This window comes from Kitasatospora sp. NPDC051853, assembly GCF_044452665.1.
Lineage (GTDB): Bacteria > Actinomycetota > Actinomycetes > Streptomycetales > Streptomycetaceae > Kitasatospora.
On record NZ_JBITBY010000004.1, the window covers coordinates 227,671 to 442,114 of the forward strand.

Below are 214,444 nucleotides of genomic sequence, written 5' to 3' on the forward strand. Positions count from 1 at the left end.
GTTCGATCGAGCGGTCCCGGGCCCGCGCCGCCGCCGTGGTGGGCCTGGTCCCCGCCACGGCTCGCCGGGTGCTGGTGGTCGGGGTGGTCAACTCCCTCCTGGAGTGCCTGCGCGAGCGCGGCACCGCCTACGCCCCCTGCGACCTCAAGGGCGGCCGCACCGAGTGGGGCGAGGAGGTCCACCGGGACGCCGTGGCCGAACTCGCCGACTGCGACGCGATGCTGGTCTCGGGCATGACCCTGGGCAACGGCAGCTTCGAGACCTTCGCCGCCCACGCCCGCCGCACCGCCACCCCCCTGGTGATGTTCGCCCAGACCGGCAGCGCCGTCCTGCCGCAGCTGCTGCACGAGGGCGTCACGGCGGTCAGCGCCGAGCCCTACCCGTTCTTCTGGCTGGACGGCAACCCGGGCACCATCCACCTGTACGGAGGTCCCCGTTGAGCACCGTGACCGCCGAGGCCACCACCGCCCGCCCCGAGCTGCTCGCCCTGCTCGGCCACACCCCGCTGGCCCGGATCACCGCCCCGCTGCCGCACGAACAACCGGGCTTCTACGCCAAGTTGGAGCACCTCGCGGCCGGCGGCATGAAGGCCCGCTCCGCCGTCGCGATGCTCCGCGGCGCCCACGCCCGCGGTGAACTCCGCTGCGGGGCACCGGTGGTGGAGTCCACCTCGGGGACCCTGGGGCTCGGGCTGGCCTTCGCCGGGCAGGCGCTCGGTCATCCGGTGATCCTGGTCGGGGACGCCGAACTGGAGCCCTCCATGCGGCGGTTGCTCCGCTCGCACGGGGCGGCCCTCGAACTGGTCGACCGCCCCGCCGAGCAGGGTGGCTGGCAGGCGGCCCGGCTGGCCCGGCTGCGCGAGGTGCTCGACGCCAACCCCGGTGCGTACTGGCCGGACCAGTACAACAACCCGGACAACGCGGCCGGTTACCTCTCGATGGCCCGCGAGCTGACCGACCAGCTCGACCACCTGGACGTGCTGGTGTGCAGCGTCGGGACCGGCGGCCACAGCGCGGGACTGGTGGAGCCGCTGCGCCGCCGCTGGCCCCGGCTGCGGGTGCTGGGGGTGGACTCGGTCGGCTCGGCCATCTTCGGCCAGCCGGCCCGGCCCCGGCTGATGCGCGGGCTGGGCAGCAGCATCCACCCGCGCAACGTCGCCTACCGGCACTTCGACGAGGTGCACTGGGTCGGCCCGGCCGAGGCGGTGGACGCCTGCCGCCGGCTGGCCCGGCACAGCTTCGTCAGCGGTGGCTGGTCGACCGGGGCGGTGGCCCTGGTGGCCGCCTGGGCGGCCCGGGTCCAGCCCGGCGCGGTGGTCGCCACCGTCTTCCCGGACGGACCGCACCGCTACCTGGGCACCGTCTACGACGACGACTGGTGCCGGGCCCGCGACCTGCCGGTGCCGGTCACCCGGCCGGTGGAGATCCCGCACCCGGGCGCCGTCGAGGTGTCCGGCTGGGCCCGCTGCCGCACCGTCGTCGACCCCTTGGCCCACGGCACACCGGAGGACCGGAAGTGAAGCTCGACATACGGGTGGTGCAGCTCACCCTGACCGAACCGCTGCGGATCTCCCGCTCGGTGATGGCCGCCCGCGACGCGGTCGAACTCGCCGTCCGCCACGGCGGGTTGAGCGGCTACGGGGAGGTGGTGGCCAGCGAGTACCTGAAACTGCCGACCGAGCGGATCCGCCGCGAGGTGGCGGAGCTGGACCTGGCCCGCTACCCGGACCCGGAGACCGCCCTGGTCGAACTCCAGCGCCAGGACACCCCCTTCAAGGAGCCGGCGCCCGGGGTGCTGGCCGGGGTGGAGTCCGCCCTGCTCGACCTGGTCGGCAAGCGCGCCGGTGCCCCCGTGCACCAGCTGCTGGGCACGCTCCGCCCGCCGATCGCCGCCACCGCCCGCACCATCGGCATCACCGACCCGGTCCGGGCCGCCGCCGAGGCGGCCAGGCTGGCGGTGGCCGGATTCCGGGTGATCAAGGTCAAGGCGGGTTCGCCCGATCCGGCCGAGGACCTGGCCCGGGTGGCCGCGGTGCGGATCGGCGCCCCCGACGCCGAGCTGCTGCTCGACCCCAACGGGGCCTGGACGGTGGGGACTTCACTGGACCTGATCCCGCGCTTCGCCGAGCTCGGCGTCACCGCCGTCGAACAGCCCACCGCTCCCGGCCACCCGGAGTGGCTGGCCGAGGTGGCCGCCTCCTCCCCGCTGCCGGTGATCGCCGACGAGGACGCCGCGACCGAGCAGGAGGCCGAACGGCTGGCCGGCCGGGTGCAGGGGGTCAACGTCAAGCTGGCCAAGTGCGGCGGGGTCTCCGCCGCGCTGCGGATCTGCGCGGCCCTGCACGGCACCGGCACCGACGTCATGCTCGGCTGCCTGACGGCCAGTTCGCTCGGCATCGCCCCCGCCGTGCACCTGGTGGACCGGGCCCGCTGGGTGGACCTGGACGGTCACCTGCTGCTCCGGTACGACCCCTGGCGCGGTATCGGCGGCACCGACGGCGTGGTCCGCGCCGCCGACCGGGCGGGCCTGGGCGTCCACCCGGCCGAGCCCGGGCAGCACCCCCGGCCGTCCGGCTCCGAGACGTGAGGACGCTGCGCGCCCTGCGCTCGTTCCCGCTCCCGGTCCGGCTGCTGCTGGTCAACCAACTGGGCGTCAACACCGGCTTCTACCTGCTGATCCCGTACCTCGCCACCCACCTCGGCGGGGACCTGGGGATGTCGGCGGTGGCCGTCGGCGTGGTGCTCGGGGTGCGCAACCTCAGCCAGCAGGGCCTGTTCATCCTGGGCGGTTCGGCGGCCGACCGGCTCGGCGCCCGGGGCGTGATCATCGCGGGCTGCGGCCTGCGCACCCTCGGGTTCGGCCTGTTCGCCCTCGGCGACGGCCTGCCGGTGCTGCTCGCCGCCTCGCTGCTCAGCGGGCTGGCCGGGGCGCTGTTCAACCCGGCCGTGCGGGCCTACCTGGCGCAGGAGTCGGGGGAGCGGCGGGCGGAGGCCTTCGCCCTGTTCAGCGTCTTCGCCAACACCGGCGCGCTGCTCGGCCCGGTGCTCGGCACCGTCCTGCTGCTGGTGGACTTCCGGGTCGCGGCGCTCACCGCCGCCGGGATCTTCGCCCTGCTGACGGTGGCCCAGGCCCTGGTGCTGCCCGCCCACACGGTGGAGCCGGCCGGTACGCGGGTGCTGGGCGACTGGCGGGAGGTGCTCACCGACCGGCCCTTCCTCGCCTTCTCGCTGGCGCTGGTCGGCCTCTACGCCCTGGAGAGCCAGCTCTACCTGCTGCTGCCGCAGGCGGCCAGGGAGACCACCGGCTGGGAGGGTGCGGTCGGCCTGCTCTTCCTGGTCAGCACGGTGGTCAACCTCGCCCTCCAGCTCCGGATCACCGCCCGGCTCCAGCAGTTCGGCGGCCGGGGGCGGTGGATAGCCTGCGGGATGCTGGTGGCCGGGCTGGGCTTCCTGCCCCCGCTGCTGCTGCCCGGGCCGGTACCCGTGCTGCTGGCCGTGGTGCTGCTGCGGATCGGCGTGATGATCTCCCAGCCCTTCGTGCTGGAGCTGATACCCGCCTTCGGCCGCGAACGGCTCACCGGCACCTACTACGGCGTCTTCTACCTGGTCTCCGGCCTGGCCGCCGCCCTGGGCAACGCGGCGGTCGGCTGGGCCATGGACACCTCGCACTGGGCGCCCTGGCTGCTCTGCGGTGCCCTCGGCCTGGCCTGCGCGGCCGCGGTGGCCCGCCGCCGCGACTCCCTCCCCGAACCCAACTCCCCCCTCGGAGCCCCGACATGACCACCGACACCGAAACCGCTGCTGGCGCCGTCGCCGGGACGGACGGCGGCAACCTGCTGACCGACACCCCCGAGCTGTACGAACTCCGCTTCCCCGACCCCGCCCACTTGGCCGCCCGCTGGGCCGAGTCCGTGCTCCGTGAGTACGGCGCCGGCCCCCGGGTGCTGGACCTCGGCTGCGGCACCGGCCGGGACGCCGCCTGGCTGCACCGCTCGGCGGGCCGCGAGGTGGTCGGCCTGGACAGCTCCCCGGCCATGGTCGAGCACGCCCGCGCCCACCACCCGGGCCCGGAGTACCTGCTCGGCGACATGCGCGAACCCGGCCTGGGGGAACGGCGGTTCGACGCCGTGCTCTGCCTGGACAGCGCCCTGCTCTACTGCCACACCAACGCCGACCTGGACGCCCTGCTCTCCGCCGTCCGCGCCCACCTCACCCCCGGCGGCCTGCTGGTGGCCGAGATGCGCAACGGCGCCTACTTCCTCGGCCGCACCGACCTGCTGGACACCGTCCGCACCGACGCCGTCGAGCACCAGGGCGTCCGCTACACCTCCAGCACCACCCTGCGGATCGACCACGGCGCCCAACTCCTGCGCCGCACCCGGGCCTGGAGCACCGACCTCGGCCCGATCACCGTCCAGCACTCCGCCTGGCGGCTGCTCTTCCCGCAGGAGCTGCGGTACCTGCTGGCCGCCCACGGCCTCGAGGTGCTCGCCCTCTACGACCGCCCCGGCCCGCGCACCGAACCGGCCTGGGCGGAGGGCGCCGCGCCCGCCGACAGTGCCGACTCCGACCGGATCCACCTGGTCGCCAGACTCGTCAACCGAACCGAAAGCAGCTGACCTTGACGCTCCGTCCGATACCCCGCCGCACCGTCCTGCTGGCCTCCGCCGCCACCCTGGGGGCGGCGGCCTGCTCCCGGGCCGCCGCGCCCACCGCCGCCGGGGCGGGGGGCGACCTCCCCCGCAGCGGTGGCCGCCTGCGCGCCGTCTTCGCCGGCGGCGGCACCAACGAGACCCTCGACCCGCACCTGGCCAACCTCTTCGTGGACGCCGCCCGGGCCAAGACGCTCTACGACAAGCTCGCCGACTCCGGTTCCGACCTGGCCGCCGTGCCCCGCCTGGCGGCCGGCTGGGAGCCGAACGCCACCCTGGACGTCTGGACGGTGCGGCTGCGCAAGGCGGCCTTCCACGACGGCCGCCCGGTCACCGCCGCCGACGTGCTGTACAGCTACCGGCGGATCGCCGACCCGAAGAAGGCGTTCCGGGCCCGGGCCTCCCTGGAGCCGATCGACCTGGCCGCCAGCCGGGCCGTCGACCCGGCCACCGTCGAGTTCCGGCTCAAGCGCCCGTACGCCGAATTCCCCAACGTGCTAGCCGCGTTCGGGGCCTACGTGATCCCCGAGGGCACCCAGGAGTTCACCGCGCCGGTCGGCTCCGGGCCGTTCCGCTTCGTCTCCTTCAAGCCCGGCGGCTCGCTGCTGGTCCGGCGCAACCCCGACTACTGGGAGGGCGCCCCGCACCTGGACGAGCTGGAGCTCCTGGTGGCCAACGAGGAGTCCGCCCGGATCGGCGCCCTGCTCGGCGGACAGGCCGACTACGCCCACGAGCTGCACCCCGCCACCGCCCGGGCCCACGAGGGCAGGGGCCGGATCGAGGTGGTCCGGCTGCGCAACTCCGCCATGCAGGGCTTCGTGATGAAGACCGACCGGCCGCCCTTCGACGACCCCCGGGTGCGCAAGGCCTTCTTCCTGCTCGCCGACCGCAAGGAGCTGGTCGACGGCGCCCTCTCCGGCGCCGGGGAGATCGGCAACGACCTCTTCGGCAAGGGCGCCCAGTACTACGCCGCCGAACTCCCGCAGCGCACCCAGGACCTGGACCGGGCCCGGGCCCTGCTCAAGGAGGCCGGGCAGGAGGGACTCAAGGTCACGCTGGACACCTCGCCGGTGGCGGCCGGCTTCGTCGAGGCCGCCGGGATCCTCAAGGAGCAGGCCGCCAAGGCCGGGGTCACCGTGGAGGTGAAGGTCGGCAACAAGGACACCTACTGGAAGGACGTGCTGGACGGCGGCGTCCTCGCCTCCTACCGCTCCGGCGCGATGCCGATCGAGGCGCACCTCTCCCAGCGCCTGCTCTCCGACTCCACCACCAACGCCACCCACTGGCGCCACCCGGACTTCGACGAGCTCTACCGCCAGGCCCAGTCCACCCGGGACGAGCCCGCCCGCGCCGCGCTCTACGGGCGGATGCAGCGCCGGCTGCACGAGGAGGGCGGCTTCCTGATCTGGGGCTTCGCCGACTGGATCGTGGCCACCGCCCCCAAGGTCCGCGGCGTCTCCCGCGAGGCCCCGGCCAACACCCTGGACTGGGCCCGGTTCGACCGGGTCTGGCTGGCATGAGCCCTTCCCCGGCCGGGAGTTGGCTGGTCCGCAGGCTGCTGCTCGGGGTGGTCCAGTCGGCGGCGGTGCTGGTCCTGGTCTTCCTGCTCACCGAGGCGCTGCCCGGCGACGCCGCCGTGGCCCTGGCCGGGGACAGCCCCGACCCGGAGCGGATCGCCCGGCTGCGCGAGGCGATGGGGCTGGACCACCCGCCGGTGGAACGCTTCCTGGACCGTCTCGGCGGACTGCTCCGCGGCGACCTCGGCCACTCCCTGGTCACCGGACGCCCGGTCGGCGACTACCTCGCCGACGGGCTCGGCACCACCCTGCTGCTGGCCGCCCTGGTGCTGCTGCCGCTGGTGCCGCTCGCCGTCTGGCTCGGCATGCTGGCCGCCCGCCGGGAGGGCGGCCCGCTGGACCGGCTGATCAGCTCCACCACCCTCGCGGTCTACGCCGCACCGGAGTTCGCCCTCGGAGTGCTGCTGGTCACCGTCCTCGCCCTCCACCTCGGCTGGCTCCCGCCCACCGCCGTGGGCGGCATCGGGGCCGACCCGGCGGTCCTGGTCCTCCCGGTGCTGGTGCTGCTGGCCCGGCCGGTCTGCTCGATCAGCCGCCTGGTCCGGGCCGGGATGATCGAGGCCCTGGCCCGCCCGTACGTCCGCCAGGCCCGGCGCTACGGCGTGCCCGAATGGCGGGTGCAGTGGCTGCACGCGCTCCCCAACTCCCTCGCCCCGGCCGCCCAGCAGCTGGCCCGCACCTGCGACTGGCTGCTCTGCGGCGTGGTGGTGGTCGAGTCGCTCTTCGTGCTGCCCGGCCTCGGCAGCGTTCTGCTGGACGCCGTCGCGGCCCGGGACGTCCCGGTGGTCCAGGGCCTGGCCGTGGTCTTCGCCCTGCTCGCGGTGGTCCTCAACCTGGCCGCCGACCTGGTGGCCCGCCGCTTCGCGCCCCGGTCGGAGGTGACGGCATGACACCGCACAGCACGGCGAAGGGCCCCGAGCGGCAGGACGCCGGCTTCCGCACCCTGCTCGGCCGTCGACTCCCCGTCATCGGCCGGCCCGCCCCCGGCGAGAGCCCGGCGGGCCGCCCGGCGCGCCGCCGCACGGGCCGGCCCCTGCCGCGCGCGGGCCGCTACCTGCTGGGCGCCGCGCTGGTGGCGGTGCCGCTGGCGCTGGCCGTGGCCGGCCCCTGGCTGGCCGGGGAGGCCGGGCCGCGCGGGGTGTCGTACGCGGCGTCGGGCCCCGGGCACTGGCTCGGCACCGACTTCACCGGCCGGGACGTGTGGCGCCAACTCCTGCTCGGCGGACGCTCGGTGGTGCTGGTCGCGCTCGCCGCCACCGCCCTGGTCTACGCCCTGGCCCTCCCCGTCGGCCTGACCGCCGCGCTCACCGGCCGGCGCTGGGCCGAGGAGCTGCTGATGCGGCCGCTGGACGTGCTGCTCGCGGTCCCCTCGCTGATCCTGGTGCTGCTGGTGGCCGCCGCGCTGGAGCCCGGCCCGGCCGGACTGGCCCTGTTGGTCGCCCTGGTCGCGGTGCCGGACGCCGCCCGGGTGGTGCACGCCGCCGCCCTGGAGGTGGCCGCCCGCCCCGTGGTCGAGGCGATGCGGATGCACCGGGAGTCCTGGCTGCGGATCGCCCTCGGCCACACCGTGCGCGAACTCCGCCGCACCCTGGCCGCCGACGCCGGCACCCGCCTGGTCGGCTCGCTCTACCTGGTGAGCACCGCCGCCTTCCTCGGCGTCGGCGTGGCCCCGGACGCCGCCGACTGGGCGGTCATGGTGGACCGCAACCGCCCGGGCATCGACCTCCAGCCCTGGGCCGTGGTGCTCCCCGCCGCCCTGATCGCCGCCCTCGCCATGGGCACCAACCTGCTGCTCGACGCAGCCCTGCACGGACGGGACGGACGACGGTGACCGAGCTCCTGGTGGTGGAGGCCCTGCGGATCGAGGTGGCGGGGCGGGTGCTGGTGGACGGCGTCGGCCTGACGGTCCGTCCGGGCCGGGTGACGGCCCTGCTCGGCGCCTCCGGCAGCGGCAAGACCACCACCGGCCTGGCCGTCCTCGGCGAACTCCCGCCCGGCGCCCGGCTCTCGGGCACGGTCCGCACCCCGCCCGGCCCGGTCGGCCACGTCCCGCAGCACCCGGCCACGGTGCTCAACCCGGCCCGCCGGATCGGCCCCCAGCTCCGCGAGCTCGGCAGCGCGGAGGCGGTCACCCGTGCCCTGGCCCGGGCCCGGGTCGAGCGGCCGCAGGAGCTGCTGCGACGCTTCCCGCACCAGCTCTCCGGCGGCCAGCAGCAGCGCGTGGTGCTGGCCCAGGCCCTGCTCTCCGGCACCCGCCTGCTGGTCGCCGACGAGCCCACCACCGGCCAGGACCCGGCCACCCGGGCCCGCCTGGTGGCGGAGCTGGCGGCCCTGGTGGGGGAGGGCCTCGGACTCCTGCTGCTCAGCCACGACCTGGACGCGGTCCGGCAGTTGGCCGACGAGGTGGTGGTGCTCAAGGACGGCCGCCCGGTCGAGTCCGGCCCCGCCGCCGACGTCCTCTCCCACCCCACCCACCCCTGGACCCGCCACCTCCTCGCCCCCGGCGACCCTGGCGGCCCTCGCGGCCCGAAGGGCCGTCAGGGGCGCGAGACTGTGACATGTGCGGCTCCGCCGCGTGGGCGCGAACCGGAAGCCCTTCACCTGATCCCCGGCAACGCACAGCCACTTGCAAGCGAGCGCCCGCACCACGTCCTCACCGTCGACCGCCTCACCGCCCACCACCCCAACGGCACCCGGGCCTTGACCGAGGTCTCCCTCACCCTCGCCCCCGGCGAGTGCCTGGCCCTCACCGGCCGCTCCGGCAGCGGCAAGACCACCCTCGGCCGCTGCCTGGCCGGCCTGCACGTCCACCACCGCGGCACCGTCCGCCTGGACGGCCACCCCCTCCCGCCGAGCCTCCGCTCCCGCACCGCCGCCCAGACCGCCGCCGTCCAGTACGTCCTCCAGGACGCCCGCGCCGCCTTCGACGACCACCGCCCCGTGCTCCACCAGGCGGCCCGCGCCGCCGTCCGCCTGCACGGCCGCTCCACCCGCGCGGCCCGCGCCGAGGCCGCCGAGGCCTTCACCGCCCTCGGTGTCCCCCTCGACGGCCGGGCCGCCACCCTCTCCGGGGGCGAACTCCAGCGGGCCGCTCTGGCCCGCGCCCTGCTCGCCCGCCCCCGGGTCCTGGTCTGCGACGAGATCACCTCCGGCCTGGACGCCCCGGGCCGGGCCCGCGTCCTCGGCCACCTGGCCGACCTCCGCCGCCGCACCGGCCTCGCGGTCGTCCTGATCACCCACGACCGCTCCCTCATCGGCACCGACCGCGAACTAGCCCTCCCCGACGGCCCGTAGCGGCCCCACCTCCGGCTCCCGCAGCAGCGCCAGGAAGGCGCTCCGGTCCATCCCCTCCGCCCCCAGCCGCCGCACGTGCGGCCCGTCCCACTGCACGTCCAGCACCCGTCCCCCGGCCTCCGCGAACCTCGCCCCCAGCCCGGCCACCGCTGCCCGCCCCGCCCCGGGGGAACGGTGGAACATCGAGTCCAGGCTCAGCACCGGCCCCACCCGCACCCCGTACACCCCGCCCACCAGCTCCCCGTCCTCCCAGACCTCCGCGCTCTCCGCCCACCCGCGCCGGTGCAGTTCCACCAGCGCGTCCGCCAACTCGTCCGTCAGCCACCGGGGTTCACGCCCCACCCGGCACTCCTCCAGGACCCGCCCGAAGGCCCGCCCCACCGTCAGCTCCCAGCTGCCCCGCTCCCGCAGCGCCCCGGCCGCCAGCACCGGCCGGGGGTCCGGCGACCACCAGGCCAGCGCGTACGGGTCGGCCCCGCCGACCACCACCGCCGGGCCGTCCTCCCAGCGCACCTCGTTGAAGGCCGTCACCGCCGGATCGCCCGCCGGGAAGGGGAAGAGCCCGGCCCGGTACGCCCCGAGCAGCGTCACCGGGTCCAGCGCCCCGCCGAAGGCCACCGGCCCGTCCGCCGGAGCCCCCTCCAGCTCCAACTCCTCCCACCAGGGCACCGGTTCACCCCGCCGTGGGGACGGTCGGCGGCGCCAGGTACCCGGTGCCGATCAGGTGCTTGAGGTAGCGGTCCAGCAGGGCGGAGTCCACCGGCGGGAAGACGATCCCGCTGCCGGCCAGCCCGGCCACCAGTTGCTCGCGCCCGAAGCGCGGGAAGGTGCGCCGGAAGTACATCTCGCTGACGGTCAGTTCGGGCCGCCCGGCGCAGCGGTCCACGAACAGCGGCAGGAACGGCGTGGCCGGGTGGGTCGGGTGCCCGGCGGCGTACTCGGCGTACCGGCTGACCCAGTCCCGGTAGGGGAGATCCTCCACCGGGTACCCGAAGGCCCGTAGCCGGGCGGCGAGTTCGCCGATCAGCGGATGCCCCGGGTCGGTGGTCAGGTGGTACGCCTGGCCGACGGCCTCCTGGTGGGTCGCCAGGTGGACCAGGGCGCGGGCGAAGCAGTCGGCGGGCAGGAAGTCCAGCGGCAGGTCGACGTCGGGGGCGCACCCCGCGTCGGCGAACAGCCGGATCAGCGCGCACATCTCGGTGCCGGGGTTCATCACCCCGGTGTCCTGGGCGCCGGTCACGTCGTTCAACCGGTGCACGGTGACCGGGAGTCCGGCCTCGGCCGCCTGCCGGAGCAGCTCCTCGGCCACCCACTTGGTCTCCGCGTAGCCGACCGAGAGGTGCTCGGGAAAGCCGAGCGGGGTGCGCTCGGTGACCTGCCGCACCCCGGCCGCCCCGTACCCGGCCAGCACCGACATGCTGGAGACGTGGTGCAGCGGGATCCCGCGCGACCAGCCGGCCAGCCGGACCAGCTCGCGCACCCCGGCCACGTTCGCGGCGCTCAACTCGCCGTACGGATAGACGAAGTTGACCCGGGCGCCGCAGTTGACCACCAGGTCCAGACTGTCGCCCAGGGCGCCGAACTCCCGCTCCGTCAGCCCGAGCAGCGGCTGCCCGAGGTCGCCGAGCACCGGTACCACCCGCCCGGCCTGCGGCCCGTTCAGCGGATCGCGCAGCAGGTGCCGCAGCCCGGCGGCCCGCAGCCGGGCCAGGGCGGACTGCGGGTCCTCGCCGCGCAGCAGGCAGTGCACCCGGGCGTCGGTGGTGGTCAGCAGCTCGTCCAGCAGGTGGATGCCGCAGAAGCCGGTGGCGCCGGTGAGCAGGACCTCGCGCGGGTGCCGCCAGTCGGGCGGCGGCCCGCCGGTCGTCCGGACCGGGACGCCGAGCGCCGCCTCGGCGGCGAAGTCGGTCGGCCGGTCGCCGGAGGTGAGCGTCCCGGCCCGGGCGGCCTGGGTGTTCCGGGTGAACGCGGCCAGTGTCGGCTCCTGGAGCAACGCCCGGGTGAGCGAGCGGAGTTGGCTGACGCCGATGCCGAACATGATCCGGGCCCGGGCCAGCATCTCGGTGGCCAGCAGCGAGTCGCCGCCGATCACGAAGAAGTCGTCCTCCGGGCCGACCTGCTCCAACTGGAGGATCCGGGACCAGAGTTCGGCCACCCCGGTGCCGAGCGGGGTGGCCCGGTCCGGCTCGGTGGCGGTCAGCGGCGGGGTGGAGAGCAGCAGGCCGCGGCGGTCCAGCTTCCCGTTGTGGTCCAGCGGCAGTTCGGCCAGCTCGGCCAGCCGGGGCGGGAGCATGTACCGGGGGAGCCGCTCGGCCAGGTGGGCGCGCAGCTCGGGTTCGGCCACCGGCGCCCGGGTGGTGTAGAAGGCGGCCAGCGCGCCGTCCTCGGGCACCGCCACCGCCCGGTCCACCGCCGGGTGGGCGGCCAGTGCGGCCTCCAGCTCGGCCGGGTCCACCCGGTAGCCGCGGATCTTCACCTGCCGGTCCAGCCGGCCCAGGTACTCCAACTCGCCGTCGGCCCGCCGCCGCCCCAGGTCCCCGGTGCGGTACATCCGGGCCCCGGGGGTGGCGGCGAACGGGTCGGGCAGGAACAGCTCGGCGGTCCGCCCCGGCTGGTGCCAGAAGCCGATCGCCACCCCCGCCCCGCCGATGTACAGCTCGCCGGTCCCGCCGTCCGGGACGGGCCGCAGCCGCTCGTCCAGCAGGTGCACGGTGGCGCCGGACACCGGGTGCCCGATCGGCACCGGGGCGTCCTCGGGCCCGTTCAGCACGGCGGGGGAGAGCTCGCAGAGCGTGGAGGTGATCGTGGTCTCGGTCAGGCCGTAGGCGTTCACCAGCCGCACTCCGGGCCGGAGCCGGAACCAGCGGCGGCAGTCCTCGGCCGCGACCGCCTCGCCGCCGACGATCATCAGCCGCAGCCCGAGGGGACGCAGGCCGTCCCGCTCGATGGCGTTCTGGTACTGGTGCCAGTACGCGGGCGTCAGGTCGGCCACCGTGATCCGGTGCGCGGCCAGCCGCCCCCAGAGCTCGCTCGGGGCGCAGCCCCGCCGGTCCGCCAGCACCACGGTGGCCCCGGCGGTGAGCGGTGCGAACAGCTGCTCCAGCGAGGTGTCGAAACCGAGCGCGGCGAGCTGGAACACCCGGTCCCCGGGCCCCAGCCCGTACGCCTCGACCAGCCCGGCCAGCACGGTGGCCAGTGAACGGTGACTGACCATCACCCCCTTCGGGGTGCCGCTGGAGCCGGAGGTGTAGATCAGGTACGCCGGGTCGTCCGGTGCGGGCGGCGGCAGTCCGGGAACGGCCGTCGGGGTCCGCTCCTCGGGGCCGTCCACCGCGAGGGTGTGCGGGGCCAGCCAGGTGTGCGCCGAGTCGGTGAGCACCAGGGCCGAGCCCGAGTCCTCGATCAGCCGGGCCAGCCGCTGCCGGGGCAGCCCCGGGTCCAGCGGCAGGAAGGCCGCCCCGGCGCGCAGCACGGCCAGCAGCGCGACCATCAGGTTCGGGCTCCGGTCATGACAGACCGTCACCAGCGGCTGCGCTCCGGGACCGCGGCCGGGCCCGTCGCCGTGCGCGTGGGCACGGGCGCGCAGCCGGGCGGCCAGCAGGTCGGCCCGGCGGTCCAACTCCCCGTAATCGAGCGACCCGTGTTCCGAAATCACCGCGGGATGGTCCGGCATTTCCCGCGCGCGGTCCGCGATGAGTTCCGGTACCGTACGCACGTCGGGCCCGGCCGGTGAATTCGGCCGGATATCCGTCCAGCTCGCGTCCACCCGGGCCGCGCACTCCTCCGGCGACCCGGCCGGGCCCACCTGCCGCCAACCCCGCGGGATCTCCGACGGAACGGGCCAGAGGGCGTGCTGCCCTTGGTCGTTGACCACCGTCACCCGCATTTCACGGTCTGTCACCTCGGCCCTCCCGGTGTGCTCCGGAGCCCCCCGGTGATCTGATTCCGAATATACGCCGCCGAATAACCCGTCAGGTATCCTGGTCGGGAATTCCATTCGCTCTCCGTGCCCAGAGGCCGCGATGACAAGATGGCGTTGGCCGTACCCGGCGCTCTTCCTCCTCGGCTGGATGGCGCTCCTGACGTCGATGTACTACGCGCACCCGGACCAGCGGATCATCTGGTGGACGGGCATCGGCCTGAGCGGCGTGGCGGCGATCGTGTTCGGCACGCTCCGCAACCGCCCGCCGCACCCGCTCCCGTGGTTCCTGCTCGCGGCGGCCAACCTCTCCTTCACGGCTGGCGAGGTCGCCGAGGTGGTGCAGACCGAACTGCTCCACCTGGTCAACCCGTTCCCCTCCATCGCGGACGGGTTCTACCTGCTCACCTACCCCCTCTACGCGGCCGGGCTGCTGGTCTTCGTCCGCCGCCGGAGCGCCGGCCGGGACCGCGGCAGCCTGCTGGACGCGCTCACCCTCACCACCGGCCTCGGGCTGCTGCTCTGGATCTACCTGGTGCTGCCCTCCGCGCAGAACTCCGAACTGACGTGGGTTCAGAAGGCGTTCTCGATCGCCTACCCGCTCGGCGACATCCTGGTGCTGGCCCTGCTGCTGCGCCTGCTGGTGCCGCACGGGCCGCGCAGCTGGTCGCTGCGGCTGCTCACCGTCGGCACCCTCGGCATGCTCATCTCGGACATCGCGTTCGGCCTGATCCAGCTGCACGGGATGTGGCGGATCGGCACGCCCGTGGACCTCGGCTGGGCGGCCTTCTACACCGCCTGGGGCGTGGCCGCGCTGCACCCCTCGATGGTCACCATGACCAGGCCCGCACTGCGCGCCCGCACCCCCGACGTGGCGCGCGGGCGGATCGTGCTGCTCACCACCGCCGCCCTGGTCGCCCCGGCGATCCTGCTGGTGGACGCCTTCGCCGGGGACATCAGCAACGTCGGCGTGGTGGCCGCCTTCTCCGCCCTGCTCTACCTGCTGGTGCTGGCCCGGCTGGCCCTGGTGGTCTCCACCCACCGGGAGGCGGTGGCCCGCGAGCGGGTGCTGCGGGTGGCGGTCAGCTCACTGGCCGCGGCCACCCGGGTCGAGGAGGTCACGGCGGCGCTGCGGGCCGCGGTGGCCGCGCTGCCCCCGGCCGACCCGCGCCGCCGGGTGCTGCTCGGGCTGAGTGACCACGGCCGGGTCCGCTTCCAGATCTCCCACGGCCGGGACGGCGACTGGCCGCTGCTCCAAGTGCCGCGCGCGGTCCACCTGTTGGCCGCCACCAGGCGTACCCACCAGTGCCGGGCCGCCGACCTCGGCTCCGGGCTCTCCGGCGCGCTGGCCGGTGCCACGCACGCCCTGGTCTGCCCGCTGGCCCTGCAGGACCGCCCGACCGGTGACCCGCTGATCGGCGTGCTGATCGTCGGTGGCGCGGAGCAGGAGCTGGCCGCCCTCACCGACACCCTCGGTGCCCTCACCTCGCAGGCCGCGCTGGCCCTGGAGCGGATCACCCTGAGCCAGGAGGTCAACCGCCGCAACAGCGAGGCCTACTTCCGCAGCCTGGTGCAGAACGCCTCCGACGTGATCCTGATCCTCGACGAGGACGACCGGGTCCGCTACGCCTCCAGCTCGGCGGACCGGGTGCTCGGCCGCCCCGGCCTGGTGGGCACCCCGATCGTCTCCCTGGTGCCCCCGGAGGAGGCGCTCGCGGTGGTCGGCGCGCTGGAGCAGATGCGCGGCCCGGGCGCCCGGGAGCGCCAGGAGCACTGGCGGATGCTGCGCCCCGACGGGGTGCTGATCGAGGTGGAGGTCCGGCACAGCGACCTGCGGGGCGACCCGACCGTGGCCGGCCTGGTGCTGACCCTGCGGGACGTCACCGAACAGCGCCAGCTGGAGCGCGAGCTGAGCCACCGGGCCTTCCACGACTCGCTCACCGGCCTGGCCAACCGGGTGCTCTTCCACGACCGGGTCACCCAGGCGTTCCGCCGCGGCGAGCGCGGCGGCCAGGCCGCCGGGGTGCTGCTGATCGACATCGACGACTTCAAGGTGGTCAACGACACCATGGGCCACAGCGTCGGCGACGAGCTCCTGGTCGCCGTCTCGCTCCGGCTGGCCACCATGGCCCGGGCCTCCGACACCGCCGCCCGGCTCGGCGGCGACGAGTTCGCCGTCCTGCTGGAGGACGCCCGCAGCCCCGCCGACGCGGAGGGCTTCGCCGAGCACGTGATCCGCGCCTTCGACGAGCCGTTCCGGCTCAGCGGCGGCCCGCTGAACGTCTCGATCAGCCTGGGCGTGGCCACCACCGAGGACAGCTGCGACTCGGCCGAGCTGCTCACCCACGCCGACCTGGCGATGTACGCGGCCAAGGCGGCCGGCAAGCGGCAGTGGCGGCGCTTCCAGCCGGTCCTCCAGGAGGGCATGATCGAGCGCCACGAGCTCCAGGAGAGCCTGCACAGCGCCGTCGCCGGGTCCGCGTTCAACCTGCTCTACCAGCCGATCGTGGCGCTCGACACGGGCGGACTGGAGGGCTTCGAGGCGCTGGTGCGCTGGCCGCACGAGAAGCGCGGGATGGTGCCGCCGGAGCAGTTCATCACGCTGGCCGAGGAGAGCGGGCAGATCGTCCCGCTGGGCGCCTGGGTGCTCGGCCGGGCCACCGCCGAGGCGGCCCGCTGGCGGGCCGCCGGCCCCGGGGCGGTGGGCCCGCGCCCGCCGGAGGAGTGGTATGTCAGCGTCAACGTCTCGGCCCGTCAGTTCCGCGACCCCGGCTTCGTGGACGTGGTCCGGGAGACCCTGGACCGGGTCGGCATGGAGCCGGGCTCCCTGGTGCTCGAGTTGACGGAGAGCGTCCTGATGCGGCGGGACGACCGGGTCCGCGCGGACCTGACGGCGCTCAGCGAGCTCGGCATCCGGCTCGCCATCGACGACTTCGGCACCGGGTACTCCTCGCTCAGCTACCTGCGGGAGTTCCCGATCACCATCCTGAAGATCGACAAGTCCTTCATCGACGGACTGGACGACTCCCCGCAGCAGTACGCACTGGTGGAGGGGATCACCAGGATCGCCGAGACCCTGGGCGTGCGGGTGATCGCCGAGGGCATCGAGACCGCCCGCCAGCGCGAGCTGCTGGCCACGATGGGCTGCCCGCTCGGCCAGGGCTACCTCTTCGACCGGCCGATGGGGCCCGGGCAGGTGGAGGCCCTGGTGCGCAGCGGCGCCGACTACCGCGCGCTGACGGGCTCCGGGACCGCCTGAAGTGCCTCCGGGCTCCGGCGGGCCTCGGTTAGGATCGCGCTCATGCCAGCGCCCAGCCAGTCACCGAGCCGCGGCCGCCGTCGCGGCAGCGCGGTCGGCTGGTGGGCGGCGCTGCTCCTGGTCCTCACCGTCGCGCTCTCGCACGGACTGGGCGCCGAGGGCCCGTCCGGCCACCACCTGGCCGGAGCGGTCGCCCAGGCCCACGAGACGACCCCGGTCCATGAGGCCGGCGAACCCCGCGCGGCCGGCGAACCCCACGGGCACGGCGACGACCACGACCACGGCCACGGCCGGGGTCACGACGGGGGCGGCGACTCCTCCGAGGACGGGCACGGCATGCACGCCTGCCTGTCCGGCCAGCCCGCCCAGGGGGTCGACCTGCCGGTGCCGGGAGCCGCCGTGGTCCTCGCCCTGCCGGAGCCGTACGGGCTCCGCTGCGCCGCCGGGGCGGCGGGACGGGCCGAGGCCCGGCCGCCCCCGGCTGACGGACCCTCACCGGGCAGACTGCGGATCTAGCGGGGCCCACCCGCGCGGCGTTCCACCGACGGACGCCGGGCGGGTCGCGCCCCTGCTCCGCCGTGCCCGCGTGCCGTCCGCCGCCGTGGGCAACCGGCTCCGCCACGTGCCCGAAGGCCGGCCCATGTCCTCCTCCGCACCATCCGTCCGCCGTTCCGCCACCACCCCCGGCCGTTCACGGCCAGGCCCGACCGATCCGCCCGGCCCGCCGCTCGCGCCGCCCCCGGGAAGGGCGGCGGCCCGCCGCCGGGCCAGGGCCCGGCAGCCCGCACTGCTCAGCCGCTACCTCGGGTACGTCGGCTACTTCGTCGGCGCCGGCCTGATCAGCGGGGCCGTGGTCCACCACCCGCTCGACCCGGCCCGCTACACCGTGATCGGCCTGGCCGGGGCCGCCGTCTTCCTCTGCGCGGCCGTCCTCGCCGAATTGCAGAGCCCGGGCCGGACCTCGCCCGGGCGGCTGGTGCTGGTGCTCGGCAGCTCGCTCGCGCTCTCCTTCGGCATCGGGATGCTCAGCGGCGGCCTCCAGCACTTCGAGGACTTCCCGAACCGGGCCGCCGTGCTGGTCCCGCTGGGGCTGCTGCTCTCCTTCCTCGCCTACGTCGTCAAGGAGGCCGAGCGCCCGGCCCGGCGCATCCTCGGGCTGCCGGGGCTCGCGGTGCTGGTGGTCACGCTGGTGGCCTTCGCCGGGCTGCGGCAGGTCGCGGCCGGCCTGGACGTCCCGGCGGGCGGCCACAGCCACAGCCACGGCGGGGAGGAGGAGCACGAGGAGGCCCCGGCGGCGCCGGCGTCCGCCCCGGCCGCGACGCCGTCCGTCCAGCCGTCCGCGGCGGCTCCCGGGTCGGCGCCCGGGTCCGTCCCGCCGTCCTCGCCGCCGCCGTCGAGCCCGAAGCCGAGCGGCACCGGGCACTTCGCCGACGGCCACAAGCACTGATTGCGGGATACCCCCAGGGGGTATATGTTGTTCATCGTCCGGGAGGGCGAACGAGAGCACGGGGAGATCTCATGAACCAGCACCAGCACCAGCACCAGCACCACATGCACCACGGCCACCAGTCGGGCGGCGGGAGTTGGCGAGGCGCGGCACAGGCGACCCTGCACTGCCTCACCGGCTGCGCCATCGGCGAGGTGCTCGGCATGATCATCGGAACCGCACTCGGGCTCCACAACGGCGCGACCGTGGTCCTCTCGGTCGCCCTGGCGTTCGTCTTCGGCTACGCCCTCACCATGCGGGGCGTCCTGAAGGCCGGGCTGGACCTCGGCAGCGCGCTGAAGGTGGCGCTGGCGGCCGACACCGTCTCGATCATCGTGATGGAGATCGTGGACAACTCGGTGATGGTCGGGGTGCCGGGGGCGATGGACGCCGGTCTGGGCAGCGTGCTGTTCTGGCTCGCGCTGGCCTTCTCGCTGGTGGTGGCCTTCGTGCTGACCGTCCCGGTCAACCGCTGGCTGATCGCCCGGGGCAAGGGCCACGCGGTGGTGCACGCCTACCACGGCGGTGGCCACGAGGGCCACGGCGACCACGCCGGGCACGAGGGGCACCAGGGCCACGAAGGCCATGAGGGCCACGCCGGTCACCACGGGCACGAGGGTCATGAGGGCCACGAGGGTCACCATGGTCACGAGGGCCACGGTGAGCACCAGCACCACTGATTCCCTGACGAACCGCCACCAGAAGGACAGCACCGTGCACCCCGAGCACCGCCGCCGCCGAGCCCCCGCGAGGGTGCTGCTCGTGCTGGCCGCGCTGCTCGGGGTGCTCGGCATGCACGGCCTCGGTGCGGTGCCCGGTTCGCCGGCCGCACCGCCCGCCCCCGCGGTCGCGATGGCGGCGGGGGAGCACCACGGGCAGCACGGGGCGCCCGGGCACGGCGACGGGGGAGGCGGCGGGCACGACCTGCACGCCGGGCCGATGTGCCTGGCGGGGGCGGTGGCCGCGCCGTTCGTCCCGCCGCCGCCCGGGCCGGCGCCGTCGGCGGTCCCGGAGCGGGCGGCCTGCCCGGTGGGCGGGCTGACGGACGGTCAGCCGGAGGGCGGTCGGGCGCCGCCCGACCTGACGGAGCTCCAGGTCCTGCGCAGATAGGGCGGCCGGTCACCCCAGCCCCCACTCGACCGATGCGCAGGAGAACCGAAACCCATGAACAGCAAGCTGATCCGCCGTACCTCGCTCGCCACCGCCGCGCTCCTCGCGGGCGGCCTGCTGCTGACCGCCTGCGGCAGCGGCGGCAGCGGCTCCGAGCACTCCGGCGGCCACTCTGGTGCCTCGGCCTCGGCCACGGTCTCGGCCGTCGCCTCGGCACCCGCCTCCGGCACCGCTTCCGCCAAGCCGTACAACGCGACCGACCTGGCCTTCGTGCAGGGGATGATCCCGCACCACCGGCAGGCGCTGGAGATGGCCGAGCTGGCCGGCACCCGGGCCTCCGCGCCGGAGGTGAAGCAGCTCGCCGAGCAGATCCGCAAGGCGCAGGACCCGGAGATCGCCACCATGTCCGGCTGGCTGACCGCCTGGGGCGAGCAGGTGCCCCAGGCGGGCGGCGGCCACTCCGGCCACGGTGCCGGGGCGAGCGGCATGATGAGCGAGGCCGAGATGGCCTCGCTCAAGGACGCCACCGGGGCGGCCTTCGACAAGGCCTTCCTCAAGCTGATGGTGGCCCACCACACCGGTGCGGTGACGATGGCCGAGGAGGAGCGGGCGAAGGGCGCGTTCGGCCCGGCGAAGGAGCTGGCCGGGGCCGTGATCAGCGGCCAGAGCGCCGAGATCGCGACCATGAACGGGCTGCTCGCCAAGGGCTGATCCGCACGGCGCAGGGCGCCGGCACCGCACGGTGCCGGCGCCCTCGCGCGTGTGACGTGGATCACGTCCGCGCGGCGATGAGTCCGGCACCGCCGCGCGGTCCTCCCTCATGAGAACGTGCGGCACGAGACGACAGGACGGACGACATGGCCGAGAACACCGTGAAGGGCCCCGCCAGCTACTTCCCCTCCATCGAGAAGAAGTACGGCCGCCCGATCGCCGAGTGGCAGGAGCTGATCCGCAGCTCCCGGCTCACCAGGCACATGGAGCTGGTCGCCTGGCTGAAGTCCGAGCACGGCCTCGGCCACGGCCACGCCAACGCCCTGGTCGCGGCCACCCTGGCCGAGGGCAAGTAGCGCCGGGGTCAGAGGAGTTCGAGCGGGCGGCCGCAGCGGAGGTTCCAGCGTCCGGTGCGGCCGGTCAGTTCGGTGGCGGTGAGCGGGGGGACGTCGATCCGCCAGAAGGAGGAGGGCGGGGCGCCGAGGGCGTGCAGGGCGGCGGCCCGGACGAGTTCCGGTTCGACGACGGCCAGCACGCGGCCGTCGGGCAGCTCGTCGGCGAGGGCGTCCAGCCAGGCGGCCACCCGGGCGCAGAGCGCGGTGAGCGGCTCGCCGCCGTGCGGGGCGGACTCCGGGTCGCCCAGCCACTGGGCCAGGGCGGCCGGTTCGGTGGTGGTCAGCTCCTCCAGGGTGCGGCCGCGCCAGCGGCCCATCGACCAGGCGGCCAGGGCCGGTTCGGGGGTGGCGGGCAGGCCGAGCGCCTCGGCGGTCTCCCGGCAGCGGGCGGTCGGGGAGTGCACGGCGGTACGGGAGTTGACAGAGTGACCGTCGGTTCGGAGTCGGGCGCCGGCCTCGGCCGCCCGGGCCCGTCCGGACGCGTCGAGACCTGCGCCGTCCTCGAACGCCGCGGCCCTCAGCTCCGCGCCGATGGCCGGTGAGATGAACGTCACCCGCGTGGTCACCCGTCACTCCCGTTCTGTCCAACTGCCGTTCCCCGGCGCGGGATCGCAACCGGAGCGGCGCATTTCGCCGAAGCCCGCGCCGTTCCGCGCTCCCTTGGCCGCCGCACCCGAATGGCGGTACGGTTCGCAGCGACATGACGACGGCAGGACGGAAGCCGGTGGGAAACCGGCACGGTCGCGCCACTGTATGCCGACAGCGCCCCACCTCGGTGCGGGAGTTGGCGGTGAGTCAGACCCGATGGCCGTCGTTCGAGCTCCAACGACTGGGACGCGCGTTCCCCAAGGAGGTCCTGCCATGGCACAGGCCATCGTCTCTCCCGCCGCCGAGGCGGCCGGGAGCCTTCCCGTCCGGGCGATCCTGCCCTGGGCGGCGTTCGTCGGCACCCTGATGCTCGTCGCGCTCTACTTCGTGGGCGCCGAGCAGGGTGCCACCTCCGTCTTCTCCGGTGCGGGTGTGCACGAATGGGTGCACGACGCCCGCCACCTGCTCGGTTTCCCCTGCCACTGACGGAGCGCCACGTAACATGCCTGCCTCAACTGTCAGAAACCTCCTGGTCCGTGGCATGCTCGCGGGCCTGGTCGCCGGGGTGATCGCCTTCGCCTTCGCCTTCTTCGTCGGCGAAGGGCCGGTCGACCAGTTGATCGCGCTGGAGAGCACCGCCTCGGCACCGCAGCACGTCCACGGCGGCGACACCGCCGCCGCCCCGGCGGCTCCGGCCGCCGAGGAGGAAGAGGAGCTGGTCAGCCGGTCGATGCAGTCGACCGCCGGACTGGCCACCGGTGTCCTGGTCTACGGGGTCGCGCTCGGCGGCATCGCCGCGCTGGTGTACAGCTTCGCGCTCGGCCGGATCGGCCGCTTCTCGCCCAGGGCGTCCGCCGCCCTGGTCTCGGCGGCGGCCTTCACCACCGTGTACCTGGTGCCGTTCCTCAAGTACCCGGCGACGCCGCCCGCGGTCGGCAACCCGGACACCATCGGGAAGCGCACCACGCTCTTCTTCCTGATGGTGCTGCTGAGCGTGCTGCTCGGGGTGGCGGCCCTGATCCTGGGCCGCCGTCTGGCACCGAGGCTGGGCAACTGGAACGCCTCCGTGGTGGCCGGCCTCGCCTTCGCGGCGGCCGTCACCGTGGCGTTCGTCTTCCTGCCGGGCAACGGCGACGCGGTCCGGGAGACCTTCCCGGCCGCCCTGCTGTGGCAGTTCCGGGTGGCCACCCTGGGCATCCAGGCCGTCCTCTGGGCCGCCTTCGGCCTGGTCTTCGGCCACCTGGCGGAGCGCCTCCTGGCACCCCGTCAGGCCCCGGCCGCCCCGTCCGCGGCCGCCGTCCCGGCCGCCTGAGCACCACCCCGCACCACCCTGCTCGACCCCTCGGGGCCCGCCGCACGCGCGACCGTCGGCGGGCCCCGAGGCACGTCCGGCCCCGGGGCGGGCGAGGGAGCCCTCAGCGGGTCTCGGCGGTGAGCCAGGCCAGGTAGGCGGGGCTGCCGTCGGTGACCGGGACGGCGATCACCTCCGGGGTGTCGTAGGAGTGGTGGGCCGCGATGAACTCCCGCAGCTCCGTGGCCAGTCCGGCGCGGGTCTTGAGGTCGATGCGCCACTCCTCGGCGTCCTGGACCTCGCCGTCCCACCAGTAGACCGAGCGGACGGGGTAGACCTGGGCGCAGGCGGCCAGGCGTTCGCGGACCGCCGCTCCCGCCAGCTCACGGGCCTGCTGCTCGCTCTCGTGGGTGGTGGTGACCACCAGGAAGTCCGTCATGCCCCGAGGGTAGAACGCCGCCGGGCGGCTGACCGGTGGTCAGCCGCCCGGCGGGACGGGAGCGGTGCGGTGATGCTCTTGTGGACGTCAGGCCGCCGCGCGGCGCCGCAGGCCGAGGAGCACGTCGACGACCAGGAAGGCCAGCAGCGAGAGCCCGAACAGCGGGAGGAACCAGCCGATCGGGATCGCCAGCAGGAGCAGGACCACCGCGGCGACCGGGTTCTGCCGCCAGGCGCCCCGGGTGTAGGGGCGGCCCATGGCGCCGCCGGTGGGGCGGCGGTGCCACCACATCCGGTAGCCGAGCAGGATCAGGGTGATCACCGCGAGGCCGAGGGCGACCAGCACGAGCTGGTTGACCAGGCCGAAGGCGAGGCCCATGTGGAGGTCGATGCCGTAGCGGGTGAGTTTGGCGGCCAGCGGGTAGTCGGCGAAGTCCAGCCGGGAGGTGATGTGCCCGGAGGCCGGGTCCACCGCGACCTGGTCGAGGCGGTCCGGCACCTGCCGGTCGATCTCCTTGACCGTGTAGGCCTTGCCGGGCTTGGGCGGGGTGATCTCCAGCGGGCCGTTCAGGCCGGCCTTCCGGGCCGCCGCCAGCACCTGGTCGAGGCCCACCGAACCGGGCGCCGCCTCCCCGGAGCCGCTGTCGGCCGCCTGGTGCCCGGTGTGGTCGGCGCCGATGGCGGTGGAGAGCGAGGGGGTGGACCAGCTGAGCGAGGTGCGCAGGTTCTCGACGTTCTCGCCCGCGTAGGTGGACCAGGTCAGGCCGGTGGCGGAGAGGCCGATCAGGCCGATCGCCGCCCAGAGGCCGACGGCGCCGTGCCAGGAGAGGGTGCGGCGGCGGCCGGTCACCTTCCCGCCCGGACGCAGGTAGCGCTTGCGGCGGCGGCCGATCCAGAGCGCCACGCCGCCGAGCACCACGACCCAGAGCCAGCTGGCGGCCAGCTCGCTGTAGAGCCGGCCGGACTCGCCGAGCAGCAGGCTGGTGTGCAGCTTGTCCAGCGTGGCGCGCAGCGGCAGGGCACCGGTGGAGCCGTAACTCTCCACCGCTCCTTGCGCCTTGGCGGTGTACGGGTCGACGAAGACGGCGAGCCGGTTGCCCTCGGCCACGTTCGGCGAGTTGAGCAGCACCTGGGTGGTGGCCTCGCGGTCCTCGTAGGTGCGGACCAGCGCGAAGCTGCCCTCGGGGTGGGCGGCGGTGGCGGCGGCCACCTGCTCGGAGAGCGGGCGGGGCGCGGTGCCGACCTGGGAGACCGTCAGTTGGTCGGAGTAGAGGACCTTCTCGATCTGGTACGAGGCGCCGTACAGGACGCCGGTGCAGGCGGCGACCAGCAGGAAGGGCGCGATCAGGACGCCGGCGTAGAAGTGCAGGCGCAGCAGGAGGGGGCGCAGGCCGACCCAGAAGGGCGGTCTTGAGGGCGTCGCCGCGGCGGCGGGCGGGGCTTCGGTCTCGGACAGCATGGAGGCAGCTCTCTCCGGCTCGGAGGTGACGGTGCACGGGCAGTGCGCAGCAGCGGACACCGGGCGGCCTGAGGGCACGTCACGGCGGGGATCGGATCCGGCCGGTGTGCACGCCGGAAGGATCGCACCGGGATCCGAGGCCTGCCCATGAACCGGACACGTGGTGCGTCACAACGGGGCGGACGGTCTGCTTCCGGGGGCGGCGGTGCGTACCGGAAGCTCGCACAACGGTTGGGGAACGCGCAGTTCAGCGTGCGTGTCGGTGCTCCGACAAGGCGTTGGGCGGGTCGTTCGGGTACCCCGCGGGACCTGACGGAGTGTCCGGGCGGAGGGTTTTGCCCATCCGTTACCGCCCTGAGGTGGGCATGAGCTGAGGCATGCCTTACTTTACTTGTGGGTGAGGGTGGCCTAAGTGCCCCTCACCCTCCCTCATGCCCTTCCCCTGCCCGTGGAGTCCGCTGATGCCCGTCCGTCGCCCGTACCTCGCCGCGCTGCTCACCGTCGCCGTGGCCGGAGTCGCGCTGACCGCCTGCACCGAGCAGAAGAAGGACGTCTCCGCCGACGGCACCGTGCAGGTGAACGCCACCGACTCCGCCTGCGAGCTGTCGAAGACCACCTTCGCGGCCGGCCCGGTCAACTTCTCGGTCACCAACAAGGGTTCGAAGACCACCGAGGTCTACGTCTACGCGGCCGACGACAAGATCGTCACCGAGCGGGAGAACATCGGCCCCGGCACCAAGGCCACCATCACCGCCGAGATCAAGGCCGGTGAGTACGAAGTCGCCTGCAAGCCTGGCATGGTGGGCGACGGCATCCGCCAGAAGATCACCGTCACCGGCGACGCCGCCCAGGCCAAGACCGACCCGCGCCTGACCGAGGCGGTCACCGCGTACCGCACGTACGTCCAGGAGCAGGCCGACGCCACCATGCCGCTGGTGCAGAAGTTCGCCGACGCGGTGAAGGCCGGCGACCTGGAGGCCGCCAAGGCCGCCTACGCGCCGTCCCGGATCGGCTGGGAGCGCACCGAGCCGGTGGCCGAGAGCTTCGGCGACATCGACCCGAAGACCGACGTCCGCGAGGACGGCCTGGAGCCCGGCCAGGAGTGGACCGGCTGGCACAAGCTGGAGAAGTCGCTCTGGGCCGACGGCAGGATCACCGACGAGGACAAGAAGCTGGCCGACCAGCTGGTCGCCGACCTGACCGAGTGGCAGAAGGTCGTCGGCACCGCCGAGGTCACCGCCACCTCGATGGCCAACGGCGCCAAGGAGCTGCTGGACGAGGTCGCCACCGGCAAGGTCACCGGCGAGGAGGAGCGGTACAGCCACACCGACCTGGTGGACTTCAACGCCAACGTCGAGGGCGCGCTCAAGGCCTACCAGCTGCTCAAGCCGGTCGTCGCGGAGAAGGACGCCGAGCTGGCCAAGACCCTGGACCAGGAGTTCGCCGCGCTGAACACCCTGCTCGCCAAGTACAACCAGGGCGGCACCTGGACCTCCTACGACAAGGTCGGCGACGCCGAGCGCAAGGTCTTCTCGGACGCCGTCAACGCCCTGGCCGAGCCGCTCTCCAAGCTCGCCGCCGCGACCGTCGTCAGCTGAGACGACCCAGGCAACCGAGGCATCCGAGGCAGAGGGACTGAGGGACAGTCATGACCGAGCAGCAGCACGTCGAGGCCGCGGCCACCCCGCAGGCGGCCACCCCGGAGGCGGACGCCCCCACCGGCGTCAGCCGCCGGGCCGTGATCGGCTGGGCCGGTGCCGGGGTGGCGCTCGGCGCCGCCGCGGTCGGCACGGTGGCGGCCGCCACCCGGGACTCGGGCGAGCAGGCCGAGGCCGCGCTCAAGGCCGTCCCCGAGGTCCCGTTCTACGGGGAGCACCAGGCGGGCATCGCCACCCCGGTCCAGGACCGGCTGCACTTCGCCGCCTTCGACGTCTCCACCACCAGCCGGGACGCCCTGGTGCGGGTGCTGAAGGAGTGGACCAAGGCGGCCGCCGTGATGACCGGCGGCCGCGAGGTCGGCTCCGGCGCCACCGGTCTGGCGGAGGCCCCGCCGGACGACACCGGCGAGGCGCTCGGCCTGCCGCCGTCCCGGCTGACCCTGACCATCGGCTTCGGGCCGACCCTGTTCGAGAAGGACGGGGTGGACCGCTTCGGCCTCAAGGCCAAGCGGCCCGAGGGCCTGATCGACCTGCCCAAGTTCCCCGGCGACGCGCTGGACCCGGTCCGCAGTGGCGGCGACATCTGCGTGCAGGCCTGCGCCGACGACCCGCAGGTCGCGGTGCACGCGATCCGCAACCTGGCCCGGATCGGCATGGGCGTGGTGAACGTCCGCTGGTCCCAGCTCGGCTTCGGCAAGACCTCCTCCACCACCCCGGAGGCGCAGACCCCGCGCAACCTGATGGGCTTCAAGGACGGCACCCGCAACATCGCGGGCACCGACGACAAGGCCCTCGGCGAGCACGTCTGGGCCGCGCCCGGCGACGGCCCGGACTGGATGACCGGCGGCTCCTACCTGGTGGCCCGGCGGATCCGGATGCACATCGAGACCTGGGACCGCACCCCGCTCCAGGAGCAGGAGGACATCTTCGGGCGCACCAAGCGCGAGGGTGCCCCGTACGGGAAGCAGAAGGAGCACGACGCGCCCGACCTCGCGGCCATGCCGAAGGAGGCGCACGTGCGCCTGGCCCACCCGGACAGCAACGGCGGGGCCCAACTGCTGCGCCGCGGCTTCTCCTTCACCGACGGCACCGACGGCCTGGGCCGGCTGGAGGCGGGCCTGTTCTTCCTGGCCTACCAGCGCGACACCCGCAAGGGCTTCGTCACCGTCCAGCGCAGGCTGGCCGCCAACGACGCGCTCAACGAGTACATCCAGCACGTCGGCTCGGCGCACTTCGCCTGCCCGCCCGGCGTCCGCAAGCCCGGCGAGTGGTGGGGCCAGTCGCTCCTCGGCTGACCCTGACCCCTCGTCACCAGTACAGAAACGGAGGACACGCGCGTGTTCGGCAACTACCTGATCGGCCTGCGCGAGGGTCTGGAAGCCAGCCTGGTGGTCTGCATCCTGATCGCCTACCTGGTCAAGACCGGGCGCCGGGAGGCGCTGCCTCCGGTCTGGACCGGGGTGGGCGTCGCGGTCGGCCTGAGCATGGCCTTCGGCGCCCTGCTCACCTACGGCTCCAGCCAGCTGACCTTCAAGGCCCAGGAGGCACTGGGCGGCTCACTGTCGATCATCGCGGTCGGCCTGGTCACCTGGATGGTGTTCTGGATGCGCCGGACGGCGCGTCACCTCAAGGCCGAGCTGCACGGCAGGCTGGACGCGGCCGTGGCGACGGGCACCCTCGCCCTGGTGCTCACCGCCTTCCTGGCGGTCGGCCGCGAGGGCCTGGAGACCGCGCTCTTCATCTGGGCCGCGGTGCAGGCGACCAGCGACGGCATCCGCCCGCTGGTCGGCGCCGCGCTCGGCCTGCTCACCGCCGTGGTGCTCGGCTGGCTGTTCTACCGGGGCGCGCTGAAGATCAACCTGGCGAAGTTCTTCACCTGGACGGGCGCCATGCTGGTGGTGGTCGCCGCAGGGGTGCTCGCCTACGGCGTGCACGACCTCCAGGAGGCCGAGATCCTGCCGGGGCTCAACGCGAAGCGGGCCTTCGACATCTCCTCGACCATCCCGCAGGACAGCTGGTACGGCACCCTGCTCAAGGGCGTCTTCAACTTCCAGCCCGACCCGACGAAGCTTCAGGTCTGGGTCTGGGTGCTCTACCTGGTGCCCACGCTCTTCCTGTTCCTGCGTCAGCAGAAGGCCCCGGCGAAGCCCGCCCCGGCGCCCGCCGCCTGAGACCGACCGCACCGCACCGCCCCGACCCGCCGCGCCACCGTGCGCGGCGGGTCGTCGCGTTCCAGACTGGTCGGCGGAGGTCCTTCCCATGTCCGACTGGCGTTCCCGCGCGGCCCGAGCCGGTCTGCGGCCCTTCTCCCGCCCCGACGGCTCCCGTCCTGCCGAGCGGGCGCCGGAGCACTCGATGGACCCCCGCTCCGAACGCGGCCGGGAGGAGCCCCGGGTCTCGCTGGAGCGCTCCGTGGTGGACGCCGCGGTCTACCGCGACGGCCGCCGGATCGCCGGCGCCGACACCCTGCCCGAGGTCTACCGCCAGGTGCCGGGGGAGCCGGGCGCGATGGCCTGGATCGGACTCTTCCGCCCCGCCGAGGCCCAGGTGCTGGAGGCCGCCGAACGCTTCGGCCTGCACGAGCTGGCCGTCGAGGACGCCATCGTCGCCCACCAGCGCCCCAAGCTGGAGCGGTACGGCGACACCCTCTTCGTGGTGCTGCGGGCCGCCCGCTACCTGGACGAGACCGAGCAGGTGGACTTCGGCGAGATCCACCTCTTCGTCGGCCCGCAGTTCGTCCTGACGGTGCGCCACTCGCAGTCCCCCGACCTCTCGGTGGTGCGCCGCCGCCTGGAGGCCGACCCGGAGCTGCTGGCGCTCGGCCCCGAGGCGGTGCTCTACGCCGTGCTGGACGCGGTGGTGGACGGCTACGCCCCGGTGATCGCCGGGCTCCAGCACGACATCGACGAGATCGAGACCGAGGTCTTCGGCGGCGACCCGGGCGTCTCCCGCCGGATCTACGAACTCTCCCGCGAGGTCGTCGAGTTCCAGCGCTCGACCCGGCCGCTGCTGGACATCATGGGCAGCCTGGAGGCCGGCTTCGGCAAGTACGGCACCGACGAGGAGCTCCAGCGCTACCTGCGCGACGTCGCCGACCACGCCACCACCGCCGCCGAACGGGTCGACGGCTTCCGCCAGTTGCTCCAGAACATCCTGCTGCTCAACGCCACCCTGGTCTCCCAGGCCCAGAACGAGGAGATGAAGCAGCTGGCCGAGGCCGGCCACACCCAGAACAACGAGATCAAGAAGATCTCCTCCTGGGCCGCCATCCTCTTCGCGCCGACCCTGATCGGCACCGTCTACGGCATGAACTTCCTCCACATGCCCGAACTGGACTGGGTCTACGGCTACCCCTTCGCGATCGGCCTGATGGCCCTGGTCTGCACCGGCCTCTACCTGGTCTTCAAACGCCGGGACTGGCTCTGACGGCATGAAAGCATGGCCGGGTGAACCACGCCGCTGACCTGCCGAACCGTTCCGGGGTGCCCGAGCACGGGAGGGTGCCCAAGTACTACGCAGTGAAGGCCGAGTTGGAGGCCCTGCTGGAGGAGCTGGGGGAGGGCGGTGCGCTGCCCACCGAGCGGGAGCTGGCGGCCCGGTACGAGGTCTCCCGGGAGACCCTGCGGCAGGCGGTGCGGGACCTGCTGATCCAGGGGCGGGTGCGGCGCCGGGGGCGGCAGACGGTGGCGGCCGGGCCGAAGCTGGAGCAGCCGCTCTCGCTGGCCAGCTACACCGAGGGCGTCCGGCGGCAGGGGCGGGTGCCCGGGCGCACCCTGATCGGGCTCGAACGGCTGGGCGCGGAGCGGCAGTTGGCGCAGCAGCTGGGACTGCCGGAGGGGGCCCCGGTCTGGCACCTGGAGCGCGTGCTGCTGGCCGACGGCGAGCGGGTCGGCCTGGAGAGCACCTACCTCTCGGTGGCCCGGCTGCCCTCGCTGGAGGAGGAGTTCGACCCGTCCTCCTCGCTCTACGCCTTCCTGACCGAGAAGCTCGGCATCGGCTTCGGCGGCGCCCAGGAGCGGATCGAGACCGTGCTGGCCACCCCGCGCGAGGCCCTGCTGATCGGCACCCCGCCGGCCCTGCCGATGCTGCTGCTGCACCGCCTCACCCAGGACACCGAGGGCGTCCCGCTGGAGCGGGTCCGCTCCCTCTACCGGGGTGACCGCTTCAGCTTCACCACCCGGCTGGGGCCGACCGCCTGACGGTCCGCGGGCCGCGCCGCGGGGGTCGTGCCATCACGGAATGGTAACGGGTCTGGACCGAAGTTCGGTCGGTGTTCATGCGCGGTACGGCGTTTGGGGGAGACCGCGCCACCGGCCGGCCGGACATTGGTCGGCGCCCCGCCCCGCTCCCGACGCTTCCCCAGGAGAACGCCGTGACCGCAGGACTCCCCCGCCGCAGCGTGCTGTTCGGCACCGCCGCCGCCGCTGCCGCCGCCCTGACCGCCGGCCCGCTGGCCCGGACCGCGCTCGCTGCCACCGCCCTCACCCCCAAGGTGCTGGTGATCGGTCTGGATGGCACCATGCTCAACCGGATCAAGGACGCCGACGCCCCGAACCTGGACGCCCTGATGGCCGGCGGCCTGACTGCTGCCAGCAGCCTCTACGCCAACCCGATGGCCGAGACCTCCTCCGGCCCCGGCTGGTCCACCATCGCCACCGGCGTCTGGCCCGACAAGCACAACGTGGTCAACAACAACTTCACCGCGCCCAACTTCGCGGCCTACCCGGACTGGCTGACCCGCGCCGAGAACGCCCGCCCGGGCCTGTCCACCTACGTGGTGGCCTCCTGGGCCTCGATCCCCAACACCATCTACTCCGCCAAGGTCGACACCCGGATCGCCACCCCGAGCGCCGAGTACGACACCGGCACCACCTCCCGGGCCGTCGCCCAGCTGAGGGACGCCAACCCGGACGCGGTCTTCGTCCAGCTCGACAACGTGGACCACGCCGGCCACGCGTCCGGCTCCGCCAGCCAGGCCTACCTGGACGCCATCAAGGGCGTGGACGCCCAGGTCGGCCAGATCGTCGCCGCCGTCCGGGGCCGCGCCACCTACGCCCAGGAGAACTGGCTGATCATGGTCACCGCCGACCACGGCCACACCCCGACCGGCGGCCACGGCGGCTCCACCTGGGAGGAGCGGCAGACCTTCGTCATCGCCAACGGCGGTGGGATGGCGGCCGGTTCGGTCCGGTACGACGTGCGGATCGTGGACATCGCGCCCACCGCGCTGGCCCACCTCGGCATCGCCGTCGACCCGGCCTGGGGCCTGGACGGTGCCCCGATCGCCACCCTGACCCCCGACGCCTTCGACTCGCTGCGCCCGCAGCTCACCGGCCGGGTGGACGAGACCGGCATCGCGGCCGGCGTCCTCGGCTTCACCCACACCCCGCCGAGCGGCTGGTCGGTCGACAACTCGGCGATGGGCACCGGCGGGGTCACCGAGTGGCGCGGCTGGTCCTTCACCACGGACGAGTTCTGGACCAGGACCCAGCGCGACCAGTACCGCGAGCTCAACGTCCGCTCCCGGAACGTCTTCGCGGTCGCCGACTCCGACGAGTGGGCCGACAAGTCCTTCTCCGGTGCCTACGACACCACCCTGGTCAGCCCCGCCTACCCCGTCTCCGGCCTGGCCACCGTCAAGGTCGAGTACACCTGCTACTACCAGCAGGAGGGCTCCCAGACCGCCAAGGTGCTGGCCTCCTGGAGCGGCGGCACCCCCGTCCAGATCGCCTCCTACAGCGCCCTGGTGAACGGCCGTCAGACCCTGACCCTGACCGTCCCCGCCGGCGCCACCGACCTGCGCCTGCGCTTCCGCTACACCGGCAGCAACAACTGGTACTGGGTCCTCGACAACGTCCGGGTCTACGGCGCCTGACGCTTCATGCGGTGGCCTCCAGGCTCCGACGGAACGTCAGGGCCGGGAGGCCACCGCCCAGCGTCGTCTCCCCGGTGACGGTGAAGCCCGTGCGGGCCAGCACGGCCCGCGAGGCCGCGTTGTCGGGCGTGGTGACGGCCCGCAGGGCGGTCAGACCGTAGGCGGAGGCGGCGAGTTCGAGGAGTGCGCCGACCGCGGCGGTGGCCAGGCCGCGGCCGGCCGCCCGTTCCGCGACGCGGTACCCGAGCTCGGCCTCGCCGTCGGCCACGTCCACCAGGTTGAACCGGCCCAGCACCTCGCCGGTGGCGTCGTCCAGCAGGACGTGGAAGTGGCAGACCCCGGCGGCCTGTTCGGCCAGCAGGGCGCGGTGCCGCTCCTCGAAGGCGGCGAAGTACCCGTCACCGCGGTCGGGGACGGAGGCGGCGAAGTAGGCCCGGTTCTCCCGCTCGAAGGCGAGGACCGCGGGCGCGTGGTCGGGGCGGAGCTGCTGGAGCCGGATGCCGTACATGGCGAGGAGGCTACGCCCCGCGCCCCCTTCCCGCTCCTCCGTCCGCCCTCGGCGGATAGGCTCGCCTGCCGGGGCGAGTCGGAGGGGGACGGTGTGACCGAGGTGCGGCGGGCGTTGCTGGTCGGGGTGGGGGAGACCCCCGAGGCGGCCCGGGAGTTCGGGTCGCTCGCGGAGCCGGTGGCCGCCGACCTGGCCGCGATGCGCACGGCGCTGGAGGAGTCCGGCTACGAGGTCGAGGAGGTGGACGGCGAGGCCGGTCGGGCCGCCATCACCACCGCCGTCTACGAGGCCGCCTCGGCCGTCCCCGAGGGCGGCACCCTGCTGCTCTACTTCACCGGCCACGGCGTCCGCCACGGGGACACCGACTACCTCGTCCCCGCCGACGCCCGCGCCCCGCAGGACGGCAACTGGCGCCCGCCGTACCTGGATTCGCTGCTCCCCGCCGACATCAGCCCCTACCTGACGGACTGCCGCGCGGGCCTGGTGCTCTGGCTGGTCGACGCCTGCCGCGACCCGGTCGACGACGGGCCGGAGGCCTTCGGCACCAGGATCGTCCGGGGCCAGCCCAGCGGCGGCTTCGCCGTCATGGTCGGCTGCTCCCCGGGCCAGCAGGGCGGCTTCACCCCGGAGGGCAGCCACTTCACCCGGGGCCTGGCCGAGGCGCTCGGTTCGCTCTCCGCGCCCCGCACCGTGGAGGAGGTCCACCGCGCGGCTGCCGAGTACACCGCCCGGGCGGCCCGGCGCCAGGGCCTGACCCAGGACGTCTGGATCCGCTACGGCGGGGACCGGGACAGCGAGACCCGGTCGGCCGTGATCTGTTCGGGCCGCCGCCTGCTGGAGGAGTGGCGGGCGGCCGTCACCGACCGGCGGATCTGGGGCCTGCTGACCCCGGGCACCGACCGCACGGCGGCCAGGCTCCAGGGCCACCTGCTCGACCTGGTCGAGAGCTGCGCCGGCACCGTCCACCGGGCGCAGTCGCAGCTCCCCGACCCGTGGGCCGACGACGACTTCCCGGTCCGCCTGCTCCGCCTCCTCCCCCAACTCCTGCCCACCGCACCGGGGACCCTCTCCCCGGCGGAGGCGGCCGCGCTGATCGCCGCCCCCTTCCTGCGCGAGGCCGCCTGGGCGGACCGGCTGCACCAGGCCGCCGCCGCCGAACCGCTGTGCGGCGAACGGCTCCCGGAGGCCGGCCAGTTGCGCCGCCACCTCGAACAGGTCCAGGACCACTACCGCCAGGCGACCCGCAAGCTGATCGCCAGCAGCTCCCGGGGCCGGGCCGAGGACGCCGCCGCGCTCGGCCTCTGGCTGGTGCACCGGTGGATCGGCGAACGCCTGGAGACCGACGAGAGCCCCGTCCCGCCCGAGCCGGTCGGCCGGTTCGCCGTCGAGGCGTCCGGTGGCGGCGAACGCTCGGGCGAACTCGCCTCCCTGCTCCGTGACCTGGCCTCCGAGATCGGTCTCGACCTGCCCCGCGAGGGCGGCCCCGACCACGAACCGCTCCGCTTCCGCCTCGCCGACGGCGAGGTCACCGGCCTGCGCTACCGCCCGCTCGCCGCCCTGCTCCGGCTGGCCGCCGCACTTGCCGCCGACGCCCGCACCTTCCCCTCGGTCATCGCCGACCACCTGGCCGTCTCCGACCCGGTCACCCCGGCGGAGGTGGTCCGGCTGGTCCGCTCCGAACTGGACTGGGAGCGCGACGGCCAGGGCCTGCTCCACCTCCACCTGGTCAGCCCGCACCAGGCCCTGCACGCCGCGATGGCCGAGACCGTCGAACGCGCCGACCGGATGGCGAAGTTCACCACGGGTCTCAGGGGCCGCCTCCCCGAGACGGAGGCCGCGCTGCTGGCGTCGGTGCCGCACCGGGTCACCGACAACCACCTGCGGCCCGGTACCCGGGACGGGCGCTCCCGGTACGAGGTCCCGTTGCTGCGGTTCCAGCTGGCGCAGACGGAGGTACGGGAGCTGTTGATGGGTCGGCAGCTGTACGGGGAGCCGGAGTTGGCGATCCGTGAGTTGTACCAGAACGCGATGGACGCCTGTCGCTACCGGGAGATGCGCTGGCGCCACCTGCGCTCCAAGGGGCCGGTGCCGGTGTCGTGGACCGGGCGGATCACCTTCACCCAGGGGGTGGACGAGGCGGGCCGGCGGTACGTGGAGTGCCGGGACAACGGCGTGGGGATGGGCCGGGAGCAGCTGAAGTCGACCTTCACCCGGGCGGGTCGGCGGTTCGAGCAGTCGCGGTCCTTCCGGCGCGAGCAGGCGGCCTGGCTGCGGCACGACCCGTCGTTGCGGCTCTACCCCAACTCCCGTTTCGGCATCGGCGTGTTGAGCTACTTCATGCTCGCCGACGAGATGACCGTGGTCACCCGCGAGGTCTTCCCGGACGGCGCGGTGGCCCCGCACGCGCTGCGGGTGGAGATCCCCAGCAGCGGCAGCCTGTTCCGGATCCAGCAGCAGACCGACCCCACCGAGGACAACCTGCCGGAGGGCGGGACGCGGGTCCGGCTGTACCTGCGCGAGGAGCCGGAGCCGGTCGAGGTCTCCTGCGTGGCGACGCTGCGCGGGCTGGTCCCGGTCAGCGAGTTCGCGATGGTGGCGCGGCACGCGGGCCGGGAGGAGGAGTGGCGGCCGGGGGAGCTGCGGGAAGGCCCGTGGAACCTCGACGGCGGTGCCCACCAGGCGGTGCCCGGCACCCTCTGGTTCGTCGAGGCCGGCGGAGCGGTGCTCTGCGACGGCGTCCTCACCGACCAGAGGCCGTACGGCTACGTGCTCAACCTGACCGGGCCGCACGCCGGGGAGCTGAGCGTGGACCGGAAGACGCTCCAGGAGTACGACCAGGACTGGGAGCGCTCGGTCTGGCGGGCGGGGGCGGCGGAGCTGCTCCGCTGGCCCCGGCTGGGCATGGAGTGGCTGTGGGAGGTGGAGAGCCGGACGATCGGGCTGGCCCGGACACTCTGGCGGGAGTGGGCCGGTACGGGCGTGGAGGTGCGGCACCGGATCGGCGAGGACGAGGAGATCGGTCTGCCACTGGACGCGGTCGGCTGGTACGCGGAGGACGGCCTGGTGCTGAGGCACGTCGGCGACGAGCAGGAGCATCCGTGGCGCTCCGCGGTGCTGGCGGGGTACGTCGGGGCCGAGCCGTGCGAGGACGCACCGGCCTCGCTCCTGGGCTTTCCCGTCCCGGAGCCCGGCGACCGGTCGCTGGTCGGCCACGCGCAGGACTGGGCGTCGGTGATCGAGAGTGCTTCGGCGCAGGGCCGCACCGCGCGGGAGGCGTGGCGGGTGCTGCGGTCGTTCCGTGTGGTGGGCCCGTTCGAGGGTGCCCCGCCGGCCGGGGCGCCCTCCCCGGACGGCGTGCCGGACGCCGTCGACATCCGGGTCGCCCGGGCACTCACCGGGCAGCAGTCCAAGACGGTGTCCGCGGGGCAGGTCGTCACGGAGCGGGGCGACCCGAGGAGCCTGCTGGAGACGTCCCGGCAGACCGGTTGGTCCCTCGGTGTGCTGTTCGACCGGGCCGTCCGGCTCGGCCCGCTCCACGGTTTCGTCCTGCCCGAGGTTCCCGAGGACCTCCGCGACCATGTCGTCACCGACCGGGAGATCGAGACGCTCTACCTCCCGTTCTCGGTGGAGGACCACCGGTGGATCCGGTCGGCGGCCGATCTGGCGGCCGTGGCGAGGGCACGTGAGCGGGTCACCCTCGAAGAGCACCTCGAGACCGTGCGGCGCTACGGGTGGCTGGGCTGGAAGGAGCCCGATCCCCACGAAGTGCAGAACTGGCTGGAGCTCACGCGGGCCGAGGCGGCCCTGCTGCGCCGCCACCTCGACACGACCGGGGAGGGGGCTCCGGTGATCGGCTGGGGCGCGGCGGTGGAGCTCGCGGACGCGCGGGGGAGTACGGTCGGAGAGGCCGAGGACCATCTGCGGGCGCGGGCCCCGCAGTTGGGCGCGGTGTTCGGCCGGCCCGGCGCCGACACCCTGTCCGGTGGGACCTCGCACCCGAGCGATGCCCTGGTGATCGTGGTTCGGGATGTCCAGGAATCGGGCTGGTTCCTGGAGGACGGCCTGGGGGTCGAGGCACTGGGCCTCGTGCTCGGTCGTCTGGACGAGCCCGAGACGCTGCAGGCCATCGCCGAACTGACCCGGCTCGGGGTCGCGCTGCCGCCGGACACCCGCCTGCTCGCCGCCTGGGGCACGCTGTCCGTCCGTAGCCGGACCGCGCTCTCCGGCAGGAACGTCCAGAGGGAATCCGGTGACTTCCCGGCGGAGGACATCACCGGTGCGGTGCTCTTCGCCGCGGCCTGGCGGCTGCAGGAGGACCTCGGCGAGATCTGGGAGGTGGCCGGTCGGGAAGCCGCCCGGTTCGGCCTCTCCCTCCCCGAACTGCCCGATGACCTAAGGGAGATCCGGCCCGATGAGGTGGACGTCGAGGCACTGCTCGGCTGGGGGTACGACACCGACCTGGTCTTCCCCAGCCCGGACGACGAGGGACCGGCCGCGCCGGTGTGGAAGGACGTCACGCTCCGGCACCTCGTGATCCACGCGGACGAGCTGCAACTGCCGGTCGGAACGGCCTACCGGTTGCTTGCCCGGCTGCGCCCGATCGGTGCGCTGGTACCGGAACTGACGGACGGTCAGCTGGACGCCCTGGACGGGCTGGAGCCCGATGCCAGAGTCCTGGTGGCCCTCGACGACTCCTGCCGGGTGAGCCACCCCGGCACGCCGCTCGTGCCGATGGACCTGGTGAGCATCGCCGGCTGCCTGGGTGAGACCGTCGAGGAGGTCTGGCAGCGGATCGAGCCGTACCTGGTGGTCGGCCCGCCGCCGCAGGTGCCGGAGCGGCCTGACGTGCTGCCGCTCTGGCAGGACTTCGCGATCCTCTCCGTCCACCTGGACGGCATGCTCCCGGCGGTCGAGGGACGGGTGAGCCGGGAGCACGTCGCGCTGGTGGCCGTGGAACTGGACGTGGCGCAGGCGTGGGTCTGGGGGCGGCTGGAGCTGTACCGGGGGATGTTCGGCCTGGACCTGGGTGAACGCCCTTAGTGCGGAGGGGAGTTCACCCAGACCCAGGAGACGGTGATCAGTGCGAGAGGGCCGCCGACGGGTCGAAGTGCTGGTTGGTCTTGCAGCCGAGGTTGTCGTAGGTGTTGACCCGGGTCTCGGGGTCGGTCCAGAGCAGGCGGAACTTGCAGGCGCCCTTGATGTGTTCGCCGGTGATGCCGCCGGGGAAGTCGATCTCCTTGTTCCAGAGGTACGGCGACTGGTAGCCGTTGACCGCGGCGGTGGCGTTGACGTCGATGCCGCCGGGGGCCTCGATCTCGTAGACCCAGCCGGTCTTCGCCGCGCCGTAGGTGGCGAACCGCTGGGCCACCCACTTCTCGCAACTGGTGCTCAGGTGCGCGGTGTTCTGGCCGCCGCCCTTGACGATGTACTCGTCCAGCGGGGCGAGGTGGTCGCCGCGCGGGGTGAAGCCGTCCTCGAAGATCTGCTCCACGGTCTCCCGGGTGTCGCCCCGCCAGAGGGTGTTGGTGTCCTCGCGCCACTGCCAGTTCTCCGCGACGGAGGCGTGCAGGACGTCCGGGACGAGGGTGGGGGAGGTGGAGGTGGTGGTGCGCCACCAGTCGGAGAGGTGGACGTGCCCGACCGGGCCGCACGGTCCGGTCTCGGCGTCGGCCGCTCGCGCGGGGGTGGTGACGGCGACGGAGGCGAGGGCGAGGGAGGTGGCGGCGGCGAGGCGCAGAGCTGCCTTGAGCATGGTGAGAGCCCATCAGGTGATCAACAGGACGGGCCCTTTCTACAGCGCCCGATGATCACCGGGGCCGCCGAAACGGTCCGCCTTCACCCCTGTGGGCTACCCCGGCGGCAGCAACGGGATCGGTACGACAAGTCCGTTGTCCCACAAGCCGATCGGATATTCACGGATGTCCGTTCGCCCGCGTGCGAGGATGACCGGATGTGGTCACGAGTGCCGTTCGGGGAGGAACTGCGCGCCGAGCTGGGCCCGCCGAGGCGCGCCCGTCGGCTGGTCAGCAGCCCGCGTTCACGGGTCTGGCGGATCGAGCTGGACGGGCGTCCGGCGGTGGTGAAGCAGGCCGTGGAGGGAGCCGACGCCGAGGAGCGCTACGCCCGCGAGCTGGCCGGACTGCGGATCGCCGCGCGCGCCCCGCTCCCGGTGGTGCCCGCCGTCCTGGGCGCCGACCCCGCCGCGCGGGTCCTGGTCCTGGAGCACCTGGACCACCAACGGCCCTCCGGCGACTGGATCGTGGCCTACGCCGACGCCCTCGCGCGCATGCACGCCACCGCCGGACCGCAGGACGCTCACGCCCTGCCCCGCTGGCAGGGCCCGGACCGGGCCGACGTCGACTCCTTCCTCACCCTCGCCGCCACCCTCGGCGTCCCCGCCCCGGCCGGCCTGGCCGCCACCCTCGGCGAACTCGTGGACCGGCTCGGCTCCACCCCCGGCCACGCCCTGCTCCACGGCGACCCCTGCCCCGGCAACGACCTGCACACCGCCGACGGGGTCCGCTTCATCGACTTCGAACAGGCCTCGCTCGGCAGCGGACTGGTCGAACTCGCCTACCTGCGCATCGGGTTCCCCACCTGCTGGTGCGTCACCTCCGCCCCCGACCCGCTGCTCTCACGCGCGGAGACCGCCTACCGCACCGCCTGGCACACCGCGACCGGCACCCACCTCGGCGACGCCGACCTCACCGACGCCTGCACCGGCTGGCTCCTCCGCGGCGACGCCCTGGTCCCCCGGGCCGAACGCGGCACCACCGACCACCTCGCCCGCCTCCCGCACACCGACTGGACCTGGGGCACCGCCACCGCCCGCCGCCGCCTCGCCCACCGGCTGGGCGTGGTCGGGCAGTTGACGGTACGTCGTCCCGACCTGCGCGACCTGGGCGTGCTCTGCGCCGACCTGCGCAACGCCGCGCTCAGCCGCTGGCCCGCCCTCCCGCCGGTACCGGCCGAGCGTCCGTAACGGCGGGGGCTACCGCGCTCCGAGGAGGCCGGCTACAAGGCCTGGACGCGAAGGACGTAGACGCGTTCGTCCCGGGGATGACCATGTACCAGAAGATGCCGTCCTCGACATCGGCCGTCTTCATCTTCTCGCCCAGCCCCTGGTAGCTGCTTCCGTCCAGGTAGAGCGCGGAGGCGGCCCGGACGATCTCGTCAGCCTTCTTCTCGACCTGGGCCACGAAAGCGAGCGGCGCGCCGGCGATGACGCCGGTCTCGTCCGGGTTGTACTCCCAGCCCCAGGTCACCCCCGCACCGCCTCGGCCGCGGCGGTCGCGATGGCCCCGGCGAGGGCGGCCTGCCGGCGGCGCTCGTCCGGGGTGGGCGCGTGGTGGGCGAGGTACTCGGCCCGGTGCAGCTCGGCGAGGGTCTCCGGGTGCCGCGCGATCTCGACCTCCACCGCCCACTTGGTGGTGAAGCGCAGCAGGGGCTTGAGACTGTCGTTCTCGACCGCCTCCGTCATCGCCCGGGCCTGGTCCGCGGTCATCTCGGGTAGCCGGTTCGGCACGAGTGCCGCCACGGCCTCGTACAGGGCCAAGGGAGTGCGGGCGGGCCGCGGGATCAGCTCGGGACCGTGGATGGGCTGGGCACTCACGTGGGGTTCCTCCTTCGGCTGCCAGGAGCACCGTACGGCACAGGACGGGCCCGCGATGGGTGCCCGGCCTGCCGGTGCGTCACGGCGACGGCGTCGCGCCGGTGGGCGGCCGGTGGGTGGCGAGCTGGTCGGAGCCCGGGCGGGCCTGGTGGACCGTCACCGGGATGCCGTCGGCCAGGCGGTCCAAGGCCCGTTGCAGTTCCGCCGAGCCGACCCCGGCCGGCTCCACCCCGACCTTGACGCCGGTGGAGCCGTGGGCCATCGAGGCCTCGAGGACGGTGAACGGGAGTGCCTTGGCCGCGGAGCAGTCCATGATCCGGTCCATCACCGCGTCGATCTGCTTGCGCGAGTACGGGCAGCGGACGATGCGGACCAGGCCGGTGTCGATGCCCGGCTGCGCGGCCGCGGCGGCGGCGACCAGCCTGCGGCCCTCGGCTTCGTCCGTGACGTAGAGCGTGACGGTGTTGGCGGGCCCGTCGAGCACGAGGGTGCCGAACACCGCGGTGAACGGTCCGCCGCGTCCCTGGTCGCTGAGTGCGGAGGTGACGTCCTGTAAGGCGGCGCCCGGGGTCGTGACCACGGTCGGCGTGGGCGCCGGTGTCGGTGTGAGTGTGGTGGTGGGCGGGGCTTGGGGAGTCGCGGTGGTGGATCCACAGGCCGTGAGGAGGGTTGCGGACAGTAGGAAGGCCGAAGCGCGGCGCAGGAGCACGGTGGTCCTCTCTCGTTTCCGACGGGGCGGCGTTCCTTCGGATGCTTCCCACTCCCGCCCCTTTCTCCCACGTGCGGCGCATCCCTCCCGTCCACGGCCGATAGGCTCGTCCGCCGGAGGCGGGACGAAGGGGTGGGGGTTGGCTGACGTGCGGCATGCGTTGCTGATCGGGGTGGAGGAGACCCCGGACGCGGAAAGGGAGTTCGTGTCACTCGCGGAGCCGGTCGCCGCCGACCTGGCCGCGATGTGGACGGCCCTGGACGAGTCCGGGTACCAGATCAAGACGGTCACCGGGCGGGAGGCCGGGCGTTCGGGCATCGCCACCGCGATCGAGGAGGCGGCCTCCGCCGTCCCCGAGGGCGGGACCCTCCTGCTCTACTTCACCGGTCACGGCGTCCGCCACGACACCAAGGACTACCTCATCCCCGCCGACGCCCGCGCCCCGAAGGAGGGCCCCTGGCGCCGCTCCCACCTGGAGTCACTGCTCCCGGCCGATGTCAGCGACTACCTCGCGGACTGCCGCGCCGGCCTGGTGCTCTGGCTGATCGACGCCTGCCGCGACCCGTTGAGCGAGCCGAAAGCGGGCTTCGGCACCGCCGTCACCCAGGGCCAGCCCGTCGGCCGCTACGCCGTCATGGTCGGCTGCTCGCCGGGGCAGCGGAGCGGCTACTCGGACGAGGGCAGCTTCTTCACCCGGGGGTTGGCCGAGGCACTCGGTTCGCTCTCCGCACCGAGGACGGTGCACGAGGTCTACGAGGCGGCCCTCGCCAGGACGGCTCGGTCGGCGGCCCTGGCGGGGCACCCGCAGGACGTGTGGATCCGCTACGGCTCCGACCAGGAGGAGGCGGCCAAGGCCACCGAGATCTGCACCGGGCGCCAGCTGCTGACGGAGTGGGAGGCGGTCGTCACCGAGCCGGCCCTCTGGCGGGCGGTCGGGCCCGACCAGGACGCCTTGGTCGAGCAGCTCCAGGACGCCCTGGTCCAGTTGGTCAGGGATTGCGCGCGCTCGGTGCACCGCGCCCAGGAAGGGCTGCCCGATCCGTGGGCCGACGAGGACTTCCCGGTGCGGTTGCTCCGCATCCTCCCGCAGCTGCTGCCGGAGGGCCGGGGCAGCTGCCGGCCGGTCGAGGTCGCGGCGCTGGTCGCCGCGCCGTTCCTCTACGAGCAGGCACGGGCCGACCGCTGGCTCCAGGTGGCGGGGGTCGAACCGCTGAGGGGCGAACGGCTGCCGAAGTGCGGCCCGGCGAGACGCCACCTGGAGCAGGTGCACGACCACTACCGGCACATCACCGGGCGGCTGGAACGCTGCCTGGAGCGCAACCGTCCCGAGGACGCCGAGACCCTGGCGCTCTGGCTCGCCCACCGGTGGGTGAACGAGCGGTTCGAGACGGACGAGGTGGCCGTCCCGACCCAGTCGAGCCGCCCCTTCGCGGAGCACCTGACCGAGTCGAACGCGGCTGAACTCGCGGCGGCGATCGACGGGTTGGCCGGTCAGATCGGCCTCGACCTGCAGGCCGAGAGCGAAGCCGGGCCGGAGGAGATCCGGGTCCGGCCGTTCGGACGGGCCGCCCAGGTGCTCCGACCACGGCCTTTGGCCGTCCTCCTCCGCATGGCCGCCGCCCTGTCGGCCGATGCCCGGGCCCTCCCCGAGGTGGTCGCCGACCACCTGGCCGTCTCCGACCCGGTGACACCGGAGGGGCTGCTCCGCGTGGTGCGGAAGGTGGACTGGGAGCGTGATCCCCAAGGGCTGCTGCACCTGAACCTGGCGAGCCCCCACCAGGCGGTGCACGCGGCGATGGCCGAGATCGTGGAGCGTGCCGACCGGATGGCGGAGGGCATCGGCCGACTGCGGAGGCGGATGCCCCAGAGCGACGCCGCACTGCTGGAAGCAGTGGCGCACCGGGTGACGGACAATCACCTGCGGCCGGACGGCGGGGCGGGGCAGAGCCCGTACGAACTGCCGCTGTTGCGCTTCCAGTTGGCGCAGACCGAGGTGCGTGAGCTGTTGATGGGCCGCCAGCTGTACGGCGAGCCCGAGCTGGCCCTCCGTGAGCTCTACCAGAACGCCATGGACGCCTGCCGGTACCGCGACATGCGCCTGCGCTACTTGCGGTCCAGCGGTGGGCACGCGGCGAAGTGGAGCGGTGAGATCACCTTCACCCAAGGGGTGGACGCCGCCGGCCGCCGGTTCGTCGAGTGCGAGGACAACGGCGTCGGGATGGGCCAGGAGCAGTTGAAGTCGACCTTCACCCGGGCGGGGCGGAGGTTCGAGCAGTCGCGGGCGTTCCGGCGGGAGCAGGCGGACTGGCTGAGGCACGACGAGGAGAACCTGCGGCTCTACCCCAACTCCCGCTTCGGCATCGGGGTGTTGAGCTACTTCATGCTCGCCGAGGAGATGACGGTGGTGACGCGGGAGGTCTACCGCGACGGTGCCGTCTCCCGGCATGCGCTGCAGGTGGAGATCCCGAGCAGCGGATCCCTGTTCCGGATCAAGCAGGTGACCGGTCTCACCGAGGACAGCTGCCCGGAGGGCGGCACCCGGATCCGGCTCTACCTCCGGGACGACGCGGATCTGGCGGACCTCTCCTGCGTGGACACCTTGAGCCGTCTGGTCGCGATGAGCGAGTTCAGGTTGGAGGCACGGCACGACCAGGTGGTCGAGAGCTGGGTCCCGGGACAGCTGCGCCCCGGACCGTGGACGTCCGGCGGGAGGATGCAGCCTGCTGTCGAGGGAGTGCTCTGGTGGGTGACCGGGCCGGGGGTGGTGCTCTGCGACGGGATCGTGACCGACCGGGAGCTGTGTGGCCGAGTGCTGAACTTGACCGGTCCGCACGCCGGGCGTCTGAGTGTGGACCGGAAGTCCCTCCAGGAGTACGACCTCGAGTGGGCCTCGGAAACCCTGCTGGCCGGAGTGGACGCGCTGCTTGCTTGGCCGGAGCTCACCATGGAGTGGCTCTGGGCATTGGAGCAGAACGAGCTCTCGGACGCGCAGCTCCTGTGGGGCGAGCTCCAGGGCCGTGGGCTCACTCTTCCCGCGCAATCGCCGCACGATCAGCAGGCCTTGGGGGAGGTGAGAATCGCCCTGGACGACGTCGGATGGTGCCGCCTCGACGGCGGCTCGTACTCGAGGGATTACCGGCCGGGCGAATCGGAGGTCCTGCCACTGCTGGGGCCGTGGCGAGTCGCTGTTCTGGGACATGACGTCGCATTCGCGCACGGGGGAGTCCCGCCGGTCTCCCTGGCCGGCTATCCGCTGCTGACCCCGGGGGACGAGCGCTTGGCCACGGCCCAGCTGCTCGGCTGGACCCAGGTCGTCACCATGGCGCACGAGTGCGGCACGAACGTGTCCGAACTCGTGCGAGCAGGGCGCCGGCTTCGTGTCGGACACCGGGGCATGGCCGCTCCGAGAACACTGCCGGGAACGAGCATCACCGCGTCGGCACGGCTGGCACGTGGTCTCTCCGGAACGATGGAACTCCAGTACCAGCATGGGGTCCAGCGCCTGTGCAGCGAACGGGGAAGCCTGGACGGGCTTCTGTGGGTCTCCCGGGCCTACGGCCTCACCCTGGGCGAGTTGGTCGAGCAGATGGGTCAGCTGGCCCCGTGGCACGGCCGGGAACTTCCTCGGATTCCGGACCACCACCGCGACTACGTCTGCACCCAGGACGACCTGACGATGCTCTATCTCGGAGGACGCAGGGTCGCCTCGTCGGCCGACGTCCGGGAGGTGGCCAGGGGCGGTGACGTGGAGCCGGTCCTGGCCAAGCTGGCGGACTTCCACTGGCTGGGGTGGACAGCCCCTGCCAGGGAGCACGCCCTGGCCTGGGCAGGGCTGCCGTACGGGACCGAGAAGTTCCTGCTCCGCCAGGTCGAACGACGGGCGGACGGGGCCTACGAGCTCGCCCGCTCCGCAGCGGTGGTGTGGGCTCACGAGAAACAGGTGCCGATGGACGAGGCCGAGGACCAACTGGCCGAATTGGCACAGGCGTTGGGTCTGGTCTTCGAACCTTGGTCCGAGCTCGACGTGACCGCGCGTCGGGAGGTCCCGTCCGCGCTGATGGCCGCCCTGGTCAGGAGGGCACGGGCGGACGGCCTGGACCTGGGATGGATCGTGGACTCCAGCGGGAACGCCTCGGCAGCAGAGCGGCGGCAGGCGCTCACCGGGTTGCGGCGGCTCGGTCTGCCCGTACCGGACAACACCGCACTGGCCGAGCAGTGGGACCTGCTGTCGCATCGCACGCGGGTCATCTACTCGGGCGGGACCGGTTCCTTCGACGGTGACGACCTGCCGGAGCGAGTCATGACCGGCGTGGCCATGTTCGCGGCCGCCCTGGAACTGCACGAGCCGCTGTCCGGCGTGTGGGACTCCGTCCGGGAGGAGGAAGGGCGCTTCGGAGGCTGTGAGCAGGCACTCCCGGCGGAGTTGCGGGCGTTCCAGCCGAGACCCTGGCACAGGGAGGTGCTGACCGACCAGAACGAGCGCGGAGTGGACTCGACCGTGCGGTCCTGGGAATGGGTGGAGCTGACTCCGCAGAGGCTCGCCCGGTTCGCGCACCATGCGGGGTTCGGCACGGCGGCCGAGGCGTACGAGGACCTCCACCCACTGCGGCAGATCGGGGCCCTGATCCCGGAACTGACGGCGGAGCAGGTCGAGGTCTTGCGCACTGCGGCCCCCGATGAGCGGGCCGTAGAAGCACTCGCGGACGAGCACCGGGTGAGCGAGCCCGGGACGCCGCTGGTGCCGCTGGACCTGGTGTCGATCGCCGGGCGGCTCGGAGAGACGGTCCGTCAGGTGTGGGAGCGGATCGAGCCGTACCTGCCGCTCGGGCCGGCGCCGCGGGTGCCGGAGCGGCCGGACGTCCTGCCGCTCTGGCAGGACTTCGCGATCCTCTCCGTCTATCTGGACGGGCTGCTGCCCGCCGTTGAGGGCCGGGTGGGCCGGGAACACGTGGCGTTCGTGGCGGAGGAGATCGGGGAGGGCGAGGAGTGGGTCTGGGACCGGCTCGCGCTCTACCAGGGGATGTTCGGGCTGGACTTGGGAGAACGGAAGCAGGATGGCTGAGCACGACTTCACCACCCCGTACGTCGAGCAGCGGCTGCCCGACGTGCCGGGGGCGGACTACACGCGGACGGAGGACGACCAGGGCGTCCGGGTGGTGGGTCCGTGCCCGAGGTGCCAGGGGCGGACGGAGACCGTGTGGGGGCACGGGCTGGCCGGTACCGGGACGAAGGCGATCTTCCGGCGGAACCGGTCGGCGCCCGTCGATCCGGTGCCCGAGGTGCACTACTGCGAGTGCGGCTACCCCCACCCGGGGATGGCGGCGAACGCCCCGTTCACGGGCTGTGGTGCGAGCTGGGAGATCGGGGCGGCGCCGTGAGCGAGCAGGCGGACCGCCGGTGGGAGGTGCTGGCGCGGGAGTTGGAGTTCACCCAGCTGCCGGAGCTGCGCAAGCAGGCCGAGGGCTGGCGCAACGGGTTGTCGGGGCTGGCCGCCCTGGTCGCCCTGCTGACCGTCCTCAAGGGGCGGGACAGCCTGTCCGAACTCCCCGGCGGGCTGCGGAACGTGGCGGGGGTGGCGGTCGGGCTCGCCTTCGTCCTCCTGGTCTCCGGGACGCTGCTCGCCGTCCGGGCCGCGCACGGCAGCCCGGGGGAGACCATCCTGCGCAACGGGCCGAGGCTCAAGGCCTGGACCGACCGGGAGATCAGCCGGGTCACCAAGGGCCTGCGGAGGGCGACGTGGTGCTGCGTGAGCGGTCTGGTGGCGGCCACCGCCGCCGTGGCGGTGGCCTGGTTCGGGGCGCCGTCGCCGCCCGCGCACCCGGTGCGGGTCGGGGAGGTCTGCGGGGACCTGGTCTCGGCCGGGCCGGACGGGATCGTGCTCAAGGTGGGCAAGGAGGAGAGGCGACTGGCGCCCGGAACGGTGACGGCGGTGGGGAGTTGTGCCCGTCAATGAGGCGTTGAGCCTCCGTTTATCCGCATTCCCGACACTGGAGGAACACAACATCTCCAACGGGGGGCGATGACCATGCGCACCATGCGCGCAGGAAAGATCAGCGGTGGTCTGGCCGTCGCGGCACTCACCGTCGGGGCCGCGCTGGTCGGCCCGGGGGCGGTCACGGCACGGGCCCAGTCGGTCTGCGACGATCCGATGCCGCCGGACTGGTGTACCGACAATCCGGGTGGCAACCCGGAGGGTTCGCTGGACTCCGTGCGCCGGGCGCCGGGGGGCGTCGAGGTCTCGGGGTGGGCGACCGACGTCAACGGGGGTCCGGTCCGGGTGAAGTTCAGTGTCGGGGGCACCGCGGTCGGCAGCCTGACGGCCGACTCCTCCGGCGGGTTCGGCGGCTTCCTGAGCGTGCCGAGCGCCACCGGCACGGTCTGCGCGACCGCGGTCAACATCGGTTCGGGCTTCAACACCCCGCTCGGCTGCTCCTCGCTCTCGGTCGGCCACGACCCGGTCGGCGCGATGGACAGCTGGCGCGTCGAGGGCAACTCGATCGTGGTCACCGGCTGGGCGATCGACCCGGACAGCTCGGCCCAGACCTCGGTGTACGTGCAGTACGGCGGGCAGACCTACGGGCCGTTCCCGGCGAACCAGCCGCGGGCGGACGTCGGCGCCGCGAACCCGGGCTACGGCAACGACCACGGCTACGCGTTCAGCTTCACCCCGCCGGTGATCTCCAACTGCTACAACTACCTGAACGTCATCGGCGTCAACATCGGCGCCGGCGCCGACAAGAGGGTCGGCGGTTGGTTCTGCTCCTGAGCGGGGCGGCGGCGGGGTAGTCAGAGCGCGAGCGCGTCGTCCAGGGCCCGGACAGCGCGCTCGAAGCCGTGGTCGGAGGTGGCGGCGAAGCCGATCAGCAGTCCGCCCCGGCGGCCGGGTGCGGTCGGGTCGTGGTGGAGCTCGGTCAACCCCCGTAGGGCGATGCCGCGTTCGGCGCAGCGGGCCAGCAGCGCGGCCTCGTCGCGTCCGGTGGTGACCAGGGTGTGCAGCCCGGCGGGGACGCCGTGCGGGGTGAAGTCCGGGTGACGGTCCAGGAGCCGGTGCAGCAGGAGGCGGCGCCGGCGGTAGCGGAGCCGGGCGGCGCGGACGTGCCGGTCGTAGGCGTGGGTGTCGATCAGCTCGGCCAGCACCAGCTGGCCGAGCGTCTCGGTGTAGAGGTCGGCCCGCTCCTTGGCCTCGACCACCGGGCGCACCAGCTGCGGGGGCAGGGCCAGCCAGCCCAGGCGCAGGGCGGGGCCGAGGGTCTTGGAGGCGCTGCCGCAGTAGACGGTGCGGTCGGGGGCCAGGCCCTGGAAGGCGCCGACCGGGCGGCGGTCGTGGCGGAACTCGCCGTCGTAGTCGTCCTCGATCACCAGGCCGTCCGTGCGGCGGGCCCAACTCGCCAGCGCCCGGCGGCGGTCGGGGTGCAGCGGCACGCCGGTCGGGTACTGGTGCGAGGGGGTGAGCAGGACCGCCGGAGCGGTCAGCGTCTCCACCTGGGCGCCGTCGCCGTCCACCGGGACGGGCGGCACCCGCAGCCCCGCGCGGGCCACCGCCTCGCGGTAGGTGCGGTGGCCCGGGTCCTCCACCGCCAGCTCCGTCACCCCGGAGTCCCGCAGCACCTCGGCCAGCAGGCCGATCGACTGGTAGAAGCCGGTGGTGATCACCACCTGCCCCGGTGTGGTCAACACGCCCCTGGTGCGGCCGAGTTGGGTGGCCAGTGCGGCGCGCAGCTCGTACCGGCCCTGTGGGTCGCCGGGGCCGAAGTCCTCGGGGCGGGCCCGGCCCAGGACCCGCCGGGTGGCGGCCAGCCAGGGCCGGACGGGGAAGGCGCTGCCGTCGGGGGTGCCGGGCCGCAGGTCGTGGAGGACCGGCGGGGCGGAGCCCGCCGGTGCTGCGAACGGCGGTGCGGCGGAGGGGAGTTCGGCGACGGTGGTGGCCGCGCCGGGGCGGCCGAGCAGCAGGCCCTCGGCCACCAGCTGGTCGTAGGCGGCGGTCACGGTGCCCCGGGCCAGGCCGAGTTCGCGGGCGAGTGCCCGGGTGGAGGGCAGCGCGGCGCCGGGGCCGAGCCGGCCCTCGCGGACGGCGGCGCGCAGGGCGTCCTCCAGGCCGGCCCGCCGCCGGCCGGGGGCGAGCGTCCCGACGTCCAGGTGCAGGTCCAGACCGCGGGGTGGGTGGTTCGCCGGCGTACTGGACCAGTCCTCCGTCATGGAACTGGACCTTACCGCTGGTCCGGGTGCTGGCTAGCGTCGAACGTGTCCCCGTCGCCGCCCTCCCCGGAGAACTCCCGTGATCGTCATCGCCCACCTCAGTGACACCCACCTGGACGGCTCGCCGCGCGCCGCCGAGCGCACCCGCGCGGTGACGGCGTACCTGGACGCGCTGCCGTACGACCTGGACGCGGTACTGGTGAGCGGTGACGTCGCGGACCACGGCAGCCCGGCCGAGTACCGGGAGGCCCGGGAACTGCTGAGCACTCGTCACCCGCTGCTGCTCCTGCCGGGCAACCACGACGAGCGCACGGCCTTCCGCTCCGTCCTGCTGGGGGAGGGGCCGGGTGGCACGGATACCGGGCCGGTGAACCGGCTGCACGTCACGGAGCGGTTCGCCGTCGCGCTCTGCGACTCGACCCGGCCCGGGCGGGACGACGGGCTGCTGGGGGAGGAGACGCTGGAGTGGCTGGACGGTGCGCTGGGCTCGGTGGAGGTGCCGGTGTTCGTCGCCTTCCACCACCCGCCGGTGGAGCTGGGCATCCCGTACCTGGACGGGCTGCGGCAGTTCGGCGCCGAGCGGCTGGCCGCGGTCACCGCCCGCCATCCGCACGTGGCGGCCTTCCTCTGCGGGCACGCGCACCTGTCGACCGCCACCACCTTCGCGGGCCGCCCGCTGGTGGTCGCCCCGGGCGTGGTGTCGACCGCGCGGCTGCCCTGGGAGGTGCGGCCGGCCCCGGAGGCGCACGTGCACCACGACCTGCCGCCGGCGGTGGCGTTCCACGTACTGGACGGCGAGGGGCGGTTCGCGACGCACGTCCGCAGCTGCTGAGGCGGAGCGGGTGCGAACCAGGCAAGTGGCGTACGGGGGAGGGCATCTGAGGCCACGTCAGGCACTCAGGCGGCTCTCAGGAATCCTCCACGGACCCCTTTCGAAGCCATGTGATGTGTGCCATGGTACATGTCACACTCCCCACCGTGTTCACGTCAGCGACGCGAGAAGGCAACCCCCGCTCCCGTCGCCCTTCACGGTCCGCACCCTCAGATGCCGTGCCCCGAATCACGGCTCGCAGACCGGCCCGGAGGCCACTCCATGCGTAGTTCCCCCACGACGAAGGACCTCGTGCGGCTCCTGGTAGCCGCATTGATCTGCTGTCTGGGTCTTGCCCTGCTCACCCCCGCCACCAGGGCCGCGGCCCGTGACACCAAGGGCCCGCAGCCCGTTCCCGCGCCCCGCGCAGGTGTCGCCCCGCAGCCCGCGATCTCCTCCATCGCCCGCGACGCCCGGGCCGAGGACGGCCACGGCGCCGTCGACGCGGCGCAGCGCGCCCCGTTCCAGACGGTCGAGTCCCCGGCGCGGAGCGAGCAGATCCGCGCCAAGCTCTCCGCCGGTGCCGCCGCGGCCGCTGCCGCCGCCTGCACCGTCTCGGACTTCACCTCCAAGACCGGCGCCGCGCTGGTCCAGCAGGTCAAGTCGGCCGAGCCCGGCTGCGTCAACACCCTCTTCACCCTGAAGGGTTCGGACGCCCAGGCCGCGTTCCGCGAGGCGCAGATGGTCACCGTCGCCGACGCCCTGCGCGCCAACGTCGCCAACTACCCCGGCGACAACAGCACTTCCACCCTCCAGCTGGTGCTCTTCCTACGCGCCGGCTACTTCGTCCAGTGGTACGACACCTCCGTCGGCGACTACGGCCCGGCCCTGAAGAGCTCCATCGAGGGTGCGCTCGACGCCTTCTTCGCGGCCCCGCGCTCGGCCGACGCGAACGACGCCAACGGCAACATCCTGGCCGAGACCGTCACCCTGATCGACAGCTCCCAGCGCAACGCCCGCTACCTCTCCGTGGTGAAGCGCCTGCTGACCAACTACACGAACTCCTACAACAGTTCGTGGTACATGGTCGCCGCGACCAACAACGCCTACAACGTGCTGTTCCGCGGCCACCAGATGGACGACTTCCTGCCCGCCGCGCAGGCCGACCCGGCGCTGTTCACCGTGCTGCGCGACTTCGCCGTCGCCCACGACGACCTGCTCGGCACCGACCAGTGGTACCTGGCCGCCAACGCCGGCCGCGAGCTCGGCCGCTTCCTGCGCCACGACGCGCTGAAGCCGACGGTCCGCCCGCTGGTCAAGGAGCTGCTCGGCCGCAGCAGTACCACCGGCCGCACCGGCTCGCTCTGGATCGCGCTGGCCGAGATGGCCGACTCGTACGGCCAGGCCAACTGCGCCTTCTACGACGTCTGCGACCTGGCCGCCAAGCTGAAGGCCGCCGTCCTGACGGTCAAGCACAGCTGCGGCCCGAGCATCCGGATCGTCGCCCAGGAGATGACCGAGGCCAACCTGGCCGCGGCCTGCACCAGCCTGACCGACCAGGACGCGTACTTCCACCAGGTGGTCCGGGACAACGGCCCGGTGGCCGACGACAACAACACCTCGATCGAGGTCGTCGTCTTCAACTCCAGTGCCGACTACAAGAGTTACGCCGGGACGATCTTCGACATCTCCACCGACAACGGTGGCATGTACCTGGAGGGCAAGCCCGAGGTGGCCGGCAACCAGCCGCGCTTCATCGCCTACGAGGCGGAGTGGCTGCGTCCGGACTTCCAGATCTGGAACCTCAACCACGAGTACACCCACTACCTCGACGGCCGCTACGACATGTACGGCGACTTCAGGGCCGGGCAGAGCACGCCGACCGTGATGTGGGTCGAGGGCTTCGCCGAGTACGTCTCCTACTCGTACCGCAAGGTCAGCTACGACCGTGCGGTCACCGAGGCCGGCAAGAACACGTACAAGCTCAGCACGCTGTTCGACACCACCTACGACAACTCCGACTCCACCAAGGTCTACCAGTGGGGCTACCTGGCGGTCCGTTACCTGATCCAGTCGCACCCGCAGGACGTCACCGCGCTGCTGGCCAAGTACCGCACCGGTGACTGGGCGGGGGCCCGCACCCTGCTCACCTCCACCATCGGCACCCGCTACGACGCCGACTTCGCCGCCTGGCTGGCGAAGTGCGCGGGCGGCGACTGCGGCACCACCGCCCCGGTCAACCAGCCCCCCTCGGCCGGCTTCACCGCCCTGGCCGCCGGTCTGTCGGTCACCTTCACCGACGTCTCCACCGACCAGGACGGCACCATCGCCTCCCGCGCCTGGGACTTCGGCGACGGCACCGGTGCCACCACCGCCAACCCGACCAAGGCCTACACCGCGGCCGGCACCTACACCGTCAAGCTCACCGTGACCGACGACAAGGGCGCCACCGCCACCACCAGCAAGCCGCTCACCGTGGTGGCGCCGCCGAAGGGCGAGTGCACCACACCCCGCCGGGACGAGCTGGGCAAGAACTGCCAGCGCTCGAACGTCTCGGCCACGGCCGGGAACCACGGCGCCTTCTTCGTCTACCTCCCGGAGAAGGTCGGCTCGCTGAAGATCACCGTCTCCGGCGGTACCGGCGAGGCGGACCTCTACTACAACCCCAACGGCTGGGCCACCACCTCCGACTACACCGCCCGTTCGGTGAAGACCGGCAACGCGGAGACCCTCACCATCAGGAAGCCGCCGGCCGGCTACGTCTACATCAGCCTGTTCGCGGCCAAGAGCTTCGAGGGCGTCACGATCAAGACCGAGTTCTGAGGCGACAGCCGATCCACCGCTGAGCCGAACGGCCCCGCCCACCGCGACCCGGTGGGCGGGGCCCGCCCGCGTTCTCAGCCTTCGGCGGTGGCGGCCTCGAAGGCCTTCACCTCGCCGCCGGGGAACTTCACGTAACCCTTGGCCAGGGTGGGCTGGTTGACGCCGACCAGCATGTTGGACCAGAGCGGGGGCTGCTGGTCGTAGAAGCCCTGGCAGTCGATCGGGAAGCAGTCCCGCCCGCCGGTCTGGGTGGTGATCTCCACCCGCCCCTGCCAGCCCTTCGGCATCCGCAGCTGGGCCCAGGAGGTGCCGCAGCGCGGCGAGTACCAGTTCTCCAACTTGCCCGCCACCTGGCCCTCGTGGTTGAAGGTCGAGGCGGCGACCAGCTCCGCGCCCTCCCAGCAGTGGGTGGCGTCCGGGTCCTTCTTGTGGCAGCCGAAGCCCGCCACCGTCCCGCCGCAGGCCTCCGTCGGCGTGGGCCGCCCGCCGGGCGGGAACGCCGCGAGCACCGGACTGACGGTCCTCGCCGGGGCCGGGCGGAGCTGGAGCACGACGCCCGCCGCGACGGCGGCGGAGAGCAGGCAGGCGACGCCACACTGCCACCAGCTCGGGCCGCGGTGGGTCCGCCCGGACGGGGTGGCGGGCCCCTCCGGTACGTCGTTGGCCGGCTCGCCCTGTTCCTCCTCCCGGCCTTCCTGCCCCGCCCGGTACCAGTGGGCCCGCCAGAGGCTCAGGTCGGCCTCGCCGCAGGACTGCACGAAGGCCTCGACCACCTCCCAGGACGGCAGCCGCCGGCCGCTCTCGGCCAGCGAGAGCGTGCTGTGCGAGTAGCCGGAGACGGCCGACAGCTGGCGGAGCGTCAGCCCGGCCGACTCCCTGGTCCCGCGCAGCCGCAGCGCGAGCCGGACCAGCGGGCCGTCCCCGGTGAGCGGTGCCTGTCTGCGCGCCAACTCGTGCCCCCTGTCCGATTGTTCACCGTTGTCCGGGCAGGCCGCGGCGGTGCCGGTGGCGCTCGCGCAGGTCAGCCCCCGGCGAGGGTGTCGCATTGTCCGACGGTGGTCAAAGGGCCCCGGAGGAGCTCGTCAGGTCGGCGCGGGCGCTGTTCTGCTGGTGCCGCGCCGCCCGGCCGACGGGGCCGGGGGCGTCCAAGGAGGTTCCATGTACCGCGTGTTGACGGCGGCCGCGGCCGCCGCGGCGTTCGCCCTCACGGCCGTTCCCCCGGCCTCGGCCGCGCCGTCGGTCGCTCTGCCGGGCGTCTCGGCGCCGGTCGGCTCCAAGCTGCTGGGCGACGAGATCGTGGCGCCGGACGGCTCCCGCCTCTCGGTCGGCCCGAAGCTCTACGACGACTGCACGTCCGGCTGGGTCTGCCTGTACGCGGACGCCAACTGGGGCGGCCGGATGCTCAGGTTCAGCGACTACTACAAGGGCAACCTGAAGGACTGGGGCTTCAACGACCAGATGTCCTCCTGGCGCAACAACGGGGGCTCGGTCGCCAAGTGGTTCATGCACGACCACGGCACCTGGGGGAACCCCTGCTACACCATCGCCGCCTACGCGGCGAGTTCCTTCGTCGGCGCGGCGGAGAACGACACCGCCTCGGCCATCGAGGTCAGCAACTGGGCCTGCTGAGACGGACGGGCCGGCCGTCCCCCGGAGCTCCGGGGGACGGCCGGCTCCCTGAGCACGTCAGTGCTCGGCGAGGGCGGCGGCCAGGCGGCGCAGTCCCTCCTCGATCTCCTCGGGGGAGTGGGTGGTGAAGGACATCCGCAGGGTGCGGGGGTCCGGCCGGACGGCGTGGAACGGGGCGCCGGGGACGTAGGCCACGTCGTGGCGGACGGCGGTGGCGAGCAGCTCGGTGGCGTCGTAGCCCTCGGGCAGGGTGACCCAGAGGAACATGCCGCCCTCCGGCTCGTTCCAACTACTGCCCGGGGGAAGGATCTTGGGCAGTCCGGCGAGCAGCGCGTCGCGGCGCTCGCGGTAGGCCGCCTTGATCTTCGCCAGGTGGGCGTCCAGGTCGGCGTCGCGCAGGTACCGCGCGGCGGCGGCCTGGTCGACGGTGGAGGTGTGCAGGTCCGCCGACTGCTTGACCACCGTGCAGGCCCGGCGCAGCGCGGCCGGGGCCCGCAGGTACCCGAGCCGCAGACCGGGCGCGAGCACCTTGGAGAAGGACCCCAGCAGCACGGTGCGGTCCTCGGCCCCGGGGAGCTCGGCGATCCACGGCTGCGGCTCGCCGTCGAAACGCAGCTCGCCGTACGGGTCGTCCTCGGCGATCCAGAACCCGTACCGCCCGGCCAGCTCCGCCACCTGGCGGCGGCGCGCGGCGGGGAGCGTCCGGCCGGTGGGGTTCTGGAAGTTCGGCACCAGGTAGAGCAGCTTGGGCCGCTCGGCCACCACCAACTCCTCCAAGGCCTCCGGGAGCAGCCCTTCACCGTCGGTCGGCACCGGCACGACCCGGGCCCCCGCGAAGGCGAAGGCCTGCAGCGCGGCCAGGTAGCACGGGTCCTCGACCAGCACCACGTCGCCCGGCTCCAGCAGCGCGGTGATCAGCAGCGTCAACCCCTGCTGCGACCCGGTGGTCACCACCAGGTCCTCCGCCCCGGTGGCCAGCCCACGCCCCGTCAGACGCTCCGCTATCGCCGCCCGCAACGCCGGATCCCCCTCGGTGGTCGAGTACTGCAACGCCTGCTCCGGCACCTCCGCCAACACCCGGTCGAACGCCGCCCGCAGCCCCGCCACGTCGAACAGCTCCGGGGCCGGCAGCCCGCCCGCGAACGACACCACCTCCGGCCGGGCGGTCAGGGCGAGGATCTCCCGCACGGCGGAGGGCGCCACGGAGGCGGCCCGGCTGGCGAACGACGGCAGGTCAGCTCTGGTCATGCCCCGAGGGTACGAGGTCGGCCGGTCGGGTTCGACCCCTCTCCCACAGGCTGAGAAACGGATGTGCAATGCGCTTGTTCGGTCTGCATTTTGATGGCCCGCCAGATATAATTATTCGAGCGCCGATCGTCAACGGTGAAGATGCCGGGTGGTTCGGATAGAAACTGGCATTCTTTGCGAAGATCATCAATCCCGCGCAAAGTGCTGACTTGTTGTCAGATTGATATAACCGGCGAGCGTTCCGGCCCTCGGGGTCCGTCGGACTTGTCTTGAGTCGATCTTGACTCGACAGATGCCGCGCGGCAGTGGTGCGGACGCCGAGTTGGTGTTCACCGCGGACGCGGCGTTCCCGGCCGACGCCAAGGCGCAGTACCCGGTGACGATCGACCCGGCGGTGAGCGTCGACACTTATGTGCACATCGGTGAGAACTGCGACAACTCCGCCTCCACGGAGTTGAAGCTGGGGGCGTTCAACGGCGGTGCGACAAAGGCCCGTTCGTTCCCAGTACGCCGACGCCGGCAACCTCTCCGATCCGACCACCTGCACCTTCGCGGTCGGCCCCGCCGGCCTCACCTCCCCGGTCGACGGTACCCAGGCCGCCAAGTGCGTGGTCCACCAGTGCCGCCGCGGCCCCGGCGCCGCTGAGGACAACATCCCCGAGGAATTTGGTGCCGGGCCTGCTGTGGTCGGGGCCAAGAAGGCATGGGGCGGCTCGAAGGTTGCCGCGAAGGCCACATCCAAGGGCTCGAAGTTCGTCTCCAGGGCAGTGAAGAAGAAGGTCGCGAAGATTGATCCGAAGAAGTTCGTCCTCACCTCCCGGAGTAGGCGAAGGCGGTAGCGGTACAATCTGGATGCGGGCTCGTCCGAATGCTCGGGCAAGCCCGCATTCGATCTATGAGTGCGGGGTTTCGTGCGTTTCGAGAAAAACATCAAGGGATCCGCCTGGCGGTCTTTTGCCGCGGTCGGTCAGACGTATGCGCGGGCGGAGACCCCGGCCGGCGTCCTGGTCCTCCATCGAGGTCCGGCGGAGAGTGGAACCGCTGCCGCTGCCATCGAGGGGCAGGAGACGTGGAAGATTCGACACGATGGAGAAATTTCCACCATCCTGTACGACACCGGCTCCCCCGGTGTTCTCGCGCGTCGACGCGTGAAGCAGGGGATTCATGGGACATTCGATGGCGCGAGCTTGACCCTGGTGGGCCGCGGCTCGTTCTTCCCGAAATCGCGGGCCGTATCCTGGGAGCATGAAACGGGCTCGCTCACCTTTGTGGCCAGAAGGTTCCAGATCCGGTTGGTCGACTCGGCCGGGAAGCAGATTGCGGCGAAGAACGCGGGAAAGTGGGAGGTCGAAGAAGGGGCTACCCAGGCCCAGCTGATCGCCATCTGCGTGTTCGAGTGGTCCGAATTTGATTCACTGCTCGAGTTTCCGCTGCTCGCGTTGTTCTGATGGACGGAGGGTGGGCGAGCAGCTGCTTTCGGCGGCTCGCCCACCCTCTGCGTTTCGCAGAATGATCAGCCGCGGGGGAGCACGAGGGACTGGATGTCGGGGAGGGTGCGCCAGTCGCTGGTGGTGATGGAGGCGTGGGCGGCGGCGAGTTGGGTGACCCGGGCGCGGGCCTGGTCGGGGGTGGGGGTGGTGGCGGAGATGGCGGGGGAGACGTTGTGGGCGTCGGTCATGACGAGGAGGTAGTGGTTGCGGTCGTACCAGGAGAGGTCGGCGCCGTTGGTGAGGTAGGTGGCGGCGTCCGCGTCGAAGACGGCGAACCAGGGGCGGATGGTGGTGTCGGTGTACTTGGTGCGGGGGTCGCCGGTGGCGGCGCCGTGGACGGCGGGGAAGACCTGGGCCTGGGAGAGGCGGCCGGTGGCGGCGAGGTCGCGGAGGTGGCGGGCGTACTCGACGTCGGTGTGGAGGGTGTCGAAGGGGTTCTGTTCCTCGACGGTGCCGGGGATGACGTGGAGGAGGACCCGGCCGGCCAGGGCGGCGCGGGTGGGCCAGGCGCCGGCCTTGGCGGCGGCGTCCAAGGTGGGGTGCGGGCCGAGCAGGTCGGCGGGGCGGAAGACGGCGGGGCCGAGGTGGGCGGCGATCAGGGCGTCGAGTTGGGCGGGGCCCATGCCGCGGTTGGCGGCGAAGCCGCCCTTGAGTTCGAGCTTGACAACGAGGGGGCCGGAGGTGGGGTGGGTGCCGAGCCAGAGGCGGATGTCGTCGAGGCAGTGTTCGAGGTTCTTGTTGCCGGAGCCGGTGTAGAGCTGGGTGGCGGAGGTGGCGGCGACGCAGTTGTTGGCGTTGCCGAGGGGGTTGGAGTGGCTGACCTTCCACTCGGTGGTGACGGTGTTGGTCCAGGCGTCCAGTTCGATCAGGGAGGTGCCGGTGTCCAGGGCCTGGGCGAGGTAGGGGAAGGCGGCCGGGTCGTAGGTGTTGTGGATGCCGACCGTGGTGGCGCCGATGAAGGGGAGCGGGCCGGTGGGGGCGGCGGAGGCCGGGGCCTGCGGCAGGACGGCGAGGGTGGCGGCGGCGAGCAGGGCGGCGGCGGTCCGACGGAGCGTCAAGGGTCTCTCCAGGCAGCAGGGGTGAGGGCAGCTCAGGGTGGACCATGGGAGTGGACGTGCGGTGACATGACAAGGAAGTTGGCAGGAAGCGTGTGCCACGGGCGCCCTTGACCCCGTCATGCCACTGCCTCACCATCGTGCTGGCGCGCGCCGCAGCTCCTCCCTCCATTCCGTCCTACCGGACCCCCACAGGAGGACAGTCATGCGACTGCCCCGTCGCGGAAAGCCCGCCGTGGCTGCTGCCGCGCTGCTCGCGCTCGCCCTGGCCGTGCCGCTCGGCACCGATGCCAGTGCCAAACCCGTTGTGCCGAACGAGAGTTCGGTGGCGGACGAGACCATCACCCAGTACGTCGTGGACGGCCCGCGCACGGTGGCCGACCGCACCGCGATCGCCGCCACCGGGGTGTCGATCGACGAGGTGGACGCCCGCTCGGTGGTGGTGTCCGCGAACCGGGCCGAGGCGGCCCGGCTGCGCACCATGGGCTGGCAGCTGACCGCCCTTCCGGGCCCGGAGGGCCAGGAGGGCCAGCAGCTCCCGGGTGCGAAGGACGTCACGGTCAACGACTTCCCGAGCAAGGACTCGATGTACCACAACTACGCCGAGGCGACGGCGGAGATCAACGCGATCGTGGCCAAGTACCCGGCCATCATGAGCAAGCGGGTGATCGGCAAGTCCTACGAGGGCCGTGACCTGTTCGCCATCAAGATCAGCGACAACGTGGGCACCGACGAGGCCGAGCCGGAGGTGCTGTTCACCGCGCACCAGCACGCGCGGGAGCACCTGACGGTGGAGATGTCGCTCTACCTGCTCAAGGAGTTCGGCGACAAGTACGCCACCGACAGCCGGATCGCGGGCGTGGTGAACAGCCGCGAGATCTGGATCGTGCCGGACCTCAACCCGGACGGCGGCGAGTACGACATCGCCACCGGCAGCTACCGCAGCTGGCGCAAGAACCGGCAGCCCAACTCCGGCTCCAGCTACGTCGGCACCGACCAGAACCGCAACTGGAACTACAAGTGGGGCTGCTGCGGCGGCAGTTCGGGCTCCACCTCCAGCGAGACCTACCGGGGCAGCGCGCCGGAGTCCGCGAAGGAGGTGAAGGTGGTCGCCGACTTCGTGCGCAGCCGGGTGGTCGGCGGCAAGCAGCAGATCACCGCCGCCATCGACTTCCACACCTACAGCGAGCTGGTGCTCTGGCCGTTCGGCTGGACGTACGACAGCACGGTGCCGGGCATGACGGCGGACGAGTACAACACCTTCGCCACCTTCGGGAAGACCATGGCCGCCAGCAACGGCTACACCCCCGAGCAGTCCAGCGACCTCTACATCACCGACGGCACCATCGACGACTGGCTGTGGGGCGCGCAGCGGATCTTCGCCTACACCTTCGAGATGTACCCGACCGGCAGCGCGGGCGGCGGCTTCTACCCGCCCGACGAGGTGATCGCCCGGGAGACCAGCCGCAACCGGGACGCCGTGCTCAGGCTGCTGGAGACGGCCGACTGCATGTACCGCGCGATCGGCAAGCAGCAGCAGTACTGCGGCATCGCGGCGTGACGGCCGCCCCCTGAGTCCGTTCCGTCGGCCGGGCCTGCCCGGGTCCCGGCCGACGGGGCGTCAGGAAGTGGTGCTGACCAGGGAGTTGACGATGCGCAGGGCGGCCTCGGAGGGCGAGCCCGGCTCGGCGGTGTAGACGACCAGGGACTGGTCCGGGTCGTCCGGGAGCAGCAGGCTCTCGTAGGCGAGGGTGAACTCCCCGGCCGCCGGGTGGCGCAGGTGGTAGCCGCCGTGACTCTTCTCCCGCACCTCCTGGGCCTCCCAGTGCCGGCGGAAGTCGGCGCTCTCGGCGGAGATCCGGGTCAGGAAGTCGTGGAACTCCGGGTCGCACTGGTGCCGCCCGAGGTCCATCCGGAGCTGCGCGACCAGGTCGGCGGCCTTGCGCTCCCAGTTGACGTACCGCTCGCGCACCACGGGGTGGCAGAAGGCCAGCCAGGTCTTGTTGCGCTGCGCGGGCGGGAGGGCGTCGAGGTCGACGGTGAGCAGGGCGGCGAAGAGCTCGTTCCAGGCCAGGATGTCGGTCCGGCGGCCGAGCACGAAGGCGGGGGTGTCCGGCATCGAGTCGAGGAGCCTGCGGAGACCGGGGCGGACCTGCTGGGCGGGGCGGGCGCCGGTGTGGTCGGGGCGGACCAGGTGCAGCAGGTGCTGGCGCTCGAACTGGTCGAGGCGGAGCGCGGTGGCGACCGCGTCGATCACCGTGTCGGAGACGTTCTCGGCGCGGCCCTGCTCGAAGCGGACGTAGTAGTCGACGGAGACCCCGGCCAGCTGGGCCAGCTCCTCACGGCGCAGGCCGGGCACGCGACGGCGCTCGCCGTACTGCCGCAGGCCGGCGTCCTCGGGCTTGAGGCGGGCTCGGCGGGAGCGCAGGAAGGTGCCTAGTTCTGCTCGGTTGCCCATGGACACGATCCTACGGTGGGCGGCCCGGGACGCCGTGGGTGGTTCTGGCAGACCTAGGTTGGGCGGTTCCCAGGTCGAACGGGGCGCTGGGTGGGGCCGGGGCGCGTGGGCAGGATGGTCGGTGACAGGAAGACAGCGACCACGGAAGGTCCCGTTCGATGAGCATCACCACCGTCCCCGCGTACGCCGCCCCCGCTCCGAAGGCCCCGCTGGAGCGGACCACGGTGCCGCGTCGCCCGGTCGGCGAGCACGACGTCCTGATCGAGATCAAGTACGCCGGCATCTGCCACTCCGACATCCACCAGGTGAACGAGGACTGGGGCCGGGCTCCGTTCCCGATGGTGCCCGGTCACGAGATCGCCGGCATCGTCGCCGAGGTCGGCCCCGGCGTCACCCGGTACGCGGTCGGCGACCGGGTCGGGGTGGGCTGCTTCGTGGACTCCTGCCGGGAGTGCGCCAACTGCCTGGCGGGGCTGGAGCAGCACTGCGCCAAGGGCATGAGCGCGACCTACCCGGTCGGCTCCGACGGACAGCCCGCCTACGGTGGCTACAGCAGCCACATCGTGGTGGACGAGAACTACGCGCTGCGCATCCCGGAGGGCATCGGCCTGGCCGAGGCGGCTCCGCTGCTCTGCGCCGGCATCACCCTCTACTCCCCGCTGAAGCACTGGCAGGCGGGCCCGGGCAAGAAGGTCGCGATCGTCGGCCTGGGCGGGCTCGGCCACATGGGCGTGAAGATCGCGCACGCGCTGGGCGCCGAGGTCACCGTGCTCAGCCAGAGCCTGCGCAAGAAGGAGGACAGCCTGCGGCTCGGCGCCACCGACCACCGGGCCACCTCCGACCCGGCCACCTTCGCCGAACTGGCGGGCAGCTTCGACCTGGTGGTGAGCACCGTCTCGGCCGTGCTGCCGTTCGACGACTACCTGGGCCTGCTGAAGACCGACGGCACCCTGGTGAACGTCGGCGCCCCGGCCGACCCGATCTCGCTCAACCTCTTCTCGCTGATCGGCGGCCGCCGCTCGCTGGCCGGTTCGATGATCGGCGGCATAGCGGAGACCCAGGAGATGCTGGACTTCTGCGCCGAGCACGGGCTGGGCGCGGAGATCGAGGTGATCCCGGTGGAGCAGGTCAACGAGGCGTTCGCCCGGGTGCTGGCCGGTGACGTGCGGTACCGCTTCGTCATCGACACCACGACCTTCTGATCCCTCCGGTGCTGCTGACCGTGCTGGTCCGCTACCAGGCCCGGGAGGGCCAACAGGACCGGCTGCGCACCGAGTTGGAGGCACTGCTGGAGCCGGCGGCGGAGTGGCCGGGCTGCCTGGCGTACGAGCTCTACGTCGACCCGAACCGCCCCGAGCGGATGGCGGTCTTCGAGGAGTGGAGCTGCCCGGACGGCTGGGAGCACCACCGCCGCCGGTCGGCCGGGCGGACGGCGGGGCTGCTGGCCCGCCCGGCCGCCGTCCGGCTCCAGTACGGCTCCTGCGGTGACCACGACCCCGCTACCTGAGCAGGCGGGAGAGACGGCGGTCGGCCAGCACCCGGCCGCCGGTCTGGCAGGTGGGGCAGTACTGGAAGGAGGAGTCCGCGAAGTCGACGGACCGTACGGTGTCGCCGCAGCGCGGGCAGCGTTCGCCGGCGCGGCCGTGCACCGCCATCCCGGCCCGCTTCTCCGCCCTGAGCACGTCGGCGGTGGCCCCGTACGCCCGGGCCACCGCCGCGCCGAGGGTCCCGCGGACGGCGGTGTGCAGGGCGGTCAGCTGCTCGGGGGTGAGGGCGGAGGCCAGGGCGTAGGGGGAGAGCCGGGCCGCGTGCAGGATCTCGTCGGAGTAGGCGTTGCCGATGCCGGCCAGCACGGTCTGGTCGGTGAGGAAGGTCTTCAGGCGGTACCGCCGGCCGGCGGCCAGCTCGACGAGCCGCCGCTCGGTGAAGGCCGGGCCCAGCGGGTCGGTGCCCAGCCGCGCCACCCCGGGCACCAGCTGAGGGTCCGTCACCACGTAGGCGGCCAGGCGCTTGGTGGTGCCCTGCTCGGTGACCTCGAAACCGGAGCCGTCGTCGAGCACGATCCGCAGCGCCGACGGCCCCCGCCCCGGCCGGCCGCTGCCCGGCTGCGGCGCCGGGAAGGAGGCGCGGTGCCGGATCCAGCCGGCCCGGGCCAGGTGGATCACCAGGTGCGGCCCGTCCCCGGCCAGCAGGTCCAGGAACTTCCCGTGCCGGCCGACCGATGTGACGGCCTGTCCGTGCAGCGCCGCCACCGGCGGGTCGAAGGTCTTCAGCACCTGGACCGAGAGCACGTCGACCCGCTCGACGGTGCGGCCCTCGGAGAGCTCCGCGATCCGCTCGGCCAGCGCCTGCACCTCCGGCAATTCGGGCATACCGCGAGCTTAGGCGGGATCGAACGGTGATCGGGGCGTGACCTGCCGGAACGGTGATGATCACTAGGGTTGGCCGGTGACGAACGACAGCACCACCACGCCCCCGGAGCGCGAGCGCCCGGTCTGGCGCCGGAACGCCGCCGCCGCCCTGGCCGCGGCCGCCCTGGCCGTCCTCGGCTTCCAGCTCGCCGGTCCGTCCGATGCGGAGGAGGAGAGCGCCGCGACGCCCCCGAGTGCCACGGCCTCCGCCTCTGCCACGGCCTCCGCCTCTGCCACGGCCTCCGCGGCCGTCAGCGCCTCCGCCGAACCGCTGTCGGCCCGGCCGGTGATCGCGCTCGACGTGGCCTTCCCGAAGGAGGTCACGGACCCGGTGGGCGGGGTGTACACCCGGGTGGGGGCCGCCACGCTGAAGAGCTGTACCGAGCCCGACTCGGTCGGCCCCCGGCTGATCGCCATGATCGAGGACGGCAGGGGCTGCCTGGGGCACCACGTGGCGCTCTACAAGGACGCCCGGAACAACCAGTTCAACTTCTCGGTCTTCACCATGAAGGACCCGGCCGAGATCCCCCGCCTGACCACCGAACTGACCATCCGCTTCGACGACTACCAGGTCGGGGCCCAGGCACCCCCGCCCGGCTCCGGACTGCCCACCCTCGCCCCGGACAGCGGGATGATCCAGGCGTTCACCGGGGCGGGCCGGTCGATGGTGGCCGGTCTCGGGCAGTGGTCGGACGGCAGGACGGCCGACTTCCGGCAGCTCGGCGACCGGCTCGAACCCCTGCACAAGGGGATCACCGACGCGGTGGCGGCGTACGAGCGGGCCGGCTGACCCGGCGTCAGGCGTCAGGTGTCCGGCGTCAGGCGTCCGGCAGGGCGCGGGCGAGGCGGGTGATGCCCTCGGTGATGGCGGTGGGGTGGGGGGCGGCGCCGTAGGAGAGGCGGAGGTGGGGGGCCGGGGCCTCGGCGGGGAAGTAGGGGCGGCCGGGGGTGAGGGCGACGCCCTCGCGGCGGGCGGCGGCGGCGAGTTCGCGGTCGTCGGTGCCGTCGGGGAGGCGGAGCCAGAGGTGGTAGCCGCCGCGCGGGAGCGGGTCGGGGAGCAGGGCGGGGAGGTGCTGGGCGAGGGCGGTGGCGGCGGTCTGCCGGCGTTCGGCGAGGGCGGCGGAGACGGTGCGCAGCTGGCGGGCCCAGGCGGGGGAGCCGACCAGTTCGAGGGCGGTCTCCTGGAGCGGGCGGGAGACGAAGAAGGAGTCCACCGCCTGGACGGCGCGCAGCCGTTCGAAGGCGGGGCCGCGCGCGGTGAGGGCGCCGACCCGCAGGCTGGCCGAGGTGATCTTGGTGAGCGAGCGGACGTGCACCACCACACCGTCCGGGTCGTCGGCGGCCAGCGGGGCGGCGGCCAGTCGCGGGTCGGCCAGTGGTGAGTCGGCGTGCAGCAGCATCCGGGCGAAGTCGTCCTCGATCACGAAGGCCCCGGCGGCGCGGGCGATCCGCAGTACCTCGGCCCGCCGGTCGGTGGCGAGCACCGCACCGGTCGGGTTGTGGAACAGCGGCTGGCAGACGAAGGCCCGGGCGCCGCTCGCCGCGAAGGCCTCGGCCAGCAGCTCCGGGCGGACGCCGTCCCGGTCCACCGGCACCGGTACTGTCCGCAGCCCGGCGGCCCGGGCGGCAGCCAGGGTGCCGGGGTAGCCGGGCGACTCGATCAGGACGGGGGCGCCGGGGGCGACCAGGGAGCGCAGGGCGGTGGAGAGCGCGCCCTGGCCGCCGGCGGTGATCAGGACGTCGGAGGCGTGCAAGGTGCCGTCGGGCCCGCCGATCTCCCGGGCGAACCACTCGCGCAGTTCGGTCAGGCCCTCCACCGGCGGGCGGCCCCAGGCGCCGGGGCGGCGGCCGGCCCGGGCCAGGGCGGCGGCCAGGGCCCGTTCGGGCTGGAGGGAGGGGTGCAGGTAGCCGCTGTTGAGGTCGATCACCTCGGGTGGCTGGACGGCGAGCGAGGTGAGCACGCCGGTGGCGTCGGCGCGGCGGTCCGGGCCGGGGGAGGGCTCGGCGGAGAGCGCGACCTCCTGCCAGGAGACGTCCCGGGGTTCGGTGGCGGTGGTGGCGCGGGTGGCGGCCTTGAACACCCCGGCGCCAGGGCGGCTGACCACCAGCCCCTCGGCGGCCAGGGCGGCGATCGCCCGGGAGACCGTCACCGGGCTCACCTGGTGACGGTCGATCAGGGCCCGGCTGGACGGCAGCTTCTCACCCGGAGAGTAGCGGTCCAGCTCCCTGCGGAGGATGGCGGCCAGATCATTGACACTGCTACGCTCGTGCATGAGAGCACACGATAGCGCTATTCAGTCGAGCACGATAGCGGTCGGCACCCAGGGCGCCACGACCGACGAGCGGGTCAACGGCACGATCCGGGCGGCCCTGGGCGTGGTCTGCTTCTCGCTCAGCTTCCCGGCCACCGTCTGGGCCCTGGACGGCTTCGGCCCCTGGACCTCCACCGGCCTGCGCGGCCTGCTGGCCGCCGTCCTGGCCGCGGTCTGCCTCAAGGCCGGCCGGGTCCCGCTGCCCGCGCGCCGGCACTGGCCCGGGCTGGTCGCGGTGGCGCTCGGCTGTGTGCTCGGCTTCCCGCTGCTGACCACCCTGGCGCTGCAGACCTCCTCCACCGCGCACACCGCCGTGGTGGTCGGCCTGCTGCCGCTGGCCACCGCCACCGTCGCCGCGCTGCGCTCGCGGACCAGGCTCTCCCGCACCTTCTGGGGCGCGGCGCTGGGCGGGGCCGCGGTGGTGCTGGCGTTCACCCTGCAGCAGAGCGGCGGTGCGTTCAGCCTGGCCGACCTCTACCTGGCCGGGGCGCTGCTGGTCTGCGCGATCGGCTACGCCGAGGGCGGCCGGCTGGCCCGGGAGATGGCGGGCTGGCAGGTGATCGCCTGGGCGGTGGTGGTGGCCGCCCCGCTGATGGCCGTGGTGACCGCGCTCGCCCTGCCGGCCGAGCCGGCCCAGCTGACGCTCCGTTCGGTGACCGGCCTGGCCTACGTCGCGGCCGTCTCGCAGTTCGGCGGCTTCGTGCTCTGGTACCGCGGCATGGCCCAGATCGGCGTTCCGCGGGCCAGCCAACTCCAGCTCGCCCAGCCCCTGTTGACCCTCTTCTGGGCGGTGCTGCTGCTCTCCGAGGAGCTCCCGCTGGCCGCCCCGCTCACCGCGCTGGGCGTGCTGGCCTGCATCGCGATCACCCAACGGGCGCGTACGAAGGGGTAGTTGGGGAGGAAAACCGCTGTCGCGGCGGCAGGCGGCGTGCCACGCTGCTCCGCATGGGATGGACGTTCAAGCTGCATGCGGGTGTGGCCACCGGGGTGGCCGCGGTGCTGTTGCCGGCCGCCGGGCTGACCTGGCTGCCCGGGCTCCAGCCCTGGGCCGGGTCCACCCCGCTGCTCGCCGTGACGGCGGTGGCGGCGTTCGCGCTCTTCCTGGCCGCGTTCGGACGGATGGTCCTGGCGGGTGCGGACCGGCGGCTGCTGGGCCCGGCCCTGCGGTGCCTGCCGGTCGGGGTGCTCGCCGGACTGGGGGCGCTGCTGGTGGCCGGCGTGCTGATGCTCGCGGTGTCGCTGTCGGGGCAGCCCTCGCTGGAGGACCCGCGGGCGCGGGACGGGCACTACTACGCCTTCGACACCGCACCGGTGGTCCGGGCCGAGGTGGAGATCCCGCGCGGCCGGTACCAGGACGTGCTGGAGGCCGACACCAGGGCGATGGAGATCGTCCCGGCGATGCTGCTGGTCGTGTCGGCCCTGGTGGTGCTGGTGGCCGGGGAGCTCCGCGGGACGGGCCGCCGCTGAGGGCGGGCCCGTCCCTGACCGGACGTCAGGCGCGCGGCGCCGGGCTCGGCGTCAGTTGATGCCGGCCGCGGCGCAGGCCTGGGCGTGCTCCGGGTCGCAGATGTCCTCGCGCTTGTACAGGCCGCCCGCGATGACGGTCTCGGCGATCTTGGCCTTGGTGACCACGACCGGGGTGAGCAGCATCGAGGGGATCTGCTCCCCGCCGCTCTCGGTCACCGAGCTGGCCACACCGGTGATGTCGATGCCGTTGAGCAGGTAGACCGCGATGGAGGCGGCGGTGTCGGCCTCCGGCTTGTACGGCTTGTAGATGGTGTAGGTCTGCTCGCCCGTCAGCAGACGGCGGATGGCCTCGACCGAGGCGTCCTGCCCGCCGACCGGCACGTTCTTCACACCGGAGGCCTTGAGCTGGCCGATGATGGCGGTGGCCATGCCGTCGTTGGCGGAGTAGACGGCCTGGAAGCCGTCCTTGCCCAGGGAGTTGACCGCCTCGGTGGTCTTCTGGGCGGCCACCTCCGGCTTCCACTCGCCGGACTGCTCGTAGCCGATCTTCTTGACCTTGCCGTCCAGCACCTTGTGCGCGCCGGCCTTGAACATCGCGGCGTTCGGGTCGGTCTCGGAGCCGTTGATCATCACCACGGTGGCCTGCGCGGCCCTCGGGCCGAGCGCGTCCACCAGGGCCTGGCCCTGGAGTTCGCCAGTGCGGTGGTTGTCGAAGGAGACGTAGGCGGCGACCTTGCCGGCGGCCAGCCGGTCGTACGCGATCACCTTGACGCCGCGCTTGGCGGCCTCGGCCACCCACGGGCCGGTGCCCTGGGCGTTCACCGGGTCGAGCAGCACCACCTTGACGCCCTTGGCCAGCAGCGCGTCGAACTGCTTCTTCTGCACCATCTCGTCGCCGTCGGCGTTGGCGTAGTCCACCACGCACTTGGTGCACAGCCCGGCGATGGCCGACTCGATGAGCGGCTTGTCGAAGGCCTCGTACCGGGTGGAGGAGGAGCGCTCGGGCAGCAGCAGGCCGATGGTCTTGTTGCCGGTCGAGCCGGCCTCCTTGCTGTCCTGGCCGCAGGCGGCCAGCGTCAGCGCCGTCGACAGCGCGAGCATGCCGACGAGAGTGCGACGCAGTGGTGCGTTCATGGTGGTTGGTGCCTCCCTGACTGCCTGCCGCAGCGTCGCGGCAGTGCGGAGGGAGTCAAGCCTTTCTTCGGACTTGTCGTCAATAATTAAACCCTACGAAAGGGTGTGCTGAGTCAATCGTTATGGACTCGAAGGCAGTCGCCCGATTGGTTGGTATATGCCAAGGGCCCGCCTTCACCTTGAGAAGGTGGGCGGGCCCCGGGGACCTGATGCGGCGTCAGCGTTCGGTGCGCACCACCAGGACGACGGCGGCCACCACGATCGCGCCGCCCAGCACCACGGGCAGGGTGAGCGGTTCGGCCAGGATCAGCCAGCCGAGCAGCACGGCCACCACCGGATTGACGTAGGCGTAGGTGGCGACCAGCGGCAGCGGAGCGGCCTGGAGCAGCCAGGCGTAGGCGGTGAAGGCCACGATCGAGCCGAACACCACCAGGAAGGCCAGGCCGAGCCAGGAGGCGGTGGAGACCTCGGCCGGCTGGAAGCGCTGCGGCTCGCCCTTGAACAGCGAGACCGCCAGGCAGCCGAGCCCGCCCGCGATCATCTCGTAGGCGCTGGTGGCGAAGACGTTGGCGGGCATGGTGAGCCGCTTGGTGAGGAACGAGCCGCCGGCCCAGGAGAGCGTGGCCAGCAGGATCAGCCCCACGCCCAGCGGCTCCACGTCACCGCTCAACCCGGAACTGGAGAGCACCGCCAGGCCGACCAGGCCGAGCAGCACCCCGGCGACGGTGGTCCAGGACGGGCGCTGCCCGGTGGCCCAACGGGCCAGCACCAGCCAGAGCGGCACCACGGCGATGATCAGCGCGGTCAGGCCGGAGGGCACGTCGCGCTCGGCCAGCACCACCATGCCGTTGCCGCCGAGCAGCAGCATCAGGCCGACCAGGGCGGCGGAGGCCAGCTGACGGGGCGTCGCGCGGAGGGCGGCCGTGCCGCTCCTCGCCGCCACCAGGGCGAGCAGCAGCAGGCCGGCGGGGATGAAGCGCGCGGTCGCGGAGAGGAACGGGGGCATGGTCTCGACCACGACCCGGATGGCCAGGTAGGTGGAGCCCCAGACCACGTAGACCACCGCGAGGGCGGCCCAGACGGCGGGGGTGATGGAGCGGAGGGGGGAGGCGGGGGTGGTGGGGGCGGCCGTGGAGGTGGGGGACGTTCTGGCGGAGTGCGCGGATTGCTGGGGCGCGGCGGTCATGAGCCTCTCCTGGATTTGGTGCTGTCGGCGGACATGGCACCACACCCCGTGCCACCTGCGCGAGCTCGTTTGCTGCCAACCTCGGACGAGTTGCTGCCACCTGGTTACACCGGGGGCGCGGGGAACTGCGCGAATCGGAAGGCGGCCCACCGGCAACTGAACCGCCGTCAGCCGGTTGCACGTGCTGCCGTTCCCCGGCGCGCAGTTCCCCGCGCCCCCGGTGTAACCAGTTGCGCAGCCCCGGAGAGCCCTCGGGTGCGCCGAGTGGCTGACGCCGTCGGTGGGGCTGGGGGCCGGTGTCGGGCGGGAGTGGTAGTGATGGGACCGGTCCGGCGGGAGGAGGGTGGGGTGGAGTGGGTCGCGGCACCCGAGTACTGGCTCGGGCGGCTGGCCTTCCAGCGGCTGGTCGCCGCCGTCTACCTGCTCGGGTTCCTGGCCGCCGCACGGCAGTTCCGTGCGCTGATCGGCGAGCACGGCATGCTCCCGGTGCCCCGCTTCACCGCCCGGACGGGCTGGCGCCGGGCGCCCAGCCTGTTCCAGTTCCACTACACCGACCGCGCGTTCGCCCTCGCCGCCTGGACCGGCGCGGCCCTCGCCGCCGCGGTGCTGGCCGGCGCCGCCGACCACCTCCCGCTGGCCGCCGCGACGGTCCTGTGGGCGGTGCTCTGGCTGCTCTACCTCTCGATCGTCAACGTCGGGCAGGCCTGGTACTCCTTCGGCTGGGAGTCCCTGCTGCTGGAGGCCGGCGTGCTGGCCGCCTTCCTCGGCAACGAGGAGGTCGCGCCCCCGCTCCCGGTGCTGCTGCTGGCCCGCTGGCTGCTGTTCCGGGTCGAGTTCGGCGCCGGGCTGATCAAACTGCGCGGGGACAGCTGCTGGCGCGACCTCACCTGCCTGCGCTACCACCACGAGACCCAGCCGATGCCCGGCCCGCTCAGCTGGTTCTTCCACCACCTGCCCGCCCCGCTGCACCGGGTCGAGGCCGCCGCCAACCACCTGGTGCAACTCGTCGTCCCGGTCGGCCTGTTCCTGCCCCAGCCGGTGGCCGGGGTGTGCGCCGGTCTGATCATCGTCACCCAGCTCTGGCTGGTGCTCTCCGGCAACTTCGCCTGGCTCAACTGGCTCACCATCGCCATCGCCTGCACCGCCGTCCCGGCCTCCCCGCACCCCCGCCCGGTCGGCCCCCACTGGTGGCTCGGCCTGGTCGCCGCGTACACCCTGCTGGTCCTGGTGCTCAGTCACCGCCCCGCGCGTAACCTGCTCTCGCACCGGCAGGTGATGAACCGTTCGTTCGACCGCCTCCACCTGGTGAACGCCTACGGGGCGTTCGGCTCCGTCAACCGGATCCGCTTCGAGGTGGTGGTCGAGGGCACCACGGAGCTGCTGCCCGGGCCGGGGACGCGGTGGCGGGAGTACGGCTTCCACGGCAAGCCGGGGGACCCGAAGCGGATGCCGCGTCAGTTCGCGCCCTACCACCTGCGGCTGGACTGGCTGATGTGGTTCGCCGGGATCTCCCCGGCGTACGCCCGGCCCTGGTTCACCCCCTTCGTCCGCCGCCTGCTGGCCGCGGACCGGGACACCCTGCGGCTGCTCCGGCACGACCCGTTCGCGGGCGAGCCACCCGCCTACGTCCGTGCCCGGCTGTACCGTTACCGCTTCACCGACCTGCGCACCCTGCGCGGCACCGGGGCCTGGTGGGAGCGCACCCTGGTGCGCGAGTACCTCCCGCCGGTCGCCCTCGCCGACTTCCCCCAGGTGCGCGGCGATCCGCACTGAACCCGCACGACTCCCGCGCGGCCCGGGCACACCGGCCCGGCGCGCGGTCCGTTAGGGGCCGGGTTGCGTGCAGGCCTCGAACGCCCACCCGTATCCTGGCGTCCACACCGGACGCCCGCACCCTCGTCCGTGCCGGCGGAGACCGCCGCCGCCACCGCCCTGTCCGCCCAGCCACGAACCCGGACTTCACACATGACCGTGAACTACCTGAACGACGCCGACCACCCGGCGGTGGACACCCCTCCCTCCGCGACCGCCGCGCCCTCCGGCGAGGCCCGCGAGGACCTCGGCCGCTACGCCGAGCTCGGCGGGCTCTCGCTCGCCGCCGAGAGCAACCCGTGGGTCTCCGCCGCCGAGACCGTCCTCACCCCCGAGGACGCCCGCGCGGGCTCCACCGCGCTGGCCGAACTGCGCAGCCACGACCTGCTCGCCACCCGGGACACCCTGGCCGAGCTCCTCGGCTCCGCGGTCACCCCCGCCAACCTGGTCGAGCTGACCAGGCTCACCGCCATCCTCCAGCGCGCGCACGGCACTTCGGCCACCCTGCGCCCCGAGGTCTACGACACCGACCTGGACGCGCTCACCGCCGCGCTCGTCCCGTGGCGGGAACGCCGCGACCAGGGCGTCAAGCTCGGCTGGGGCCGCCGCCGCAAGCTCCGCGCCCAGGCCAAGCACCTCGCCGTGGACGGCCGCACCCGCCGCGCCGACCTGCTCGACGCGGTCCGGGCCGCCGCCGCCACCCAGGGCGAGTGGGCCTCCGCCGGAGCGGTCGGCCGTCCGGCCCCGGTCGCCGACCCGGCCCGGCTGACCACCCTCGCCCAGACCGTCGAGGAGATCGGCCAGGCCGCCCGCGCGCTCGGCGCCCTGCTCCCCGACTACGCGCTGGACGCCCTCCCGCTGGGCGAACTCGCCGACCTGGTCGACCGGTTGGCCGCCGACGAGGGCACCCTGTACCGGCTGCCCGCGCTCCGCGCCCTGCGCGCCTCGCTGCTCGCGGCGGAGCCGGAGCTGCTCGACCTGCTGGGCGAGCTGGCGGACCGTCAGGCCGACCGGGACGCGGCGCTCGCGGCCTACGACCGGCTGCACGGCACCGCGACCGAGGCGGAGGCCATCCAGGTCCTCGCGGCCGGGCCCCGCGAGGCGGAGCCGGCGGCGGAGGCCGTCGAGGAGGCTGCCGAGCCGGAGGCCGCGGCCGAGGCTGAGACCGAGACCGAGGCTGAGACCGAGACCGAGACCGAGACGGAGGCCGTGATCGAGGCCGAGGCCACGGTCGAGACGGAGGTCGAGGCTGAGGCAGCGGCTGAGCCCGAGCCGGAAGCCGTGGTCGAGGCTGAGCCGGAGGCCGAACTCGCGCCCGTGGCCGAGGTGCTGACGGAGGTCGAGCCCGAGCCGGTCGTCGTCGAGGTTGAGCCGGAGCAGGTCGAGGAGCTGGCGGCCGAGGTCGAGCCGCTCGTCGAGGAGCCGGTGGTCGAGGTCGAGCCCGAGCCGGAGGCCGAGCCCGTCGTGGAGCCGGTCGTCGCCGAGGCGGAGCCTGTGGTCGAGCCGGAGCCGCTCGTCGAGGAGCCGGTGGCCGAGGTCGAGCCCGAGGTCGTCGTGGCCGAGGAGTCCGCGCCCGTTGCCGAGCCGGAGCCCGTCGTGGCCGTGGCCGAGGCTGAGCCGGTCGTCGAGGCCGAGGCCGTGGCTGTCGAGCCGGCGAAGAAGGCGCGCCGTCCGAAGAAGCCCGCGATCACCGAGGGCCGGGCGGTGACCGCCTACGAGCCGGCCGAACTGGTCGCCCTGGTGCGGTGGTTGGAGAGCGACGGCGCCGAGCGCACGGACGACGAGCTGCTCCGCGCCGCCGTCAAGGAGCTGGGCTTCTCCCGGGTCGGCCCCCGGCTGAAGGAGGCGCTGGCCCCGGCCGTCGCCGAGGTCCGTTCCTGACCCGAGGTCGGACGTGCGGAACCCCCTGGACCCGTCCGGTCCAGGGGGTTCCCGCGTTCAGCGGCCGCTGCGGGCCTGCCAGGCCTCGCTCTCGACGTAGTGGTTGTCGTAGTGCTCGCCCGACTCGCGGATCTCCTGCCAGCTGGCCTCGCCCTTGTTGACCCGGTCCAGCAGGCGGTAGTAGTCGAAGCGGTCCATGCCCGGGGTGAAGAACACCAGGACGTCGGCGGTGGAGCCGGCGGCCGGGGCGAAGGCGTGCTTGGTGCCGGCCGGGACGGCCAGGAAGTCGCCCTGGCGGAGGGTCTCGACGCGGTCGTCGACCAGGACGTCGAGCTCGCCCTCCAGGCCGAAGAAGAACTCGGTGGCCCGGGTGTGGAAGTGCGGCGGGGCGCCGGTCGCGCCCTTCTCGAAGGTGGCCCGGTTGCTGGTCACCTTGCCCCCGGTGGCGGCCGAGTCGGCGAACAGGGTGATCAGGCTGCCGGGCGCGTCGGTCAGCACCTCGGCGGCTGCGGCGCGGACCAGGACGACGTCGTGCTTCTCGGACATGTGGGCTCCCCCTCGTGCGGTTCTCGCTTGCTTCGATGATCAGCCTACGGGGGAACCGGCCCAGTCATCTGGTCCATTCGATCACCCGATCCCTTGGGCCACTTACAGGGCTGCTAGACTTTGAACGCGTTCAAGAGGGCTCGTGGGGGGAACCATGACATCTGACCCGGTCCGCCGGTCGCCGCGCGTGCTCGCGGCCCTGGCCTTTGCGACCTGCCTTCCGGCCTTCGTGGAGGGGCTCTTCAGGGACGACATCGACCTCGACGAGTTGGCGGCCCTGTTGGGCCTGTTCACCCTGCTGCCCCAGATCTGCCGTGACCGGTGGCTGTTCCGCGTCCTCTCGGTGATCGTCGGCATCCTGGTCGCGTTCCTGAGCATGGGATTCACCTTCTCGGGAGGGCTGCTCATGCTGCCGGCCGGAATCTTCCTCCTGCTGGCGGGCCGTCAGGCGAGCGAGAAGGACCGCCGGGTTCCCGCCGTGCTCGGCGGCGTGCTCGCCGCCCTGGTCTGCTGGTTCTGGCTCGTCCCCGTGTTCAACGGCTGACCTTCCCTCAGGTCGCCGCCCGTCCAGTCCGTCGACCGACCCAGGGGGCGTCGTGTCATCCGCACCGGTCGGCTGGGCGCCGCGCTCGCTCGCGGCCTTCGCCGCTCTCTTCGACCTCGAGCTGGCCTTCCTCCAGACGGCCTCCCGGCCGCTGGCCCTGCTCCTGCTGGCCGTCAGCACCCTGCCCCAGCTCTGCCGCCGCCCCACCCGCTTCCGCACCACCGCCCTGCTGCTCGGCGGCCCTGCCACCGCCCTCGGGCTGCTCGGTGGCTGGCCGGCCGTGCTGGCCCTGCCCACCGGGCTGCTCCTGCTGCTCGCCGGGTGGCAGGTCGGTCCGGTGACCCGGGTGGTGCCCCTCCTGGTGGGCGGGGTGGTCGCCGCCCTGGCGATCGGACTCCTCACCGTCCTGCTGGCCGGGGAGGTCCGGTACTGGACGGCCGCGGTCTCCTTCGATCCGGCCCGGTCGGTCGCCGAACGGGAGGCCCTGCGGGCCTCGGCCGCGCCGTCGCCCGGGGACCGCGAGGTGCACCTGTGCCGGGTCCCCGAGCACGAGTGCTGATCAGGCGTCAGGGGCCTCGCCGCCCGGGGCCACGGCGCCCAGGAAGGTGATGCTGCGGCTCTGCGTGAAGCCGAGGGCCTTGTAGAGGCGGATCGCGTCGACGTTGTCGCCGGCGGCGTGCAGGAACGGGACCTCGTCGCGGTCGCGGATGCCGGCCGCCACCGCGCGGACCAGGCGGGCGGCCAGGCCCCGGCCGCGGTGCGAGGGGGCGGTGCAGACGGCGCTGATCTCGGTGTGGCCGACCGGGTGCATCCGCTCGCCCGCCATCGCGACCAGGACGCCGTCCTGACGGAGGCCCAGGTAGCGGCCGAGCGCGATGGTGCGGGCCTCGAACGGGCCGGGGCGGGTGGCCGCCACCAGGGCCAGCATCTCCGGGACGTCCTCGGGGCCGAGCTCCACCGCCTCCGGGTCGTGGGCGTGCGCCAGCCGGTCGCCGACCAGCTGGACGCCGTCGAGCGAGAAGGTCACCTGCCAGCCGGCCGGCGGGGCGATCCCGGTCCCGGCCAGCAGGGCGAAGCCGCCCGGCCCGGTGAGGGCGGCCAGATCGGCCCAGTCCGCCTCGGTCGGGTCGTCGGGGAGGGCGTGGAAGGGGGAGACGTCGGCCGGGTAGCGGGCGGCCCGGCCGCGGCGCTCGGCGAGTGCGGCGTGCGGCCCGAAGAGCGCGGAGTGGGCCGGGTTGGCGAGCGGGTCGGGGTGCGGCATCGCTGGTCCGTTCTCGTGGTCCTGGACAAAGGGGGAGGGGCCCCACGGCTGCGCCGCGGGGCCCCTCGTTCACGCTCTGACGGTGCGTCAGCCCAGCTGGGCCAGCGCCTCGTTGAAGGTGGCGGACGGGCGCATCACGGCCGCGGCCAGCTCGGGCGACGGCTGGTAGTAGCCACCGATCTCGACCGGCGAGCCCTGCACCGCGATCAGCTCGGCGACGATGGTCTCCTCCTGCTCCGCCAGGGTCTTGGCGAGGCCGGTGAAGGCGGCGGCGAGCTCGGCGTCGGCGGTCTGCTGCGCCAGCTCCTGGGCCCAGTACAGGCCGAGGTAGAAGTGGCTGCCGCGGTTGTCGATGCCACCGAGGCGGCGGCTCGGCGACTTGTCCTCGTTGAGGAAGGTGCCGGTGGCGCGGTCCAGGGTGTCCGCGAGGACCTGGGCGCGGGTGTTGCCGGCGGTCTGGGCCAGGTGCTCGAAGCTGGCGGCCAGCGCGAAGAACTCGCCCAGGCTGTCCCAGCGCAGGTAGTTCTCCTTGACCAGCTGCTGGACGTGCTTCGGGGCGGAGCCGCCGGCGCCGGTCTCGAACAGGCCGCCGCCGTTCATCAGCGGGACGACCGAGAGCATCTTGGCGCTGGTGCCCAGCTCCAGGATCGGGAACAGGTCGGTCAGGTAGTCGCGCAGCACGTTGCCGGTGACCGAGATGGTGTCCTCGCCGCGGCGGATGCGCTCCAGCGAGTAGGCGGTGGCCTTGACCGGGGAGAGGATCTCGATGGTCAGGCCCTCGGTGTCGTGCTGCGGCAGGTACTCGTTGACCTTGCCGATCAGCACCGCGTCGTGGGCGCGGGTCTCGTCCAGCCAGAAGACGGCCGGGCTGCCGGTGGCGCGGGCGCGGTTGACGGCCAGCTTGACCCAGTCCTGGATCGGGGCGTCCTTGGTCTGGCAGGAGCGGAAGATGTCGCCGGCCTCGACGGCCTGCTCCAGCACCACGTTGCCCTCGGTGTCGACCAGGCGGACGGTGCCCGCGGTGGCGATCTCGAAGGTCTTGTCGTGGCTGCCGTACTCCTCGGCGGCCTGGGCCATCAGGCCGACGTTCGGGACCGAGCCCATGGTGGCCGGGTCGAAGGCGCCGTGGGCGCGGCAGTCGTCGATGACGACCTGGTAGACGCCGGCGTAGGAGCTGTCCGGGAGGACGGCGAGGGTGTCGGCCTCCTGGCCGTCCGGGCCCCACATGTGGCCGGAGGTGCGGATCATGGCCGGCATCGAGGCGTCGACGATGACGTCGGACGGCACGTGCAGGTTGGTGATGCCCTTGTCCGAGTCGACCATCGCCAGGGCCGGGCCCTCGGCGAGCTCGGCCTCGAAGGAGGCCTTGATCTCGGCGCCCAGGTGCGGCACGTTGTCCAGGCCGTCGAGGATGCCGCCCAGGCCGTTGTTCGGGTTCAGGCCGGCCGCGACCAGCGCCTCGCCGTACTTGGCGAAGGTCTGCGGGAAGAAGGCGCGGACCACGTGGCCGAAGATGATCGGGTCGGAGACCTTCATCATGGTGGCCTTCAGGTGCACCGAGAACAGCACGCCCTGGGCCTTGGCCTCGGCGACCTGGGCCGCGAGGAACTCGCGCAGCGCGGCGACGCGCATGACCGAGGCGTCGACGACCTCGCCGGCCTGGACCGGGACGGACTCGCGCAGCACGGTGGTGGTGCCGTCGGCGGCGACCAGCTCGATCTTGAGCTGGCCGGCCTCGGCGATCACGGCCGACTTCTCGGTGGAGCGGAAGTCGTTGACGCCCATGGTGGCGACGTTGGTCTTGGACTCCGGGGTCCAGGCGCCCATGCGGTGCGGGTGGGCCTTGGCGTAGTTCTTCACCGAGGCGGGGGCGCGGCGGTCGGAGTTGCCCTCGCGCAGGACCGGGTTGACCGCGGAGCCCTTGATCTTGTCGTAGCGGGCGCGGACGTCGCGCTCCTCGTCGGTCTGCGGCTCGTCCGGGTACGCGGGGAGCGCGTAGCCCTGGGCCTGCAGCTCGGCGATGGCGGCCTTGAGCTGCGGGATCGAGGCGGAGACGTTCGGGAGCTTGATGATGTTGGCCTGCGGGGTCTTGGCGAGCTCGCCGAGCTCCGCGAGGGCGTCGCCGATGCGCTGGCCCTCTTCGAGACGCTCCGGGAAGGCGGCGATGATGCGGCCGGCCAGGGAGATGTCACGCGTCTCCACCCGCACGCCCGCGGTCGAGGCGTACGCCTGGACGATCGGGAGGAACGAGTACGTCGCCAGGGCGGGCGCCTCGTCGGTGTGGGTGTAGATGATGGTCGAGTCAGTCATCGGTACTCCGCTTCACGGCTACAACGTCTCGACATCAAGATATCCCGTGACAGCTCCTTTTTGACAACCAACCCCGCCCAGACTTCTTCCAGTCGGCGGCCGGGGTGGCCGGGACGCCTCCGGCGGTGGCCGGGGCCGAGGGGTGGGGTCGGGGGTGGGGCCGGTCGGATGCCTCCGGCGGGTGCGGTTCCTGCTGCGCGAGCCCCCGCCGGCGGCGTGCGGCCACCCCGCGCCTGCCCTGCCGGCGGCTTTCGGCCCTCCTGGATGAGCGCCTGACCTCGCCGGAGGGGGCCGGCCTTCGTGTGCGCGCCCGGCGGGGGTCAGTTGCGGCGGAAGGCGGTGAGGGCGGCGGCCAGGTCCTCCGGGGTGCCGAACACCTCCAGGTCGGCCGGGGTGCGGCGCTGCCAGAGGAAGAGGAGCAGTTCGGAGGCGGTGCCCCGGACGGCGACGGCGCCCTTGGCGTGTTCGGTGAGGAGCTGCCAGGTGCCGTCCCCCGCCACCCGCAGGGTCCACTCGCCGGGGCCGTCGGTGGCGTGCAGGTGGAGGCCGTCGGCGGGGAAACCGGCCGGCGGGGCCGGGTGGCGGCAGATCGAGAGGAACTCCTCGACGCCGTCGGCCGCGAGCTCGCGCTCGATCGCCTCGTCACGGCCGAGGGCGTTGAGCGCGTCCCAGGTGTGCACCGCCGTCTCGTGCGCCAACCGGCGCTGGATGAACCCGGCGTCCCGGCGGGTGGACCAGGACCAGCGCGGCTCCTCGGGGTCGAGCACCTCGACGGCGGCGGCGCAGGCCTCGGCGCCCGCGGCCAGCCAGCCGGGCAGCTCGGCGTCGTCCTCGGGGGCGTCCGCCGCGCCGGTCCAGGCCTCGGGGTCGGTGAGGGTGCCGTCGGCGATCGCGGTCCAGAAGCGGTGCACGGTGCCGGTGTGGAACAGCAGGTCGCCGAGGGTCCAGTCGGGGCAGCTGGGCACCCGGGTGGTGAGGTCCGCGTTCGCGGTGGCGATGGCCATCCGCTCGGCGTGGTGGCGGAGGGCGGACGCGTAGTCAGATCGGTTCACGGGTCCGGACTTTAGGGGCAGGGGTGAGCCACGGGCCAACGTTCATTCATCTGAGCTTATGCAAGGTTGGCTGAAATTCATCCTAGCTAATGAGCTCTCCGCCGTGCCAGTGTTGCGGCCGTCCCCAGGGCCCGGGAGTCACCCTCCCGTCGGCGGGGCGTAACCAGAGGTGCCCGATCGCCACCGAGGAGAAACCGTGAAGCTGAGGACCATGCTCGCCACCGTCGCACTGGGCACGTCCGTGCTCACTGCGGTGCCCGCCGTCGTCTTCCCGAGCATCGCCTCGGCGCACTGCGACGGGTACACCAACTTCTGCTACGACGACTGGGACTTCAGCTACAACGACCTGGGCTACGAGTACATGGACCGGGTGTACGTCTCCGCCCTGTACGACGCGCCCTCCGGGCCCGCCCCCCTGCCGTACTGGGACCCGAACTGGGGCAACACGGGCGGCGGCGGCGCCGGCGTGCCGAGCGGCGACCCGTCGACGAAGATCGCGGAGGGCACCAAGGAGGAGGTGCGGCAGAACTGCCTCAAGAACGACAACTCCAACGCCGTGAAGCAGAGCGTCAGTTCGTCGTACACCGTCACTTACCAGGTCACCGGGAACATCTCGGGCACGGCCTACTCGATCCTGTCGGCGAGTCTCGGGGTTAACTTCGGCGAGTCGAGCACCGTGAACCGCGCGATCGAGGTCACCATCCAGCCCGGGACGAGTTGGGCGCTCTACGTGGAGTACCAGAACAACTACTACAAGATCCTCACCCCGAACGGCCCGGAGTACGCGACCGTCAAGGAGCCCACCGGCAACGTCCGTACGGGCACCTGCCAGTGAGCTTCTCCGCCTCTACGACGGCGGGTCGACGGGTGTTCCCCGTCGACCCGCCGCTCGACGCCGAGGCGGTCCCCGCCGGGGACCGCCTGCGGGCGCTGGCCGTGCTCGCGGAGCTGACCAAGGCCGCAGCCCGCCTCGACAATCCCGACCTCTTCTTCCGTCCTCGGTTCCGGACCGCCCTGCACCGGCAGCACCTGAGGATCACGGACGAGCAGGAGTTGGCCGAGGCGGTCTCGACGGCCGCCGAGGAACGGAACAAGGCCGGCCTGCTGGCGGTGCACTCGGTTCGGGAAGAACTGCGCGAACACCCGGGCCGGCGGCCGTGCTTCACCCCCGACACGCTCGCCGAGCTGCACCGGCTGATCGCCGCCGCCGACCCCAACATCCCGGGCCGGGGCGGGTTCCGCCGGGGGAACGTCACCGTCACCCGGGCCGACGGCGGGCTCGTCGCGTTCGCCACCGCCCCCGGTGCCGAGCTGGACGAGCAGGTGCGGCGCTGGTACGAGTGGGGCCTGGCCACCACCTCCCCGGCGCTGGACGCGGCGGCGCTCTCCACGATCCGGCTGCTGACGATCCATCCGTTCCCTGACGGCAACGGGCGGATGGTGCGGCTGCTGGCGCAGTGCGACCTGGTGGCCGCCGGGCTGATGCCCGGTCTGCTGCTGGACCTGGAGGGCTGGGTGCACGGCAACCGCCAGGCGGACGACGACGCCTTCGCCGCCGCGGTCGACGGCGACCTGATGGCCTGGGGGGCGTCCTTCGCGCGGATGGTCACCGAGACGGCGCACCACCGGATCGCCACGATCAAGGCGTACCGGCGGGTGCTCGACGCCGCGATGGACCGGGCCAAGGGCGATCCGGCGGCCCGGGAGGTGCTGGCCCACTTCCGCGCGACGCCCGCCGTCTCGGCCGCCTGGCTGAGGGGCCGTACCACCCGCGACCCGGGCCCCGCCCTGGAGCGCCTGACCCGGGCCGGTGTCCTGGCCCCGCACCCGCGCCTGCCCGGCGCACTGTTCCACCCGCGCCTGCTCGCCGTCCTGGACGAGCCCTTCGTGGCCAAGGGGTGAGTCAGCGGCGCCCGCGGGAGGAACGGGAGTGGGCGATGTTGCGGATGCGGCGGGTCCGGCCGCCCTCGGTGAGCACGGCGAGGGCGGTGGGGGAGGTACTGGTCTCGGCCAGGCGCAGCTGGAGCCAGTTGGAGGCGGCGAGCAGCTCCTCGGCCGACCAGGCCTCGTCCAGGGTGACGGCCCGCAGCAGGGCCCACTCCGTGAGGCGGCGGGTGGAGAAGTCGTCGACCGCAACGGGGCCCGCCATCTCCCGCTGCCAGGCGGGGAACTGCGGGTCCGTCAGCAGGGCGGCCGCCCGGTGGTCGAGGTACCCGCAGACGGCGCTGTTGGCCATCGACCGGTCGGGGTCGGTGAGCACCCGGATGACCAGGGCGGCCGCCTCCGCCGGGGCGACCTCGGCGAAGAGCCGCTGGTAGTGGGCGTAGCGGACGTGCTCGTCCGGGTCCTGGGCGGGGTCGTGGGTGCCGGTCATGAGAGGCGAGCCTACGTGCTGCACGACCACTCCCGGCCACGGGCGGTAGCGTGGTGCCGGGCCGAGCATCTGGAGGAGACGATGAACCCCGAGCACCTTGCCCTGATCGAGGAGTTCCGGCGGTCCGCCCCGTCGAACTTCAAGATCGAGTTCTCCGGTGACACGGTCATCATGCAGGCCTTGCCCTCGGCCATCCACGAGCGCAACCTCGCCGTCGTGCGACGGCAGTTCGAGGCGCACGCCCCGGCCGGCCACCTGCCCACCGGGAACATGGACCTGGCCTCGCCCGAGGTGGCCAAGCAGCGGAACCCGGACCTCACGTACCTCCCCGAGGAGGCGATGGAGAGCACCGAGAACAAGGTGCCGGCCGAGCTCGCGCTGATCGCCGTCGAGATCGTCTCCCCGTCGAACCCGGAGAACGACTGGGTGGGCAAGCTCCGCGACTACCCGCTGATGGGCATCCCGCTCTACCTGCTGGTCGACGCCACGAAGAAGACCGTCACCCTCTTCCGGGAGCCCGAGGCCGGGCGGTACCGGATGCGGGAGGACGCCGACTTCGGGGAGGCGGTGCACATCCCCGAGCCCTTCGGGTTCGTGCTGGACACCTCGGTGCTGCTGCCCTACTGAAAGCGCTGCGGAGCAGGCCCGTAGGCTGCGGGCATGCGTGATTTCGTGGCGGGGATGGGGTACCTGGTCAAGGGCCAGAAGTGGGTGGCGCGGCACGGGCGGTGGTGGGGGTTCGGGATGATCCCGGCGCTGATCGCCCTGGCGGGGTACGTGGCGGCGCTGGTGGTGCTGGGGGCGTACGCGGGGGACGTCGCGGAGTGGGCGACGCCGTTCGCGGACGGGTGGGGGTCGCCGTGGCAGGGGCTGATGCGGGGGGCCGTGCAGGTCGCGGTGCTCGGTGGCGGGTTCGCGCTGTCGGTGGTGACGTTCACGGCGGTGACGCTGCTGATCGGGCAGCCGTTCTACGAGTCGCTGTGCGAGAAGGTGGACGAGACCGAGGGCGGGGCGCCGGCGGGCCACGGGATGTCGCTGTGGCAGGAGTTGGTGGTCTCGGCGCGGGACAGCCTGTACGTGCTGGTGCGGGTGCTGGGCTTCGGGGTGTTGCTCTTCCTCGCGGGGTTCATCCCGGTGGTGGGGCAGACGGTGGTGCCGGTGCTCGGGATCTGCGTGTCGGGGTACTTCATGGCGGCCGAGCTCTCGGCGGTGGCGCTGCAGCGGCGCGGGATCGACCAGCCCGAGCGGCTGCGGATGCTGCGTGGGCGGCTGGGCCTGGCGCTGGGCTTCGGGGCGCCGCTGATGGTGCTGTTCCTGGTGCCGTTCGTGACGGTGCTGGCGATGCCGGGCGCGGTGGCCGGCGCGACCCTGCTGGCGCGCGACCTGGTGCCGCCGGTCGAGGAGGAGGAAGCGGCCGAGAGTGATGATGAGTAGGTAAATAGGACAAAGCTAGCGGAATTTGACATTCCGCCAGAAGCTGCACGATAACTGCCCGCATGAGGGCAACGGCGGACACCGGTCAGCGTCAGCACACCCCGGGCGGGATCGACCTCGCCGATCCGGAGTTCTGGCGGCTGCCGCTGCCCGAACGGGCCGCCGCCTTCGCCCGGCTGCGCGCGATCGAGGGCCCGCTGCACTTCACCGACCTGCGCACCGGCCGCGGCTTCCACGCCCTGGTCCGGCACGCCGACGTGGTGACCGCCAGCCGTACGCCGGAGGTGTTCGTCAGCGGCCCCGGCGTCACCACCCCCGAACCGGCCCGCTGGGTGCGGACGGTGTTCGGCGACTCGATGGTGAACCTGGACGACCCGCGCCACGCGGACCTGCGGCGGATCGTCTCCCGGGCCTTCACCCCGCGGCTGGTCACCCGGGTGGAGGAGGACATCCGGGAGGTGGCGCGGGAGGTGGTGGACTCCCTGGCGGCCGAGCGGCCCGCCGACTTCGTCGGCGCGGTGGCCGCCCAGCTCCCCTATCGGGTGATCTGCAACATGATGGGGGTGCCGGAGCGGCAGCGGAACCGCATCCTGGCGATGGTCAACGACGCCTCCGAGCACACCGGCGTGGCCCGCAGCCGGCTGCGCGTCCCCGGCCGGGGGCTGATGGCGCTGGCCCGGATGCAGGGCATCATCGCCGCGCTCGGCCGGGAGCGCCGCCGCCGCCCCACCGGGGACCTGATCTCCGCCCTGGTCACCGCCGACGTGGACGGACGGCGCCTCAACTCCCGTGAGCTGGGCGCCTTCTTCTCCCTGCTGCTGGTCGCCGGGGTGGAGACCACCCGCAACGCGCTGGCCCACGGGCTGCACCTGCTCTCCACCCACCCCGAGCAGCGCGAGCTGCTGATGGCCGACCTGGACGGGCGGATCGGCGGCGCGGTGGAGGAGATGGTCCGCCACTCCACCCCGATCATCCAGTTCCGCCGCACCGTGGCCGTGGACCACGAGCTGAACGGCACCCGGCTCGCCGCCGGGGACAAGGTGGTGCTCTTCTTCGGCTCGGCCAACCGGGACGAGGCGGTCTTCGCCGACCCGGACGCCTTCGACATCACCCGCTCGCCCAACCCGCACCTGGGCTTCGGCGGCGGCGGCCCGCACTTCTGCCTCGGCGCCTACCTGGCCCGGCAGGAGATGAAGGTGCTCTTCCGCGAACTGCTCACCCGCCTGCCGGAGATCCGCTCGGTCGGCGAGCCGACCCTGGTGCACTCCAACTTCGACAACCGGGTGAAGTCCCTGCGCCTCGCCTACTGAGATCGGGCAAGCGGCGGGACGTACGGTTCGGCGCGGCGGATTGTCCGTTCCGGCGGGCTGTCCGTGCCGCCGCCCGGCCCTAGCGTTCGGGGCCATGAACGAGTGGCTGATACACGACTACCGCGAGGACGACCTGGCGGCCGTGGTGCACCTGATCGACACCACCGCGGGCCTGGGCCAGGAGTCGGTCTTCTCGCTGGCCGAGTGCATCGCGGCGCTGACCGACCGTCAGCCCGCCGTGGTGGCGGTCCGCCGGGGTGAGCCGATCGGGGCGGCCCTGGCCCACCTGGCGGGGGACCGGGCCTGGGTGATGCGGATCGCCATCGCGCCGGGCTGGCGCGGCCGGGGCCTGGCCAGCGCGCTGCTGCGGGAGCTGGAGCGGCGGTTGCTGGAGCGCCGGGTCCGCCGGATCGCCTACGTGCTGCCCGAGGAGGAGCAGCTCGGCGAGGGCCTGCACAACGCCGGGTACACCCGCCGCCCGGCGGTGGCGTACTTCGAGAAGGACGAGCCGCAGGCCGGCCCGGGCGGCGGGCTGCTGGACGAGCTGGGCGGGCGGCTGCTGCCGGGCGACCTGTGGGAGCGGGTCGCCGGGATGGGCACCGAGAAGGACCTGATCGAGCGCCGGGTGGTGCAGCCGCTGGCCGAACCGGAGCGGGCCGCCCGGCACGGGGTGCGGCCGCCGCGGGCGATCGCGCTGTTCGGCCCGCCCGGCACCGGCAAGACCACCTTCGCCCGGGCGGTGGCCTCCCGGCTCGGCTGGCCCTTCGTGGAGCTGCTGCCCTCCCGGCTGGCCGACGGCGGCAACCTCGCCGCCGCGCTGCGCACCGCCTTCGGGCGGATCGCCGAGCTGGAGCGGGTGCTGGTCTTCGTCGACGAGGTGGAGGAGATCGCCCCGGTGCGGGGCGAGGCGGTGGACCCCGGGCTGCACGGGGTCACCAACGAGCTGCTGAAGCTGATCCCGGGCTTCCGCGAGGGGGAGGAGCGGCTGCTGGTCTGCGCCACCAACTCGATCCGCTCGATCGACCCGGCCTTCCTGCGTCACGGCCGGTTCGACTACCTGATCCCGATCGGCACGCCGGACGCGGTGGCCCGGCACGCCATCTGGTCCCGCTACACGGCCGGGCGGGACGGCGTCGACCTCGACCGGCTGGTGGAGCACAGCGCGCTCTTCACCCCGGCCGACATCGAGCACGCCGCCCGCGCCGCTGCCCAGGCCGCCTTCGAGCGGGACACCGGCGAGGACCCCTCCGCGACGGCCGGTGCCACCACCGCCGACTACCTGGCGGCCGTCGCCCAGTGCCGCCCGACCGTCACCCCGGAGCTGGTCGCCGACTTCGAGGCGGACATCACCACCCACGCCCGGCTCTAGGGACCGTCAGGCGGGGTGCGCGCCCACCGCGTCGCGGATCTGCTCGCCGAGGCCGCCGTCGCGGCGGGCGCAGTTGGCGCAGCAGAAGAACTTGCCGGAGACCTCGACGCCGTGGCCGACGATCCGCACCTGGCAGTACTCGCAGCGTGGTGCCAGCTTCTCCATCGCGCACTCGAAGCTGTCGAAGGTGTAGCTGTCTCCGGTGATCGTCCTGATCTCGAAGGCCAGCCAGTAGTCGTTGCCGCAGACCACGCAGACCGCCATGGGGATGCTCCGTCTCCGAGTGGGAAGGCGCGTGACCGGGCTCGGCCGCGCGCTTCCACTGTCGAACCGGCCCTCGGGGGCGGCAACCGCGTGCGGCCGAACGGACAATGGAGGGGTACCGGAGGTGGTGGCGATGATCGTCCGGATCTGGGAGGCGCAGGTGGTCCCGCGCCGCAGGGACGAGTTCTGCACGCGGCTGACCGAGGAGGTGATCCCGGCGCTGGACGGGACCGACGGCTTCGAGGGGGCGGAGCTGCTGCGGTCGGTCTCCGAGCTGGACCACCGGGTGCTGGTGGTGACGCGCTGGCGGGACGAGGCGGCGCTGCGGGCCTACGCGGGGACGATGTGGCGGATCAGGCCGGTCTGGGCGGAGGGCGAGTTCGGCTTCCTGGAGCACCCGCCGTCCGTGTCCCACTTCGAACACCTGCCGCTGGCGGCCGAGTTGGCCGCACCCGGACAGTGAACGCGGGGCCGCCCCCGCCCGTCGCCCGTACCCGCCGCCCGTACCCGTCCCGCCCGTGCCCGTCGGCCGCCCCCGCCCGTCGCCCGTGCCCGTCAGCCGGCCGCGTCCGGCCGGGGTGGCGGGCTGAGCCGGGCCAGGCCGCTGCGGGTCGCGGCGACCAGCACCCGGTCGCCCGGCCGGAGCCGGTGGCCTCGGTCGGCGAAGTTCCAGAGCACGTCCGCCGGGCGGCGGGCCAGCCGGACCCCGACCACCCGGACCCCGCCGTCCTCCTCCAGCTCCCACACCGTCCGCCCGGTCAGGCCCGCGCCCTCCGCGGCCTCCGCCTCCGCGGTGAGCTCGGCGAGCAGCAGGACGTGCCGGAAGACCGAGAGGGTGCCGATCACCTCACGCCCCATCAGGGCGGCGGCGAAGCCGGGGGCGGAGAGGTAGGAGACGGAGCGGGAGACCACGTTCCCGAGGGTGGCGTAGACGTGATGAGCAAATTCGTCGTCGAAGAGCCGGACCACGATCCGGATCTCGGGGTGGATCGCCCGGGCCTCCAGCGCGGCCTCCAGGTTGGCCGCGTCGTCCCTGGTCACCGAGACCACCGCCCGGGCGTGCTGGACCCGGGCCCGGCGCAGCTGCCCGTCCAACGGGGCGTCACCGAGCAGCACCGGCACGCCGAGCGCCCGCATCGCGGCCACGCCCTGGGACTGCGGGTCGCGCTCCACGCAGACCACCGGCACCCCGGCCTCCCGGAGCATCCCGGCCACCCTGGTCCCCAGGTTGTTCAGCCCGACCACCACCACGTGGTCGCGCAGCCCGGCCCCGGGCCCGCGGGGCAGGCCGCGCCGGCCGGTGGCCAGGGCCTCCACCGCGATGGCGGTGGCCACCGGGGCGAAGGTGATGCCGCAGAAGGTGACCACCACCTGGGCGGCCCGGGCCCAGGGGCCGCTGCCGTCGCCGGGCCGGTCGGGGTCGGCAGCCCCGGCCACGTCCAGCAGGGTGTAGTAGAGGGCCCAGCCGAGGTGGCCGGTGGACCACCAGATCACCGCGCCGCCGAGCAGCACGGCCGCCAGCGCCACGGTGAGCAGCAGCCGCAGCCGGGCACTGGTGAAGAACCGCAGGGCGTCCAGCACCCGCCAGCGCAGCCTGGTCCACCAGGGGATCCGCTGCCGCGGCTGGGTGGTCAGCGCCTGGAGCGCGGCCACCCCGCCGGGCTCGCGCCCGGCCCGCTCCGGCGGCGGCCCGCCCTGGCCCTCGTCGCCGAAGCGGCGGGCCAGCTCGATGAACTCGGCGGCCCGGCCGGCGGTCTCCGGGAGCAGCCGCAGCCGGCTCAGGTCCTGCGGGTCGATCCGGTCGGCCACCACGGCGAGCTGGTTGTCGCGGATCTCCTCGTCGTACGCGACGTAGAGGTAACGGCCGTTCACCTGGACGGAGTTGGGCCGCTCCAGGGCGCCGTCGGCGAAGGCCGGGGCGGCGGTGGCGGAGCCGGAGAGCGAGGTGCAGTTGGGCAGCAGCCGCTCGATGTGCTGGCCGAGCCGCTGGTTGTACATCCGCAGCACGATCCGGATGCCGGGGTTGAGCCCCTCGGCGGCCATCGCGGCGTGGATGTTCCCCTGGTCGGTGCCGTCCACCAGGGCGATCCCGTTGGCGTCCGCGACCCCGCAGGCGCGCAGCGTCTCGGCCGAGATGGCGGCGTACTCGTGCACCGCGGCCAGCCCGGGGATCTGGCTGATCCGCGGCCCGTGGTCCTGCGTCAGGTCCGGGACCAGGGCGACCACCGGGACGTCGTAGTGCTCGATCAGCTCACGGATCAGACGGTGGGCGAGCGCGTTGCCGCCGCACACGAGGTAGTGACTCAACCGGCCCCCCGACCTTGTCTCGCTCCGGCCCCGTGGTGCGGCCCCCGACCCGATCATAACCAGCGAGGTGTCCGCCGGATGGCGGTCCGATGGCCGTACCCCGAACGGCCGTTCCGGTACGGCGGACCGTCCGACGGAGCGTCAGAGTGGGGATGATCGACACCACTGCCCGTCAGGAGCCGCGCCGTGAACGAGGTCTACCGCCCCACCCCGATCCCCGACGACGACCCGTTCTCCGGCGGCGGGCACCCCGGCTTCGAGGGCCCGATCCAGCGGCTGGCCAAGATGGCCTGGCAGGTGCTGCTCGGCGCCGGCATCGTCTCGCTGGCGCTCGGCGTGATCGTCTTCGTCTGGCCGAAGCAGACCCTCTGGGTGGTGGGGGTGCTGTTCGGCCTCTACCTGGTGGTGATCGGCGTGGTGCAGCTGGTCGCCGCCTTCGGCACCCACGCCACCACGGCGCTGCGGGTGCTGGCCTTCATCAGCGGGGCGCTCTGCCTGCTGCTCGGGCTGCTCTGCTTCCGCAGCGCGGTGCAGTCGCTGGCGCTGCTGGGGATCTGGATCGGGATCGGCTGGCTGTTCCGCGGCATCACCCAGCTGGCGGCCACCGCCTCGGACCCGCGGATGCCGGCCCGCGGCTGGCAGGTCTTCGGCGGGGTGCTCAACACCCTGGCGGGCGTGCTGCTGATGGTCTGGCCGGTGGGCTCGGTCGCGACGCTGACCGTGCTGGCGGGGGTGTGGCTGCTGGTGCTCGGGGTGATGGAGATCGTCACCGCGCTCCAGGTCCGCCGCCGCTCGAAGGAGATCCCGGCCGGGGTCTGAACGCCCCGGCCGGGAGCGGGAGTCAGCGGTTCTCGAAGGACGGCTTGCGCTTCTCGGCGAAGGCGGCCATGCCCTCCTTCTGGTCCGCGGTGGCGAACAGGGCGTGGAACAGGCGGCGTTCGAAGCGGACGCCCTCGGCCAGGGTGGTCTCGAAGACGCGGTTCACGCTCTCCTTCATCATCACCGAGGCGGTGGTGGACATCGCCGCGACCGTCTCGGCGGTGGCCAGCGCCTCGGTGAGCAGGTCGGCGGCGGGCACGATCCGGGCCACCAGCCCGGCCCGCTCGGCCTCCTCGGCGCCCATCATCCGGCCGGTCAGGCAGAGGTCCATCGCCTTGGCCTTGCCGATCGCCCGGGTGAGGCGCTGCGAGCCGCCGATGCCGGGGATGACGCCGAGCTTGATCTCCGGCTGGCCGAACTTGGCGGTGTCGGCCGCGATCAGGACGTCGCAGAGCATCGCCAACTCGCAGCCCCCGCCCAGCGCGTAGCCCGCGACGGCGGCGATCACCGGCTTGCGCAGGCGGCCCAGCTCGTCCCAGGGGCCCAGCCAGTCCTCCAGGTAGACGCTGGGGAACTCGTTGCCCTGCATCTCCTTGATGTCCGCCCCGGCGGCGAAGGCCTTCTCGGAGCCGGTGATCACCGTGCAGCCGACCTCCGGGTCCCGGTCGAAGGCGGTGGCGGCGGCCACCACCTCCCGCATCAGCTGGTTGTTCAGCGCGTTCAGCGCCTCCGGGCGGTTGAGCGTGATCAGCCCGACCCGCCCCTTCTGCTCCACCAGGATCGTCTGGTACTCGGTCATCCTCGTTGACTCCCTCGGTACGCCTGCGGGTCTTCGGGGACAACCATCCCGAAGAAGGGCGCCGCACACCAGTCTCGCGATCCGAGACGATGATCACGTGTCAACGGGGCGGCTCAGCGCAGCAGGGTGGCCAGCGGACGGGCCGTTACCTGCGCGGCCGGCCGGGAGACGTACAGCACCGCGTGGTACCAGCCCTCCTCCTCCAGCCCGGCCGGGTCCAGCCCCGCCTCCACCGCCGCCCGCAGCGCGCCCTCCCGCTCCTCGGGCCCGGTGAAGCGGCGCTGCGGGAAGGTCCCGGCGGCCCGCTCGGTGACCAGGCCGTACTCCGCCAGCACCTCGGCCACCGGCCCGTACGGCACCGCCCGCAGCGCGAAGGCCGCCACCCAGGGCGGCGAGGCCACGCAGGCCAGCAGGTGGTCGAAGCTGCGCTGCGAGACGTAGCCGACGCCGCCGGTCACGGTCACCAGCCCGACGTCGGCCAGCAGCGCCCGCAGCGCGGGGGAGGGCGCGGCCCGCTCCAGGTTCTCGGCGAAGGCGGCGTCCAGCAGCCCGGCCCGCCGGGCGTGCTCGACCGGGCCGGTGGCCACGTCCACGCCGATCACCGGCACCGCCTCGGGCCGCCGCCGGGCGGCGTAGAACTGCCGGTCCCGCAGGGTGAGTTCCTCGGCCGAGAGGGTGTCCAGCGCCGGGTCGGTGTAGCGGTGGTAGAGCTCGGCCAGGGTCAGCTGGTGGTTGAGCAGCGCCGCGTTCACCCCGTACGAGCAGCACAGGTCCACCACCGCCCGGGGCGCCCGGGCGGCCACCAGCAGCCGGAAGACCCGCTGCGCGTGGTGCGGCGTCAGGTACTCGTACGGGGCGAGCGCCCGGAAGTACCCGCGCGGGTCCGGCCCCGCGTACGCGGCGGCGAAGTCGGCCTTGCCCGGCATCGCGTGGCCCGAACTCATGCGGCGGCCTCCCCGGCGGCGGGACGGGACGTGTACACACCCCCAGTCAAGACCGGGCCGCCGCCCGGCGCAACGCACCGCTGCGCCGGGCGGGCGTCCCGGGAGGTCAGCCGGCCAGGCCGAGCTCGTCGCCGGGGCGCGGGGCGAAGAAGGCCTCGACCTGAGCGTCCGTCACCCCGTCGAGGGTGGCGGGGCTCCACCGCGGGTTGCGGTCCTTGTCGACCACCTGGGCGCGGATGCCCTCGACCAGGTCGGGGGTGGTGAGGGCGGTGCAGGAGATCCGGTACTCCTGGTCGAGGGTCTCGGCCAGCGAGCGGTGGGTGCGGGCCCGGCGGAGGGCGGCCAGGGTGACCTTGAGCATGGTGGGGGACTTGGCCCGGATCTGCTCGGCGGCCTCCTTGGCCTCGGCGGTGCCCTCGGCGTCCAGGCGCTCCAGCACCTCCTCCACCGTGTCGGCGGCGTAGCAGCGGTCGATCCACTCGCGCTGGGCGGCCAGCTCGGCGGCCGGGGCCTCGGTGGCGTGGGCGGCCAGGGCCTCCGCGGGGGTGACCTTGGCGAGGGCGGCGGTGAAGGCGGCGAGGGCCGCGCCCGGCACGAAGTGGTCGGCGAAGCCGCAGAGCAGGGCGTCGCCCGGGCCCATCGAGGCGGCGGTGAGGGCCAGGTGGGTGCCGAGCTCGCCGGGGGCGCGGGCCAGCAGCAGGCTGCCGCCGACGTCCGGCACCAGGCCGATCCGGGTCTCCGGCATGGCCACCGTGGTGCGCTCGCTGACCACCCGGACGCCGCCGTGCACCGAGAGGCCGACGCCGCCGCCCATGGTGATGCCGTCCATCACCGCGACGTAGGGCTTGGGGTACCGGGAGATCAGGTGGTTGGTCAGGTACTCGTCCCGGAAGAAGGCCCGGGCCCCGGCGCCGCCGAGCTTGGCGTCGTCGTGCAGCGCACGGATGTCCGCACCGGCGCACAGCCCGCGGTCGCCCGCCCCGGTCAGCACCACGGTCTCCACCGCGTCGTCCCCGGCCCACTCGGTCAGCCTGTCGCGGACCGCGAGCAGCATCTGGTGGGTGAGCGCGTTGAGCGCCCGGGGCCGGTTCAGCATGATCCGCCCGGCCCGGCCGTCCCGGGCCATCAGCACATCCGTGATCGTCGTCATGTGGAGCGCACTCTCCGTTCGTCGTCGTTCCGGTCGTCGCCTCAGGGATCATCGCAGGCCCGCGGACACGCCACTGCCCCCGTCCAGGGCCAGTGGGACGGGGGCAGCGAGACGGGGGCGGCGGAGCCGGGTGCTACGGGACGATCCGGCCGGTGACCTCGCCGAAGGAGATCACGGTGCCGTCCGGGCCCGGGGCGGTGGCGGAGATGGTGACGGTGTCGCCGTCCTCCAGGTAGCTGCGGGTGGTGCCGTCGTCGAGCTTGACGGGCTCCTGGCCGTTCCAGGTGAGCTCGATCAGGGCGCCCCGGGTGTCCGGCTCCGCGCCGGAGACGGTGCCGGAGGCGAACAGGTCGCCGGGGCGGACGGAGGCGCCGTTGACGGTCATGTGGGCCAGCATCTGGGCGGCGGTCCAGTACATCCCGGCGAACGGCGGGCGGGAGATCTCCTGGCCGTTCAGACGGACCGTCAGGGAGATGTCCAGGCCCCAGGGCTCGTCCTCCCGGTCGGCCAGGTAGGGGAGCAGCTCGAACTCCCGGGCCGGCGGCTGGACCCGGGCCGCCTCCAGGGCGTCCAGCGGGACCACCCACGGGGAGAGCGAGGTGGCGAAGGACTTGCCGAGGAAGGGGCCGAGCGGCACGTACTCCCAGGCCTGGATGTCGCGCGAGGACCAGTCGTTGAGCAGGCAGACGCCGAAGACGTGCTCGCGGAAGTCCTCCTGCGGGACCGGCTTGCCGAGCTCGGAGCCGGCGCCGACCACGAAGGCGACCTCGGCCTCGATGTCCAGGCGGCGGCTGGGGCCGAAGGAGGGCAGCTCCTCCGTCGGGGCCTTGCGCTGCCCGTGCGGGCGGGCCACGTCGGTGCCGGAGACCACCACGGAGCCGGAGCGGCCGTGGTAGCCGATCGGCAGGTGCTTCCAGTTGGGGGTGAGCGGCTCGGTGCCGGGGCGGAAGATCTTGCCCAGGTTGGTGGCGTGCCGCTCGGAGGCGTAGAAGTCGACGTAGTCGCCCACCGTGAACGGCAGGTGCAGGGTGACCTCGTCCGCCGGGTACAGGTGCGGGGAGAGCGCCTCCCGGTAGGACTCCTCGGAGAGCCAGCGGGTGAGCGAGGCCCGGACGTCCGTCCAGGCCGGCCGTCCGGCCGCCAGCAGCGGGTCGAGCGTGTCGGCGTCCAGCAGCACGGAGGGCTCCCCGGCGGCCCGGGCGGCGGCGCCGGCGTCCAGCACCGAGTCGCCGACCGCCACGCCGATCCGGCGGCGGCCGGGCTCCCCGGCGGTCGAGAAGACGCCGTACGGCAGGTTGTGCAGGCCGAACGGCGAGTCCTGCGCGGAGGCGAGCCAGCTGGTCAAGACTTCTCCCGGGTGAGCAGGCCGAGCTCGGCCAGGTCGGCGAGCGGCTCGGCGATGGAGCAGGTGCCGAAGGCGGTGAACGATCGGCGGGCGGTGGCGATCTGGGTGTCCGTCAACTGCCGGGCCACCTCGGCGAGGCGGCCCCCCGACCGCTCGGCGAGGTGGTCGGCGGCGTGGTCCGGGTCGGCGGCGGCGAGCAGCACGTTGAGGAAGCCGTGGTGCTCGAAGCCGGTCACCGGGTCGGTGTGCCGGACGGCGTTGTGCAGCCCGGCGGTGAGCTTGTACGGGATGCCCCGTTCGGCGCAGCCGGCCAGGAAGGCGGCCAGCTGGGCCTCGGTCGGGAAGGCCTCGGCGGCCAGTCCGCCGGTGCGGAACTTGGCCCGGTGCGGGGTGTCGACCAGCTGGTCGAGCTGCTTGAACAGCAGGTCCCCGTAGGGGAGTTCGAGCGCGGCGACGACGCCGTCCGGCAGCCCGGAGGGCAGCTCGGCGGCGGCCACCTCGACGCCCACGACGTCCAGCCCGGGCACCGGGGTGAAGCGCTCGGTGCCCGGCGCCAGCACCAGGGCGACGGGGAACTCCGGCCGCAGCGCGGCCAGTTCGCCGGCCCGGCCCGCCCCGCACAGGAACGGGCCGACGGCTTCGGCGTACCAGGCCAGGCGGTGCCCGTGGTGTGCGGGCACCGCCTCGCCCAGCGGAAGGTCTCCCGGCGGGAAGACCGACGCGTCGTCGAAGAGTCCTCGGAACAGCGGAGTCACCGTCACTTGCGGCCGCCCGACCAGGTCCAGGCGTACGTGCCGTCGTCGGTGGCGGTGCCGCCCTCACCGAGCTCCAGCGGGCGGAAGGTGTCCACCATGACCGCCAGCTCGTCGAAGAACTCCGCGCCGATCGAGCGCTCGTACGCGCCCGGCTGCGGGCCGTGGGTGTGGCCGCCCGGGTGCAGCGAGATCGAGCCCTGGCCGATCCCCGAGCCCTTGCGGGCCTCGTAGTTGCCGCCGCAGTAGAACATGACCTCGTCGCTGTCCACGTTGGCGTGGTAGTACGGCACCGGGATGGAGAGCGGGTGGTAGTCCACCTTGCGCGGCACGAAGTTGCAGATCACGAAGTTGTGGCCCTCGAAGACCTGGTGGGACGGCGGCGGCTGGTGGATCCGGCCGGTGATCGGCTCGTAGTCCCGGATGTTCAGCGCGTACGGGTAGAGGCAGCCGTCCCAGCCGACCACGTCGAAGGGGTGGTGCGGCACGGTGTAGCGGGTGCCCACCACGCCCTGCGGGCCGCGGTGCTTGACCAGCACGTCCACCGGGCCGTCGTGCTCGGCCAGCAGCGGGCCGACCGGGCCGCGCAGGTCGCGCTCGCAGTACGGCGCGTGCTCCAGCAGCTGGCCGAAGCGCGAGAGGTAGCGCTTGGGCGGGGTGATGTGGCTGTTCGCCTCGATGCAGTAGGCGCGCAGCGGCGCGTCCCCGGTGGGGACCCACCGGTGCGTGGTGGCACGGGGGATGATCACGTAGTCCCCCTCGCCGACCTCCAGCGAGCCGAACACCGTCTCCAGCACGCCGGAGCCGGACTCCACGTAGACGCACTCGTCGCCGAGCCCGTTGCGGTACAGCTCGCTGGGCGCGCCGGCCGCCACGTAGGAGAGGCGGACGTCGCCGTTGCCGAGCACCAGACGGCGCCCGGCGACGGCGTCGACGTCCTTCCACTCCTCGCCCGGGAAGAGCTCGTGGAGCTTCAGGTGCCGGGGCAGGAGGGGCAGGTTGGGCGTGGTCGACTGGTCCGGGAGCTCCCACGGGGCGGCGTCCAGGATCGCGGACGGGATGCCCTTGTGGTACAGCAGCGAGGAGTCCGAGGAGAACCCCTCCTCACCCATCAACTCCTCGTAGTAGAGCGCCCCTTCGGGGGTACGGTGCTGGGTGTGCCGCTTCGGCGGGATGCTGCCGAGCTGCCGGTAGTGCGCCATGGTCCTGCTCCTCCTTGGCCGGTCTCAGAGGTTTCCGCGCTTGTCCTGCTCGCGCTCCAGGGACTCGAAGAGCGCCTTGAAGTTGCCCTTCCCGAAGCCCAGCGAACCGTGCCGCTCGATGAACTCGAAGAACACCGTCGGCCGGTCGCCCTGCGGCTTGGTGAAGATCTGGAGCAGGTAGCCGTCCTCGTCACGATCGACCAGGATGCCGCGCTTCTTGAGCTCCTCGACCGGGACGCGCACCTTGCCGATGCGCTCGCGCAGCTCCGGGTCGTCGTAGTACGAGTCCGGGGTGGAGAGGAACTCCACGCCGTTGGCGCGCAGGATGTCCACGGTGGTCAGGATGTCGTTGGTGGCCAGCGCCAGGTGCTGGCAGCCCGGGCCGCCGTAGAACTCCAGGTACTCGTCGATCTGGGACTTCTTCTTGGCGATGGCCGGCTCGTTCAGCGGGAACTTCACCCGGTGGTTGCCGCTGGCGACCACCTTGCTCATCAGCGCGGAGTACTCGGTGGCGATGTCGTCGCCGACGAACTCGGCCATGTTCTCGAAGCCCATGACCCGGTTGTAGAACGCCACCCACTCGTCCATCTTGCCGAGCTCGACGTTGCCGACCGCGTGGTCCAGGGCCTGGAACAGGCGCTTGGGGTGGCCCTCCGGACGCTGCACCCGGGTCTGCGCGGCGACGAAGCCGGGCAGGTACGGGCCCTTGTAGCGGGAGCGGTCGATCAGGGTGTGGCGGGTCTCGCCGTAGGTGGCGATGGCCGCGCGGCGCACGGTGCCGTTCTCGTCCGAGACGTCGTTCGGCTCCTCCAGCACGGTGGCGCCCTGGGCGCGGGCGTGCTCGATGCACTTGTCCACGTCCGGGACCTCCAGCGCCAGGTCGACCACGCCGTCGCCGTGGCGGCGGTGGTGGTCCAGCAGCGGGCTGTCCGGGGCGACGCCGCCCTTGATGACGAAGCGGCAGGAGCCGGAGCGCAGCACGAAGGCCTTGCGGTCGCGGCGGCCGGTCTCCGGGCCGGAGTAGGCGACCAGCTCCATGCCGAACACGGCCTGGTAGAACTGCGCCGTCTGGGTGGCGTTGCCCACCACGAAGACGACCGCGTCCTGGGCGGTCACCGGGAAGGGGTCACCGGCGGCGTCGTGCTCGACCAGGCCCACCAGGCGGCGCAGCTGCTCCGCGTCGAGCCCGGCCTCCAGCTCCTCGGGGGTCAGTTCAACGGCGTTGGTGGTCATGGGTGGTTCCTCCACGTCGAGGCATGCGGTGCGCTGAGCTTGCTCCCGTCCGGTCGGTTGGGCAACAGGTCGCCCACGGGCTGCACAGTGTGTACAAGGTGGGCAGGGGTCGGCCGGTCCGGCTGGACAGATTGCCCAGTCGCGGCCGGTCAGGCTCCCCTGGCCAGGATCTCCAGCACCTCCCGGTCCGGGGTCTGGCCGAAGTCCGCGTAGAACGCGCCCACGGCGAAGAAGCGCTCCGGCTCGTACGGGCAGACCAGCTCGTCCGCCTCCCCGGCCATCCCGGCCCGCCAGCCGGCCGGGGCCACCGGGACGGCCAACACCAGGGCGGCGGCGCCGCGCTGACGGAGCGTCCGGCAGGCGGCCCGGGCGGTGGAGCCGGTGGCCAGGCCGTCGTCCACCACGACCACGGTGCGCCCGGTGAGCGGCAGCGGCGGGCGGCCGCCCCGGTAGCGGGCGGCCCGGCGGGCCAGCTCGGCGCGCTCGGCCCTTTCCACGGCGGCGAGTTGAGCCTCCGTCACCCGGGTGGAGCGGAGCACCTCCCGGTCCAGCACCAGGGCGCCGTCCTCGCCCACCGCGCCCATGGCCAGCTCCGGCTGCCAGGGCACCCCGAGCTTGCGCACCACGCAGACGTCCAGCGGCGCCCCCAGCGCGGCGGCCACCTCGGCGGCCACCGGCACCCCGCCGCGCGGCAGCCCGGCCACCACCGCGCCCGGGCGCGGCCCCAGCGCGGCGGCCAGCCGGCGCCCGGCGTCCCTGCGGTCGGTGAAGTGCACGGCCCTGCCTCCTCCCCCCACCGTACGTCCGGGTCCCGGGGCACCGGCCGGGACAACGGGGGACCGCGCGCCGGGACAACGGGGGCCGCGTACCGGGACCGGAAAGTGGCGCAGCGCCCGTGCGTCCGGGACGGCGGGCCGGGGAGCTTGGAGATCCGAAACGAAGCACCGAACGAGGGAGGCCCACCCGTGGCCGCCAAGACCAACACCCCCGCGCACGGCCTGTTCACCACCGGCGAGCCGATCAGCGCCTGGACGGTCAGCACCGCGCTCCCCGTCACCTACCAGGTGGCCTTCACCCCGCAGATCCTCGGCCCGGCCAACCCCGCGCTGGCCCACGCCGGGGCGCCCGCCGGGCGGCGCCTGGTGGTGGTGGAGGAGACCGTGCACCGGCTCTACGGGCACCGGATCCGGGGCTACTTCGAGGCCCGGGGCCTGGAGGTCGAGCTCTGCGTGCTGCCGGCCCACGAGCAGGTGAAGACCATGGACTCGGTCTTCCTGGTCGCGGAGCGGATGGACCGCTTCGGGGTCTCCCGGCGGCACGAGCCGGTGATCGCGATGGGCGGCGGCGTGCTGATGGACGTGGTCGGCCTGGCCTGCAGCCTGTACCGGCGCTCCACCCCCTTCGTCCGGGTGCCCACCACCCTGATCGGCCTGGTGGACGCGGGCGTCGGCGCCAAGACCGGGGTCAACTTCGGCCCCCACAAGAACCGGCTCGGCACCTACCACCCGGCCGCGGTCACCCTGCTCGACCCGGCCTTCCTGGAGACCCTGGACGGACGCCACCTGAGCAACGGCCTGGCCGAGGTCCTCAAGGTCGCGCTGATCAAGGACAAGCGGCTCTTCGAGCTGCTGGACCGCACCGGCGAGCAGCTGATCGAGCAGCGCTTCCAGGGCCCGACCCCCGGCGGCGAGGTGCTGGTGCGGGCGGTGCACGGGATGCTCCAGGAGCTCCAGCCCAACCTCTGGGAGCACCGCCTGGAGCGCTCGATGGACTACGGGCACTCGTTCAGCCCCACCGTCGAGATGCGCGCGCTGCCCGAGCTGCTGCACGGCGAGGCGGTCTGCCTCGACATGGCACTCACCACGGTGCTCGCCCAGCGGAGGGGACTGGTCGAGGCGGCCGAACGGGACCGGGTGCTGGACGTGATGCGCAAGCTCCGACTGCCGCTCTGGCACCCGCTGTTGGACGAGGGGACGCTGGCCGACGCGCTGGCCGACACCGTCCGGCACCGGGACGGGCGGCAGCGCTTCCCGCTCCCGGTCGGCATCGGCGCCGGCTGCTTCGCCGACGACATCACGGCCGCCGAGATCGCCGCGGCCGCCGCCGAGCTGGAGGAGCTGGCATGCGCAGCGCGGTGATCGTGGCCGACACCCGGGGGCCGGCCGACGTGCACGGTGTGCACGGCACCCACGGGCTCACCCACTGGACCTGCCTGGCCCGCCGGCCCGGCCTGCACGGCGGCTGGGAGGCCGTCGAGTGGGCCAGCCTGCCGCCGGGCGGGGTCAGCGGGGAGCACCTGCACACCAGGACCGAGGAGGTCTACGTCCTCCTCACCGGCCGCGGCGAAGTCACGCTCGACGGCCACCCCCACCCCGTCGGGGCCGGTGACGTCATCCTCACCGGGCTCGGCACCACGCACGGCCTGCGCAACACCGGGGCCGAAGCGCTGGACTGGCTGGTGATCGAAATGCCCGCACCCGACCCCGACCGACACCCCGCCCACCTGCCCCGCCCCCGCACGCCGATCATGCGGCACGCGGTGGTCACCAACCTGCGCCGGGTCGGCCCGATCGACCCCGGCGTGGTGCTCACCGGGCCGCTGGTCCGCCTGGAGGTGGTCCGGCTCGCGCCGGGCGCCCGGGCATCGCTGGCGGCCGACGGCGTCGAGCACACCGTCTTCGTGACGGCCGGCCGCGGCCGGGCCGCCGCCGGGGACGTCCGGGTCCCGATGGAGCCCGGACGCTCCGTCACCCTCCCGCTCGGCAGCTCGGCGGCCTTCACCGCCGGGAACGACGGGCTGGAGTACGTCCACGCGGTGCTCCTCGTGACACCGCCCGCCACCGGAGGCGCATCCGAATGATCGTCAGCGACACGGCGCACGCCGCCGTGCACCTGGGCCCCGGCACCCAGCGGGTCCGCACCCGCTGCCTGGCCCGCCGGGGCATGCTGCACAGCGAGACCGAGGCCGTCGACCACGTCCGGCTCAGCCCCGGCGCCTGCTACGACCTCACCGGCCGGGACGGCACCGAGGCGGCCTGGTACGTGCTGCGCGGCCCGGTCGCGCTGCTGGACTGCCCCGAGCAGCCGCTGCGCACCCTGACCGAGGGCGACCTGCTGCTGGCCCCCGAGGGCGGCCGGGTCCACCTGCACGGCGGCCCGCTCGGCGCCGAGCTGCTCTGCCTGACCGTCACCCCGGCCGCCGTGAGCGGCCGGCTCCCCTCCCGCAAGCCCGACCTGCTGGTCCGCGGGGGCTGATGGCGGCCGCATCCCGGGGCCACGGCAGGGCCGGAACGGGACACCGCGCCCTGCCGCCCGGGACAGCGGGCGGGACACCGTCGAAGCAGAGAGAACGAGCAAGGAGCATCGGACATGACCAGCACCGCGATCACCGCCCTCCACCGGGGCCGCGCCGTCGACCCCGGCCGGGTGCTCACCGGACCGCTGCGCGGCGTCGGGCTCTCCTGGCTCGACCCGGGCGAGGGCGTCCACCTGACCTCGGACGGGGTCGAGCACACCGTCTACGTCACCGCCGGCGACGGCGAGGCGGCCACCGGGGAGACCGAGGTGCCGCTCGCCGAGGGCACCGCCGTCACGCTGCCGCTGGGCGGCGAACTCACCCTCACCGCCGGCGGTTCGGGCCTGGAGTACTTCCACGCCGTCCTCGCCGTCCCCGCTCTCCCGGGAGATGACCCCCGATGATCGTCACCACCGCCTCCGCCTCCGCGATGACCGTGGTCGGCCCCGGCAGCGAACGCGTCCGGGTCTCCTGCCTGGCCCGCCGCGACCTGGTCCGGGCCGACTGCGAGTCCTTCGAGCACCTGCGGCTCAGCCCCGGCGCCACCCACCTGCGGCCCGGCCGCCGGGAGACCGAGTCCGCCTGGTTCGTCCTGCGCGGCCCGGTGCTGGCCGACCAGCACCCCGGCGAGGCCCACCACCTGGCCGACACCGGCGACCTCCTGCTGGTCCCGGCCGGCCAGGAACTGGTCCTGCGGGCCGGCCCGCTCGGCGCCGAGCTGCTCTGCCTGACGCTGGGCGCGGCCCGGCGGCCCCGGCGCCGCCCGCGGCTGCGCAAGGCCGTCCGGCCGTGACCGGCATCCCCGGTGCCCGCGCCGTCCACCACGTCGCGTACACCGTCCCCGACCTGGAGGAGGCCGTGGCCTTCTTCACCGGGCTGCTCGGCGCCGAGCTGGTCTACCGCACCGGCCCCGTCCAGGACCCGGACGGGGACTGGATGGAGCGTCAACTCGGCGTCCACCCGCGGGCGGTGGCCCACATCGCGATGCTGCGCCTAGGCCCGGTGGGCAACCTCGAACTCTTCCAGTACGAGGCACCGGGCCAGCGCCGCGAGCTCCCGCGCAACAGCGACTGGGGCGGCCACCACCTGGCCATCGCGGTGGCCGACGTGGACGCCGCCGCCGAGTACCTGCGCGCCAACGGCGTCGAGGTGCTCGGCGAGCCGGAGACGGTGGCCGACGGCGGCCCGATCGACGGCGACCGCTGGGTCTACTTCCGCGCCCCCTGGGGCCTCCAGCTCGAACTGATCGACCTGCCGCCCGGCCTGCCGTACGAGCGGCGGACCTCCGCCCGGCTCTACCGCCCCGACACGGACTGGAGTTGACCGATGATCAGCGCCACCGCCGCGGTGGTCCGCGGCCCCGGGGAGCCCTTCCGGCTCGAACCCGTGCTGCTGGAGGAACCGAGGCCGGACGAGGTGCTGGTCGAGGTCGCCGCCGCCGGGATCTGCCACACCGACCTGAGCGTCCGCGCCGGGCACACCCCCGGCCCGCTGCCGGCCGTGCTCGGCCACGAGGGGGTCGGCACCGTGCGGCGGACCGGCCGCGCGGTGACCGGGCTGCGGCCCGGCCAGCAGGTGGTGCTGACCTTCGCCTCCTGCGGGCTCTGCCCCGACTGCCGCACCGCGCGGCCGATCCGCTGCGAGCACTGGCCCCGGCTCAACCTGTTCGGCGGCGCCCGGGCGGACGGCAGCCCCACCCTGCGGGCGGCCGACGGCTCGCCGCTGCACGGGCACTTCTTCGGCCAGTCCTCCTTCGCGACCCACGCGCTGGTGACGGAGCGGAACGCGATCCCGGTGCCCGCCGGCATCCCGCCCCGACTGCTGGCGCCGTTCGGCTGCGGGGTGCAGACCGGGGCCGGCGCGGTCTTCAACGTGCTGCGCCCGGAGGTCGGTTCGACCCTGGTGGTGTTCGGCGCCGGCGCGGTCGGCCTGGCCGCCGTGCTGGCGGCCCGCCTCACCCCGCTCACCGGGCTGGTCGCGGTCGACGTCCGGCCGGACCGGCTGGAGCTGGCCCGCGAGCTGGGCGCCACGGCGGTGGTGGACGCCACGGCCGAGGACCCGGTCGAGGCCGTCCGGCGGGTGACCGGCGGCCGGGGCGCGGAGTACACCCTGGAGACCAGCGGCCGGCTGGCCGCGCTCGGCCAGGCCGTCGGGGCACTGGCGGTCGGCGGCACCTGCGCCGTGGTCGGCGCCCCGCCCCGGGGCAGCGAGCTCGCGCTGGACGTGCCGGGCCTGCTGGACCGCACGCCGCGGATCGTCGGCGTCAACCAGGGCGCGAGCCTGCCCGGGCGATTCCTGCCCGCGCTGGTGGAGCTGCACCGCACCGGCCGGCTGCCGCTGGACCGGCTGGTGCGGACCTACCCGTTCGCCGAGATCGAGCGCGCGGCGGCCGCCGCGGAGGCCGGCGAGGTGGTCAAGCCGGTGCTGGTGATGGCCTGACGCGCCGTCAACCCCGGCCCGCCCGCCCGCATGTCACGCTAAGTCATACATTCACCACTGGTAGTGTCGGCCGGGTGGATGAGCAGCAGAGAGATGCCGGTGCCGTGCGTGTACTGATCGTCGATGACCACCCCCTCTTCCGGGAGGGGCTGAAGGCCGCGCTGCAGAGCGCCGAGGGCATCGAGGTGGTGGGCGAGGCCGAGACGGTGGCCGCCGTCCCCGGGGCGGTCGCCGACTGCCTGCCCGACGTGGTGGTGCTCGACCTCTCGCTGCCGGACGGCTCCGGCCTGGAGGCGGCCCGGCTGCTGGCCGCGCAGACCCCGACCGCGCCCGTGCTGATGCTGACCATGGCCGACGACGACGGCAGCCTGCTGGCCGCCCTCCAGGCCGGGGCCCGCGGCTACCTGGTCAAGGGCGCCGGGCGCGACGAGGTGCTGCACGCGGTGCGCACCGTCGCGGCCGGCGGGGCGGTCTTCGGCTCCGACATCGCCGCCCGGATCACCGCCCTGCTGGCCGGCACCAAGCTGCGCGAGGCCGGGCAGCTCTTCCCGACCCTGACCGCCCGCGAGGCCGAGGTGCTCAACCTGGTCGCCAAGGGCCTGGACAACCGCCGGATCGCCCGCGAGCTGGTGGTGGCCGAGAAGACCGTTCGCAACCACGTCACCCACATCTTCGAGAAGCTCCACGTGGCCACCCGGGCCGAGGCGGTGGCCCGGGCCCGCGACATGGGGCTCGGAGACGACTGAGACCGGCCGGTACGGAGCGCCCCGCAGGGGCGCGGGGAACTGCGCGCCGGGGAACGGCACCACGTGCAACTGGCTCACATGCCCCGATCCAGCAGTGGTCCGCCTTCCGTACTCGCGCAGTTCCCCGCGCCCCTGCGGGGCCAGGTCGGGACCAGCGGCCCGTGCGTCCGGGACACCGGCCGGGGGAGCATGGGCAACCCCAAGGGGCCACGGGTGAGGAGCACAGCCGATGAGCCAACCTCAGAGCACCAGCACCGCCCGGGCCCTCGCGGTGTCCGGGCTCGCCCTTCTGGCGGCCCTGCTCTGGGCGGCCCTGGCGATCGCCAACCCCGGTCGCGGGTTCGAGCAGGAGTACTTCTACGACGGCGGCTGGGTGGCCTTCGGGCTCACCCTCGCGCTCTGCGGCGTGGTGCTGGTGCTCAACCGCAACGCCGTCGGCCTCGGCGTCCTGCTGCTGCTCTCGGGCCTGCTGATCCCGGTCGGGACGGCCGCCGAGCTGGTGGCCGGGCTGACCGGGGCCGGTCCGGGCGCGGTCTGGGCGTCGACCTCGGTGGCCTTCGCCTCGCAGGTCTGCTTCATGGCGCTGCTGATCGCGCTGCCGCTCTGGCTGCCGGGCATGCGCCTGCCCGCCGGGGCGAGGTGGGCGCTGCCCGGCGTGCTGCTGCTGGCCCTGCCGCTCGGGATGGTCAACGTCTGCCTGCACAACCCGATCTACGGCCGGACCAACCCCTACGCCGAGAGCCCCTTCTACGCCTGGCTCGACTCGTGGTTCAGCCTGTCGGTCTCGTACCACGTGCTGCTGGCCGCCACCTGCCTGACGCTGCTCGTCGCGGGCGTCCGCTGGTACCGCTCGCCCGGGCCGTACCCCTTCCAGCGCGAGCTGGTCGGCGCCTACCTGCTCTGGAACGTGCTGGTCACCGTCCCGTACTACGTCGGCTTCGACACCGAGTGGCTCCCGTACGTGACCTTCCTGGCCGGGGTGGTGGCCTGGGCCCTGGTGCCGGCCGCCGCCTTCCGGCGGGACCACTCGCTCGCCCTGGACCGGGCCACCCGCCGCTACCTGGTCGGGTACGCCTTCGGCACGCTGCTCTTCGTGCTGGTCTCGGCCGCCGCCGTGCTGGCCCAGCTCCTGCTGCCCGGCGGCTCGGCCGGGGCCCGCTGGGCGCTGCTGCTCAGCGTCGGCGCGCTCGGTGCGCTGCTGCAGCCGGCGGCCCACTCGATGACCCGGCTGGTCGACCGCTACTACTACGGGGAGCGGGCCCAGCCCTACCAGTTGGCGCGCGGACTGGCCGAGCGGATGAGCCACACCGTCAGCCCCGCCGAGGCCCCGCCGCTGCTCTGCCGGACGGTGGTGGAGGCGCTCGGCCTGCCCGGGGCCCTGCTCCAGGTGGAGACCAGGGCCGGGGCCCGGGAGCTGGCCCGGCTGGGGGAGCCCGGCCCGGCCGCCGAGAGCTTCCCGCTGAGCTACGAGGGCGCGGTGATCGGGCAGTTGACGGTCTCTCCGCGCTCGGGCCAGCGCGAACTGGACCGCCAGGACCGCGAGGTGCTCCGGCTGCTGGCCGACCAGGCCTCGCCGGCCATCGCCGCGATCGGCCTGTACGAGGACCTCCAGGACAGCCGCAAGCGGATCGTGCTGGCCCGGGAGGAGGAGCGGCGGCGGCTGCGGCACGACCTGCACGACGGGCTCGGCCCCGCGCTCTCCGGGCTGCGGCTGCAGGTGGACGCGGCGCAGACCGGCCTGCCGCCCGGCTCCGCCGCGGCCGGGTCGCTCACCGCGGCCTCGACCGGGATCGGCTGCGCCATCACCGAACTGCGCCGGATCACCGACGGGTTGGCCCCCGCCGCACTGGACGGCGAGGGCCTGTCCGGGGCGCTGCGCGGGCTGGCCGACGGGCTGGGCCACCGCTCGCTGCGGGTCACCCTGGACCTGGACCCGGACCCGCTGCCGCCGCTGCCGGCCGCGGTGGAGGTGGCGGTCTACCGGATCAGCGGCGAGGCGCTGAACAACGTGGTGCGCCACTCCGGGGCCACCTCCGTCCGGCTCAGCCTGCGGGTCGGGCCGGAGGAGGTCACCGTCGAGGCGGCGGACGACGGCGCGGGCTTCCCGGCCCACCACTCGATCGCCGGGGTCGGCCTGCGGTCGATGGCCGAGCGGGCCGAGGAACTGGGCGGCACCTTCACCGCCGTGAACGACTCCGGCGGGGCCCGGGTCCGCGCGGTCTTCCCGCGCGCCCACGGCTGAGTGGTCGGGACCGGGCGGGGACCAGGAGCTCATGCGGCCGGGACTGGTCCGGACGGAGAGTGGAACGGAACCCGCTCCCCGGCGGGCCGCTACACCGGAGGCGATCCCATGACCATCGTGAAAGCCCGGCCGATACCCGGACCGCGCCCCGCACCCGGCACGTACGAGCCGCTGCGGATCACGTGCCGGCCGGGCATCCCGCGCCGCCCGCACAAGCCCAAGCCCGAAGGGGAGCCCAAGCCGGACGACGAGCCCAAGCCGGACGAGGAACCGGAAGGGCGCTGAGCAGGGCCCCGAGACCCACTGAGATCCGTACCACGCGGCCCGGCCGGGGCGATCCCCGGCCGGGCCCCGACATGCGCTCAGGGCGCGCGCAGCACCAGCTCCGCGAAGCGGTCGGGCCGGGAGAGGTTGAGGAAGTGGTCGGCCCCCGCCACCGTGACCAGCTCCGCGCCGGGGACGCCCGCGGCGATCCGGGCGGCGCAGCGGTGGGTGTACGGGAGGTCGTGCTCGCCGACCGCGACCAGGGTCGGGGCGGTGACCGCCGCCAGGTGGGCGATGCCGGGGCGGGCCGGCTCCAGCGGTTCGGCGGGGGTGCCGAGCAGGAAGTCGGGGGAGTCGGCGTAGAGCCGGGCCAGCCGCAGCCGCCGGGCGGGGGTGGCCCGCGGTGCCCAGACGTCGAGGTCGGCCAGGGCGGCGGCCTCCCGGTCGCCCCGCTCCACCGCCTCGGTACGCGGCACCAGGGCGGCCAGCAGCGCGTCCAGGTCGGCCCGTTCGGCCGGGGTGGGGTCGGGCAGGTGCAGCGCGGTGCCGACCAGCACCAGGCGCTCGACCCGCTCGGGGTGGGCGACGGCGAAGTCCAGTGCCTTGCGGCCGCCGTCGGAGGAGCCGGCCAGGGTGGCCCGCTCGATCCCGTGGGCGTCGAGGACGGCCAGCAGGTCGGCGGTGAAGGACCAGGGCACGGTGGCCCGGGCGGAGCGGCGGCCGACGGAGCGGTCGTCGTACCTGGTCACCCGGCGGTGCGGGGTGAGTGCGGGGAGGTCGTCCTCCCACATCCGCAGGTCCACCGAGCCGGCGTTGAGCAGCACCAGGTCCGGCCCCCGGCCGGCCGTGGTGCTGAACAGCTCGCCGTCGGGGACCGGGACCACCAGGTCCTGAGGGATCGTCAAGGGGGGCTCCGTCCGGGCCGGTCGGCGATGGGCCGGACCAGCTGAGCAGAGCCCCGGGGGCGGATGCCAGTGAATTGGGTGGTGCGGGTCAGTGGTGGTGGCCGTCCATCGGGCCCATGCTCGGGTCGAGGGCCATCACGGCCATCGGGGAGACGGTGAACGGCCGCATCATGCCGTCGTCCTCGTGGTCGAGGATGTGGCAGTGGTACATGAACTTGCCGGTGGCGCCGGTGAACTGCCCAGCCACCCGGACGAGTTCGCCGGGGGCGACGGTGACGGTGTCCTTCCAGCCCTGTTCGGCGGCCGCGATCACCGAGGGCGTGCCCCAGGTGACCGGCTTGCCGACCGGGGTGCCGCCGGCCACCCGGTCCATGGTGGTGGTGTCGCAGGCGGCCCGGGTGAGGATCTGGAACTGGATCAGGTGGATGTGCACCGGGTGCAGGGCCAGCGGTGCCAGGTTGACGATGGTCCACTGCTCCCAGGCGTCCTCCATGATCCGCCAGTTCAGCCGGTCGTTGAACTCCCGGGAGATCCGCCGGTAGGTCCGCTCGGGCTGCCCCTCCTGCCGCAGCTGGACCAGGCCGTCCTCGACGGTGCCGGGCGGCGGCACCTCGGCGGCGGGCACCTCCGCCATCTCCCAGAACTCGAACATGTTCTGCGGGGTCTGGTGGATCATCAGCATCCGGTGCCCGTGGTCGTGCGGGATGTCGTCGTGGCTGAGCCGCCGGAAGCTCGGCGAGAGCACCGCGGGCAGCGCGAACGGCTCCTCGCAGCCGTCCGGTTCGGCGACCCGGAACTCCATCACCTCCGGGTCCGGCAGCCGGTTCGCCGGGTCGGGCACGCCGACCGGGTCGTCCTCGCCGATCCCCGCCCCCTCGGCGGGGGCCGGGGCGGAGTTGACCAGCCGCAGGGTGCGGCCGGCCAGGGCGGTGAAGTCGACCAGCAGGTCGGCCCGTTCGGCCGGGGCCAGGCTGAGGCCGGTGCCGCCGACCGGGACGGGGGTGCCGAACAGGCCCGCGTCGCTGCCGATCTGCCAGACCACGCCCGGCACCCGCTGGTTGTCCAGGTCCACCAGGTGCAGCCGGTAGGGGCGGGAGTTGGCCGCGTTCAGCACCCGGAAGCGGTACCAGCGCGGCCGCACCTCGTGGTGCGGCCAGACCACGCCGTTGACCAGGGTCCAGCGCCCGCAGTAGGGCAGCGGGCCGACGGTCTTGTGCAGCAGCTGCCCGGTCAGCGAGCCGTCCGGGGCGGTGGCGAAGTTGCGGTCGCAGAGCACCAGCGGGACCTCGAACTCGCCGCAGGGGAGGTTCAGCCGCTCCTCCTCCTCGTCCCGCACCAGGTACATCCCGGCCAGGCCGGCCAGCACGTTCAGCCTGGTCACGCCCATCGCGTGGTCGTGGTACCAGAGCGTCATCGAGGCCTGGTCGTTCGGGTACTCCGAGAGCTGGGAGCGGCCGGTGTGCACCGCGTTGTCGGTCCAGCCGTCGTGGCCGCCGTCGGTGACGGCGCCGTGCAGGTGGACCACCAGCCAGGGCGGCAGCTTCGGGCCGTCGGGGTTGAGCAGTGCCGGGTCGATGCCCGGCTCGTTCTCGGCCGGGGGCATGGTGATGTCCGGGACGTGGCCGACCTGGGCCGGGTACGGGGTGGTGACCCGGTTCTGCCAGTCCACCCGGAGCCGCTCGCCGCGCCGGACCTCGATGGTCGGGCCGGGGAAGGTGCCCTCGTAGGTCCAGAGCGGGGTGGGCGGCAGCTCGGAGTGCAGCCGCACCTCGGCCGGGACCTGGCGGACGGTCAGTTCCGCGTCGGGGCCCGGGCGGAGCACCTCGGGGATGCGCAGCGGGTCCAGGAACTTCGTCAGGTCGGTGGTCGGGGGAGGGGTGGTCTCGGGCACGGGTGGCCTCCGCGTCGGTCGGTGTACGACCAGACTGGCGCACCGGTGGTCCCGGTCGCATGAGGCAGCGGTCCCGGTCCGTCCCGTGTCACCCGTGTTGCCGGGCCGTGTCATCTCGGGCTGCTCCGTGGGCGGACGGCCCTTGCACCGTCAGGAAGCCTGCCGGGAGGGGCGGTTGAACCCCTTGACGCGCTCTTGCCCTTCACCCAATCATCATGGGCACGTCATCGCATTCCCGTCGGCCGGACACCCGTCCCGGTGGGCCCCGTACGTTCCGTTCTGCCCCACCAGAATCTGGAGCTCCCCTTGTCTCAGCATGCCGAGCAGCGTGCCCCGCGGCGATCCCGCCCGCACCGCTCCGCCCTGGCGACCGCCGCCGCCGTCACCCTGGCCGCCGGCCTCCTGGTGCCCGCCACGCTCGCCCAGGCCGCCCCGGCCCAGGCCCCGGCGGCTCCGGCCGCCCTGGCCGCCGCGCCGGACATCCCGGTGGCCAACGTGAAGGCGCACCTGACCCAGCTCCAGTCCATCGCCACCGCCAACGGCGGCAACCGTGCCCACGGCCGGGCGGGCTACAAGGCCTCGATCGACTACGTGAAGGCCAAGCTGGACGCGGCGGGCTACACCACCACGCTGCAGACCTTCACCAGCAGCGGCGCGACCGGCTACAACCTGATCGCGGACTGGCCGGGCGGGGACCCCAACCACGTCCTGATGGCCGGCTCGCACCTGGACTCGGTCACCTCGGGCCCGGGCATCAACGACAACGGCTCCGGCTCGGCCGGCGTGCTGGAGACCGCGCTGGCGGTCTCCCGGGCCGGGCTGCAGCCCACCAAGCACCTGCGCTTCGGCTGGTGGGGCGCGGAGGAGCTGGGCCTGATCGGCTCCAAGTACTACGTCAACAACCTGCCCACCACCGAGCGTTCGAAGATCGACGGCTACCTGAACTTCGACATGATCGGCTCGCCCAACCCGGGCTACTTCGTCTACGACGACGACCCCACCCTGGAGGGCGTCTTCAAGACCTACTTCTCCGGGCTCGGCGTGCAGACCGAGATCGAGACCGAGGGCGACGGCCGCTCCGACCACGCCCCGTTCAAGAACGTCGGCATCAAGGTCGGCGGCCTGTTCAGCGGCGCCGACTACACCAAGACCTCCGCCCAGGCGGCCAAGTGGGGCGGCACGGCGGGCCAGGCCTTCGACCGCTGCTACCACTCCTCCTGCGACACCACCGCGAACATCAACGACACCGCGCTGGACCGCAACAGCGACGCCATCGCCTACGCGATCTGGACCCTGGGCACCGCCACCACGCCGCCCCCCGGCCCGGTCTTCGAGAACACCGCCGACGTGCAGATCCCGGACAACGGTGCCGCCGTGACCTCCTCGGTCACCGTCGCCAACGTGCCGGGCAACGCCCCGGCCACCCTCAAGGTCGGCGTGGACATCCGGCACACCTACCGCGGTGACCTGGTGCTCGACCTGGTCGCCCCGGACGGCACCGCCTACCGGCTGAAGAGCTCCAGCACCAGCGACTCGGCCGACAACGTGATCGCCGAGTACACCGTGAACGCCTCCAGCGAGGTCGCCAACGGCGTGTGGAAGCTCAAGGTCCAGGACGTGGCCGCGCAGGACACCGGCTACATCAACAGCTGGAAGCTGAGCTTCTGAGCGACGCGTCAGGAGCGTGCTCCTGAACTGCTCCCGAAGCAGTGACAGACAGGTGAGAGGTGCGGGCCCCGGGGCGTGAAAGCCGGGGCCCGCACCCGTTGTTGGAGCCGTTGCTACGGCTGCATCTCGTACGCGCCGGAGAGCGCCTCGACCCGGGCCCAGACCTTGGCGTCCCGCTCGGCGTCCGCCACCGGGCGGCGCACCTGGGTGAGCGCCCAGGCGGCCTGCTCCTCGCTGGTGGAGGTCTTGCCGTGCAGCTCGGTGGCGTGCGCGGAGAAGTCCCGGACCAGGAAGTCGAAGATCCCGTCCAGCACGTCCGCCTCGGTGCCGGTCAACTCGGCCTGCTCCAGCACCAGGTGACCGTAGACCACCAGGGCGAAGAGCTGGCCGATCTCCAGCAGGAAGTCCAGGTCCTGCGCCTGCTCGGCGGTCGGCGCGTGCTGCAGCAGCAGCGCGCACAGGCCGTCCGCCTGCTCGCGGAAGCGGGCCACGTTCGGCAGGTGGGCGTGCGCGTCGTAGGCGGTCCGCCAGTCGTGGAAGCGGATCGCGCCCAGGCCGCGGGCCGGGCCCTGACGGAACAGGAACTCGTCGTCGGCCGCGTCCAGCCGGCTCGGCACCGGGGCGTAGTCGGTGGGCGCGAACAGGTAGTTGGCCATGAACTTGAGGATCAGCGCCAGGTTGACGTGGACCGTGCCCTCCAGCTTCGGCAGGCCGCGGATGTCCTTGGCGGCCTTGTCGAAGTAGGTGTCCGCCTCGAAGCCCTTGGCCGCGATGACGTCCCACATCAGGTCGATGACCTTCTCGCCCTCGGTGGTGACCTTCATCTTGGTCATCGGGTTGAAGAGCAGGTAGCGGCGGTCCTCCGGCGAGGCGGTACGGAAGTAGTCCACCGCGCGGGCGCTGAACAGCTTCATCGCGTTGAGGCGCAGGAACGCGTCGGCCAACTCCCGGCGCACGTGCGGGAAGTCGGTGACCTTGCGGCCGTAGAGCACCCGGTTGTGGGCGTGCGTGACGGCCTCGTACATCGCGTGCTCGCAGATGCCGACCGAGGCGGTGCAGAGGTTGAACTTGCCGACGTTCACGGTGTTCAGCGCGGCGTCGAAGGCGGCCTTGCCGGTGTGCAGCACGTCCTCGGCCCGGACGGGGTAGTCCTCCAGGCGGAACTCGGAGACGTACATCTGCGCGTTCACCACGTTCTTGACGAGGTGGTAGGAGGGGTAGCGGCTGTCGACGGCGAAGAAGACGTAGCCCTCCGGGCCCTCGACGTCCGAGCGGCGACCGAAGACCGAGACCAGGCCGGCCACGTTGCCGTTGCCGATGTAGTACTTCGGACCGGTGGCGGAGAAGCCGCCCTCGCCGTCCGGGGTGAGGATCATGTCGGTGGAGTAGATGTCCGCGCCGTGGCTGCGCTCGGACAGCCCGAAGGCCATCACGTGACCCTCCGTCAGCAGCTTGGCGGCGCGGGCCCGGACGGCCTCGTTCTCGCTCTGCCAGACCGGCCCCAGGCCCAGGATGGTGACCTGCCAGGTGTACCAGTAGCCCAGGCCGTAGAAGCCCAGGATCTCGTTCAGCTCGGCGATCCGGGCGGTGTCCCAGCGCTTGTCGGCGTCCGCGCTGCTCGGCGTCAGGAACTCCGCGAACAGGCCCTCCTTGGCGGCGAACTCCAGGAAGTCCCCGTACCAGGCGCGGTCGATGTAGGTGTCGATCAGCGCCTTCTTGCCGCGCGACTCGAACCAGTCCACGGTGGCGCGCAGCAGACGGCGGGTGGTGTCGTCGAACTGCTTCGGGTCGTACGTGCTCGGGTTGAACAGCATGTGAAGTCCTGTGGGGTGAGGGTCAGTCGGCCAGTCGGTGCAGGGTGGCGAGGACGTCGTCCAGCCAGGCGAGGGTCATCCGCTCGTACTCGATCCCGCCGCGCAGCACCACGTGCTGGAGCTGCTGCTGCGGGCTCTCCTCCGCCTGATCGCCCGGGAAGTCGCGCTGCTCGCCGGTCAGGTAGCGCTCCAGCAGGGCGGCGTGGGCGGTGCGGTGCCGCTCCACCTCGGAGATCAGCGCCGCCGGGTCGTCGAAGGCGGCGGCCCGGATCTTCACCGCCAGTTCGTGCCGGACGGTCTCCGCCTCCACCGGCTCGCGCAGCCAGTCCCCGAGGACCGACCGCCCGTCGGCGGCGACGGCGTAGACCTTCTTGTCCGGCCGGCCGTCCTGCGGCACCTCCTGGGCGGTGATCCAGCCGTCGGCCTCCATCCGGCGCAGCACCCGGTAGATCTGCTGGTGCGTCGCGGTCCAGAACCGCCCGATCGAACGGTCGAACCGGCGGGCCAGCTCGTACCCGGAGCCGGGCTGCTCCAGCAGAGAGACGAGGATCGCGTGCTCCAGTGCCATGACGGCATCCTGCTATGCAACGAGTTGCATAGGCAACGCCGCCGCGCCGTGGTGAGACGCGGATCACGCCGACGGCGGGGCGGGGAACCGGGACCCGGTTCCCCGCCCCGCCGTCGGGGGGCTCAGTGCTCGCAGAGGGAGAACTCGCGCTCGTAGAGCTGCTCGTTGTGCTCGTCCACGAAGAACTTCCGCTCCTTCATGAGCTCCTCGCGGTACGCCTCGGCCTGCTCCAGGGTCATGGTCGTGGTGGCGGACCAGGGCTGCTGCGGCGGTACGTCCGAGGTCGAGACGATCCGCTGCGACGGGTCGACGAGGAAGAACGCGAGGATCTTGCGGTGGCCCGGGCGGGTCGGGTCCGCGAGGCGGAAGGCGTCCACGCGGTGCTGGAGGACGTTCGGGAAGGCCAGGCAGCGGCCCTCCGGGGTGGGGACCGCGCCCAGCGGCTGGTTCAGGGCGTCCTCGTCCTGGAGGCCGTAGACCTCGCGCACCCCGGCGTCGTCGTTCTGCTCGTAGTACGGATCGTCGAGGGCGGCGCGGAAGCCCAGCCGGCTCTCGGTGACGTTCTCGCTGTCCCAGTAGTAGATGCCGGTCGAGACGATCCGCTCGTTCAGCATGCCCTCGACGTGCCAGGAGCCGCCGGCGTACTCGGGCTGCTCCGGGGTCAGGTGGACGGTGGCCAGCTTGACGATGACCTGGAGGCCGCGGCCCCGCAGGTCGACGCGGGCGGAGGCGTCCGGCAGGGCGGGCGGGTTGAACTCCGGGGCGTCCGGGACGACCGGGCGGCGGTTCTCGGACCACTCGTCGTACGCCTCGCTCCAGGCGGAGCGGGCCTTCGCGTAGGTGTCGTCGTCGGGGTAGGACGACCTGTGCGGGTACTCCGGCTCGGAGTCGTACCAGCCGTAGGGGTCGGCCTCGATCCGCAGCGGCCGCGGGTGCCGCAGATCGGTGAGCACGTTCTCGAACAGCGGGAGCAGGCGCGCGAAGAGGTCCGGCAGGACGGACTCCAGCGCGCGGTGCTCCTCGGGGTGGACGTTGTTGACGTACGAGCGGAAGGCGACGGCTCCGTCCTCGCCGACCTCGACGTCCGTGGGCAGCCACTGGAACCGCTCCGAGAACTCGTACTTCGCGTACTGCTTCGCCGGGTTCTGCCACGCCTGCTCGGGACCTCCGCTCACCTCCCGCACCAGACAGAACAGGGAGGGGTGGACGAGGTCCAGCACCTGGCCGCCGGACCCGGGGTGCCAGTCGCGCTCCGCTTCGGGGACCTCCTCCAGGACCCGGACCGCGTCGCGCAGCCGGGTCCTGAGCCGCTCGTCGACGAGGGTGTCCGACTGCCAGACGCCGTCGACCGCAGAGACTTCGATGCCGGTGCGCGCGTCCCGCAGGGCGGCGTAGTGCTCCAACTCGGCCAGGACGTAGCGCACCTGAGCCTCGGTCATGCCCTGCGCCACCGCCTCCCGCGTCCACCGGGCGGCGATGTCGGCGTCGTTCCTCTTGTCGAACCACGCGGGCTTGGCGCGCAACTGCGCACTGCACTGCATCATCTGCAGCTCCCGCAGTGTCCGGGGCGTCGCGAACGCCGAGGAAGGGGTGCTCTGGAAGGGAAGCGGGAAGGCGGACAGGCCGGTCACTGCTGATGGGTCCTCACGGTCGGTGTGCGGTGCCGGGAAGAATAGTCCGCAGCGCGGACACCCCTCCCGGCACCGGGCCGTACCGAGGGCCCGTCAGGACCGGGCGCTGCGGCGGCGGGTGGCGATGAGCGCGCCCGCGCCGAGGGCGACCGACGCGGCGCCGACGGCGCCGAGCTGCCCGAGCGGGGCGTCGGTGCCGGTGTAGGCGAGCCTGCCGCCGCCGACGGGCCGGCCGTCCGTCACGGCGACCGGGGTGGTGGCGGGCGTCGTGGTCGACGGGTGGGTCGTGTCGGAGGCGGGGGTCACGGTGGTGGTCTTCCCGGCCTCGGCGGCGGCCTTGGCGTCGGCCTCGTCCTTGGCGCGGGCCACGTACTGACCCTCCTTAAGGAAGGCCCGGACGTCCTCAATGGTGCCGTGGAGCGCGGTGGTGGCGGCCTTCTTGACCTCAGGCCCGCCCGCATCGCCGATCCGGGTGGCCAGCACCAGGTCATCGGTGTCGCGCAGGACCGGCAGATCCTTCGCCAGGAAGCGCTCCACGTCCTCGGCGGTCCCGGCGAGGGCCTTCGCCGCGCCCTCCCGGACGCGCGGGCCGGTCGAGGCGTCCTCCAGGAGACGGCGGAGCTCGGCGCGGCCCTCGTCCTCGGCCCGGGCGACGTACTGACCGGTCTTCAGGAACTCACGGACGTCCTCGACGGTGCCGCTCATCGCCTTGTTCGCGGCAGCCTGCACCGCCGGGCCGCCGAGGGACATGATCTGGGTGAGCCGGACCCGGTCGTCGTGTTCGGCGGCCCCGGCCAGCCCCCCGTTGAGGGCCTTCTCGACGTCGGCGCCGGTACCGGCGAGGGCCTTCTGGGCACCCTCGCGCACGCCGGGGCCGGTGTTCGGGTCGTCGACGATCTTCTGCAGCTTGGCGCGGTTCTCGTCCTCCGCGCGCGCCACGTACTGCCCGGTCTTCAGGAAAGCGCGGTACACCTCGATGTCGTCCGAATCGAACGCGGCGCGGGCGGCCTCGTAGAGCACCGGGCCCGCACCGTTGACGGTCTGGACGATCGCCACGCGGGCGTCGGAGGCGCGGATGTGCTCCATGTCCTCGGCGACGAACTTCGCCCGGTCCTCCGGGGTCCCGGCGAGTGCCGCGGCGGCGTGCTCGCGCAGGTAGCGGCTCGGCGCGACGATCAGGTAGTCGTTCGGCCAGACGAGCAGCGCCTTGATGGTGGCGGTGTTCTGCCCGTCCAGCTCGGTGCCGGCCGCGTCGACCTTCTCCAGCCCCGCCGGGGCGGTCTCGGCGAACGCCGGGGTGGCAGCGGTGGCGAGCGGTGCGGCGGCGGTGGCCACCAGGACGGCGGTGGCGAGCGAACGACGGATGTTCAACGGTCCCCCGAGGGTCTGTGCACGTACGGGCCCGGCCGCACGGTTCCAGCGGCGGGCCAGGCGATCGTACAGGGGCGAACCACCAGCAGAATGGGCGGGTGACCAGTGACGATGAGCTGCTGCGGTGGCGGATGCACAGTCAGTTCCGCGACGGGGGGACGGTGGCCGCCGTCGCCGGCCGCGCGCCGGGGATCCAGGCGCAGGACGCGGCCGCCGCCCGGCTCGGGCTGCGGGCGCGGGGGCTGACCGAGGCGGCGGCGGTGGAGCGGGCGTACGCGGACGGCGAGGTGGTGGCGAGCTGGCTGATGCGGGGGACGCTGCACCTGGTGCCGAGGGAGCAACTGCCGTCCCTGCTGGCGCTGTTCGGGGAGCGGAACATCGCCGCCGGGGCCCGGCGCCGCCGGGAGCTGGGGCTCACGGAGGAGGTGCTGGCCCGGGCGGAGCGGGCCCTGCCGGAGGTGCTGACGGAGCCGCTGGGCCGGGCCGAGCTGGTCGCCCGGCTGAACGGGCGGGGCGTCGGGGTGGAGCCCACCGGCCAGGCGCCCGCGCACCTGACGGCGTACCTGGCCGGGCGGGGCCTGCTCTGCCGGGGCGCCGAGGTGGCCCCGCGCGAGCCGGGGTACGTCCCGCTGACGGTGGAGGCGGTCGATCCGGAGGAGGCGGCCGCCGGGCTGGCGGCGCGGTACGTGGCGGCCTTCGGGCCGGTCTCGGTGGCGGACTTCGCGGCCTGGTCGGGCCTGCCGCAGGCGCTCGGGAAGCGGGCCTTCGCGGGGCTGCCGGAGGTCGCGGACGGGCTCCACGCGACGGGGGAGGCGCCGGGCCCGGGCGGGCCGGTGGTGCGGCTGCTCGGGGCGTACGACAACTACCTGCTCGGCTACCGGGACCGCTCGCTGATGCTGGATCAGCGCTTCGCGAAGCGGGTGAACGCGGGCGGCGGGGTGGTGCGGCCGACCCTGGTGGTGGACGGGCGGGTGCGGGGGACCTGGGCGCGGGGGAAGGACGGGCGGCCGGTGGTGGAGCCCTTCGAGCCGCTGCCGGAGGAGCTCTGGGCGGCCGAGGCCGGGGCGGTCGCGGAGTTCCTCGGATGAATTTCGGACAAAACTGTTAATTCCGGCACAGAATGGGTAGTGAGCAGGCGCCTGTCAAGTCGCGAGCTAAGGAGGTGGTCCTGGTGTCGACCCAGCTTCCGATGAGCATGGAGCACCATCCGGACATCTTGGAGATTCGTGACCATTACGAGCGGATCGTCTCCACACCCCGTGCCCAGGCCGTCGAGGCCCTGGCCGTGGCGGCGGGTCTGTTCCTCGCGATCTCCCCGTGGGTGGTCGGGTTCTCCGGCTTCTCCGGCCTGACGGTCAGCAACCTGGTCCTCGGGCTGGCGTTCGCCGCGCTGATGGCGGGCTACGGCTCCGGGTACGAGCGCACCCACGCCCGGGCCTGGGCCGCGACCATGATCGGTGCCTGGACGGTCATCGCCCCGTGGGCGGCGGCCGGCACCGACGCCGTCCGGCGCACCGTCCTGACCAACGTCATCACCGGCGGCCTGATGGTCTGCCTGGGCATGGCGGCGGTCTCCATGGCGGCGGGGCTGATGAGCCGTAGGGGGATGGCGAGCGGAGGCTGACGAGCCGTATCTGCACCGGGGCACGGCCGCTCACGGCCGTGCCCCGGATGCTGCGTCCAAGGGCTCAGGGGTGGGTCATCCGCAGGACGTCCAGGGCCTCGTCGAGCTGGGCCTCGGTGAGCTTCCCGGTCTCCAGGTAGCCGCGCTCCAGGACCACCTGACGGATCGTCTTGCGCTCGGCGACCGCCTGCTTGGCGACCTTGGCGGCCTCCTCGTAGCCGATGTAGCGGTTGAGCGGGGTGACCACGGAGGGGGAGGACTCGGCGTACTCGCGGGCCCGCTCCGCGTTGGCCGTGACGCCGTCCACCGTCCGGTCGGCCAGCAGGCGGGCGCTGTTGGCGAGCAGGCGGACCGACTCCAGCACGTTCCGGGCGATCACCGGGAGCATCACGTTCAGCTCGAAGTTCCCGCTCGCGCCGGCCACCGTGACCGTGGTGTCGTTGCCGATCACCTGGGCGGCCACCATCAGCACCACCTCGGGCAGCACCGGGTTCACCTTGCCCGGCATGATCGAGGAACCGGGCTGGAGGTCGGGCAGGTTGAGCTCGCCGAGGCCGGTGCGCGGGCCGGAGCCCATCCAGCGCAGATCGTTGGCGATCTTGGTGAAGCCGACCGCGACGGTGCGCAGCTGGCCGCTCAGCTCGACCAGCCCGTCCCGGGCGCCCTGGGCCTCGAAGTGGTCGCGGGCCTCGGTCAGCGGCAGCCCGGTGGCCCGGGCCACCTCGGCGATCACGGCGGCGGAGAAGCCCGGCGGGGTGTTGATGCCGGTGCCCACCGCGGTGCCGCCGAGCGGGAGTTCGGCCACCCGGGGCAGGGTGGCGCGCAGGCGCTCGACCCCGTACCGGACCTGGGCCGCGTAGCCGCCGAACTCCTGGCCGAGGGTGACGGGCGTGGCGTCCATCAGGTGGGTGCGGCCGGACTTCACCACCTCGGCGAAGGACTTCGCCTTGCGCTCCAGGGACTCCGCCAGGTGCTCCAGCGCCGGGATCAGCTCGCCGGTGACGGCGGCGGTGGCGGCGATGTGGATGGAGGAGGGGAAGACGTCGTTGGACGACTGGCTGGCGTTGACGTGGTCGTTGGGGTGGACCGGGCGGCCCAGGCGCTCGGTGGCCAGGGTGGCGATCACCTCGTTGGTGTTCATGTTGGACGAGGTGCCCGAGCCGGTCTGGAAGACGTCCACCGGGAAGTGCTCGTCCCACCTGCCCCCGGCCACCTCCTCGGCCGCCGCGGCGACGGCCGCCGCCGTCTCGGGCTCCAGCACCCCCAGCTCGCCGTTGACCTTGGCCGCGGCGGCCTTGATCCGGGCCAGCGCGGCGATGTGCGCCCGCTCCAGCCGCTGCCCCGACACCGGGAAGTTCTCCACCGCACGCTGGGTCTGCGCCTGCCACTTGGCGGACGCGGGCACCCGCACCTCGCCCATCGAGTCGTGCTCGATCCGGTACTCCTGCATGGCCTCATGCACCTCCTGTACCTGCCAGCTCTCCGGGAGCCCCGGGTATTTCCTACTGTCCCAGGAGGGTGGCGAAGTCGTAGCCCACGTCGGCGAGGGTGAGCACGCTGCCGAGGTCGCTGATCGCGCCGACCGGGATGCTGTGGCCGTCGGCGGACGGGACGGCCGAGGCGGGCGCGGCGATGGCGAGCAGGGTGGCGAGGGCGGTGATCAGCCGGGTCACGGTACGCATGCCAGGGACAACCGGCCGGACCGCGGCCCGGTCACGGGTTGTGTCAAAGATTCTTGACGTGGTGTCAGGTCTGCTTTACCTTCCATCGTGTCAGCTTTTCTTGACACCGGGGGTGGTGGGGATGGCACTGGAGGAGCGGCGGGCCTGGATCGCGGGGGTGGTCGCCGTACTGGGGTACGCGGGCTACCTGCTGGCGGTGCTGCTGCCCGAGAGCGGTCGGCCGATCGCCGAACGGCCGTATGCGGCAGCACTGTTGTGGAGCATCGGGGCGGCGGTGGTGGTCTCGGTCGCGCTGAGCGCCGCGGCCGCGCTGGTCCGCCCCGAGGAGGGTGCGGTCAAGGACCTGAGGGACCGGCAGATCAACCGCTTCGGTGAGCACGTCGGGCAGTCCTTCGTGGTGATCGGCGCGCTGGCGGCACTGCTGCTGGCCCTGGCCGAGGCGGCGCCGTTCTGGATCGCCAACGTGGTGTACCTGGCCTTCGTGCTCTCCGCGGTGCTGGGCGCGATGGCGAAGATCGGTGCCTACCGCCAGGGGCTGCCCCAGTGGTGAAGCCCACCCGGGTGGTGAACGCCATCCGCAGCCTGCGCTTCGCCCACGGCGAGATGACCCAGGCCGAGCTGGCCCGCCGGATCGGCGTCACCCGGCAGACCGTGATCGCCATCGAACAGGGCCGCTACTCGCCCTCGTTGGAGCTCGCCTTCCAGATCGCGGGGGTCTTCGGCACCCCGCTGACCGACGTGTTCCAGTACCCGTCCGACCAGGAGGAAGCACTGTGAGAGCGATCGTGCGGCACCGGTACGGCCCGGCCGAGGTCTTCGAACTCCGGGAGCTGGAGCGGCCCGTGCCCCGCTCCGGCGAGGTCCTGGTCAAGGTGGCGGCGGCCGGGGTGGACCGCGGCGTCTGGCACCTGATGACCGGACTCCCGTACCTGGTACGGCCGTTCATCGGCCTGCGGCGGCCGCGCCGGGCCGTGCTCGGCCTGGACTGCGCCGGGGTGGTGGTCGAGGTCGGGCCCGGCGTGCACGCGCTGCGGGTCGGCGACGAGGTCTTCGGCGAGGGCATCGGGACCTTCGCCGAGTACGCCCGGGCCCGCGCCGACCGGCTGGTGCTGCGCCCGCCGGAGCTGGCCCCGGCGGAGGCGGCGGTCGTCGCGATCTCCGCCGTCACCGCGCTCCAGGGCCTGCGCGACGTCGGGCGGATCGCGGCCGGCCAGCGGGTGCTGGTGATCGGCGCCTCCGGCGGCGTCGGCAGCTACGCCGTCCAACTCGCCAAGCTGGCCGGGGCGGAGGTCACCGCCGTCTGCGGACCGGCCAAGGCCGAGCTGGTGCGCGGGCTCGGCGCCGACACCGTGCTCGACCACACCCGCCAGGACTGCACCGAGGGCCCGGCCGGGTACTACGACCTGATCCTCGACCTGGCCGGCGACCACCCCCTGGCCCGGCTGCGCCGGGTGCTCACCCCGCGCGGCACCCTGGTGCTGGCCGGCGGCGAGGGCGGCGGACGCTGGTTCGGCGGCGTGGCACGGCAGTTGAGGGCGACGCTGACCGACCCCTTCGTCCGTCGGCGGCTGCGCGGCCTGATGGCGAGCACCCGGCAGGACGACCTGCTGCACCTGCGCGAGCTGCTGACCACCGGGCGGCTGCGGGTGGTGCTCGACCGGACCTTCCCCCTGGCGGAAGTCCCGGACGCCGTCCGCTACCTGGAGGAGGGCAAGGTCCGGGGCAAGGTGGCCGTCCTGCCCTGAGCCCGGCGCAGCGCCGCGGTGTGCGCGGCCGCGCAGGCGGCCGCGCCGAGGGCGTACCAGAGCAGGTCCGGTGCGTTGAAGCCGGTGCCGAGCAGCAGCCGCCAGCCCGGGTGGGCGGCCGGCACCCCGGTCAGCTGGAACAGCTCCACCGCCCAGCTGATCCCGGCGGCCACGGCCGCGGCGACGGCCGGCCGGGTGCGGGGCGCGGCCAGCAGCAGGGCCAGGTACCAGGCGACGGTGTAGAGCGCGTCGCGCAGCGCGTCGCCCACCCCGCCGGGCACGGCGACCGTCACGGCCAGCCCGGCCGCGACGGTCGCCCCGATCAGTCCCAGCACCTTCAGCCGCACCGTTCCCGTCCTCTCCCCGTCCCGGGTGAGGACTCCGGTGGCGGTGGCGCGGTTCCGCTCAGCCGTCGCGGAGCAGGCGGCGGGCCAGCGGCGGGCAGAGCCGCAGCAGGACCAGCAGGGCCCGGGAGGCGCCGACCGGGAGGACGGCCGGGCCCCGTTCCACGCCCCGGGCGATCGCGCGGGCCGCCGCCTCCGGGCTCAGCTTGCGTACCGGGCCCGAACGGCCCGCCGTCATCGGGGTGTCCACCAGCGGCAGCACCACCTCCTGCACCCGCACGTGCGGGGTGTCCGCCCGGGCCTGGTAGCGCAGCGCCTCGCAGAACACGTGCACCCCCGCCTTGGTCGCGCAGTACACCGGCGCGCTCCGCTTGGGCGCGTACGCCAGCCCGGAGGTGACCGCCACGAAGGAGGCCTCCGGCGAGGCCGCCAGCCACGGCCAGGCGGCGGCCGCCAGCTCGGCCACCGACCGCAGGTTGACCGCCACCTCCTGCTCCAGCCTCGGCAGCAGGCCCGGGGTGATCCCCTCCGTCAGCCGCTCGTGGTGCTGCACCCCCGCGTTGGCCACCACCAGGTCCAGCCCGCCGAGCAGCTCCGTCGCCACCCGCACCAGCCGCTCCGCCTCACCCGCCACCGCGAGGTCCGCCGCCACCCGGCCGCCGCCCGCCGCACTGCGCCCGCAGACCACCACCCGGGCCCCACGCTCCGTCAACTCCGCCGCCAGCGCCCGGCCGACACCCGAGGTGCCGCCGGTGACCAGCACCCGCTTGCCCTTGATCTCCATGCCCGCCATGCTGGCCCGCCCGCCGGGTTCCCACTTGTACGGGCGCGCCACTACCCTCGGTCGCCGTGACCGCCCCGCCCGCCCGCACCGTCCACCCCGTGCTGGTGCGCGCCGCCGTCCGGGCGCTGCGCCGCTCACCCACGGCGCCGCCGGTGGCCGACCGGGCCGAGGCGCTGCTCGCCGCCGGTGCCCCGGTGCCCGAACTCCTGCACGCGGAACTGCTGCTGGCCCTGCGGCGGCGCGGCTGGCCGGCGGTGCGGGCCGCCGCGGGGCACCTGCTGGACCGGCCCCGTGACCCCCTGGTCGCCGCCCTCGCGGCGAGCAGCGGCCCGGCCGACTTCCTGGCCCGCTCACGGCTGCTGGAGCGCTGGTTCCACGTCGGTCACACCACGGCCGCCGCGTACGACGGACCCGGCCGCCTGACCGTCCGTCACCTCCCGCACCTGGGCGGTCCGCCGTCCGGCGCCGAGACGCTCTTCGTCGCGGCGGCGTACCAGGTGGCGACCGGGCTGGTGGCGGGCCGCGAACCCGCGCTGACGCTGCTCACCGCCGCGGGCGCCGTGACGCCGGAGGCCGCGTGCGCCGACTCCGGCCCGGCGCTGGCCGGTTGGTGCCTGCGCTGGCCCGAGCCGGGGCCGCCCGCCGCGCCCCTGCCGGAACTGCGGGCCCGGATCGCCCTCGACCCGGCCCGCCCCTGGCGCCTGCCGGACGCGGCCGCCGCGTTGGGCCTCTCCTCCCGCACCCTCCAGCGCCTGCTGACCGCCGAGGGCACCGCCTTCCGGGACGAACTGCTCGCGGTGCGGCTGGAGTCGGCGGCCCAGCTGATCCGCCGCAGCACGCTCCCGCTGGCCGACATCGCGGCCGCGAGCGGCTTCACCGACCACCCCCACCTGACCCGGCGCTTCGGCGAGCGCTACGGCCTGCCGCCGGGGGCGTACCGGCGGGCGGGGGAGTGACGTGGGTGTCCGGGGTTGGACGTTCGGACATCCAGGTGAGCGTGTGGACCATTCTCCGGGTGGGCACCGCGCCGGTGTACTGGAGCGCATGACGACGACGAAGCACGACGCCAAGCACCCCTTCCTGGTCCTCGGCGGCACCGGCAAGACCGGCCGCCGCGTGGTCTCCCGCCTGCGGCAGCGCGGGTACGAGGTCCGCGCCGCCTCGCGCAACGGCACCACCCGCTTCGACTGGAGCGACCGTTCCACCTGGGAGCCCGCGCTCGACGGTGCCCGCGCGGCCTACCTGGTCGACTCGCTGCTCCCCGATGCCGGGGCCTCGATGACGGAGTTCGCGAAGCTGGCCGCGTCCAGTGGGGTGGAGCGCCTGGTGCTGCTCTCGCACCGGGACTGGGTGGCGGCCGAGGGGGAGGAGAAGCTGCCCTGCGAGCGGGCGGTGCGCGAGTCCGGTGCGGAGTGGACCCTGCTCAAGCCGGCCTGGTTCGCGCAGAACTTCGACGAGGAGGCCTTCTGGCTGGAGCAGGTGCTGGACGGTGCGCTGGTGATGTCCACCGGGGACGGGCTGGAGCCCTTCGTGGACGCGGACGACATCGCCGACGTGGCGGTGGCGGCGCTCACCGAGGACGGCCACGCGGGGGAGGCCTACGAGCTCTCCGGCCCCCGGCTGCTGAGCCTGGCCCAGGTGGCCGAGGAGATAGGCCGGGCCACCGGCCGCCCGCTGGTCCACCGGGCGGTCTCCCCGGCGGAGTTCACCGCCTACGCCACCGGTCAGGGCCTGCCGGCGGACTTCGTCGGACTGCTGGACATGCTCTACGGCTGGATCGCCGACAACCGCTTCGCCACCCTGGCCGACGGCGTGCAGCGGGCACTCGGCCGGGAGCCGCGCGACTTCGCCGCGTACGCCCGGGCCACCGCCGCGACCGGGATCTGGGAGGGCTGAACTCCCTGACGAAGGGTCACAGGGCGGCCGCGGCCCGGCGGACGAGCTCCGCGAGCCGGGCCTCGACGGCGGGGCTCAGGGTGGTCAGGGCGTAGGTGACCGCCCACATCTCGCCCTCGTCCAGGGCGGCCTGGTCGCTGAACCCGATGGTGGCGTAACGGGACTTGAACTTCTGGGCGCTCTGGAAGAAGCAGACCACCTTGCCGTCGCGGGCGTAGGCGGGCATCCCGTACCAGGTCTTGGGCGCCAGCTCGGGGGCGTTGGCCGCGACGATCGCGTGCACCCGCTCGGCGAGCACCCGGTCCGCCTCGTCCATCTCGGCGATCTTCGCCAGCACGTCGGCCTCGCCGTCCGCCTTGGTGCCCTTGCCACCCCGGCGGGCGGCGGCCTTGAGGTCCTTGGCGTGCTCGCGCATCGCGTCCCGCTCCTCCTCGGAGAAGCCGTCGAAGGACTTGGCGGCGATGGTGGTCCTGCGGGCGGTGGCGGCCATGGTGTGCTCCTCTTTTCGCGTTCCCGACTGGGCTGTCACCCATCCTAGGAAGGCGCATCCTCCCCGCGCTTCTCCGAAACTGACCGACCCTCCACCGAGGCCACGACCATCCGGATCGCCTCCGCCAGATCGGTGGTGCGGGGGATCTCCGGGCCGCCGCCGCGTGCCCGGACCTGGTACCAGCCGCCGGGCTGCGGCTCGATGCCCAGCCGACCTGCTCGAAGGTCTGCGTCCCGGGCACCAGGAACCGGAGCATGCGGTGGCTGGTGACCGGGTGCAGGCGGCGCAGCGCGGGCTGGGCGTGGGCGGCCTCCCACAGGGCGAGCTCGTGGGGCAGGGCCCTCCAGGGCGGGTGGCGGACGTGGTCGAGCTTGTGCCACCAGGCCAGCTCGACCGGGTCGAGCGGCTCGCGTTCGTGGGCGAGGGCCCAGTCGCCGTACCGGATGAACGGCGCGGCGGCCCCGGTCTCCTCCAGCCCCGCTCCGCCGAGCCAGACCACCGCGGCGCGGACCGCCTCGCCCGGGTCCTCGGTCCACCCCTCGGCCGGCCAGGCGTCCGTGGTCCGCAGTCGCACGTCGAGGTCGGTCCGGCCCCGCCAGCGGCGTACGTGCACCTCACGCGTCCCGTCGGGGCTGCGGTAGGTCGCGGGGTACGCACTCTCGTCCGGCCGGGGGAGGGCGAGGCCCAGGGTGCTTGCGGCGAGGGCGAGTTCGGCGGCGAGATCGGAGGTCACCGGCCCATTGTGCACCGCCGGCCGCCAGGTCTGTCGATATCAAGTATCTTGACGTCGAGATTGATGTGGGTCAGGCTGCTCCCCGTACCGACGGACGACGGGGGGCACGACCATGGGTGAAGGACGAAGCGGCGGAGGGCTGGTGGCGCAGCTGCGTCGGCCGCCGGGTGGGCGGGACGGGCGGATCATGCTGCTCGTGCAGTTCCTGGACCGGCTCGGGACGGGGGTGTGGGCGGCGGCCTCGGTGCTGTACTTCACCTTCGTCTCCCGCCTGGACACCGGGCAGGTCGGGCTGCTGCTCGGGGTGGCGGCGGTGGCCGGCATCGCGGGCTCGCCGATCGCGGGGCAGCTCGCCGAGCGGTACTCGGCCCGCACCCTGCTGATGTGGTGTCACCTGCTCCGGCTCGGCACCATGCTCCTGTTGCTGGTCTCCCGCGACTTCGCCGCGCTGCTCGCGGTGATGGCCGTGACCTGCCTGGCCGAACGGGGGGCCAAGACCCTGGAGATCCTGTTCGCCACCCGGGCCACCGACGGGCAGCGCTCCACCTACCGGGCGCTCGCCCGCACCGCGATGAACGCCGGCTACGCCGTCGGCGCCGGCCTCGCCGCGATCGGTCTGGCCGTCGGCACGGTGCCCGCGTACCAGGCCCTGGTGCTGGCCAACGCGCTGTCCTTCGCGGTGACGGCCGCACTGGTCCGCCGCACCGGCGAACACCGAGACGTCGAGACAGCCGTCGCGGCGCCCGCGGAGGAGGCGCCTGCGGGGGAGGGGTCGGCGGAGGAGCCGGTGGCGGGCCCCGCCGGTCGCGCGGCGCCCGCCCCGAGCCCGTGGCGCGACCGGGGCTACCTGCGCTTCGTGCTGCTCGACATCCCGATGAGCCTGGACGACTCCGTGCTCGGGGTCGGCCTGCCGCTCTGGCTGATCACCCGCACCGAGGCCCCGCACGTCCTGGCACCGGCCTTCCTGGTGCTCAACACCCTGCTCGTGGTGCTGCTCCAACTCCGCATCTCCGCCTGGGCCGAGGGCCCGCGCCGGGCCGCCGCCGCCGTCACCCTGAACGGCCTGGCGATGCTGGCGGGCTGCGCGCTGCTGGCGTTCGGCACCGGAGGCGGAGCCTGGAGCGCCTCGATCGTGCTGCTGCTCTCCGCGCTGCTGGTTTCCGGGGCCGAGCTGATGCGGTCGGTCAGCTCCTGGGAGTTGGCCGTCGCACTCGCGCCCGAGCGTTCCCGGGCCTCCTACCTCGGGGTGGCGGGCATCGCCCAGTCCGCGCAGAAGGCGCTCGGTCCGCTGCTGCTCACCGGGGCGGTGATCACCGCCGGCCCGCTCGGCTGGCTCGCCCTGGGCGGTGGCATCGCCGGGCTGTCGCTGCTCCAGCGGCGCGGCTGCGAACGGCGGTTGGCCGCCCTGCGGTCGACGGGGGACCGGCCCGTCGAGCCCGCCCCGAGGGCCGACGCCGAGGCCGGGAGCCGCTGACCCGCCGTCAGGCCCCGTCCTCCCCCGTCTCCTGGGCCTCGCGCCCGGCCGCCGCCCCGGGCCCGCCGCGCAGCGTGCTGGGCGCCCGGCCGGACCAGCGCCGTACCGCCCGCCGCAGGGCCCGCGCGTCGGTGTACCCGCTCCGGGCGGCGATCGCGTCGAGACCCAGGTCCGTGCGGCGCAACAGGTCCAGGACCTGCGCGCCCTGGCAGGTCTCCAACTCGGCGCGCCAGGTGGTGCCGTGCTCGTCGAGGCGGCGCTGGAGGGTGCGCGGGCTGGTCGCCATCCGCCGGGCCACCTCGGCCAGGCTCGGCCTGCCCCTGCCCTCCGTGGCCCGCAGCGCGGCTCGTAGCGCGTCCCGGAACTGGTCCAGCCAGCTGTGCAGCGGCACCGCCGAGGCCAGGTACTGCCCGGCGTGGGCCCTGAGGACCGTCGAGATCCCGGGCTGGGCGTGCGGGTTGGCGGCCCGGAGTTCGGCGGCGGCGAAGGCCACCGAGGTGATCGGGGCCTCGAACTCCACGGCCCGGGTGCCGTACAGCTCCACCAGGGCCCGGTGGTCCCGGGGCGCCCGGGCGGCCAGCGCCGCCCGGACCGGGCGGACGTCACGCCGGAGGGATTCGCTCAGCCGGCGGCGGAGCAGGCCGAGCGAGTAGCCGCGGATGGCGGCGGCCGTGTCGTCGGTCAGGTCGGCCTCGTTGGCGTGGCTGACGACGACCAGGCCGTCCTCCTCGGTGATCCTGAACTCCTCGGTGCCGGCGTCGCCGAGGGCGGCCATGTACTCCGCCGCGTCCCGCAGTCCGTCCAGCGGGGTCGGCGCGGAGGTGAGCAGGTAGTCCCAGACGCCGAAGTCCCCGAGCCCGGACTGCTCCGTCATCAGCAGGGACACCTGCGTCCAGGGGGCCTGGGTGACCATCAGCTGCCAGAGCCGGATGTTGGTGGCGGCGGGTGTGCGGAAACGGTCGCCCGTCAGGTGTTCGGGGGCCATGCCCAGCAGGTGGCGGTACTGCTCCGGGGCGACGCCCAGCGCGGTGGCGCTCCTGGCGTTCACCCGGGTGAAGGCCGCCGGGGTGGTGCCCTCGTGTCTGTACAACGCCATGGCCGCCGAGCATAGCTGGCGACTCCGGCGCGCCTGGCACGAACGGTCCGGTCCGTGGCGCGTTCCGTCCTCGGCTTCGGGCCGCGGACGATCTAGCGTCGTGGGAGTTCTGGGCCCGGGGGTGGGGTCAGAGTGCCCGGGCCGGCAGTGCGCTCCAGGCCCTGAGGTGGGGGGATTGCGACAGAGCACGCAGACAGAGTTCCTGGCACTCGGTGCGGGCCCGCGACGGGTCGGCGGCCAGGGAGAAGACGACGCCCTTGGCGCCCGCGCGCGAGACGTGCACCCGGATGTGCTCCACCCGGTCGGTCGGCCCGCAGGCCTGCCACAGCTCCTGGAGCAGGACGTGCTCGGTGACCTGGGGGGCGTGCCGGGGTCTGGTCAGGATGAACTCGCTCATGTGCACAACCCGAGTGTGCCAAAGCGGAGTTGGTGGTGCCGCCGGAGAGCCGGGCACATTCGTGCCGTGGCGCGAACGTGGCGGAACCTTCGGCCGTGAGGACAGGTAACCATGCGGGGGCGGAGAGGCCGTCACCTTCGGGAGGGAGAGCAGGATGCTGGGGGCACTGGGTCTGGACGGTGAGGCGGAGGCCGTCTACCGGCTGATGCTCCAGCAGCCGGCCTGGGGGATCACCAGGCTGGCCGCGGAGCTGGCCCGGGACGAGCGGGCCGTCGCCGCGGCGCTCGACCGCCTGGCCGATCTGGCGCTGCTCAGGCCCTCCTGGACCGAGGCGGGCGTGATGCGGCCGGTCTCCCCGCAGCTCGCCCTGGAGGCGCTGCTGGCCAGGCGTCAGGCCGAGGTGGCCCGGCAGCAGCAGGCGATCGAGGAGAGCCGGGCCGCCGTGGCCGGCCTGCTGGCCGACTACGCGCAGCACCGGCCGGAGCACGAGCACGGCACCGAGCACCTGGAGGACATGGACGCGATCCGGCGGCGTCTGGAGGAACTGGCCCACGGGGCCAGGTTCGAGACCCTCTCGCTGGCGCCGGGCGGCCCGCAGACCGCCGAGAACCGGGCGGCCAGCCGCCCGCTCTCCGAGGCGATGCTGGCGCGCGGGGTGCGCATCCGGACGCTCTACCTGGACAGCGTCACCAACGACGCCGGGAGCCGCGAGCACGCGCGGTGGCTGGCCGGGCTGGGCGGGGAGACCCGTACCGTGCCCTCGCTGCCGATGCGGATGCAGGTGGTGGACCGCGAGGTGGCCATGGTGCCGCTCGACCCGGCCGACTCCAGCCGTGGCGCCGCGTTGATCCGGGAGCCGGGGGCGATCGCCGGCTTCTGCGCCCTGTTCGACCAACTGTGGGCCTCCGGCGTGCCGCTGGGCGAGGCGCCGGTGGTCCACGAGGAGGAGCACGTCACCCCGCAGGAGCGGGAGTTGCTGCGCCTGCTGGCCCAGGGGCTCACCGACGAGGCGGCCGCCCGCAAGCTCGGGGTGTCGCTGCGGACCGAGCGCCGGATGATCACCGAGCTCTCGCAGCGCCTGGACGCCGCCAGTCGCTTCCAACTCGGGCGCCGTGCATCCGAGTTGGGCCTGCTGTAGCGCGCCCCCACAGTCGGGCGGGGTGGCCCCCATCCCCCCGCCCCACGGGCCCTCCCGTCGAGCCGTTTCCCCAAGCGGCCCGACGGGAGGGCCCTCTTCCGTTTTCCGGCCGATTTCGCGGGCGGGGGCACAATCGTGCCAGCGACAGTTCGTGACAGCCCTGACTCCTGGTCAAGTCACTTCGCGCCCCGGCAGGATGTTCCACGTAAGGCAACGCAGCGCGTCGACGGTTCCGAAGGGAATTCACGGCGCGGAGGGAATGCGTCGTTCCGAATGTCCGGTACAGATACAGGAGTCGAATTCTCATGCAGGTCGTGAAGTCCCTCGCCGTCGTCGCTGTCTCCGCCGTTGCCGCCCTCACCGTTGTCATCGGCGCGGGCACCGTCCAGGCCGCCGAGCCCCGCCCGGTGGTCGTGACCGCCGAGGCCGAGGTGCCGGCGGTCGCCCTGGGCGACGACATGGGCTGGCAGTGACAGCAGCACCGATGACGTCCCGTCAGCGGAGCCGGATCTCCGGATAATTCCGTCCGCTGAATCATCGCGAATCACCTTTCGCGAATTCCAGACTTCCCGAGAAATCAACGTACGGCACCGCCATGCCGGTTTGCCGATGAAACACAGGAGTTCACGTGTCCCGCCGTTCCCACCTCCACGCCGTCGCCGCCGCCGGGCTGGCCGGCTCGATCGCCCTCGGCCTCTCCCTCCAGGGCGGCACCGCCGTCGCGGCCCCGGCCGCCCAGGCCCCCACCACCGTGACGGCCGCCGTCACCGCCTCGGAGATGGCCCCGGCCATCACCCGCAGCGAGACCGTCAAGCGGGCCCGCGGCTGGGTCGGCCAGGGCCTCGACTACAGCTGGACCAACTACCACGAGGGCTACCGGATGGACTGCTCCGGCTACGTCTCGATGGCCTGGAAGCTCAGCGCCTCACTGGCCACCAACACCTTCGCCGCCAACGGCGTCATCGCCAACATCTCCAAGGGCGACCTCAAGGCCGGTGACGCCCTGCTGAAGGACGGCGCCGGTGCCGACGGCCACGTGGTGCTGTTCGAGAAGTGGGTCGACTCCAACTCCTACATGGGCTTCGAGTTCACCCCGAGCGGCGTCCACTACCGCGAGATCCCGTACCCGTACTTCTCCGGCTACGGCACCTTCGTGCCGGTCCGCAACAAGTCCGTCGTGGACGACGTGGTCCGTCCTGCCGACCCGGGCATGACCAACCTGACGGCGGGTGACTTCAACGGCAACGGCAAGAAGGACCTGGTGGCGGTGGAGGTCTCCACCGGCAAGCTCTACTCCTACACCGGGACCGGGACGGGCACCATCGGCAGCCGTACGGTGATCGGCACGGGCGGCTGGAACGGGATGAGCAACCTGGCCGTCGGCGACCTGAACCGCGACGGCAAGGACGACATCGTGGCCACCGAGGTCTCGACCGGGAAGCTCTACTACTACCCCGGTGACGGCAGCGGCATCGGTGCGCGGATCGAGATCGGCTCGGGCGGCTGGAACGGCGTCAACAACACCACCGTCGGCGACTTCTCGGGCGACGGCAAGGACGACGTCGTGGTCTCCGAGAACTCCACCGGCAAGCTGTTCATGTACCCGGGCAACGGCACCGGCATCGGCGCGCGGGTGGAGATCGGCTCGGGCGGCTGGAACGGGATGAACAAGTTCGTCAGCCCCGGCGACATGAACAAGGACGGCAAGGACGACCTGGTCGCCACCGAGACCTCCACCGGCAAGCTCTGGCTCTACCCGGGCGACGGCTACGGCATCGGTGCGCGGATCGAGATCGGCTCGGGCGGCTGGAACGGCATCTCGGACTACGCGGGCGCCGACTTCACCGGTGACGGCGTCGGCGACCTCGCCGCCGTCGAGTCCCAGCCGGGTGCCACCGGCAAGCTCTACCTCTACAAGGGCACCGGCAACGGCGGCCTCACCCCGCGCACCGAGATCGGCACCGGCGGCTGGTGATCCCACCCTCCGCCCCGGGCCGGGCCGCGCCCTCCTCCGCGCGGCCCGCCCGGGCCCGGCTCCGCCGCCCCCTCCGCCCGCCCTCTCCTCCGCTGGAGCACCCGTGAACCACCAACGTCTGCGCGGCGCCGCCGCGTTCGCCCTGGCGACCGGCGCACTGTGCGCCGCCCTGCCCTTCGGCACGGCCGCCCAGGCCGCCGCCGCTTCCGTCAACACCGTCTCGTACCAAGGGCTTTCGCTCCAGATCCCGGCCGACTGGTCGGTCGTGGACCTGACGGAGAACCCCGACACCTGCGTGCGCTTCGACCGTAACACGCTCTACCTGGGGCACCCTGGTGCCGAGCAGGACTGCCCGACCCACCTGGTCGGGGAGAAGACCGACGCCGTGGTGCTGGAGACCTTCGCGGGCGCCGCCGAGCGCTCCGACCTGGCCACCGTCGTCGTGCCGGCCGGTCGTCCGGCCCCGGCCGTGACCGGGGGGCCGAACCGGGAGAGCCGGGTGGCCTTCGAGGGCGCCGGGGTCTACCTGACGGCCAGTCACGGTGCCTCCTCCGCGGTGGTGCAGCGGATCCTCGGCTCGGCGAAGCCCGTCGCCGGAGCCCGCGTCGCCGCGGCTCCGGCGAAGTCCGCCGCCGACGCCCCGGAGGCCTCCGCCGCCACCACCGCCGACGCGACCGGATTCGCGCTCACCGCCTCCACCACCCCGAGCACCGGCTACACCGGCAAGGCCTTCGACGCCTGCTCCGCCCCGTCCTCCGGGGCCATGGCCGACTGGGCCGCCTCCTCGTACCGGGGCGTCGGCATCTACATCGGCGGGCCGACCCGGGTCTGCTCCCAGCCGAACCTGACCGCCTCCTGGGTGGCCCAGCAGAGCGGCGCCGGCTGGCACCTGCTGCCGATCTACGCCGGCATCCAGGCCGGTGGCCTCTCCGCCACCACCGCCGAGGCGCAGGGCCGGGCCTCGGCCCAGGCCGCCGTCGAGCTCGCCCGTGACCTCGGCTTCACCACCGGCACCGTGCTCTACACCGACATGGAGAACTACAACTCCGACACCTACCGCACCCGGGTGCTGAGCTACCTCTCGGGCTGGACCTCGCGGCTGCACGAGCTCAACTTCCGCTCCGGCGTCTACAGTTCCGCCGAGAGCGGGATCAAGGACATGGCCTCGGCGTACAACTCCACCAGCTTCGAGCGCCCGGACGTGGTCTGGACGGCCCGGTGGAACAACACGGCCGACACCTACGAGCCCAACCTCCCCGCCTCCTACTGGGACGACCACCAGCGTGTCCACCAGTACGCGGGGGACGTCTCCGAATCCCACGGCGGCACCACCATCAACATCGACCGGAACTACGTGGACGTGGCCCCCAAGGCCCCGGTCAACGACCCCGGGATGACCAACCTGACGGCGGGCGACTTCAACAACAACGGCAAGAAGGACCTGGTGGCGGTGGAGGTCTCCACCGGCAAGCTCTACTCCTACACCGGCACCGGCACCGGGACGCTCGGCTCGCGCACGGTGATCGGCACGGGCGGCTGGAACGGGATGAGCAACCTGGCCGTCGGCGACCTGAACCGGGACGGCAAGGACGACATCGTCGCCACCGAGAAGTCCACGGGCAAGCTCTACTACTACCCCGGTGACGGCAGTGGCGTCTCCTCGCGGATCGAGATCGGCTCGGGCGGCTGGAACGGCGTCAACAACACGGCCGTCGGCGACTTCTCGGGTGACGGCAAGGACGACGTCGTGGTCTCGGAGAACTCGACCGGGAAGCTGTTCATGTACCCGGGCAACGGCACCGGTATCGGTGCGCGGGTGGAGATCGGCAGCGGTGGCTGGAACGGGATGAACAAGTTCGTCAGCCCCGGCGACATGAACAAGGACGGCAAGGACGACCTGGTCGCCACCGAGACCTCGACCGGGAAGCTGTGGCTGTACCCGGGTGACGGCTACGGCATCGGTGCGCGGGTGGAGATCGGTTCGGGCGGCTGGAACGGCATCTCGGACTACGCGGGAGCCGACTTCACCGGTGACGGCGTGGGTGACCTGGCGGCGGTCGAGTCGCAGCCGGGCAGCACCGGCAAGCTCTACCTCTACAAGGGCACCGGCAACGGCGGCCTCACCCCGCGCACCGAGATCGGCACCGGCGGCTGGTAACAGCCGGTCACCTGACAACCAGTCACCAACCAACCCCGGGGGAACCCATGCCCGTCTCGACCCGCGCCCTGCGCAGGCACGCAGCCGTCCTCGCCCTGACCCTCGCCCCGCTCGTCCTGGCCGGCACCGCCGACGCCGCCTCGGTCGCCACCTGGGACAAGGTCGCCGCCTGCGAGAGCAGCGGCAACTGGTCCATCAACACCGGCAACGGCTACTACGGCGGCCTGCAGATATCGCTCTACAACTGGCGCCACTACGGCGGCACCCAGTACGCGGAGTACCCGCACCAGGCGACCAAGAAGGAGCAGATCCTGATCGCCGAGAAGATCCTCGCCGACCAGGGAGCCGACGCCTGGGCCTGCGCCCCCGGCACGGGCCTCGCCACCGACACCGCCGACCCCTACCCGGTGGGCCCCACCGACCCGGGCATGACGAACCTGACGGCGGGTGACTTCAACGGCAACGGCAAGAAGGACCTGGTGGCGGTGGAGGTCTCCACCGGCAAGCTCTACTCGTACACCGGGACGGGCACCGGGACCATCGGCTCGCGCACGATGATCGGTACGGGCGGCTGGAACGGGATGAGCAACCTGGCCGTCGGCGACCTGAACCGGGACGGCAAGGACGACATCGTCGGCACCGAGGTCTCGACCGGGAAGCTCTACTACTACCCCGGTGACGGCAGCGGCGTCTCCTCGCGGATCGAGATCGGCTCGGGCGGCTGGAACGGCATGAACAACACGGCCGTCGGCGACTTCTCGGGCGACGGCAAGGACGACGTGGTCGTGGTGGAGAGCTCGACCGGCAAGCTCTGGCTCTACCCCGGCACCGGCACCGGCATCGGCGCGCGGGTGGAGATCGGCAGCGGTGGCTGGAACGGCATGAACAAGATCGTCAGCCCCGGCGACATGAACAAGGACGGCAAGGACGACCTGGTCGCCACCGAGAAGTCCACCGGGAAGCTGTGGCTGTACCCGGGAGACGGCAGCGGCGTCACGTCCCGGGTGGAGATCGGCTCGGGCGGCTGGAACGGCATCTCGGACTACGCGGGCGCCGACTTCACCGGTGACGGCGTCGGTGACCTCGCCGCCGTCGAGTCCCAGCCGGGTGCCACCGGCAAGCTCTACCTCTACAAGGGCACCGGCAGCGGCGGCCTCGCCCCGCGCACCGAGATCGGCAGCGGCGGCTGGTGACCGTGGCCTGAACCACCGCCGACCGCCGACTGCCCGTGGCCGCACCGTCAACGACGGTGCGGCCACGGGCCGTTCAGGTTCCGGACCGCAGGGCCTCGCCGGTGCGGTAGAGCTCGACGAGGAGCGGACGGAGGGCACGGCCGGCCTCGGTCAGGGCGTAGCGGGTGCGGACCGGGAAGCCGGGAAGACGTTCCTGGGTGACCAGGCCGCGTTCGCGGAGGGCCAGCAGCCGCTCGCTGAGGACCTTGGGGCTGATCTCCGGCAGACGGTCCCGCAGGGTGCCGAACGAGTGCTCCCCGTGCATGAGTTCGCGCAGCACCAGCGTTGTCCAGCGGCCGGAGACCGCCGCCAGCGCGACCTCCACCGGGCAGTCGGTCTCCGGCCGCAGCGTGCGGCCGGTCGGGGAGGGCACCAACTCGGTGTCCCACCTCCCGCCGTCGGTTTCCGTTTGGTGACCCACTCCGGCGGCGGATTGACTTCCACCATGAACACCACCACGGATCTCGTGCATGGGAACGACCCTATCCCCACCACCCTGACCACCGACCCGGAGCTCCACCCCGCTGCTTTCGCGGCCGCCTTCAACTCCGGCAGCCCGCAGGTGCTCGCCGCCGTCTACGAACCCGGGGCCGTCTTCGTGCCGCACCCCGGCCGGCCCGTCTCCGGTGTCGAACTCCTGTCCTCCAGCGCCGAGTTCCAGTCGCTGGGCGTACCGATCACCGTCCGCCTGCGGCACTGCTACGTGGCCGGGGAGCTCGCCCTGCTGATCGTGGACTGGGTCATCGTCGGCATGGGCCACGACGGCGCTCACGTCCACATCGAGGGCACGGCCACCGACGTGGCACGCCGCGGCCCGGACGGCTTCTGGCGGTACGTCATCGACAACCCGTTCGGCGCCGTCGGCGAAGGAGCCTGACGGCGCACCGGCCGAGGCCGGCGGACCCCCGGAGCTGACGAAGAATCACCGACCTCCTGGCCACCGCCGCCTGGTCGGCGGCAAGGTCGGCCAGTGCTGGCAAGAAGGTGACGGACCCACTTGCTGCCAGCCGTCCGGCCTTCCGAAGAGGGCCCGACACCGGCAGGCTCGGAACCGAAGCTGCCACCGGCTCCCCGGGAGAATCACATGCGCATGGTCACGGCCGTCCTGCTCCGCCGGAGCGGCGGTGCGGGCACCGAGGGCGAGGCACACCTGGTGGACGAGCTGCTGCGGTCCCACGCCGTGCCCGAGCACGGGGTGGAGCGCCTGCGGGTGCGGCCGGCACCGGAGGGCATCGGGCTGGTGGCCTTCGTCCGTGCCGAGACCGAGCCGCGCGCCCTGATCAGCGTCCGGGCCCTGCTCGCGGCGGCGCACGCCCCGCTGCACGCCTTCGGCTACACCGTCGCCGCGGTCCGGTCCGGCCGTCCGCTGCCGGGATCCCCCACGGACTCCCTCACGCGGCGAGCGTCTTGAAGTAGAAGGTGGTCGGGCGCAGCTCCCCGGCCGGGTTGGTGGCGTGGCCGGGGACGGTGCCGAGGGTGGTCCAGCCGGCCGAGCGGTAGAGGTGCTCGGCGGGGCTGTCGGTCTCGGTGTCGAGCAGCAGCAGGGTCAGGCCGCGCGCGGCGGCCTCGGCCTCGGCGTGGGCCAGCAGCCGCCGCCCGGTGCCCCGGCCCCGGGCGGCGCTGTGCACCAGGAGCTTCGCCAGATCGGCCCGGTGCCGCCCGTTGGGGTAGGGGGTCAGCCGGAGCTGGACGGTCCCCAGGAGCCGGGCGCCGTCCTCCTCGAAGGCGGCCCAGAGCAGGAGGTGGCCGTCCGTCAGCGCCCCGGCCAGCCCGTGCCACCACGCGGCCGCCCGCTCCGGGGTGAGCCCGGCCGAGAAGCCGACCGAGGCGCCGCCCTCGACGGCGTCGGCGAGCAGCCCGCCCAGGGCCTCCGCGTGGTCGGTCAGGTCGGTGGCGGTCAGGGCGGTGATGTGCACGGTGCGGCCTTCCGGGTGTGGTCAGTGTCTCGCATCCTGCCAGGTCCCCGTCACGCCGGTGTTACGCGATACTGCGTGCGCACCCTGACGTCCTGACGCCTTGATCCGTACGCGAGGAGACACCATGGCAGGCACCCCCCTCGATCCGGCCGACCTGCTCGCGGTCGGCGAGCTGCTCACCGACGAGGAGCGGCTGATCCGCGACACCGTACGGAAGTTCGCGGACGACCGCATCCGCCCGTACGTCGGTGAGTGGTTCGACCAAGGGGTCTTCCCCGCCAAGGAGTTGGCGCCCGAGCTCGGGAAGCTCGGTGTGCTCGGCATGCACCTGGAGGGCTACGGCTGCACCGGCTCGACGGCCGTCGAGTACGGCGTCGCCTGCATGGAGCTGGAGGCGGCCGACTCCGGCCTGCGCAGTTTCGTCTCGGTCCAGGGCTCGCTGGCCATGCGCTCGATCCACGCCTTCGGCTCGGAGGAGCAGAAGCAGCGCTGGCTGCCCGAGATGGCGGCCGGCCGGGCGATCGGCTGCTTCGGCCTGACCGAGCCGGACTTCGGCTCCGACCCGGCCAACATGCGCACCCGGGCCCGCCGCAAGGGCGACGACTGGGTGCTCAACGGCAGCAAGATGTGGATCACCAACGGCTCCATCTCGGACGTCGCCGTGGTCTGGGCGCAGACCGAGGAGGGCGTGCGGGGCTTCCTGGTGGAGCGCGGCACCCCCGGCTTCACCGCCAACGACGTGCACGGCAAGCTCTCGCTGCGGGCCTCCGTCACCAGCGAGCTGGTCTTCGACGAGGTCGTCCTCCCGGCCGACGCGGTGCTCCCCGGCGTGACCGGCCTGCGCGGCCCGCTCTCCTCGCTCGGCGAGGCCCGCTACGGCATCCTCTGGGGCACCGTCGGCGCGGCCCGGGACTGCTACACCACCGCGCTGGAGTACGCCAAGAGCCGCATCCAGTTCGACCGGCCCATCGCCGCCTTCCAGCTGACGCAGCAGAAGCTGGTCGAGATGATGCTGGAGGTGGAGAAGTCCTACCTGGTGGCCCACCGGATCGGCCGGCTCAAGGACGCCGGGCAGTGCCGCCCCGCGCACATCAGCTTCGGCAAGCTCAACAACGTCCGCACCGCGATCGAGGTGGCCCGCTCGGCCCGCACGATCCTGGCGGCCAACGGCATCACGGTGGAGTATCCCGTCCTGCGCCACGCCAACAACCTGGAGTCGGTGCTCACCTACGAGGGCACCTCGGAGATCCACACCCTGGTGCTCGGCGAGACCATCACGGGCGAGGCCGCCTACCGCTGACGGGCCGTCGAATTCGGTGGCGGCCCCCGTGACCTGCGCCTACGGTGGGGGCCGCCCACGGAAACCCGAGCAGGAGAGGAGCGGTACGTTGACCGGGACCACCACGCACACCACCACGCTGTGGCGCCCCACCGGCCCGAAGGAGCTGGCGCTCGTCGAGGCCTCCGGCAGGCGCGCCTGGCCGCCCCGCCTGCCGGACCAGCCGATCTTCTACCCGGTGATGAACGAGGACTACGCCGTCCGGATCGCCCGGGACTGGAACGTGCCCGCCTCCGGCGTCGGCTACGTCACCCGCTTCGAGGTGGAGACCGACTTCCTGGCCCGCTACCCCGTCCGGCAGGCGGGCGGGCGGACCATCCTGGAGCTCTGGGTGCCGGCCGAGGAGCTCGACGAGTTCAACCGCCACATCGTCGGCCCGATCGAGGTGGTCCGCGAGTTCCGCCCCGGCGGCGAGGTCCCGCGCACCTGACGGACCGTCGTCCCCCACGCGACCCCGCCGACCCCTGAGGGTCGGCGGGGTCGCGTACGTCCCGGGGTGGAGACGGGAGCGGTACCTCGTGCTGACCGTCCGGCGCGCGCGGCCGGACAGGATGGGGAGCGCAAGCGGTCGGACGAGCGTGAGGAGCGGCGGCATGGGTGTCGCGGGCAGGGTGACGGCAGTGGTCGTGGCGGCGGGCGCGGTGGTGACCGCCGGGGCGGTGGTCGCGGTGCCGATGGCGCGGGACTGGGCCGAGAGCCGCCACCGGCAGCAGGCCGCGTACGACACCGGGGCGGCCGCCAAGCAGGACCGCGTCTCGGTGCCGCGCTGGCTGCCCGACGGGGCGACCCAGGTCTCGTACCTGATGTCCACCACCGGCGGCGACCGGCTGATCCGGGCCACCGTGCCCGGCGGGACGGCCCCGACGGAGTGTCGGGCCGGACGGCCGGACGGCCCGGTGAACCTGAGTGCCTCCTGGTTCCCGGACGAGGCGGTGGCCCGGGCCGACCTGCGCTGCGGGCTCTACAACGTCGCGCTGATCGGCGACCAGCTCTACGGCTGGCAGGACGACGCCGTGGTGGTCGCCGCCCGCAAGGCCGGGACCACCATCGAGTGACGGCGGTGGACCGCGGGGGTCGTACGGCGCTCCGACCTGGAGCAGTCACGGGGGGCGGGTACCGGCGAAGGGTTCGGGTGCGATAGGACAGGTGGCACCCGACCACTCGCGAGGAGCCCCATTGACCACCGGCACCGGTTCCATACCCGGGACCACGACCAGCGACGCCATACCCACGGCGGCGCCCAGCAAGGCCACCATCGTCGTGCTCGGCAGCCTCTGCGCCCTCGGTCCGCTCACCACCGACCTCTACCTCCCCGCCATCCCCTCCCTCGTCGAGGACCTGAACTCCACCGCCCCGTCGGTCCAACTCACCCTGACCGCCTCGCTGTTCGGCCTGGCCGTCGGCCAGCTGCTGTTCGGCCCGCTGAGCGACCGGCTCGGCCGCCGCCGCCCGCTGCTGGCCGGGATGGCGCTCTACACCCTGGCCACCGTGGTCTGCGCGCTGGCCCAGTCGGTCGCCCTGCTGGTCACCGGCCGCTTCCTCCAGGGCCTGGCCGGCGCGGCCGGCCTGGTGATCGCCCGGGCCATCGCCCGCGACCGGTACGAGGGCGTGGCGATGATCCGCTTCATGGCCTCGCTCGGCCTGATCAGCGGACTGGCCCCGATCTTCGCGCCCGCGGTCGGCGCCCAGCTGCTGCGCGTCACCGACTGGCGCGGCTCCTTCCTCGCCCTGGTGGTCTTCGGCGCGCTGCTCACCCTCGGGGCGATGTTCCTGCTCCGGGAGTCGCTGCCGCCCGAGCAGCGGCACGGCGACGGCCTCGGCACCACCTTCCGGGCGATCGGCGGCCTGCTCAAGGACGCCCCCTTCGTCGGCTACGTGCTGACCAGCACCTTCAGCTTCGGCGCGCTCTTCGCCTACGTCGGCGGTTCCTCGGTGGTGCTCCAGACCGAGTACCAGATCTCCCCGCAGACCTACAGCCTGGTCTTCGCGGTCAACTCGCTCGCGGTGGTGGGCTTCGGGCAGCTGAACGGGCGGGTGCTGGTGCAACGCCTGCGGATGGACACCCTGATGCTGGTCGGCCTCTCGGCCGCGGCCCTGGCCGGGACGGCGCTGATCCTCTTCACCTCCGTCTGGCACCTCGGCCTGCCCGCGGTCTGGCCCGCCCTCTTCCTGCTGATGGCCGGGATGGGCATCGTGCTCCCCAACTCCTCGGCCCAGGCGCTCACCATGGCACCGCACGCGGCGGGTTCGGCCTCGGCACTGCTCGGGGTCGGGACGTTCACCTGCGGTGCGCTGGTCGCTCCGCTCAGCAGCCTGGGCGGGCGGCCGTCGATGACGCTGCTGGGCGTGGTGGTGGTCGGCTGCGCGGGGTCGGCGCTGGCCGCCTTCGCCCTGTTCTGCCGTCCGTGGCGGCGCCCGGCCTGAGGCCCGGCCCGATGCTCTGCCTGACAGCTTGTCAGGAAGCCCCACGATCGAGTGAGTGTCCTCCGGGTGGCGGAGATCGTTGTTCCGGTTGTGAGTGTTGACCGGGGTATCGGCGCCAGCTTTGAAGAAACGATTCTGCTTCTGGACTGCCCGATCTTCGCCGACCTGGTCGGTCGGTGGCGGCGGGCGGGACGGGCGGTGCCGGGCGAACCGGACCGCGAGTGGCAGTCCCTGACCACCCCACCCGTCTTCCGCATCCGACCACCGGGGCAGCCGGGCCCGCCGGGCCAGGCGCCACCGGGGCCGACGGGGCCGGGGCAGTCGCTCCCCGGGCCGCAGCCCGCCGCCGCAGGAGGCCCCGGCCATCCGGGCGGTACGGGCCGCCCGGGCGGGCCCGGCTACGCGGGGGCGGTGCGGCGATGACCCACCGCAGCGCACCCCGCGTGCCCGCCCAACGCACCAGCGCCGGCGGCTGCGTCATGCCACTGGCCCTCTCCCTGGTCGCCGGGCCCGGCCTCCGCGTCCCCGTCGCCGCCTGCCTGCGCTACTCGGCGGCCGACCCGTACGCGGTCCACCTGGACTTCCACCTCGGACAGGGCATGCCCGTCCGCTGGACCTTCGCCCGCGAGCTGCTGGCCACCGGCCTGCACGGCTGGGCCGGCACCGGCGACGTGTCCGTCTTCCCCGGCACCGACCAGGACGTCCGCAGTACCTGCCTCTCCCTCGACGGCGACACCGGCACCGTCCTGCTGCTCGCCCCCACCCCCGCCGTCACCACCTTCCTCGCCCACACCGACCGTCTCGTCCCACCCGGCACCGAACTCCGCCACGTCGACCTCGACACCCTCCTCACCCGTCTCCTCGACGGCCCGGCCCCCGGCCTCGGCTGGCGTGACGGTCTCGCCGAGCCGGACTGACCTGCCGTCAGGCGGGGGTGGTGTCAGCGGGTGCCGCGGGCGAGGAGCCGGGTGCGGGCGTGGGCGGCGAAGTCGGGTCCGGCGGCGGTGGCGGTGGGGTCGGCGGTGGTGCCGCCGGGCTTCACGGTGCCGGAGACCGTGTAGTAGGTGTAACGGCCCACGGCGGCATGGGTGTTGGTGCAGCCGTCCGAGGTGCAGTAGGAGATGGCGCCGGCCGGGACGAGGCCCTGGACCTGGCCCTGGTGGGCGGCGGTGGCGGCGTCGGCCTTGGCGCGGTCGGGGAAGACGGCGACGCCGATGGTGACGGCGCTGTTGCCGGAGGTGTAGGTGGCGCGGAGCAGGGTCTGGCAGCCCTGCGGGGTGATCACGTTGCCGAGGCCGCCGGTGGTGGCGTTCCAGCAGGGGGAGGTGGCGGCGGTGGTGAGGCGGGTCCAGGTCCTGCCGCCGACGGTGAGGGTGGTGGCGGGGAAGAGGGAGCCGGGGTCGAGCGGGGCGGTGTCGGTGGCGGCCGAGGAGATGACCGTCAGCGGGTCCGGCGGGGCGGTGCTGCCCGGCGGGGCCGGGGGTGCCGGGGGCGCCGAGGAGTTGGGGGCGCTCGGGGTGGGGGTCCGCTTGGGAGAGGCGGAGGGCGTGGCCGAAGGGGAAGGCGCAGTGGAGGCGGAGGGGGAGGCCGAGGGGGAGGTGGCGGGAGTGGGGGTGCTGTCCGGTGACGGGGCGTCGGCCGGGGTGGAGGGGGCGGCGGCGGCCTGGGCCGCGGCGGGGGGAGCGGCGGGGGGAGCGGTGGGCCCGGCGCCGCGGCTCAGGAGGACCGCCGTGGTGGTGATGGCACCGACCAGCAGGACGGCCCCGGCGACGGCTCCGCCGTTGCGGAGCCGTCTGCGGCGGCGCCGACGCTGCTCGTGCTGGTCGGCGAGCGCGGACCAGTCGGGCTCGGTGGCGTCCGGTCGGGCCCAGCCGTTGGCGGCGACCGGCGGACCGAAGGAGGGGAAGGCCGGGGGCGGTGCGTCCGGACCCGGTGTGCGCTGCGGCTGCCGACCTGTCTCCCCGTTGCTCATGAGCCGTGATCCTAGGGGATTCGAACGTCGGAACGCGTACCGGATCGGGTACGGAGCGTGGCGGAGGGCGTGAGGCGGGCCACAGTGGAATCGAAGGCGGGGCGGGCGCCGAACGGCGGGTTCGGCGTGCGGGGCGGCGGCGGGAGGGCGAAGGCGCAGGCCGTACTACGACGGTGCGTCGTAGGTGGAGCCCTTGATGGCAGGTAGGGGCGGCGTTAAGACTGGTGGAGTCGCAAGGCGCTCCCGCCAGTCGCACCGGCCACCCGCCAGGGTCCGGGCCGGTCCGGGGGAGCGTACCGTCCGGCGTCCGGTGCAGACCGGGGCGCTCACGGCCGGTGGTGCGGCTGCCCCGGGGAACGGCGATCGGCCGACCGGGCAGCGAGGCACCCCGAGCCGGTCCACACGATTGAGGTAGTCCTCGCCATGCGTAGTTCCCTCCTTGCCGTCATGCGCCGTCGCACCGCCCTGGTGGTGGCCTCCGCCGGGCTGGCGACCGCCTGCGCCGCCTCCGTGGTGGCCGTGGCGCTCCCGGAGGAGAAGGCCTCCGCCGCGACGGTGGAGGTCACGCACGTCCCGGAGCCGCAGCAGCAGCCCCAGCAGGCCGCGACGGAGCAGCCGCAGGAGCAGCCGAAGCAGGAGCAGCAGGAGGCGGCCGCCTCCCGCTCCGAGCAGCGCTCCGACCTCTCCGCGGCCACCCGCGCCACCTCGCCGAGCGCCGTCAAGGAGCTGGCCCGCGACCTCGTCCCGGCCGCCCAGTTCGCCGCGTTCAGCAGCATCATCAGCCACGAGAGCGGCTGGAACGTCAAGGCCACCAACGCCTCCTCCGGCGCCTACGGCCTGGCCCAGGCCCTGCCGGGCTCCAAGATGGCCTCGGTCGGCGCCGACTGGAAGACCAACCCGGCCACCCAGATCAAGTGGGCGCTGAAGTACATGAACGACCGCTACGGCAGCCCGAACGCCGCCTGGGCGTTCTGGCAGACCCACCACTGGTACTGAGACCGGGGAACGCGTCAGCCCCGCACCCCCTCTGCGCAAGGGTGCGGGGCTGACGTGTGCTCAGACCAGGCCGTTGGCCTTCAGCCAGTCCTTGGCGACCGCCGACGGGTCCTCCTTGTCGACCGCGACGCGCTTCATCAGCGCGGTGAGGCCGGGGGTGTCGAGCTTGGCGGAGACGGCGTTGAGCGCGGCCGTCGCGGTGGCGTCCACGCCGGCCTTGTTGACCAGGGGCAGCACGTTCTGGCTGGAGAACACCGACTTGGGGTCGGCCAGCGGGACCAGCTTCAGGGTGACCACCTTGGGGTCGGTGGTGAAGACGTTGCCGATCTGGATGCTGCCGTCCTTGATGGCGTTGGCGGTGGTCTCGCCGGTCGGCTTCCACTCCTTGAAGGTCAGGCCGTAGGCGTCCTTGAACTGCTGCTCGCGGCGGCTCTTGAACTCCGGCGGGCCGCCGATCACGAAGTCGGCGGACTTGCCGGCCAGGTCGGCGATGGACTTGAGACCGAGCTTGTCGGCGGTCTCCTGGCTGACCGTCAGCGAGTCGTTGTCCTGGGCGGCGGAGGCGTCGAGCACGGTCAGCTCGGCCGGCAGGGTGGTGTGCAGGGCGGCGTTGACCGCCTCGGTGCCGCCGGTCAGGGCCGGGCTCTTGGGGTCGAGGTAGCCGAGCAGCGCGCCGTTGTACTCGGGCAGCACGGTCAGGCCGCCGCTCTTCAGCTGGCCGTAGAGGATCTCCCGGCTGCCGACGTTGAACTTCTCCTCCACCTTCACGCCCTTGGCCTTGAGGGCCTGCGAGTAGATGGAGGCGAGCAGCACGTTCTCCGGGAAGTTGGCCGAGCCGACCACGACGGTCTTGCCGGAGGCCGCGGACGAGCCCGCGGACGAGCCCCCGGTGCTCGGGGTGGAGGCGGCCAGCGGGTCGCCGCCGCCGGAGGAGCCGCAGGCTGCCACGCCCAGCAGGAGCGCGGTGGCCGTGACGGTGCGGAGCAGGCGGGTGGTCATGGAAGTTTCCTTCATGGCAGGTTGAGTAGGGAATGACGTGCCGGTGGTGCGGTCGGTGGGCCCGGTTCAGCCCGCGGGCCGGCGGGCCGGGCGGCTGCCCGGTGGCAGCGAGCAGCGGATGAGCAGGGCGAAGAGCAGTTGGGCGGCCAGGGCGAGCGCCACCACCAGCACCGCGCCGCCGGCCACCACGTAGTACTTGCGCAGCGCCAGCCCGTCGATCACGTAGCGGCCGAGGCCGCCCATCCCGACGTACGCGGCCACGGTGGCGGTGGCGATCACCTGGATGGTGGCGGTGCGCAGTCCGGCCAGCAGGCTGGGCAGGGCGGCGGGGACGCAGACCTGGAACAGGACCTGGCGGTGGGTCAGGCCGATCCCCCGGGCGGCGTCGCGCAGTTGGGGGTCGGTGCCCCGGACGCCCTCGACCGCGCCGACCAGCAGGGGCGGGACGGCCAGCACCACCAGCGGGATGACGGTGGAGGCCTTGCCGACTCCGGCCAGCAGGACCACCAGGGTGACCAGGCCGAGGGTCGGCACGGCCCGGGCGGTGCCGGTCAGCGCCGTCACCAGGACGGTACCCCGGCCCAGGTAGCCGAGCAGCAGCCCGAGCGGGACGGCCAACAGCACGGCCCAGGCCAGCGATTCGGCGGTGAAGGCGAGGTGCTCGGCCAGCCGGTGGGCGATGGCGTCCGGGCCGCTGCGCTGGGCCGGGTCGGCGAAGAAGGCGCGCAGCCAGTCGATCCAGTTCACCGGAGCCCGCCTTCCCGGTGCGCGGTCCAGGGGGCGAACAGCCTCAGCAGGAGCAGCAGCAGGCCGTCCATCAGCAGGGCGAGCAGCACCACCAGCGCGATCCCGGCCAGGATCGGGGTGGTGAAGGTCCGTTGGAAGCCGTCGATGAAGAGGTAGCCCAGTGCACCCCGCCCGATCAGCGCGCCGACCGCCGCCATCGAGATCGAGGACACCGTGGCGACCCGCAGTCCGGCCATCAGGTACGGGACGGAGGCGGGCAGTTCGACGGCGGCCAGCCGGCGCCAGGGGCCGTAGCCCATCGCGGTGGCGGCCTGCCGGACGGAGTCCGGGGTGGCTCGCAGCCCCTCCACGGTGGTGGGCAGCATCAGTGCCACCACGTAGCAGGTGAGCGGGATCATCACCGTGGGGGTGGCGGCCAGTCCGGTGTACGGCACCAGGATCACGAAGACCGCCAGGGCGGGCAGCGCGTACACCGCGTTCAGCACCACGGCGAAGGGCTGGTAGATCCGCGGGTGGCGAGCGCAGAACAGGCCGAGCGGCACCGCCAGCAGCAGGCCGAAGAGCACCGGCGGCAGCGCCAACAGGGCGTGGTCCAGCGTCAGTTGCGCCAGGTAGCCGAGGTGGTCGGCGAGCCAGCCCCAGCGGATCAGCGGTTCGTCGTCAGGCACCGTCGGCCCCCGCGTTCGCAGCGGTGGGCGCCGGCTCGACGGCCGGGCCGAGCGCGGCCAGCACGGCGGCCCGGTCGGCGGTGCCGGTGGCGCGGCCCCCGTCGTCCAGCACCACGGCCAGCCCGGCGGGGGAGAGGACGGCGGCGTCCAGCGCGGTGCGCAGGGTGTCGGTGGCGGGGTGGAAGCCGAGCGCGGGGTGGGCGGCGTACTTCGGGTGCCGCCACTCGGACGGGCGGCCGACGGCGTCCAGTTGGAGCAGCCAGCCGTCCGCGCCGGTCCGTTCGGCGAGCGGGACGGTGGCGACCGCGCCGGCCGGGCGCAGGCCCAGGCCGCGCAGGCCCCGGTCGCGGCCCAGGAAGGTGGCCACGTCGTCGTCCGCCGGGGCGGTCAACAGGGTGTGCGGGTCGGCGAGTTGGGCTATTCGGCCGTGCTCGCGCAGTACCACCACCTGGTCGCCCAGCCGGACGGCCTCCTCGATGTCGTGCGTCACGAACAGTACGGTCTTGTGCAACTCGCCCTGCAGGCGCAGCAGTTCCTCCTGGAGCCCGGCCCGCACCACCGGGTCGACCGCGCTGAACGGCTCGTCCATCAGCAGCACCGGCGGGTCGGCCGCCAACGCCCGGGCCACGCCCACGCGCTGCTGCTGCCCGCCGGAGAGCTGGTGCGGGTAGCGTCTGGCGCTCTCCGGCGGCAGGCCGACCAGCTCCAGCAGTTCGGCCGCCCGGGCCCGGGCCCGCTTCTTGTCCCAGCCGAGCAGGTAGGGGACGGTGGCGACGTTGTCGATCACCCGGCGGTGCGGGAAGAGCCCCGCCTGCTGGATCACGTAGCCGATGCCCCGGCGCAGCTTCGCGGCGTCCAGCCCGGCCACGTCGGCGCCGTCCAGCAGCACCCGCCCGCCGGTCGGCTCGACCATCCGGTTCACCATCCGCAGGATGGTCGTCTTGCCGCAGCCGGACGGGCCGACCAGCACGGTGATCCGGCCGGCGGGCACCTCCAGGTCCAGGCCCTCGACGGCGACCGTGCCGTCGGGGTGGCGCTTGGCCGCGCCGTCGAATCTGATCACGGGGTAGCAGTTCCTAGTCGTGGCGCCCGGGCCCCGGGCGCCAGTTGATGGCCGATCATGAGGACACTGGCCCCTGCCCTGCCCGCCCGGAGGGTAAACCTGCGGTCGGACAGAGCATGGCTGGTCAGGTGCCGTCCCGTCAGGCCGAAGGGGACCGGTCGGGTGATACTTCGTCAGGTCGTGGACGGCCCTCCGCGAGGATCCGGGCCTCGTCCAGCGAGGGGGTGCCGCCCGGGGCGGTGGGCAGCCCGGCAGCGGCCCAGGCCTGGAAACCGCCGTCCAGGTCGGTGGCCCTCGGCAGTCCGATCTCGCGCAGCGCGGCCGCCGCCAGGCTGGAGGCGTACCCGGCCGAGCAGAGCACGATCACCTCCAGCTCCGGCCCGGTGGCCTGCGGGATGCGGTGGCTGCCGTCCGGGTCGAGCCGCCACTCCAGCACGTTCCGCTCGATCAGCAGCGCGCCCGGGATCTCGCCCTCCCGGGCCCGCTGCGCCTGCGGACGGATGTCCACCAGCAGGGCGCCGAGCCGGTGCGCCTCCAGCGCCTCGGCCGGGCCCGGGCGGTGCACACCGGCCCGGCTGCGCTCCAGCAGCCCGTCGATCCCGCCGTGACCGGGGAGCAACTCGCTCACGCCCACTCCTCCTTGCGCTCGTACGCGGTCTGCACCAGGCCGCCGGCGCGCAGCTCGTACCGGGCCATCTCGCTCAACGGGGGCGAGTAGGCGTGGATGGTGACCGCCGGGCCGTTGCCGGTGTTGCGCACGTCGTGCAGGAAGTCCGGGCCGAAGGAGCGCACCGTTCCGGCGCTCAGGTTCCGCACCTGGAGGTCGTGTTCGGGCCCGGCCAGGGAGAGCTCGGCCAGCTCGCCGAGCGCCACGGTGAACGCCCCGCGCGAGCCGCCGTGGCCGTGGAAGCCGGTGGACTGGCCGGGCAGCCAGCTGATCAGCCAGACCTCGTGGTCCTCGGTGAGCGCCAGCCGCTCGTACCAGCGGTGTTCGGCGGAGAGCCGCACCCGGGGCAGCCAGCCGGCCGGGCGTTCGGCCAACTCGCTGACGATGGTCCGGAGTTCGGTGAGGGAGAGTGGCTTGGCGGTGCCGTGCGGGGCGTGGTCGAGCTCGACGGTCATGGCGGTCCTCGGGTAGCCGAAAGCGGCCGGCCCATGCGGTGGCCGACCGTGAAGGCGGAGCTGTGTGCGGGTGACGCGGGGCGTGCCGCGGCCCTGGAGGTCTTCACAGGGCGGAGGAGGGGTGACGCGAAGGGTCGGATCGCGTCAGCAGGCACACATGTCGCTCGCCTGGCGTCGCAGGTCGACGTGCAGGCGGCAGACCAGGGTGGTGCCGGTGTCCATGGGAGTGATCCTGACGGCGGACGGGGACGGAGTCAAGCACGTCCCGCCTGATGAGAGCGGCGCCGGACCGCCCGGGAGGACGGTCCGGCGGCCCGGAGGCTCAGGCGGTGCTTTCCCCGCCGAGGCCGAGGTCGGCGAAGTCCACCGTCCACGCGGGCGGCGGCTCGACCGGCTCGACCGGGAAGCCGTACGTGGAGAAGGTGAGCTCGTAGTACTCCGAGTTGCTGCCCGAGCGGACCAGCAGTGGAACGGGAGCGGCGGTGTCGGAGAGCTCCACCAGGGCGCCGTGCCGGTCGGTCAGCCGGATCCGGCCCTCGCCGCCGCCGTCCCGGCGCAGCTGCCCGGGGTCCTGGAAGGCCCGGGTCAGCGTGGCGTGCCGGATGACGGTCCGGCAGAAGAAGCCGGCGGCGGGGTAATCGTCGGCCGTGAAGCGGACGTAGGCCTCCGCCAGGCGCAGGTCACCGGGGGGTGTGCGGCCGGTCATGCCCTTCGTCCAGTAGCGGTCGGCGATCTGGATCAGCACCATCCGACCGCCGTCGTCCGTCTCGAGGTCGTGGGTGCACCGGCTGCCGTCCAGCTTGACCGAGACCGTGCCGGTCACCCGCCGGCCCGTCACCAGGCCGTCGATCCGGGCGGTGACGGTGCCCCGGGCGGCCGCGTTCCGCCCCGCCAGGCTCGCCGGCTCCGGGGCGGACAGCCCCGCGGCGGCGGAGGAGGGGGCGGCGGGCGGTGCGGGCGACGGGCCGGCCTGGGTGCAGGCGGTGGCCGCCAGGACGAGGGCGGCCGGCAGGGCGCGGAGACGGAACGGTGCCACGGTGCTTCCCCCCGGAAAGCTGGGACGGTGTCAGGTGGCCAGCATGGCAGATGAGTTGAACGCGTTCAAATTAACGTCGGGTCAGTCCGGGGAACCCACGCGGCGGTTGGCGCGTCCTCCTCCACGGACCGCCGCGCATGGGCGGTGACGGGGAAGGGCAGGACCACACCATGGGCATCATCAGTTGGATCATCCTCGGCCTGGTGGCCGGGGCCATCGCCAAGTTCATCCTGCCGGGGCGCGACCCGGGCGGGATCGTCGTCACCACGCTGATCGGCATCGCCGGCTCCTTCGTCGGCGGCTGGCTCTCCAGCGCCGTCCTGGACCGGCCGGTCGCCACCAGCTTCTACGACCCGGCCACCTGGATCGCCGCGATAGCGGGCTCCTTCGTGCTCCTGGTCGCCTACCGCATCCTGTTCGGCAACTCCCGGGACTGAACGCACCCGGACAGCACCGCGCCCCGGCACCGGATCACTCCGGTGCCGGGGCGCGGCGTCGTTCACGGACCGTCAGAGGCCGTGCGGCAACTCCTCGCGGGCCGCCCACCACTCCTCGGGCACCTGGCCCAGGCCGGTGCGCCCGGCCACCACCCCGGCGGTGATCGCGCAGGTGGTGTCCATGTCGCCCCACCCCTCCAGGGTCCGCCAGATCGCCTCCGGCAGGAGGTCCAGCCACCGGGCCGCCGACCAGAGGGCGAACGGCACCGTGTCCGGCGCGGAGATCTGCCGGCCGGAGCCCAGCACCACGGAGGCGTGCCGCACCGAGGTCCCCTCCGGGAGCCGGGCGGCGACCAGCAGGCCGGAGCGCACGTCGCTCTCCGGCAGGTGGCCGGCCACCTCGGTGAGGAAGTCGGCCGGCGCCGGCGCGGCCCCGCCCCGGCAGCGCACGGCCAGCGCCGTCGCCACCGCCACGGCGACCGCCCCGGCCACCGCCTCCGGGTGGAAGTGGGTGACCAGCGCGGAGCGCCGGGCCTGCTCGGCGGCCTCCGCCAGGTCCCGGGCGAACCAGGCCCCCAGCGGGGCGACCCGCATCGCGGCGCCGTTCCCCCAGGAGCCCTGGCCCTCGAACATCGACGAGGTGACGCTCCGCCAGTCCGCCCCGTCCTGGATCGCCCGGAGCACCTGGTGCATGGACGGACCGTACTTCCGACCCGGGTACGCGGTGTACTCGGCGGCGAAAGCGGCCGCCAGCGCGTCCGGCTCCACCTCGCCGTACTCGGTGAGGTGACGGAACAGCACCACGGCCATCGCGGTGTCGTCGGTCCAGTGCCAGGGCGCCGGGCGCACCCGGCGGGACGTCAGCTCGGCGGCCGCCTCGTCGGCACTCACCTGGAACCAGCGGTCGCCGAAGGCGTCGCCGAGGGCCAGGGCGTGCAGGCTCTCCAGGGGTACGGACATGGGTCGGCTCTCCTTCGGGACGCGGTGGTCGGGAGCGACCATCGTCCCGGCCCGGGGTACCGCCCGGCGACCGAATATCCGGAGGTGACGGCCCGTCAGGCCGCCAGGCCGGAGAGCAGCAGCGCCCAGACCGCCTCGAAGTCGGCCTCGCAGCGCGGGTCGGACCACTCGCCTGCGTGGGCCGGGTCGTGGAAGTGGGCGGTGGCCTGGAAGACCGCCCGGGCGGTGGCGTCGGCGTCCATCGGGCGGAACTCGCCGGTGCGGACGCCGTCCGCCAGGATCACCGCGATCTGCGCGGCCAGGGTGTCGACGTGCTCCTCGACCGTACTGGAGAGCTCGCCGACCAGGGTGAGGTAGGTCGCGAACAGCTCCGGGTCGTCGGTCGCCTTGTGCCGCTTGGCCGCGAAGAGCGTGGCCAGCCAGCGGTGCAGCCGTTCGGCGGCCGGGCCCGGGTCGGCGGTGACCGCCGCCAGCTCGTGGTGGGCCTGGTCCAGCCAGCGCTGGGTGACGGCCTCGCGCAGCGCGGCCTTGCTGGGGAAGTGCCGGTAGACGCTGCCGTGGCTGACGCCGAGCGCCCGGGCGATGTCCACCACCGTGGCCTTGGCGGGCCCGTACCGCCGCAGCACGTCCTCGGCGGCGCTGAGGATCTGCTCGGAGGTCAGGGCGCTGTCGCTGGTCACGGTCTTCCTCTGCTCGGGGGTGACGGCGGCTCAGCCCGCGCGGCGGTCAGTGCTCGCTGTCGAGGTGGGCCATCTGTGCCGCAGCGTACCTGTCCCCGGCGGCGGAACCGGCCGGGACGGCCGCCTCGATCGCGGCCAGGTCCTGCGCGGTCAGCTCCAGCTGCCGGGCGCCGAGCGCCTCGGCCAGGCGGTCCCGGCGGCGGGCGCCGACCAGCGGCACGACGTCCGCGCCCCGGGAGGCGACCCAGGCGATGGCGACCTGTGCCACGGTGGCGCCCTTGGCCTCGGCGATGGCGCGCAGCTGCTCGACCAGGCGGAGGTTGTGGGTGAGGTTCTCGCCCTGGAAGCGCGGGCTGAAGCCGCGGAAGTCGGTGGCCGCCATCTCCCGCTGCCCGGTCCAGTGGCCGCTGAGCAGGCCGCGGGAGAGCACGCCGTAGGCGGTCACGCCGATGCCCAGCTCGCGGGCGGTGGGCAGGATCTCCGCCTCGATGCCGCGGGAGAGCAGGGAGTACTCGATCTGCAGGTCGCTGATCGGGTGGACGGCGGCGGCCCGGCGCAGGGTGTCGGCGCCGACCTCGGAGAGGCCGATGTGCCGGACGTAACCGGCCTTCACCAGCTCGGCGATGGCGCCGACGGTCTCCTCGACCGGCACGTCCGGGTCGAGCCGGGCCGGGCGGTAGACGTCGATGTGGTCGGTGCGCAGGCGGCGCAGGGTGTAGGCGAGCGCGGTCTTGGTGGCGGCCGGGTCGGCGGCGTAGCCGAGCCAGCTGCCGTCCGGGCCGCGCTGGGCGCCGAACTTGACGCTGATCTGGACGGAGTCGCGGTCGCGGCCGCGCAGGGCGTCGTGCAGCAGCAGCTCGTTGTGGCCCATGCCGTAGAAGTCGCCGGTGTCCATCAGGGTGACGCCCGCGTCCAGGGCGGCGTGGACGGTGGCGATCGACTCGGCCTCGTCGGCCGGCCCGTAGAGGTCGGACATGCCCATCAGGCCGAGGCCGAGGGCGGAGGTCTCCGGGCCGGTGGCGCCGAGGCGGGTGCGGGAGGTGGTGGTCATCAGGTGCTCCAAGGGAAGGCGGGGGCAACTGATGTCAACTATGGCATGAGGGATGACAGATTTCAATATCTGTCAGTCGTCTCCTTCTTCTCGCTCTCCCCGCACTCCCCGGAGCGGTCGCAGTACGGGGCCCCGGCGGTGCGGCCGCAGCCGCAGAGCATGGCCCGGGTGGCCGCCCGCTCCCCGATCCGCAGCTCGCCGCGGAGCAGCAGGCGGCCGTCCCCGGTCCGGGTCACGGTGGTCGGGCGGTCCGGGGCCTCGGCGCCGCCCGGGGTGAGCAGATAGGTGAGCGCGCCGGTCGGGCAGCGCCGCACCACCGCGGCGACCACCTCCGGCGCCGCCGCGCCCGGGGTGATCCAGGGGCGGCGGCCGGTGTCGAAGACCTCGGGGAGTCCGCCCACGCACTCGGCGGCGTGGCGACAGAGTCCCGGGTCGAAACTGACGGAGACCCCCTCGGCCCGGTACTCCTTCGCGGGGGCCATCAGTCGCTCACCCGGCTCTGGTTCTCGTAGGCGAGGTCGGCGTACTCGGGGTGCCTGAGCATCCACGCCTTGATGAAGGGGCAGGTGGCCAGCACCGGCAGCCCGCGCCGGCGCGCGTCGTCCAGCGCGGCCCTGGCCAGCAGCCCGCCGATGCCCTGGCCCTCGAAGCCCGGGTCCACCACGGTGTGCGGGTAGACCACGAGCCGGTCGTTGCGGATGTACTCGGCGAATCCGGCCAGCTCCCCGGCCACGGTGGCCTCGAACCGGCCGTTCATCTCCACGTCATGTACCCGGACTGCTTCTGACATTGTCGGCCCCTTGGTCGGACTCGGATGACGGGTGGTCAAATCGGGACGAATCCCACCCTATGCGCGCGGCGGCCCCGGACGACGGCACTGGTGCCAAAGGCTGACCCTCCGTCACCCATCAGGTGTGGATCGGGCCCTGGACGGCGCGGTTCGCGGCGCGGGTAGCGCATTGCGGGTCCATGGTGGAGGGGAGCGCGGCCCCGGCCGATCCGGGCCGGGAGCGCCCCGGAAGGCGGCTGGCCCCGGCCTGCCGCCGGTGCGGGGAGCGCCGGGCCACTCGCAGGGGAACGAACGAATCTTCTAGGCTCGCCTCGCGGCTTCCCCCGTGCCGGTGCCCGTCCGCACCGGCACGCGGGAGCCGCCGTCCCACGGGCCCCGGGCCGAGCCGGGGTCACCGGACCGAGCGAGGAGGACGCAGTGTTGCCCAGCCCGAGGCCGCTCCACCTGCCCTGCCCCGAAGGCGCCCGGCGCGCCGGGGCCACCACCCCACGACGCCGACTCCACCCGACGGCGGGTCAGGCGTCGAGTACCGGCAGCGGTCGGGGAGGCGAGCGATGACCACCCAGTCCGCCCCCGGCCCGCTGCCCTCCCTGGAACTCGACCGCCCGGCCGACGAGCGTGCGGCCGAGGGCCGCCCCGTCGAGACCCGCCCCGCTGAGCCCCGTACCACTGAGACCCGCACCGTCAGGAACCGTCCGGCCGAGGGTCGCCCCGCCGAGACCGATCCCGCCGGGAGCCGCCCCGCCGAGGCCGCCGACACCGGCGCGCTGCCCGGCCTGCCGGCCGCCCTCCGCTCCCGGGCCGACAGCCTGGCCGGACCGGTCCGCCGCCGGATCGCCGAGCTGGCCCGGATGGAGTCGCCGACCAGGGACACCGTCCGACTCAACCAGCTGGCCGAGGAGTTGGCCGCCGGGTACGCCGCCACCGGCGCCACCGTGCGGCGGGTGCCCAACGAGGCCGGCGACCACCTGGTGCTGGACTGGGCAGGCCGGCGCGAGGACCTCGCCCCGGTGCTGATCGTCGGCCACCACGACACCGTCTGGCCGGTCGGGACCCTCGCCGACTGGCCGGTGGAGGAGCGGGACGGGGCGCTGACCGGCCCCGGTGTGCTGGACATGAAGGGCGGACTCGCCCTGGTCGAGGGCGCGTTGGCGCTGCTGGCCGACCTCGGGCAGCGCCCGCACCGGCCGGTCCGGCTGGTGGTGGTCTCCGACGAGGAGCTCGGCAGCCCGGACGGGCGCCGCCTGGTGGAGCGTCAGCTCAGCGGCGCCGCCGCCGTGCTGGGCCTGGAGCCGCCGCACCCCGACGGCCGGCTGAAGACCGCCCGCCGCGGCAGCAGCCGGGTCCGGCTGACCGTCACCGGCAAGGAGTCGCACGCGGGCAACGACGCCGCGCTCGGGGTCTCCGCGGTGGACGAGCTGGTCGACCAGCTGGTCGCCGTCCGGGGCCTGATCTGCCACCCCGACGCCGAGCTCAACGCCGGCCGGATCCTCGGCGGCACCCGGGCCAACGTGGTGGCCGGCCGGGCCGAGGCCGAACTCGGCCTGCGCTTCTCCACCCCCGAGGCGCAGAGCCGCACCCTGGACACCCTGGCCCGGCTCACCCCGCTGCGGCCCGGCGCCAAGGTCCGGGCCGAGGTGGTCTCCAGCCGCCCGACCTGGCCGGTCCGCACCGGCGACCCGCTGCTGCGGCACGTCCGTTCGCTGGCCGCCGCCCTCGGCCAGCAGCTCGACGGCGCCCCGGCCGGCGGCGCGGGCGACACCAACGCCGCCGGCGCCCGCGGCCTGCCCACCCTGGACGGCCTCGGCGCGGTCGGCGCCGGCCCGCACGCCCGCCACGAACACATCCGCACCGACCTGCTGGCCCCCCGGATCGCCCTGCTCGCCGCCCTGCTCGCGGTCCCGCTGCCCAGGCTGCGCGGCTGACCGTCCCTCAGGGCCCGTCTTTCCCACCAGGCGGGCCCCGAGGGGTGCGTCAGCGTGCTCGCCCCCTCGTCCCTCCCGCTCTCCTCGCCGAGAAGGCGGGCCCGCAGGGCGCATCAGCGTGTCAGCGCGTGGAGTACCGGTACAGGTCGCGCAGCAGGGCGACCTCGGCGCCGTGGTGCAGCAGCTCCTGGTTCACCCACCAGACGATCTCGACGAACGGCTCCTCGGCGTCCCCGCCGTACGGGTAGGTGCAGTACCCGACGGTGTCCAGCGCGGCGTCGTCCGCCGCCAGCAGGGTGTTCCGCCAGGCCGTCGCGGCCGCCTCGAAGTCGGCCACCGCCTCCGCCGCCGTGCCCGGCACCGGCAGGTCGTCACGGTCCAGTGCGCGGGTGCCGTCGGTGTGGTCGGAGCGCAGCCACAGCATCTCGGTGAGGTGGCACAGCCGCCAGGCCAGCGTGGTGAACGGCGTCGGCTCCGGGTGCGGCCACGGCGCCGAGTCCCGCCCCCACGCGCCCCCGCCGACCAGGAACCCGGCCGCCTCACCCGGCCCCTCCGACCGCCGCCGCACCGACCAGCAGCGCGGCACCGGCTCCCAGAGGTACTCCTCGTCGGTCATCGTCACCACCGCGACGTCCAGCCCGTTCCCGCTGTTCACCGTCGGCCCGGCCATCCGGTCGGTCAGCCGCTTGTGGGCGAAGTCGAACTGGGCGAGGAGGGGCGCCATGCGCTGAGTGACCGTCATGCCGCGCACCCTTACACGCCCGGCGCTCCGCCTGCGACCGTTTTTCCCGACGGCCCGTCAGCCCCCGCCCAGCTGCCGCAGCGCCCGCTCCAACCGGGAGGCCCGGCTCTTCGGGGTGAGCGCCTGGAGCAGCGGCAGCATCAGCTGGTACCGCGCCGTCCGGTCCAGCGCCTCGAACGCGGCCGCCGCCGCCGGGTCCTCCGCCAGCGCCGCCGCCAGCTCCGGCGGCACCGCGGCAGTGCTCGCCGGCGGGTACGCGCCCGCCCAGCGGCCGTCCTGCCGTGCCCGCTCCACTTCGGCCAGCCCCGGCCCGCGCATCCGCCCGGCGGCGGTCAGCTCGGCGACCTTCTCCACGTTCACCTGCGACCAGAGGCTGCGCGGCCGCCGCGGCACGTACCGCTGGAGGTACCACTGCCCGTCCAGCGACCGCCGCTGCCCCGACACCCACCCCCAGCACAGCCCGACGTCCACCAGCTCCTGCTCCGTCACGGACGGAACCCCGGCCCCCTTCTTCGCCACCTTCACCCACACCCCGGCCGCCCGCCCGTGGTGCTCCACCAGCCACCCCTCGAACGCCGCCCCGTCCGCGAACACGACGACCTCGACCCCGTCCAGCTGCTCCATCCGCCCAGGCTAACGCCGAGGACTGACGGACCGTCGGAAAGGAGAGTGCGGGGGGTGGGTCGCGATGTCGACGGAGTCCGAGCCGGAGCCGGGACTGCCTCCACCCCCCGTAGCCGCGAGCCCCGAGGGCGCTCCGTCCGGCCGATGCGCAGCACCGTAGCGGGACCCACCGACAGGCCGGCGCGGCCGTGCGGCGGGCCGCCCTTGTCAGGGGAGGTGGGTGGGCTGCACACTGGTACCGACCGAACGGTCAGTCGGGAGGTGGGTTGCGGTGACGGTGGCCGATGCGGGTGAGGCCTTGGCGGGGCGGTTCGAGGCCGTGGTGGCTGCGGACCAGCGGGTCGAGCCGAGGGACTGGATGCCGGAGGCGTACCGGGCGACGCTGGTGCGGCAGATCGCGCAGCACGCGCACTCCGAGATCATCGGCATGCAGCCCGAGGGGAACTGGCTGACCAGGGCCCCCTCGCTGCGCCGGAAGGCGATCCTGCTGGCGAAGGCCCAGGACGAGGCGGGGCACGGGCTGTACCTGTACGCGGCGGCCGAGACCCTCGGGGTCGACCGGGCCGAGCTGACCGAGAAGCTGATCAGCGGGCGGCAGAAGTACAGCTCGATCTTCAACTACCCGACGCTGACCTTCGCCGACGTCGGCGTGATCGGCTGGCTGGTGGACGGCGCGGCGATCTGCAACCAGGTGCCGCTCTGCCGGTGCAGTTACGGGCCGTACGCCCGGGCGATGGTGCGGATCTGCAAGGAGGAGTCCTTCCACCAGCGGCAGGGCTACGAGCTGCTGATGACGCTGATGGGCGGCACCGAGGGCCAGCGGGCGATGGTGCAGGACGCGGTGGACCGCTGGTGGTGGCCGTCGCTGATGATGTTCGGCCCGCCGGACGGCGACTCGCCGAACACCGCGCAGTCCATGGAGTGGCGGATCAAGCGCCACACCAACGACGAACTGCGCCAGCGCTTCGTCGACATGACGGTGCCCCAGGCGCAGCACCTCGGCGTCACCCTCCCCGACCCGGCGCTGGCCTGGAACGAGGAGCGCGGCGGCTGGGACTTCGGCGAGCCGGACTGGTCCGAGCTCAAGCAGGTGATCAAGGGTCAGGGCCCGTGCAACGCGCAGCGGGTCGAGCGCCGCCGGGCCGCCCACGAGGACGGCGCCTGGGTCCGCGAGGCCGCCCTGGCCCACGCGGCCAAGCAGAGGCAGAAGGAGAACGAGGCATGAGCAAGGCCGACTGGCCGCTGTACGAGGTGTTCGTCCGCCCCCGGCGGGGTCTGAACCACGTGCACGTCGGCTCGCTGCACGCCGCCGACGACCGGATGGCGCTGCTCGCCGCCCGCGACCTCTACACCCGGCGCAACGAAGGCGTCAGCCTCTGGGTGGTGCCGTCGGGCGCGATCACCGCCTCCACCCCGGACGAGCAGGACCCGTTCTTCGCCCCCAGCGGCGACAAGGTCTACCGCCACCCGACCTTCTACGACATCCCCGAGGATGTCCCGCACATCTGACGGGGGAACAGCATGAGCGACGACCACGTGTACCTGAGCCTCGCCGAGGCCGAGGCCGGCCCGGAGGGCGAGGCCCGCTGGGCGTACGGCACCGGCTTCTCCGACCCGCTGCTCGGGGTGGACCGCGCCGTCCCGGAGGGGGTGGACCCGGCCGCGCTGGCCGAGTTCTGCCTGATGCTCGGCGACGACGCGCTGGTCCTGGCCCAGCGGCTGATCGAGTGGTGCACCCGGGCGCCCGAGCTGGAGGAGGAGGTGGCGCTGGCCAACCTCGGCCTCGACCTGCTCGGCCAGGCCCGCCAACTGCTCACCCGCTCCGGCCAGGTGGACGGCACCGAGCGGACCGAGGACGACCTGGCGTACTGGCGCGAGGACCACGAGTTCCGCAACGTCCGCCTGGTCGAGGTCCCGAACGGCGACTTCGCGCACACGGTGGCCCGGCTGCTGCTGTTCTCCACCGCCCGGCTGGCGCTCTTCGAGCGGCTGGCCGGCCACGCCGACCCGGTGCTGGCCGCGGTCGCCGCCCGGGGCGTCAAGGAGCTGGCGTACCACCGCGAGTACGCCGCCGCCTGGACGCTGCGGCTCGGCGACGGCACCGAGTACTCCGCCGAGCGGATGCGGGCCGGGCTGGCGGCGGTCTGGCCGCTGCTGGACGAGCTGTTCACGCCCCACCGGGTGGAGCTGGAGCTCGGGGTGGACGTCTCCGAGCTGCGCGAGCCGGTGCTGGCCACGCTCGCCGAGGTGCTGGCCGGGGCCGGGCTGGAGCTGCCGGAGGCCGCGCCGATGGCGCGGGTCGGCGGCCGGGCCGGGCGGGACGGCGTGCACACCGAGGCGCTCGGGCTGCTGCTGGCCGAACTCCAGGTGGTGGCCCGGGCACACCCGGGGGCGACGTGGTGACCGCCGTGCTGCGTCCCGCCGCCGAGGTCGCCGCCGAGGTGCCCGACCCGGAGCTGCCGATGCTCACCCTGGCCGACCTGGGCGTGCTGGCCGGGGTCGAGCAGCACGGCGACGCCGTCACGGCCTGGCTCACCCCGACCTACTCCGGCTGCCCGGCGGTGGCCGAGATGGCCGCCGACGTGGCCGGGCGGCTGCGGGCCGCCGGGTACCGCGAGGTCGACGTCCGGCTGCGGCTGGACCCGCCGTGGTCCACCGACCTGATCACCGAGGCCGGCCGGGCCAAGCTGGCCGCCGCCGGGATCGCCCCGCCGCACGCCGTCGCCGCCACGTCCCCCGGGCTGCTCACCCTGGGCCGGACCAGGCTCGCGGTGGAGTGCCCGCAGTGCGGCAGCCGGGACACGGAGGAGCTGTCCCGCTTCGGCTCCACCTCCTGCAAGGCGCTCTGGCGCTGCCGCGACTGCCGGGAGCCCTTCGAACGGATCAAGGAGATCTGACCCGTGACCACCACCGCCCCGCGCCGCCTGGCCTTCCACTCGCTGCGGATCGCCGAGCTGGAGCAGCTCTGCGAGGACGCCGTCGCGGTCACCTTCGAGGTGCCGCCGGAGCTCGCCGAGGAGTACGCCTTCAGCCCCGGCCAGACCCTGACGATCCGCCGGATCGTGGACGGGGTGGACGAGCGGCGCTCGTACTCGATCTGCGCCCCGGCCGGGGGAGCGCTGCGGATCGCGGTCCGCGAGGTGCCGGGCGGGCTGTTCTCCCGCTGGCTGGTCCGCGAGGCGGGCGTGGGGACCGAGGTGGAGGTGCTGCCGCCGGTCGGGCTCTTCACCCCCGACCTCTCGGCGCCCGGCACCCACGTGCTGCTGGCGGCGGGCTCCGGCATCACCCCGATGCTCTCCATCGCCGCCTCGGTGCTGGCCGACGGCGTCTCGCAGGTGGTGCTGGTCTACGGCAACCGGCGCAGCGACACGGTGATGTTCGCCGACGAGCTGGCCGACCTGAAGGACCGTCACCTCGGCCGCCTCCAGCTGGTGCACGTGCTCTCCCGGGAGAGCCGCGACGCCGAGCTGCTCAGCGGCCGGCTCGACCCGGAGCGGGTCCGGGCCCTGCTGACGGCCCTGGTGGACGCCCCCGAGGTGGACCACTGGTGGCTCTGCGGCCCGTACGGCATGGTGATCGGCGCCAAGGAGCTCCTGCACGAGCTGGGCGTCCCGGCCGACCGGGTCCACCAGGAGCTGTTCCACGCCGAGGACGAGCCGCTCGCCGAGCGCCCGGAGGAGGAGACCCCGGACGGCGACACCGCCGAGGTCACCGTCGTCCTGGACGGCCGCTCCGGCACCCTCTCGCTCCCGCGCGACCGCTCCATCCTGGACGGCGCCCAGCGCGCCCGCCCCGACCTCCCGTTCGCCTGCAAGGGCGGCGTCTGCGGCACCTGCCGCGCCCTGGTCACCGAGGGCGAGACCACCATGCGCCGCAACTTCGCCTTGGAGGAGAAGGAGGTCGCCGCCGGCTACGTCCTCACCTGCCAGGCCCGCCCGGTCTCCGACAAGGTCACGGTCGACTTCGACCGCTGAGGCCGGTGCCGGTACCGGGGCCTGGGCCGACGGCCGGTCAGGAGGCCGGGACGGGCTCCTGCTCGTGCGGGTCGCCGAGGAGGGTGACGATCTCGTTGGCGGCGGCGCGGCCGGCGCGGTTGGCGCCGACGGTGGAGGCGGAGGGGCCGTAGCCGACGAGGTGGATGCGGGGGTCGTCGGTGGCGCGGGTGCCGGTGAGGCGGATGCCGCCGCCGGGGGTGCGCAGGTGGAGCGGGGCGAGGTGGGCGACCTCGGGGCGGAAGCCGGTGGCCCAGACGATGGCGTCGAAGGGCTCCTCGTGGTCGCCCCAGGCCACGCCGTGCTCGGTGAGGCGGTCGAACATCGGGCGCCGGTGCAGGGCGCCCAGCTCCTCGGCGCGGCGGTACGCGACCGAGGGGCCGAGGCCGGTGACGCTGACCACGCTGCGCACCGGCAGGCCCTCCCGGACCCGCTGCTCGACCAGGGCGACGGCGGCCCGCCCGGACTCGGGGGTGAACGGCCCGTCCCGGTACACCGGTTCACGCCGCGTCACCCAGACCGTCTCGCCGACGGCGGCCACCTCCGAGAGCACCTGGATCGCCGAGGCGCCGCCGCCGACCACCAGCACCCGCTTGCCCGCGAACTCCTCCGGCCCCCGGTAGTCGGCGTAGTGCAACTGACGGCCCGTGAAGTGGCCCGGGTAGAAGGGCAGGAAGGGCCTGGTCCAGGTGCCGGTGGCGTTCACCAGCGCCCGGGCCCGCCACTGCCCGGCGTCGCTGCTCACCAGCAGCCGCCCGTCCGGCAGCGACTCCACGGAGGAGACCCGGACCGGCCGGACCACCGGCAGCGCGTGCCGGGCCTCGTACGCGGTGAAGTAGCCGGGGACCACCTCGCGGGCCGGGGCCAGCGGGTCGGGCTCGGGCAGCTCGAAGTCGGGCAGGTCGTGGAAGCCGTGCACGGTGGCCATCCGCAGCGAGGGGGAGCGGTGGGCCCAGGCACCGCCGGGGGCGTCGTCCGCGTCCAGTACCACGAAGCCGGTGTACGGGGCGAAGCCGCGCCGGCGCAGGTGGTAGGCGGCGGACAGGCCCGCCTGGCCCGCGCCGATCACCACGACGTCGACGTCCACCGTGGTCCCGCTTGCTGTTGCACCGTAAACAGTCACGGTCGTGAAACATCGCCGGGAGAGGAGCTGTTCCCGGCGGATAGTCTCGGGGCATGACGATGCGCAAGGCCGTTCCCGCGAGTGTCGAGGCGATGATCGAGGACCTCGGGAGGCTGGTACGGACCGAATCCCCCTCGGACGACCCGACGGCGCTGAAGGCCTCGGCCGGCGTGGTGGCCGAGATGATCGAGGGCCGCCTGGGCGGGCGGGCCGCGATCGTCGAGCTCGACGGGCTGCCGCACGTCCACTGGTCCGGCGGCGGCGAGCCCGCGGTGCTGGTCCTCGGCCACCACGACACGGTCTTCCCGCTCGGCACCCTGGAGCGCCGCCCGTTCACGGTCGCCGACGGGCGGGCCACCGGGCCCGGCGTCTTCGACATGCTCGGTGGCCTGGTCCAGGCGGTGCACGGCCTGGCCACCCTTGACGACCTGTCAGGGGTCGAGATCCTGGTGACCGCCGACGAGGAGGTGGGCTCCCGCAGCTCGCGGGCGCTGATCGAGGAACGGGCGCTGGCCTGCGGTGCGGTGCTGGTCTTCGAGGGCGCGGCCGACGGCGGCGGGCTGAAGACCGCCCGCAAGGGCACCGGCGGCTTCCACGTCACCGTCACCGGCCGGGCCTCGCACGCCGGGCTGGAGCCCGAGGCCGGGGTCAACGCCCTGATCGAGGCCGCCCACCAGGTGCTCGCCATCGCCGCCCTGGGCCGCCCCGGGCTCGGCACCACCGTCACCCCGACCGTCGCCACCGCGGGCACCGCCGAGAACGTCGTCCCCGCCTCGGCGACCGTCCTGGTCGACGTCCGGGTCGAGACGCGGGACGAGAAGGAGCGGGTGGAGGCCGCCTTCGCGGCGCTGACCCCGTACGTGGAGGGCGCGACGATCGCCGTCTCGGGCGGGATCGGCCGGCCCCCGATGCCCGAAGCCGCCTCCGCCGCGCTGTTCGCGGTGGCCCGGGAGCTGCTCCCCGGGGTCGAGGGCCGGGCGGTCGGCGGCGGCAGCGACGGCAACTTCACCGCGGCGCTCGGCGTCCCGACCCTGGACGGGCTGGGCGCGGTCGGCGGCGGTGCCCACTCCGACGACGAGTACCTGCTGGTCGGCTCCATGGTCGAGCGGGCGGAGCTGGTCGCCGGGCTGGTGCGGGCGATCCGGCGGAACTGACGGACCGTCGGCGGCGGACGGCCCGGCCGTCCGCCGCCGCACGGCCCCGGCCGTCCGCCGCGCGGCTCACTGCACCGGCGAGATCACCACGGCCGTCCCGTACGCGCAGATCTCCGTGCCCAGGTCGGCCGCCTCGGTGACGTCGAAGCGCATCATCAGCACCGCGTTCCCGCCGCGCGCCCTGGTCTGCTCGACCAGCCGCTCCATCGCCTGGTTCCGCGACTCCACCAGGGTCTTGGTCAGCCCCTTCAACTCCCCTCCCAGCATGGACTTCAGCGAGGCGCCGATCTGGGTCCCGATGTGACGGCTGCGCACGGTCAGCCCGAAGACCTCCCCGATCACCCGGTCCACCCGGAAGCCCGGGACGTCGTTGGTCGTGACCACCAGCACGTCGGCGCCCGGGCCCTGCCCGCCGCCGAACTCTTCGAGGTTGCTCATGGTTGCCATCCTGCAACCCGGGGACCGGCCAAGCAGGTGGACTCGCTCGGGCACAGGCTGTAAACCTGGTGCCATGGGCGAGCGAAGCGATCATCCACAGGGGCCGGGCGCGGCGGCTGAATCCGGCGCGCAGGAGATCGAGGCGACGGTGGTGCTCGGCATCCGGATCACCGACTGGGAGCAGCTGCGCCGTGCGGCACGGGCCGCCGTCGAGGAACTGGACTTCGCCGGGATCGACCCGGAGGGGCAGCGCGAGGCACTGCTGCGCGAGGTCTCCGAGGACCCCAACGCGGCGCTGGGCGCGCTGCTCCACCCCGACCGGCTGGTGGCCGCGATCCCCGGGGTCGAGGCGATCGGCGGCACCCTGGAGATCGCCGTCACCGACGACTTCGCCCCGGACTTCGCCGAGCTCTTCCCGCTCGACCTGGACGAGGAGGAGGGCGGCGGCACCGGGGACTGGACGCTGACCCCGCGCACCGCCTGTCTGATCCACACTCAGCTCATCACCCTGGCCGACGCCGCGTACGACGACCTGGACGAGCACGAGGACGACCCGGTCACCGACGAGGAGGAGGCGGACTGGGCGGTGCTCGGCCGCCTGCCGCAGCGCACCTGGCAGATGCACCACAGCTGGCGCCGCGCGTTCGCCCGGGCCTTCGACGACCTGGCCGACGACCTGGCCCTCGGCGAGTGGCCGCTGCCCCGCAACCTGGCCGAGGAGCTGGCGCTCCGGCTGGCCCTGGTGGACGCCCGCGAACTGCTCGGCGCCCAGCCGCAGGCCGTGGCCGACATGATGGGCGAACTCCCGGTCGACCTCTACGACTACGACTGGGACGGCTGCGCCGACGAGCTGTTCGGCGTCTACGGCCCCGACGAGGGCGACCCGGAGCTGGACGCCACCGAGCGCACCGACGTCCTGCTGGCCGCCACCCACCCCGAGGGCTGGTTCCTCACCTACGAGGACGCCGAGGAGCGCGACCCCACCCGGGGCTACCGCCGCTGACCCTCCGTCAGGAGCCCGTGCCGATGGCCTCGGCGAGGCGGGCGTCCTGGGCGGGAGTCAGCGGGAGCCGGGTGTGCCGGGGGCTGTGCTCCTCCGAGCAGCGCGGCAGCCGGCTCGGAGCGGTGGTGGCGCCGCTGAGCGGGGAGACCGCGTCCTCGAACGCCCAGCTCGGGCCGTCCCAGAACGGGTGGTCGAGCAGTGCCCCGGCCAGCTCGTGGACGGTCCCGGTCGGTGCGCCGACGGCGGTGAGGGCCTCGGCGACGGTCGCGGCGGCGTCCGGCGGGAGGTCGGCGTCGCCGAGGGCGGGCAGCAGCAGGAGCAGCCGGGCGTGCGGGTCGGTGACGCCCGGGCCCTCGCCGGGGTGGCGGGCGACGTGGATCAGCTCGCGCCAGGCGAGGCCGGGGCCGGTGTAGTGGCCCTCGGCGCTCGCCACCCGGAGCGGGCGGTCCCAGTCGGGGTGGTCGAGGTGGTAGTCGATCCCCTCGTCCTCGGCGAAGTTGCGGTGGACGATCACGACCCGGTGGCCGTCGGCGAACGGCAGCCGGATCACCGGCCAGGCGGTCGGGTCGGTGAGCCGTTCGAACGCGGCGTCGGCGTCCGCCCCGTCGACGCCGAACAGGGCCGGGTCCGGATCGAGCTCCTCGCCCGCGGCGAGCCAGAGCAGGGTGGCCGCCCAGAAGCCGGGCAGCAGGAGCAGGTCCTCGCCCGGGGTCAGGGGCTCGTCCTCGTAGTCGGGTATCCGTAGCACGGGAGCATGGTGCCATCCGGGTCGGACTAAGCTCGACGGGTGACCAGCTCTCCTTTCACCGCGCCCAGCACCCCCGCCGTCGAGGACCCCCGGGACGCCAACCCGCAGTACGTGCTGCCGCTGGTGGTCCGGCTGGAGAAGGCCGAGCCGCCGGCCCGGACGGACGCGCTGGAGACCTCGGCGCGGGCGGTGCTGACCCTGCTGGCCGACGAGCGGGTGACCGGGCCCGAGGGGGAGTGGGCGGAGCTGGTGGCCGCCTGGGAGGACGCGCGGATCCGGAAGGTGGTGCGGCGGGCCCGCGGCGGCGAGTGGCGCAAGGCGAACGAGCTGCCGGGGATCACCGTGACGGGGCGTCAGGCCGAGGTGCGGGTCTACCCGCCGATCCCGCTGGACGGCTGGCCCAAGGAGCTGGCCAAGCTCCAGGTCTCCGGCACCGACCTGGACGACCCCGAGGAGCCCGGCCCGGCCCCCGACGGGGTGCCGGTGCTCTGGCTCAACCCGGAGCTGGAGATGAGCGCCGGCAAGACCATGGCCCAGACCGGCCACGCCGCCCAGCTCGCCTGGTGGCGGCTGGACGACGCGCAGCGCAAGGAGTGGGCGGAGGCCGGTTTCCCGCTGGCCGTGCGGACCGCTTCCAAGGAGGACTGGCCCGCCCTGACGGACGGTCACCTCCCGGTGGTCCGCGACGCCGGCTTCACCGAGATCGCCCCCGGCTCCTGCACCGTGGTCGCGGACCATCCGGCGTTCCGCCCGTAGGACGCGCCGTTCGAATTTCGGTGGAACCGCAGTGACCTGCGGGACATCCTTGCTTCCGCTGACGAGTCTTGTGGACGACCGACGGGGGCATGGATGTTCGAGGACGGCACTGTGATCTTCGGGGTGCTGGGTCTGCTGTTCGCCGGAGCGGGGGTGACCTTCTGCCTCGTGCACCTCAACCGGGTGCGGGGAACACGCAGGGCACTGGCCCGCGGCACCGAGGTGGAGGCCCAGTGCCTGGACACCTACGTGAGCCAGCCCGGTGGGAACAGAGGGGGCCGGGGCGTCCGGCACGTGATCCTGGGCTTCCGCACCCTGGAGGGCCGCGACGTCCGGTTCGAGGACCTCTCCGGCGTTCCGCGCGTGCTCGGTGACCGGGTCCGGGTCCGGTACCTCCCGGAGAATCCGCAGCAGGCGGCCGTCACGGACGCGAACCCGTACGGCGGGGCGGGCCGTACCGTGCTGTTCGTCGTCTTTCCCTTGGCGTTCGTGTGCATGGGCCTGTGGTTCGCCGCGCTCGGCTTCGGCCTGGTCGGCCGCCACTCCCATCCGGATTGGCCCTCCGTCGAGCCCTCCGTCTCGGCGTCGCCGTCCTGGCCGTGGCTCGGTTAGACGTCCTTGCGGGTCAGGGAGCGGTGGCCGAGCCAGAGGAGCAGGACCGTCCAGGCGGCCATCAGGAGCAGGCCGGTCCAGTGGCCGAAGGCGATGTGCGGGTCGGGCTGCTGCTTCCAGGCGTACTGGCCGGCCCGGTCCGGGAGGTACTGGGCGACGACGCGGACACCCGGGATGGCGGCCAGGGCGGTGGTGCCGAAGAAGACCAGCGGGGTGAGCAGGCCGAGGGCGGCGCTGAGGTTGCGGAAGCAGGCGGTGATGCCGAAGCAGATCAGCACCAGCATCGGGCAGTAGAGCACCCCGGCCACGGCGGTGCGGAGCATGCCGGGTGCGGAGAGGTCGAGGCCGGTGGTGCCGGCGACGGCGAGCATGGAGCCGCCGGTGGTGAGCAGGCCGACCAGCAGGCCGAGGCCGGCGCCGAGCAGGGCCTTGGCCGCGTAGAGGCGGCCGCGGTGCGGGACGGCGGTGAGCGAGGCGCGGATGGTGCCGGAGTTGAACTCCTGGCCGATCAGCAGGATGCCGAGACAGGCCAGCGGCACCTGGCCGAAGTTGAAGCCGTAGAAGATGCCGACGCCCTTGTCCTCGGTGAGCGAGCCGTCGTCGGAGTAGTTGACGTTCACCAGGAAGGTGATCCCGACGCTGAGGACGACGGAGAGGAGCGGGGCGGACCACTGGGAGACCAGGGTGGTGAGCTTGGTCCACTCGGAGCGCAGCACGAGGGTGGTGGTCATGCCGCCGCCGCCCGGTACTCGACGCTGTCCGCGGTCATCCGCATGAAGGCCTCCTCCAGCGAGTCCTGACGACTCGCGATCTCGTAGAGCACGACGCCGTGCGCGGCGGCGTACCGGGCGAACTCCTCGCCGCTCACCCCGTCGACCTCCCAGGAGCCGTCCTCCCCGGCGGTCGCGGAGAAGGTGGTGGCGGCCATCAGCCGGTCCAGCTTCTCCGGGTCGACGGCCCGCACCCGCAGCCGGGGGCGGCCGTGCTCGGCGATGAAGGCGTCCAGGGTGGAGTCGGCCAGCAGCCTGCCCCGGCCGATGACCACCAGGTGATCCGCCGTCAGGGCCATCTCCGTCATCAGGTGCGAGGAGACCAGGACCGAGCGGCCCTCGGCGGCCAGGCCGCGCAGCAGGGTGCGGATCCACCGGATGCCCTCGGGGTCCAGGCCGTTGACCGGTTCGTCCAGCATCAGCACCGGCGGGTCGCCGAGCAGGGCCGCCGCGACGCCGAGCCGCTGGCGCATGCCGAGCGAGAAGCCGCGGACCCGGCGCTTGGCCGCCTCGGCCAGGCCGACCTGCTCCAGCACCTCGTCCACCCGCCGGTCCGGCAGGCCGTTGCTGCGGGAGAGGCAGAGCAGGTGGCCCCGGGCGGTGCGGCCGCCGTGCACGGCGTCGGCGTCCAGCAGGGCGCCCAAGGTGCGGAGCGGGTCGGTCAGTTCGGTGTACGGGCGGCCGTCCACCAGGGCGTGGCCGGCGGTGGGGCGGTCGAGGCCGAGGACCATCCGCATGGTGGTGGTCTTGCCGGCGCCGTTCGGGCCGAGGAAGCCGGTGACCGAGCCGGGGCGGACCTCGAAGGAGAGGTCGTCCACGGCGCGGGTCCGTCCGTAGCTCTTGCTCAGGCCCTGGACCTGGATCACGTTCGCCTCCTCGGGAGTGGTTGACGTGGTCCATTCCACCGGTGGCGGGCGGTGGGCCGGATCCCGCCGGGGAGGGGACGGCCTCCCTCCCGGGAGGGAGCCGGGAGCGGGGGACGGCCTGGCACCATGGGCGGGTGCTCAAGACGATCTTCGCGCCGCTGCTCGCGCCCGCCACCTACGCCCGCTGGCTGCACCTGGTGGTCGGCATGATCTTCGCGGGGGTGGTGCTGTTCGTCTATCCCGGGATCGAGGCCGGTGTGCCGGTGATCGAACTGATCGCCAAGTGGGCGGCGGTGGTCTCGGTGCTGCTGGTGCTGATCGCGCTGATCCCGGCCGTCCGGCGGGCCGAGGGCGTGCAGGCCCGGCTGCTGCTGGTGCCGGAGCGGGAGGAGGAGATCGGCACCGCCTCCTCGAAGGGCTGGGCCGACCTGCGGCGGACGGCGGCCTGGCTGCTGGGCCGGACGGCGCTGGGGGTGCCGGTGGGCTACGTCTCGCTGTTCGGCGTGGCGGGTGCGGTCTCGACGGTCTCGTACGTGGTGACCGGCCGGCATCCGGAGCCGTTCGGCCTGTCGCTGCCCCGGTCGGTGCCGCCGTTGGCCTACCTGCCGGTGGTCGCGGTGGTACTGGTGGTGCTGGTGCTGTTCGTCGCGCTGGCCGGGCGGCTGCAACTCGCCATGGCGGTGCGGTTGTTGGGGCCGTCGCCGACCGAGCGGCTGGCGGAGGCGGAGCAGCGGGCCGAGCGGCTGCTGGAACGGAACCGGCTGGCACGGGAGTTGCACGACTCGATCGGGCACGCGCTGACCGTGACGGTGCTCCAGGCGGGGGCGGCGCGGGAGGTGGCCGATCCGGCCTTCGTGGCGAAGGCGCTGGAGGTGATCGAGGAGACCGGCCGCCGGGCGATGGACGACCTGGAGCGCACCCTGGTGCTGCTGCGGGACAGCGCGGACGGCTCGGCGGTGGAGCGGCCGGGGGTGGAGCAGCTGGACGGACTGTTCGAGACCGCCCGGGCGGCCGGCAGCCCGGTGGTGGCGGTGGTCGCGGTGGCGCACGGGGAGCTGCCGGGGGTGCTCTCCCGGGAGTCGTACCGGATCGTCCAGGAGGCCGTCACCAACGCGCTCAAGTACGCCCCCGGGCAGCCGATCAGACTCCGACTGGCCACCGAGGGCGGGGACTTGCGCATCCGCAGCGCCAACGGGCGTGCCACGGAGGGTGGTTCGCGGCGGGGCGGGGGCAAGGGCCTGCGGGGCATCCGGGAGCGCGCCGTCCTGCTGGGCGGGGAGGCGGCGGCCGGCTGGGAGGGGGAGGAGTGGGTGCTCTCGGTGCGGCTCCCGCTACGGTTGTCGGCATGATCGACATCTTGCTGGTGGACGACGAGGAGTTGGTGCGGGCCGGGCTGCGGGCCGTACTGGAGGCCCAGGGCGACCTCCGGGTGATCGGCGAGGCCTCGGACGGCGCGGAGGCGATGGTGCTGGCCCGCACGCTGCGGCCGCACGTGGTGCTGATGGACGTCCGGATGCCGGAGGTGGACGGGCTGAGCGCGACCAGGGCGATCCTGGCGGCGGGCGGGGCGGACGCCCCGAAGGTCCTGGTGGTCACCACCTTCGAGAACGACGACTACGTCTACGAGGCGCTGCGGGCGGGCGCCGACGGCTTCCTGCTCAAGCGCTCGCGGCCGGCCGAGATCGCGCACGCGGTGCGGCTGGTGGCGGCGGGCGAGTCGCTGCTCTTCCCGGCCGCGATCCGCCGGCTGGCGGGGGAGCGGGCCAACCGCCCGGCCCGGGAGGCGATGGAGCGGGCCGGGCTGACGGATCGTGAGGCGGAGGTGCTGCGGCTGGTGGCGAAGGGGCTGTCGAACGGCGAGATCGCCGAGCAGCTCTTCCTCGGGGTGCAGACCGTCAAGACGCACGTCAGCAGCGTGCTCGCCAAGCTCGGGGCACGGGACCGGACGCAGGCCGTGATCGTGGCATACGAGTCGGGGTTCGTGCCCAGGTAGGCGTGGCTGTGCGTGCCGCCGGGATCACGGGTGTTTTCGGGTGGTATGTCTGAATCCATGACACGACGGGTCGCGGTGGCGGGTTGTACGGCGGTGGCCCTCGGGGCCTTGGCGATGGTGCCCTCGACGGCGGCCGGGCCGAGGGCGGTGGCACCCGGGGCGCTGGCCACCTCGGAGCTGGTGAAGCTGACCAACCAGGAGGTGGACCCGATCGGGATGACCGCCTTCAGCGGCGTCTACGGCACCGCCGACAGCGTGGCCTTCGGTGACACCGACAACGGCGACTTCTCCGACCCGGACGGCGTGCTCACCAAGGTCACCATCGCCACCCAGGTCAGCCGGACCGACGCGGCCGAGAGCAAGATCTACGGGCAGGCCCAACTCACCGACCTGGTGGTGAACTTCAAGAGCAAGCAGCTGCTGGCGGTGCGTGCGGTCGCGGAGAGCGGGGTGGCCGCGATCGACTCCTACGCGGAGTGCGTGCCGCCGCCGATCGGCCCCTGGGCGCTGGCCTACAGCCGGACGGACGGCGCCCAGATCACCGTGCTCGGGCAGCGGGTCGGGGTCGGGACGACGCAGCTGTCCGTCACGGGGAACGACCTGGACACCCCGACGATCGGGCCCAGCACCCTGACGGTGGTGGTGACGCCCCATCAGGACCCGGTCACCCAGAGCAGGCAGCCGGACGCGGCGGCCTGGCTGGACATCGCGGTCAGCGGGGTGCTGAACGACATGGGTGGGGCGCAGGTGTACCAGGGGGACATTACGACGATGCGGCTGGGTGAGGTGCACGCCCACTGCGTCGACAACACCACGCCTACGCCCACTCCCACTCCCACGCCTACACCGACGCCCACGCCTACGCCGACCCCCACGCCTACGCCCACGCCGAGTCCGACGCCTACTCCGACGCCCACGCCGAGTCCGAGCCCGACCCCCACGCCTACGCCCACGCCTACTCCGACGCCCACGCCGAGCGGCAGTCCGCCGGCCCCGGTGCCGCCGGTGGACGGCGGTGGGGGAGGGAAGCTGCCCGAGACGGGCGCGGCGGCCGGGTGGCAGCGTCCGGTGCTGGGGGCCACGGTGCTCGGGGCGGTGGGTGCCGGTCTGGTGGTGGCGGGGCGGCGGCTGCGGCGGCGCTGATCAGGCCGGGTAGGCGTGGGTCTGGGCGGCCTTGACGGTGGCCCAGACCGCGGTGCCCGGTGCCAGGTCGAGGTCGGCGGCCGCCGCCGGGGTGAGGTCGGCGGCGAGGTCCAGCGGCCCGGTCAGGTCCACCCGGACCTGGTCGCCGTGCAGGTCGAGGCCGGTGACCTCCAACTGCCAGACGTTGCGGGCGCTGGAGTCGGGCTGGGAGCGGTGCAGTTCCACGGCGGACGGCGGGAAGGCGACGAAGGCCGGGCCGGTGAGCTCCTCGCTGGTGGTGAGGGCCGGGCCGCCGTCGGGGAGGGTGACGGTGTGTCCGGCGGCCTCCCCCTGGTAGAGGTTGAGGCCGACCAGCCGGGCGATGTAGTCGGTCCGGGGCCGTCGGGCGATCTCGGCCGGCGGGCCGGACTGCACCTCGCGCCCCTCCTCCACCACCACGAGCCGGTCGGCCAGCACCATCGCGTCCAGCGGATCGTGGGTGACCAGCACGGCCACCGCCTCGAACTCGGCCAGGTGGCGCCGGAGCTGGGCCCGGACGTCCAGCCGGGTCCGGGCGTCCAGGGCGGCGAGGGGCTCGTCCAGGAGGAGCAGACGGGGGTGGACGGCGAGCGCGCGGGCCAGTGCGACGCGCTGGGCCTGTCCGCCGGAGAGCCCGCCGGGGCGGGCCTGGGCGTGCTCGGCCAGGCCCATCCGCTCCAGCCAGGGGAGGGCGGCCTCGCGGGAGGCGCGGCGGTTCATGCCCCGGCAGCGGAGGCCGAAGGCGACGTTGTCGAGGGCGGAGAGGTGGGGGAAGAGCAGGTAGTCCTGGAAGACCACGCCGACGGGACGGGCCTCGGCGGGCGTGTGGAGGCCCTCGGCCGGGGCCTCCAGCCTGCTGCCGTCCAGCGCCAGGTGACCACCCGTCAGCGGCAGCAGCCCCGCGAGGGCCCGCAGGGCGGTGGACTTCCCGGCCCCGTTCGGCCCGAGCAGCGCCACCACCTCCCCCGGCGCGGCGGCCAGCTCCAGGTCCAGCCGGAACCCGGCCCGCCCGTCCCGGGCGCTCCGCTCGACGATCAGATGGGCATCAAGAGACATGAGCACACTCCGTGACCCCGGGGGCGCGGGGAACTGCGCGATTCGGAAGGCGGACGAGCGCTGGATCGGGGCAGGCGAGCCAGTTGCAGGTGCTGCCGTTCCCCCGCGCGCAGTTCCCCGCGCCCCTGGTGTGACCACTCTCGTTCACGACATCCACCGGCCGCGGAGCCCCGCGAGGACCGCGATGGAGACGGCGAGCAGCACAAGGCTCAGCGCGATGGCCGCCTCCGGTTCGGACTCCATCGCCAGGTAGACGGCGAGCGGCATGGTCTGGGTCTTGCCGGGGAAGTTCCCCGCGAAGGTGATGGTGGCGCCGAACTCGCCGAGGGCGCGGGCCCAGGCCAGGACGGCGCCGGCCGCGACGCCGGGGGCGATGAGCGGGAGGGTGACGCGCCGGAAGGCGGTGAGCCGGGAGGCGCCCAGGGTCGCGGCGGCCTCCTCGTACCGGGGGTCGGCCGCCCGCAGCGCTCCCTCGACGCTGATCACCAGGAAGGGCATCGCCACGAAGGCCTCGGCCAGCACCACCCCGGAGGTGTGGAACGGCAGGGTGATGCCGAACCAGGCGTCCAGCCAGCGGCCGACGATCCCGTTGCGGCCGAGCACCAGCAGCAGCGCCACGCCGCCGACCACCGGCGGCAGCACCAGCGGCAGGGTGACCAGTGCCCGCACCAGCCCCCGCCCGGGGAACTCGGTCCGGGCGAGCAGCCAGGCGAGCGGTACCCCGAAGAGCAGGGAGAGCGCCGTGGCCGCCGTCGCGCAGAACAGCGAGAGGCGCAGCGCCTCCCAGACCTCGGGGCTGGTGAGCTGCTCGGGCAGGTCGCGCCACGGGGCGCGGACCAGCAGTCCGAGCAGCGGCAGCACCAGGAAGGCGAGGCCGATCAGCGCGGGCAGCAGGAGCGCGTACGGAATCCGCGCGCGACGGAGGCTGCGGCGGGTGCGGGGCTGAGCAGGTGTCACGGGGTCTGGAAACCGGCCTCGGTGAGGACCCGTCGGGCGTCGGCCGACTGGACGTAGGCGGTGAAGGCGGCGGCGCCGTCGGCGTTGGGGGCCTTGGCGAGCGCGGCGATCGGGTAGTCGTTGACGGCCTGGGCGGCCTCGGGGAAGTCCACACCGTCGATCTTGGCAGCATCGGCCTTGACGTCGGTCTTGTACACCAGGGAGGCGTCCACCTCGCCGAGCTCGACCTTGGTGAGGGCGCCCTTGACGTCCTGCTCCAGGGTGACGGGGGTGAGGTTGACCCCGCCGGCCTTGAGGGCGTCCAGGGCGGCGGCGCCGCACGGCACCTCCTTGGCGCAGAGCGCGACCTTGAGGCCGCCGCCGGCCAGGTCCTTGAGGCCGGTGATGTGCTTGGGGTTGCCCTTGGGGACGGCGATGGCGAGGGTGTTGCGGACGAAGACCTTGGAGTCGTTCGCGGCCTTGGCGTCGGTGACGGTCTTCATGGTCTTGGTGGAGGCGGCGGCGAAGACGTCGGCCGGGGCGCCGGAGGTGATCGAGGTGGCCAGCGCGGAGGAGCCGCCGAAGTTGAAGGTCACCTTGACGCCCGGGTAGGCGGCCTCGAAGCGCTTGCCGAGCTCGGTGAAGCTCTCCTTGAGCGAGGCCGCGGCGAAGACGGTGACGGTGCCGGAGAGCTTGGGGCCGCCGGCCGAGGCCGAGGGCGAGGAGGTCGTGGAACCGGAGCTGCTGCACGCGGTGAGCCCGGTGGCCAGGGCGAACGCGGTGGCGGCCAGGGCGGCGCGGCGGACGGTGACGGTCATGTGAGCGAGTCTCCTCATGGTGTGGTGAGGCGATCATAGTGCCGCAGCTGCGGCTGAAATATCCCCTGTCTCATTGCACGGGCCAGGCCCGAGGGGGCATGCGGGCTGCATGTGCGAAGTGACAGGTGACCCTCCGGGTCCGAACGTGCGCCCTATCTGCGCTGATACTCCGTCAGCTAGCGTGGGGAGCGAATGTCTGTTCCACAAAAGGGGGGTTCCTTTGCCGACGACACAGGTGCCGGGTCCGGCCGGCGTGCCGCTGCTCGGTTCGATGTTCGACCTCAAGCGCGATCCGCTGGGCACGTACCTGGCCGCGCACCGCGAGTACGGGGACGTGGTGCGGCTCACCGCCGGCCCGCCCGGGCTGCGGGCCGAGTTCTACGGGGTCTACTCGCCGGAGGGCGCCCAGCAGGTGCTGGCCGGCCAGGCCGCCAACTTCCGCAAGGAGAACAGCTTCTACGAGGAGATCCGGATCAGCTTCGGGAACGGGCTGCTCACCTCGCAGGACACCGACTACCAGCGCCAGCGCCGGCTGATCCAGCCGCTCTTCACCCGCCGCCGGGTGGACGGCTACGCGGACGCCATCGGCATCGAGGCCGAGGCCCTGGTGGACCGCTGGGGCGGGATGCCCGGGTCGGTGGACGCGGTGGACGAGATGTCCCGCTTCGCCCTGCGCGCGGTCTCCCGGATCCTGTTCGGGGCCGACCTGGAGACCGCGCTGGACTCGGTGCGGACCAACTTCCCGGTCCTGGCCCACTACGTCACCGCGCGCGGCTTCCAGCCGGTGCGCATCCCGCGCACCTGGCCGACCCCGAGCAACCGGGAGGCGATGGCGGCCGAGCGGGCGCTCTACCAGGTCTGCGACTCGATCATCGCGGCCCGCGGCGGGGCGGCGGCCGAGTCGGACGACCTGCTCGGCCTGCTGGCGGCGGCCCGGGACGAGGACGGCGCGCAGTTGGACGCCACCGAGCTGCGCGAGCAGGTGCTGGTCTTCCTGCTGGCCGGGCACGAGACCACCGCCACCTCGCTCACCTTCACCCTGCACCTGCTCGGCCACCACCCCGAGGTGCAGGCTCGGGTGCACGAGGAGCTGGACGGCCTGCTGGCCGGCGGGCGCCGCCCGACCGCCGCCGACTACAACGAACTCCCTTACCTGACCATGGTGTTGAAGGAGGCGATGCGGCTCTACCCGGCGGCCCCGGTGATCGGGCGGCTGGCGGTGGCGGAGAGCGTGATCGGCGGCACGGTGATCCCGGCCGGGGCCAACGTGATGGTCGCCCCGTACGTGACGCACCGGCACCTGGAGCACTGGGAGGACCCGGAGCGCTTCGACCCGGAGCGCTTCACGCCGGAGGCGGAGGCCGCCCGGCACCGCTACGCCTGGTTCCCGTTCGGCGGCGGGCCGCGGGCCTGCATAGGCCAGCACTTCTCGATGCTGGAGTCGGTGCTCGGCCTGGCGGCGCTGCTGCGCACCTTCGAGGTCGAGGCGCTGGACAACGAGGTGGCGCTGACCCACGGCATCACCCTGGAGGCGGCGAGCCCGGTGCGGCTGAGGCTCAAGCGCCGCTGAGGCCCGGGGGCCGCCGAGGCCCCGCGCTTCGAGGCACGGACCCCGGCTGAACGGGAGGGCGTGCGCCCGGCGCACAGGGCGCACGCCAGTTCAGCACATGCGAGCCCCCCGGTGGGCTGCTTTTCACATCTTCTGGTGACCCCCGTTCGACGCTGCGTAGCGTCCGCTGTCTGACGCCACATCGGACGGGGGCTCGATGGCACACCTGGATCACTTCGGCTTCGGCTGGCCGACTCCGGTCATCTCCTACGTGATGGCCTGCATCGGCGCGGCCCTCGGCCTGCGCTGCACCCTGCGCGCCCTGGCCGCCACCGGCGCCGCCCGGCGGAACTGGCTGGTCACCGCCGCCGCCGCGATCGGCTCGGGCATCTGGACCATGCACTTCGTGGCCATGTTCGGCTTCACCGTGGACGGCACCGAGCTGCGGTACAACGTGCCGCTCACCGTGCTCAGCCTGCTGGTCGCCGTCCTGGTGGTCGGCCTCGGGGTCTTCGCCGTCGGCTACGGGCGGCACCGGGGGCGCTCGCTGCTGCTCGGCGGGCTGATCACCGGCGTCGGGGTGGCGGCCATGCACTACCTCGGCATGGCGGCGGTGCGGATGCACGGCCACCTCCGCTACGAGGCCGGCACGGTGGCGCTCTCGGTACTGATCGCGGTCGGCGCTGCCAGTGCCGCGCTCTGGGCCGCCGTCACCATCCGCAACGTCTACGCGGCGGCTGCCGCCGCCCTGGTGATGGGCGTCGCCGTGAGCCTGATGCACTACACCGGCATGGCCGCGGTACAGGTCGAACTGGAGCCATCGCGGGTCGAGTTGGGCGGTGCGACGCCGATGCAGTTCATCTTCCCGCTGGCCGTCGGGCTCGGCTCGTTCCTCTTCCTGACCTCGGCCTTCGTGGCGCTCTCGCCGACCGCGCAGGAGCGGGCCGCGTACCGCGAAGCCGGACAACTGGCCATCGAGGAAGTCTAGTTCCGTCACTGAGAGGGTCGTTTTCGATGGGAAGCCACGCCGGACCGGCCGACCGCCTCGGATGGCGGCGGCTGAGGCCACGGACGGTACGCGCCAGGATCGTCGCCCTGCTGATGGTCCCGGTGGTGTCGGTGATGGCCCTGTGGTCCTTCGCCACCGTCACCACCGCGCGGCAGGTCTCCGACCTGCTCCGGATCCAGCAGGTGCAGGCCGAACTGCTGGTGCCGGTGGCCGCCACCGTCACCGGCCTCCAGGCCGAACGGGCCGCTGCCGGGCAGCAGTTGGCCGCCCCGACCGCCGCCCGTGAGGCCACGCTGCGGGAGGCCGCCGACACCACCGACCGGGCGGTCGCCCCGCTCGGCGTCGGGGGCTCCTACAACCGGGCCGACGCCCGGGGCTACGGCACCGAGGCGGCTGGGCGGCTGGACGAGCTGGGCAGCGCGCTGACCGGCGTGGCCCAGCTGCGTCGGCGGGTGCTGACCCGTGAGGTCCGCTGGGACGAGACCTACGTCGGCTACACCGCCGCGATCGACCGGGCGCTGGAGGTCGGCGGGGCCGTCAGCGGGCTCCAGGACCACCGGGCCGGCTCCGACGCCCGGGTGCTGCTGGAGTTCGCCCGCTCGCGCGAACTCCTCTCCCGGGAGGACGCGTTGCTGCGCACCGGCCAGCGGGCCGGTGCGCTCACCGAGGAGCAGCGGGCCGAGTTCGCGGCCACCGTCCACGCCCGGCGGCTGTTCCAGCAGACCGCCGCGCGTGACCTGCGCCCGGCCGACCGGGCCGCGCTGGCCGCCGTCACGGGCGGCCCCGACCACCGCGAACTGCTGCGCCAGGAGGACGCGGTGCGCAGCGCGCCGGACGGCCGCTCGGCCGCCGAGGCGGTCAGCGCCGAGCAGTGGATGGTGGCGGCCGGGAACGTCGCCCGCACCCTGCGCACGGTGGAGACCGAGGCCGGGGCCACCGCCGCCGCGCAGGCCCGCCCGTACGCGCTCGGGCTGTTCTCCGCCTCCGGCGCGGCGGTGCTGCTCGGTCTGGTCGCGGTGATCGCCTCGCTGCTGATCTCGGTGCAGATCGGGCGCGGTCTGGTCACCGAGCTGATCGCCCTGCGGAACTCCGCGCTGGAGCTGGCCGGGCGCGAACTCCCGGCCACCATGCGCAGGTTGAGGGCCGGGGAGGAGATCGACGTGGAGCACGAGGCGCCGCGGCGCCCGCACGGACAGGACGAGATCGGGCAGGTGCACGGTGCGCTCGGCACGGTCCGGCGGGCCGCCGTCACGGCGGCGGTGGAGCGGGCCGAGGTGCTCTCCGGGGTCTCCGGCGTCTTCGTCAACCTGGCCCGGCGCAGCCAGGTGCTGGTGCACCGTCAGCTCGCCCTGCTGGACGCCATGGAGCGCCGCACCGAGGACCCGGCGGAGCTGGCCGACCTGTTCCGCCTCGACCACCTCACCACCCGGATGCGCCGCCACGCGGAGGGCCTGATCATCCTCTCCGGGGCCGCCCCGGGCCGGGGTTGGCGCAATCCGGTGCCGCTGGTGGACGTGGTGCGGGCCGCCGTCTCGGAGGTGGAGGAGTACCCCCGGGTGGAGGTGCACCGGCTGCCGAAGGTCTCGGTGGCCGGGCAGGCGGTGGCCGACCTGATCCACCTGGTGGCCGAACTGGTCGAGAACGCCACCGGCTTCTCGCCCCCGCACACCAAGGTGCACGTCCGGGGCGAGCAGGTCGGCAACGGCTACGCCCTGGAGATCGAGGACCGCGGGCTCGGCATGGGCCCGGAGGCGCTGGCCGACGCCAACCGGCGGATCGACGCCGCCGAGCAGGTGGACTTCTTCGACAGCGACCGGCTCGGCCTGTTCGTGGTCAGCAAGCTGGCCCGCCGTCAGGACGTCCGGGTCTCGCTGCGGCCCTCCGCGTACGGGGGGACCACGGCGGTGGTGCTGCTGCCCAACGTGCTGCTGGAGGAGCCGGGCCGGCCGGAGCCGGTGCACGGGGCCGAGCCGGAGCAGACGGTGCGGCCGGTGGAGTCGTCGGGGCTGTCGGAACTGCCGGAGCCGTTGGAGTTGCCGGAGCTGCCCGCCCCGCTGCCCGCCCCGCTGTCCGTTCCGCCCGTCGTGGTGCCCCCGCCGCCGGCGCCGCTGGCGGTGGTGCCCCCGCTCGGGGTGCCGCCGCTGGGGCGCCCGGCGGTGACCGACCCCGACGAACTCCCGCGCCGGGTGCGGCAGGCCAGCCTGGTACCGCAGCTACGGCAGGCACCGGAGCAGCCCCGGTCGGCCGCCCGGCCGCCCCGTCCGGCCGGGCGCAACCCGGAGGAGGCCAGGGCCGCGATGTCCGCGTACCAGCGCGGTTGGGCCCGCGGCAAGGACCGACGCCCCGTCAACCCGCCGTCCGCGTCCGCCCCGCAGCCCCCGTACACCCCGCAGTCCCCGTACGCCCCGTCCGGACCGTACACCCCGTCCGGACCGTCCGGACCGACCGAGGGAGAGCACCGATGAACGGCACCACGTACCGCCGAGGCGAGTTCGACTGGCTGCTGGACGAGCTGGTCTCCCGCGTCCCGCAGGTCCGCTTCGCCGTGATGCTCTCCGCCGACGGCCTGGCCGTCGGCAGCTCGGCCGGGATCGACCGGGAGGACGGCGAGCACCTGGCCGCCGTCGCCTCCGGCTTCCACAGCCTGGCCAAGGGCGCCGGCCGGCACTTCGAGGCGGGTGAAGTCCGGCAGACCATGGTCGAGTTGGAGCACGGCTTCCTCTTCGTGGCGGCCGCCGGCGAGGGCACCTGCCTGGCCGTCTTCGCCCGGGCCGACGCCGATCTGGGCCTGATCGCCTACGAGATGGCCCGGCTGGTCCGCCAGGTGGGCGAGCACCTGTACGCACCACCGCGCTCGACGGTCGGCGGGTGAGCGCGGTGCTCTACCCGCAGCGCCGCCACCTGGACGGCACCGCCTTCGGCTACCCGTCCGAGCCCGAACGGCACACCCGCTGGTACGACGGCGAGGCCGGGCCGATGGTCCGCGCCTACGCCCTCACCCAGGGCCGGACCGTGCCCACCGGGCCGGAGTTCGACCTGATCGCCCTGGTGGTCAGCGACGTGCCGGACGGCCCCGACCTGCCGGTGGGGCCCGAGCACGGCGCGATCCTCGGCCTGTGCCGGGACGACGCCCTCTCGGTGGCCGAGATCGCCGCCGAGACCGACCTGCCGCTCGGGGTGGTCCGGGTGCTGCTCGGCGACCTGCTGGCCGCCGGGTACGTCCGGGTCAGCCGCCCCGTCCCGCCCGCCCTGCTCCCCGACGAGCACATCCTCCGTGAGGTCATCCATGGACTCCGCGCGCTCTGACCGCCCCTCCGCCTCCCCGGCCGAGGCCGACCTCGCCCTGAAGATCCTGGTGGCCGGGGGCTTCGGCGTGGGCAAGACCACGCTGGTCGGCTCGGTCAGCGAGATCCGCCCGCTGCGCACCGAGGAGCAGCTCAGCCTGGCCGGGGCCGGGGTGGACGACACCGGCGGGGTGGAGCAGAAGACCACCACCACGGTGGCGATGGACTTCGGCCGGATCACCATCCGGGACGGCCTGTCGGTCTACCTGTTCGGCACGCCCGGGCAGGACCGCTTCTGGTTCCTCTGGGACGAGCTGGCGCAGGGCGCCCTCGGTGCGGTGGTGCTGGCCGACACCCGGCGGCTGACGGACTGCTTCCCGGCGGTGGACTTCTTCGAGCACCGGGGCATCCCCTTCGTGGTCGCGGTGAACCGCTTCGCCGGCACCCGCGAGTTCGGCCCGGAGGAGGTCGCCCGCGCGCTGGACCTGGACGGCTCCACCCCCGTGGTGATCTGCGACGCCCGCCGCCGCGAGTCCGGCAAGGAGGTGCTGGTCAACCTGGTCGAGCACGCGGGGCGGGTGCACGCCGCCCGCCTGCTGGAGCGGGTCGGCGGCTGAGCGGGCGGCCGGCCCGCCGCACCGCCCGCCACGCCGTCCGCCGCCCCGCCGGTCCGCGCCGTCCACCGCCCCGCCCGTCCGCGCGGTCCGCCGCAGTGTCCACCGCCCGGCCCGGCCGCGCCTCCCTTGACGGGCCGTCACGATCCGTACGCTGAAAATGTGATCACCTACGAGTGCCGCTCGCTGCGGACGCTGGCCGACGAGGAGCGCTGGCCCGACCTGCTCGGGCTCTACCGGGAGTCCCGCGCCGTCGGCGCCGAGCTGCGCGGCGAGGCCCAGGGGGCGGCCGAGACCGCCCCGCTCGGGCACCTGATCGCGTACGGGGCGCCCCCCGAACTGGCGGCGCGGCTGTTCGACCCGGACGGCGGCCCGGGTGCCACCGCGACCACCGCCGACCACGACAGCGGGCCGCTCTGGGAGGTGCTGGCGACCCGTCACACCTGGCGCCGACTGGCCCCGTTGCTCGGCCCCGAGCCGGTGCGGCGGCTGGTGCGGCACACCCGGGCCCTGCTCGGCGAGCAGCTCGGCCCCGGCGGCGAGCCCGATCCGGAGGGCGTGCCGCTGACCCCGGAACCCTGGGAGCTGGCGGCCGGACAGCCGGACGCCCTGGTGCGCGAGTACCTGCCGGCCGGCGGCGCCCGCCGGACCCTGCTCACCCTGCCCGCAGGCCTGGAGGGCCTCGGCCCGGTCGAGCTCCCCGAGCGTGGCGACCAGGTGCTCGGCCTGGCCGCCACCCGGCTGCTGGCCGCGGCCGTACCGTGGGCCAGGGCCCGCTGCGTCCGGGGAACCGGCCCGGCCGCCGCCGCCCAGCTGACCTCCCTGCGCCGGGTCACCGGCGGGCACCTGGCGTTCGGCGCGGTCTACCCGGCGCTGGTGCAGGCCGCCTCCGAACGCCCCTGGCAGGGCTGCGCCGAGGGCCGCCTGGCGGTCTGGCGGATCCTGGCCGCGATGACCGGCGGGTCCGTCCTCTCGGTGGCGGAGGTGAACGCCCTGGTCTCCCGGCTGCGCTGCTTCACCTGGCACGAGCCGACCGACGAGCTGCGCTTCCTGCACCTGGCCCTGGAGGACCCGGCCACCGGGCTGTCCTGGGTGCTCAGCGGCTCCCGCCACGAGGCCTGACCCGGCGGGAACGAAGGCGCAGGCCCCGCCCGGTCGTGGTGTTCCCGGGCGAGGCCTGCGTGTCATGAGGGGGCGTCAGCCCGTCTTCTCCAGGGCGGGCGCGGCGGCCTGCTCCGGGACGGTGCCGTGGCCGCCGTCGACCAGGGTGGTCTCGTCGAAGGGCAGCCGGCCGGCCAGCACCTCGGTCATCCGCTCCCGGTCGAGCTCCTTGGTCCAGTGGCCGATCAGCACGGTGGCCACCGCGTTGCCCGCGAAGTTGGTGAGGGCGCGGGCCTCGGACATGAAGCGGTCGATGCCGACGATCAGGCCGACGCCGTCGACCAGCTCCGGCTTGTGCGACTGCAGGCCGCCGGCCAGGGTGGCCAGGCCCGCGCCGGTGACCCCGGCCGCGCCCTTGCTGGCGATCACCATGAAGACCAGCAGGCCGAGCTGCTGCCCGAGGGACATCGGCTTGTCCAGCGCCTCGGAGATGAAGATCGAGGCCATGGTGAGGTAGATGGCGGTGCCGTCCAGGTTGAAGGAGTAGCCCGTCGGCACGGTGATGCCGACCACCGGGCGGCTCACCCCGAGGTGCTCCATCTTGGCGATCAGCCGGGGCAGCGCGCTCTCCGAGGAGGAGGTCGACAGGATCAGCAGGAACTCCCGGCCCAGGTAGCGCAGCAGGCCGAAGACGCTCACCCCGGCGACCAGGCGCAGCAGCCCGCCGAGCACCAGCACCACGAAGAGCAGACAGGTCAGGTAGAAGCCGATCATGATGACGGCGAGGCTCTTCAGGGCCGCCGTCCCGGTCGCCCCCACCACCGCGGCGATGGCGCCGAAGGCACCGACCGGCGCCAGCCACATGATCATCGACATCACCCGGAACACCAGCCGCTGCACGTGCTCGATCCCGCGCAGCACCGGCGCGCCGGCGGCGCCCATCGCCTGGAGCGCGAAGCCCGCCAGCAGCGCGACCAGCAGGGTCTGCAGCACCTTGCCCTCGGTCAGGGCGGAGAGCAGCGTGGTGGGGATGATCCCGAGCAGGAAGTCGGTGGTGGACTGCGCGTGCCCGGCGGTGGCCTGGGCGTGGCCCGCCTTGGCCAGCGCCTGGGTCAGGTGCAGCCCGGAGCCCGGCTCCAGCAGGTTGCCGACCAGCAGGCCGATGGCCAGCGCGACGGTGGACATCACCAGGAAGTAGCCGAGCGCCAGACCGCCGACCCGGCCGACCTTGGCCGCCTTGGTCACGGAGCCGATGCCGAGCACGATGGTGCAGAAGATCACCGGGCTGATCATCATCTTGATCAGGTTCACGAACCCGGTGCCGACCGGCTTGAGCTCCACCGCGAAGCCCGGCGCGGCCAGGCCGACCACGACACCGGCCAGCACGGCGACGATCACCGCGACGTAGAGGTAGTGCGTCCGGTCTCTGTGCCCCGGGGCTGCTGTGCTGGTCATGGGGGAGGCTCCTTCGCCTGCGGTACGACGGCGGCCCGTGGGTGGGCGGGCCGGGGACGACTCTCCCGCGCGGGCGTGAGCCGGGTCACGTTTCCGTTCATAGAGTTCACACGTCCTCGGGAGCCGCCTCATGGGCCGGGCAGGGCACACTGGCCTGCATGGACGCGCGCCCCTCGGACTTCCCCAGACGCCGCCGGGCCCGCAGCCTGGCGGGGCAGCTCTTCGTGGTGCAGGTGGTCATCGTGGCCGCCGTGGTGGCCGGGGGAGCGGTGCTCGCCTACCTGTTCACGGCCGGCCGGGCCGAGGACGCCGCGCTGCGCCAGGTCACCGCCGTGGCCCGCTCGGTCGCCGACGCGCCCAGCGTCCGGGAGGCCGCCCTCACCCCCGCGCCCTCCGCCGTGCTCCAGCCGTACGCCGAGCGGGTACGGCAGGACACCGGGGTCGACTTCGTCACCGTGATGGCCCCCGACGGCATCCGCTGGACCCACCGCGATCCGGAGCAGATCGGCAAGCGCTTCCTCGGCCACACCGAACAGGCCCTGGCCGGGCAGGTGTTCAGCGAGACCTACACCGGCACCCTCGGCCCGTCCGTCCGGGTGGTGGTCCCGGTCCAGGACGGCACCCGGGTGGTCGGCCTGGTCAGCGCGGGCATCACCGTGCAGTCCATCAGTGCCCAACTGCGCGGCCCGCTCATGGCGTTGGGGGCGGTCGCGGCCGCCGCCGTGCTGCTCGGCGGCCTCGCCACCTACCTGGCCAACGCCCGGCTGCGCCGCCACACCCACGGCATGGGCGCCGCCGAACTGAGCCACCTCTACGACTACCACCAGGCCACGCTGCACTCCGTCCGGGAGGGCCTGGTACTGCTCGACCGGCACGGCCGGGTGGTGCTCTGCAACGACGCCGCCCGCGAACTCCTCGGCCTCACCGGCCTGTTGGACGGCGTCGCGGTCCGCTCGCTCGGCCTGCCGCCCTCCCTGGTGCGGGCGCTGACCGGTAGCGGCTCCGATCCGGTCCGCGACGAGGTCCACCTCACCGAGGAGCGGGTGGTGGTGGTCAACACCTCCGCCGTCGGCCCCGGCCTCGGCACCGTGGTCACTCTCCGGGACCACACCGAACTCCAGTCGCTCTCCGGCGAGTTGGACTCCGTCCGGGGCTTCGCCGAGGCGCTCGGCGCGCAGGCCCACGAGGCCGCCAACCGGCTGCACGCGGTGGTCTCCCTGATCGAACTCGGCCGTCACCGCGAGGCGGTGGAGTTCGCCACCGCCGAGCTGGAACTCGCCCAGCAGCTCACCGACCGGGTGGTGGCCGCCGTCGGCGAACCCGTGCTCGCCGCGCTGCTGCTGGGCAAGACCGCCCAGGCCTTCGAACGCGGCGTCGACCTCACCCTCACCGAGGACAGCCGGATCGACGACGGCGTCCTGCCGCCCGGCCTCACCCCGCGCGACCTGGTCACCGTGCTCGGTAACCTGGTCGACAACGCGGTGGACGCCGCCATCGAGAACGCCGCCGCCCGCGCCCCCGAGGTCACCGTCACCGCCCGGGTCGACGGCCCCGAACTCCTGCTCCGGGTGGCCGACTCCGGCCCCGGCATCGACCCGGCCGCGGCCGGCGAGGTCTTCGACCGGGGCTGGACCACCAAGGCCTCCTCCGGCGGACGCGGCCTCGGCCTCGCCCTGGTCCGGCAGACCGCCCGCCGCAACGGCGGCACCGTCACCGTCGGCGGCTCCCCCGCCGACGGCGCCGTCCTGACGGTCCGCCTGCCCCTCCAACGGGAGGTCACGGCATGAGCACCATCTCCGTGCTGATCGTCGAGGACGACCCGGTCGCCGCCGACGCGCACACCCTCTACGTCTCCCGCACCCCCGGCTTCCGGGCCGCCGGGACGGCACACAGCTGCGCCGCCGCCCGCCGCCTGCTCGACCGGACCCGCGCCGAGGGCACCCCCGTCGACCTGATCCTGCTCGACCTCCACCTCCCCGACGGCCACGGCCTCCAGTTCTGCCGCGCCATCCGGGCCGCCGGCCACACCGCCGACGTCATCGCCGTCACCTCGGCCCGCGACCTCGCCATGGTCCGCTCGGCCGTCTCCGCCGGCGTGGTCCAGTACCTGCTCAAGCCCTTCACCAGCGCCGCCCTGACGGACCGTCTGGAACGCTACGCCCGCTACCACGCCACCCTGGCCCGCACCGGCGAGGCCACCGGCCAGGACGAGGTCGACCAGGCCCTCGCCGCCCTCCGCACCCCCGACCGCACCGCCCTCCCCAAGGGCCTCAGCGCCCCCACCCTCGACACCCTCGCCACCGTCCTGCGCACCGCCCCCGAAGGCCTCACCGCCACCGCGGCCGCCACCGCCACCGGCGTCTCCCGCATCACCGCCCGCCGCTACCTCGAACACCTCGTCACCACCGGCCTCGCCGCCCGCGAACCCCGCTACGGCACCGTCGGCCGCCCCGAACTCCACTACCGCTGGCGCAGCCCCCGCTGATCCGCCGACCGGTGGGCGTGCAGCAGGAGAGTGGCGGCGGAACGGGTACCGACCGGGGCCGCCGGGAGCACCGCGGCGCTGGTGGTGGTCAAGCCGGCCCGACCGAGGAGGCCCGTCCACACCTGCTCCTGGAGGACCCAGCGGCGCATCGTGGCAGACGTTCCGTCCGGGGCCTTCGCGGGGATGTCGGCGTGCACGGGGTCGGCCTCCGCAGCGCGACCGTCGACGTAGTGGTGCAGGGTCGCGATGACCAGCAGACCGCCGGGGCGCAAGGCGCGGGCAGCGGCGGGCAGGAGGTGCCGGGGGTCGGTGAAGTCGACAGCGCCGAAGAGGCTGTAGAGGACGTCGTAGTGACCCGGATGGCCGAGGAGGTGTTCGGTGGCGTCGGCGTTCACCAGGCGCAGGCGTGGCGCGAGGTGGGCGTAGAGGCCGAGCGCCATCGCGTGTTGGGCGGGCGAGGCGTCGATGGCGTCGATACGGGCGGGGCAGTGATGGGCGGCCAGGTGGGCCGACTGGCGGGCTGACCCTGCGCCGAGGTCGGCCACTTGACGGCCGCTCAGTTCACCGAGGGTTTCGGCACCGGGGCCGCCCCGCTGGTCCCACGTGAAGTGGATCCGGTCGGGCACGCTCCGGTCGGAACCCGAGCGTGCCCGACCGTAGTGGTGCCACAGGTCGGGCATGAGAGGAGTTGAAGCGGCGGTCGGACTCGTCATCCGCCCCATCCTGGCGCCCGGCGTCGCACGCGTTGCCGGTTCTCGCGAAGTTCACCCACACGGGCCCGGCGGGTGGTTCAGTCGGTTCAGTGGGAGTCGCTGCCGGGGTGGCAGGGGCTGCAGTTGGCGGCGTCGGCCCACAGCGGCAGGTCCACGTCCCAGCCGTCGGTGGCGATGAGGCGGGCGGTGGTCATGACCGAGCCGTCGTGCTTGAAGTCCACCCTGGGCACGTGGTGGAGGAAGCGGCCGCCGTTGTGTCGACGGCACAGGTCGGCGTAGGTGACGGTGTCGAGGATGATGGTGTGGACCCCGATGTCGACGAGGGTGCTGGGGGCCAGGCCCAGCTGCTCACCCCGGTGGGCCATGGCAGTGAGCAGGTAGGCGTAGGCCTGTCCGAGGACGCGGGTGGCCATCACCGAGTCGTAGGGGTAGTCGCGCATCAGCAGGGCAACCTGCTTGTCCCACAACGCGACGGGCACCAGCTCGCGGGCGCTGCGGGGGCCGCGGTCGGTGGGTCGGACGGTCTGCGGTACCAGTGCGGTGGTCATGGCGCCTCCTGGTGATCGGGCCCCGACGGTTGGGGTGGTGGCTCCAGGAGAACGCTGGTCCGGACTGATTCAAGATCAGCTCGCTTGCGGTGCAACTGATTTGCACGGTCTGCAAGGAGCGTCGACGCCCGGATTCGGTGCCGGTACGGTGACTGGGCCTTTCGGTCGTGCCGTGTGGGAGGGCTGATGCCCGGTGACGTGTTGTGGACGACCCCGTCGGCCCGGGCACTGGCTGCGCAGCGGCTTCCCGGTGCCCTGATCCGGTTGGGTCGTGAGCACCGCGCCTGGACTCTTGCCGAACTCGGGGGCCGACTGGGATGTTCGGCATCGACGCTGTCCCGGTTGGAGCGCAGCGCGCGCGTGGTGGACTTGACGCTCGTTCAGCGGGCGGCTGTGGAAGTGGGGATGCCCCCACACGTCCTGGTGACTTCCCTCGCGCCACCGGACGCGTCGGCCCGGGCCGCCACTAGAGTGGCGGCGCCCCGCTCCCGCAGTGCCGAGGAGAGTCTTATGCGTCGCCGTTCGTTGTTCGCCGTCGCCGCGGCAGGGCCTGCCTCGTTGCTCCTCGGCCTGGACGACGCCCTCGCCCAGACCCCGTCCATCTCCGCACGCGCTGCCCAGCTCGATCGACGGCTGGTCCGAGCAAGGGGCTTGTATGACGAAGGAGCTCACGACCGGCTTCTTGGTGCGTTGCCCGCGCTGATCGCGGACGCCCACGCCGCAGCCGGATCACGCCGGGAACTCGATCAGGCGAGACTGTCCACCGTCTACAGCCTCGCCTCCGCACTGTTGATCAAGACCGGTCACCATGACCGTGCGCGGATCACTGCCGATCGGGCCCGCACCTGGGCCGAGGTGTCCGGTTCGCCCCTGGCGCAGGCCGCCGCCGCACGGGAGATGGCGATCGTGCTGCGTCACCAGGACCAGGGTCAGGCCGCTGCGCGGTTGATGACTTCCGCCGTTGCAGCCTTGGAAGCGACCGGGTTGCGTACCGGGGCGCAGGCCGCCGGGTACGCCCAGATGCTGTGCACCATGGCCTACACCGCCGCTCGGGCCGGGCGGCGTGGTGATGCCCTCGCCATGACGGAGGAAGCCCGCCGGGCAGCCGGCCGGTTGGCGGCCACTGTCCCTGAGGGCCGGTTGTTCCCCGTCACCCCGGCCGCCGTTGATCTGTACGCAGTAGGTGTGCACTGGGCCCTCGGTGACGCCGGATCCGCGCTGGAGGCCGGGAAGGACCTGCGTCCGGAGCACTTTCCCACCGCCGAACGACGTGCCCGCATGCACACGGATCTAGCCCGCGCATGGTGGCAGTGGGGCCGACCCGAACAGACCGCCCGTGAGCTCCTTGCGGCTCTACGAGCGAGCGCCGCCGAGGTCCGTGACCGGTCTGCCATCCTCTCCATCGCCACGGAACTGGCCGACCGGCATCCCCGGACCCAGGGAGTCCGCGAGTTGAGCGCTGTCATCGGAGCGAGGTTCGGTGGTTAGTCCAGGGCCTGGCTGCGGCTCGGCCGCGCCGTCAAGGGCCAACCGGTGCATGACCGCGGCGGTGACGTAGGCGCTGAAGCCGCCTGCGCCCGCGCGTCTGCGGGCCTCCTCCGCCACGGCCTTCGGCATCGAGACGCTGTACTTCTTGAGCGGTGCCCCGGACATGCCGTCAGGCTACTGGCCCTGCTTGGTCGCGATCACCAGGTAACGGTTGTCGGTGTCGGTGTAGGCGTTCATGTGCCAGCCGTTGGCGGCGAGGAGGGGGCGGAGGTTGGGCTCGGCGCGGAGGTCGTCGGGGGTGAGGGCGCGATTGTGGCGGGCGGCGAGGACGGCGCGGCCGATGGCGTGGAACAGGACGAGGCGGCCGCCGGGGCGGGTGACGCGGGCCAGTTCGCGCAGGCCGGCGGCGGGGTCGGGGAGGTGGTTGACCAGGCCGGCGGCGAAGACCACGTCGGCCGTGGCGTCGGGGAGGGGGAGCCGCTGACAGTCCGCCAGGACGACCCGGGCGTCGGCGGCGTGGGCGGCGGCCCGCCGGAGCATCTCGGGAGTGACGTCCACCCCGAGGACCGTGCCGGTCTTGCCGACCGCGGCCTTGAGGAGAGAGAGGGCCCGGCCGGTGCCGCAGCCCGCGTCGAGTACGAACGCGCCCTCCAGGGGCCCGAGTTCGGCGATCGCGGCGGCGTACCGCGGGCTGTCGTCGGGGTACTTGGAGTCCCAGGTGTCGGCCCGCGCGGCGAAGAACTCGCGGATGCCGGGAATGCTCGCTTCGTGTGCCATGACCAGCAGCCTAGACCGACCGGTGGCCGGGGCGGCGGCGCTGCGCGGGCATGCAGTCACAATGACGGCCATGGACATCGAACTCGATCCCCCGCACGGCATCACCAGCTTCCCCCTGGGCATGCCGGTGGACGAGCTCAAGTCGGCCGCTGCCCGGTTGGGCCGGATCGAGGTGACCGACGAAGGCTCCACCGCCCCCTTCTGCCCGATGAAGGTCGTCGCCCTGCACCCGCAGTTCGAGATCGTCTTCCACTTCGAGCGGTCCAAGGTCCTGCGCGCGGCGGAGGTGTGGATCCCGCGACCGGGGCCGGAGCAGATCACGGTCCGGTTCCGCGGCATCGACGTGTTCGGCACTCCGGCCCTCCGGCTCCTCGAGCACTTGGAGGGCGCGGGTCTGTCGGTCCGTCAGATCGAACCGAACCACTGGGTGATTCCCAAGCTCTCGCTCGGTTTCACCCGCACGGCGGGCCACGAAGTGCCGCTCGACGCGGACGGCGACCCCTTGTACTTCCAGGCCGTGCTGACCGGTACCACCGACTACTACGACTTCCTGCAGTAGCGCGCTCTCAGGCGCGCACCGCCACCGCGAGGAAGTGATCGTCCGTGTCGTGGTGGCTGACGGGGTGCCAGCCGGAGGCGGTGAGCAGGGGGCGGAGGAGGGCTTCGGACTGCGGGTCGGTGGCGGGGTCGCGGCCGTGGCGGGTGGCGAGGGCGGTGCGGGAGAGCGGGAGGTAGAGGGCGAGGCGGCCGCCGGGGCGGGTGATGCGGGCGAACTCCCGCAGGCCGGTGGCGGGGTCGGGCAGGTTGGGGAGCAGTCCGGCGGCGAGGACCAGGTCGGCCACGGCGTCCGGCAGCGGGAGCCGGGTGCAGTCGGCCACCGCCAGGGCGTCCACGCCGGGGTGGGCGGTGGCCTCCGCGAGCATCTCGGGTGTCAGGTCCACCCCGACCACTCGCCCGGTGGGGCCGACGGCGGCACGGAGGAGGGGGAGGGCGCGGCCGGTGCCGCAGCCCGCATCGAGTACGAACGCGCCGTCCAGCGGACCGAGTTCGGCGATCGCGGCGGCGTACCGCGGCGGGTCGTCGGCGAACTTCGCGTTCCAGCCCGCCGCCCGCTCGGCGAAGAACGCCCGGACGGCCGCTCGGTCCTGTGTCATCCGGCCAGCCTACGGGGCGGCCACCGGGCCGGGCCGGTGGCGGCGCGCCGTGACGAGGTGGACCCGGAATCCGCAGGGTACGAGCCCTTCGGGGGTGGTCAGCTCGTCCGCCGCGGTGAGGAAGGCGAGGTGCAGCCGTTCCCGGGCCGGTCCGTCGAGCGGGGCGAGGTCGTAGAGCCCGGAGAGGGAGGCCCACACCTCTTCCACCGGACCGGTCAGGTCGATCGGCACCGTCTCCCACGTCACGGGCCCGAACCCGGCCGGGCCCAGGAGCTCGTCCAGGCCCTCCCGGCTGCGGGTGCGGCGGTCGCCGAGGGAGGGGATCCGCTGCTCGGGGGGCGTCGCGGCGACGGTGGCCCGCAGCAGTGCGACGAACGCCTCGTAGGCCTCGCCGCCGACCGCCCCGCCGCCGATCACGCAGGCCAGTACCCCGCCCGGGATGATGACCCGGGCCAGCTCCGCCGCGACCAGCTCGGCCTCGCCCATCAGCATCAGCGCCATGTGCGACACGCAGGCGTCGAAACCGCCGTCGGGGAAAGGGAGTTGCTGGGCCCGTCCCTGCTCCAGCCGGACTCCCGCGAGTGCGGGGCGGCGGCGCGCCACGGCCAGGGCGTGCGCGGAGAGGTCCAGCCCGGCGAGCTCGCGGCCCGGTTCCCGGGCCAGCAGGTCGAGCAGCAGGCCGTCGCCGCAGCCGAGGTCCAACACCCGCCGGTGGCCCGCCACTTGGTCGGACAGCAGCTGGTAGCTGGAACGGCCGTCGGGGGACCGGCCGTGGGCGAAGGCCTCCGAGGTCACCGCCGGGTGCTCGGCGTGGAACGCCTGGAGGAACCGCTCCTGTGCTGCCGTGTCCGTGTCCGTGATCATGCGCCCACGCTACGCCCCGGCGGGGCGGCGGAAAATCGTTCGCGGGCAGCACGGCACGGTGGCAGGGTGCACGGTATGACCACGACGGGAACGCCCCCTGCCGGGCTGACGGTGCGTCCGGCGACGCTCGGCGACGCCGAGGCGGTCTGCGCGCTGCTGAACGAGATCGACCTGCTGGAGATCGGCCGGGCCGAGACCGAGCTGAACGAGGTGGAGGCCGACCTCAAGCATCCCGAGGTGGACCTGGAGAAGGACTCCTGGCTGCTGTTCGAGGGTGAGCGGCTGGTCGGCTACGGGCTGCTCTGGGACGATTCGGGCGCCGAGCGGATCGACATGGACCAGTACGTCCTGCCGGGCCAACTGCCGGGCACGCTGCACCTGTTCGAGCTGATGGAGGCCCGCGCCGCCGAGCGCGCGGCGGGCAACGGCGCCGAGCGGGCCGTGATCCACCTGCACCTCAACATCGCCCCCACCGTCGACACCGACGCCCTGCGCGCCCGTGGCTGGCGCCCGGTGCGGCGCTACAACGTGATGGCCCGGGACGTGGTCGCCGCCGAGTATCCGGTCCCCGTGCCGCCGGCCGGCGTCACCCTCCGGGACTGCGCCGAGGAGGCGGACCGCCGTACCGCCCACCGGCTGCTCCAGCAGAGCTTCGCCGAGCACTTCGACTTCCAGCCGCGCAGCTACGAGCAGTGGCTGCACGACATCGACGGCGACCGCGCCGACTGGTCGCTGGTCTGGATCGCCTCCCTGGACGGGGAGGACGTGGCGGCCATCCGCACCCGCAACGACCGCACCACCATGGGCTGGACGGCCAACCTCGGCGTGCTCGCCGCCGCCCGCGGCCGCGGCCTCGGCAGCTACCTGCTGCGGCACTTCTTCGCCCACTACGCCACCGCCCTCGGCCGCGACCGGGTCGGCCTCGGCGTCGACACCGACAACAGCACGGGCGCGCTGGCGCTCTACGAGCGGCACGGCATGACGCTCGACTTCGCCGTCGACACCTGGGAGTTGACCCGCCCGGTCTGAGGCCGCGTCAGCGCAGGGTGACCCGGAGCACCCGGTCGTCGCCGGGCCTGACCTCGCCGCGGCCGTCGGTGTTGCTGGTGGTCAGCAGCAGCGTGCCGTCCGGTTCGGCGAGCACGGTGCGCAGCCGCCCGTGGGCGCCGTCCAGGTACGAGGACGGGCTCCCGCCGTCCACCGGGACGCGCCAGAGCCGGGTGCCCCGCAGGGCGGCCAGCCAGATCGCGCCGTCGGCGTAGGCGATCCCGCTGGGGGAGGCCTCGGTGGGCTTCCACTGGGCCACCGGGTCGGCGTAGCCCTCGCGTCCGGCCCGGCCCTCGACCACGGGCCAGCCGTAGTTGACGCCGGGGCGGACCAGGTTGAGCTCGTCCCAGGTGTTCTGGCCGAACTCGGCCGCCCAGAGGCGCCCTCGGTCGTCCCAGGCGAGGCCCTGCACGTTGCGGTGGCCGAGCGAGTAGACGGGGGAGCCGGGGAAGGGGTTGCCCGGGGCCGGGGCGCCGTCGGGGGTGAGGCGCAGGATCTTGCCGCCGAGGGAGGAGCGGTCCTGGGACGCCTCGCGCCGCCCGGCGTCGCCGGTGCCGACGTAGAGCAGGCCGTCCGGGCCGAAGGCGATCCGGCCGCCGTCGTGGTTGCCGGCCTTCGGGATGCCGGTGAGGACGGTACCTGCGGGCCAGAGGCCGTCCGCCGAGAGGTCGAAGCGCAGGATGCGGTTGTCGTCGCGAGCGGTCAGGTACGCGTACAGCCGCCGCCCGTCCGGGGAGACGGCCAGTCCGAGCAGCCCGCCCTCACCGCCGGCCACCACGCCCGGCACCGCTCCGAGGTCCGTGCGGGAGCCGTCGGCGGCGACCCGGGTGATCCGGCCCTCGTCCCGCGAGCCGACCAGTAGCCCGCCGTCCGGCAGCCGGGCCAGGCCCCAGGGGGTGTCCAGGCCCTCGGCCACCGTGCCGACCACCCGGACCGTGGCGGCCGCCCGGACCGGGCTGGCCCCGGGCGTGGGAGCGGGGGCCGTCGGGGAACAGCCGACGGCCAGCAGTAGCGCGGCGGCGGCGGTGACCGAGCGGGACGGGTTCATCCGGGACGGGCTCATCCGGGGCACCTCCTCGGTGACACCTCCCAGCACACCACGCGGCCTCGGCCGACGGAAGCCCGGCCCGTACTACGGTGGCGGGCATGACCACCAGCACCGCCGTGACCTGGGACGTGACCGCGAGTCAGGGCTACGAGACCGCCTGGGTGGAGCTCACCCCCGACACCCTCACCGCCCGCGGCCGGGTGGTCGCCACCTCGCCCCGGCCGTACTGGCTGACCTACCGGCTGGAGACCGGCCCCCGCTACGTCACCCGCCGCCTGCGGGTCACCGCCGACACCGCCGAGGGCGTCCGCGAGCTGGACCTGCGGCGCGACGAGCGCGGCCGCTGGGAGGCCAACGGCCGCGACCTCCCCGAACTCGCCGAGGCCCTCGACTGCGACCTGGGGCTCTCGCCGCTCACCAACACCATGCCGGTGCTGCGCCACGCCCTCCACCACGCCCCGGGCCCGGGCACCCACGAGCTCCTGACGGCCTGGGTCTCCGTCCCCGACCTGACGGTCCGTCCGTCCCGCCAGCACTATACCCACCTGGCCCCGGGCCGAGTCCGCTACGCCTCCGGCGACTTCCACAGCGAACTCACGCTCGACGACCGGGGCCTGGTCCTCGACTACCCCCGACTCGCCCGCCGGCTGCCCGATTAGCGAGCGGGCCTCCAAGCCACGACGGCTCCCGAGCCACGACGGCTCCCAGGGCGCGACGGCTCTCAGGCCACCACGGCCGGCCCGATGACCGTCCGGCCGACCCGTTCGGCCAGCCACTGGGCACGTTCGAGGTCGGCGCCCCGGACGTGGATCAGCACCGCGTGGCCGAAGGAGGGCGAACCCCCTTGGGGCGCGGGGGAGTTGACGAGCAGCTCGACGCTGGAGTGGGCGCCCGCGTACCCGGGCAGGTGCAGCCGGGGGACGGACGGCCAGCGGACCGGCCACCACTCCAGGGTGCCGGGGGTGCCGGGGGCGCGGTCCAGGGCGGCGAGGAAGGCGTCCTCGACGCTGCCGAGCGGCGCTTCCTCCTGGAAGACCTTCACCGGCACCTCCGGCCACGGCCCGTCGTGCGGCACCGGCGTGGCGAACGGATCCCGGACGGTCCGGGCCCCGGGCAGGGCGGCCAGCAGCCGCCGCCACTGGTCCGGGCCGGTGGCCGGTGCCGTGCACCGGACGGAGGTCTCGGCGAGACCGGCCAGGGCCAGCAGGTCGCGGGCGGTGGCGACCGCTTCGGCCAGGTCCGGCGTGTGCAGCACCGGGTACGCGCGTTCGGTCGTCATGCTTCGGTCGTCATGCTCCGCAGCCCGGTCGAGCCGGCCGCTACACCGCTCCGGCGACCGAGAGGAGGACGTCGACCAGGCGCTCGGCGGCGTCGGGGCGGCCGAGCGCGCGGGCGCGGGCGGCCATGTCGGCGCGGCGGTGGGGGTCGGCGAGGAGGGGGGAGATGAGCTGGTGGAGGGCCTCGGGGGTGGCCTCGCCGAGGAGGGCGGCGGCGGCGCCGGAGTCCTGGAGGTGGCGGGCGTTGTGGGCCTGCTCGTTGCCGGCCGAGCTGGCGAGCGGGACGAAGACGGCGGCCTTGCCGAGGGCGGTGAGCTCGGCGAGGGTGCCGGCGCCGCTGCGCGAGACCACGACGTCGGCCAGGGCCAGGACGTCGGGGAGCTCGGGGCCGACGAAGCCGGTGAGGTGGTAGCGGCCGGCCAGGTGCGGCGGGAGGGTGGCGGCGTTGGCGGCCAGCTCCTCGACGTTGGCGGGGCCGCACTGGTGGAAGACGTTGGCGTACTGGAGCAGCCAGGGCAGCAGCTGGGCGATCAGGCCGTTGATCTGGGCCGAGCCCTGGGCGCCGCCGGTGACGTAGACGGTGGGCAGCGAGCGGTCGAAGCCGTACAGCCCGACGGCCTGGACGGCCTTGTCGGCGTGCCCGGTGAGCACCTCGGGGCGGACCGGGTTGCCCGTCACCACGGCGGTGGCGCGGGCGGATTCGGGCAGCAGGTCGAGGGTGGACTCGGAGGAGACCGCGACCCGGGCGGCGACCTTGGCGAGCACCTTGTTGGCCAGGCCGAGCCGGACGGTCTGCTCGTGCACCACCAGCGGGCGGCCGCAGGCCTTGGCGGCCAGGCCGACCGGCACCGCCACGTAGCCGCCGGTGGCGAGCACCACGTCCGGACGGAAGTCGGCGACCACCGAGCGGGCCTGGGCGGCGCCGAGCGGCACCCGGGCCATGTCCTTGACGTTGGCGGGGGAGAGCATCTTCAGCGGGTTGGAGGAGCGCCGCACCTTGCCGGTGGCCACCGTCTTGAACGGGATGCCCTCGGCGGGGGCGACCCGGGCCTCCAGGCCCTTGTCGGTGCCGACCCAGAGCACGTCCAGCGAGCCGCCGGAGCGGGCCAGCCGGGCCTGCAGGGTGCGGATCGCGGTGAGGGCGGGGTAGGTGTGGCCGCCGGTGCCGCCACCGGTGACGATGAGCCGGATCGAGCGCCCGGCGGTCGCGTTCGGTGCGTGGTGGTCGTACACGGTGGTGGCTCTCCGTCGGTCGTCCGTGGTGACGGGCGGTCAGGGCCCGGTGTTGCTCGATCGTAACCCGGACGGATGACGCGGACTCAGGCGGTCTCCGGCGGACGGCCGTCCAGCCGGGAGCGGACGCCGGTCTGGTACCTGGCCAGGTCCTCCCGGGAGACCTTGCTCCCGGCGGTGGTGCCCAGACGGGAGGAGAGGACGGCCGGGTCCTGGGCGAGCAGGTCCTGCGGGGAGCGGACGCCGCTGTCCAGCAGCGCCCGGGAGAGGTCCAGCGGGAGTCCGGCCGAGTAGAGCAGGGAGCAGGCCGCGGAGAGCTGGGCCAGCGGCAGGCCCAGCGGTTCGAGGGCCAGCCGGGCGGCCGGGCGGCTCAGGGCGGCGGCCAGTTCGGCGACGTCGAAGACCCGGAGCTGGCGGAGCACCTTGATCTGGGCCTCGGTGAGCAGGCCGAGCTCGGCCAGGTCCACCGGGGCGGAGGCGGCCGGCACCAGCGGGGCGTCGGGCAGGTGGCGGACGGTCAGCCGCAGCCGGGCGGAGCGCACCGGCGCGGCGTCCAGCACCCGGGTGCGCAGCCGGCCGAGCTCGTCCACGGCGGTGGCCACCGGCACGGCCAGTTCGACCTCGGCGGCGAAGGCGCCGTCGGAGACGGGGTAGCGGGCCAGCTCCGCCTGCATCTGCCCGGCGGCCTCGGCGACCGAGGCGGCCAGCTCGGCCAGGGTCGGGTCCTTGGAGATCACCGTCGCCTGCTCGGTGACCAGGGCGGCCCGGCCGGGCAGCAGCGGATTGAGGGCGCTCATGGTCACCATCGCGTTCCGGACCGTCAGGTAGCGGCCGTTCTGGAGGACTTGGACGAAGAGCTGGGGCGGCCGGCGCTCGGTGTCGGGGAAGGGGCAGCGCAGCGAGAAGGCCCCGGTGTCGGGCGCCACGGCCGTCCGGCCGAGCTCCAGCTGGACGGCTGCGAGCGAGGCCTCCGCCGGGAGGTCCGGCCGGGGGTTCCACGGTGGGGTCTCCACCCCGCCGGTCCCGTCCTTCGGCGGCGGCTGGTCCCCGTCCACCGGCGGCTCGCCGCCCTCGGCGGGCGGGTCGGGCGGGAGCGGGACGGCCGGGTTGGAGATCAGCACCAGGACGGCCGTGCAGCCCGGCACCGGCTTGCCCAGCGGGTCGAGCACGGAGCCGTTCACGGCCACCGAGGTCGGGCTCATCGGAAGCTACTCCTCCAGGGAGGCCGCGCTGCGCGGCATCCCGTCGTCGTCGAGGGCGAGGGCGAACTCGCTGAGCGGTGCGGGCCGGAAGGTCACCGTGACGGTGAGCCGGCCGGAGCCCGCCCGGGCGGCCCGCAGGCCGAGCCGGGCGTCGGCCCGCACCGGGAGGGCGGCGCTGACCCGCCGCAGGGCGGGCACCACCGGCCGGTGCCCGTCCCGGTCGAAGGCGTCCACCGCCGCCAGGCCCACCCGGTCCAGCCGCCGCTGCGCCCGGACCAGGGAGGTGGCGAGCGGCAGCAGCAGCCGGGCCGGGCGGACCGGCGGCGTCACGGGGCCTGCTCCCGGAGCAGGTCCTGGTGGGACATCAGCGGCCGGGTGGGGTGCTGTCCGAGCACCGCCACGGCGTCGTTGTAGAAGCGGACGAAGCGGTTGCAGTGCTCGGCGGTGCCGATCGGGAACTGCCGCAGCCGCCAGCGGTTCTGACTGCCGTTCTGCTGGTGGATGCCACCCGAGTTGTAGGCGGCGCCGACCAGCGGCGGGTCGAAGGCGGTCTTGCGCACCTGCTTGTGCATGTACGCGGTGCCGGCCCGGATGGAGTTGGCCGGCTCGAACAGCCAGTCCCGGGTGACGCTCATCCTCAGCGTCTCCGAGGCGGTGCTGATCAGCGTCTGCATCACCCCGGGGCTGACCCGCCCCGGGGTCCGCTCGTCGCTGACGTAGCCGGGTTCGAAGCGGATCGCCTCCGCCTTGCCGCCGGACTCGGTGCAGATGCACGCCACCACCAGCTCGGCGGGCATCCGGTACGTCCGGGTGGCCTGGTTGATCGCGGCGGCGTACTTCTCCCAGACCCGGGTCACCGTCGCGGGGCGGCCCTTGGTCCGCTCCACGCCGGTGCCCTCGATCTCCACGCCGAGGTCGGTCAGCCGCCACTGCACGCTCCCGGAGAAGGAGCCGTGCCAGTCGAGCAGGGACATGGCGGCCTCTCAGAAGCGGACGACGGTGGTCTCGTTGACCATGCCGAGGTTGACCGAGACGGTGGCGTCCACCGCCTGTGCCTGGTTGGCGGCCGAGCGGGTCAGGGTCAGGATCACCTGGCCGCTGCCGTCGGTCTTGTAGCCGGTCGGGCCGGTGGAGCTGGAGACCGTGGCCGGCTCGATCCTGATGCCGAGCTGGCGGTCCGGGTTGACCTGGTTGTCCCGGGTCCGGCACTGCACGGTCAGGGTGATGCTGCGCTCGGTGACGTTGCCCTTGTCGTCCTTCTTCTCGGTGACCGGGCCGGTGAGCACGGCCAGCGAGGGGCCCTTCTGGACGATGAACGGGCGGGGCAGCTCGACGTCGTCGCGCGGCTCCAGGGTGGCCTCCAGGTGGAGCTTGCCGGCCGACTTGTCGAGGCTGTCCTCCAGCGCGACGTTGGTGCTGGAGCGGCTGTGGTTGAAGCTGCCGCTGGCCGAGCCGCCGAAGCCGCCGATGCCGAACTTGGCCCGGGCCTGGACCCCGGCGCTGGTGGCCGAGTTCTTGATGTCGATGCCGTGCTTGGAGTTGAACTCGCTGACCTCCATGTCCGCGTCCAGGTGCACCCGGCTCCAGGCGTAGGCGGTCGGCATCAGGTAGTTCACCAGCGGGAGTTCGGCCTCGTGGATCTTGCCCTCCTCCATGGTGCCGTCGTCCTTGAGGAGCTGCTCGAAGACCGAGACCACCTTGATCTTCTGGTCGGAGAGCGCCTTGGCGGTGGTGACCAGCGTCTTGTCCAGCTCCTCCTGGGCCTTGGCCACGGCCAGGCCGACGGACTGCACGAAGGAGCCGAGCGCGGTGCCGCCGGAGGCGATCTCGTCGGTGACGTTGGCCTCCGGGGCCGGGGTGCCGCTCAGTGCGGCGGGTGCGAAGCCGGCGGGCGCGGCGCGGAAGGCAGCGGGCTCGGCGGGCTCGGCGGGCTCGGCGGGCTCGGGTGCGGAGGGTGCGGCCGGGGAGGCCGGGGAGGCCGGGGCGGCGAAGGCCAAGGCCGCCTGGGCGGCGGGCAGGCCGGTCACGCCGGAGAGCAACTCGGCGACCAGCTGGGCCTTCTGCTCGTCCGTCAGCATCGAGAGCACGGCCGCCACCTCGGCGTTGGTGGCCGGCTGCTCGGCGGGCTGGTGCTCCTGCGGATCGGTCGTCACGGTCGAGTCCCCCTCGATCGGTGGCGGCGCCCGCCCCCTGCGGGCCGCCTGCCGAGGAAGACAGTGGTCTACGCGGGTAAACGTCGGCATAAGCGAATGATGAACGGCGAGGTCATGGGGGGTTGGTGAAGCCCGGGTGGGGATGTTCTTCACGCCCGGAGGCCGTTTCTCCGGTGGCGCACGCTCGTTGATGGAGTGTCGGCCGCACCCGATCAGGTGAATCTCCGGGGTGCGGCCGGGGTGGAGATCGGCGGCCGGTAAAGTTAGGCTTACCTAACCTAAAGGGAGTCCGCCTTGTCCCTCACCGCCGCCCCGTCGGCCGGCGACGCCATCCTGCGCCGCCAGCGCGTCCGCGAATCGGCCGCCCGCACCTACGCCCGCTCCTTCCCGATCGTGCCGGTGCGCGCCAACGGGATGACGGTCGAGGGCGCCGACGGCCGCCGGTACCTGGACTGCCTCTCCGGCGCCGGCACCCTGGCGCTCGGCCACAACCACCCCGTGGTCCTCGCCGCCATCCGCCGCACCCTCGACAGCGGCGCCCCGCTCCACCTGCTCGACCTGGCCACCGCCGAGAAGGACGACTTCACCACCGCCCTCTTCGAGAGCCTCCCGGCCGGCCTGGCCACCTCCTCCCGGGTGCACTTCTGCGGCCCCGCCGGGACGGACGCGGTCGAGGCCGCGCTGAAGCTGATGCAGACCGCGACCGGGCGGCGCGGCGCGCTCGCCTTCACCGGCGCCTACCACGGCATGACGGCGGGGGCGCTGGCCGTCACCGGCTCGGTGGAGGTCAAGGCCCCGCTGCCGAGCGGCGGCGAGGTCACCCGGCTGCCGTACCCCTACGCCTACCGGTGCCCGTTCGGGGAGGGCGCGCGGGGCGCGGAGCTGTCCGCGACGTACGTCGAGCGGCTGCTCGACGACCCGTCAGGAGGGGTGCTGCCGCCCGCCGCGATGATCCTGGAGGCCGTGCAGGGCGAGGGCGGCGTGGTGCCGGCGCCGGACGGCTGGCTGCGGGAGATGCGGCGGATCACCGCGGAGCGGGGGATCCCGCTGATCGTGGACGAGGTGCAGACCGGCGTCGGCCGGACCGGCGCCATGTGGGCGGTGGAGCACAGCGGGATCACCCCCGACGCGATGGTCCTCTCCAAGGCCATCGGCGGCAGCCTCCCGCTGGCGGTGGTCGTCTACCGCGAGGACCACGACGGCTGGCTCCCCGGCGCCCACACCGGCACCTTCCGCGGCAACACCCTGGCCATGGCGGCCGGCGCCGCCACCCTCCGGTACGTCGCGGAGCACGGGCTGGTGGAGCGGGCGGCCCTGCTCGGCGCCCGGATGACCGCACGGCTGGACGGGCTCAAGGGGCGGCTCCCGGTGATCGGCGACGTCCGCGGGCGGGGGCTGATGATCGGCGTCGAACTCGTCGACCCGGCGGGCGAGCCCGACCGCTGCGGCTCCCACCCCGCCGACCCCGCCCTCGCCAAGCGCGTCCGCGAGGCCTGCCTCCAACGCGGCCTGATCGTCGAACTCGGCGGCCGCCACGACGCGGTGCTCCGGCTGCTGCCGCCGCTCACCATCACCGACGAGCAGGTCGACGCCGTCCTCGACCGCCTCGCCGACGCGATCGAGGCCTCGGCGACCCGGTAGGGCAGGTGGTCACCCCGGGGGCGCGAGGAACTGCGCGTGGGGGCACGGCAGCACCTGCAACTGGCTCGCATGCCCCGATCCAGCACTGGGCCGCCTTCCGTACTCGCGCCCCGCGGCGGAGCCGCAGATCAGCAGAGCCTCGCGCCCCCGGTGTGACCACTTTCCCCGGCGCCCGGAAGCCTGGCCATGTGCAGAAAGGAGTACCCGCGTGAGCGAGCTGCGCGACGCGGTGGAGCTGGCGTTGACCGGGCTGGAGGTGGGGGCCGCGCGGCGCGGTGGGCCGGTGCCGGCGGTGACGCCCGAGGCGTTGGCGGTGCAGGTCCGCGGGGTGCTCCGCCTGCAGGAGCGGGACGAGGACGCGCTGCTGCGCTTCACCGAGCTGCTCGCGTACGGCTCCGCCGATCCCGGGCATCCGGCGTGCGCGGCACACCTGCACTGCCCGCCCCTCCCCGTCGCCGTGGCCGCCGACCTCGCCGTCTCCGCCCTCAACCCCTCCCTCGACTCCTGGGACCAGGCCCCGGCCGCCGTCACCATGGAGACCGAGCTGATCGCCGAGCTCGCCGCGCTGGTGGGCTTCGACCCGGCCACCGCCGCCGGGGTGCTGACCACCGGCGGGACCGAGTCCAACCTGATGGGACTGTTCCTCGCCCGCGACCGCGCCCTCGGCGGCGAGGTCTCGGCGGACGGCCTCCCGGCCGGCCGCCGTCCGGTGGTGTTGGCCTCGGAGGCCGCGCACTTCTCGGTGCAGCGCGCCGCCGCCCTGCTCGGCCTCGGCGAGCGCGCCGTGCTGCCCGTCGCCGTGGACCGCACGCTGCGGATGGACCCGTCGGCGCTGGGGGAGCGGTTGAAGGAGACGGTGCGTCAGGGGATGACCCCCGTGGCGGTGGTGGCCACGGCCGGGGTGACGGACACCGGGGCGGTGGATCCGCTGCCCGAGGCGGCGGAGCTGGCGGCGGAGTACGGGGCCTGGCTGCACGTGGACGCCGCGTACGGGGGAGGGGTGCTGCTCTCCGAGCGGCTGGCCCCGCTGCTGGCCGGGATCGAGCGGGCCGACTCGGTCTCGCTCGACTGGCACAAGTTCGGCTGGCAGCCGGCCGCGGCCGGGGTGTTCCTGGCCCGTCGGGCGGAGAGCTTCGGGCCGCTGGAGCGCCGGGCGGTCTACCTCAATCCGGCGGACGACGACGAGGCGGGGTACCCGAGCCTGCTGGGCCGTTCGCTGCGCACCACCCGGCGGGCCGACGCGTTCAAGCTGCTGGTCACGCTGCGGACCTTCGGCCGGGCCGGGCTGGGCGCCCGGGTGGAGGCCTGTCGTGAACTGGCCCTGGCCACCGCCGATTCGGTCCGGGGGATGCCCGGTCTCGAGCTGTACTGCGAGCCGGTGCTGTCCACGGTGGTGTTCCGCTACCGCCCGGAGAGCGGGGCCGGCCCCGAGGAGCTGGACCGGCTCAACGCCGAGCTGCGGCGCGAGCTGCTGCGGACGGGCCGGGCGGTGGTGGGCCGTACCGAGTTGCCCGGCGAGGGGCCGGGGCGGATCCGGCTCAAGCTGACCCTGCTCAACCCGGAGGCCGCCCCCGCCGACACGGCGGCGGTGCTGGCCGAGGTGGTGGCGGCCGGAGGGCGCATCAGAACCGATCGGTCCGGGCAGAAGTGACGTATGGTGAGAAAATAGGACACTCCCAGTGATGGCAGGTGGTTGGCGGTGGCGAACCGGACCGTGCTGATCGAGACCTCCAAGGGCTCGGTCACGGTGGAGCTCTACGAGGACGAGGCGCCCGTCACGGCGGCGAACTTCGCCGACTTGGTGGCGCGCGGTTTCTACGACGGGCTCACCTTCCACCGGCACGAACCGGGATTCGTCATCCAGGGCGGCGATCCGAAGGGGAACGGCACCGGTGGATTCACCGATCCGGAGACCGGCAAGGAGCGCACCATCGCGCTGGAGGTGAAGCCGGGCCTGAAGCACGGTGAGGCCGGTGCGGTGGCGATGGCCCGCAGTCAGAATCCGAACAGCGCCTCCAGCCAGTTCTACATCACCCTCGGCCCCGCCCCCTTCCTGGACATGAACTACGCGGTCTTCGGCCGGGTCACCTCGGGGATGGACGTGGTCGAGCAGCTCAGGGCGGGTGACCAGGTGGTCAGTGCCACGCTCGGTGACTGACCGGGAATTTGGCGGAAAGGACAGCCGGGGCGCCGCTCCGGCTGTCACAATTCGTAGGTAAGACAGAGCAGTTGACGCCCCGTGGGTGATTCCGGGGTGGATCCGTGGACATACCTTCTCCGGTGCTGTCCAGCTGTTTTCGGCCGCAGTCCGACGGGTTATCGCCAACCGCCGGTGTGTGCTTGCGGAGCGGGAGAAGCCCGGCGGTAACTTCTTGTAGCCGCCGCCACACCGGGAGCACACGGCTCCTTGGGACTTGCGGCGCGAGGGAGCAGCGAACCCGCCGTCATCCGGCGTGGCCACTCCCGCATCGAATCGACCCTTCCCCCGTACTCAGCCCTGCCCTGCGGAGGCCTCGGCATGACCGAAACACTCCTGAGCACCACCTTCAGCACCTTCCAGGCCCTGCCGTTCTCCGACCGCTGCCACCGGGTCTGGCAGCGCGGCGACCACCTGTTGGTCGGCGTCAGCCCCGGCAACAGCTACTTCAGCCAGCTGCGGATCGCCCAACTCGTCCGCTGGGGGCGCCAGTTCTTCGACGCCGTGGACGTGGTCTACGCCGACCTGCACGTGGACACCCAGTACGCGGTGAACGGCTACCCGGCCGAACTGGCCCTGCGCCGGGCCGGCAAGGAGATCAAGGCGACCAGGCGCCGGATCGAGCGCGGCGTCGCGCTGGCCGGCCGCGGCGGGGTCGGCGTGCACGCCCTCTCCGAGTTCGCCGACACCGCGGTCTACCGGCGGCTGTGCGGCGAGGTGGCGGCCGCGCTGGACGAGGACGCCGAGTTCCGCGCCGCCGCCGAGCTGATGGCGGCCGGGTTCCTGGCCTCCCGGCTGCCCGAGGACGAGACGCCGACGGCCGACCAGCTGGCCGCCGGGCTCGGCTACATCGCCGCCGAGCTGCCGTTCTTCCTGGACACCCCCGGCCTGCTCGGGGTGGAGTCCTCGGTCTCCTGCTACCACGTCGAACTCCCGCTCACCCCCGTCCTGTTCGGCCGCGACCACGGCCTGCGGGCGGCCCCCGGCCAGGGCTACGCGGTGCTGCGGCCCCGGGTCGCGCCGCAACTGGCCAGCGCCGCCTGACCCTTGAGACCTTTGAAGAGAGAGCTCTTTCGATGACCACGAGTGCGCAGTGCCCGTACACCTTCCCGCTCTCCCGGCGCGGCGACGTGCTGCCCGAGGAGGCCACCCTGCTGCGGGAGCAGGCCCCCGTCGCCAGGGTGACCACGCTGACCGGTGACCCGGCCTGGCTGGTGAGCAGCTACCCGCTGGCCAAGCAGGTGCTGGAGGACGAGCGGTTCAGCCTCCCGGCCACCGCCGGCCCCGGGGTGCCGCGGCAGTACGCGCTGACCATCCCGCCGGAGGTGGTCGACAACATGGGCAAGATCAACAGTGCCGGGCTGCGGGACGCCGTGATGAAGACCCTCTCCCCGCGCGCCGACAAGGAGTTGGCGAGCTGGCTGGAGGCCGAGGCGCACCGCCTGGTCGACGAGCTGGTGGCGAAGGGCGCGCCGGGCGAACTGAAGGACGGGTTCACCGACCCGTACTCGGCCGCCCTGCACTGCCGGCTGCTGGGGATCCCGGCGGACGACTGGCGGCAGCTGATGTCCGGGATCGACGTGGCCTTCCTGACCAGCCCCGAGGTGTTCGAGGGGTCGGCGGCCAACTGGTACCGCGATCTGGGCTACATGCTGGGGAAGTTGAACGCGGAGCCGAAGCCGAAGGACGGGCTGCTCGGGCGGTTCGCGGCGCTGCGGGAGGTGCGGGACGACCTGGAGGACGACGAGCTGCTGGCGACGGTGGCGCTCTCGCTCTTCGGTGCGGGGGCGGTGTCGACCTCGGCCTTCCTGCTGCACGCGGTCATCGCGCTGCTGAAGCAGCCGGAGCTGGCGGAGCGGCTGCGGCGGGAGCCGGCGGTGATCGGGCGGGCGGTGGACGAGCTGCTGCGCTACAACCTGTCGATCGGGGACGCGCTGCCGCGGCTGGCGCTGGCGGACGTCCAGGTCGGGGACGTGCCGGTCCGCGCGGGCGAGTTGGTGCTGGTGCTCATCGAGGGTGCGAACTACGACCCGGAGATCTTCCCGGACCCGGAGCGGATCGACTTCGACCGGGAGAGCAACCCGCACCTGGCCTTCGGCGCAGGCCGCCACTTCTGCCCGGCCTCGGCCCTCGGCCGCACCCACGCCGAGGTCGCCCTCCAGGTCCTGGTGGAACGCCTCCCCGAGCTGCGCCTCGCCCTCCCGATCGAGCAACTCGCCTGGCGCCCGGGCTTCATCAAGCGCCTGCCGGAGCGCCTGCCCGTCCTCTGGTAGTGGCCACGGGGCGATGGCGGCCAACCCGGGGGCGCGGGGAACCGCGCGAACACGGAAGGCGGACCGGCGTGAGGTCGGGGCAGGTCAGCCGGTGGCAGGTGCGGCCGTTCCCTCCCGTGCCCGGTAGCGCCCCGGGGTGGTGCCGAAGTGGCGGGCGAAGGCGTGCGAGAACGCGTACGGGGTCCGGTAGCCGACCCGGTGGGCGACGGCGGCCAGCGGGTCGGTGGTGTCCCGCAGCAGGGTGGCCGCGAAGGTGAGCCGCCACCAGGTGAGGTAGGCCATCGGCGGGCGGCCGACCAGGGCGGTGAACCGGCGGGCCAGGGTCGGGCGGGAGACGCCGACCGCGGCGGCCAGGCGGTCGTTGGTCCACCCGGCGGCCGGGTCGGCGTGCAGGGCGCGCAGCGCGGCCGCGGCCACCGGGTCGCCGAGCACGGCCGACCACACGCCGGTGCTGCCCTCGGCCAGCCAGGCCCGGACCATGTACACCAGCAGCAGGTCGAGCAGGCTGGGGACGGCGAGTTGGCCGCCGGGCCGCTGCTCCAGCAGCTCGCCGCCGAGCAGGTCGATGGCGGCGCGCAGCTCGGGGTGGCCGCCGACCCGGTTGGGCAGGTGGACGACGGCGGGGAGCTCGGCCATCAGCGGGTGGGTGCGGCTGCGGTCGGTCCGGTACTTGCCGCAGAGCAGTTCGACCTGGCCGGGCCCGGTGCGGGCCGGCCGGTGCGCGCTGCCGTCCGTCAGCCGCTCGAACGGCACGGCCGCGCCGGCGGCCGCGGGATCGCCGTCCGCGTCCATCAGGACGTGCCCGGTGCCGTGCGGGAGCAGCACCGCGTCGCCGGTGCGGAGGGTGAGCGGCTCGCCCTCGTCGAGCAGCAGCCGGCAGCCGCCCTCCAGCACCACGTGGAACCCGGCGCCCTCGTACGCGGACAGCCGGGTGCTCCAACTCCCGGCGGCCCGGAACCGGTTGCTGGAGGGCCGGCCGACCCGCACCGCCGCCATCGCGTCGCTCACCACGTCCATGGGCGCAGCCTAGCGCCACCTCCTCAGCCTTGAGACGATCGCGTATCGATCTGAGCCGGTACGGCATTTGACGGCTCATCCGGTGCTCCTAGGCTCGTCGGCATGAGCATCGAGAGCGCACAGCGCATCGTCCTCGGCGACGTCGAGGCCATCCGGGTCGTCGAGTACCAGGGGCCGTTCCGGCCCGCCGCCGAGCTGGTCCCGCAGGCTCCGCCCGAGCTGTGGCGGGAGAACGCCGACCGGCTCGTCCCCGACCACTGGGATCCGGCGAGCGGTGAGGCGGTGATGGCCCTGCAGACCTGGGTGCTGCGCAGCGGCGGCCGGACCGTGCTGGTCGACACCGGGGTGGGCGACGGCCGGGAGCGGCCGGATGCGCCGCAGTTCCACCGGCGGCAGGGCCGGTTCCTGGAGCGGCTGGCGGAGGCCGGGGTCCGCCCGGAGGAGGTGGACACCGTGGTCAACACCCATCTGCACGCCGACCACGTCGGTTGGAACACCCGGAGCGAGAACGGGAGTTGGGTGCCGACCTTCCCCAACGCGCAGTACCTGCTGCCGGCCGCCGACGACCGGTACTACGGTCCGGACAACGACTACGGGCGGGGTGCGACGGTGACCGCCCGGCTGCTCTACGAGGACAGCATCGCGCCGGTGCGCCGGGCCGGGCAGCTGGTGCTCTGGGACGGTGCCCACGCCGTCGACCGCAACCTGGTGCTGGAGTCCGCGCCCGGCCACACGCCCGGGTCGGCCGTGCTGCGGCTGACCTCCGGCTCCGACCGGGCGGTGTTCGTCGGCGACCTGCTGCACAGCCCGGTGCAGATCCTCGACCCGTCCCACAACAGCTGCTTCTGCCTGGACCCGGACGGGGCCGCCGCCAGCCGGCGGCGCATCCTCGAACGCGCCGCCGACCTCGGTGAGTTGGTCTTCCCGGCGCACCTGGCCGGCCCCGGTGCGACCGAGGTCCGCCGGGCCGGCGAGGGCTTCGCCTTCTCCGGGTGGGCCGCGGACTGACCTGTCGGCCCGTCAGCCCGCCAGGACGGTGCGGACGTGCTCCCAGGTGGCCGGGTCGGCGGCGACCAGCAGGCCTTCGGGGCCGCCCGGCGGGTCCGGGACGTAGGGGGTGCCGTCGAGGCGGGCGGAGACGCCGCCGGACTCGGTGACCAGGAGGGAGCCGGGGGAGTGGTCCCAGGGGAGGGTGCGCCAGTAGAGGATGAACTCCAGGTCGCCCTCGGCGACCAGGGGGTACTCGATGCCGGCCGCGCTCAGGCCGCCGAAGGTGCGGCCGAAGACGGTGGCGGCGGACTGGAGGCGGTGGTGCTCGGAGGGCTCCAGGAAGCGGCTCTTGAGGATGCCGCGCCACTTCTCCGCCGGGTCGGTGACCGGCGGCCGGGCCAGCCGGTGGCCGTTGCGCCAGGCGCCGGCGCCGAGCTCCGCCGCGTAGGCCGTCCCGGTGGCGGGCTGCCAGATCCAGGAGGCCACCGTCCGGCCGGAGCGGACCAGGGAGGCCATCACCGCGTAGTCGGGCTTCCCGGCGGCGAAGTTGGAGGTGCCGTCGACCGGGTCCACCAGCCAGACGGCGGGTTCGGTGAGCAGGGCCCGGGCCAGCGCGGGGTCGGCGGCGACGGCCTCCTCGCCGACCACGGGGACGGGGAGCAGCTCGCGCAGCCGCCGGGAGATGATCACCTCGGCCTCCCGGTCGGCGACCGTGACCACCTCGCCGGGGGCCTTCTCCATCACCTCGCCGGCCGCCAGTGCCCGGAACCGCGGCTCGACCGCCTCGGCCGACGCCTCGGCGAGGATCTCGGCCACCTTCTCCATCAGCACCGTCGTGCTCCCTTCACCCACCCACCACTCTCCCACGACCGTCCCCGCGCCGACCTGCCGGGTTGCCCCCGACGGGTCGTCAGCGACCGGGAGGGGGCGGGTCGCTTGACCCTGACACTGGCGGCAGGGTTCCAGGATGCGGGCATGGACGAGAGCAGCAGCAGGATTCGCACCGACACCGTCAGCACCGGGGACCGCCGGGTGGTGGTGGTCACCGGCGCGGGCACCGGCATCGGCCGGGCGACCGCGCGGGCCTTCGCGGCGGAGGGGGCCCGGGTGCTGGCGGTCGGCCGCCGGGCCGAACCGCTGGCGGAGACGGCGCGGGGGTGGCCGGGCATCGGCGTCCTCACCGCGGACCTGACCGCGGCGGACGGCCCCGGACGGATCGTCAGCACCGCACTGGAGCGCCACGGCCGCCTCGACGTGCTGGTGAACAACGCGGGGATGGTGCAGGCCGGCCCGCTGGGCACCCTCACCCCGGACCGGGTGCTGCCGCAGCTGGCGGTCAACCTGGTGGCGCCGGTGCTGCTGGCCGAGGCGGCGCTGCCCGCGCTGGAGGCGGCCGGCGGGGTGATCGTGAACGTGACCACCTCGGTGGGGCAGCGCGGCTGGGCCGGGGCCTCGGTGTACGCGGCGGGCAAGAGCGCGCTGGAGACGCTGACCCGCGCCTGGGCGGTGGAGCTGGCGCCGCGCGGGGTGCGGGTGGTGGCGGTGGCGCCGGGGGCGGTGGACACGCCGATCGGGGAGCACCAAGGGCTGAGCCCGGAGCGGCGGGCGGAGCTGCGGGCCTGGCAGGTGGCGCACACGCCGATGGGGCGGGTGGGGCGGCCGGAGGAGGTGGCCTGGGCGGTCACCCGGCTCGCCGCGCCGGAGGCGTCGTTCGTGACCGGGGTGGTGCTGCCGGTGGACGGCGGGGCGGTGGTCGCGTGACACCATGACGGCCGGAGGTGGGGCCGGTGCGGATCGGGGAGCTGGCGGCGGTGACGGGGGTGACGGCGAGGGCGCTGCGGCACTACGAGCAGGCCGGGCTGATCCGCTCGGAGCGGGCGGCGAACGGCTACCGCAGCTACCACGGGGGGACGGCCGTCCGGGTCCGCAACATCCGGCACCTGCTGGAGGCGGGCCTGACCCTGGAGGACGTCCAGGTGTTCCTGACCTGTCTGGACGGGGACCTGACGAGCGCGCCGCCGTCCGGGAAGGGGCTGGCGGTGGCCCGGGCCCGGCTGGGTGTCCTGGAGGAGCGGATCGCCCGTCAGACGGCCCTGCGGGACCGGTTGGCGGCGGCGTTGGGGGGGGGGGGGGGGGGGGGGGGGGGGCCCCCCCCCCCCCCCCCCCCCCCCCGCCGCGGTGCTCAGCCCAGGTAGTGGAAGCCCGGGCGGGGGTGCATCAGGAACTCGTGGTGGGAGATGTTCCAGGCGTAGGCCCCGGCCATCGCGAAGAGCACCCGGTCGCCGGCCCGCAGGGCGGTGACGGACTGGTGGGCGGAGAGCACGTCCTTGGGGGTGCAGAGCTGGCCGGAGACGGTGACCCGGCCGGTGGTGACGGCGGGGCGCTCCCAGGGGTGCGGCCATTCCTCGACCGGCTGGACGGTGAAGGGCTGGTCGTGGCCGCGGGTGGCGGGGGTGCGCAGGTGGTGGGTGCCGCCGCGGACGATGGCGAAGTCCTCGCCGTGGCTCTGCTTCACGTCCAGCACCTCGGTGGCGTAGTAGCCGCAGTACGAGGTGAGGGCGCGGCCGGGCTCGATCCGCAGGGTCAGGCCGGGGTGACGGTCCAGCAGCTCGGACAGGCCCTTGCCGAAGGCGGACCAGTCGAAGCGGTCGGACGGGTCGGCGTAGTCGACCGCCATGCCGCCGCCGACGTTGACCTCGTGCAGGGTGAAGCCGTGCTCCTCGGCCAGCGCCGCGGACCAGGCCACCACCCGCTCGGCCAGGCCGAGTTGGGCGGAGGCGTCCAGCCCGCTGGCCAGGTGGGCGTGCACGCCGCGCAGCCGCAGCAGCTCGAAGCCGGGCTCGGCCAGCAGCCGCACGCAGCGCTCGACCAGCGCCGGGTCAAGACCGAAGGAGGTGGGCCGCCCGCCCATGGCCAGCTTCACGCCGTCCAGCGAGCCGTCGGTGACCGGCAGGTTGGCGCGCAGCAGCACGTCCACCGGGCCGGTCGCCAGGGAGGCGAGCAGGCGCAGCTCGTGCTCGCTCTCCACGTGCCAGCGCCGCACGCCGAGTTCCAGTGCGGCGGTGATCTCGGCGGGGGTCTTGCCGGGCCCGCCGAAGGCCAGCGGGTGGTCCGGCACGGCGGCCTGCACGTGTGCCAACTCGCCGCCGGAGGAGACCTCGTAGCCGTCCACCGCACCGGCCAGCGCGGCCAGCACCGGCTGCTCGGGGTTGGCCTTAGCGGCGTAGTACAGCTCGACCCGCTCGGGCAGCGCGGCCCGGACGGCGGCCGCGTGGGCCCGCAGCCCGGCCAGGTCGTAGACGTAGACGGGGAACTGCTCGGGCGTCAGGGACGCCACCAGCCGCTCGACGGACACGGGCACGGACATCAGACGCTCCAGCTCAGTGCGAGGACGGACTCGCCCAGCGGCGAGGGCAGCGGGACGTAGCCCGCCTCACGGTCGGCCTTGCGCGCCCAGCGGGTCAGCAGGTTGGCCTTGGCGGGCAGCGGCACCCCGGCGAGCAGGGCGGCCAGCCGCGGCGGGCAGCCGTGGGCGTCGCCGTACTCGCCGAGCACGGACCGGAGTTCGGCCCAGAAGGCGGCCTCCGACCCGGGGTGCAGGTCGGCCAGGGCGGAGACGAACTCGGAGAGGTGGTTGACCACCAGGCAGTAGACCACCCGGTCCCAGCCGCGCTGGGCGTCGTAGGTCATCGGCCCGGCCACCTCGGGGGGCAGGGTGGCGAGCAGGCCGGCGTTCTGCTCGGGGAGCAGCTTGGTGCCCTCCAGGTCGCGGTAGAGCACCTGGACGGGGCGGCCCGCGTCGTCCACGCCGACCAGCACGTTCTGCAGGTGCGGCTCCAGCACCACGCCGTGCTCGAAGTAGGCCGAGAGCACCGGCGGCACCACCAGGCGCAGGTAGGCGCCCCACCAGTCCAGCGCGTCGGCCGGGCCCGACCCGTCCAGCAGGGTGCCCAGGTGGGCCGAGCTGGTCGGGTACTCGTCGGCCACGGCGGCGGCCAGCAGGGCGGTGGTGCCCGGCTTCAGGTGGCGCTCCAGGCCCTCGCGGACGATCAGGCCGAAGCCCTCGAAGAGCGAGACGTCCACCTGGCCGTCCGGGCCGGGCAGGGCCAGGGTGCGGAAGGCGGGCTCGCGCAGCATCGCGGCCTCGGGGTGCCGCGCGGCCAGCTCGGCGAAGGGCTCGGCCAGCAGCCTGGTCAGGGTGACGGCCCCGGTCAGCTCGTAGGCGGCGTTCTTGCGCAGGCAGTTGGTGATCCGCACGTTCAGGCTGAACTTGAGGAAGGCGCCCGCGCCGTACAGGGTGCGCACCGAGGCGGTGGCGGCGAACTCCTCGCCGCGCTCGCCGAGGTCGATCACGTCGCCGCGCTCGATCGCGGCGGTCAGGCCCGGGTGGTCGTGCAGCAGCTCGTACTGCCAGGGGTGGGAGGGCAGCAGGGTGTAGCCGTCCGGCACCGCGCCGAGCGAGTCCAGCAGGGTGAGCGCGCCCGGGTCGGCGGTGTCCTGGGCGATGTACTCGCTGCGCACCGCGAGGTGGCGCAGCCGGAACGCGGCCCGGGCTTCGGGGGCGTAGTCGTCCCAGGAACCGCGTTCGGCGTAGCGGGACTTGGGGGCCGGGTGGAAGCGGTGGCCGAAGACCAGGGCCTGCTCGGACTCCAGGTAGCGGTCCGGGCCGGCGGCCGGGCGGCGGTCCAGACCGTGGTCCACCCCGGCGCGGCTGGAGGTCAGCTGGGCGAGGAACTCCTCGTTGGCCACGCCGGTGCGCAGGGTGAGCTCGGCCTGCACGTGCCCGGCCAGCTCCTGCCAGGTCAACTCCCGCTCCTCGCCGGGGCCTTCCTGGAAGACCGGGCCGGTGAAGCGGTGCGCGCCGACCAGCGAGGTGCGGCGCAGCGCGACCCGCAGGGTGACGCCGCGCCGGGGCAGGCGCAGGTGCAGCACGCCGTCGGCGACGGCGCTCTGGTGCTCGGGGCCGGAGACCTCGCGGAGCAGGCAGTTGAGCAGGGTGTGGGCCACCGCGTGGTCGGCGGTGGGCAGTTCGGTGGGCGTCACGGATCGGAGATCGGTGTCAGCGGGAGAGGACATCGGAGTGGCTCCTACGGGAGAGGAGGGCGAGGAGGGCGGCGGCCAGCGCGGCGACGGTGCCCGTCAGCACGGGGGCGGTGGCACCGAAGGCGCCGTTGACCAGCGCGGCCACCACCCCGGCGGCGACCGCGCCGCCCTTGGAGACGAATTCGAGCGAGCCGAACATCCGGCCCGGGGCCCGGCCGCGCGCGGCCTCGGCGGCGAGCACCGAGAGGCAGACCAGACCGAGGGTCAGGCCGACGCCGAGCAGCAGACGGGCGAGGACGAAGGTGAGCAGGGAGTGGGCCGGCCAGTGCGCGGCCAGACCCAGGGCGACGAAGCCGAGGCCGAGGGCGATCCCGGTGCGCGGCCGGTCGGCGAAGCGGGTGTGGACCCGTCCGGCGGCGGCCAGGTAGCACAGGTGCGGCAGGGCGAACAGCAGGCCGGTGACCGTCCCGTTGACCCCGGGCAGCCGGCCTTCGACCAGCGAGACCAGGTAGGGGAAGGAGATGATGGTCGAGAAGACGAAGCCGAACTCGAGGGTGTAGAGCAGCTTGAGCGAGCCGGTGGGCTGCTCCGCGGTACCGCCGTCGGCGGTGCGTCCGGCCGGCTTCGGGCAGGCCGGTTCGGGCAGCAGCGAGAGCAGCGCGGCGGCGGTCAGCGGCAGGATCGCCATCACCAGGTACTGCCGGTGCGGGGATATCCAGGGCGAGAGCGCGCCGACCAGGATCGGCGCGGCCACCAGGGAGGCCCGCGCGGCGCCCTGCATCAGGGTGAGCGCCTTGGAGAGCTGGGAGCCCTCCAGGGCCGCCGCCAGGTAGCCGTTGGTGGCGGCGAAGGTGCCGCCGAGGAAGCCCTGGAGCACCAGCGCCACGGTGAAGGCCGGCAGGCTGTCCGCCCACCCGGCCAGCAGGAACGAGACGGTGAGCCCCAGTTGGGCCCGCAGCAGCAGCCGCTTGCGGCCGAAGCGGTCGGCCAGCCGGCCCCAGAACGGGGCGCCCAGGCCGCTGAAGACCGTCGGCACGATGTAGAGCACCCCGGCCCAGCTGCCGTCCGCGTCACCGAGCCCGGGCAGGATCGCGGTGAGGAACGGCGGCAGGCCGAGCGCGGCGAAGGAGGCGACGAAGTAGCAGGCGGCGACGGCGTGCACCTGACGGCGCCCCAGTCCGGCCGGAGCCTGGGCCGACATGGTGAGCTCGGCGGCGGCGGTGCTCATCGGCCCGCCGCCGGCGTCGCGCCCGGAGCGCCGTCCGCCAGCAGGTAGTTGGGCCCGGAGGTGTAGTGCTTGTTGATGTCGGCGGCGCCCGAGCGCTCCTTGCTGAGCAGCGAGCCGGCGGTGACCATCGCCTTGACCGGCAGCCGCTCGGCCTCCAGCAGGCCGGCCCGCAGGCTCTCGCCGGCCGGGCCGATCCGGTCCACCGAGCGCTCCAGCACCTCCCGCAGCAGACCGAGGGTCTCGGCCAGCGACGCCCGGCCGTGCTCGGCCAGGCCGAAGGCCAGCGAGGCGGTGCACAGGTGGCCGGTGATGGTGGTGAACAGGTCGGTGATCGCCCGGTCGGTCTCCGAGAAGGTCCGCGGGTCGGTGAAGTCGGCCGTGTACGCGGCCAGTTCGCCGATCCGGGCGGAGTTCACCCGGGGGCCGTCGTTGTCCTTGTAGAGCAGCCGCAGCCGGGTCGCGCCGTCCACGGTGTCCAGCACCAGCGAGGTGTTCTGCTGGTGCGACTCCAGGGCGAAGCCCAGCGCGAAGAGCGCGGTCTGCCAGTCGATCAGCAGCTCCAGCAGGTCCCGGTAGAGCGCGAGCGCCGAGCCGCCGTAGAACCGCTCGGCCAGCAGGTCGATCACCAGGCCGCCGGGGGCCTCGGCCAGCAGCGAGGCCAGCGGCACCGTCACGGCCCGCTCCAGACCGGCCGGGTAACGCCGGGTCAGCACCGCGACCAGCTCGTGGCCGGTGTGCGCGTAGCCCTGCTCGTCGGCGTGCAGGATCCGCTCGGCGAAGCGCGGCTCGCGGGCCAGCACGGCCTCGATCAGCCGCTGCCCGGCCGCGCCGTCCTCCAGCACCCCGGGCTTGATGGTGCGCCGGTTGCGCAGGCCCAGGGTGGCGGTGGCCAGCGGCAGCTTGAGGTGCCACTCGGGGTGCTCGGCCAGGGCGACGGTGCGCATCGACAGGGTCGGCACCACCTCCAGGTAGGAGGGCCCGGCCAGCACGGCGCCGGGGGTGGCGGCCAGTGCGTCGGCCGTGCTCAGCGGGTGCACCGGGAGGGGCAGGTGGGTGCCGGCCAGCTCGGGCAGGCCCAGCAGTTCCAGGGTCGGCCACCAGCCGGGGCGCTCCCCGAGGGTGTCCACGGCCAGCGCCGAGACCGGTACGGCCAGCCAGCGCAGCTCGAAGGAGGGGTGGAACTCCGGTGCGTACTGCCGCAGTTCGGCGTCGCTGAGGCCGGATCGGCCGCGCGCGGTCGGGTAGACCGGGTGGTCCAGGAAGGCGGCCAGGGTGTCGAAGGCCAGCGAGGCGTCCAGGCCCTCCCAGTGGGCGGGGTGCTCGCCGTGGCGCAGCGCCAGCAGGTCCAGCACCTGGCCGTGGACGGCCTCGTGCAGCTCCATGGTGGCCAGGGTCTGGCGGCACTCCTCGGCGAAGCCCAGGAAGCCGTCCCGGTCCTGCGGGTCGGCCAGCTCGGCCAGGTGGGCCAGGACGGCGTCCAGCGCGGTGAGTTCGCGGCCGTCGGCCAGCAGCAGCGGGAGCCGGGCGGTCCACTCGCTCTGGAAGCCGTCCGGGCGGACCGGCAGGGCCAGCGTCCCGGCCCGCAGCCACGGGCCGTCGGCCCGCTGCTCCAGGATGCTCTGGGTGCGCAGGCCGAGCACGTCCTCCCGCAGCAGGGCGCCGAGCACCCGCAGGGTCAGCTGCTCGGCGGTGTGCTGCCGCAGGGCGCTCATGCGCCGATCTCCCAGCGGTTGGCGGCGACGAAGCCGGCCACCGTGCGGTCCACCGACTCCTGGTCGGGGCCGACGGCCCAGACCATGCCGAGGTAGTCCCGGTTGGTGCCGTAGTGGTCGTGCTTCTCGCCGACGCCGCGCACCGGGCGGTAGGAGAGCCGCACGCCGTCCTGCTCGCCGTCGTACGGGCCGGGGGCGGCGTGCAGGGTGCCGGCCCGGTCGGCCAGCACGCCCTCGTTCCGGGCCCGCTTGTCGGTGCGGGCACCGAGGTCGGCCGGGAGGGGGACGCCGAGGTGCGCGTTGAGCACGTGCTCGAAGAACGGGATCTCCAGCAGCTCGGCCAGCATCAGGTCACAGGTGTCGCCGATGGCGCGGTAGTTGACCTCGATCAGGCGGGCCCGGCCGTCGGCCTGGACCACGAACTCGGTGTGGCAGGCACCGAGGTTGACGCCGACCGCGTCCAGCTGGGCGAGCACCTGGGCGGTGACCGCCTCCGGGTGCGCCGGGACGTAGAACAGCACCTCCTCGATGAAGTTCGGCGGCGGCGAGAGCCGGGTGTGGAAGCCGCCCAGCACGTGCCGGGTGGTGCCGTCGCCGAGCGTCTCCAGGGTGTACAGCTCGCCGGTCAGGAACTCCTCGACCAGCAGCACCGCCCCGGCCCGGCGGCCGCGGATCGCCTCGACGGCGGCGGCCAGCTGGGCCGCGTCCTCGACCAGGGTGACGTCCTCGCTGGCCACGCCCTCCCGCGGCTTGACCACGCAGGGGAACGGCGGGGTGAGGGCGGCCGGGTCGTCCTCCGGGGCCAGCTCGGCGGACCAGACCTCGTCCAGCCCGGCGGCGGCCAGGTGGCGGCGCAGCTCGCCCTTGTTCTTGGCCCGGAAGGCGGCCTTCCAGTCCTTGCCCGGCAGGCCGAAGTACTCGGCGGCCAGCGCGGTCTGCACCTGGAGGTGGTCGCTGTTGCTGAACACCGCGTCGGGGGCCGGGAGTTGCGAGATCAGGCCGATCACCTCACGGTGGTCCTGCACCGCGCACTCCAGCACCTCGGGCGCGAACTCCAGCTCCTGGTAGGCGCGTCGGTGCGCCTCGGCGTGGTCCGTGAGCACGGTGACCGTCAGGCCCAGTCTCGCCGCGGCGGGCAGGAATCCCTGGGTGACGGAGTCGGTGGGGTTGAGGGCGAGCAGGTACATCCGCATGGCCGGAAGGTCCTCTTCGGGTGAGGGGGCGGTGGGGGGGGGGGGGGTGGGGGCCCCCCCCCCCCCCCCCCGCGGGGGGGGGGGCGGGGGGGCGGCGGCGCCCCCCGGCCGGGCCGTGTGACACACCCAAAAACACCCCGCCCCCCCCCCCCAGCCCCCCAA

The 214,444-nt window shown here is 73.7% G+C and carries 210 protein-coding genes, 3 pseudogenes and 1 riboswitch (1 of these 214 cut by a window edge); of the genes and pseudogenes, 120 read left to right on the plus strand and 93 right to left on the minus strand.

Annotation, left to right across the window (positions count from 1 at the left end):
* The 9 genes in view from ACIA8O_RS13255 to ACIA8O_RS13295 are tightly spaced (each overlapping or abutting the next) and all read left to right on the plus strand, a layout consistent with a single transcriptional unit that may run on beyond the window.
* On the plus strand, nucleotides 1-440 hold the 3' end of the coding sequence (locus ACIA8O_RS13255; RefSeq protein ID WP_396293803.1) for a Rossmann-like domain-containing protein. The gene continues 580 nt to the left of window position 1, outside the view; 440 of the gene's 1,020 nt are visible here — the last part of the coding sequence; its start codon lies beyond the left edge, outside the window; the stop codon is at nucleotides 438-440.
* Nucleotides 437-1,519, plus strand: a complete 1,083-nt coding sequence (locus tag ACIA8O_RS13260; protein WP_396293804.1) for a pyridoxal-phosphate dependent enzyme — start codon at nucleotides 437-439, stop codon at nucleotides 1,517-1,519. Before ACIA8O_RS13255 ends, ACIA8O_RS13260 begins: the two co-directional genes overlap by 4 nt.
* Nucleotides 1,516-2,586: a mandelate racemase/muconate lactonizing enzyme family protein gene (locus tag ACIA8O_RS13265; protein ID WP_396293805.1), complete on the plus strand. Its 1,071-nt coding sequence runs from the start codon at nucleotides 1,516-1,518 to the stop codon at nucleotides 2,584-2,586. Before ACIA8O_RS13260 ends, ACIA8O_RS13265 begins: the two co-directional genes overlap by 4 nt.
* The gene (locus ACIA8O_RS13270; protein ID WP_396293806.1) at nucleotides 2,583-3,779 is read left to right on the plus strand and encodes an MFS transporter; all 1,197 of its coding nucleotides are present in this window, start codon (nucleotides 2,583-2,585) and stop codon (nucleotides 3,777-3,779) included. Before ACIA8O_RS13265 ends, ACIA8O_RS13270 begins: the two co-directional genes overlap by 4 nt.
* A complete protein-coding gene (locus ACIA8O_RS13275; protein WP_396293807.1) occupies nucleotides 3,776-4,618 on the plus strand; it encodes a class I SAM-dependent methyltransferase in 843 nt (280 codons plus the stop codon). Before ACIA8O_RS13270 ends, ACIA8O_RS13275 begins: the two co-directional genes overlap by 4 nt.
* Nucleotides 4,615-6,171, plus strand: coding sequence for an ABC transporter substrate-binding protein (locus tag ACIA8O_RS13280; RefSeq protein WP_396294251.1), 1,557 nt, complete (start codon nucleotides 4,615-4,617; stop codon nucleotides 6,169-6,171). The genes ACIA8O_RS13275 and ACIA8O_RS13280 overlap by 4 nt, the downstream gene beginning before the upstream one ends.
* Nucleotides 6,168-7,118, plus strand: coding sequence for an ABC transporter permease (locus ACIA8O_RS13285; protein ID WP_396293808.1), 951 nt, complete (start codon nucleotides 6,168-6,170; stop codon nucleotides 7,116-7,118). Before ACIA8O_RS13280 ends, ACIA8O_RS13285 begins: the two co-directional genes overlap by 4 nt.
* Nucleotides 7,115-8,059 (plus strand): ABC transporter permease, encoded by a 945-nt coding sequence (locus ACIA8O_RS13290; protein ID WP_396293809.1) that lies wholly within the window; start codon nucleotides 7,115-7,117, stop codon nucleotides 8,057-8,059. Before ACIA8O_RS13285 ends, ACIA8O_RS13290 begins: the two co-directional genes overlap by 4 nt.
* Entirely contained in the window at nucleotides 8,056-9,522 is a 1,467-nt protein-coding gene (locus ACIA8O_RS13295) for an ABC transporter ATP-binding protein (protein ID WP_396293810.1), read from the plus strand. The genes ACIA8O_RS13290 and ACIA8O_RS13295 overlap by 4 nt, the downstream gene beginning before the upstream one ends.
* On the opposite strand, the gene ACIA8O_RS13300 is transcribed toward ACIA8O_RS13295, so the two are convergent.
* Nucleotides 9,499-10,191: a leucyl/phenylalanyl-tRNA--protein transferase gene (locus ACIA8O_RS13300; protein WP_396293811.1), complete on the minus strand. Its 693-nt coding sequence runs from the start codon at nucleotides 10,189-10,191 to the stop codon at nucleotides 9,499-9,501. The two genes, ACIA8O_RS13295 and ACIA8O_RS13300, sit on opposite strands and share 24 nt — an antisense overlap.
* Before the next feature lie 4 nt (nucleotides 10,192-10,195).
* The gene (locus tag ACIA8O_RS13305) at nucleotides 10,196-13,519 is read right to left on the minus strand and encodes an amino acid adenylation domain-containing protein (RefSeq protein WP_396293812.1); all 3,324 of its coding nucleotides are present in this window, start codon (nucleotides 13,517-13,519) and stop codon (nucleotides 10,196-10,198) included.
* Nucleotides 13,520-13,544: 25 nt separating this feature from the next.
* On the opposite strand from ACIA8O_RS13305, the gene ACIA8O_RS13310 reads away from it, so the two are divergent.
* The 7 genes and pseudogenes from ACIA8O_RS13310 to ACIA8O_RS13340 all read left to right on the plus strand — a co-directional run bounded on the left by ACIA8O_RS13310 (nucleotide 13,545) and on the right by ACIA8O_RS13340 (nucleotide 20,363).
* Nucleotides 13,545-16,700: a putative bifunctional diguanylate cyclase/phosphodiesterase gene (locus ACIA8O_RS13310; RefSeq protein ID WP_396293813.1), complete on the plus strand. Its 3,156-nt coding sequence runs from the start codon at nucleotides 13,545-13,547 to the stop codon at nucleotides 16,698-16,700.
* A 42-nt stretch (nucleotides 16,701-16,742) separates the two neighbouring features.
* On the plus strand, nucleotides 16,743-17,216 hold the full coding sequence (locus ACIA8O_RS13315) for a hypothetical protein (protein WP_396293814.1): 474 nt from the start codon (nucleotides 16,743-16,745) through the stop codon (nucleotides 17,214-17,216).
* Between the two features lie 124 nt (nucleotides 17,217-17,340).
* Nucleotides 17,341-18,147: a hypothetical protein gene (locus ACIA8O_RS13320; RefSeq protein WP_396293815.1), complete on the plus strand. Its 807-nt coding sequence runs from the start codon at nucleotides 17,341-17,343 to the stop codon at nucleotides 18,145-18,147.
* A 71-nt stretch (nucleotides 18,148-18,218) separates the two neighbouring features.
* Nucleotides 18,219-18,707 (plus strand): annotated as a pseudogene (locus ACIA8O_RS13325) (DUF4396 domain-containing protein); the annotation flags it as partial.
* Nucleotides 18,708-18,846: 139 nt separating this feature from the next.
* Entirely contained in the window at nucleotides 18,847-19,296 is a 450-nt protein-coding gene (locus ACIA8O_RS13330; protein WP_396293816.1) for a DUF6153 family protein, read from the plus strand.
* Nucleotides 19,297-19,350: 54 nt separating this feature from the next.
* Nucleotides 19,351-20,007, plus strand: coding sequence for a DUF305 domain-containing protein (locus ACIA8O_RS13335; protein WP_396293817.1), 657 nt, complete (start codon nucleotides 19,351-19,353; stop codon nucleotides 20,005-20,007).
* A 146-nt stretch (nucleotides 20,008-20,153) separates the two neighbouring features.
* Nucleotides 20,154-20,363 (plus strand): DUF4287 domain-containing protein, encoded by a 210-nt coding sequence (locus tag ACIA8O_RS13340; protein WP_396293818.1) that lies wholly within the window; start codon nucleotides 20,154-20,156, stop codon nucleotides 20,361-20,363.
* An 8-nt stretch (nucleotides 20,364-20,371) separates the two neighbouring features.
* On the opposite strand, the gene ACIA8O_RS13345 is transcribed toward ACIA8O_RS13340, so the two are convergent.
* On the minus strand, nucleotides 20,372-20,968 hold the full coding sequence (locus tag ACIA8O_RS13345) for a histidine phosphatase family protein (RefSeq protein ID WP_396293819.1): 597 nt from the start codon (nucleotides 20,966-20,968) through the stop codon (nucleotides 20,372-20,374).
* A gap of 150 nt (nucleotides 20,969-21,118) precedes the next feature.
* Nucleotides 21,119-21,203, plus strand: a riboswitch (cobalamin riboswitch).
* Nucleotides 21,204-21,263: 60 nt separating this feature from the next.
* On the opposite strand from ACIA8O_RS13345, the gene ACIA8O_RS13350 reads away from it, so the two are divergent.
* On the plus strand, nucleotides 21,264-21,476 hold the full coding sequence (locus ACIA8O_RS13350) for a CbtB-domain containing protein (RefSeq protein WP_396293820.1): 213 nt from the start codon (nucleotides 21,264-21,266) through the stop codon (nucleotides 21,474-21,476).
* 16 nt (nucleotides 21,477-21,492) lie between these two features.
* Nucleotides 21,493-22,302: a CbtA family protein gene (locus ACIA8O_RS13355; RefSeq protein WP_396293821.1), complete on the plus strand. Its 810-nt coding sequence runs from the start codon at nucleotides 21,493-21,495 to the stop codon at nucleotides 22,300-22,302.
* A 103-nt stretch (nucleotides 22,303-22,405) separates the two neighbouring features.
* Here the strand turns inward: ACIA8O_RS13355 and cutA are convergent, their stop codons facing one another.
* Entirely contained in the window at nucleotides 22,406-22,720 is a 315-nt protein-coding gene (cutA, locus tag ACIA8O_RS13360) for a divalent-cation tolerance protein CutA (protein ID WP_396293822.1), read from the minus strand.
* 87 nt (nucleotides 22,721-22,807) lie between these two features.
* Nucleotides 22,808-24,178: a PepSY-associated TM helix domain-containing protein gene (locus tag ACIA8O_RS13365; protein ID WP_396293823.1), complete on the minus strand. Its 1,371-nt coding sequence runs from the start codon at nucleotides 24,176-24,178 to the stop codon at nucleotides 22,808-22,810.
* A 461-nt stretch (nucleotides 24,179-24,639) separates the two neighbouring features.
* On the opposite strand from ACIA8O_RS13365, the gene efeO reads away from it, so the two are divergent.
* The 6 genes from efeO to ACIA8O_RS13395 all read left to right on the plus strand — a co-directional run bounded on the left by efeO (nucleotide 24,640) and on the right by ACIA8O_RS13395 (nucleotide 31,711).
* Nucleotides 24,640-25,776, plus strand: coding sequence for an iron uptake system protein EfeO (gene efeO / locus ACIA8O_RS13370; RefSeq protein ID WP_396293824.1), 1,137 nt, complete (start codon nucleotides 24,640-24,642; stop codon nucleotides 25,774-25,776).
* Nucleotides 25,777-25,826: 50 nt separating this feature from the next.
* The gene (gene efeB, locus ACIA8O_RS13375) at nucleotides 25,827-27,131 is read left to right on the plus strand and encodes an iron uptake transporter deferrochelatase/peroxidase subunit (RefSeq protein ID WP_396293825.1); all 1,305 of its coding nucleotides are present in this window, start codon (nucleotides 25,827-25,829) and stop codon (nucleotides 27,129-27,131) included.
* A 42-nt stretch (nucleotides 27,132-27,173) separates the two neighbouring features.
* Nucleotides 27,174-28,007: an iron uptake transporter permease EfeU gene (gene efeU / locus ACIA8O_RS13380; RefSeq protein ID WP_396293826.1), complete on the plus strand. Its 834-nt coding sequence runs from the start codon at nucleotides 27,174-27,176 to the stop codon at nucleotides 28,005-28,007.
* Between the two features lie 88 nt (nucleotides 28,008-28,095).
* Nucleotides 28,096-29,262: a magnesium and cobalt transport protein CorA gene (locus ACIA8O_RS13385; RefSeq protein ID WP_396293827.1), complete on the plus strand. Its 1,167-nt coding sequence runs from the start codon at nucleotides 28,096-28,098 to the stop codon at nucleotides 29,260-29,262.
* A gap of 20 nt (nucleotides 29,263-29,282) precedes the next feature.
* Complete coding sequence (locus ACIA8O_RS13390) at nucleotides 29,283-30,035, plus strand: GntR family transcriptional regulator (RefSeq protein ID WP_396293828.1); 753 nt, start codon at nucleotides 29,283-29,285, stop codon at nucleotides 30,033-30,035.
* A 173-nt stretch (nucleotides 30,036-30,208) separates the two neighbouring features.
* Nucleotides 30,209-31,711 carry an alkaline phosphatase family protein gene (locus ACIA8O_RS13395; RefSeq protein WP_396293829.1) on the plus strand — a complete coding sequence of 501 codons (1,503 nt, stop codon included), beginning with the start codon at nucleotides 30,209-30,211 and terminating at the stop codon, nucleotides 31,709-31,711.
* Between the two features lie 4 nt (nucleotides 31,712-31,715).
* Here the strand turns inward: ACIA8O_RS13395 and ACIA8O_RS13400 are convergent, their stop codons facing one another.
* Entirely contained in the window at nucleotides 31,716-32,219 is a 504-nt protein-coding gene (locus tag ACIA8O_RS13400) for a GNAT family N-acetyltransferase (RefSeq protein WP_396293830.1), read from the minus strand.
* A gap of 93 nt (nucleotides 32,220-32,312) precedes the next feature.
* Here ACIA8O_RS13400 and ACIA8O_RS13405 point away from each other — a divergent pair, with 93 nt between their 5' ends.
* Complete coding sequence (locus ACIA8O_RS13405) at nucleotides 32,313-37,259, plus strand: caspase family protein (protein WP_396293831.1); 4,947 nt, start codon at nucleotides 32,313-32,315, stop codon at nucleotides 37,257-37,259.
* 37 nt (nucleotides 37,260-37,296) lie between these two features.
* Here ACIA8O_RS13405 and ACIA8O_RS13410 read toward each other — a convergent pair whose 3' ends face one another.
* Complete coding sequence (locus ACIA8O_RS13410) at nucleotides 37,297-37,971, minus strand: hypothetical protein (protein ID WP_396293832.1); 675 nt, start codon at nucleotides 37,969-37,971, stop codon at nucleotides 37,297-37,299.
* Between the two features lie 198 nt (nucleotides 37,972-38,169).
* Between ACIA8O_RS13410 and ACIA8O_RS13415 the strand changes: the two genes are divergently transcribed.
* Nucleotides 38,170-39,201 (plus strand): aminoglycoside phosphotransferase family protein, encoded by a 1,032-nt coding sequence (locus ACIA8O_RS13415; protein ID WP_396293833.1) that lies wholly within the window; start codon nucleotides 38,170-38,172, stop codon nucleotides 39,199-39,201.
* Here the strand turns inward: ACIA8O_RS13415 and ACIA8O_RS13420 are convergent.
* The 3 genes from ACIA8O_RS13420 to ACIA8O_RS13430 all read right to left on the minus strand — a co-directional run bounded on the left by ACIA8O_RS13420 (nucleotide 39,155) and on the right by ACIA8O_RS13430 (nucleotide 40,330).
* A complete protein-coding gene (locus ACIA8O_RS13420; RefSeq protein ID WP_396293834.1) occupies nucleotides 39,155-39,484 on the minus strand; it encodes a hypothetical protein in 330 nt (109 codons plus the stop codon). The genes ACIA8O_RS13415 and ACIA8O_RS13420 overlap by 47 nt on opposite strands.
* On the minus strand, nucleotides 39,481-39,831 hold the full coding sequence (locus tag ACIA8O_RS13425; RefSeq protein ID WP_396293835.1) for a hypothetical protein: 351 nt from the start codon (nucleotides 39,829-39,831) through the stop codon (nucleotides 39,481-39,483). Before ACIA8O_RS13425 ends, ACIA8O_RS13420 begins: the two co-directional genes overlap by 4 nt.
* Nucleotides 39,832-39,910: 79 nt before the next feature.
* Nucleotides 39,911-40,330 carry a hypothetical protein gene (locus ACIA8O_RS13430; protein ID WP_396293836.1) on the minus strand — a complete coding sequence of 140 codons (420 nt, stop codon included), beginning with the start codon at nucleotides 40,328-40,330 and terminating at the stop codon, nucleotides 39,911-39,913.
* A gap of 358 nt (nucleotides 40,331-40,688) precedes the next feature.
* Here ACIA8O_RS13430 and ACIA8O_RS13435 point away from each other — a divergent pair, with 358 nt between their 5' ends.
* The 4 genes from ACIA8O_RS13435 (at nucleotide 40,689) to ACIA8O_RS13450 (ending at nucleotide 47,306) form a co-directional block, all read left to right on the plus strand.
* On the plus strand, nucleotides 40,689-45,602 hold the full coding sequence (locus ACIA8O_RS13435) for a caspase family protein (RefSeq protein WP_396294253.1): 4,914 nt from the start codon (nucleotides 40,689-40,691) through the stop codon (nucleotides 45,600-45,602).
* On the plus strand, nucleotides 45,595-45,918 hold the full coding sequence (locus ACIA8O_RS13440) for a hypothetical protein (RefSeq protein WP_396293837.1): 324 nt from the start codon (nucleotides 45,595-45,597) through the stop codon (nucleotides 45,916-45,918). The genes ACIA8O_RS13435 and ACIA8O_RS13440 overlap by 8 nt, the downstream gene beginning before the upstream one ends.
* On the plus strand, nucleotides 45,915-46,493 hold the full coding sequence (locus ACIA8O_RS13445) for a hypothetical protein (RefSeq protein ID WP_396293839.1): 579 nt from the start codon (nucleotides 45,915-45,917) through the stop codon (nucleotides 46,491-46,493). Before ACIA8O_RS13440 ends, ACIA8O_RS13445 begins: the two co-directional genes overlap by 4 nt.
* A gap of 81 nt (nucleotides 46,494-46,574) precedes the next feature.
* The gene (locus ACIA8O_RS13450) at nucleotides 46,575-47,306 is read left to right on the plus strand and encodes a hypothetical protein (protein WP_396293840.1); all 732 of its coding nucleotides are present in this window, start codon (nucleotides 46,575-46,577) and stop codon (nucleotides 47,304-47,306) included.
* Nucleotides 47,307-47,326: 20 nt separating this feature from the next.
* On the opposite strand, the gene ACIA8O_RS13455 is transcribed toward ACIA8O_RS13450, so the two are convergent.
* Nucleotides 47,327-48,736 carry a PLP-dependent aminotransferase family protein gene (locus ACIA8O_RS13455; RefSeq protein ID WP_396293841.1) on the minus strand — a complete coding sequence of 470 codons (1,410 nt, stop codon included), beginning with the start codon at nucleotides 48,734-48,736 and terminating at the stop codon, nucleotides 47,327-47,329.
* 79 nt (nucleotides 48,737-48,815) lie between these two features.
* Between ACIA8O_RS13455 and ACIA8O_RS13460 the strand changes: the two genes are divergently transcribed.
* The gene (locus tag ACIA8O_RS13460; RefSeq protein ID WP_396293842.1) at nucleotides 48,816-49,568 is read left to right on the plus strand and encodes a metallophosphoesterase; all 753 of its coding nucleotides are present in this window, start codon (nucleotides 48,816-48,818) and stop codon (nucleotides 49,566-49,568) included.
* 261 nt (nucleotides 49,569-49,829) lie between these two features.
* On the plus strand, nucleotides 49,830-52,370 hold the full coding sequence (locus ACIA8O_RS13465; RefSeq protein WP_396293843.1) for a collagenase: 2,541 nt from the start codon (nucleotides 49,830-49,832) through the stop codon (nucleotides 52,368-52,370).
* 74 nt (nucleotides 52,371-52,444) lie between these two features.
* Here ACIA8O_RS13465 and ACIA8O_RS13470 read toward each other — a convergent pair whose 3' ends face one another.
* Nucleotides 52,445-53,320 (minus strand): helix-turn-helix domain-containing protein, encoded by an 876-nt coding sequence (locus tag ACIA8O_RS13470; RefSeq protein WP_396293844.1) that lies wholly within the window; start codon nucleotides 53,318-53,320, stop codon nucleotides 52,445-52,447.
* Nucleotides 53,321-53,528: 208 nt separating this feature from the next.
* Here ACIA8O_RS13470 and ACIA8O_RS13475 point away from each other — a divergent pair, with 208 nt between their 5' ends.
* Nucleotides 53,529-53,999: a peptidase inhibitor family I36 protein gene (locus ACIA8O_RS13475; RefSeq protein ID WP_396293845.1), complete on the plus strand. Its 471-nt coding sequence runs from the start codon at nucleotides 53,529-53,531 to the stop codon at nucleotides 53,997-53,999.
* 57 nt (nucleotides 54,000-54,056) lie between these two features.
* Here the strand turns inward: ACIA8O_RS13475 and ACIA8O_RS13480 are convergent, their stop codons facing one another.
* The gene (locus tag ACIA8O_RS13480; RefSeq protein ID WP_396293846.1) at nucleotides 54,057-55,247 is read right to left on the minus strand and encodes a PLP-dependent aminotransferase family protein; all 1,191 of its coding nucleotides are present in this window, start codon (nucleotides 55,245-55,247) and stop codon (nucleotides 54,057-54,059) included.
* 479 nt (nucleotides 55,248-55,726) lie between these two features.
* On the opposite strand from ACIA8O_RS13480, the gene ACIA8O_RS13485 reads away from it, so the two are divergent.
* Nucleotides 55,727-56,086 (plus strand): hypothetical protein, encoded by a 360-nt coding sequence (locus tag ACIA8O_RS13485; protein ID WP_396293847.1) that lies wholly within the window; start codon nucleotides 55,727-55,729, stop codon nucleotides 56,084-56,086.
* A gap of 72 nt (nucleotides 56,087-56,158) precedes the next feature.
* On the plus strand, nucleotides 56,159-56,695 hold the full coding sequence (locus tag ACIA8O_RS13490; protein ID WP_396293848.1) for a hypothetical protein: 537 nt from the start codon (nucleotides 56,159-56,161) through the stop codon (nucleotides 56,693-56,695).
* A 65-nt stretch (nucleotides 56,696-56,760) separates the two neighbouring features.
* Here the strand turns inward: ACIA8O_RS13490 and ACIA8O_RS13495 are convergent, their stop codons facing one another.
* A complete protein-coding gene (locus ACIA8O_RS13495; protein ID WP_396293849.1) occupies nucleotides 56,761-57,795 on the minus strand; it encodes a phosphatidylinositol-specific phospholipase C domain-containing protein in 1,035 nt (344 codons plus the stop codon).
* A gap of 202 nt (nucleotides 57,796-57,997) precedes the next feature.
* Here ACIA8O_RS13495 and ACIA8O_RS13500 point away from each other — a divergent pair, with 202 nt between their 5' ends.
* Nucleotides 57,998-59,353 carry a M14 family metallopeptidase gene (locus ACIA8O_RS13500; RefSeq protein WP_396293850.1) on the plus strand — a complete coding sequence of 452 codons (1,356 nt, stop codon included), beginning with the start codon at nucleotides 57,998-58,000 and terminating at the stop codon, nucleotides 59,351-59,353.
* 60 nt (nucleotides 59,354-59,413) lie between these two features.
* Here the strand turns inward: ACIA8O_RS13500 and ACIA8O_RS13505 are convergent, their stop codons facing one another.
* A complete protein-coding gene (locus ACIA8O_RS13505) occupies nucleotides 59,414-60,250 on the minus strand; it encodes a helix-turn-helix transcriptional regulator (RefSeq protein ID WP_396293851.1) in 837 nt (278 codons plus the stop codon).
* A 164-nt stretch (nucleotides 60,251-60,414) separates the two neighbouring features.
* Here ACIA8O_RS13505 and ACIA8O_RS13510 point away from each other — a divergent pair, with 164 nt between their 5' ends.
* On the plus strand, nucleotides 60,415-61,452 hold the full coding sequence (locus tag ACIA8O_RS13510; protein ID WP_396294254.1) for an NAD(P)-dependent alcohol dehydrogenase: 1,038 nt from the start codon (nucleotides 60,415-60,417) through the stop codon (nucleotides 61,450-61,452).
* Nucleotides 61,453-61,460: 8 nt separating this feature from the next.
* Nucleotides 61,461-61,757, plus strand: a complete 297-nt coding sequence (locus tag ACIA8O_RS13515; protein WP_396293852.1) for a putative quinol monooxygenase — start codon at nucleotides 61,461-61,463, stop codon at nucleotides 61,755-61,757.
* Here ACIA8O_RS13515 and ACIA8O_RS13520 read toward each other — a convergent pair.
* The gene (locus ACIA8O_RS13520) at nucleotides 61,750-62,622 is read right to left on the minus strand and encodes an Fpg/Nei family DNA glycosylase (protein ID WP_396293853.1); all 873 of its coding nucleotides are present in this window, start codon (nucleotides 62,620-62,622) and stop codon (nucleotides 61,750-61,752) included. The genes ACIA8O_RS13515 and ACIA8O_RS13520 overlap by 8 nt on opposite strands.
* 76 nt (nucleotides 62,623-62,698) lie before the next feature.
* On the opposite strand from ACIA8O_RS13520, the gene ACIA8O_RS13525 reads away from it, so the two are divergent.
* Nucleotides 62,699-63,451: a hypothetical protein gene (locus ACIA8O_RS13525; protein WP_396293854.1), complete on the plus strand. Its 753-nt coding sequence runs from the start codon at nucleotides 62,699-62,701 to the stop codon at nucleotides 63,449-63,451.
* A gap of 28 nt (nucleotides 63,452-63,479) precedes the next feature.
* Here ACIA8O_RS13525 and ACIA8O_RS13530 read toward each other — a convergent pair whose 3' ends face one another.
* The gene (locus tag ACIA8O_RS13530) at nucleotides 63,480-64,934 is read right to left on the minus strand and encodes a PLP-dependent aminotransferase family protein (RefSeq protein WP_396293855.1); all 1,455 of its coding nucleotides are present in this window, start codon (nucleotides 64,932-64,934) and stop codon (nucleotides 63,480-63,482) included.
* On the opposite strand from ACIA8O_RS13530, the gene ACIA8O_RS13535 reads away from it, so the two are divergent.
* Both ACIA8O_RS13535 and ACIA8O_RS13540 read left to right on the plus strand, forming a co-directional pair.
* Nucleotides 64,933-65,865: a DMT family transporter gene (locus ACIA8O_RS13535; protein WP_396293857.1), complete on the plus strand. Its 933-nt coding sequence runs from the start codon at nucleotides 64,933-64,935 to the stop codon at nucleotides 65,863-65,865. The two genes, ACIA8O_RS13530 and ACIA8O_RS13535, sit on opposite strands and share 2 nt — an antisense overlap.
* A gap of 53 nt (nucleotides 65,866-65,918) precedes the next feature.
* Complete coding sequence (locus ACIA8O_RS13540) at nucleotides 65,919-66,440, plus strand: hypothetical protein (RefSeq protein WP_396293858.1); 522 nt, start codon at nucleotides 65,919-65,921, stop codon at nucleotides 66,438-66,440.
* A 51-nt stretch (nucleotides 66,441-66,491) separates the two neighbouring features.
* Here ACIA8O_RS13540 and ACIA8O_RS13545 read toward each other — a convergent pair whose 3' ends face one another.
* Entirely contained in the window at nucleotides 66,492-67,574 is a 1,083-nt protein-coding gene (locus ACIA8O_RS13545; RefSeq protein WP_396293859.1) for a sugar ABC transporter substrate-binding protein, read from the minus strand.
* 217 nt (nucleotides 67,575-67,791) lie between these two features.
* Entirely contained in the window at nucleotides 67,792-68,760 is a 969-nt protein-coding gene (locus ACIA8O_RS13550) for an EamA family transporter (protein ID WP_396293860.1), read from the minus strand.
* Nucleotides 68,761-69,108: 348 nt separating this feature from the next.
* Here ACIA8O_RS13550 and ACIA8O_RS13555 point away from each other — a divergent pair, with 348 nt between their 5' ends.
* Together ACIA8O_RS13555 and ACIA8O_RS13560 are read left to right on the plus strand one after the other, a co-directional pair.
* A complete protein-coding gene (locus ACIA8O_RS13555) occupies nucleotides 69,109-70,533 on the plus strand; it encodes a lipase maturation factor family protein (RefSeq protein ID WP_396293861.1) in 1,425 nt (474 codons plus the stop codon).
* Nucleotides 70,534-70,725: 192 nt separating this feature from the next.
* Nucleotides 70,726-72,453 (plus strand): hypothetical protein, encoded by a 1,728-nt coding sequence (locus tag ACIA8O_RS13560; protein WP_396293862.1) that lies wholly within the window; start codon nucleotides 70,726-70,728, stop codon nucleotides 72,451-72,453.
* A gap of 57 nt (nucleotides 72,454-72,510) precedes the next feature.
* Here the strand turns inward: ACIA8O_RS13560 and ACIA8O_RS13565 are convergent, their stop codons facing one another.
* Complete coding sequence (locus tag ACIA8O_RS13565; protein WP_396293863.1) at nucleotides 72,511-72,999, minus strand: cupin domain-containing protein; 489 nt, start codon at nucleotides 72,997-72,999, stop codon at nucleotides 72,511-72,513.
* A 154-nt stretch (nucleotides 73,000-73,153) separates the two neighbouring features.
* Here ACIA8O_RS13565 and ACIA8O_RS13570 point away from each other — a divergent pair, with 154 nt between their 5' ends.
* Both ACIA8O_RS13570 and ACIA8O_RS13575 read left to right on the plus strand, forming a co-directional pair.
* Nucleotides 73,154-73,543, plus strand: a complete 390-nt coding sequence (locus tag ACIA8O_RS13570; RefSeq protein ID WP_396293864.1) for a hypothetical protein — start codon at nucleotides 73,154-73,156, stop codon at nucleotides 73,541-73,543.
* A gap of 52 nt (nucleotides 73,544-73,595) precedes the next feature.
* On the plus strand, nucleotides 73,596-74,102 hold the full coding sequence (locus ACIA8O_RS13575) for a hypothetical protein (RefSeq protein WP_396293865.1): 507 nt from the start codon (nucleotides 73,596-73,598) through the stop codon (nucleotides 74,100-74,102).
* Here the strand turns inward: ACIA8O_RS13575 and ACIA8O_RS13580 are convergent, their stop codons facing one another.
* The 3 genes from ACIA8O_RS13580 to ACIA8O_RS13590 form a co-directional block, all read right to left on the minus strand.
* Nucleotides 74,103-74,804, minus strand: coding sequence for a GNAT family N-acetyltransferase (locus ACIA8O_RS13580; protein ID WP_396293866.1), 702 nt, complete (start codon nucleotides 74,802-74,804; stop codon nucleotides 74,103-74,105).
* A gap of 87 nt (nucleotides 74,805-74,891) precedes the next feature.
* Nucleotides 74,892-77,114: an NADP-dependent isocitrate dehydrogenase gene (locus ACIA8O_RS13585; RefSeq protein WP_396293867.1), complete on the minus strand. Its 2,223-nt coding sequence runs from the start codon at nucleotides 77,112-77,114 to the stop codon at nucleotides 74,892-74,894.
* 320 nt (nucleotides 77,115-77,434) lie between these two features.
* On the minus strand, nucleotides 77,435-78,166 hold the full coding sequence (locus ACIA8O_RS13590) for a maleylpyruvate isomerase family mycothiol-dependent enzyme (RefSeq protein WP_396293868.1): 732 nt from the start codon (nucleotides 78,164-78,166) through the stop codon (nucleotides 77,435-77,437).
* A gap of 196 nt (nucleotides 78,167-78,362) precedes the next feature.
* Here ACIA8O_RS13590 and ACIA8O_RS13595 point away from each other — a divergent pair, with 196 nt between their 5' ends.
* Nucleotides 78,363-79,001, plus strand: a complete 639-nt coding sequence (locus ACIA8O_RS13595) for a DUF6426 family protein (RefSeq protein WP_396293869.1) — start codon at nucleotides 78,363-78,365, stop codon at nucleotides 78,999-79,001.
* A 32-nt stretch (nucleotides 79,002-79,033) separates the two neighbouring features.
* Nucleotides 79,034-80,068, plus strand: coding sequence for a Fic family protein (locus tag ACIA8O_RS13600; RefSeq protein WP_396293870.1), 1,035 nt, complete (start codon nucleotides 79,034-79,036; stop codon nucleotides 80,066-80,068).
* A 1-nt stretch (nucleotide 80,069) separates the two neighbouring features.
* Here ACIA8O_RS13600 and ACIA8O_RS13605 read toward each other — a convergent pair whose 3' ends face one another.
* Nucleotides 80,070-80,540 (minus strand): hypothetical protein, encoded by a 471-nt coding sequence (locus ACIA8O_RS13605; protein ID WP_396293871.1) that lies wholly within the window; start codon nucleotides 80,538-80,540, stop codon nucleotides 80,070-80,072.
* Nucleotides 80,541-80,621: 81 nt separating this feature from the next.
* Between ACIA8O_RS13605 and ACIA8O_RS13610 the strand changes: the two genes are divergently transcribed.
* From ACIA8O_RS13610 to ACIA8O_RS13625, 4 genes are all read left to right on the plus strand, one after another.
* Nucleotides 80,622-81,167 carry a Uma2 family endonuclease gene (locus tag ACIA8O_RS13610; RefSeq protein ID WP_396293872.1) on the plus strand — a complete coding sequence of 182 codons (546 nt, stop codon included), beginning with the start codon at nucleotides 80,622-80,624 and terminating at the stop codon, nucleotides 81,165-81,167.
* A gap of 33 nt (nucleotides 81,168-81,200) precedes the next feature.
* The gene (locus tag ACIA8O_RS13615; RefSeq protein WP_396293873.1) at nucleotides 81,201-81,974 is read left to right on the plus strand and encodes an EI24 domain-containing protein; all 774 of its coding nucleotides are present in this window, start codon (nucleotides 81,201-81,203) and stop codon (nucleotides 81,972-81,974) included.
* Nucleotides 81,975-82,036: 62 nt separating this feature from the next.
* Nucleotides 82,037-83,284, plus strand: a complete 1,248-nt coding sequence (locus ACIA8O_RS13620; RefSeq protein ID WP_396293874.1) for a cytochrome P450 — start codon at nucleotides 82,037-82,039, stop codon at nucleotides 83,282-83,284.
* A 94-nt stretch (nucleotides 83,285-83,378) separates the two neighbouring features.
* The gene (locus tag ACIA8O_RS13625) at nucleotides 83,379-84,653 is read left to right on the plus strand and encodes an ATP-binding protein (protein ID WP_396293875.1); all 1,275 of its coding nucleotides are present in this window, start codon (nucleotides 83,379-83,381) and stop codon (nucleotides 84,651-84,653) included.
* Between the two features lie 6 nt (nucleotides 84,654-84,659).
* Here ACIA8O_RS13625 and ACIA8O_RS13630 read toward each other — a convergent pair whose 3' ends face one another.
* On the minus strand, nucleotides 84,660-84,917 hold the full coding sequence (locus ACIA8O_RS13630) for a Prokaryotic metallothionein (RefSeq protein ID WP_345279311.1): 258 nt from the start codon (nucleotides 84,915-84,917) through the stop codon (nucleotides 84,660-84,662).
* Between the two features lie 133 nt (nucleotides 84,918-85,050).
* Between ACIA8O_RS13630 and ACIA8O_RS13635 the strand changes: the two genes are divergently transcribed.
* Nucleotides 85,051-85,380 carry an antibiotic biosynthesis monooxygenase family protein gene (locus ACIA8O_RS13635; protein ID WP_396293876.1) on the plus strand — a complete coding sequence of 110 codons (330 nt, stop codon included), beginning with the start codon at nucleotides 85,051-85,053 and terminating at the stop codon, nucleotides 85,378-85,380.
* Between the two features lie 92 nt (nucleotides 85,381-85,472).
* Here the strand turns inward: ACIA8O_RS13635 and ACIA8O_RS13640 are convergent, their stop codons facing one another.
* Nucleotides 85,473-87,224: an NAD-binding protein gene (locus ACIA8O_RS13640; protein ID WP_396293877.1), complete on the minus strand. Its 1,752-nt coding sequence runs from the start codon at nucleotides 87,222-87,224 to the stop codon at nucleotides 85,473-85,475.
* Between the two features lie 186 nt (nucleotides 87,225-87,410).
* Between ACIA8O_RS13640 and ACIA8O_RS13645 the strand changes: the two genes are divergently transcribed.
* Nucleotides 87,411-88,043 carry an HdeD family acid-resistance protein gene (locus ACIA8O_RS13645; protein WP_396293878.1) on the plus strand — a complete coding sequence of 211 codons (633 nt, stop codon included), beginning with the start codon at nucleotides 87,411-87,413 and terminating at the stop codon, nucleotides 88,041-88,043.
* A 22-nt stretch (nucleotides 88,044-88,065) separates the two neighbouring features.
* On the opposite strand, the gene ACIA8O_RS13650 is transcribed toward ACIA8O_RS13645, so the two are convergent.
* The 8 genes and pseudogenes from ACIA8O_RS13650 to ACIA8O_RS13685 all read right to left on the minus strand — a co-directional run.
* On the minus strand, nucleotides 88,066-88,842 hold the full coding sequence (locus ACIA8O_RS13650) for an enoyl-CoA hydratase (protein ID WP_396293879.1): 777 nt from the start codon (nucleotides 88,840-88,842) through the stop codon (nucleotides 88,066-88,068).
* 113 nt (nucleotides 88,843-88,955) lie between these two features.
* Nucleotides 88,956-89,786: a hypothetical protein gene (locus tag ACIA8O_RS13655; RefSeq protein ID WP_396293880.1), complete on the minus strand. Its 831-nt coding sequence runs from the start codon at nucleotides 89,784-89,786 to the stop codon at nucleotides 88,956-88,958.
* 106 nt (nucleotides 89,787-89,892) lie between these two features.
* Nucleotides 89,893-90,936 carry an enoyl-CoA hydratase/isomerase family protein gene (locus tag ACIA8O_RS13660; RefSeq protein WP_396293881.1) on the minus strand — a complete coding sequence of 348 codons (1,044 nt, stop codon included), beginning with the start codon at nucleotides 90,934-90,936 and terminating at the stop codon, nucleotides 89,893-89,895.
* A gap of 133 nt (nucleotides 90,937-91,069) precedes the next feature.
* Nucleotides 91,070-92,281, minus strand: coding sequence for a fumarylacetoacetase (gene fahA, locus ACIA8O_RS13665; RefSeq protein ID WP_396293882.1), 1,212 nt, complete (start codon nucleotides 92,279-92,281; stop codon nucleotides 91,070-91,072).
* Entirely contained in the window at nucleotides 92,278-93,042 is a 765-nt protein-coding gene (locus tag ACIA8O_RS13670) for a hypothetical protein (RefSeq protein ID WP_396293883.1), read from the minus strand. The genes fahA and ACIA8O_RS13670 overlap by 4 nt, the downstream gene beginning before the upstream one ends.
* Entirely contained in the window at nucleotides 93,039-94,235 is a 1,197-nt protein-coding gene (locus ACIA8O_RS13675) for a homogentisate 1,2-dioxygenase (RefSeq protein WP_396293884.1), read from the minus strand. The genes ACIA8O_RS13670 and ACIA8O_RS13675 overlap by 4 nt, the downstream gene beginning before the upstream one ends.
* 24 nt (nucleotides 94,236-94,259) lie before the next feature.
* Nucleotides 94,260-95,396: a 4-hydroxyphenylpyruvate dioxygenase gene (gene hppD / locus ACIA8O_RS13680; protein WP_396294255.1), complete on the minus strand. Its 1,137-nt coding sequence runs from the start codon at nucleotides 95,394-95,396 to the stop codon at nucleotides 94,260-94,262.
* A gap of 224 nt (nucleotides 95,397-95,620) precedes the next feature.
* Nucleotides 95,621-96,244 (minus strand): annotated as a pseudogene (locus ACIA8O_RS13685) (phosphoribosyltransferase); the annotation flags it as partial.
* 189 nt (nucleotides 96,245-96,433) lie between these two features.
* Between ACIA8O_RS13685 and ACIA8O_RS13690 the strand changes: the two are divergent.
* From ACIA8O_RS13690 to ACIA8O_RS13735, 10 genes are all read left to right on the plus strand, one after another.
* A complete protein-coding gene (locus ACIA8O_RS13690) occupies nucleotides 96,434-97,606 on the plus strand; it encodes a sedoheptulose 7-phosphate cyclase (protein ID WP_396293885.1) in 1,173 nt (390 codons plus the stop codon).
* Entirely contained in the window at nucleotides 97,591-98,328 is a 738-nt protein-coding gene (locus ACIA8O_RS13695; RefSeq protein WP_396293886.1) for a cupin domain-containing protein, read from the plus strand. The genes ACIA8O_RS13690 and ACIA8O_RS13695 overlap by 16 nt, the downstream gene beginning before the upstream one ends.
* The gene (locus ACIA8O_RS13700) at nucleotides 98,325-98,723 is read left to right on the plus strand and encodes a hypothetical protein (protein ID WP_396293887.1); all 399 of its coding nucleotides are present in this window, start codon (nucleotides 98,325-98,327) and stop codon (nucleotides 98,721-98,723) included. Before ACIA8O_RS13695 ends, ACIA8O_RS13700 begins: the two co-directional genes overlap by 4 nt.
* A gap of 114 nt (nucleotides 98,724-98,837) precedes the next feature.
* On the plus strand, nucleotides 98,838-99,167 hold the full coding sequence (locus ACIA8O_RS13705) for a hypothetical protein (protein ID WP_396293888.1): 330 nt from the start codon (nucleotides 98,838-98,840) through the stop codon (nucleotides 99,165-99,167).
* A complete protein-coding gene (locus tag ACIA8O_RS13710) occupies nucleotides 99,164-99,556 on the plus strand; it encodes a hypothetical protein (RefSeq protein ID WP_396293889.1) in 393 nt (130 codons plus the stop codon). The genes ACIA8O_RS13705 and ACIA8O_RS13710 overlap by 4 nt, the downstream gene beginning before the upstream one ends.
* The gene (locus ACIA8O_RS13715; protein ID WP_396293890.1) at nucleotides 99,553-100,086 is read left to right on the plus strand and encodes a VOC family protein; all 534 of its coding nucleotides are present in this window, start codon (nucleotides 99,553-99,555) and stop codon (nucleotides 100,084-100,086) included. The genes ACIA8O_RS13710 and ACIA8O_RS13715 overlap by 4 nt, the downstream gene beginning before the upstream one ends.
* Nucleotides 100,087-100,089: 3 nt before the next feature.
* Entirely contained in the window at nucleotides 100,090-101,202 is a 1,113-nt protein-coding gene (locus ACIA8O_RS13720) for an NAD(P)-dependent alcohol dehydrogenase (protein ID WP_396293891.1), read from the plus strand.
* A 104-nt stretch (nucleotides 101,203-101,306) separates the two neighbouring features.
* Nucleotides 101,307-101,948 (plus strand): response regulator, encoded by a 642-nt coding sequence (locus ACIA8O_RS13725; RefSeq protein ID WP_396293892.1) that lies wholly within the window; start codon nucleotides 101,307-101,309, stop codon nucleotides 101,946-101,948.
* 229 nt (nucleotides 101,949-102,177) lie between these two features.
* Nucleotides 102,178-104,190 (plus strand): GAF domain-containing sensor histidine kinase, encoded by a 2,013-nt coding sequence (locus ACIA8O_RS13730; protein ID WP_396293893.1) that lies wholly within the window; start codon nucleotides 102,178-102,180, stop codon nucleotides 104,188-104,190.
* A gap of 108 nt (nucleotides 104,191-104,298) precedes the next feature.
* Nucleotides 104,299-104,475, plus strand: a complete 177-nt coding sequence (locus tag ACIA8O_RS13735) for a hypothetical protein (protein ID WP_396293894.1) — start codon at nucleotides 104,299-104,301, stop codon at nucleotides 104,473-104,475.
* A 77-nt stretch (nucleotides 104,476-104,552) separates the two neighbouring features.
* On the opposite strand, the gene ACIA8O_RS13740 is transcribed toward ACIA8O_RS13735, so the two are convergent.
* Nucleotides 104,553-105,359 (minus strand): alpha/beta fold hydrolase, encoded by an 807-nt coding sequence (locus tag ACIA8O_RS13740; RefSeq protein WP_396293895.1) that lies wholly within the window; start codon nucleotides 105,357-105,359, stop codon nucleotides 104,553-104,555.
* 88 nt (nucleotides 105,360-105,447) lie between these two features.
* On the minus strand, nucleotides 105,448-107,250 hold the full coding sequence (locus tag ACIA8O_RS13745) for a multicopper oxidase family protein (protein WP_396293896.1): 1,803 nt from the start codon (nucleotides 107,248-107,250) through the stop codon (nucleotides 105,448-105,450).
* 363 nt (nucleotides 107,251-107,613) lie between these two features.
* Here ACIA8O_RS13745 and ACIA8O_RS13750 point away from each other — a divergent pair, with 363 nt between their 5' ends.
* Complete coding sequence (locus tag ACIA8O_RS13750) at nucleotides 107,614-108,918, plus strand: M28 family metallopeptidase (RefSeq protein WP_396294256.1); 1,305 nt, start codon at nucleotides 107,614-107,616, stop codon at nucleotides 108,916-108,918.
* Between the two features lie 113 nt (nucleotides 108,919-109,031).
* Here the strand turns inward: ACIA8O_RS13750 and ACIA8O_RS13755 are convergent, their stop codons facing one another.
* The 4 genes from ACIA8O_RS13755 to ACIA8O_RS13770 all read right to left on the minus strand — a co-directional run bounded on the left by ACIA8O_RS13755 (nucleotide 109,032) and on the right by ACIA8O_RS13770 (nucleotide 114,302).
* Nucleotides 109,032-110,732, minus strand: coding sequence for an acyl-CoA dehydrogenase family protein (locus ACIA8O_RS13755; RefSeq protein ID WP_396293897.1), 1,701 nt, complete (start codon nucleotides 110,730-110,732; stop codon nucleotides 109,032-109,034).
* Nucleotides 110,733-110,754: 22 nt separating this feature from the next.
* A complete protein-coding gene (locus tag ACIA8O_RS13760) occupies nucleotides 110,755-111,300 on the minus strand; it encodes a PadR family transcriptional regulator (RefSeq protein ID WP_396293898.1) in 546 nt (181 codons plus the stop codon).
* A 122-nt stretch (nucleotides 111,301-111,422) separates the two neighbouring features.
* The gene (locus ACIA8O_RS13765) at nucleotides 111,423-112,931 is read right to left on the minus strand and encodes a DUF4246 domain-containing protein (RefSeq protein ID WP_396293899.1); all 1,509 of its coding nucleotides are present in this window, start codon (nucleotides 112,929-112,931) and stop codon (nucleotides 111,423-111,425) included.
* 93 nt (nucleotides 112,932-113,024) lie between these two features.
* On the minus strand, nucleotides 113,025-114,302 hold the full coding sequence (locus ACIA8O_RS13770) for an ALF repeat-containing protein (RefSeq protein WP_396293900.1): 1,278 nt from the start codon (nucleotides 114,300-114,302) through the stop codon (nucleotides 113,025-113,027).
* A 98-nt stretch (nucleotides 114,303-114,400) separates the two neighbouring features.
* Here ACIA8O_RS13770 and ACIA8O_RS13775 point away from each other — a divergent pair, with 98 nt between their 5' ends.
* Together ACIA8O_RS13775 and ACIA8O_RS13780 are read left to right on the plus strand one after the other, a co-directional pair.
* On the plus strand, nucleotides 114,401-115,390 hold the full coding sequence (locus ACIA8O_RS13775) for a winged helix DNA-binding domain-containing protein (protein WP_396293901.1): 990 nt from the start codon (nucleotides 114,401-114,403) through the stop codon (nucleotides 115,388-115,390).
* Nucleotides 115,391-115,473: 83 nt separating this feature from the next.
* Entirely contained in the window at nucleotides 115,474-115,926 is a 453-nt protein-coding gene (locus ACIA8O_RS13780) for an SPW repeat protein (protein WP_396293902.1), read from the plus strand.
* Nucleotides 115,927-115,990: 64 nt separating this feature from the next.
* Here ACIA8O_RS13780 and ACIA8O_RS13785 read toward each other — a convergent pair whose 3' ends face one another.
* Nucleotides 115,991-117,376 (minus strand): class II fumarate hydratase, encoded by a 1,386-nt coding sequence (locus ACIA8O_RS13785; protein ID WP_396293903.1) that lies wholly within the window; start codon nucleotides 117,374-117,376, stop codon nucleotides 115,991-115,993.
* Between the two features lie 52 nt (nucleotides 117,377-117,428).
* Nucleotides 117,429-117,608: a hypothetical protein gene (locus ACIA8O_RS13790; protein WP_345279251.1), complete on the minus strand. Its 180-nt coding sequence runs from the start codon at nucleotides 117,606-117,608 to the stop codon at nucleotides 117,429-117,431.
* A gap of 121 nt (nucleotides 117,609-117,729) precedes the next feature.
* Here ACIA8O_RS13790 and ACIA8O_RS13795 point away from each other — a divergent pair, with 121 nt between their 5' ends.
* Genes ACIA8O_RS13795 through ACIA8O_RS13805 form a run of 3 tightly spaced genes read left to right on the plus strand, consistent with a single transcriptional unit; the run spans nucleotide 117,730 to nucleotide 119,353 of the window.
* Nucleotides 117,730-118,158: a hypothetical protein gene (locus ACIA8O_RS13795; RefSeq protein ID WP_396293904.1), complete on the plus strand. Its 429-nt coding sequence runs from the start codon at nucleotides 117,730-117,732 to the stop codon at nucleotides 118,156-118,158.
* Nucleotides 118,155-118,385, plus strand: a complete 231-nt coding sequence (locus tag ACIA8O_RS13800; protein ID WP_396294257.1) for a helix-turn-helix transcriptional regulator — start codon at nucleotides 118,155-118,157, stop codon at nucleotides 118,383-118,385. The genes ACIA8O_RS13795 and ACIA8O_RS13800 overlap by 4 nt, the downstream gene beginning before the upstream one ends.
* Nucleotides 118,382-119,353: an NAD(P)-dependent alcohol dehydrogenase gene (locus tag ACIA8O_RS13805; RefSeq protein ID WP_396293905.1), complete on the plus strand. Its 972-nt coding sequence runs from the start codon at nucleotides 118,382-118,384 to the stop codon at nucleotides 119,351-119,353. Before ACIA8O_RS13800 ends, ACIA8O_RS13805 begins: the two co-directional genes overlap by 4 nt.
* On the opposite strand, the gene ACIA8O_RS13810 is transcribed toward ACIA8O_RS13805, so the two are convergent.
* Both ACIA8O_RS13810 and ACIA8O_RS13815 read right to left on the minus strand, forming a co-directional pair.
* A complete protein-coding gene (locus ACIA8O_RS13810) occupies nucleotides 119,305-119,700 on the minus strand; it encodes a DUF2809 domain-containing protein (protein WP_396293906.1) in 396 nt (131 codons plus the stop codon). The genes ACIA8O_RS13805 and ACIA8O_RS13810 overlap by 49 nt on opposite strands.
* 58 nt (nucleotides 119,701-119,758) lie before the next feature.
* Nucleotides 119,759-120,481: an SDR family NAD(P)-dependent oxidoreductase gene (locus tag ACIA8O_RS13815; RefSeq protein ID WP_396293907.1), complete on the minus strand. Its 723-nt coding sequence runs from the start codon at nucleotides 120,479-120,481 to the stop codon at nucleotides 119,759-119,761.
* Nucleotides 120,482-120,546: 65 nt separating this feature from the next.
* Here ACIA8O_RS13815 and ACIA8O_RS13820 point away from each other — a divergent pair, with 65 nt between their 5' ends.
* The gene (locus ACIA8O_RS13820) at nucleotides 120,547-121,437 is read left to right on the plus strand and encodes a helix-turn-helix transcriptional regulator (protein ID WP_396293908.1); all 891 of its coding nucleotides are present in this window, start codon (nucleotides 120,547-120,549) and stop codon (nucleotides 121,435-121,437) included.
* 88 nt (nucleotides 121,438-121,525) lie between these two features.
* A complete protein-coding gene (locus ACIA8O_RS13825) occupies nucleotides 121,526-122,377 on the plus strand; it encodes an NAD(P)H-binding protein (protein WP_396293909.1) in 852 nt (283 codons plus the stop codon).
* A gap of 16 nt (nucleotides 122,378-122,393) precedes the next feature.
* Here ACIA8O_RS13825 and ACIA8O_RS13830 read toward each other — a convergent pair whose 3' ends face one another.
* The gene (locus ACIA8O_RS13830; RefSeq protein WP_396293910.1) at nucleotides 122,394-122,867 is read right to left on the minus strand and encodes an iron chaperone; all 474 of its coding nucleotides are present in this window, start codon (nucleotides 122,865-122,867) and stop codon (nucleotides 122,394-122,396) included.
* 229 nt (nucleotides 122,868-123,096) lie between these two features.
* A pseudogene (locus ACIA8O_RS13835) lies at nucleotides 123,097-123,615 on the minus strand (DUF6193 family natural product biosynthesis protein); the annotation flags it as partial.
* Between the two features lie 127 nt (nucleotides 123,616-123,742).
* On the opposite strand from ACIA8O_RS13835, the gene ACIA8O_RS13840 reads away from it, so the two are divergent.
* Nucleotides 123,743-125,074, plus strand: a complete 1,332-nt coding sequence (locus ACIA8O_RS13840) for an MFS transporter (RefSeq protein ID WP_396293911.1) — start codon at nucleotides 123,743-123,745, stop codon at nucleotides 125,072-125,074.
* 7 nt (nucleotides 125,075-125,081) lie between these two features.
* Here ACIA8O_RS13840 and ACIA8O_RS13845 read toward each other — a convergent pair whose 3' ends face one another.
* Nucleotides 125,082-126,170 carry an AraC family transcriptional regulator ligand-binding domain-containing protein gene (locus ACIA8O_RS13845; RefSeq protein WP_396293912.1) on the minus strand — a complete coding sequence of 363 codons (1,089 nt, stop codon included), beginning with the start codon at nucleotides 126,168-126,170 and terminating at the stop codon, nucleotides 125,082-125,084.
* A 127-nt stretch (nucleotides 126,171-126,297) separates the two neighbouring features.
* Nucleotides 126,298-126,567: a hypothetical protein gene (locus ACIA8O_RS13850; protein ID WP_396293913.1), complete on the minus strand. Its 270-nt coding sequence runs from the start codon at nucleotides 126,565-126,567 to the stop codon at nucleotides 126,298-126,300.
* Between the two features lie 154 nt (nucleotides 126,568-126,721).
* On the opposite strand from ACIA8O_RS13850, the gene ACIA8O_RS13855 reads away from it, so the two are divergent.
* The 5 genes from ACIA8O_RS13855 (at nucleotide 126,722) to ACIA8O_RS13875 (ending at nucleotide 133,031) form a co-directional block, all read left to right on the plus strand.
* Nucleotides 126,722-127,705 carry a LuxR C-terminal-related transcriptional regulator gene (locus ACIA8O_RS13855; protein WP_396293914.1) on the plus strand — a complete coding sequence of 328 codons (984 nt, stop codon included), beginning with the start codon at nucleotides 126,722-126,724 and terminating at the stop codon, nucleotides 127,703-127,705.
* Nucleotides 127,706-128,010: 305 nt separating this feature from the next.
* On the plus strand, nucleotides 128,011-128,178 hold the full coding sequence (locus ACIA8O_RS13860; protein ID WP_396293915.1) for a hypothetical protein: 168 nt from the start codon (nucleotides 128,011-128,013) through the stop codon (nucleotides 128,176-128,178).
* Nucleotides 128,179-128,333: 155 nt separating this feature from the next.
* The gene (locus ACIA8O_RS13865; protein ID WP_396293916.1) at nucleotides 128,334-129,680 is read left to right on the plus strand and encodes an FG-GAP repeat domain-containing protein; all 1,347 of its coding nucleotides are present in this window, start codon (nucleotides 128,334-128,336) and stop codon (nucleotides 129,678-129,680) included.
* A 103-nt stretch (nucleotides 129,681-129,783) separates the two neighbouring features.
* Complete coding sequence (locus tag ACIA8O_RS13870) at nucleotides 129,784-131,838, plus strand: glycoside hydrolase domain-containing protein (protein WP_396293917.1); 2,055 nt, start codon at nucleotides 129,784-129,786, stop codon at nucleotides 131,836-131,838.
* A gap of 47 nt (nucleotides 131,839-131,885) precedes the next feature.
* Complete coding sequence (locus tag ACIA8O_RS13875; protein WP_396293918.1) at nucleotides 131,886-133,031, plus strand: FG-GAP-like repeat-containing protein; 1,146 nt, start codon at nucleotides 131,886-131,888, stop codon at nucleotides 133,029-133,031.
* A 73-nt stretch (nucleotides 133,032-133,104) separates the two neighbouring features.
* Here ACIA8O_RS13875 and ACIA8O_RS13880 read toward each other — a convergent pair whose 3' ends face one another.
* On the minus strand, nucleotides 133,105-133,443 hold the full coding sequence (locus ACIA8O_RS13880) for a winged helix-turn-helix transcriptional regulator (protein WP_396293919.1): 339 nt from the start codon (nucleotides 133,441-133,443) through the stop codon (nucleotides 133,105-133,107).
* Between the two features lie 72 nt (nucleotides 133,444-133,515).
* Here ACIA8O_RS13880 and ACIA8O_RS13885 point away from each other — a divergent pair, with 72 nt between their 5' ends.
* Together ACIA8O_RS13885 and ACIA8O_RS13890 are read left to right on the plus strand one after the other, a co-directional pair.
* On the plus strand, nucleotides 133,516-133,947 hold the full coding sequence (locus tag ACIA8O_RS13885; RefSeq protein ID WP_396293920.1) for a YybH family protein: 432 nt from the start codon (nucleotides 133,516-133,518) through the stop codon (nucleotides 133,945-133,947).
* A gap of 207 nt (nucleotides 133,948-134,154) precedes the next feature.
* Complete coding sequence (locus ACIA8O_RS13890; RefSeq protein WP_396293921.1) at nucleotides 134,155-134,481, plus strand: hypothetical protein; 327 nt, start codon at nucleotides 134,155-134,157, stop codon at nucleotides 134,479-134,481.
* Here the strand turns inward: ACIA8O_RS13890 and ACIA8O_RS13895 are convergent.
* Entirely contained in the window at nucleotides 134,462-134,986 is a 525-nt protein-coding gene (locus ACIA8O_RS13895) for a GNAT family N-acetyltransferase (RefSeq protein ID WP_396293922.1), read from the minus strand. The two genes, ACIA8O_RS13890 and ACIA8O_RS13895, sit on opposite strands and share 20 nt — an antisense overlap.
* 124 nt (nucleotides 134,987-135,110) lie before the next feature.
* Here ACIA8O_RS13895 and ACIA8O_RS13900 point away from each other — a divergent pair, with 124 nt between their 5' ends.
* From ACIA8O_RS13900 to ACIA8O_RS13920, 5 genes are all read left to right on the plus strand, one after another.
* The gene (locus ACIA8O_RS13900; RefSeq protein WP_396293923.1) at nucleotides 135,111-136,286 is read left to right on the plus strand and encodes an acyl-CoA dehydrogenase family protein; all 1,176 of its coding nucleotides are present in this window, start codon (nucleotides 135,111-135,113) and stop codon (nucleotides 136,284-136,286) included.
* Nucleotides 136,287-136,374: 88 nt separating this feature from the next.
* Nucleotides 136,375-136,755, plus strand: a complete 381-nt coding sequence (locus tag ACIA8O_RS13905; RefSeq protein ID WP_396293924.1) for a hypothetical protein — start codon at nucleotides 136,375-136,377, stop codon at nucleotides 136,753-136,755.
* 163 nt (nucleotides 136,756-136,918) lie between these two features.
* Nucleotides 136,919-137,380, plus strand: coding sequence for a hypothetical protein (locus tag ACIA8O_RS13910; protein WP_396293925.1), 462 nt, complete (start codon nucleotides 136,919-136,921; stop codon nucleotides 137,378-137,380).
* Between the two features lie 121 nt (nucleotides 137,381-137,501).
* Nucleotides 137,502-138,749 carry a multidrug effflux MFS transporter gene (locus ACIA8O_RS13915; protein WP_396293926.1) on the plus strand — a complete coding sequence of 416 codons (1,248 nt, stop codon included), beginning with the start codon at nucleotides 137,502-137,504 and terminating at the stop codon, nucleotides 138,747-138,749.
* A gap of 419 nt (nucleotides 138,750-139,168) precedes the next feature.
* Nucleotides 139,169-139,666 (plus strand): SsgA family sporulation/cell division regulator, encoded by a 498-nt coding sequence (locus ACIA8O_RS13920; protein ID WP_396293927.1) that lies wholly within the window; start codon nucleotides 139,169-139,171, stop codon nucleotides 139,664-139,666.
* 23 nt (nucleotides 139,667-139,689) lie between these two features.
* On the opposite strand, the gene ACIA8O_RS13925 is transcribed toward ACIA8O_RS13920, so the two are convergent.
* Complete coding sequence (locus ACIA8O_RS13925; RefSeq protein ID WP_396293928.1) at nucleotides 139,690-140,721, minus strand: hypothetical protein; 1,032 nt, start codon at nucleotides 140,719-140,721, stop codon at nucleotides 139,690-139,692.
* A 447-nt stretch (nucleotides 140,722-141,168) separates the two neighbouring features.
* On the opposite strand from ACIA8O_RS13925, the gene ACIA8O_RS13930 reads away from it, so the two are divergent.
* The gene (locus tag ACIA8O_RS13930) at nucleotides 141,169-141,717 is read left to right on the plus strand and encodes a transglycosylase SLT domain-containing protein (protein WP_396293929.1); all 549 of its coding nucleotides are present in this window, start codon (nucleotides 141,169-141,171) and stop codon (nucleotides 141,715-141,717) included.
* A 60-nt stretch (nucleotides 141,718-141,777) separates the two neighbouring features.
* Here ACIA8O_RS13930 and ACIA8O_RS13935 read toward each other — a convergent pair whose 3' ends face one another.
* The 7 genes from ACIA8O_RS13935 to ACIA8O_RS13965 all read right to left on the minus strand — a co-directional run bounded on the left by ACIA8O_RS13935 (nucleotide 141,778) and on the right by ACIA8O_RS13965 (nucleotide 147,352).
* Complete coding sequence (locus ACIA8O_RS13935) at nucleotides 141,778-142,716, minus strand: ABC transporter substrate-binding protein (protein WP_396293930.1); 939 nt, start codon at nucleotides 142,714-142,716, stop codon at nucleotides 141,778-141,780.
* A gap of 66 nt (nucleotides 142,717-142,782) precedes the next feature.
* Nucleotides 142,783-143,463, minus strand: a complete 681-nt coding sequence (locus ACIA8O_RS13940; RefSeq protein ID WP_396293931.1) for an ABC transporter permease — start codon at nucleotides 143,461-143,463, stop codon at nucleotides 142,783-142,785.
* Nucleotides 143,460-144,131, minus strand: coding sequence for an ABC transporter permease (locus ACIA8O_RS13945; protein WP_396293932.1), 672 nt, complete (start codon nucleotides 144,129-144,131; stop codon nucleotides 143,460-143,462). The genes ACIA8O_RS13940 and ACIA8O_RS13945 overlap by 4 nt, the downstream gene beginning before the upstream one ends.
* Nucleotides 144,124-145,194 (minus strand): ABC transporter ATP-binding protein, encoded by a 1,071-nt coding sequence (locus tag ACIA8O_RS13950; RefSeq protein ID WP_396293933.1) that lies wholly within the window; start codon nucleotides 145,192-145,194, stop codon nucleotides 144,124-144,126. The genes ACIA8O_RS13945 and ACIA8O_RS13950 overlap by 8 nt, the downstream gene beginning before the upstream one ends.
* A 139-nt stretch (nucleotides 145,195-145,333) precedes the next feature.
* On the minus strand, nucleotides 145,334-145,822 hold the full coding sequence (locus ACIA8O_RS13955) for a rhodanese-like domain-containing protein (protein ID WP_396293934.1): 489 nt from the start codon (nucleotides 145,820-145,822) through the stop codon (nucleotides 145,334-145,336).
* Complete coding sequence (locus tag ACIA8O_RS13960; protein ID WP_396293935.1) at nucleotides 145,819-146,316, minus strand: cysteine dioxygenase; 498 nt, start codon at nucleotides 146,314-146,316, stop codon at nucleotides 145,819-145,821. The genes ACIA8O_RS13955 and ACIA8O_RS13960 overlap by 4 nt, the downstream gene beginning before the upstream one ends.
* A gap of 322 nt (nucleotides 146,317-146,638) precedes the next feature.
* Nucleotides 146,639-147,352 (minus strand): hypothetical protein, encoded by a 714-nt coding sequence (locus tag ACIA8O_RS13965; protein ID WP_396293936.1) that lies wholly within the window; start codon nucleotides 147,350-147,352, stop codon nucleotides 146,639-146,641.
* A gap of 170 nt (nucleotides 147,353-147,522) precedes the next feature.
* Here ACIA8O_RS13965 and ACIA8O_RS13970 point away from each other — a divergent pair, with 170 nt between their 5' ends.
* On the plus strand, nucleotides 147,523-147,789 hold the full coding sequence (locus tag ACIA8O_RS13970; RefSeq protein WP_345279203.1) for a GlsB/YeaQ/YmgE family stress response membrane protein: 267 nt from the start codon (nucleotides 147,523-147,525) through the stop codon (nucleotides 147,787-147,789).
* 72 nt (nucleotides 147,790-147,861) lie between these two features.
* Here the strand turns inward: ACIA8O_RS13970 and ACIA8O_RS13975 are convergent, their stop codons facing one another.
* The 5 genes from ACIA8O_RS13975 to ACIA8O_RS13995 all read right to left on the minus strand — a co-directional run bounded on the left by ACIA8O_RS13975 (nucleotide 147,862) and on the right by ACIA8O_RS13995 (nucleotide 151,237).
* Complete coding sequence (locus tag ACIA8O_RS13975; protein WP_396293937.1) at nucleotides 147,862-148,749, minus strand: ADP-ribosylglycohydrolase family protein; 888 nt, start codon at nucleotides 148,747-148,749, stop codon at nucleotides 147,862-147,864.
* Nucleotides 148,750-148,844: 95 nt separating this feature from the next.
* The gene (locus ACIA8O_RS13980; protein ID WP_396293938.1) at nucleotides 148,845-149,429 is read right to left on the minus strand and encodes a TetR family transcriptional regulator; all 585 of its coding nucleotides are present in this window, start codon (nucleotides 149,427-149,429) and stop codon (nucleotides 148,845-148,847) included.
* Between the two features lie 46 nt (nucleotides 149,430-149,475).
* Nucleotides 149,476-150,480 carry an aldo/keto reductase gene (locus tag ACIA8O_RS13985; RefSeq protein ID WP_396293939.1) on the minus strand — a complete coding sequence of 335 codons (1,005 nt, stop codon included), beginning with the start codon at nucleotides 150,478-150,480 and terminating at the stop codon, nucleotides 149,476-149,478.
* 62 nt (nucleotides 150,481-150,542) lie between these two features.
* Complete coding sequence (locus tag ACIA8O_RS13990; protein WP_396293940.1) at nucleotides 150,543-150,962, minus strand: (4Fe-4S)-binding protein; 420 nt, start codon at nucleotides 150,960-150,962, stop codon at nucleotides 150,543-150,545.
* On the minus strand, nucleotides 150,962-151,237 hold the full coding sequence (locus ACIA8O_RS13995; RefSeq protein ID WP_396293941.1) for a GNAT family N-acetyltransferase: 276 nt from the start codon (nucleotides 151,235-151,237) through the stop codon (nucleotides 150,962-150,964). Before ACIA8O_RS13995 ends, ACIA8O_RS13990 begins: the two co-directional genes overlap by 1 nt.
* Before the next feature lie 587 nt (nucleotides 151,238-151,824).
* Here ACIA8O_RS13995 and ACIA8O_RS14000 point away from each other — a divergent pair.
* Nucleotides 151,825-153,195 carry a M20/M25/M40 family metallo-hydrolase gene (locus ACIA8O_RS14000; protein WP_396293942.1) on the plus strand — a complete coding sequence of 457 codons (1,371 nt, stop codon included), beginning with the start codon at nucleotides 151,825-151,827 and terminating at the stop codon, nucleotides 153,193-153,195.
* 121 nt (nucleotides 153,196-153,316) lie between these two features.
* On the opposite strand, the gene ACIA8O_RS14005 is transcribed toward ACIA8O_RS14000, so the two are convergent.
* Both ACIA8O_RS14005 and ACIA8O_RS14010 read right to left on the minus strand, forming a co-directional pair.
* Nucleotides 153,317-153,937, minus strand: a complete 621-nt coding sequence (locus tag ACIA8O_RS14005; RefSeq protein WP_396293943.1) for a DinB family protein — start codon at nucleotides 153,935-153,937, stop codon at nucleotides 153,317-153,319.
* Nucleotides 153,938-153,994: 57 nt separating this feature from the next.
* A complete protein-coding gene (locus tag ACIA8O_RS14010) occupies nucleotides 153,995-154,561 on the minus strand; it encodes a YdeI family protein (protein ID WP_396293944.1) in 567 nt (188 codons plus the stop codon).
* A gap of 271 nt (nucleotides 154,562-154,832) precedes the next feature.
* Here ACIA8O_RS14010 and paaA point away from each other — a divergent pair, with 271 nt between their 5' ends.
* Genes paaA through paaE form a run of 5 tightly spaced genes read left to right on the plus strand, consistent with a single transcriptional unit; the run spans nucleotide 154,833 to nucleotide 158,535 of the window.
* Nucleotides 154,833-155,786 carry a 1,2-phenylacetyl-CoA epoxidase subunit PaaA gene (paaA, locus tag ACIA8O_RS14015; protein ID WP_396293945.1) on the plus strand — a complete coding sequence of 318 codons (954 nt, stop codon included), beginning with the start codon at nucleotides 154,833-154,835 and terminating at the stop codon, nucleotides 155,784-155,786.
* Entirely contained in the window at nucleotides 155,783-156,070 is a 288-nt protein-coding gene (gene paaB, locus ACIA8O_RS14020) for a 1,2-phenylacetyl-CoA epoxidase subunit PaaB (protein WP_396293947.1), read from the plus strand. The genes paaA and paaB overlap by 4 nt, the downstream gene beginning before the upstream one ends.
* 12 nt (nucleotides 156,071-156,082) lie before the next feature.
* Complete coding sequence (gene paaC / locus ACIA8O_RS14025; protein ID WP_396293949.1) at nucleotides 156,083-156,964, plus strand: 1,2-phenylacetyl-CoA epoxidase subunit PaaC; 882 nt, start codon at nucleotides 156,083-156,085, stop codon at nucleotides 156,962-156,964.
* A gap of 5 nt (nucleotides 156,965-156,969) precedes the next feature.
* Nucleotides 156,970-157,458: a 1,2-phenylacetyl-CoA epoxidase subunit PaaD gene (gene paaD / locus ACIA8O_RS14030; RefSeq protein WP_396293950.1), complete on the plus strand. Its 489-nt coding sequence runs from the start codon at nucleotides 156,970-156,972 to the stop codon at nucleotides 157,456-157,458.
* 3 nt (nucleotides 157,459-157,461) lie between these two features.
* Nucleotides 157,462-158,535: a 1,2-phenylacetyl-CoA epoxidase subunit PaaE gene (paaE, locus tag ACIA8O_RS14035; protein ID WP_396293951.1), complete on the plus strand. Its 1,074-nt coding sequence runs from the start codon at nucleotides 157,462-157,464 to the stop codon at nucleotides 158,533-158,535.
* 37 nt (nucleotides 158,536-158,572) lie between these two features.
* Here paaE and ACIA8O_RS14040 read toward each other — a convergent pair whose 3' ends face one another.
* Nucleotides 158,573-159,640 (minus strand): FAD-dependent oxidoreductase, encoded by a 1,068-nt coding sequence (locus tag ACIA8O_RS14040; protein ID WP_396293952.1) that lies wholly within the window; start codon nucleotides 159,638-159,640, stop codon nucleotides 158,573-158,575.
* Between the two features lie 89 nt (nucleotides 159,641-159,729).
* On the opposite strand from ACIA8O_RS14040, the gene ACIA8O_RS14045 reads away from it, so the two are divergent.
* Nucleotides 159,730-160,830, plus strand: a complete 1,101-nt coding sequence (locus ACIA8O_RS14045; RefSeq protein ID WP_396293953.1) for a M20 family metallopeptidase — start codon at nucleotides 159,730-159,732, stop codon at nucleotides 160,828-160,830.
* A gap of 66 nt (nucleotides 160,831-160,896) precedes the next feature.
* Here ACIA8O_RS14045 and ACIA8O_RS14050 read toward each other — a convergent pair whose 3' ends face one another.
* Entirely contained in the window at nucleotides 160,897-161,268 is a 372-nt protein-coding gene (locus tag ACIA8O_RS14050; RefSeq protein ID WP_396293954.1) for a YbjQ family protein, read from the minus strand.
* Between the two features lie 73 nt (nucleotides 161,269-161,341).
* Between ACIA8O_RS14050 and ACIA8O_RS14055 the strand changes: the two genes are divergently transcribed.
* A complete protein-coding gene (locus tag ACIA8O_RS14055) occupies nucleotides 161,342-162,271 on the plus strand; it encodes a hypothetical protein (RefSeq protein WP_396293955.1) in 930 nt (309 codons plus the stop codon).
* Between the two features lie 7 nt (nucleotides 162,272-162,278).
* On the opposite strand, the gene ACIA8O_RS14060 is transcribed toward ACIA8O_RS14055, so the two are convergent.
* Entirely contained in the window at nucleotides 162,279-163,019 is a 741-nt protein-coding gene (locus ACIA8O_RS14060; RefSeq protein WP_396293956.1) for a hypothetical protein, read from the minus strand.
* Between the two features lie 39 nt (nucleotides 163,020-163,058).
* On the opposite strand from ACIA8O_RS14060, the gene ACIA8O_RS14065 reads away from it, so the two are divergent.
* Together ACIA8O_RS14065 and ACIA8O_RS14070 are read left to right on the plus strand one after the other, a co-directional pair.
* The gene (locus ACIA8O_RS14065; RefSeq protein WP_396293957.1) at nucleotides 163,059-163,775 is read left to right on the plus strand and encodes an aminoacyl-tRNA hydrolase; all 717 of its coding nucleotides are present in this window, start codon (nucleotides 163,059-163,061) and stop codon (nucleotides 163,773-163,775) included.
* 93 nt (nucleotides 163,776-163,868) lie between these two features.
* A complete protein-coding gene (locus tag ACIA8O_RS14070; RefSeq protein ID WP_396293958.1) occupies nucleotides 163,869-164,387 on the plus strand; it encodes a DUF3592 domain-containing protein in 519 nt (172 codons plus the stop codon).
* Here ACIA8O_RS14070 and ACIA8O_RS14075 read toward each other — a convergent pair.
* Together ACIA8O_RS14075 and ACIA8O_RS14080 are read right to left on the minus strand one after the other, a co-directional pair.
* Nucleotides 164,384-165,118, minus strand: coding sequence for an ABC transporter permease subunit (locus ACIA8O_RS14075; RefSeq protein ID WP_396293959.1), 735 nt, complete (start codon nucleotides 165,116-165,118; stop codon nucleotides 164,384-164,386). The genes ACIA8O_RS14070 and ACIA8O_RS14075 overlap by 4 nt on opposite strands.
* Complete coding sequence (locus ACIA8O_RS14080; protein WP_396293960.1) at nucleotides 165,115-166,023, minus strand: ABC transporter ATP-binding protein; 909 nt, start codon at nucleotides 166,021-166,023, stop codon at nucleotides 165,115-165,117. Before ACIA8O_RS14080 ends, ACIA8O_RS14075 begins: the two co-directional genes overlap by 4 nt.
* A 134-nt stretch (nucleotides 166,024-166,157) precedes the next feature.
* On the opposite strand from ACIA8O_RS14080, the gene ACIA8O_RS14085 reads away from it, so the two are divergent.
* The 3 genes from ACIA8O_RS14085 to ACIA8O_RS14095 all read left to right on the plus strand — a co-directional run bounded on the left by ACIA8O_RS14085 (nucleotide 166,158) and on the right by ACIA8O_RS14095 (nucleotide 169,159).
* Nucleotides 166,158-167,372, plus strand: a complete 1,215-nt coding sequence (locus tag ACIA8O_RS14085) for a sensor histidine kinase (RefSeq protein WP_396293961.1) — start codon at nucleotides 166,158-166,160, stop codon at nucleotides 167,370-167,372.
* Nucleotides 167,369-168,016 (plus strand): response regulator, encoded by a 648-nt coding sequence (locus tag ACIA8O_RS14090; RefSeq protein ID WP_396293962.1) that lies wholly within the window; start codon nucleotides 167,369-167,371, stop codon nucleotides 168,014-168,016. Before ACIA8O_RS14085 ends, ACIA8O_RS14090 begins: the two co-directional genes overlap by 4 nt.
* Nucleotides 168,017-168,109: 93 nt before the next feature.
* The gene (locus ACIA8O_RS14095) at nucleotides 168,110-169,159 is read left to right on the plus strand and encodes a hypothetical protein (protein ID WP_396293963.1); all 1,050 of its coding nucleotides are present in this window, start codon (nucleotides 168,110-168,112) and stop codon (nucleotides 169,157-169,159) included.
* On the opposite strand, the gene ACIA8O_RS14100 is transcribed toward ACIA8O_RS14095, so the two are convergent.
* From ACIA8O_RS14100 to modA, 3 genes are all read right to left on the minus strand, one after another.
* A complete protein-coding gene (locus ACIA8O_RS14100; RefSeq protein WP_396293964.1) occupies nucleotides 169,160-170,233 on the minus strand; it encodes an ABC transporter ATP-binding protein in 1,074 nt (357 codons plus the stop codon).
* A gap of 144 nt (nucleotides 170,234-170,377) precedes the next feature.
* Nucleotides 170,378-171,190 (minus strand): molybdate ABC transporter permease subunit, encoded by an 813-nt coding sequence (gene modB / locus ACIA8O_RS14105; RefSeq protein ID WP_396293965.1) that lies wholly within the window; start codon nucleotides 171,188-171,190, stop codon nucleotides 170,378-170,380.
* Complete coding sequence (gene modA, locus ACIA8O_RS14110; protein ID WP_396293966.1) at nucleotides 171,187-171,987, minus strand: molybdate ABC transporter substrate-binding protein; 801 nt, start codon at nucleotides 171,985-171,987, stop codon at nucleotides 171,187-171,189. Before modA ends, modB begins: the two co-directional genes overlap by 4 nt.
* 220 nt (nucleotides 171,988-172,207) lie before the next feature.
* Between modA and ACIA8O_RS14115 the strand changes: the two genes are divergently transcribed.
* The 7 genes from ACIA8O_RS14115 (at nucleotide 172,208) to ACIA8O_RS14145 (ending at nucleotide 179,565) form a co-directional block, all read left to right on the plus strand.
* Entirely contained in the window at nucleotides 172,208-173,557 is a 1,350-nt protein-coding gene (locus tag ACIA8O_RS14115; protein ID WP_396293967.1) for a cytochrome P450, read from the plus strand.
* 196 nt (nucleotides 173,558-173,753) lie between these two features.
* Entirely contained in the window at nucleotides 173,754-174,524 is a 771-nt protein-coding gene (locus ACIA8O_RS14120) for an MHYT domain-containing protein (protein ID WP_396293968.1), read from the plus strand.
* Between the two features lie 26 nt (nucleotides 174,525-174,550).
* Nucleotides 174,551-177,010: a nitrate- and nitrite sensing domain-containing protein gene (locus tag ACIA8O_RS14125; RefSeq protein WP_396293969.1), complete on the plus strand. Its 2,460-nt coding sequence runs from the start codon at nucleotides 174,551-174,553 to the stop codon at nucleotides 177,008-177,010.
* Nucleotides 177,007-177,417, plus strand: a complete 411-nt coding sequence (locus tag ACIA8O_RS14130; protein WP_396293970.1) for a roadblock/LC7 domain-containing protein — start codon at nucleotides 177,007-177,009, stop codon at nucleotides 177,415-177,417. Before ACIA8O_RS14125 ends, ACIA8O_RS14130 begins: the two co-directional genes overlap by 4 nt.
* Before the next feature lie 104 nt (nucleotides 177,418-177,521).
* Nucleotides 177,522-177,851, plus strand: a complete 330-nt coding sequence (locus ACIA8O_RS14135; RefSeq protein ID WP_396294258.1) for a DUF742 domain-containing protein — start codon at nucleotides 177,522-177,524, stop codon at nucleotides 177,849-177,851.
* On the plus strand, nucleotides 177,832-178,446 hold the full coding sequence (locus ACIA8O_RS14140) for a GTP-binding protein (protein WP_396293971.1): 615 nt from the start codon (nucleotides 177,832-177,834) through the stop codon (nucleotides 178,444-178,446). The genes ACIA8O_RS14135 and ACIA8O_RS14140 overlap by 20 nt, the downstream gene beginning before the upstream one ends.
* 159 nt (nucleotides 178,447-178,605) lie before the next feature.
* Complete coding sequence (locus ACIA8O_RS14145; protein WP_396293972.1) at nucleotides 178,606-179,565, plus strand: hypothetical protein; 960 nt, start codon at nucleotides 178,606-178,608, stop codon at nucleotides 179,563-179,565.
* A gap of 75 nt (nucleotides 179,566-179,640) precedes the next feature.
* On the opposite strand, the gene ACIA8O_RS14150 is transcribed toward ACIA8O_RS14145, so the two are convergent.
* Nucleotides 179,641-180,999, minus strand: a complete 1,359-nt coding sequence (locus ACIA8O_RS14150) for a cation:dicarboxylate symporter family transporter (protein WP_396293973.1) — start codon at nucleotides 180,997-180,999, stop codon at nucleotides 179,641-179,643.
* A gap of 158 nt (nucleotides 181,000-181,157) precedes the next feature.
* On the opposite strand from ACIA8O_RS14150, the gene ACIA8O_RS14155 reads away from it, so the two are divergent.
* Both ACIA8O_RS14155 and ACIA8O_RS14160 read left to right on the plus strand, forming a co-directional pair.
* Nucleotides 181,158-182,786, plus strand: a complete 1,629-nt coding sequence (locus tag ACIA8O_RS14155) for an ATP-binding protein (protein WP_396293974.1) — start codon at nucleotides 181,158-181,160, stop codon at nucleotides 182,784-182,786.
* Nucleotides 182,783-183,484: a response regulator gene (locus tag ACIA8O_RS14160; RefSeq protein ID WP_396293975.1), complete on the plus strand. Its 702-nt coding sequence runs from the start codon at nucleotides 182,783-182,785 to the stop codon at nucleotides 183,482-183,484. Before ACIA8O_RS14155 ends, ACIA8O_RS14160 begins: the two co-directional genes overlap by 4 nt.
* Here ACIA8O_RS14160 and ACIA8O_RS14165 read toward each other — a convergent pair.
* Both ACIA8O_RS14165 and ACIA8O_RS14170 read right to left on the minus strand, forming a co-directional pair.
* Nucleotides 183,460-184,206, minus strand: a complete 747-nt coding sequence (locus ACIA8O_RS14165) for a class I SAM-dependent methyltransferase (protein ID WP_396293976.1) — start codon at nucleotides 184,204-184,206, stop codon at nucleotides 183,460-183,462. The genes ACIA8O_RS14160 and ACIA8O_RS14165 overlap by 25 nt on opposite strands.
* A 77-nt stretch (nucleotides 184,207-184,283) precedes the next feature.
* Complete coding sequence (locus ACIA8O_RS14170; protein ID WP_396293977.1) at nucleotides 184,284-184,745, minus strand: hypothetical protein; 462 nt, start codon at nucleotides 184,743-184,745, stop codon at nucleotides 184,284-184,286.
* Between the two features lie 186 nt (nucleotides 184,746-184,931).
* On the opposite strand from ACIA8O_RS14170, the gene ACIA8O_RS14175 reads away from it, so the two are divergent.
* A complete protein-coding gene (locus ACIA8O_RS14175; RefSeq protein WP_396293978.1) occupies nucleotides 184,932-186,233 on the plus strand; it encodes a helix-turn-helix domain-containing protein in 1,302 nt (433 codons plus the stop codon).
* A gap of 174 nt (nucleotides 186,234-186,407) precedes the next feature.
* Here the strand turns inward: ACIA8O_RS14175 and ACIA8O_RS14180 are convergent, their stop codons facing one another.
* Nucleotides 186,408-187,010 carry a class I SAM-dependent methyltransferase gene (locus ACIA8O_RS14180; RefSeq protein ID WP_396293979.1) on the minus strand — a complete coding sequence of 201 codons (603 nt, stop codon included), beginning with the start codon at nucleotides 187,008-187,010 and terminating at the stop codon, nucleotides 186,408-186,410.
* Nucleotides 187,011-187,080: 70 nt separating this feature from the next.
* On the opposite strand from ACIA8O_RS14180, the gene ACIA8O_RS14185 reads away from it, so the two are divergent.
* Nucleotides 187,081-187,569 (plus strand): hypothetical protein, encoded by a 489-nt coding sequence (locus tag ACIA8O_RS14185; protein WP_396293980.1) that lies wholly within the window; start codon nucleotides 187,081-187,083, stop codon nucleotides 187,567-187,569.
* Nucleotides 187,570-187,576: 7 nt separating this feature from the next.
* Here ACIA8O_RS14185 and ACIA8O_RS14190 read toward each other — a convergent pair whose 3' ends face one another.
* On the minus strand, nucleotides 187,577-188,164 hold the full coding sequence (locus ACIA8O_RS14190; protein WP_396293981.1) for a class I SAM-dependent DNA methyltransferase: 588 nt from the start codon (nucleotides 188,162-188,164) through the stop codon (nucleotides 187,577-187,579).
* A 9-nt stretch (nucleotides 188,165-188,173) separates the two neighbouring features.
* Nucleotides 188,174-189,028 carry a class I SAM-dependent methyltransferase gene (locus ACIA8O_RS14195; protein WP_396293982.1) on the minus strand — a complete coding sequence of 285 codons (855 nt, stop codon included), beginning with the start codon at nucleotides 189,026-189,028 and terminating at the stop codon, nucleotides 188,174-188,176.
* 75 nt (nucleotides 189,029-189,103) lie between these two features.
* Between ACIA8O_RS14195 and ACIA8O_RS14200 the strand changes: the two genes are divergently transcribed.
* Nucleotides 189,104-190,057 (plus strand): GNAT family N-acetyltransferase, encoded by a 954-nt coding sequence (locus ACIA8O_RS14200; protein ID WP_396293983.1) that lies wholly within the window; start codon nucleotides 189,104-189,106, stop codon nucleotides 190,055-190,057.
* 7 nt (nucleotides 190,058-190,064) lie between these two features.
* Here the strand turns inward: ACIA8O_RS14200 and ACIA8O_RS14205 are convergent, their stop codons facing one another.
* Entirely contained in the window at nucleotides 190,065-191,138 is a 1,074-nt protein-coding gene (locus ACIA8O_RS14205; RefSeq protein WP_396293984.1) for a PQQ-dependent sugar dehydrogenase, read from the minus strand.
* An 83-nt stretch (nucleotides 191,139-191,221) separates the two neighbouring features.
* Here ACIA8O_RS14205 and ACIA8O_RS14210 point away from each other — a divergent pair, with 83 nt between their 5' ends.
* Complete coding sequence (locus ACIA8O_RS14210; protein WP_396293985.1) at nucleotides 191,222-191,782, plus strand: putative glycolipid-binding domain-containing protein; 561 nt, start codon at nucleotides 191,222-191,224, stop codon at nucleotides 191,780-191,782.
* A gap of 62 nt (nucleotides 191,783-191,844) precedes the next feature.
* On the opposite strand, the gene ACIA8O_RS14215 is transcribed toward ACIA8O_RS14210, so the two are convergent.
* From ACIA8O_RS14215 to ACIA8O_RS14240, 6 genes are all read right to left on the minus strand, one after another.
* Nucleotides 191,845-192,402, minus strand: coding sequence for a hypothetical protein (locus ACIA8O_RS14215; protein WP_396293986.1), 558 nt, complete (start codon nucleotides 192,400-192,402; stop codon nucleotides 191,845-191,847).
* Nucleotides 192,403-192,442: 40 nt separating this feature from the next.
* On the minus strand, nucleotides 192,443-193,633 hold the full coding sequence (locus ACIA8O_RS14220) for a UDP-N-acetylglucosamine--N-acetylmuramyl-(pentapeptide) pyrophosphoryl-undecaprenol N-acetylglucosamine transferase (protein WP_396293987.1): 1,191 nt from the start codon (nucleotides 193,631-193,633) through the stop codon (nucleotides 192,443-192,445).
* 86 nt (nucleotides 193,634-193,719) lie between these two features.
* Nucleotides 193,720-194,835, minus strand: coding sequence for a hypothetical protein (locus ACIA8O_RS14225; protein WP_396293988.1), 1,116 nt, complete (start codon nucleotides 194,833-194,835; stop codon nucleotides 193,720-193,722).
* A gap of 6 nt (nucleotides 194,836-194,841) precedes the next feature.
* Nucleotides 194,842-195,165, minus strand: a complete 324-nt coding sequence (locus ACIA8O_RS14230; protein WP_396293989.1) for a hypothetical protein — start codon at nucleotides 195,163-195,165, stop codon at nucleotides 194,842-194,844.
* Entirely contained in the window at nucleotides 195,162-195,809 is a 648-nt protein-coding gene (locus ACIA8O_RS14235; RefSeq protein ID WP_396293990.1) for a transglycosylase SLT domain-containing protein, read from the minus strand. The genes ACIA8O_RS14230 and ACIA8O_RS14235 overlap by 4 nt, the downstream gene beginning before the upstream one ends.
* A gap of 9 nt (nucleotides 195,810-195,818) precedes the next feature.
* On the minus strand, nucleotides 195,819-196,988 hold the full coding sequence (locus ACIA8O_RS14240; RefSeq protein ID WP_396293991.1) for a hypothetical protein: 1,170 nt from the start codon (nucleotides 196,986-196,988) through the stop codon (nucleotides 195,819-195,821).
* 294 nt (nucleotides 196,989-197,282) lie between these two features.
* On the opposite strand from ACIA8O_RS14240, the gene ACIA8O_RS14245 reads away from it, so the two are divergent.
* The 5 genes from ACIA8O_RS14245 (at nucleotide 197,283) to ACIA8O_RS14265 (ending at nucleotide 203,099) form a co-directional block, all read left to right on the plus strand.
* A complete protein-coding gene (locus ACIA8O_RS14245; protein WP_396293992.1) occupies nucleotides 197,283-198,629 on the plus strand; it encodes a diaminobutyrate--2-oxoglutarate transaminase family protein in 1,347 nt (448 codons plus the stop codon).
* A gap of 208 nt (nucleotides 198,630-198,837) precedes the next feature.
* On the plus strand, nucleotides 198,838-200,280 hold the full coding sequence (locus tag ACIA8O_RS14250; protein WP_396293993.1) for a pyridoxal phosphate-dependent decarboxylase family protein: 1,443 nt from the start codon (nucleotides 198,838-198,840) through the stop codon (nucleotides 200,278-200,280).
* A 48-nt stretch (nucleotides 200,281-200,328) separates the two neighbouring features.
* A complete protein-coding gene (locus ACIA8O_RS14255; protein WP_396293994.1) occupies nucleotides 200,329-200,787 on the plus strand; it encodes a peptidylprolyl isomerase in 459 nt (152 codons plus the stop codon).
* 360 nt (nucleotides 200,788-201,147) lie between these two features.
* On the plus strand, nucleotides 201,148-201,870 hold the full coding sequence (locus ACIA8O_RS14260; protein ID WP_396293995.1) for a tRNA-dependent cyclodipeptide synthase: 723 nt from the start codon (nucleotides 201,148-201,150) through the stop codon (nucleotides 201,868-201,870).
* A gap of 32 nt (nucleotides 201,871-201,902) precedes the next feature.
* A complete protein-coding gene (locus ACIA8O_RS14265) occupies nucleotides 201,903-203,099 on the plus strand; it encodes a cytochrome P450 (protein ID WP_396293996.1) in 1,197 nt (398 codons plus the stop codon).
* 84 nt (nucleotides 203,100-203,183) lie between these two features.
* On the opposite strand, the gene ACIA8O_RS14270 is transcribed toward ACIA8O_RS14265, so the two are convergent.
* Nucleotides 203,184-204,116: an AraC family transcriptional regulator gene (locus ACIA8O_RS14270; RefSeq protein WP_396293997.1), complete on the minus strand. Its 933-nt coding sequence runs from the start codon at nucleotides 204,114-204,116 to the stop codon at nucleotides 203,184-203,186.
* Between the two features lie 102 nt (nucleotides 204,117-204,218).
* On the opposite strand from ACIA8O_RS14270, the gene ACIA8O_RS14275 reads away from it, so the two are divergent.
* Nucleotides 204,219-205,124 carry an MBL fold metallo-hydrolase gene (locus ACIA8O_RS14275; protein ID WP_396293998.1) on the plus strand — a complete coding sequence of 302 codons (906 nt, stop codon included), beginning with the start codon at nucleotides 204,219-204,221 and terminating at the stop codon, nucleotides 205,122-205,124.
* Between the two features lie 12 nt (nucleotides 205,125-205,136).
* On the opposite strand, the gene ACIA8O_RS14280 is transcribed toward ACIA8O_RS14275, so the two are convergent.
* A complete protein-coding gene (locus tag ACIA8O_RS14280) occupies nucleotides 205,137-205,958 on the minus strand; it encodes an inositol monophosphatase family protein (RefSeq protein ID WP_396293999.1) in 822 nt (273 codons plus the stop codon).
* Between the two features lie 123 nt (nucleotides 205,959-206,081).
* On the opposite strand from ACIA8O_RS14280, the gene ACIA8O_RS14285 reads away from it, so the two are divergent.
* Both ACIA8O_RS14285 and ACIA8O_RS14290 read left to right on the plus strand, forming a co-directional pair.
* Nucleotides 206,082-206,867: an SDR family NAD(P)-dependent oxidoreductase gene (locus ACIA8O_RS14285; RefSeq protein ID WP_396294000.1), complete on the plus strand. Its 786-nt coding sequence runs from the start codon at nucleotides 206,082-206,084 to the stop codon at nucleotides 206,865-206,867.
* 26 nt (nucleotides 206,868-206,893) lie between these two features.
* The gene (locus ACIA8O_RS14290) at nucleotides 206,894-207,301 is read left to right on the plus strand and encodes a MerR family transcriptional regulator (protein ID WP_396294002.1); all 408 of its coding nucleotides are present in this window, start codon (nucleotides 206,894-206,896) and stop codon (nucleotides 207,299-207,301) included.
* On the opposite strand, the gene ACIA8O_RS14295 is transcribed toward ACIA8O_RS14290, so the two are convergent.
* From ACIA8O_RS14295 to ACIA8O_RS14315, 5 genes are read right to left on the minus strand one after another with little or no spacing between them, the layout of a single operon-like run.
* Nucleotides 207,289-208,473 (minus strand): type III PLP-dependent enzyme, encoded by a 1,185-nt coding sequence (locus tag ACIA8O_RS14295; protein ID WP_396294003.1) that lies wholly within the window; start codon nucleotides 208,471-208,473, stop codon nucleotides 207,289-207,291. The genes ACIA8O_RS14290 and ACIA8O_RS14295 overlap by 13 nt on opposite strands.
* Nucleotides 208,473-210,182 carry an IucA/IucC family protein gene (locus ACIA8O_RS14300; protein WP_396294004.1) on the minus strand — a complete coding sequence of 570 codons (1,710 nt, stop codon included), beginning with the start codon at nucleotides 210,180-210,182 and terminating at the stop codon, nucleotides 208,473-208,475. The genes ACIA8O_RS14295 and ACIA8O_RS14300 overlap by 1 nt, the downstream gene beginning before the upstream one ends.
* Nucleotides 210,166-211,377, minus strand: a complete 1,212-nt coding sequence (locus ACIA8O_RS14305; RefSeq protein WP_396294005.1) for an MFS transporter — start codon at nucleotides 211,375-211,377, stop codon at nucleotides 210,166-210,168. The genes ACIA8O_RS14300 and ACIA8O_RS14305 overlap by 17 nt, the downstream gene beginning before the upstream one ends.
* Nucleotides 211,374-213,089 carry an IucA/IucC family protein gene (locus ACIA8O_RS14310; protein ID WP_396294006.1) on the minus strand — a complete coding sequence of 572 codons (1,716 nt, stop codon included), beginning with the start codon at nucleotides 213,087-213,089 and terminating at the stop codon, nucleotides 211,374-211,376. Before ACIA8O_RS14310 ends, ACIA8O_RS14305 begins: the two co-directional genes overlap by 4 nt.
* Nucleotides 213,086-214,282, minus strand: a complete 1,197-nt coding sequence (locus tag ACIA8O_RS14315) for an acetyl-CoA carboxylase biotin carboxylase subunit family protein (protein ID WP_396294007.1) — start codon at nucleotides 214,280-214,282, stop codon at nucleotides 213,086-213,088. The genes ACIA8O_RS14310 and ACIA8O_RS14315 overlap by 4 nt, the downstream gene beginning before the upstream one ends.
* Nucleotides 214,283-214,444: the final 162 nt, after the last annotated feature.

Excerpts from the sequence above, each read along its gene's own strand:
- ACIA8O_RS13815 (WP_396293907.1), bottom strand. The coding sequence starts at position 120,481 with ATGGAGATCAAGGGCAAGCGGGTGCTGGTCACCGGCGGCACCTCGGGT.
- ACIA8O_RS14235 (WP_396293990.1), bottom strand. The coding sequence starts at position 195,809 with ATGTCCCTGCTCGACTGGCACGGCTCCTTCTCCGGGAGCGTGCAGTGG.
- ACIA8O_RS14165 (WP_396293976.1), bottom strand. The coding sequence starts at position 184,206 with ATGGGGCGGATGACGAGTCCGACCGCCGCTTCAACTCCTCTCATGCCC.
- ACIA8O_RS14155 (WP_396293974.1), top strand. The coding sequence starts at position 181,158 with ATGGACGCGCGCCCCTCGGACTTCCCCAGACGCCGCCGGGCCCGCAGC.
- ACIA8O_RS13310 (WP_396293813.1), top strand. The coding sequence starts at position 13,545 with ATGACAAGATGGCGTTGGCCGTACCCGGCGCTCTTCCTCCTCGGCTGG.
- ACIA8O_RS13930 (WP_396293929.1), top strand. The coding sequence starts at position 141,169 with ATGCGCCGTCGCACCGCCCTGGTGGTGGCCTCCGCCGGGCTGGCGACC.
- ACIA8O_RS14140 (WP_396293971.1), top strand. The coding sequence starts at position 177,832 with ATGGACTCCGCGCGCTCTGACCGCCCCTCCGCCTCCCCGGCCGAGGCC.
- ACIA8O_RS13860 (WP_396293915.1), top strand. The coding sequence starts at position 128,011 with ATGCAGGTCGTGAAGTCCCTCGCCGTCGTCGCTGTCTCCGCCGTTGCC.
- ACIA8O_RS14190 (WP_396293981.1), bottom strand. The coding sequence starts at position 188,164 with ATGACACAGGACCGAGCGGCCGTCCGGGCGTTCTTCGCCGAGCGGGCG.
- ACIA8O_RS13720 (WP_396293891.1), top strand. The coding sequence starts at position 100,090 with ATGATCAGCGCCACCGCCGCGGTGGTCCGCGGCCCCGGGGAGCCCTTC.
- ACIA8O_RS13305 (WP_396293812.1), bottom strand. The coding sequence starts at position 13,519 with ATGGAATTCCCGACCAGGATACCTGACGGGTTATTCGGCGGCGTATAT.
- ACIA8O_RS13415 (WP_396293833.1), top strand. The coding sequence starts at position 38,170 with ATGTGGTCACGAGTGCCGTTCGGGGAGGAACTGCGCGCCGAGCTGGGC.
- ACIA8O_RS13605 (WP_396293871.1), bottom strand. The coding sequence starts at position 80,540 with ATGACCGGCACCCACGACCCCGCCCAGGACCCGGACGAGCACGTCCGC.
- ACIA8O_RS13960 (WP_396293935.1), bottom strand. The coding sequence starts at position 146,316 with ATGACCGTCGAGCTCGACCACGCCCCGCACGGCACCGCCAAGCCACTC.
- cutA (WP_396293822.1), bottom strand. The coding sequence starts at position 22,720 with ATGACGGACTTCCTGGTGGTCACCACCACCCACGAGAGCGAGCAGCAG.
- ACIA8O_RS13785 (WP_396293903.1), bottom strand. The coding sequence starts at position 117,376 with ATGCAGGAGTACCGGATCGAGCACGACTCGATGGGCGAGGTGCGGGTG.
- ACIA8O_RS14265 (WP_396293996.1), top strand. The coding sequence starts at position 201,903 with ATGACCACGAGTGCGCAGTGCCCGTACACCTTCCCGCTCTCCCGGCGC.
- ACIA8O_RS14045 (WP_396293953.1), top strand. The coding sequence starts at position 159,730 with ATGACGATGCGCAAGGCCGTTCCCGCGAGTGTCGAGGCGATGATCGAG.
- ACIA8O_RS13450 (WP_396293840.1), top strand. The coding sequence starts at position 46,575 with ATGCGCGCAGGAAAGATCAGCGGTGGTCTGGCCGTCGCGGCACTCACC.
- ACIA8O_RS14185 (WP_396293980.1), top strand. The coding sequence starts at position 187,081 with ATGGACATCGAACTCGATCCCCCGCACGGCATCACCAGCTTCCCCCTG.
- ACIA8O_RS14285 (WP_396294000.1), top strand. The coding sequence starts at position 206,082 with ATGGACGAGAGCAGCAGCAGGATTCGCACCGACACCGTCAGCACCGGG.
- ACIA8O_RS13890 (WP_396293921.1), top strand. The coding sequence starts at position 134,155 with ATGCGCATGGTCACGGCCGTCCTGCTCCGCCGGAGCGGCGGTGCGGGC.
- ACIA8O_RS13290 (WP_396293809.1), top strand. The coding sequence starts at position 7,115 with ATGACACCGCACAGCACGGCGAAGGGCCCCGAGCGGCAGGACGCCGGC.
- ACIA8O_RS13700 (WP_396293887.1), top strand. The coding sequence starts at position 98,325 with ATGATCGTCAGCGACACGGCGCACGCCGCCGTGCACCTGGGCCCCGGC.
- ACIA8O_RS13610 (WP_396293872.1), top strand. The coding sequence starts at position 80,622 with ATGAACCCCGAGCACCTTGCCCTGATCGAGGAGTTCCGGCGGTCCGCC.
- ACIA8O_RS13275 (WP_396293807.1), top strand. The coding sequence starts at position 3,776 with ATGACCACCGACACCGAAACCGCTGCTGGCGCCGTCGCCGGGACGGAC.
- ACIA8O_RS13625 (WP_396293875.1), top strand. The coding sequence starts at position 83,379 with ATGAACGAGTGGCTGATACACGACTACCGCGAGGACGACCTGGCGGCC.
- ACIA8O_RS14300 (WP_396294004.1), bottom strand. The coding sequence starts at position 210,182 with ATGTCCTCTCCCGCTGACACCGATCTCCGATCCGTGACGCCCACCGAA.
- ACIA8O_RS13320 (WP_396293815.1), top strand. The coding sequence starts at position 17,341 with ATGTCCTCCTCCGCACCATCCGTCCGCCGTTCCGCCACCACCCCCGGC.
- ACIA8O_RS13500 (WP_396293850.1), top strand. The coding sequence starts at position 57,998 with ATGCGACTGCCCCGTCGCGGAAAGCCCGCCGTGGCTGCTGCCGCGCTG.
- ACIA8O_RS13845 (WP_396293912.1), bottom strand. The coding sequence starts at position 126,170 with ATGGCGTTGTACAGACACGAGGGCACCACCCCGGCGGCCTTCACCCGG.
- ACIA8O_RS14315 (WP_396294007.1), bottom strand. The coding sequence starts at position 214,282 with ATGCGGATGTACCTGCTCGCCCTCAACCCCACCGACTCCGTCACCCAG.
- ACIA8O_RS14005 (WP_396293943.1), bottom strand. The coding sequence starts at position 153,937 with ATGACGGTCACTCAGCGCATGGCGCCCCTCCTCGCCCAGTTCGACTTC.
- ACIA8O_RS13585 (WP_396293867.1), bottom strand. The coding sequence starts at position 77,114 with ATGACTGACTCGACCATCATCTACACCCACACCGACGAGGCGCCCGCC.
- ACIA8O_RS13480 (WP_396293846.1), bottom strand. The coding sequence starts at position 55,247 with ATGACCAGAGCTGACCTGCCGTCGTTCGCCAGCCGGGCCGCCTCCGTG.
- ACIA8O_RS13985 (WP_396293939.1), bottom strand. The coding sequence starts at position 150,480 with ATGACCACCACCTCCCGCACCCGCCTCGGCGCCACCGGCCCGGAGACC.
- ACIA8O_RS13350 (WP_396293820.1), top strand. The coding sequence starts at position 21,264 with ATGGCACAGGCCATCGTCTCTCCCGCCGCCGAGGCGGCCGGGAGCCTT.
- ACIA8O_RS14260 (WP_396293995.1), top strand. The coding sequence starts at position 201,148 with ATGACCGAAACACTCCTGAGCACCACCTTCAGCACCTTCCAGGCCCTG.
- ACIA8O_RS13830 (WP_396293910.1), bottom strand. The coding sequence starts at position 122,867 with ATGGCCGCCACCGCCCGCAGGACCACCATCGCCGCCAAGTCCTTCGAC.
- ACIA8O_RS13560 (WP_396293862.1), top strand. The coding sequence starts at position 70,726 with ATGACCGTGAACTACCTGAACGACGCCGACCACCCGGCGGTGGACACC.
- ACIA8O_RS14070 (WP_396293958.1), top strand. The coding sequence starts at position 163,869 with ATGTTCGAGGACGGCACTGTGATCTTCGGGGTGCTGGGTCTGCTGTTC.
- ACIA8O_RS13630 (WP_345279311.1), bottom strand. The coding sequence starts at position 84,917 with ATGGCGGTCTGCGTGGTCTGCGGCAACGACTACTGGCTGGCCTTCGAG.
- ACIA8O_RS14270 (WP_396293997.1), bottom strand. The coding sequence starts at position 204,116 with ATGGACGTGGTGAGCGACGCGATGGCGGCGGTGCGGGTCGGCCGGCCC.
- ACIA8O_RS14225 (WP_396293988.1), bottom strand. The coding sequence starts at position 194,835 with ATGAGCCCGACCTCGGTGGCCGTGAACGGCTCCGTGCTCGACCCGCTG.
- ACIA8O_RS13650 (WP_396293879.1), bottom strand. The coding sequence starts at position 88,842 with ATGACCGAGTACCAGACGATCCTGGTGGAGCAGAAGGGGCGGGTCGGG.
- ACIA8O_RS13410 (WP_396293832.1), bottom strand. The coding sequence starts at position 37,971 with ATGCTCAAGGCAGCTCTGCGCCTCGCCGCCGCCACCTCCCTCGCCCTC.
- ACIA8O_RS13550 (WP_396293860.1), bottom strand. The coding sequence starts at position 68,760 with ATGACCGCCGCGCCCCAGCAATCCGCGCACTCCGCCAGAACGTCCCCC.
- ACIA8O_RS13465 (WP_396293843.1), top strand. The coding sequence starts at position 49,830 with ATGCGTAGTTCCCCCACGACGAAGGACCTCGTGCGGCTCCTGGTAGCC.
- ACIA8O_RS13580 (WP_396293866.1), bottom strand. The coding sequence starts at position 74,804 with ATGCCGCACCCCGACCCGCTCGCCAACCCGGCCCACTCCGCGCTCTTC.
- ACIA8O_RS13615 (WP_396293873.1), top strand. The coding sequence starts at position 81,201 with ATGCGTGATTTCGTGGCGGGGATGGGGTACCTGGTCAAGGGCCAGAAG.
- ACIA8O_RS13505 (WP_396293851.1), bottom strand. The coding sequence starts at position 60,250 with ATGGGCAACCGAGCAGAACTAGGCACCTTCCTGCGCTCCCGCCGAGCC.
- ACIA8O_RS14130 (WP_396293970.1), top strand. The coding sequence starts at position 177,007 with ATGAACGGCACCACGTACCGCCGAGGCGAGTTCGACTGGCTGCTGGAC.
- ACIA8O_RS13315 (WP_396293814.1), top strand. The coding sequence starts at position 16,743 with ATGCCAGCGCCCAGCCAGTCACCGAGCCGCGGCCGCCGTCGCGGCAGC.
- ACIA8O_RS14010 (WP_396293944.1), bottom strand. The coding sequence starts at position 154,561 with ATGGAGCAGCTGGACGGGGTCGAGGTCGTCGTGTTCGCGGACGGGGCG.
- ACIA8O_RS13755 (WP_396293897.1), bottom strand. The coding sequence starts at position 110,732 with ATGCTGTTCAACCCGAGCACGTACGACCCGAAGCAGTTCGACGACACC.
- ACIA8O_RS14200 (WP_396293983.1), top strand. The coding sequence starts at position 189,104 with ATGACCACGACGGGAACGCCCCCTGCCGGGCTGACGGTGCGTCCGGCG.
- ACIA8O_RS13885 (WP_396293920.1), top strand. The coding sequence starts at position 133,516 with ATGAACACCACCACGGATCTCGTGCATGGGAACGACCCTATCCCCACC.
- ACIA8O_RS13710 (WP_396293889.1), top strand. The coding sequence starts at position 99,164 with ATGATCGTCACCACCGCCTCCGCCTCCGCGATGACCGTGGTCGGCCCC.
- ACIA8O_RS13545 (WP_396293859.1), bottom strand. The coding sequence starts at position 67,574 with ATGAACGCACCACTGCGTCGCACTCTCGTCGGCATGCTCGCGCTGTCG.
- ACIA8O_RS14170 (WP_396293977.1), bottom strand. The coding sequence starts at position 184,745 with ATGACCACCGCACTGGTACCGCAGACCGTCCGACCCACCGACCGCGGC.
- ACIA8O_RS14135 (WP_396294258.1), top strand. The coding sequence starts at position 177,522 with ATGGTCCGCGCCTACGCCCTCACCCAGGGCCGGACCGTGCCCACCGGG.
- efeO (WP_396293824.1), top strand. The coding sequence starts at position 24,640 with ATGCCCGTCCGTCGCCCGTACCTCGCCGCGCTGCTCACCGTCGCCGTG.
- paaC (WP_396293949.1), top strand. The coding sequence starts at position 156,083 with ATGAGCGACGACCACGTGTACCTGAGCCTCGCCGAGGCCGAGGCCGGC.
- paaB (WP_396293947.1), top strand. The coding sequence starts at position 155,783 with ATGAGCAAGGCCGACTGGCCGCTGTACGAGGTGTTCGTCCGCCCCCGG.
- ACIA8O_RS13995 (WP_396293941.1), bottom strand. The coding sequence starts at position 151,237 with ATGAACGGCCGGTTCGAGGCCACCGTGGCCGGGGAGCTGGCCGGATTC.
- ACIA8O_RS13535 (WP_396293857.1), top strand. The coding sequence starts at position 64,933 with ATGAGAGCACACGATAGCGCTATTCAGTCGAGCACGATAGCGGTCGGC.
- ACIA8O_RS13340 (WP_396293818.1), top strand. The coding sequence starts at position 20,154 with ATGGCCGAGAACACCGTGAAGGGCCCCGCCAGCTACTTCCCCTCCATC.
- ACIA8O_RS13530 (WP_396293855.1), bottom strand. The coding sequence starts at position 64,934 with ATGCACGAGCGTAGCAGTGTCAATGATCTGGCCGCCATCCTCCGCAGG.
- ACIA8O_RS13695 (WP_396293886.1), top strand. The coding sequence starts at position 97,591 with ATGCGCAGCGCGGTGATCGTGGCCGACACCCGGGGGCCGGCCGACGTG.
- ACIA8O_RS14075 (WP_396293959.1), bottom strand. The coding sequence starts at position 165,118 with ATGACCACCACCCTCGTGCTGCGCTCCGAGTGGACCAAGCTCACCACC.
- ACIA8O_RS13365 (WP_396293823.1), bottom strand. The coding sequence starts at position 24,178 with ATGCTGTCCGAGACCGAAGCCCCGCCCGCCGCCGCGGCGACGCCCTCA.
- ACIA8O_RS13335 (WP_396293817.1), top strand. The coding sequence starts at position 19,351 with ATGAACAGCAAGCTGATCCGCCGTACCTCGCTCGCCACCGCCGCGCTC.
- ACIA8O_RS14180 (WP_396293979.1), bottom strand. The coding sequence starts at position 187,010 with ATGGCACACGAAGCGAGCATTCCCGGCATCCGCGAGTTCTTCGCCGCG.
- ACIA8O_RS13855 (WP_396293914.1), top strand. The coding sequence starts at position 126,722 with ATGCTGGGGGCACTGGGTCTGGACGGTGAGGCGGAGGCCGTCTACCGG.
- ACIA8O_RS14160 (WP_396293975.1), top strand. The coding sequence starts at position 182,783 with ATGAGCACCATCTCCGTGCTGATCGTCGAGGACGACCCGGTCGCCGCC.
- ACIA8O_RS14125 (WP_396293969.1), top strand. The coding sequence starts at position 174,551 with ATGGGAAGCCACGCCGGACCGGCCGACCGCCTCGGATGGCGGCGGCTG.
- ACIA8O_RS13875 (WP_396293918.1), top strand. The coding sequence starts at position 131,886 with ATGCCCGTCTCGACCCGCGCCCTGCGCAGGCACGCAGCCGTCCTCGCC.
- ACIA8O_RS14215 (WP_396293986.1), bottom strand. The coding sequence starts at position 192,402 with ATGACGACCGAACGCGCGTACCCGGTGCTGCACACGCCGGACCTGGCC.
- ACIA8O_RS14120 (WP_396293968.1), top strand. The coding sequence starts at position 173,754 with ATGGCACACCTGGATCACTTCGGCTTCGGCTGGCCGACTCCGGTCATC.
- ACIA8O_RS13635 (WP_396293876.1), top strand. The coding sequence starts at position 85,051 with ATGATCGTCCGGATCTGGGAGGCGCAGGTGGTCCCGCGCCGCAGGGAC.
- efeB (WP_396293825.1), top strand. The coding sequence starts at position 25,827 with ATGACCGAGCAGCAGCACGTCGAGGCCGCGGCCACCCCGCAGGCGGCC.
- ACIA8O_RS14150 (WP_396293973.1), bottom strand. The coding sequence starts at position 180,999 with ATGACCAGCACAGCAGCCCCGGGGCACAGAGACCGGACGCACTACCTC.
- ACIA8O_RS13440 (WP_396293837.1), top strand. The coding sequence starts at position 45,595 with ATGGCTGAGCACGACTTCACCACCCCGTACGTCGAGCAGCGGCTGCCC.
- ACIA8O_RS13655 (WP_396293880.1), bottom strand. The coding sequence starts at position 89,786 with ATGAGTTCGGGCCACGCGATGCCGGGCAAGGCCGACTTCGCCGCCGCG.
- ACIA8O_RS14205 (WP_396293984.1), bottom strand. The coding sequence starts at position 191,138 with ATGAGCCCGTCCCGGATGAACCCGTCCCGCTCGGTCACCGCCGCCGCC.
- ACIA8O_RS14090 (WP_396293962.1), top strand. The coding sequence starts at position 167,369 with ATGATCGACATCTTGCTGGTGGACGACGAGGAGTTGGTGCGGGCCGGG.
- ACIA8O_RS13565 (WP_396293863.1), bottom strand. The coding sequence starts at position 72,999 with ATGTCCGAGAAGCACGACGTCGTCCTGGTCCGCGCCGCAGCCGCCGAG.
- ACIA8O_RS13910 (WP_396293925.1), top strand. The coding sequence starts at position 136,919 with ATGGGTGTCGCGGGCAGGGTGACGGCAGTGGTCGTGGCGGCGGGCGCG.
- ACIA8O_RS13935 (WP_396293930.1), bottom strand. The coding sequence starts at position 142,716 with ATGACCACCCGCCTGCTCCGCACCGTCACGGCCACCGCGCTCCTGCTG.
- ACIA8O_RS13475 (WP_396293845.1), top strand. The coding sequence starts at position 53,529 with ATGTACCGCGTGTTGACGGCGGCCGCGGCCGCCGCGGCGTTCGCCCTC.
- ACIA8O_RS13975 (WP_396293937.1), bottom strand. The coding sequence starts at position 148,749 with ATGTCCGTACCCCTGGAGAGCCTGCACGCCCTGGCCCTCGGCGACGCC.
- ACIA8O_RS13760 (WP_396293898.1), bottom strand. The coding sequence starts at position 111,300 with ATGGCACTGGAGCACGCGATCCTCGTCTCTCTGCTGGAGCAGCCCGGC.
- ACIA8O_RS14275 (WP_396293998.1), top strand. The coding sequence starts at position 204,219 with ATGAGCATCGAGAGCGCACAGCGCATCGTCCTCGGCGACGTCGAGGCC.
- modA (WP_396293966.1), bottom strand. The coding sequence starts at position 171,987 with ATGACCGTCACCGTCCGCCGCGCCGCCCTGGCCGCCACCGCGTTCGCC.
- ACIA8O_RS14305 (WP_396294005.1), bottom strand. The coding sequence starts at position 211,377 with ATGAGCACCGCCGCCGCCGAGCTCACCATGTCGGCCCAGGCTCCGGCC.
- ACIA8O_RS13970 (WP_345279203.1), top strand. The coding sequence starts at position 147,523 with ATGGGCATCATCAGTTGGATCATCCTCGGCCTGGTGGCCGGGGCCATC.
- ACIA8O_RS14195 (WP_396293982.1), bottom strand. The coding sequence starts at position 189,028 with ATGATCACGGACACGGACACGGCAGCACAGGAGCGGTTCCTCCAGGCG.
- ACIA8O_RS13675 (WP_396293884.1), bottom strand. The coding sequence starts at position 94,235 with ATGGCGCACTACCGGCAGCTCGGCAGCATCCCGCCGAAGCGGCACACC.
- ACIA8O_RS14050 (WP_396293954.1), bottom strand. The coding sequence starts at position 161,268 with ATGAGCAACCTCGAAGAGTTCGGCGGCGGGCAGGGCCCGGGCGCCGAC.
- ACIA8O_RS14310 (WP_396294006.1), bottom strand. The coding sequence starts at position 213,089 with ATGAGCGCCCTGCGGCAGCACACCGCCGAGCAGCTGACCCTGCGGGTG.
- ACIA8O_RS13400 (WP_396293830.1), bottom strand. The coding sequence starts at position 32,219 with ATGTACGGCATCCGGCTCCAGCAGCTCCGCCCCGACCACGCGCCCGCG.
- ACIA8O_RS13730 (WP_396293893.1), top strand. The coding sequence starts at position 102,178 with ATGAGCCAACCTCAGAGCACCAGCACCGCCCGGGCCCTCGCGGTGTCC.
- ACIA8O_RS13920 (WP_396293927.1), top strand. The coding sequence starts at position 139,169 with ATGACCCACCGCAGCGCACCCCGCGTGCCCGCCCAACGCACCAGCGCC.
- ACIA8O_RS13925 (WP_396293928.1), bottom strand. The coding sequence starts at position 140,721 with ATGAGCAACGGGGAGACAGGTCGGCAGCCGCAGCGCACACCGGGTCCG.
- ACIA8O_RS13285 (WP_396293808.1), top strand. The coding sequence starts at position 6,168 with ATGAGCCCTTCCCCGGCCGGGAGTTGGCTGGTCCGCAGGCTGCTGCTC.
- ACIA8O_RS14210 (WP_396293985.1), top strand. The coding sequence starts at position 191,222 with ATGACCACCAGCACCGCCGTGACCTGGGACGTGACCGCGAGTCAGGGC.
- ACIA8O_RS13990 (WP_396293940.1), bottom strand. The coding sequence starts at position 150,962 with ATGGCCCCCGCGAAGGAGTACCGGGCCGAGGGGGTCTCCGTCAGTTTC.
- ACIA8O_RS14100 (WP_396293964.1), bottom strand. The coding sequence starts at position 170,233 with ATGTCTCTTGATGCCCATCTGATCGTCGAGCGGAGCGCCCGGGACGGG.
- ACIA8O_RS13455 (WP_396293841.1), bottom strand. The coding sequence starts at position 48,736 with ATGACGGAGGACTGGTCCAGTACGCCGGCGAACCACCCACCCCGCGGT.
- ACIA8O_RS13540 (WP_396293858.1), top strand. The coding sequence starts at position 65,919 with ATGGGATGGACGTTCAAGCTGCATGCGGGTGTGGCCACCGGGGTGGCC.
- ACIA8O_RS13790 (WP_345279251.1), bottom strand. The coding sequence starts at position 117,608 with ATGCGTACCGTGACCCGGCTGATCACCGCCCTCGCCACCCTGCTCGCC.
- ACIA8O_RS13660 (WP_396293881.1), bottom strand. The coding sequence starts at position 90,936 with ATGACGACGATCACGGATGTGCTGATGGCCCGGGACGGCCGGGCCGGG.
- ACIA8O_RS13735 (WP_396293894.1), top strand. The coding sequence starts at position 104,299 with ATGACCATCGTGAAAGCCCGGCCGATACCCGGACCGCGCCCCGCACCC.
- ACIA8O_RS13900 (WP_396293923.1), top strand. The coding sequence starts at position 135,111 with ATGGCAGGCACCCCCCTCGATCCGGCCGACCTGCTCGCGGTCGGCGAG.
- ACIA8O_RS13825 (WP_396293909.1), top strand. The coding sequence starts at position 121,526 with ATGACGACGACGAAGCACGACGCCAAGCACCCCTTCCTGGTCCTCGGC.
- ACIA8O_RS14000 (WP_396293942.1), top strand. The coding sequence starts at position 151,825 with ATGACCACCCAGTCCGCCCCCGGCCCGCTGCCCTCCCTGGAACTCGAC.
- ACIA8O_RS14295 (WP_396294003.1), bottom strand. The coding sequence starts at position 208,473 with ATGTCCGTGCCCGTGTCCGTCGAGCGGCTGGTGGCGTCCCTGACGCCC.
- ACIA8O_RS13620 (WP_396293874.1), top strand. The coding sequence starts at position 82,037 with ATGAGGGCAACGGCGGACACCGGTCAGCGTCAGCACACCCCGGGCGGG.
- ACIA8O_RS13385 (WP_396293827.1), top strand. The coding sequence starts at position 28,096 with ATGTCCGACTGGCGTTCCCGCGCGGCCCGAGCCGGTCTGCGGCCCTTC.
- ACIA8O_RS13850 (WP_396293913.1), bottom strand. The coding sequence starts at position 126,567 with ATGAGCGAGTTCATCCTGACCAGACCCCGGCACGCCCCCCAGGTCACC.
- ACIA8O_RS14175 (WP_396293978.1), top strand. The coding sequence starts at position 184,932 with ATGCCCGGTGACGTGTTGTGGACGACCCCGTCGGCCCGGGCACTGGCT.
- ACIA8O_RS13355 (WP_396293821.1), top strand. The coding sequence starts at position 21,493 with ATGCCTGCCTCAACTGTCAGAAACCTCCTGGTCCGTGGCATGCTCGCG.
- ACIA8O_RS13520 (WP_396293853.1), bottom strand. The coding sequence starts at position 62,622 with ATGCCCGAATTGCCGGAGGTGCAGGCGCTGGCCGAGCGGATCGCGGAG.
- ACIA8O_RS14055 (WP_396293955.1), top strand. The coding sequence starts at position 161,342 with ATGGGCGAGCGAAGCGATCATCCACAGGGGCCGGGCGCGGCGGCTGAA.
- ACIA8O_RS13795 (WP_396293904.1), top strand. The coding sequence starts at position 117,730 with ATGGCACTGGAGGAGCGGCGGGCCTGGATCGCGGGGGTGGTCGCCGTA.
- ACIA8O_RS13705 (WP_396293888.1), top strand. The coding sequence starts at position 98,838 with ATGACCAGCACCGCGATCACCGCCCTCCACCGGGGCCGCGCCGTCGAC.
- ACIA8O_RS13570 (WP_396293864.1), top strand. The coding sequence starts at position 73,154 with ATGACATCTGACCCGGTCCGCCGGTCGCCGCGCGTGCTCGCGGCCCTG.